This window comes from Pseudomonas sp. KH_050 (assembly GCF_057838875.1).
Map to the genome: position 1 here is coordinate 1,474,521 of NZ_CM174478.1, position 224,899 is coordinate 1,699,419.

The 224,899-nt window shown below is 59.1% G+C and carries 209 protein-coding genes, 8 tRNA genes, 3 rRNA genes, 4 pseudogenes and 1 riboswitch (2 of these 225 only partly in view); of the genes and pseudogenes, 138 read left to right on the forward strand and 86 right to left on the reverse strand.

Annotation, left to right across the window (positions count from 1 at the left end):
- The 3 genes and pseudogenes from gpgS to AC3IUA_RS06750 all read right to left on the reverse strand — a co-directional run.
- On the reverse strand, positions 1-744 hold the 5' portion of the coding sequence (gene gpgS / locus AC3IUA_RS06740) for an N-acetylglucosaminyl phosphatidylglycerol synthase (RefSeq protein ID WP_489359698.1). The gene continues 378 nt to the left of window position 1, outside the view; 744 of the gene's 1,122 nt are visible here — the first part of the coding sequence; it begins with the start codon at positions 742-744; the stop codon falls past the left edge of the window.
- 182 nt (positions 745-926) lie between these two features.
- Positions 927-1,691 (reverse strand): methyl-accepting chemotaxis protein, encoded by a 765-nt coding sequence (locus AC3IUA_RS06745; protein ID WP_489362253.1) that lies wholly within the window; start codon positions 1,689-1,691, stop codon positions 927-929.
- Positions 1,692-1,784: 93 nt separating this feature from the next.
- Positions 1,785-2,816: pseudogene (locus tag AC3IUA_RS06750) on the reverse strand (HAMP domain-containing protein); the annotation flags it as partial.
- A gap of 193 nt (positions 2,817-3,009) precedes the next feature.
- Here AC3IUA_RS06750 and AC3IUA_RS06755 point away from each other — a divergent pair.
- The gene (locus AC3IUA_RS06755) at positions 3,010-4,497 is read left to right on the forward strand and encodes a helicase HerA-like domain-containing protein (protein ID WP_489359699.1); all 1,488 of its coding nucleotides are present in this window, start codon (positions 3,010-3,012) and stop codon (positions 4,495-4,497) included.
- 106 nt (positions 4,498-4,603) lie between these two features.
- Here the strand turns inward: AC3IUA_RS06755 and AC3IUA_RS06760 are convergent, their stop codons facing one another.
- Positions 4,604-5,059: a DUF721 domain-containing protein gene (locus AC3IUA_RS06760; RefSeq protein ID WP_150642999.1), complete on the reverse strand. Its 456-nt coding sequence runs from the start codon at positions 5,057-5,059 to the stop codon at positions 4,604-4,606.
- A 306-nt stretch (positions 5,060-5,365) separates the two neighbouring features.
- Here AC3IUA_RS06760 and secA point away from each other — a divergent pair, with 306 nt between their 5' ends.
- From secA to AC3IUA_RS06780, 4 genes are all read left to right on the forward strand, one after another.
- Positions 5,366-8,101 (forward strand): preprotein translocase subunit SecA, encoded by a 2,736-nt coding sequence (secA, locus tag AC3IUA_RS06765; protein WP_489359700.1) that lies wholly within the window; start codon positions 5,366-5,368, stop codon positions 8,099-8,101.
- Between the two features lie 117 nt (positions 8,102-8,218).
- The gene (argJ, locus tag AC3IUA_RS06770) at positions 8,219-9,436 is read left to right on the forward strand and encodes a bifunctional glutamate N-acetyltransferase/amino-acid acetyltransferase ArgJ (RefSeq protein WP_489359701.1); all 1,218 of its coding nucleotides are present in this window, start codon (positions 8,219-8,221) and stop codon (positions 9,434-9,436) included.
- A gap of 191 nt (positions 9,437-9,627) precedes the next feature.
- A complete protein-coding gene (locus AC3IUA_RS06775; RefSeq protein ID WP_489359702.1) occupies positions 9,628-10,260 on the forward strand; it encodes a glutathione S-transferase family protein in 633 nt (210 codons plus the stop codon).
- Entirely contained in the window at positions 10,257-11,201 is a 945-nt protein-coding gene (locus AC3IUA_RS06780; protein ID WP_489359703.1) for a Nudix family hydrolase, read from the forward strand. The genes AC3IUA_RS06775 and AC3IUA_RS06780 overlap by 4 nt, the downstream gene beginning before the upstream one ends.
- 75 nt (positions 11,202-11,276) lie before the next feature.
- Here AC3IUA_RS06780 and AC3IUA_RS06785 read toward each other — a convergent pair whose 3' ends face one another.
- Genes AC3IUA_RS06785 through AC3IUA_RS06795 form a run of 3 tightly spaced genes read right to left on the reverse strand, consistent with a single transcriptional unit; the run spans position 11,277 to position 14,860 of the window.
- Entirely contained in the window at positions 11,277-11,858 is a 582-nt protein-coding gene (locus AC3IUA_RS06785) for a cob(I)yrinic acid a,c-diamide adenosyltransferase (RefSeq protein WP_489359704.1), read from the reverse strand.
- A 2-nt stretch (positions 11,859-11,860) separates the two neighbouring features.
- Positions 11,861-13,897: an ATP-binding protein gene (locus AC3IUA_RS06790; protein WP_489359705.1), complete on the reverse strand. Its 2,037-nt coding sequence runs from the start codon at positions 13,895-13,897 to the stop codon at positions 11,861-11,863.
- Between the two features lie 45 nt (positions 13,898-13,942).
- On the reverse strand, positions 13,943-14,860 hold the full coding sequence (locus AC3IUA_RS06795) for a putative 2-dehydropantoate 2-reductase (protein ID WP_489359706.1): 918 nt from the start codon (positions 14,858-14,860) through the stop codon (positions 13,943-13,945).
- Between the two features lie 145 nt (positions 14,861-15,005).
- On the opposite strand from AC3IUA_RS06795, the gene AC3IUA_RS06800 reads away from it, so the two are divergent.
- Together AC3IUA_RS06800 and AC3IUA_RS06805 are read left to right on the forward strand one after the other, a co-directional pair.
- Complete coding sequence (locus AC3IUA_RS06800; RefSeq protein WP_150805144.1) at positions 15,006-15,491, forward strand: YajQ family cyclic di-GMP-binding protein; 486 nt, start codon at positions 15,006-15,008, stop codon at positions 15,489-15,491.
- Between the two features lie 129 nt (positions 15,492-15,620).
- Positions 15,621-16,460 carry a mechanosensitive ion channel family protein gene (locus AC3IUA_RS06805; protein WP_489359707.1) on the forward strand — a complete coding sequence of 280 codons (840 nt, stop codon included), beginning with the start codon at positions 15,621-15,623 and terminating at the stop codon, positions 16,458-16,460.
- Between the two features lie 294 nt (positions 16,461-16,754).
- On the opposite strand, the gene AC3IUA_RS06810 is transcribed toward AC3IUA_RS06805, so the two are convergent.
- Complete coding sequence (locus tag AC3IUA_RS06810; RefSeq protein ID WP_489359708.1) at positions 16,755-18,053, reverse strand: OprD family porin; 1,299 nt, start codon at positions 18,051-18,053, stop codon at positions 16,755-16,757.
- Positions 18,054-18,988: 935 nt separating this feature from the next.
- Here AC3IUA_RS06810 and AC3IUA_RS06815 point away from each other — a divergent pair.
- The gene (locus AC3IUA_RS06815; RefSeq protein WP_489362255.1) at positions 18,989-19,414 is read left to right on the forward strand and encodes an HIT domain-containing protein; all 426 of its coding nucleotides are present in this window, start codon (positions 18,989-18,991) and stop codon (positions 19,412-19,414) included.
- Positions 19,415-19,417: 3 nt separating this feature from the next.
- Complete coding sequence (locus AC3IUA_RS06820; RefSeq protein WP_489359709.1) at positions 19,418-19,624, forward strand: SlyX family protein; 207 nt, start codon at positions 19,418-19,420, stop codon at positions 19,622-19,624.
- Positions 19,625-19,703: 79 nt separating this feature from the next.
- Here AC3IUA_RS06820 and AC3IUA_RS06825 read toward each other — a convergent pair whose 3' ends face one another.
- A complete protein-coding gene (locus tag AC3IUA_RS06825) occupies positions 19,704-20,306 on the reverse strand; it encodes a cold-shock protein (protein ID WP_489359710.1) in 603 nt (200 codons plus the stop codon).
- Between the two features lie 447 nt (positions 20,307-20,753).
- Here AC3IUA_RS06825 and AC3IUA_RS06830 point away from each other — a divergent pair, with 447 nt between their 5' ends.
- The 19 genes from AC3IUA_RS06830 (at position 20,754) to nadA (ending at position 36,121) form a co-directional block, all read left to right on the forward strand.
- Positions 20,754-21,227: a Dps family protein gene (locus AC3IUA_RS06830; RefSeq protein WP_489359711.1), complete on the forward strand. Its 474-nt coding sequence runs from the start codon at positions 20,754-20,756 to the stop codon at positions 21,225-21,227.
- Positions 21,228-21,596: 369 nt separating this feature from the next.
- Positions 21,597-21,950: a ribbon-helix-helix domain-containing protein gene (locus AC3IUA_RS06835; protein ID WP_489359712.1), complete on the forward strand. Its 354-nt coding sequence runs from the start codon at positions 21,597-21,599 to the stop codon at positions 21,948-21,950.
- Between the two features lie 152 nt (positions 21,951-22,102).
- Positions 22,103-22,324 carry an FmdB family zinc ribbon protein gene (locus tag AC3IUA_RS06840; protein WP_010208103.1) on the forward strand — a complete coding sequence of 74 codons (222 nt, stop codon included), beginning with the start codon at positions 22,103-22,105 and terminating at the stop codon, positions 22,322-22,324.
- Positions 22,325-22,430: 106 nt separating this feature from the next.
- Positions 22,431-24,206: an aspartate--tRNA ligase gene (gene aspS, locus AC3IUA_RS06845; RefSeq protein ID WP_489359713.1), complete on the forward strand. Its 1,776-nt coding sequence runs from the start codon at positions 22,431-22,433 to the stop codon at positions 24,204-24,206.
- A gap of 172 nt (positions 24,207-24,378) precedes the next feature.
- Positions 24,379-25,125, forward strand: coding sequence for a YebC/PmpR family DNA-binding transcriptional regulator (locus AC3IUA_RS06850; protein WP_489359714.1), 747 nt, complete (start codon positions 24,379-24,381; stop codon positions 25,123-25,125).
- Positions 25,126-25,282: 157 nt separating this feature from the next.
- The gene (ruvC, locus tag AC3IUA_RS06855) at positions 25,283-25,807 is read left to right on the forward strand and encodes a crossover junction endodeoxyribonuclease RuvC (RefSeq protein ID WP_489359715.1); all 525 of its coding nucleotides are present in this window, start codon (positions 25,283-25,285) and stop codon (positions 25,805-25,807) included.
- A 115-nt stretch (positions 25,808-25,922) separates the two neighbouring features.
- Positions 25,923-26,534, forward strand: a complete 612-nt coding sequence (gene ruvA / locus AC3IUA_RS06860; protein WP_489359716.1) for a Holliday junction branch migration protein RuvA — start codon at positions 25,923-25,925, stop codon at positions 26,532-26,534.
- Positions 26,535-27,593 carry a Holliday junction branch migration DNA helicase RuvB gene (ruvB, locus tag AC3IUA_RS06865; RefSeq protein WP_150805156.1) on the forward strand — a complete coding sequence of 353 codons (1,059 nt, stop codon included), beginning with the start codon at positions 26,535-26,537 and terminating at the stop codon, positions 27,591-27,593.
- A gap of 158 nt (positions 27,594-27,751) precedes the next feature.
- Complete coding sequence (ybgC, locus tag AC3IUA_RS06870; RefSeq protein ID WP_150643020.1) at positions 27,752-28,219, forward strand: tol-pal system-associated acyl-CoA thioesterase; 468 nt, start codon at positions 27,752-27,754, stop codon at positions 28,217-28,219.
- A complete protein-coding gene (tolQ, locus tag AC3IUA_RS06875; RefSeq protein WP_489359717.1) occupies positions 28,209-28,904 on the forward strand; it encodes a protein TolQ in 696 nt (231 codons plus the stop codon). Before ybgC ends, tolQ begins: the two co-directional genes overlap by 11 nt.
- Before the next feature lie 23 nt (positions 28,905-28,927).
- Complete coding sequence (gene tolR / locus AC3IUA_RS06880) at positions 28,928-29,380, forward strand: protein TolR (RefSeq protein WP_191624336.1); 453 nt, start codon at positions 28,928-28,930, stop codon at positions 29,378-29,380.
- On the forward strand, positions 29,380-30,459 hold the full coding sequence (gene tolA / locus AC3IUA_RS06885; protein WP_489359718.1) for a cell envelope integrity protein TolA: 1,080 nt from the start codon (positions 29,380-29,382) through the stop codon (positions 30,457-30,459). The genes tolR and tolA overlap by 1 nt, the downstream gene beginning before the upstream one ends.
- On the forward strand, positions 30,456-31,757 hold the full coding sequence (gene tolB / locus AC3IUA_RS06890; RefSeq protein WP_489359719.1) for a Tol-Pal system beta propeller repeat protein TolB: 1,302 nt from the start codon (positions 30,456-30,458) through the stop codon (positions 31,755-31,757). Before tolA ends, tolB begins: the two co-directional genes overlap by 4 nt.
- Before the next feature lie 52 nt (positions 31,758-31,809).
- Positions 31,810-32,307 carry a peptidoglycan-associated lipoprotein Pal gene (pal, locus tag AC3IUA_RS06895; RefSeq protein ID WP_095632173.1) on the forward strand — a complete coding sequence of 166 codons (498 nt, stop codon included), beginning with the start codon at positions 31,810-31,812 and terminating at the stop codon, positions 32,305-32,307.
- A gap of 6 nt (positions 32,308-32,313) precedes the next feature.
- Positions 32,314-33,132, forward strand: a complete 819-nt coding sequence (gene ybgF / locus AC3IUA_RS06900; protein ID WP_489359720.1) for a tol-pal system protein YbgF — start codon at positions 32,314-32,316, stop codon at positions 33,130-33,132.
- A 165-nt stretch (positions 33,133-33,297) separates the two neighbouring features.
- The gene (queE, locus tag AC3IUA_RS06905; RefSeq protein ID WP_489359721.1) at positions 33,298-33,945 is read left to right on the forward strand and encodes a 7-carboxy-7-deazaguanine synthase QueE; all 648 of its coding nucleotides are present in this window, start codon (positions 33,298-33,300) and stop codon (positions 33,943-33,945) included.
- Position 33,946: 1 nt separating this feature from the next.
- Positions 33,947-34,648, forward strand: coding sequence for a 7-cyano-7-deazaguanine synthase QueC (queC, locus tag AC3IUA_RS06910; RefSeq protein ID WP_489359722.1), 702 nt, complete (start codon positions 33,947-33,949; stop codon positions 34,646-34,648).
- A 63-nt stretch (positions 34,649-34,711) separates the two neighbouring features.
- Positions 34,712-34,787, forward strand: a tRNA-Lys gene (locus AC3IUA_RS06915).
- Between the two features lie 275 nt (positions 34,788-35,062).
- Positions 35,063-36,121, forward strand: coding sequence for a quinolinate synthase NadA (gene nadA / locus AC3IUA_RS06920; protein ID WP_489359723.1), 1,059 nt, complete (start codon positions 35,063-35,065; stop codon positions 36,119-36,121).
- A gap of 683 nt (positions 36,122-36,804) precedes the next feature.
- Here the strand turns inward: nadA and AC3IUA_RS06925 are convergent.
- The 9 genes and pseudogenes from AC3IUA_RS06925 to AC3IUA_RS06965 all read right to left on the reverse strand — a co-directional run.
- Positions 36,805-37,293, reverse strand: a complete 489-nt coding sequence (locus tag AC3IUA_RS06925) for an RDD family protein (protein ID WP_489359724.1) — start codon at positions 37,291-37,293, stop codon at positions 36,805-36,807.
- 96 nt (positions 37,294-37,389) lie between these two features.
- Positions 37,390-37,602 carry a cold-shock protein gene (locus AC3IUA_RS06930; RefSeq protein WP_003175786.1) on the reverse strand — a complete coding sequence of 71 codons (213 nt, stop codon included), beginning with the start codon at positions 37,600-37,602 and terminating at the stop codon, positions 37,390-37,392.
- A 399-nt stretch (positions 37,603-38,001) separates the two neighbouring features.
- Positions 38,002-39,126, reverse strand: coding sequence for a glycine cleavage system aminomethyltransferase GcvT (gcvT, locus tag AC3IUA_RS06935; RefSeq protein WP_489359725.1), 1,125 nt, complete (start codon positions 39,124-39,126; stop codon positions 38,002-38,004).
- Between the two features lie 42 nt (positions 39,127-39,168).
- Entirely contained in the window at positions 39,169-40,545 is a 1,377-nt protein-coding gene (locus AC3IUA_RS06940; RefSeq protein WP_489359726.1) for an L-serine ammonia-lyase, read from the reverse strand.
- A gap of 152 nt (positions 40,546-40,697) precedes the next feature.
- Positions 40,698-43,559, reverse strand: a complete 2,862-nt coding sequence (gene gcvP, locus AC3IUA_RS06945; RefSeq protein WP_489359727.1) for an aminomethyl-transferring glycine dehydrogenase — start codon at positions 43,557-43,559, stop codon at positions 40,698-40,700.
- Positions 43,560-43,569: 10 nt separating this feature from the next.
- The gene (gene gcvH / locus AC3IUA_RS06950) at positions 43,570-43,953 is read right to left on the reverse strand and encodes a glycine cleavage system protein GcvH (RefSeq protein ID WP_150645416.1); all 384 of its coding nucleotides are present in this window, start codon (positions 43,951-43,953) and stop codon (positions 43,570-43,572) included.
- Between the two features lie 740 nt (positions 43,954-44,693).
- Positions 44,694-46,202 (reverse strand): sigma-54-dependent transcriptional regulator, encoded by a 1,509-nt coding sequence (locus AC3IUA_RS06955; protein ID WP_489359728.1) that lies wholly within the window; start codon positions 46,200-46,202, stop codon positions 44,694-44,696.
- A 193-nt stretch (positions 46,203-46,395) separates the two neighbouring features.
- Entirely contained in the window at positions 46,396-46,755 is a 360-nt protein-coding gene (locus AC3IUA_RS06960) for a DUF5064 family protein (protein WP_489359729.1), read from the reverse strand.
- 60 nt (positions 46,756-46,815) lie between these two features.
- A pseudogene (locus AC3IUA_RS06965) lies at positions 46,816-47,031 on the reverse strand (carbamate kinase); the annotation flags it as partial.
- A 67-nt stretch (positions 47,032-47,098) separates the two neighbouring features.
- Between AC3IUA_RS06965 and AC3IUA_RS06970 the strand changes: the two are divergent.
- On the forward strand, positions 47,099-47,977 hold the full coding sequence (locus tag AC3IUA_RS06970) for a DNA-3-methyladenine glycosylase family protein (protein ID WP_489359730.1): 879 nt from the start codon (positions 47,099-47,101) through the stop codon (positions 47,975-47,977).
- A 69-nt stretch (positions 47,978-48,046) separates the two neighbouring features.
- On the opposite strand, the gene AC3IUA_RS06975 is transcribed toward AC3IUA_RS06970, so the two are convergent.
- The 9 genes and pseudogenes from AC3IUA_RS06975 to gap all read right to left on the reverse strand — a co-directional run bounded on the left by AC3IUA_RS06975 (position 48,047) and on the right by gap (position 57,577).
- Positions 48,047-49,399, reverse strand: coding sequence for a CoA transferase (locus AC3IUA_RS06975; protein WP_489359731.1), 1,353 nt, complete (start codon positions 49,397-49,399; stop codon positions 48,047-48,049).
- A 125-nt stretch (positions 49,400-49,524) separates the two neighbouring features.
- On the reverse strand, positions 49,525-50,280 hold the full coding sequence (locus tag AC3IUA_RS06980) for a methyl-accepting chemotaxis protein (RefSeq protein WP_489362257.1): 756 nt from the start codon (positions 50,278-50,280) through the stop codon (positions 49,525-49,527).
- Between the two features lie 102 nt (positions 50,281-50,382).
- Positions 50,383-51,663, reverse strand: a pseudogene (locus tag AC3IUA_RS06985) (methyl-accepting chemotaxis protein); the annotation flags it as partial.
- A gap of 331 nt (positions 51,664-51,994) precedes the next feature.
- Positions 51,995-52,390, reverse strand: a complete 396-nt coding sequence (locus tag AC3IUA_RS06990) for a YbaN family protein (RefSeq protein ID WP_489359732.1) — start codon at positions 52,388-52,390, stop codon at positions 51,995-51,997.
- 127 nt (positions 52,391-52,517) lie between these two features.
- Complete coding sequence (locus AC3IUA_RS06995; protein ID WP_489359733.1) at positions 52,518-54,224, reverse strand: TonB-dependent receptor plug domain-containing protein; 1,707 nt, start codon at positions 54,222-54,224, stop codon at positions 52,518-52,520.
- Between the two features lie 119 nt (positions 54,225-54,343).
- Positions 54,344-55,312 (reverse strand): FecR family protein, encoded by a 969-nt coding sequence (locus AC3IUA_RS07000; RefSeq protein WP_489359734.1) that lies wholly within the window; start codon positions 55,310-55,312, stop codon positions 54,344-54,346.
- A gap of 130 nt (positions 55,313-55,442) precedes the next feature.
- A complete protein-coding gene (locus AC3IUA_RS07005; RefSeq protein ID WP_489359735.1) occupies positions 55,443-55,958 on the reverse strand; it encodes an RNA polymerase sigma factor in 516 nt (171 codons plus the stop codon).
- A 79-nt stretch (positions 55,959-56,037) separates the two neighbouring features.
- Positions 56,038-56,502 carry a methylglyoxal synthase gene (locus AC3IUA_RS07010; protein WP_489362259.1) on the reverse strand — a complete coding sequence of 155 codons (465 nt, stop codon included), beginning with the start codon at positions 56,500-56,502 and terminating at the stop codon, positions 56,038-56,040.
- 76 nt (positions 56,503-56,578) lie between these two features.
- Complete coding sequence (gap, locus tag AC3IUA_RS07015; protein WP_489359736.1) at positions 56,579-57,577, reverse strand: type I glyceraldehyde-3-phosphate dehydrogenase; 999 nt, start codon at positions 57,575-57,577, stop codon at positions 56,579-56,581.
- Positions 57,578-57,798: 221 nt separating this feature from the next.
- On the opposite strand from gap, the gene edd reads away from it, so the two are divergent.
- From edd to AC3IUA_RS07070, 11 genes are all read left to right on the forward strand, one after another.
- Positions 57,799-59,625, forward strand: a complete 1,827-nt coding sequence (gene edd, locus AC3IUA_RS07020; protein ID WP_489359737.1) for a phosphogluconate dehydratase — start codon at positions 57,799-57,801, stop codon at positions 59,623-59,625.
- The gene (locus AC3IUA_RS07025) at positions 59,622-60,578 is read left to right on the forward strand and encodes a glucokinase (RefSeq protein WP_489359738.1); all 957 of its coding nucleotides are present in this window, start codon (positions 59,622-59,624) and stop codon (positions 60,576-60,578) included. Before edd ends, AC3IUA_RS07025 begins: the two co-directional genes overlap by 4 nt.
- Positions 60,579-60,674: 96 nt before the next feature.
- Complete coding sequence (locus AC3IUA_RS07030) at positions 60,675-61,406, forward strand: response regulator (RefSeq protein WP_489359739.1); 732 nt, start codon at positions 60,675-60,677, stop codon at positions 61,404-61,406.
- A complete protein-coding gene (locus AC3IUA_RS07035; protein ID WP_489359740.1) occupies positions 61,396-62,865 on the forward strand; it encodes an ATP-binding protein in 1,470 nt (489 codons plus the stop codon). Before AC3IUA_RS07030 ends, AC3IUA_RS07035 begins: the two co-directional genes overlap by 11 nt.
- Positions 62,866-63,024: 159 nt before the next feature.
- Positions 63,025-64,284 carry a D-mannose isomerase gene (locus tag AC3IUA_RS07040; RefSeq protein ID WP_489359741.1) on the forward strand — a complete coding sequence of 420 codons (1,260 nt, stop codon included), beginning with the start codon at positions 63,025-63,027 and terminating at the stop codon, positions 64,282-64,284.
- Positions 64,285-64,400: 116 nt separating this feature from the next.
- Positions 64,401-65,681: an ABC transporter substrate-binding protein gene (locus AC3IUA_RS07045; RefSeq protein WP_489359742.1), complete on the forward strand. Its 1,281-nt coding sequence runs from the start codon at positions 64,401-64,403 to the stop codon at positions 65,679-65,681.
- A 124-nt stretch (positions 65,682-65,805) separates the two neighbouring features.
- Positions 65,806-66,714 carry a carbohydrate ABC transporter permease gene (locus AC3IUA_RS07050; protein WP_489359743.1) on the forward strand — a complete coding sequence of 303 codons (909 nt, stop codon included), beginning with the start codon at positions 65,806-65,808 and terminating at the stop codon, positions 66,712-66,714.
- Entirely contained in the window at positions 66,707-67,552 is an 846-nt protein-coding gene (locus AC3IUA_RS07055; protein ID WP_489359744.1) for a carbohydrate ABC transporter permease, read from the forward strand. The genes AC3IUA_RS07050 and AC3IUA_RS07055 overlap by 8 nt, the downstream gene beginning before the upstream one ends.
- 3 nt (positions 67,553-67,555) lie before the next feature.
- Positions 67,556-68,716: an ABC transporter ATP-binding protein gene (locus AC3IUA_RS07060; RefSeq protein ID WP_489359745.1), complete on the forward strand. Its 1,161-nt coding sequence runs from the start codon at positions 67,556-67,558 to the stop codon at positions 68,714-68,716.
- Positions 68,717-68,827: 111 nt separating this feature from the next.
- The gene (locus AC3IUA_RS07065; protein ID WP_489359746.1) at positions 68,828-70,174 is read left to right on the forward strand and encodes a carbohydrate porin; all 1,347 of its coding nucleotides are present in this window, start codon (positions 68,828-68,830) and stop codon (positions 70,172-70,174) included.
- A 228-nt stretch (positions 70,175-70,402) separates the two neighbouring features.
- A complete protein-coding gene (locus AC3IUA_RS07070) occupies positions 70,403-71,257 on the forward strand; it encodes a D-hexose-6-phosphate mutarotase (protein ID WP_489359747.1) in 855 nt (284 codons plus the stop codon).
- Positions 71,258-71,358: 101 nt separating this feature from the next.
- Here the strand turns inward: AC3IUA_RS07070 and AC3IUA_RS07075 are convergent, their stop codons facing one another.
- Positions 71,359-72,219 (reverse strand): MurR/RpiR family transcriptional regulator, encoded by an 861-nt coding sequence (locus tag AC3IUA_RS07075; RefSeq protein ID WP_191624367.1) that lies wholly within the window; start codon positions 72,217-72,219, stop codon positions 71,359-71,361.
- Positions 72,220-72,425: 206 nt separating this feature from the next.
- Between AC3IUA_RS07075 and zwf the strand changes: the two genes are divergently transcribed.
- The 4 genes from zwf (at position 72,426) to AC3IUA_RS07095 (ending at position 76,231) form a co-directional block, all read left to right on the forward strand.
- Positions 72,426-73,895 carry a glucose-6-phosphate dehydrogenase gene (gene zwf / locus AC3IUA_RS07080; protein WP_489359748.1) on the forward strand — a complete coding sequence of 490 codons (1,470 nt, stop codon included), beginning with the start codon at positions 72,426-72,428 and terminating at the stop codon, positions 73,893-73,895.
- Positions 73,882-74,595 carry a 6-phosphogluconolactonase gene (pgl, locus tag AC3IUA_RS07085; RefSeq protein ID WP_489359749.1) on the forward strand — a complete coding sequence of 238 codons (714 nt, stop codon included), beginning with the start codon at positions 73,882-73,884 and terminating at the stop codon, positions 74,593-74,595. The genes zwf and pgl overlap by 14 nt, the downstream gene beginning before the upstream one ends.
- 17 nt (positions 74,596-74,612) lie before the next feature.
- A complete protein-coding gene (locus AC3IUA_RS07090; RefSeq protein WP_489359750.1) occupies positions 74,613-75,278 on the forward strand; it encodes a bifunctional 4-hydroxy-2-oxoglutarate aldolase/2-dehydro-3-deoxy-phosphogluconate aldolase in 666 nt (221 codons plus the stop codon).
- A 212-nt stretch (positions 75,279-75,490) separates the two neighbouring features.
- The gene (locus AC3IUA_RS07095; RefSeq protein WP_489359751.1) at positions 75,491-76,231 is read left to right on the forward strand and encodes an intradiol ring-cleavage dioxygenase; all 741 of its coding nucleotides are present in this window, start codon (positions 75,491-75,493) and stop codon (positions 76,229-76,231) included.
- 57 nt (positions 76,232-76,288) lie between these two features.
- On the opposite strand, the gene AC3IUA_RS07100 is transcribed toward AC3IUA_RS07095, so the two are convergent.
- Positions 76,289-77,470 (reverse strand): aminotransferase class V-fold PLP-dependent enzyme, encoded by a 1,182-nt coding sequence (locus tag AC3IUA_RS07100; RefSeq protein WP_489359752.1) that lies wholly within the window; start codon positions 77,468-77,470, stop codon positions 76,289-76,291.
- 12 nt (positions 77,471-77,482) lie between these two features.
- Positions 77,483-77,719 (reverse strand): DUF3820 family protein, encoded by a 237-nt coding sequence (locus AC3IUA_RS07105; RefSeq protein ID WP_150643894.1) that lies wholly within the window; start codon positions 77,717-77,719, stop codon positions 77,483-77,485.
- 200 nt (positions 77,720-77,919) lie between these two features.
- Here AC3IUA_RS07105 and AC3IUA_RS07110 point away from each other — a divergent pair, with 200 nt between their 5' ends.
- The 4 genes from AC3IUA_RS07110 (at position 77,920) to AC3IUA_RS07125 (ending at position 81,598) form a co-directional block, all read left to right on the forward strand.
- Positions 77,920-78,387: a ferritin-like domain-containing protein gene (locus tag AC3IUA_RS07110; RefSeq protein ID WP_489359753.1), complete on the forward strand. Its 468-nt coding sequence runs from the start codon at positions 77,920-77,922 to the stop codon at positions 78,385-78,387.
- Positions 78,388-78,545: 158 nt separating this feature from the next.
- A complete protein-coding gene (locus AC3IUA_RS07115) occupies positions 78,546-80,534 on the forward strand; it encodes an FUSC family protein (RefSeq protein ID WP_489359754.1) in 1,989 nt (662 codons plus the stop codon).
- The gene (locus tag AC3IUA_RS07120) at positions 80,521-80,727 is read left to right on the forward strand and encodes a DUF1656 domain-containing protein (protein ID WP_489359755.1); all 207 of its coding nucleotides are present in this window, start codon (positions 80,521-80,523) and stop codon (positions 80,725-80,727) included. Before AC3IUA_RS07115 ends, AC3IUA_RS07120 begins: the two co-directional genes overlap by 14 nt.
- Before the next feature lie 10 nt (positions 80,728-80,737).
- Positions 80,738-81,598, forward strand: coding sequence for an efflux RND transporter periplasmic adaptor subunit (locus tag AC3IUA_RS07125; RefSeq protein WP_489359756.1), 861 nt, complete (start codon positions 80,738-80,740; stop codon positions 81,596-81,598).
- Between the two features lie 147 nt (positions 81,599-81,745).
- On the opposite strand, the gene AC3IUA_RS07130 is transcribed toward AC3IUA_RS07125, so the two are convergent.
- The gene (locus tag AC3IUA_RS07130) at positions 81,746-82,216 is read right to left on the reverse strand and encodes a MaoC family dehydratase (protein ID WP_489359757.1); all 471 of its coding nucleotides are present in this window, start codon (positions 82,214-82,216) and stop codon (positions 81,746-81,748) included.
- Positions 82,217-82,267: 51 nt separating this feature from the next.
- Positions 82,268-83,212: an alpha/beta hydrolase gene (locus tag AC3IUA_RS07135; protein WP_489359758.1), complete on the reverse strand. Its 945-nt coding sequence runs from the start codon at positions 83,210-83,212 to the stop codon at positions 82,268-82,270.
- A 213-nt stretch (positions 83,213-83,425) separates the two neighbouring features.
- Between AC3IUA_RS07135 and fadD2 the strand changes: the two genes are divergently transcribed.
- Positions 83,426-85,114, forward strand: a complete 1,689-nt coding sequence (gene fadD2, locus AC3IUA_RS07140; protein WP_489359759.1) for a long-chain-fatty-acid--CoA ligase FadD2 — start codon at positions 83,426-83,428, stop codon at positions 85,112-85,114.
- A 392-nt stretch (positions 85,115-85,506) separates the two neighbouring features.
- Positions 85,507-87,198 (forward strand): long-chain-fatty-acid--CoA ligase FadD1, encoded by a 1,692-nt coding sequence (gene fadD1, locus AC3IUA_RS07145; RefSeq protein ID WP_489359760.1) that lies wholly within the window; start codon positions 85,507-85,509, stop codon positions 87,196-87,198.
- A gap of 46 nt (positions 87,199-87,244) precedes the next feature.
- On the opposite strand, the gene AC3IUA_RS07150 is transcribed toward fadD1, so the two are convergent.
- Entirely contained in the window at positions 87,245-87,736 is a 492-nt protein-coding gene (locus AC3IUA_RS07150) for a cell envelope protein SmpA (protein WP_489359761.1), read from the reverse strand.
- A 319-nt stretch (positions 87,737-88,055) separates the two neighbouring features.
- Between AC3IUA_RS07150 and mgtE the strand changes: the two genes are divergently transcribed.
- The gene (gene mgtE, locus AC3IUA_RS07155; protein ID WP_489359762.1) at positions 88,056-89,498 is read left to right on the forward strand and encodes a magnesium transporter; all 1,443 of its coding nucleotides are present in this window, start codon (positions 88,056-88,058) and stop codon (positions 89,496-89,498) included.
- A gap of 155 nt (positions 89,499-89,653) precedes the next feature.
- Here mgtE and AC3IUA_RS07160 read toward each other — a convergent pair whose 3' ends face one another.
- Positions 89,654-89,980, reverse strand: a complete 327-nt coding sequence (locus AC3IUA_RS07160) for an Arc family DNA-binding protein (RefSeq protein WP_150805207.1) — start codon at positions 89,978-89,980, stop codon at positions 89,654-89,656.
- 382 nt (positions 89,981-90,362) lie between these two features.
- Between AC3IUA_RS07160 and phnN the strand changes: the two genes are divergently transcribed.
- A complete protein-coding gene (phnN, locus tag AC3IUA_RS07165; RefSeq protein WP_489362261.1) occupies positions 90,363-90,947 on the forward strand; it encodes a phosphonate metabolism protein/1,5-bisphosphokinase (PRPP-forming) PhnN in 585 nt (194 codons plus the stop codon).
- Here the strand turns inward: phnN and AC3IUA_RS07170 are convergent.
- Complete coding sequence (locus AC3IUA_RS07170; RefSeq protein WP_489359763.1) at positions 90,922-91,101, reverse strand: PA3371 family protein; 180 nt, start codon at positions 91,099-91,101, stop codon at positions 90,922-90,924. The two genes, phnN and AC3IUA_RS07170, sit on opposite strands and share 26 nt — an antisense overlap.
- A gap of 22 nt (positions 91,102-91,123) precedes the next feature.
- Positions 91,124-91,357 (reverse strand): hypothetical protein, encoded by a 234-nt coding sequence (locus AC3IUA_RS07175; protein ID WP_489359764.1) that lies wholly within the window; start codon positions 91,355-91,357, stop codon positions 91,124-91,126.
- A 296-nt stretch (positions 91,358-91,653) separates the two neighbouring features.
- On the opposite strand from AC3IUA_RS07175, the gene AC3IUA_RS07180 reads away from it, so the two are divergent.
- The 12 genes and pseudogenes from AC3IUA_RS07180 to AC3IUA_RS07235 all read left to right on the forward strand — a co-directional run bounded on the left by AC3IUA_RS07180 (position 91,654) and on the right by AC3IUA_RS07235 (position 105,323).
- A tRNA-Arg gene (locus AC3IUA_RS07180) sits at positions 91,654-91,730 on the forward strand.
- 134 nt (positions 91,731-91,864) lie between these two features.
- Positions 91,865-92,089, forward strand: a pseudogene (locus tag AC3IUA_RS07185) (alpha/beta hydrolase); the annotation flags it as partial.
- 619 nt (positions 92,090-92,708) lie between these two features.
- Positions 92,709-94,247, forward strand: a 16S ribosomal RNA gene (locus AC3IUA_RS07190).
- Between the two features lie 83 nt (positions 94,248-94,330).
- Positions 94,331-94,407 (forward strand) — tRNA-Ile (locus tag AC3IUA_RS07195).
- A 30-nt stretch (positions 94,408-94,437) separates the two neighbouring features.
- Positions 94,438-94,513: transfer RNA gene (locus AC3IUA_RS07200), tRNA-Ala, on the forward strand.
- Positions 94,514-94,764: 251 nt separating this feature from the next.
- Positions 94,765-97,656, forward strand: a 23S ribosomal RNA gene (locus tag AC3IUA_RS07205).
- A 163-nt stretch (positions 97,657-97,819) separates the two neighbouring features.
- Positions 97,820-97,935 (forward strand): 5S ribosomal RNA (gene rrf / locus AC3IUA_RS07210).
- The 16S, 23S and 5S rRNA genes sit together here with 2 tRNA genes alongside, the layout of an rRNA operon.
- A gap of 467 nt (positions 97,936-98,402) precedes the next feature.
- A complete protein-coding gene (gene yiaY, locus AC3IUA_RS07215; RefSeq protein WP_489359765.1) occupies positions 98,403-99,551 on the forward strand; it encodes an L-threonine dehydrogenase in 1,149 nt (382 codons plus the stop codon).
- A 443-nt stretch (positions 99,552-99,994) separates the two neighbouring features.
- Positions 99,995-101,599, forward strand: a complete 1,605-nt coding sequence (locus AC3IUA_RS07220; protein WP_489359766.1) for a response regulator — start codon at positions 99,995-99,997, stop codon at positions 101,597-101,599.
- Positions 101,596-102,288 (forward strand): sensor histidine kinase, encoded by a 693-nt coding sequence (locus tag AC3IUA_RS07225; protein ID WP_489359767.1) that lies wholly within the window; start codon positions 101,596-101,598, stop codon positions 102,286-102,288. The genes AC3IUA_RS07220 and AC3IUA_RS07225 overlap by 4 nt, the downstream gene beginning before the upstream one ends.
- Positions 102,289-102,585: 297 nt before the next feature.
- Complete coding sequence (locus AC3IUA_RS07230; protein WP_489362263.1) at positions 102,586-103,827, forward strand: glutamine synthetase family protein; 1,242 nt, start codon at positions 102,586-102,588, stop codon at positions 103,825-103,827.
- Between the two features lie 71 nt (positions 103,828-103,898).
- Entirely contained in the window at positions 103,899-105,323 is a 1,425-nt protein-coding gene (locus AC3IUA_RS07235) for an MFS transporter (RefSeq protein ID WP_489359768.1), read from the forward strand.
- Between the two features lie 86 nt (positions 105,324-105,409).
- On the opposite strand, the gene AC3IUA_RS07240 is transcribed toward AC3IUA_RS07235, so the two are convergent.
- The 4 genes from AC3IUA_RS07240 to flgA all read right to left on the reverse strand — a co-directional run bounded on the left by AC3IUA_RS07240 (position 105,410) and on the right by flgA (position 108,005).
- A complete protein-coding gene (locus tag AC3IUA_RS07240) occupies positions 105,410-106,156 on the reverse strand; it encodes a flagellar brake protein (RefSeq protein ID WP_489359769.1) in 747 nt (248 codons plus the stop codon).
- A gap of 95 nt (positions 106,157-106,251) precedes the next feature.
- On the reverse strand, positions 106,252-106,719 hold the full coding sequence (locus AC3IUA_RS07245) for a flagella synthesis protein FlgN (RefSeq protein ID WP_489359770.1): 468 nt from the start codon (positions 106,717-106,719) through the stop codon (positions 106,252-106,254).
- 47 nt (positions 106,720-106,766) lie between these two features.
- Entirely contained in the window at positions 106,767-107,093 is a 327-nt protein-coding gene (gene flgM, locus AC3IUA_RS07250) for a flagellar biosynthesis anti-sigma factor FlgM (RefSeq protein ID WP_489359771.1), read from the reverse strand.
- Between the two features lie 150 nt (positions 107,094-107,243).
- Entirely contained in the window at positions 107,244-108,005 is a 762-nt protein-coding gene (flgA, locus tag AC3IUA_RS07255) for a flagellar basal body P-ring formation chaperone FlgA (protein ID WP_489362265.1), read from the reverse strand.
- An 81-nt stretch (positions 108,006-108,086) separates the two neighbouring features.
- Here flgA and AC3IUA_RS07260 point away from each other — a divergent pair, with 81 nt between their 5' ends.
- From AC3IUA_RS07260 to flgE, 6 genes are all read left to right on the forward strand, one after another.
- Complete coding sequence (locus AC3IUA_RS07260; protein WP_489359772.1) at positions 108,087-109,019, forward strand: chemotaxis protein CheV; 933 nt, start codon at positions 108,087-108,089, stop codon at positions 109,017-109,019.
- A gap of 45 nt (positions 109,020-109,064) precedes the next feature.
- Positions 109,065-109,892 carry a protein-glutamate O-methyltransferase CheR gene (gene cheR / locus AC3IUA_RS07265; protein ID WP_489359773.1) on the forward strand — a complete coding sequence of 276 codons (828 nt, stop codon included), beginning with the start codon at positions 109,065-109,067 and terminating at the stop codon, positions 109,890-109,892.
- A 313-nt stretch (positions 109,893-110,205) separates the two neighbouring features.
- Positions 110,206-110,613, forward strand: a complete 408-nt coding sequence (gene flgB / locus AC3IUA_RS07270; protein ID WP_489359774.1) for a flagellar basal body rod protein FlgB — start codon at positions 110,206-110,208, stop codon at positions 110,611-110,613.
- 3 nt (positions 110,614-110,616) lie between these two features.
- Positions 110,617-111,060, forward strand: coding sequence for a flagellar basal body rod protein FlgC (gene flgC / locus AC3IUA_RS07275; protein WP_489359775.1), 444 nt, complete (start codon positions 110,617-110,619; stop codon positions 111,058-111,060).
- Positions 111,061-111,075: 15 nt separating this feature from the next.
- Positions 111,076-111,798 carry a flagellar hook assembly protein FlgD gene (gene flgD / locus AC3IUA_RS07280; protein ID WP_489359776.1) on the forward strand — a complete coding sequence of 241 codons (723 nt, stop codon included), beginning with the start codon at positions 111,076-111,078 and terminating at the stop codon, positions 111,796-111,798.
- A 30-nt stretch (positions 111,799-111,828) separates the two neighbouring features.
- Positions 111,829-113,157, forward strand: a complete 1,329-nt coding sequence (gene flgE, locus AC3IUA_RS07285; RefSeq protein WP_489359777.1) for a flagellar hook protein FlgE — start codon at positions 111,829-111,831, stop codon at positions 113,155-113,157.
- On the opposite strand, the gene AC3IUA_RS07290 is transcribed toward flgE, so the two are convergent.
- The 6 genes from AC3IUA_RS07290 to AC3IUA_RS07315 all read right to left on the reverse strand — a co-directional run bounded on the left by AC3IUA_RS07290 (position 113,145) and on the right by AC3IUA_RS07315 (position 118,858).
- Positions 113,145-113,432 carry a hypothetical protein gene (locus tag AC3IUA_RS07290; RefSeq protein ID WP_489359778.1) on the reverse strand — a complete coding sequence of 96 codons (288 nt, stop codon included), beginning with the start codon at positions 113,430-113,432 and terminating at the stop codon, positions 113,145-113,147. The genes flgE and AC3IUA_RS07290 overlap by 13 nt on opposite strands.
- Before the next feature lie 110 nt (positions 113,433-113,542).
- A complete protein-coding gene (locus AC3IUA_RS07295; RefSeq protein ID WP_489359779.1) occupies positions 113,543-113,830 on the reverse strand; it encodes a hypothetical protein in 288 nt (95 codons plus the stop codon).
- Complete coding sequence (locus AC3IUA_RS07300; protein ID WP_489359780.1) at positions 113,827-114,552, reverse strand: peptidoglycan recognition protein family protein; 726 nt, start codon at positions 114,550-114,552, stop codon at positions 113,827-113,829. Before AC3IUA_RS07300 ends, AC3IUA_RS07295 begins: the two co-directional genes overlap by 4 nt.
- Positions 114,549-115,109 (reverse strand): PAAR domain-containing protein, encoded by a 561-nt coding sequence (locus AC3IUA_RS07305; protein ID WP_489359781.1) that lies wholly within the window; start codon positions 115,107-115,109, stop codon positions 114,549-114,551. Before AC3IUA_RS07305 ends, AC3IUA_RS07300 begins: the two co-directional genes overlap by 4 nt.
- 70 nt (positions 115,110-115,179) lie before the next feature.
- A complete protein-coding gene (locus AC3IUA_RS07310; protein WP_489359782.1) occupies positions 115,180-115,368 on the reverse strand; it encodes a hypothetical protein in 189 nt (62 codons plus the stop codon).
- 598 nt (positions 115,369-115,966) lie between these two features.
- Complete coding sequence (locus AC3IUA_RS07315) at positions 115,967-118,858, reverse strand: ribonucleoside-diphosphate reductase subunit alpha (RefSeq protein WP_489359783.1); 2,892 nt, start codon at positions 118,856-118,858, stop codon at positions 115,967-115,969.
- A gap of 736 nt (positions 118,859-119,594) precedes the next feature.
- Here AC3IUA_RS07315 and AC3IUA_RS07320 point away from each other — a divergent pair.
- On the forward strand, positions 119,595-120,320 hold the full coding sequence (locus tag AC3IUA_RS07320; protein WP_489359784.1) for a response regulator: 726 nt from the start codon (positions 119,595-119,597) through the stop codon (positions 120,318-120,320).
- Complete coding sequence (locus AC3IUA_RS07325; protein WP_489359785.1) at positions 120,317-121,927, forward strand: ATP-binding protein; 1,611 nt, start codon at positions 120,317-120,319, stop codon at positions 121,925-121,927. The genes AC3IUA_RS07320 and AC3IUA_RS07325 overlap by 4 nt, the downstream gene beginning before the upstream one ends.
- A gap of 178 nt (positions 121,928-122,105) precedes the next feature.
- Here the strand turns inward: AC3IUA_RS07325 and AC3IUA_RS07330 are convergent, their stop codons facing one another.
- Positions 122,106-122,831: a 4'-phosphopantetheinyl transferase family protein gene (locus tag AC3IUA_RS07330; protein WP_489359786.1), complete on the reverse strand. Its 726-nt coding sequence runs from the start codon at positions 122,829-122,831 to the stop codon at positions 122,106-122,108.
- 225 nt (positions 122,832-123,056) lie between these two features.
- Positions 123,057-123,848, reverse strand: a complete 792-nt coding sequence (locus AC3IUA_RS07335) for a dienelactone hydrolase family protein (RefSeq protein WP_489359787.1) — start codon at positions 123,846-123,848, stop codon at positions 123,057-123,059.
- Positions 123,849-123,992: 144 nt separating this feature from the next.
- Between AC3IUA_RS07335 and AC3IUA_RS07340 the strand changes: the two genes are divergently transcribed.
- The 3 genes from AC3IUA_RS07340 (at position 123,993) to AC3IUA_RS07350 (ending at position 126,734) form a co-directional block, all read left to right on the forward strand.
- Complete coding sequence (locus tag AC3IUA_RS07340; RefSeq protein WP_489359788.1) at positions 123,993-124,595, forward strand: hypothetical protein; 603 nt, start codon at positions 123,993-123,995, stop codon at positions 124,593-124,595.
- A gap of 118 nt (positions 124,596-124,713) precedes the next feature.
- The gene (locus tag AC3IUA_RS07345; protein ID WP_489359789.1) at positions 124,714-125,391 is read left to right on the forward strand and encodes a response regulator; all 678 of its coding nucleotides are present in this window, start codon (positions 124,714-124,716) and stop codon (positions 125,389-125,391) included.
- Complete coding sequence (locus tag AC3IUA_RS07350; RefSeq protein WP_489359790.1) at positions 125,388-126,734, forward strand: ATP-binding protein; 1,347 nt, start codon at positions 125,388-125,390, stop codon at positions 126,732-126,734. The genes AC3IUA_RS07345 and AC3IUA_RS07350 overlap by 4 nt, the downstream gene beginning before the upstream one ends.
- Positions 126,735-126,880: 146 nt before the next feature.
- On the opposite strand, the gene AC3IUA_RS07355 is transcribed toward AC3IUA_RS07350, so the two are convergent.
- Positions 126,881-127,879, reverse strand: coding sequence for an AraC family transcriptional regulator (locus AC3IUA_RS07355; RefSeq protein WP_489359791.1), 999 nt, complete (start codon positions 127,877-127,879; stop codon positions 126,881-126,883).
- A 336-nt stretch (positions 127,880-128,215) separates the two neighbouring features.
- On the opposite strand from AC3IUA_RS07355, the gene AC3IUA_RS07360 reads away from it, so the two are divergent.
- Both AC3IUA_RS07360 and AC3IUA_RS07365 read left to right on the forward strand, forming a co-directional pair.
- The gene (locus AC3IUA_RS07360; protein WP_489359792.1) at positions 128,216-129,550 is read left to right on the forward strand and encodes a dicarboxylate/amino acid:cation symporter; all 1,335 of its coding nucleotides are present in this window, start codon (positions 128,216-128,218) and stop codon (positions 129,548-129,550) included.
- Between the two features lie 148 nt (positions 129,551-129,698).
- Positions 129,699-130,880: a CaiB/BaiF CoA transferase family protein gene (locus AC3IUA_RS07365; RefSeq protein ID WP_489359793.1), complete on the forward strand. Its 1,182-nt coding sequence runs from the start codon at positions 129,699-129,701 to the stop codon at positions 130,878-130,880.
- Between the two features lie 33 nt (positions 130,881-130,913).
- Here AC3IUA_RS07365 and AC3IUA_RS07370 read toward each other — a convergent pair whose 3' ends face one another.
- Both AC3IUA_RS07370 and AC3IUA_RS07375 read right to left on the reverse strand, forming a co-directional pair.
- Positions 130,914-131,408, reverse strand: coding sequence for a SprT family zinc-dependent metalloprotease (locus AC3IUA_RS07370; RefSeq protein ID WP_489359794.1), 495 nt, complete (start codon positions 131,406-131,408; stop codon positions 130,914-130,916).
- 168 nt (positions 131,409-131,576) lie between these two features.
- Positions 131,577-132,179: a Yip1 family protein gene (locus tag AC3IUA_RS07375; protein ID WP_489359795.1), complete on the reverse strand. Its 603-nt coding sequence runs from the start codon at positions 132,177-132,179 to the stop codon at positions 131,577-131,579.
- Between the two features lie 307 nt (positions 132,180-132,486).
- On the opposite strand from AC3IUA_RS07375, the gene ttcA reads away from it, so the two are divergent.
- Together ttcA and AC3IUA_RS07385 are read left to right on the forward strand one after the other, a co-directional pair.
- Positions 132,487-133,311 (forward strand): tRNA 2-thiocytidine(32) synthetase TtcA, encoded by an 825-nt coding sequence (gene ttcA / locus AC3IUA_RS07380; protein WP_489359796.1) that lies wholly within the window; start codon positions 132,487-132,489, stop codon positions 133,309-133,311.
- Between the two features lie 78 nt (positions 133,312-133,389).
- Entirely contained in the window at positions 133,390-134,061 is a 672-nt protein-coding gene (locus AC3IUA_RS07385; RefSeq protein WP_489359797.1) for a DNA-3-methyladenine glycosylase I, read from the forward strand.
- A gap of 140 nt (positions 134,062-134,201) precedes the next feature.
- On the opposite strand, the gene AC3IUA_RS07390 is transcribed toward AC3IUA_RS07385, so the two are convergent.
- Genes AC3IUA_RS07390 through arsC form a run of 3 tightly spaced genes read right to left on the reverse strand, consistent with a single transcriptional unit; the run spans position 134,202 to position 135,572 of the window.
- Positions 134,202-134,624 carry a DUF2069 domain-containing protein gene (locus tag AC3IUA_RS07390; protein ID WP_489359798.1) on the reverse strand — a complete coding sequence of 141 codons (423 nt, stop codon included), beginning with the start codon at positions 134,622-134,624 and terminating at the stop codon, positions 134,202-134,204.
- On the reverse strand, positions 134,617-135,222 hold the full coding sequence (gene wrbA, locus AC3IUA_RS07395; RefSeq protein WP_489359799.1) for an NAD(P)H:quinone oxidoreductase: 606 nt from the start codon (positions 135,220-135,222) through the stop codon (positions 134,617-134,619). The genes AC3IUA_RS07390 and wrbA overlap by 8 nt, the downstream gene beginning before the upstream one ends.
- Positions 135,219-135,572, reverse strand: a complete 354-nt coding sequence (gene arsC, locus AC3IUA_RS07400) for an arsenate reductase (glutaredoxin) (RefSeq protein ID WP_489359800.1) — start codon at positions 135,570-135,572, stop codon at positions 135,219-135,221. Before arsC ends, wrbA begins: the two co-directional genes overlap by 4 nt.
- Before the next feature lie 125 nt (positions 135,573-135,697).
- Here arsC and AC3IUA_RS07405 point away from each other — a divergent pair, with 125 nt between their 5' ends.
- On the forward strand, positions 135,698-136,165 hold the full coding sequence (locus tag AC3IUA_RS07405) for a TlpA family protein disulfide reductase (RefSeq protein WP_489359801.1): 468 nt from the start codon (positions 135,698-135,700) through the stop codon (positions 136,163-136,165).
- A gap of 183 nt (positions 136,166-136,348) precedes the next feature.
- On the opposite strand, the gene AC3IUA_RS07410 is transcribed toward AC3IUA_RS07405, so the two are convergent.
- The 4 genes from AC3IUA_RS07410 to AC3IUA_RS07425 all read right to left on the reverse strand — a co-directional run bounded on the left by AC3IUA_RS07410 (position 136,349) and on the right by AC3IUA_RS07425 (position 141,087).
- Positions 136,349-136,753, reverse strand: a complete 405-nt coding sequence (locus AC3IUA_RS07410; protein ID WP_489359802.1) for an META domain-containing protein — start codon at positions 136,751-136,753, stop codon at positions 136,349-136,351.
- The gene (locus AC3IUA_RS07415; protein ID WP_489359803.1) at positions 136,753-137,187 is read right to left on the reverse strand and encodes a hypothetical protein; all 435 of its coding nucleotides are present in this window, start codon (positions 137,185-137,187) and stop codon (positions 136,753-136,755) included. The genes AC3IUA_RS07410 and AC3IUA_RS07415 overlap by 1 nt, the downstream gene beginning before the upstream one ends.
- A 91-nt stretch (positions 137,188-137,278) precedes the next feature.
- A complete protein-coding gene (locus tag AC3IUA_RS07420; RefSeq protein WP_489359804.1) occupies positions 137,279-138,268 on the reverse strand; it encodes a 2-hydroxyacid dehydrogenase in 990 nt (329 codons plus the stop codon).
- Positions 138,269-138,333: 65 nt separating this feature from the next.
- Positions 138,334-141,087, reverse strand: coding sequence for a response regulator (locus AC3IUA_RS07425; protein WP_489359805.1), 2,754 nt, complete (start codon positions 141,085-141,087; stop codon positions 138,334-138,336).
- Between the two features lie 221 nt (positions 141,088-141,308).
- Between AC3IUA_RS07425 and AC3IUA_RS07430 the strand changes: the two genes are divergently transcribed.
- The 7 genes from AC3IUA_RS07430 to AC3IUA_RS07460 all read left to right on the forward strand — a co-directional run bounded on the left by AC3IUA_RS07430 (position 141,309) and on the right by AC3IUA_RS07460 (position 149,642).
- The gene (locus AC3IUA_RS07430; protein WP_489359806.1) at positions 141,309-142,037 is read left to right on the forward strand and encodes a response regulator transcription factor; all 729 of its coding nucleotides are present in this window, start codon (positions 141,309-141,311) and stop codon (positions 142,035-142,037) included.
- On the forward strand, positions 142,024-143,379 hold the full coding sequence (locus AC3IUA_RS07435) for a HAMP domain-containing sensor histidine kinase (protein ID WP_489359807.1): 1,356 nt from the start codon (positions 142,024-142,026) through the stop codon (positions 143,377-143,379). Before AC3IUA_RS07430 ends, AC3IUA_RS07435 begins: the two co-directional genes overlap by 14 nt.
- Before the next feature lie 122 nt (positions 143,380-143,501).
- Positions 143,502-144,404, forward strand: a complete 903-nt coding sequence (cysM, locus tag AC3IUA_RS07440; RefSeq protein WP_489359808.1) for a cysteine synthase CysM — start codon at positions 143,502-143,504, stop codon at positions 144,402-144,404.
- Positions 144,404-145,756 (forward strand): 23S rRNA (uracil(1939)-C(5))-methyltransferase RlmD, encoded by a 1,353-nt coding sequence (rlmD, locus tag AC3IUA_RS07445; RefSeq protein ID WP_489359809.1) that lies wholly within the window; start codon positions 144,404-144,406, stop codon positions 145,754-145,756. The genes cysM and rlmD overlap by 1 nt, the downstream gene beginning before the upstream one ends.
- Before the next feature lie 121 nt (positions 145,757-145,877).
- A complete protein-coding gene (gene relA, locus AC3IUA_RS07450; RefSeq protein ID WP_489359810.1) occupies positions 145,878-148,121 on the forward strand; it encodes a GTP diphosphokinase in 2,244 nt (747 codons plus the stop codon).
- Between the two features lie 123 nt (positions 148,122-148,244).
- Positions 148,245-149,078, forward strand: coding sequence for a nucleoside triphosphate pyrophosphohydrolase (gene mazG / locus AC3IUA_RS07455; RefSeq protein WP_489359811.1), 834 nt, complete (start codon positions 148,245-148,247; stop codon positions 149,076-149,078).
- A 24-nt stretch (positions 149,079-149,102) separates the two neighbouring features.
- Positions 149,103-149,642, forward strand: a complete 540-nt coding sequence (locus tag AC3IUA_RS07460) for a DUF2058 domain-containing protein (protein ID WP_489359812.1) — start codon at positions 149,103-149,105, stop codon at positions 149,640-149,642.
- Positions 149,643-149,733: 91 nt separating this feature from the next.
- Here the strand turns inward: AC3IUA_RS07460 and AC3IUA_RS07465 are convergent, their stop codons facing one another.
- The 4 genes from AC3IUA_RS07465 to purM all read right to left on the reverse strand — a co-directional run bounded on the left by AC3IUA_RS07465 (position 149,734) and on the right by purM (position 152,820).
- Positions 149,734-150,039 (reverse strand): hypothetical protein, encoded by a 306-nt coding sequence (locus tag AC3IUA_RS07465; protein ID WP_489359813.1) that lies wholly within the window; start codon positions 150,037-150,039, stop codon positions 149,734-149,736.
- 338 nt (positions 150,040-150,377) lie between these two features.
- Entirely contained in the window at positions 150,378-151,091 is a 714-nt protein-coding gene (locus AC3IUA_RS07470) for a DUF3108 domain-containing protein (RefSeq protein WP_489359814.1), read from the reverse strand.
- A gap of 8 nt (positions 151,092-151,099) precedes the next feature.
- A complete protein-coding gene (gene purN, locus AC3IUA_RS07475) occupies positions 151,100-151,750 on the reverse strand; it encodes a phosphoribosylglycinamide formyltransferase (protein WP_489362267.1) in 651 nt (216 codons plus the stop codon).
- Between the two features lie 11 nt (positions 151,751-151,761).
- Positions 151,762-152,820: a phosphoribosylformylglycinamidine cyclo-ligase gene (gene purM, locus AC3IUA_RS07480; RefSeq protein WP_010456810.1), complete on the reverse strand. Its 1,059-nt coding sequence runs from the start codon at positions 152,818-152,820 to the stop codon at positions 151,762-151,764.
- A 386-nt stretch (positions 152,821-153,206) separates the two neighbouring features.
- Here purM and AC3IUA_RS07485 point away from each other — a divergent pair, with 386 nt between their 5' ends.
- The 6 genes from AC3IUA_RS07485 (at position 153,207) to AC3IUA_RS07510 (ending at position 158,551) form a co-directional block, all read left to right on the forward strand.
- Entirely contained in the window at positions 153,207-154,259 is a 1,053-nt protein-coding gene (locus AC3IUA_RS07485; protein WP_489359815.1) for a DUF2066 domain-containing protein, read from the forward strand.
- Positions 154,260-154,294: 35 nt separating this feature from the next.
- Positions 154,295-155,368, forward strand: a complete 1,074-nt coding sequence (locus AC3IUA_RS07490; RefSeq protein ID WP_489359816.1) for an AI-2E family transporter — start codon at positions 154,295-154,297, stop codon at positions 155,366-155,368.
- 230 nt (positions 155,369-155,598) lie between these two features.
- On the forward strand, positions 155,599-156,303 hold the full coding sequence (gene hda, locus AC3IUA_RS07495) for a DnaA regulatory inactivator Hda (protein ID WP_008033543.1): 705 nt from the start codon (positions 155,599-155,601) through the stop codon (positions 156,301-156,303).
- Between the two features lie 236 nt (positions 156,304-156,539).
- The gene (locus AC3IUA_RS07500) at positions 156,540-157,169 is read left to right on the forward strand and encodes a C40 family peptidase (protein WP_489359817.1); all 630 of its coding nucleotides are present in this window, start codon (positions 156,540-156,542) and stop codon (positions 157,167-157,169) included.
- Positions 157,170-157,334: 165 nt separating this feature from the next.
- Entirely contained in the window at positions 157,335-157,865 is a 531-nt protein-coding gene (locus tag AC3IUA_RS07505) for a C40 family peptidase (protein ID WP_489359818.1), read from the forward strand.
- 23 nt (positions 157,866-157,888) lie between these two features.
- Positions 157,889-158,551 (forward strand): class I SAM-dependent methyltransferase, encoded by a 663-nt coding sequence (locus tag AC3IUA_RS07510; RefSeq protein WP_489359819.1) that lies wholly within the window; start codon positions 157,889-157,891, stop codon positions 158,549-158,551.
- A gap of 302 nt (positions 158,552-158,853) precedes the next feature.
- Here AC3IUA_RS07510 and AC3IUA_RS07515 read toward each other — a convergent pair whose 3' ends face one another.
- Positions 158,854-159,438, reverse strand: a complete 585-nt coding sequence (locus tag AC3IUA_RS07515) for a hypothetical protein (RefSeq protein ID WP_489359820.1) — start codon at positions 159,436-159,438, stop codon at positions 158,854-158,856.
- 155 nt (positions 159,439-159,593) lie between these two features.
- Positions 159,594-159,829, forward strand: a riboswitch (cobalamin riboswitch).
- A gap of 81 nt (positions 159,830-159,910) precedes the next feature.
- On the opposite strand from AC3IUA_RS07515, the gene cobO reads away from it, so the two are divergent.
- The 10 genes from cobO to AC3IUA_RS07565 are packed head-to-tail and all read left to right on the forward strand — an operon-like array spanning position 159,911 to position 168,759.
- Positions 159,911-160,522 (forward strand): cob(I)yrinic acid a,c-diamide adenosyltransferase, encoded by a 612-nt coding sequence (gene cobO / locus AC3IUA_RS07520; protein WP_150640285.1) that lies wholly within the window; start codon positions 159,911-159,913, stop codon positions 160,520-160,522.
- A gap of 10 nt (positions 160,523-160,532) precedes the next feature.
- A complete protein-coding gene (locus AC3IUA_RS07525) occupies positions 160,533-161,849 on the forward strand; it encodes a cobyrinic acid a,c-diamide synthase CobB (RefSeq protein ID WP_489359821.1) in 1,317 nt (438 codons plus the stop codon).
- Positions 161,846-162,496 (forward strand): 5,6-dimethylbenzimidazole synthase, encoded by a 651-nt coding sequence (bluB, locus tag AC3IUA_RS07530; RefSeq protein ID WP_489359822.1) that lies wholly within the window; start codon positions 161,846-161,848, stop codon positions 162,494-162,496. Before AC3IUA_RS07525 ends, bluB begins: the two co-directional genes overlap by 4 nt.
- Positions 162,493-163,401 (forward strand): adenosylcobinamide-phosphate synthase CbiB, encoded by a 909-nt coding sequence (gene cbiB / locus AC3IUA_RS07535; RefSeq protein WP_489359823.1) that lies wholly within the window; start codon positions 162,493-162,495, stop codon positions 163,399-163,401. The genes bluB and cbiB overlap by 4 nt, the downstream gene beginning before the upstream one ends.
- Positions 163,394-164,389 carry a threonine-phosphate decarboxylase CobD gene (gene cobD, locus AC3IUA_RS07540; protein WP_489359824.1) on the forward strand — a complete coding sequence of 332 codons (996 nt, stop codon included), beginning with the start codon at positions 163,394-163,396 and terminating at the stop codon, positions 164,387-164,389. The genes cbiB and cobD overlap by 8 nt, the downstream gene beginning before the upstream one ends.
- Positions 164,386-165,837 (forward strand): cobyric acid synthase, encoded by a 1,452-nt coding sequence (locus AC3IUA_RS07545; RefSeq protein WP_489359825.1) that lies wholly within the window; start codon positions 164,386-164,388, stop codon positions 165,835-165,837. Before cobD ends, AC3IUA_RS07545 begins: the two co-directional genes overlap by 4 nt.
- A gap of 42 nt (positions 165,838-165,879) precedes the next feature.
- Positions 165,880-166,401, forward strand: a complete 522-nt coding sequence (gene cobU, locus AC3IUA_RS07550) for a bifunctional adenosylcobinamide kinase/adenosylcobinamide-phosphate guanylyltransferase (protein WP_489359826.1) — start codon at positions 165,880-165,882, stop codon at positions 166,399-166,401.
- Positions 166,398-167,453, forward strand: coding sequence for a nicotinate-nucleotide--dimethylbenzimidazole phosphoribosyltransferase (gene cobT / locus AC3IUA_RS07555; protein WP_489359827.1), 1,056 nt, complete (start codon positions 166,398-166,400; stop codon positions 167,451-167,453). Before cobU ends, cobT begins: the two co-directional genes overlap by 4 nt.
- Positions 167,450-168,025 carry an alpha-ribazole phosphatase family protein gene (gene cobC / locus AC3IUA_RS07560; RefSeq protein ID WP_489359828.1) on the forward strand — a complete coding sequence of 192 codons (576 nt, stop codon included), beginning with the start codon at positions 167,450-167,452 and terminating at the stop codon, positions 168,023-168,025. The genes cobT and cobC overlap by 4 nt, the downstream gene beginning before the upstream one ends.
- A 2-nt stretch (positions 168,026-168,027) precedes the next feature.
- On the forward strand, positions 168,028-168,759 hold the full coding sequence (locus AC3IUA_RS07565; RefSeq protein ID WP_489359829.1) for an adenosylcobinamide-GDP ribazoletransferase: 732 nt from the start codon (positions 168,028-168,030) through the stop codon (positions 168,757-168,759).
- Positions 168,760-169,532: 773 nt separating this feature from the next.
- Here the strand turns inward: AC3IUA_RS07565 and AC3IUA_RS07570 are convergent.
- The 6 genes from AC3IUA_RS07570 to AC3IUA_RS07595 form a co-directional block, all read right to left on the reverse strand.
- Positions 169,533-170,444: a MurR/RpiR family transcriptional regulator gene (locus tag AC3IUA_RS07570; protein WP_489359830.1), complete on the reverse strand. Its 912-nt coding sequence runs from the start codon at positions 170,442-170,444 to the stop codon at positions 169,533-169,535.
- Between the two features lie 103 nt (positions 170,445-170,547).
- A complete protein-coding gene (locus tag AC3IUA_RS07575) occupies positions 170,548-171,312 on the reverse strand; it encodes an ABC transporter ATP-binding protein (RefSeq protein WP_489359831.1) in 765 nt (254 codons plus the stop codon).
- An 18-nt stretch (positions 171,313-171,330) separates the two neighbouring features.
- Entirely contained in the window at positions 171,331-172,443 is a 1,113-nt protein-coding gene (locus AC3IUA_RS07580; protein ID WP_489359832.1) for a succinylglutamate desuccinylase/aspartoacylase family protein, read from the reverse strand.
- A gap of 8 nt (positions 172,444-172,451) precedes the next feature.
- Positions 172,452-173,150, reverse strand: a complete 699-nt coding sequence (locus AC3IUA_RS07585) for an ABC transporter permease (protein WP_489359833.1) — start codon at positions 173,148-173,150, stop codon at positions 172,452-172,454.
- Between the two features lie 13 nt (positions 173,151-173,163).
- A complete protein-coding gene (locus AC3IUA_RS07590; RefSeq protein WP_489359834.1) occupies positions 173,164-173,853 on the reverse strand; it encodes an ABC transporter permease in 690 nt (229 codons plus the stop codon).
- 92 nt (positions 173,854-173,945) lie between these two features.
- Complete coding sequence (locus AC3IUA_RS07595; protein ID WP_489359835.1) at positions 173,946-174,722, reverse strand: ABC transporter substrate-binding protein; 777 nt, start codon at positions 174,720-174,722, stop codon at positions 173,946-173,948.
- A 434-nt stretch (positions 174,723-175,156) separates the two neighbouring features.
- On the opposite strand from AC3IUA_RS07595, the gene AC3IUA_RS07600 reads away from it, so the two are divergent.
- Genes AC3IUA_RS07600 through AC3IUA_RS07615 form a run of 4 tightly spaced genes read left to right on the forward strand, consistent with a single transcriptional unit; the run spans position 175,157 to position 177,548 of the window.
- Positions 175,157-175,561 carry a MarR family winged helix-turn-helix transcriptional regulator gene (locus AC3IUA_RS07600; RefSeq protein WP_489359836.1) on the forward strand — a complete coding sequence of 135 codons (405 nt, stop codon included), beginning with the start codon at positions 175,157-175,159 and terminating at the stop codon, positions 175,559-175,561.
- 52 nt (positions 175,562-175,613) lie between these two features.
- The gene (locus tag AC3IUA_RS07605) at positions 175,614-176,822 is read left to right on the forward strand and encodes an MFS transporter (RefSeq protein WP_489359837.1); all 1,209 of its coding nucleotides are present in this window, start codon (positions 175,614-175,616) and stop codon (positions 176,820-176,822) included.
- Positions 176,819-176,941, forward strand: coding sequence for a hypothetical protein (locus AC3IUA_RS07610; protein ID WP_489359838.1), 123 nt, complete (start codon positions 176,819-176,821; stop codon positions 176,939-176,941). The genes AC3IUA_RS07605 and AC3IUA_RS07610 overlap by 4 nt, the downstream gene beginning before the upstream one ends.
- Positions 176,942-176,996: 55 nt before the next feature.
- Entirely contained in the window at positions 176,997-177,548 is a 552-nt protein-coding gene (locus AC3IUA_RS07615; protein WP_489359839.1) for a glutathione peroxidase, read from the forward strand.
- A gap of 87 nt (positions 177,549-177,635) precedes the next feature.
- Here the strand turns inward: AC3IUA_RS07615 and AC3IUA_RS07620 are convergent, their stop codons facing one another.
- From AC3IUA_RS07620 to AC3IUA_RS07630, 3 genes are all read right to left on the reverse strand, one after another.
- A complete protein-coding gene (locus tag AC3IUA_RS07620) occupies positions 177,636-178,907 on the reverse strand; it encodes an OmpP1/FadL family transporter (RefSeq protein WP_489359840.1) in 1,272 nt (423 codons plus the stop codon).
- 144 nt (positions 178,908-179,051) lie between these two features.
- On the reverse strand, positions 179,052-179,534 hold the full coding sequence (locus AC3IUA_RS07625; protein WP_489359841.1) for a hypothetical protein: 483 nt from the start codon (positions 179,532-179,534) through the stop codon (positions 179,052-179,054).
- Positions 179,535-179,804: 270 nt separating this feature from the next.
- Positions 179,805-180,029, reverse strand: coding sequence for a hypothetical protein (locus AC3IUA_RS07630; RefSeq protein ID WP_007898912.1), 225 nt, complete (start codon positions 180,027-180,029; stop codon positions 179,805-179,807).
- A 978-nt stretch (positions 180,030-181,007) separates the two neighbouring features.
- On the opposite strand from AC3IUA_RS07630, the gene AC3IUA_RS07635 reads away from it, so the two are divergent.
- Positions 181,008-181,331 carry a sel1 repeat family protein gene (locus AC3IUA_RS07635; protein WP_489359842.1) on the forward strand — a complete coding sequence of 108 codons (324 nt, stop codon included), beginning with the start codon at positions 181,008-181,010 and terminating at the stop codon, positions 181,329-181,331.
- 175 nt (positions 181,332-181,506) lie between these two features.
- Positions 181,507-182,871 (forward strand): DNA recombination protein RmuC, encoded by a 1,365-nt coding sequence (locus AC3IUA_RS07640; RefSeq protein ID WP_489362269.1) that lies wholly within the window; start codon positions 181,507-181,509, stop codon positions 182,869-182,871.
- A gap of 127 nt (positions 182,872-182,998) precedes the next feature.
- Here the strand turns inward: AC3IUA_RS07640 and AC3IUA_RS07645 are convergent, their stop codons facing one another.
- Positions 182,999-186,469, reverse strand: coding sequence for a hybrid sensor histidine kinase/response regulator (locus AC3IUA_RS07645; protein ID WP_489359843.1), 3,471 nt, complete (start codon positions 186,467-186,469; stop codon positions 182,999-183,001).
- Positions 186,470-186,774: 305 nt separating this feature from the next.
- Between AC3IUA_RS07645 and AC3IUA_RS07650 the strand changes: the two genes are divergently transcribed.
- The 3 genes from AC3IUA_RS07650 to AC3IUA_RS07660 all read left to right on the forward strand — a co-directional run bounded on the left by AC3IUA_RS07650 (position 186,775) and on the right by AC3IUA_RS07660 (position 190,326).
- Positions 186,775-187,086 carry a cupin domain-containing protein gene (locus tag AC3IUA_RS07650; protein ID WP_489359844.1) on the forward strand — a complete coding sequence of 104 codons (312 nt, stop codon included), beginning with the start codon at positions 186,775-186,777 and terminating at the stop codon, positions 187,084-187,086.
- Between the two features lie 130 nt (positions 187,087-187,216).
- Positions 187,217-188,368, forward strand: a complete 1,152-nt coding sequence (locus AC3IUA_RS07655) for a TDT family transporter (protein ID WP_489359845.1) — start codon at positions 187,217-187,219, stop codon at positions 188,366-188,368.
- 83 nt (positions 188,369-188,451) lie between these two features.
- Positions 188,452-190,326 carry an MFS transporter gene (locus AC3IUA_RS07660; RefSeq protein WP_489359846.1) on the forward strand — a complete coding sequence of 625 codons (1,875 nt, stop codon included), beginning with the start codon at positions 188,452-188,454 and terminating at the stop codon, positions 190,324-190,326.
- 69 nt (positions 190,327-190,395) lie between these two features.
- Here the strand turns inward: AC3IUA_RS07660 and sugE are convergent, their stop codons facing one another.
- Together sugE and rdgC are read right to left on the reverse strand one after the other, a co-directional pair.
- Positions 190,396-190,710 (reverse strand): quaternary ammonium compound efflux SMR transporter SugE, encoded by a 315-nt coding sequence (gene sugE, locus AC3IUA_RS07665; protein WP_489359847.1) that lies wholly within the window; start codon positions 190,708-190,710, stop codon positions 190,396-190,398.
- A gap of 155 nt (positions 190,711-190,865) precedes the next feature.
- Positions 190,866-191,786, reverse strand: coding sequence for a recombination-associated protein RdgC (gene rdgC / locus AC3IUA_RS07670; RefSeq protein WP_489359848.1), 921 nt, complete (start codon positions 191,784-191,786; stop codon positions 190,866-190,868).
- 162 nt (positions 191,787-191,948) lie between these two features.
- Between rdgC and AC3IUA_RS07675 the strand changes: the two genes are divergently transcribed.
- From AC3IUA_RS07675 to AC3IUA_RS07690, 4 genes are all read left to right on the forward strand, one after another.
- Positions 191,949-192,024, forward strand: a tRNA-Val gene (locus tag AC3IUA_RS07675).
- 19 nt (positions 192,025-192,043) lie between these two features.
- A tRNA-Asp gene (locus AC3IUA_RS07680) sits at positions 192,044-192,120 on the forward strand.
- Positions 192,121-192,287: 167 nt separating this feature from the next.
- Positions 192,288-192,363: transfer RNA gene (locus tag AC3IUA_RS07685), tRNA-Val, on the forward strand.
- Positions 192,364-192,382: 19 nt separating this feature from the next.
- Positions 192,383-192,459 (forward strand) — tRNA-Asp (locus AC3IUA_RS07690).
- A gap of 124 nt (positions 192,460-192,583) precedes the next feature.
- Here the strand turns inward: AC3IUA_RS07690 and AC3IUA_RS07695 are convergent.
- Entirely contained in the window at positions 192,584-193,468 is an 885-nt protein-coding gene (locus AC3IUA_RS07695; protein ID WP_489359849.1) for a helix-turn-helix domain-containing protein, read from the reverse strand.
- Between the two features lie 426 nt (positions 193,469-193,894).
- Here AC3IUA_RS07695 and AC3IUA_RS07700 point away from each other — a divergent pair, with 426 nt between their 5' ends.
- The 14 genes from AC3IUA_RS07700 to AC3IUA_RS07765 all read left to right on the forward strand — a co-directional run bounded on the left by AC3IUA_RS07700 (position 193,895) and on the right by AC3IUA_RS07765 (position 206,770).
- Positions 193,895-194,083: a Flp family type IVb pilin gene (locus tag AC3IUA_RS07700; RefSeq protein WP_489359850.1), complete on the forward strand. Its 189-nt coding sequence runs from the start codon at positions 193,895-193,897 to the stop codon at positions 194,081-194,083.
- 49 nt (positions 194,084-194,132) lie between these two features.
- Positions 194,133-194,642 carry an A24 family peptidase gene (locus AC3IUA_RS07705; RefSeq protein WP_489359851.1) on the forward strand — a complete coding sequence of 170 codons (510 nt, stop codon included), beginning with the start codon at positions 194,133-194,135 and terminating at the stop codon, positions 194,640-194,642.
- Positions 194,643-194,656: 14 nt separating this feature from the next.
- Positions 194,657-195,979, forward strand: a complete 1,323-nt coding sequence (locus AC3IUA_RS07710; RefSeq protein ID WP_489359852.1) for a DUF8689 domain-containing protein — start codon at positions 194,657-194,659, stop codon at positions 195,977-195,979.
- Positions 195,980-195,991: 12 nt separating this feature from the next.
- A complete protein-coding gene (cpaB, locus tag AC3IUA_RS07715; RefSeq protein ID WP_489359853.1) occupies positions 195,992-196,810 on the forward strand; it encodes a Flp pilus assembly protein CpaB in 819 nt (272 codons plus the stop codon).
- A 152-nt stretch (positions 196,811-196,962) separates the two neighbouring features.
- Positions 196,963-198,474, forward strand: coding sequence for a type II and III secretion system protein family protein (locus AC3IUA_RS07720; RefSeq protein WP_489359854.1), 1,512 nt, complete (start codon positions 196,963-196,965; stop codon positions 198,472-198,474).
- Positions 198,475-198,489: 15 nt separating this feature from the next.
- A complete protein-coding gene (locus AC3IUA_RS07725) occupies positions 198,490-198,762 on the forward strand; it encodes a hypothetical protein (protein WP_489359855.1) in 273 nt (90 codons plus the stop codon).
- Positions 198,763-198,772: 10 nt separating this feature from the next.
- Positions 198,773-200,104, forward strand: a complete 1,332-nt coding sequence (locus tag AC3IUA_RS07730) for a TadE/TadG family type IV pilus assembly protein (protein WP_489359856.1) — start codon at positions 198,773-198,775, stop codon at positions 200,102-200,104.
- Between the two features lie 8 nt (positions 200,105-200,112).
- Complete coding sequence (locus AC3IUA_RS07735; protein WP_489359857.1) at positions 200,113-200,586, forward strand: TadE/TadG family type IV pilus assembly protein; 474 nt, start codon at positions 200,113-200,115, stop codon at positions 200,584-200,586.
- Positions 200,586-201,089 (forward strand): TadE/TadG family type IV pilus assembly protein, encoded by a 504-nt coding sequence (locus tag AC3IUA_RS07740; protein ID WP_489359858.1) that lies wholly within the window; start codon positions 200,586-200,588, stop codon positions 201,087-201,089. Before AC3IUA_RS07735 ends, AC3IUA_RS07740 begins: the two co-directional genes overlap by 1 nt.
- Positions 201,083-202,300, forward strand: a complete 1,218-nt coding sequence (locus tag AC3IUA_RS07745) for an AAA family ATPase (protein WP_489359859.1) — start codon at positions 201,083-201,085, stop codon at positions 202,298-202,300. The genes AC3IUA_RS07740 and AC3IUA_RS07745 overlap by 7 nt, the downstream gene beginning before the upstream one ends.
- Before the next feature lie 3 nt (positions 202,301-202,303).
- Positions 202,304-203,743, forward strand: a complete 1,440-nt coding sequence (locus AC3IUA_RS07750; RefSeq protein WP_489359860.1) for a TadA family conjugal transfer-associated ATPase — start codon at positions 202,304-202,306, stop codon at positions 203,741-203,743.
- Positions 203,740-204,726, forward strand: coding sequence for a type II secretion system F family protein (locus tag AC3IUA_RS07755; RefSeq protein WP_489359861.1), 987 nt, complete (start codon positions 203,740-203,742; stop codon positions 204,724-204,726). The genes AC3IUA_RS07750 and AC3IUA_RS07755 overlap by 4 nt, the downstream gene beginning before the upstream one ends.
- Before the next feature lie 27 nt (positions 204,727-204,753).
- Positions 204,754-205,722, forward strand: a complete 969-nt coding sequence (locus AC3IUA_RS07760) for a type II secretion system F family protein (RefSeq protein ID WP_489359862.1) — start codon at positions 204,754-204,756, stop codon at positions 205,720-205,722.
- Between the two features lies 1 nt (position 205,723).
- Positions 205,724-206,770 (forward strand): tetratricopeptide repeat protein, encoded by a 1,047-nt coding sequence (locus tag AC3IUA_RS07765; protein WP_489359863.1) that lies wholly within the window; start codon positions 205,724-205,726, stop codon positions 206,768-206,770.
- Positions 206,771-206,843: 73 nt separating this feature from the next.
- Here the strand turns inward: AC3IUA_RS07765 and AC3IUA_RS07770 are convergent, their stop codons facing one another.
- A complete protein-coding gene (locus AC3IUA_RS07770; RefSeq protein ID WP_489359864.1) occupies positions 206,844-207,980 on the reverse strand; it encodes a catalase family protein in 1,137 nt (378 codons plus the stop codon).
- A gap of 28 nt (positions 207,981-208,008) precedes the next feature.
- The gene (locus tag AC3IUA_RS07775; protein WP_489359865.1) at positions 208,009-209,817 is read right to left on the reverse strand and encodes a di-heme-cytochrome C peroxidase; all 1,809 of its coding nucleotides are present in this window, start codon (positions 209,815-209,817) and stop codon (positions 208,009-208,011) included.
- A gap of 267 nt (positions 209,818-210,084) precedes the next feature.
- Here AC3IUA_RS07775 and bamJ point away from each other — a divergent pair, with 267 nt between their 5' ends.
- The 5 genes from bamJ (at position 210,085) to AC3IUA_RS07800 (ending at position 212,802) form a co-directional block, all read left to right on the forward strand.
- Positions 210,085-210,813, forward strand: a complete 729-nt coding sequence (gene bamJ / locus AC3IUA_RS07780; protein WP_489359866.1) for a BamJ family beta-barrel-assembly machinery protein — start codon at positions 210,085-210,087, stop codon at positions 210,811-210,813.
- Positions 210,814-211,107: 294 nt separating this feature from the next.
- Positions 211,108-211,563: a YkvA family protein gene (locus tag AC3IUA_RS07785; protein WP_489359867.1), complete on the forward strand. Its 456-nt coding sequence runs from the start codon at positions 211,108-211,110 to the stop codon at positions 211,561-211,563.
- Positions 211,564-211,678: 115 nt separating this feature from the next.
- Positions 211,679-212,020: a helix-turn-helix domain-containing protein gene (locus tag AC3IUA_RS07790; protein WP_489359868.1), complete on the forward strand. Its 342-nt coding sequence runs from the start codon at positions 211,679-211,681 to the stop codon at positions 212,018-212,020.
- Entirely contained in the window at positions 212,017-212,388 is a 372-nt protein-coding gene (locus AC3IUA_RS07795; protein WP_150805270.1) for a hypothetical protein, read from the forward strand. Before AC3IUA_RS07790 ends, AC3IUA_RS07795 begins: the two co-directional genes overlap by 4 nt.
- Positions 212,389-212,802 carry an SEL1-like repeat protein gene (locus AC3IUA_RS07800; protein WP_489359869.1) on the forward strand — a complete coding sequence of 138 codons (414 nt, stop codon included), beginning with the start codon at positions 212,389-212,391 and terminating at the stop codon, positions 212,800-212,802.
- 129 nt (positions 212,803-212,931) lie between these two features.
- Here AC3IUA_RS07800 and AC3IUA_RS07805 read toward each other — a convergent pair whose 3' ends face one another.
- A complete protein-coding gene (locus AC3IUA_RS07805) occupies positions 212,932-214,710 on the reverse strand; it encodes a bifunctional diguanylate cyclase/phosphodiesterase (RefSeq protein WP_489359870.1) in 1,779 nt (592 codons plus the stop codon).
- Between the two features lie 136 nt (positions 214,711-214,846).
- On the reverse strand, positions 214,847-216,928 hold the full coding sequence (locus AC3IUA_RS07810) for a carboxy terminal-processing peptidase (protein ID WP_489359871.1): 2,082 nt from the start codon (positions 216,926-216,928) through the stop codon (positions 214,847-214,849).
- A gap of 138 nt (positions 216,929-217,066) precedes the next feature.
- On the opposite strand from AC3IUA_RS07810, the gene AC3IUA_RS07815 reads away from it, so the two are divergent.
- Positions 217,067-218,029 (forward strand): zinc-binding dehydrogenase, encoded by a 963-nt coding sequence (locus tag AC3IUA_RS07815; protein WP_489359872.1) that lies wholly within the window; start codon positions 217,067-217,069, stop codon positions 218,027-218,029.
- Positions 218,030-218,153: 124 nt separating this feature from the next.
- Here the strand turns inward: AC3IUA_RS07815 and AC3IUA_RS07820 are convergent, their stop codons facing one another.
- From AC3IUA_RS07820 to AC3IUA_RS07845, 6 genes are all read right to left on the reverse strand, one after another.
- A complete protein-coding gene (locus AC3IUA_RS07820; RefSeq protein ID WP_489359873.1) occupies positions 218,154-218,807 on the reverse strand; it encodes an HAD family hydrolase in 654 nt (217 codons plus the stop codon).
- Between the two features lie 43 nt (positions 218,808-218,850).
- Entirely contained in the window at positions 218,851-219,840 is a 990-nt protein-coding gene (locus AC3IUA_RS07825) for an ABC transporter ATP-binding protein (RefSeq protein ID WP_489359874.1), read from the reverse strand.
- Positions 219,837-220,637 carry an ABC transporter permease gene (locus AC3IUA_RS07830; RefSeq protein WP_489359875.1) on the reverse strand — a complete coding sequence of 267 codons (801 nt, stop codon included), beginning with the start codon at positions 220,635-220,637 and terminating at the stop codon, positions 219,837-219,839. The genes AC3IUA_RS07825 and AC3IUA_RS07830 overlap by 4 nt, the downstream gene beginning before the upstream one ends.
- Positions 220,624-221,469 (reverse strand): ABC transporter permease, encoded by an 846-nt coding sequence (locus AC3IUA_RS07835; RefSeq protein ID WP_489359876.1) that lies wholly within the window; start codon positions 221,467-221,469, stop codon positions 220,624-220,626. The genes AC3IUA_RS07830 and AC3IUA_RS07835 overlap by 14 nt, the downstream gene beginning before the upstream one ends.
- Positions 221,466-222,272 (reverse strand): alkaline phosphatase family protein, encoded by an 807-nt coding sequence (locus AC3IUA_RS07840; RefSeq protein WP_489359877.1) that lies wholly within the window; start codon positions 222,270-222,272, stop codon positions 221,466-221,468. The genes AC3IUA_RS07835 and AC3IUA_RS07840 overlap by 4 nt, the downstream gene beginning before the upstream one ends.
- A 205-nt stretch (positions 222,273-222,477) precedes the next feature.
- Positions 222,478-223,545 carry an ABC transporter substrate-binding protein gene (locus tag AC3IUA_RS07845; RefSeq protein WP_489359878.1) on the reverse strand — a complete coding sequence of 356 codons (1,068 nt, stop codon included), beginning with the start codon at positions 223,543-223,545 and terminating at the stop codon, positions 222,478-222,480.
- 361 nt (positions 223,546-223,906) lie between these two features.
- Between AC3IUA_RS07845 and AC3IUA_RS07850 the strand changes: the two genes are divergently transcribed.
- Positions 223,907-224,620: a UTRA domain-containing protein gene (locus tag AC3IUA_RS07850; protein ID WP_489359879.1), complete on the forward strand. Its 714-nt coding sequence runs from the start codon at positions 223,907-223,909 to the stop codon at positions 224,618-224,620.
- A gap of 183 nt (positions 224,621-224,803) precedes the next feature.
- On the forward strand, positions 224,804-224,899 hold the 5' end (the start) of the coding sequence (locus AC3IUA_RS07855) for a type VI secretion system Vgr family protein (RefSeq protein WP_489359880.1). 2,280 nt of this gene lie beyond the right edge of the window; only the first 96 of its 2,376 coding nucleotides appear in the window; the start codon lies at positions 224,804-224,806; its stop codon lies off the right edge, out of view.

Consider the following 224,899-nt stretch of genomic DNA (forward strand, 5'->3'; position numbering starts at 1 on the left):
TACTGTGACGTTGTCCGGTACCACGGCGGGCATCGATGAGCCGACCAGCAGCAGGTGATAACCCTCCCCGAGGATTTTCATGCAATTGAGTAGCACCTGCAGGTTCTTTTCCTTGGAACCGCGGCCGGCAAAGATCAGCAGACGGGTGTCTTCGCAAATTCCCAGTTCAGTGCGCAAAGCCGGGTCGCGGGCGCTGGGGTTGAAGGTTTGCAGGTCCACACCCAGGGGCTGCACAAAGACGTTCTTCACCCCTAATCCGGTCAGCTTGTCAGCCATGATCTGGCTGGGTGCCAATACCCGATCGAAATTGCCATAGAGCTTGCGGATATAAGCTTCGACATTCGGCATGCACCAGTTGCCCATGCGGTTGCTCGCCAGCAGGGGTAGATCGGAGTGATAAAAGCCGATCACCGGCACGTCCAGTTGACGGCGAGCGTCAAGGGCGGCCCAGGCGGTGAGGTACGGATCGCCGACTTCAATCAGGTCGGGTTGCAAGGCGCGCAGGACATTGCGCCAGGGAGCCAGACGCCAGGGGAAGCGGTAGCCTTTGCCAAAGGGCACGGCGGGAGCGGGAACTGTGTAAATACCGTCCTGCTCGCTCAGACCCGCCCCGGGGATCAGCAAGCTGTGACGGATTCCTGGCTGACGTCCCAGGCGACGGTGTTTGGCATCCAGATAAGTGCGCACGCCACCGCTGGCAGGGGCGTAGAACATGGTTATGTCAGCGATATGCACGATGAGCATCCCTCCTATCCGTTGTACTCCATAGGGTTGACCTTAATGAAGAATAGATGTTCGGTGGAGGAATGGCGGGGGAGGTCTATGGAAGAGGGTGCGGGGGCTGTCAGTTAACGGAAATCCCTGGTCTGGCGGGTAACTTGTGGCGAGGGAGCTTGCTCCCTCGCCACAAGTTATTGTGATCGACGTCAGATCCGGAAACTGCCCACCAGTTGTTTCAGCCGCGCCGCCTGCTGTTCAAGGTCCGCGCAGGCGCGCAAGGTCGACTGCAGGTTCTCGACGCCTTCCTGGTTGAGGGTGTTGATCTCGGTGATGTCGACGTTGATCGATTCGACCACGGCAGTCTGTTCCTCGGTGGCGGTGGCCACCGACTGGTTCATCCCGTCGATCTCACCAATGCGCTGGGTCACGCTGTTCAGGCGCTCACCGGCGAGGTTGGCGATTTCCACGCTGTCCTGACTATGGCGCTGGCTTTCGCTCATGGTCCCGACCGACTCGCGAGCCCCGACCTGCAGCTCTTCGATCATGGTCTGCACCTGTTGCGCCGACTCTTGGGTGCGATGCGCCAGGTTGCGCACTTCATCGGCGACCACCGCAAAGCCGCGACCGGCTTCACCGGCTCGCGCGGCTTCGATCGCCGCGTTAAGCGCCAGCAGGTTGGTCTGTTGCGAGATGCTGGTGATCACTTCGAGAATCTGCCCGATGTTCACTGTCTTGCTGTTAAGCGATTCGATGTTGGTGCTCGAAGCACTGAGCATGGTGGACAACTGATTCATCGCTTTAATGCTTCTGTCGACCACTAGCTGGCCGTCTTCGGCCAGGCCGCGGGCGTCGCTGGAGTGCTGCGAGGCGAGGGCGGCGTTCTGGGCTATTTCCTGGGCGGCGGCGCCCAGTTGATTGATCGCCGCGGCGACGCTGCTGGTGCGCGTGGCCTGCTGGTCGGAGTTGAACATCGACGAATTGGAAGCGCTCACCACGCGCAAGGCCACTTCGTTGACTTGGCCGGTAGCCGACGCCACTTCGCGGATCGAGGTGTGAATCCGCTCGACGAAGCGGTTGAAGGCGGTGCCGAGAATGCCGAACTCGTCCTGGTTCTGGATCGTCAGGCGTCGGGTCAGATCACCTTCGCCGTCGGCAATGTCCTGCATTGCGCGGGTCATCACATGCAGGGGTTGCAGCAGGATCCGGATCAGCATGCCCAGCAGGGCGATGATGATCGCCACGGCAATCACGGTGGCGACGATCGCCGAGGCGCGGAACTCGCTGAGCATCGAGAACGCCTTGTCTTTGTCCGCGGACAGGCCGATGTACCAGTTGACCGAAGGCAGGCCCTTGATCGGGGTGAAGGTCACGATGCGGGTCTTGCCATCGACCTCGACTTCACTGAAGTCGCTGTTGATGCGTGGCGTGTTCCGCGGATACACGTCGCTCAGGGTTTTCATCACCAGGGTTTTGTCCGGGTGTACCAGGATTTTGCCGTCGCCGCTGACCAGAAAGGCATAACCCAGGCCATCGAAGTCCAGCGCGTCGAGGGTCTGGATCAGGGTTTGCAGGCTCAGGTCGCCGCCCACCACGCCGACGTTTTGCCCGGCTTTTTTCGAGGCGGTGGCGATGGAGATAATCAGTTGGCCGGTGGCTGCATCTATATAGGGTTCGGTCAGTGTCGAGCTGCCGCTGTTTTCGGCACCTTTGTACCAGGGACGAACACGCGGGTCGAAACCGTCGGGCATTTTCGCGTCCGGGCGGATGGTGAAGCTGCCACTGGCATCGCCCAGATAGGAGGCCATGAACGTTGACGTCAGGGCTTTTTGCTCGAGCAGGCTGGCGACGCCAGGCTGGTCCGGATTGATGGCAATGTTCTGGGCAAGGTTCTCGATCAGCAGAATGCGCCCGGCCAGCCAGGTTTGAATATTGCCGGCCGTTACATCGCCCATTTCATGCAGGTAATTGTCCAGGTCCTGGCGAATCGCATTACGCTGCAGATAGTCGTTGTACAGCGTGAAGGAGGCGAAGGCAGCAATAACAATCAGGGCGGCGGCAAGCAGGATTTTATGGCTGAAGCGCAGATTTTTGTTCATGGCTTGTAGTGTCCGCTAAGGTCTTAATGTCCAGGGCGCGCAGTTTAAAAACGCGCAAAATGGGCAAAGGTGAAAGTAAGCTGATATTTCCATCTCTCCTTAGGGAATTATCTGACTTCGTTTTCAGTCTTTTCTGGTCTCTCGCTTTGCTATATCGACCATGCAGGCCTAAAGATTAACCATGGGTGACAAAATGCCTGACACATCGCAACTCGTTATCGGTGCTGACCTCCAGAGCCAGCCGATTGCCCAGGCCATGCGCCTGGCGAACCGTCACGGCCTGGTGGCAGGTGCTACCGGGACGGGGAAAACCGTAACCCTGCAACGGCTGGCCGAAGCCTTCAGCGATGCCGGCGTGGCGGTGTTCGCCGCCGATATCAAAGGCGATTTGTGCGGTCTGGGGGTTGCCGGCAATCCTCAAGGCAAAGTCGCCGAACGGATCGCCGGGATGCCTTGGCTCGATCACCGACCACAGGCCTATCCGGTCACCCTGTGGGACATCCAGGGGCAGTCCGGTCATCCGCTGCGCACTACCTTGAGTGAAATGGGCCCCTTGCTGCTCGGCAGTTTGCTGGAGCTGACCGACAGTCAGCAGTCGGCCCTTTACGCTGCCTTCAAAGTGGCCGACCGCGAAGGGCTGTTGCTGCTGGACTTGAAAGACCTCAAGGCGCTGCTTAACCACCTCAAGGACAATCCCGAGTTGCTCGGCGACGATGCGGCGCTGATGACCACCGGCTCCAGCCAGGCACTGATGCGGCGCCTCGCGACGCTGGAGCAGCAGGGCGCCGAAGCCTTGTTCGGCGAGCCGGCGTTGCAACTCGAAGACATTCTGCAGCCTGCCAGTGACGGCCGCGGGCGCATCCATCTGCTCGACGCCAGCCGCCTGGTGCATGAGGCGCCGAAGGTTTATGCGACCTTCCTGCTGTGGTTGCTGGCTGAGTTGTTCGAGCAACTGCCGGAGCGCGGCGATGCGGAAAAACCGCTGCTGGCGCTGTTCTTCGATGAAGCGCATTTGTTGTTCGCCGGCACGCCCAAGGCCTTGCAGGAACGTTTGGAGCAGGTTGTGCGCTTGATCCGGTCCAAAGGGGTCGGCGTGTATTTCGTCACCCAATCCCCGGGCGACCTGCCGGACGACGTGCTGGCTCAGTTGGGCTTGCGCATTCAGCACGGGCTGCGGGCGTTCACTGCCAAGGAGCAGAAATCCCTGCGGGCGGTGGCCGAGGGCTTCCGTCCGAACCCGGCGTTCGATGCGTTGGCGGTGCTGACGGAACTGGGCATTGGCGAGGCCCTGGTCGGCACCTTGCAGGAAAAGGGCACGCCGGCCATGGTCCAGCGGGTGCTGGTGGCACCGCCACAATCGCGAATCGGACCATTGACCGCTGCCGAACGTGCGGCCCTGATCGCCAGCTCGCCGTTGGTCGGGCGTTATGACAAACCGATCGACCGTGACTCGGCCTATGAAGTGCTGATGGGTCGCAAAGGCTTGGCTCCGGAGCCTGAAGCCGTGCCAGGCAAACCGGTGGCTGAAGAGCCGAGCTTTACTGACAAGGCCGGTGAATTTCTCGGCACCGCGGCCGGGCAGGCGTTGAAGTCAGCCATGCGCCAGGCGGCCAATCAGCTGGGCCGGCAATTGGTTCGTGGGTTGATGGGCTCGTTGTTGGGTGGCAGCAAGCGCCGCTAGCTAAAAGGCAAAAGATCGCAGCCTTCGGCAGCTCCTACGGCATGCGCGGTCCTTGTAGGAGCTGGCGCAGCCTGCGATCTTTTGATCTTGATTGTTGTTCGAGACCTTAGCTGCGCGGCTTGGCGTGACTGGCCAGGCGCTCCAGCGCGGCGCGCAGGTTGGGGTCGGTAATGCCGTCGGCGGTGGCCTGAATGGTTTGCGCGGCAATGGTCGACAGGTCCATGGTGTGGCCGACTGCGCCTTGTTGCACAGTGGGAGGCTGAACCTTGAACAGAATCCGCGTCAGGCTGGAAAATTCGTCGAACATCTGCAGTTGGCGCTGCAAACGTTTTTGCTGATAGCGCAGCCGGGTCGCCCAGTGGCCGTCGGTGACGATCAGCAGTAAACTGCCTTCACGCCAGGACGCCACGTGACAATGTTCACGGGCGGCAGGCTGCAGTTGGCTTTCAAGCAAACGCTGTAAATGCGCCAAACGTTGAGCGTGGCTGAAGATGGCTTTTAAAGGCTTGGCTTCGCGAAGCAACACGGCGGGTGCTTTGGCCGTAAGTGGGCGAAATGCCATGATCAGACACCTGAAGTAACAGAGCCGCCATGGTAGCAGAAAGCACCGCAAGCGCCTGACCCATTGCTTTGCAGACGGTTTACCCATTAAATCAATGGGTAACTTCTAGTCCGAATGGGTTGAAGTTCAGCAAAATGCCCTTATTTTAAGAGAGCCCCGTCACAGCGCTGTGCCAGCATCGTGGAATAACGCCACTTTCCTCTCCATCGTTTCCGGGTAGAATGCTCGTTCGCATGCGGCCATGAGGGCTGCTCGGGCGACTCACGGGGCCGCCCTCCATCCCTATGTGTGGAAGAACCTGCCGATATGTTTGCGCCTTTGTTAAAGAAACTTTTTGGAAGCAAGAACGAGCGCGAAGTCAAACGCATGCTCAAGACGGTACAGATCGTCAATGCCTTCGAAGAGCAAATGGTGGCTCTTTCGGATGAGCAACTGCGCGCCAAGACCGACGAGTTCAAGGCCCGCATAGCCAAAGGTGAGACCCTCGACAAGCTGCTCCCTGAAGCCTTTGCGGTTGCCCGGGAAGCCGGTAAGCGTGTCATGGGCATGCGCCACTTCGACGTGCAATTGATCGGCGGCATGACCTTGCATGAAGGCATGATCGCTGAAATGCGCACCGGTGAAGGCAAGACCCTGGTGGCGACACTGGCGGTTTACCTGAACGCGCTGTCCGACAAGGGCGTTCACGTTGTAACCGTGAACGACTACCTGGCTCGTCGTGACGCCAACTGGATGCGTCCGCTCTACGAATTCCTCGGTATGTCGGTCGGCGTGGTCACGCCATTCCAGCCGCCGGAAGAGAAGCGTGCGGCCTATGCTGCCGACATCACCTACGGCACCAACAACGAATTCGGTTTCGACTACCTGCGCGACAACATGGCTTTCAGCATGGAAGAAAAATTCCAGCGTGAGCTCAATTTTGCCGTAATCGACGAAGTCGACTCGATCCTGATCGACGAAGCCCGTACCCCGCTGATCATTTCCGGTCAGGCCGAAGACAGCTCCAGGCTCTATATCGAGATCAACAAACTGATCCCGCAGCTTGAACTGCACGTTGAAGAAGTGGAAGGCGAAGTCACCAAGGCTGGCCACTACACCGTCGACGAGAAGACCCGTCAGGTCGAGCTGAACGAAGCCGGTCACCAGTTCATCGAAGATATGCTGACCCGCGTTGGCTTGCTGGCTGAAGGCGAGAGCCTGTATTCGGCGCACAACCTCGGTCTGCTGACCCACGTTTATGCCGGTCTGCGCGCTCACAAACTGTTCAATCGCAACGTCGAATATATCGTTCAGGACGGTCAGGTCGTTCTGGTCGACGAACACACCGGTCGTACCATGCCGGGTCGTCGTCTGTCCGAAGGCCTGCACCAGGCCATCGAAGCCAAGGAAGGTCTGAACATTCAGGCCGAAAGCCAGACCCTGGCCTCGACCACCTTCCAGAACTACTTCCGTCTCTATAACAAGCTGTCCGGCATGACCGGTACTGCCGACACCGAAGCGTTCGAGTTCCACCAGATCTACGGTCTGGCGGTGATGGTCATTCCACCGAACAAGCCGCTGGCGCGTAAAGACTACAACGACCTGGTGTTCCTGACGGCGGAAGAGAAGTACGCCGCCATCATCACGGACATCAAGGAATGCATGACTCAGGGCCGTCCGGTGCTGGTGGGTACCGCGACCATCGAAACCTCCGAGCATATGTCCGGTCTGCTGCAGAAGGAAGGCATCGAACACAAGGTTCTGAACGCCAAGTTCCACGAAAAAGAAGCCGAGATCATCGCCCAGGCCGGTCGCCCGGGTGCGCTGACCATCGCCACCAACATGGCCGGTCGTGGTACCGACATCCTGTTGGGCGGTAACTGGGAAGTCGAAGTGGCCTCCCTGGAAAGTCCGACTCCTGAGCTGATCGCCCAGATCAAGGCCGACTGGCAGAAACGTCATCAGCAAGTGCTCGAATCGGGCGGCTTGCAGGTGATCGCCTCTGAGCGTCACGAATCGCGTCGTATCGATAACCAGCTGCGCGGTCGTGCCGGTCGTCAGGGTGACGCCGGTTCCAGCCGTTTCTACCTGTCGCTGGAAGACAGCCTGATGCGCATCTTCGCCTCGGACCGGGTGAAGAACTTCATGAAAGCCCTGGGCATGCAGTCCGGCGAAGCGATCGAGCACCGCATGGTGACCAACGCCATCGAGAAGGCCCAGCGCAAGGTTGAAGGCCGCAACTTCGACATTCGTAAACAGCTGCTTGAGTTCGACGACGTCAACAACGAACAACGTAAAGTGATCTATCACATGCGTAACAGCTTGTTGGCCGCTGACAACATCGGTGAAACCATTGCCGACTTCCGTCAGGACGTACTCAACGCCACGGTCAGCGCGCACATTCCTCCTCAGTCGCTGCCCGAGCAGTGGGACGTGCCCGGCCTGGAAGCTGCTCTGCTGAGCGACTTCGGGGTGAAACTGCCGATCCAGCAATGGCTCGACGAAGACGATCATCTCTACGAAGAAACCCTTCGCGAGAAGCTGATGACCGAGCTGTTGGCCGCCTACAACGAGAAAGAAGAGCAAGCGAGTGCCGAAGCACTGCGCAGCTTCGAGAAACAAATCGTTCTGCGCGTGCTGGATGACCTGTGGAAAGATCACCTGTCGACCATGGATCACCTGCGTCACGGCATCCATTTGCGCGGCTATGCGCAAAAAAATCCGAAGCAGGAATACAAGCGAGAGTCCTTCACCCTGTTCTCCGAACTGCTGGATTCGATCAAGCGCGATTCGATCCGTGTGTTGTCTCACGTTCAGGTTCGCCGCGAAGATCCGATCGAAGAAGAAGCGCGCCTGCGTCAGGAAGCCGAAGCACTGGCTCAACGCATGCAGTTCCAGCACGATGAGGCACCAGGCCTGGAGCAACCGGAAGTTCTGGGTGAAGAGGTCGATGTGGCCCTCGCCACCGCTCCGGTGCGCAATGAACAGAAGCTGGGCCGCAACGAACTGTGCTACTGCGGTTCGGGCAAGAAGTTCAAGCACTGTCACGGGCAAATCAACTGATACCCGTTTCAGAAGCTGAAATACCCGCGCCGCGACCGGCCTAGCCGTCGCGGCGTTTTACCATTGAAAACACCGTCCACTGAGGGCGGCGCAGACATCTTACTTAGGAGCGCATTCATGGCTGTTGGTCTTGGTCCTTTGCCAACGTTGCACCCGGTTGCCGGTTTTGAACTCGGTATCGCCTCGGCTGGCATCAAGCGCCCGGGGCGCAAGGATGTTGTGGTCATGCGCTGTGCCGAAGGCTCCACGGTCGCGGGCGTGTTCACCCTGAACGCGTTCTGCGCAGCTCCGGTGATCCTCGCCAAACAACGCGTGCAAGGTCCGGTGCGTTACCTGTTGACCAATACCGGCAATGCCAACGCCGGTACCGGTGAACCGGGCCTGGCCGCCGCCGAGCGCACCTGCGCCAAACTGGCCGAGTTGACCGGTGTCGACGCCAGCCTGGTGCTGCCGTATTCCACGGGGGTGATTGGCGAACCGTTGCCGGTCGAGAAAATCGAAGGTGCCTTGCAGGCTGCCCTCGATGATTTGTCCGTGGACAATTGGGCCGCGGCCGCCACCGGGATCATGACCACCGACACCCTGCCCAAGGGCGCGAGCCGACAGTTCCAGCACGACGGCGTGACCGTCACTGTCACGGGCATCAGTAAAGGCGCAGGGATGATCCGCCCGAACATGGCGACCATGCTCGGCTACATTGCGACCGATGCCAAAGTCTCCCGCGAAGTGTTGCAGAACCTGCTGCTGGACGGCGCCAACAAGTCGTTCAACCGCATCACCATCGACGGCGATACTTCGACCAACGATTGCTGCATGCTGATCGCTACTGGCAAGGCCGCGCTGCCGGAAATCACCTCCGCCGATGGTCCGCTGTTCGCTGCGCTGAAACAGGCAGTGTTCGAAGTCTGCATGGAAGTGGCTCAGGCTATCGTCCGTGACGGCGAAGGCGCGACCAAGTTCGTCACGGTTGAGGTGAACGGCGGTGGCACTCATCAGGAGTGCCTGGACGTCGGTTACACCGTGGCTCACTCGCCACTGATCAAGACCGCGCTGTTCGCTTCCGATCCGAACTGGGGGCGTATCCTTGCCGCCGTCGGCCGTGCCGGCGTGCCGAACCTGGATGTGAGCAAGATCGACGTGTTCCTCGGCGAGGTGTGCATTGCCAGCCGTGGCGCGCGTGCGGCGACCTACACCGAAGCCCAGGGCGCGGCGGTGATGCAGCGGGAAGAGATCAGCATTCGTATCGAATTGGGCCGCGGTAATTGCAGTGAAACCATCTGGACCACCGACCTGTCCCACGAGTACGTGAAGATCAACGCCGAGTACCGTACGTAACCAGGATCCAGACCGAGTCGCCCCATTCGCGAGCGAACCCGCTCCCACAGTAGATCTTCACTGAACACAGTATTTGTGTACGACAAGGGTCAATGTGGGAGCGGCGGTGCGGCGATCCGACTTGCTCGCGAAGACGGACGACCAGACTCTAAAGATTCTGGCCTGTTCCCCTTACGAAAAGGCGCCAAAATATGAGCTTCCACCTGATCATCGGCGACAAACTCTATTCCTCCTGGTCCCTGCGCGGCGCACTGGCGCTGGAGTTGGCAGGAGCGAGCTACACCGAAGAGCTGATCAAATTGAATCAGCCGGACACCCACCCATTAATTCTCAAACATTCGTCGACCGGCAAGGTTCCATTGCTGAAAACCGAGCACGGCACCATTGCCGACTCGCTGGCGATCGCCGAGTACCTGGTCGAACGTTTTCCCGAGGCCGATATGTGGCCGCGCGACATCGCCGCGCGTGCCCAGGCACGTTCCGCTTGCGCACAGATGCACAGTGGTTTTTTCGCGATGCGCGGCAACATGCCGTTCGACCTGAGCCACGATGCCCCGTTGTCGCCGATGCCACCTGCAGTGCAGGCTGATATCGAACGCATGTTGGCGCTGTGGGCAGAGTGCCGTGCCGCGGCTACTGAGCAGGGACCTTTTCTGTTCGGCCGGGTCAGTCTGGCAGACGCCTTTTTCGCGCCGATTGCGGTGCGTCTGCGGACCTATCAGGTCGCGTTGCCAGAGGTCGACGCGGCGTATGTCGAAACAATTTACCAATGGCCAGCCTTCAAGGCCTGGCAGAAGGCCGGTTTAGAGGAAGTAGTGCGGTGAAACGAGTACATGTGGCAGCAGCCGTTATCCGCGGCGCAGACGGCAAAATCCTGATCGCCCGACGTGCCGATACTCAGCATCAGGGCGGTCTCTGGGAGTTTCCCGGCGGCAAGGTCGAGGCCGATGAGGCGGTGGAAACGGCGCTGGCCCGTGAGCTGCAGGAAGAGTTGGGCATTGTGCTTGGCGCCGCGCGACCATTGATAAAGATTCAGCATGACTATCCGGACAAGCAGGTATTGCTGGACGTCTGGGAGGTCTCGGCTTTTACCGGTGAACCTCACGGTGCCGAGGGCCAACCCCTGGCCTGGGTCACGGCGCGGGAACTGGGGGGCTATGAGTTTCCGGCCGCCAACCGGGCGATCGTCGCGGCGGCGCGTTTGCCCGCTGAATACTTGATCACCCCTGAGGGCCTGGAGACACCGGCCTTGTTACGGGGTATTCAGAAAGCCATCGCCAGTGGCATCAAGCTGATTCAACTGCGTGCACCGAATGGCTACGACCCGAAATACCGCGATCTGGCGGTGGATGCGGCGGGCTTGTGTGCCGGCAAGGCGCAATTGATGCTCAAGGGCCCGTTCGAGTGGCTGGGAGACTTCCCGTCCGCCGGTTGGCACGTGACTGCCGCGCAATTGCGCAAGTACGCCAGCGCCGGTCGGCCACTGCCCGCATCGCGCTGGCTTGGCGCTTCCTGCCACAATGCCGAGGAATTGGCCCTGGCCGAAGAGATGGGCGTGGATTTCGTCACCCTGTCGCCGGTTCAACCCACCCAGACTCACCCGGATGCGCAGCCGTTGGGTTGGGATCAGGCGAGTCAGTTGATCAGCGGGTTCAACAGGCCGGTGTTTCTGCTCGGCGGAGTCGGCCCGGCCGAACGCCAGCGTGCCTGGGAAAGCGGCGCGCAGGGTGTGGCGGGGATTCGGGCGTTCTGGCCTGAGGCTTGATACTGTGGCGTAGCTGCTGGCCCCATCGCGAGCCTGCTCGCGATGGCGGCCTCATTGGCGATAAAAGTCTTCCTGCTAAACCTCAGGCTTCACTGCCGCCACCCAAAGTATCTCCGCCACCCCCTGACGCTTGGCGATCAAGCGCGCTGCAACAAACAGCAAGTCCGACAGCCGATTGATATAGGCCAGACCCACCCCGAGCAACGGCTCGACGGCATTCAAATGCTGGCAACGCCGTTCAGCACTGCGGGCCAGGCTACGACACACATGGGCCTGGGCAATCAGCACAGAACCGCCGGGCAGGATGAAATTCTTCAAGGGCCCCAGTTCTTCATTCCACAGATCGATAGCCGCCTCCAGGCGTTCGACTTCAGCCGCGTCGAGGGCCTGATACACCGGCATCGCCAACTCACCACCCAGGTCGAACAAGCGATGCTGGCAGGGTGTCAGGACTTCGACCACTTCGGCCAATCCTGGGCACTCATGGCTGTGCTCGGCCAACCCGGCCAGCAACAAGCCCAATTGGCTGTTCAAGGTATCGACTTCACCGATGGCCTCGACCCGGGGGTGATCCTTGGGCACCCGACGTCCGTCGCCTAGCCCGGTTTCACCTTTGTCGCCGGTGCGTGTGTAAATTTTCGACAAGCGAAAACCCATGCTTATCTCTCCATTTGACTGAGTTCGTGAGAGGCGAGCTGGTTGCCCGCCAATGGCAGGCGCAAGGTAAAACAGGTGCCCTGGCCCGGGGTCGATTGCACTTCCATCTGACCCTTGTGGTTATTGGTGATGATGAAATAGGAAACCGACAGGCCCAGCCCGGTACCCTGGCCGATTTCCTTAGTGGTGAAGAAGGGTTCGAAGGTCCGTTTGCGCACGCTTTCGCTCATGCCGATACCATTGTCCTCGACCTGGATTTCCGCCCATGGCGGATTCAAGCGGGTGCGCAAAATGATTCGCCCCGGCTCACTATCGTCTTCACGCTGATGAATGGCCTGGGCAGCGTTTTTCAGCAAGTTGAGCAACACTTGTTCCAATTCGTTGGCGGTACCCGGAACCGGGCCCAGCTGCGGGTCGAACTGGCGCGTGATGGCCTGGCCCTTGAAATCGAAGCCGATGGCCAGATCAAAGTCGTTGCTGGCAATCTCCACCGCCTGATCGATCAACGCCGGTAGGTCGCAAGGCGCCATCTGGCGGTTGCTGCGGCGGCTGAAACTGAGCATGTGGGTAACGATTTTTGCTGCCCGCGCGCCAGCCTGCTGAATGCCATCGAGTAACTGTGGCACTTCACGGCTTTGCAGGTAGCTGTTGACGGTGTGCAGTTCGACGCCTATCTGCTCGGCGTGTTCGAGGTTTTTCGGCAGGTCGGGAGAAAGTCGACGGCGAATGTTCTGCACGTTGTGCAGGATCGCCCCCAGCGGATTGTTGATTTCGTGGGCCATGCCGGCGGCAAGGCCGCCGACCGAGAGCATTTTCTCCGACTGCACCATCATTTCTTCCAGGGACAGGCGCTGGGTGATGTCATCGATACGGATAACCACGCCACGCCCGGCACCCCCCATCAATGGGTAGAAGGTCAGTGCGTAATGTCTGGCTTCATCGTCCTTGACCCAGGTGACTCGCTCGATCTTGGCCACCGTGTGCTGCTCGACGGTCTCCTTGAGTTGCGGCAGGAACTGTTTGAGCGGTTCGAAGGCGAGGAAGATCGGCTGGTTCAGGGCCTCGTCCAGGCGGGTTCCGGACAGGGCGCTGGCTTCCTGATTCCACTGGGTGACATAGAGCTGTTCATCCAGCGCGATCAGCGCCGAGGGCATTGAGTCGATGATGCTGTTGAGGTAGTTCTGGAACCCGGTGAGTTTTTTCTCGATCTTGCTTCGTACCTGGACTTCCAGCTCCAGCTTGCGATTGGTGTGGCGGGTCTCTTCGGCAAGGCCCTGGGCCTGGTCATACGCCGCCTGGGAATCGTCCCGCGCACGCTTGAGCTGCTGCTCACGGGCTTCGATTCGCGAGAGCATGGTGTTGAACGCTTCCGCGAGGCTGCCGATTTCGTCATGGTTACCGCGAGAGGCGCGCAAAGCGTAGTTCTCCTCGCGGGTTACTTGTCGGGACAGCACTTCGAGTTGGTGAATCGGCTGAGTGATCAGGCGTTTGATCTGCTGGGCGATCACCAGCCACAGCAGCACACTGAAGATCAGAATCCCCAGGCTGGCGGTCAGGGTGCCGGTGTAGAAAGCCACCGGCAGTTCGCTGCTGGCCACCAGCAGCAAATGCCCCGGCGGCTGCCCGGGACGCGGCAGAGTGATCAGCTGATTGCTGCGAAATTCGGTTATCTGCCAGGCTTCGATATGTCGATAGCGCTTGGGCAACTCGAGCGGCTCGCCGCTCTGCAATTGCGCCAGGCGCGCGCCTTTGCTGTCATACACCGCTGCGGCGCGCAACGGCGAATAGCTGTTGAGCTCATTAAGCAGCTTTTCGGCGCTTTGTGGCGAATCCAGTGCCTGAGCCGCCAGGCCCGGATTGGAAATCAGTCGGCCGATGGTCTGCAGGGCCTGTGGTGCCATGCTCTCCTGGGAGATCCAGTAGGCGGCGCTGATAAACGTCAGGTTGGCGACCAATAACACTGTGATCAACAGAACCAGCAGGGCTGCGAGAAGTTTCTGGCCGACCGGCAGGTTTTCAAGGCGCTGGCGCAATGGCATCGGGGTCGTCGCTAAAGAGGAACAAGTGGCCAGCGTAGCCGCTGCTCAGTCGCTGGGCAATCCGCGTGTGCGCAGGTGCTCGATCAGTCGCTGCTGCAGTTGATTGAGGTGGGGCAGATTCAGTTGATGCCGGGACGCAACCGTGCAGACATGACCCAGCAGGTAGCTGATCTCGGTTCTGCGACCATTGGCGACGTCCTGGTGCATCGATGAATAATTGGTTGCGGTCGCTCGAATCACCCGCTCGACTTCATGCTGCAGATCCAGCGCCGCTGTCGGCTGCCCGCAGCGCTCCAGCAGTTCTGTCAGTTCGGCGCAGAGGGTCGCGACCTCGCAGTGATGCTGTTGCAGGCCCCCATTGCGGCAATCGTGGAGGACGGTGAGCGGATTGATCGCGCAATTGAGCGCGAGTTTTCGCCACAGCCGCGTCACAATATCCGCGCTCCACTCGTGAGCGATACCGCTCTGCTGCAGGTCATCCAGCCAGGTTGGCGGGGTGGGGTGGCTGGCGTCACCGAGCCAGGTGTACCCGTGACCGGCAAACACCACGCGCCAGTCGCCATCGCGAAACGCCCCTTCGGTGCTGGATGCGAAGATGCAGCGCGCCTGCGGAACCCGCGCCGCGACGGCGTCCTGACTGCCCAGGCCGTTTTGCAACAGAATCACTTCGGCGTCGGACGTCAGGCGTGACGCCAGTCGGGCGACTGCTTTTTCGGCATCGTAGGCCTTGCAGGCGACGAGCAAGCGGGCGATGGGCTCGGCATTGTCGACGGTTTCGCCGGGGATCTCATGCAGCCGGGCCTGGCCTTGCTCCACCAGCGTGAGCCCTCCGGCTGCCCGGTAGGCCTGCAAGCGTGCCTGATCGCGCAGTATCAGCCTGACGGGCAAGCCTGCCCGGGCCAGACGGGTGGCCCACAAGGTGCCGAGGCTGCCTGCGCCAAGAACGTGCCAGGTAGTCGACATCAGCTTTTTGCTTTGATTGGCAGGTGCATGTGAGGCTCGCAGTGAAGGAGTGGAAAGACCCGTTATAATGAGCCCGCATTTTAACCGCAAGCCTGGCGTGCTCCATCTCTATTGAGCGGCGCCCTTTTAACATTGGAGAAATAACATGCCGTCGTTCGACGTGGTATCCGAACTGGACAAACACGAAGTCACCAACGCGGTCGAGAACGCCGTCAAGGAACTCGACCGTCGTTATGACTTGAAAGGCAAGGGCAGCTTCGAGTTCAAGGAAAAAGACCTGGCCGTCAACCTGACCGCTGAAGCGGATTTTCAGCTCGAAGCCATGATCGAAATTCTCAAGCTCGCGCTGGTCAAACGCAAGATCGACGTGCAGTGCCTCGAGCTCAAGGACGCTTATGCTTCCGGCAAATTGATGAAGCAGGAAGCCACCCTCAAGGAAGGTATTGATAAAGAGATGGCGAAGAAAATCGTCGCTCATGTCAAGGACGCGAAGCTCAAGGTGCAGGCGGCCATTCAGGGGGAGCAGGTGCGGATCACTGGCAAGAAGCGTGATGACTTGCAGGACGCGATTGCCGCACTGCGCGCCAAAGACTTCGGCCTGCCGCTGCAGTTCAACAATTTCCGCGACTGATTCCAGGAACCTCTTGGCGTTATCGGCGTCCGAGGCCCTTTGAATGGCAGAATCGATTGAACTCGACTAGTTTCAATCGTTCTGCCGGTCGGTATCGCGAGCCGGGCACCCGGTAATCAGGAGAGATAGATGGATTTGAATGCTGAAGTGGACAACCTGGTCAAGGCGTCCCAAGCCTGGATCCCGATGATCATGGAATACGGCAGCCGCGTGCTGCTGGCGGTCATCACCCTGGCCATCGGTTGGTGGCTGATCAACAGCCTGACCCATAAAGTTGGCCGATTGCTGGCTATGCGCAACGCCGATCAGGCCTTGCAGGGCTTTATCAGCAGCCTGGCGAACATTGTTCTCAAGGTGCTGCTGATCGTCAGCGTGGCCTCGATGATCGGTGTCGAAACCACTTCGTTCGTCGCGGCGATCGGCGCGGCCGGCCTGGCCATTGGCCTGGCATTGCAAGGCAGCCTGGCGAACTTCGCCGGCGGCGTGCTGATTCTGCTGTTCCGCCCATTTCGCATTGGCGACTGGATCGAAGCACAGGGCGTCAGCGGTACGGTCGACAGCATTCAGATCTTTCATACCGTGCTGCGTACCGGCGACAACAAGACGGTCATTGTGCCCAACGGCAACCTGTCGAACGGCATCATCACCAACTACAACCGTCAGACGACCCGCAAGGTGGTGTTTGATGTAGGCGTCGACTACGAAGCTGATCTGCAAAAGGCTCGAGCAGTCCTGCTTGAGCTGGCCAAGGATGAGCGCGTGCTGGCCGATCCGGCACCGGAGGCGGTGATTTCGACCCTGGGTGACAGTTCGATCACGGTTTCCCTGCGAGTCTGGGTGAAAACCGCGGATTACTGGAATGTGATGTTCATGTTCAATGAAATGTCCCGTGACCGATTGAAAGCCGCGGGTATCGATATTCCGTTTCCACAGCGAGTGATTCGGGTGGTTCAGGAAGCGGCTGTGTAACGCTGTTGTTCTTATTGCTTGGCTGTTCAGTCAGGTATCGGCAGTGAACTCAAGGGGCGCCAAGCCCCCTTGAGTGTCTTATCCCTCCTCAAATGTTATTCGCTAAACCATTTGGCTGACGCCAGGCATGAAGTGCGCGCGATGAAGGGTAAAACAAGATGCTTTAGTTAGCTTGCTATGCAGTTTTGCCACCGGTTGCGGTAATCCACCGGCAATAAAAAACCGCTCACCTGAATCAGGTGAGCGGTTTTTAGTTAGAGCAAAGCTCTACGACGTTATCGAATGACCGCAGAGTTACAAGATGCTCAGCGGGTATTCAACGATGATACGTACGTCGTTGTTGTCTGCGGTGTAGTCGGCGTTGTAGGCATCGTTTGCACGATAGATTGCGCTACGCAGGCGGAACGACAGGTCCTTGGCTGGACCTTCTTGCAGAACGTACTTGGTTTCGAAGTTGAACTCGTGTTCCTTACCTTCGGTATCGGAAGACGTTTTGATGTTGTCGCCGTATACGTAACGAGCCATGAAGCTCAGGCCAGGAACGCCGTAGGTCTTCATGTTCAGGTCGTAGCGACCCTGCCAGGAGCGTTCGTCAATACCCACGAAGTCGGAGATCTGGATGGAGTTGGCTACGAAGATCGTACCGTTACCGTCCACGCCGTACAGGTAGCTGGTGTCACCGGTAGAACGCTGGTGAGCCAGGGTGAATTTGTGCGCGCCGATGCTGTAGGCAGCTGCCAGGCTCCACAGTTTGTTATCGAGTGGACCGTACAGCGCCTGACCCTGATCTTTGGATTTGTAGGCGTTGAGGTCGAAGTTCAGCGACTGCTCGTCGTTGATCGGGAAGGTGTAGTTGGCGTTGACGTATTGCTTCTTGAAGTAGTCATCAACGTCGGATGCAGCGATACCGGCAACGAAGTTATCGGTGAACTGGTAGGTTGCGCCAGCGATGTTGGCGCTGGTCAGGCCTGGGGCGTGCGGGCCATTGATGCTGTCTTTGCCCATGCCGGTTTGCGAGCTCAGAGCAGTGAAACGACCGGCGCTGAGTTCCAGGCCTTTGATTTCCTTGACGGTGAGCAAGGTGCCCTCAGCGACTTCTGGCAGCAGACGGCTGTCATCGGTAGCGAATACAGGGCTGGCAACGAATTGACGACCATATTTCAGCACGGAGTCGGAAAGACGGAATTTGACAGCTGCGCCACCCTTGGATTGGGTGTCCTCAGGATGGCCTTCGCTGTCGCGAGCGAACAGACCGTTACCGGCGCGACCCGCGCCGCCATCCAGTTTGGCGGTGCCGCCTACGAATGCGTCGAGACCAAAACCAACAGTACCTTGGGTGAAGCCGGACTCGTAAGTAACCAGTTCGCTGATGCCGGTGTCTTGACGATAGCCACTTTTGAAACCGCCACCTGGCTTGGCAATGTTGCCGGCGCCATTACGGAAGTCACGGTTCATGTACTCGATACGAGTCTTGGCTACCAGGCTGCTGTCTTCAACAAAGCCTTTGGATTCGTCCTGGGAGGACGCGATTGCGAACTGCGAGGTGCCTGCTGAAACAGCCAGTGCGATCATGCTCCACTTCATCACGCGCATCGTGATTTGCTCCTTTGGTTTTTAGAAGAGTACTGCCGTCCCGCCTGTTTTATTATCCGGGCGGCTCTTTCTTTTTGTGTCGGCGCAAACTTATATCACGCTGACAATGTTGGCGATACTTACGTATCTATCCTTTCAGCTTCTTTACGACCATGTCGCAAAATGCTCGGTCCATGTCGCAAATTCACAGCCCCGGTGCAACCGGACTGACAACTTCAGCGCTGTTTTCGAAGGCTGGAGCATAGGTAAATGTGTTCTATGTCCAGGCAGTGAAAATTTCCATGGGCGACCTTGCCACTATTCTTATTTGTCCAGCGGTTTCCACTTCCAGTGGAGACCTGCGAGACAGTGTGGGTGGGAATGCAACAAGCGTGCACAAACCCGTTTTTTTCTGCCTATTTTTTCTCTTGGCGCTTTCGTCGCTGCCAAAACCTCATAAAACCGGGGTTTTAAGGTCGTTTTGTTTGGGCTTGACGCTACCATTTTCCTCGTGTCGCCTCTGGAAAATCCCCGGTGACAACCCAAAACGTTACCGGTTCACACTCTTGGTGGGTAATCGGCGGATGGTTGCCGCACTCAGAGTAGACGTACTGTGCGGTTTTGGTGCAAAACTTTTGCGCTGATGTGCGAATTCAGACAGTGTGGGTGCTCGGGTAACGGCTTGACCCTGCATGAGCGGGGCGTTTGCGCAAGGCAATAGCCGCTCGCGAGGAGTTGAAGAGTGCGTCCGGCAAGAAATGCTCCATGTTGGTGCGTCCCGGTCCCGGTATCCTGTGCCCGGCGGATCGACCCTTGCCAACAAAAGACCGCCCATGGCCGTTGTTCATCGTGAAGCGACTGACATTCGCAGGTATGCTGGAGTTCTGTCGCCTGGCAGGCAGTTGATCGAACTGGTGCCAGGCTCAAATCCAATGAGCTGAGCGGGAGTGCGCACGGTGTTCGCTTTAGATCCACGACTTCAACAAGACACACTACCGATTGGGGATTTCTCCTTGTGCCGGTTGCTGTTGTCCAATGATTCGAATTACCCCTGGTTCATCCTGGTGCCGCGTCGCGAGGATATCAGTGAGTTGTTTCAGTTAGATGTGGCTGATCAACAACAACTGTGGAAGGAAACCACGGCTCTGGCAGAGATGCTCAAGGACTCGTTCGATGCGGACAAGTTGAATGTGGCCGCCTTGGGTAACGTGGTCAGCCAACTGCACATGCATGTCATCGTGCGCAAACGTGAAGATGCGGCATGGCCGGCGCCGGTCTGGGGCAAACTTCCGGCAAAGCCATATAATGCGGAGCAGGTGGCGGTTATTCGCGAGCGATTGCGGCTGGTGTTGACCGAAGGCTTTACCTTCCTGGAGGGCTGAATCATGAGTCTGGAAGAGCGAGTTACTGATCTTGAAAGCCGTCTGGCTTTTCAGGATGACACCATTCAAGCATTGAACGATGTGCTGATAGCGCAACAGCGGGTCGTCGACCGCCTGCAACTGCAGATGGCGGCGCTGCTCAAGCGTCAGGAAGAGATGGTCGGTCAGTTCGAGTCCTTCGAGGAAGAGGCTCCACCGCCGCATTATTGAGTGCTGTCGAATCACTCAATATTCAGGCAATAAAAAACCGCGAGCAGCCTGGCTGCATCGCGGTTTTTTTATGACGCAATCAGCGACGCGGTAAAGCCGCGATCACATCTTCGGCTTGCAGGCCTTTATCCCGGTTCATCACGGAGAACTCCACACGCTGGCCTTCGACCAGGACGCGGTGTCCTTCACCCCGGATAGCACGGAAGTGCACGAAAATATCATCACCGGAATCGCGGGAAATAAAACCGAAGCCTTTAGAGGTGTTGAACCACTTGACGGTACCGGTATCGCGATTGGTCATGTCGTAGCTGGGTGCAGCGGCAGCTGGCGAAGAGGTGTAGAAGCTGATGCCCAGATGCAGGAGGACGGCGATCAGGGCAGTCACAAGACTGACCAGAACGGCCGGTTGGCCGCCAATGGCTGGCAGGGGAGCGAGCAGCGTAAGGATTTGCAGGACGACGGCCAGCACCAGCAGAGCGCTGACCAGGTTTTGCAGCTGGTGACGCGGCCCTTTGTTCCAGTAGGGAATAACCGGAGCGAGGGTCAGGTTGAGCAGCCCGAAAAACGCCAGGTACAGCGCGTCGGGTTGTTGCAGGTAAGGTACCGCTTCGGATCGCAGGCTAGGGATAAAGGACAGCAGCAGGGCTGCTGCGCCCGTTAGCAGATGGACGATTTTCAACATTTTGATTAACTCACGTTAAGACAGATCACCAGGAAGAGCTGATTGCGCACGGTTCGCTTCTGGACAATATGAGGCGCTGGACACGTACGCGGTATCAGCCTATGCGCCGCGCCCGGAAAAATAGGCGACAACGACACACCCTCTATTTAACAGCAAAGCCCGGACCTTCTCAAATCAAGCGCTACCGCAAGCTGTGCCGGTTTATCGTCGGGCAGGATGATCTGGCCTTCGTTGCTCTTGTGAAGGCGCGTTTTAGAGCGTTTTCCGAGTTTCGGACGGAGCGCAGGTTCTTTAGTGCGCTCGAGCCCGGGAAAGCCCTGCCAGGCGCTGATTGTGGGGCGGATCTGTCGGAGGGCCCAATGGGGTGCAAGGCTGCAGGGTGTCGGTACTCTTGCTAGAGTGGTCCTGCACCTGCTGGGTGAATTTCACCTATTCAAGGAGATAGACATGGCAATCGATATCGGTATCAGCGAAGAAGATCGCAAGTCGATCGTGGACGGACTTTCACGTCTGCTATCGGATACTTATGTGCTTTATCTGAAAACCCATAACTTTCATTGGAATGTCACGGGGCCCATGTTTCGCACGCTGCACTTGATGTTCGAAGAACAGTACAATGAATTGGCACTGGCGGTTGATTTGATTGCCGAGCGAATTCGCGCCCTTGGTTTTCCGGCGCCGGGAGCTTATTCGGTTTATGCGCGACTTTCTTCTATCAAGGAAGAAGAAGGTGTGCCCAGCGCTGAAGATATGATCAGGCAACTTGTCCAGGGGCAAGAGGCGGTAACGCGAACAGCGCGCGGTATTTTTCCGTTACTTGATAAAGTCAGCGATGAACCGACGGCGGATCTGTTGACGCAACGGATGCAAGTCCATGAAAAAACCGCCTGGATGTTGCGGTCGCTGTTGGACGATAAATGATCCTGAGGCACGGATTGCGGTGTGAGTCGCTCATTCGTGCCTCCTTTCTCCCGCTGCTTGTCAGCTCAGTGGTCCGGGCTCATTGGTGGCTAGCTCCAGTGCTTGCGAACTGACGACTTCTGCGCATTCAACTCCGTGTATGACCCGATCAATAGCCTCTGTTTTCCAGTAGTGGGAATCTGCTTTGATCATTGACTGTGTTGGGTTGTTGAATGTAGGACGACGATATAAGTCGCTCTACTGTTGTTGGCTTGTCCTACATGCACGGTCATAAAATCATCTGGATATAAATATCTGGTTAAGCTTTTATAAGGAAACAGATTGTTTCTGAATTTCTGAAGGAACGCATGGCAAGGGAGTGTCGATGATATGGCTCGAGGTATAGGTCGGGGAGTGCGAGAGATTGCTCAGTTTCAAAATGTAAAAGTGGATCCGTTTGTGCGGGAGTTCAATATGGGGCTGGCGCAACCACTGTCCAGATCAATCCGTTTGAATGGTTTTTCCACCTGTTTGCGGCTTGAGCAGATCTATTGGGATATCCTTGCGGAAATAGCCCAGATCAATTGTTGCTCGGTCAGTGCGCTGCTTTCCTATGTCGATCGAGAGGTGCACCTGCGGCATGGCGGGGTCAAGAATTTCAGTGGGTTGGTCCGGGTCGTGTGTGTTGTACATAGCTTGAAAAAAGGCAGTTGTCTCGCGGGCGCGCCATCCAGTGTTGGCTAAAGTATGTCCGCGAGCGGGCCGGCATCATGAGGATCCCCGCCGGTTGGTGCAGTCTTACGGCTGCACAGGCTCGATTTACCAGATATAATCCCGCGCTTTGCTGCGCAGCCCCATGCCCGCGCGCGCGTAATCTGATTGCCGAGACAATCCCCATGCCGATGTACGATTATCAATGTGCTTCCTGTGGTCATCAGTTGGAAGCCATTCAAAAGATCAGCGCTGCGCCGCTGGTCGACTGCCCTGCCTGCCAGGCACCAGAGCTCAAGAAGATGTTGTCCATGCCGGGCTTCCGCCTCAGCGGTAGCGGCTGGTACGAGACCGACTTCAAAACCGGCTCGAAGAAGAATCTGGCTGGCGGCGACAAAGCTGACTAAGTTGAACGACACGCGCGAGCTCTTGCACCATCAGGTACCTGACTCAGGTGCCGGGGTGCGGCAAGACCTCCACCGAATTTCGAATTAAGAGAAGCGAACCACCATCATGATGCGCAGCCATTATTGCGGCCAATTGAACGAAAGCCTGGAAGGTCAGGAAATTACCCTTTGCGGATGGGTCCACCGTCGTCGTGACCACGGCGGGGTGATTTTCCTCGATATCCGTGATCGTGATGGCCTGGCTCAGGTGGTGTTCGACCCGGACCGCGCTGAAACCTTCGCCGCCGCCGATCGCGTGCGCAGCGAATACGTGGTCAAGGTAACCGGCAAGGTACGCCTGCGTCCGGCCGGTGCCGGCAACGCCAACATGGCTTCGGGCATGATCGAAGTGCTGGGCTACGAACTGGAAGTCTTGAACGAAGCAGAAACGCCTCCGTTCCCGCTCAACGAGTTCTCCGACGTCGGCGAAGAAACCCGTCTGCGTTATCGCTTCATCGACCTGCGTCGTCCGGAAATGCTCGAGAAGCTGCGTCTGCGTTCGCGGATGACCACCAGTATCCGTCGCTACCTGGACGAGAACGGCTTCCTCGACGTCGAGACGCCGATCCTGACCCGCGCCACCCCGGAAGGTGCTCGCGACTACCTGGTGCCGAGCCGTACTCACGCCGGTTCCTTCTTCGCGTTGCCGCAATCACCGCAGCTGTTCAAGCAACTGCTGATGGTGGCTGGCTTCGACCGTTACTACCAGATCGCCAAGTGCTTCCGCGACGAAGACCTGCGTGCCGACCGTCAGCCTGAATTCACCCAGATTGACATCGAAACCAGCTTCCTCAATGAAAAAGACATCATTGGCATCACCGAAGGCATGATCCGCAACCTGTTCAAGGAAGTGCTGGGTGTGGAGTTCAGTGAATTCCCGCACATGACCTGGGACGAGGCCATGCGTCGTTACGGTTCCGACAAGCCGGACCTGCGTATCCCGCTGGAACTGGTAGACGTTGCCGATCAGCTCAAGGACGTCGATTTCAAAGTCTTCAGCGGCCCGGCCAACGATCCGAAATGCCGTGTTGCTGCCCTGCGTGTACCGGGCGGCGCCAGCATGCCGCGCAGCAAGATCGACGACTACACCAAGTTCGTCGGCATCTATGGTGCCAAGGGCCTGGCGTACATCAAGGTCAACGAGCGCGCCAAGGGCGTCGAAGGTTTGCAGTCGCCAATCGTCAAGAACATTCCTGAAGCCAGCCTCAACGTGATCCTCGATCGCGTCGGTGCGGTCGATGGCGATATCGTGTTCTTCGGTGCCGACAAGGCCAAGATCGTCAGCGAAGCCCTGGGCGCGCTGCGGATCAAGGTCGGTAACGATTTCAACCTGCACACCTGCGAATGGGCGCCGATGTGGGTCGTCGACTTCCCGATGTTCGAAGAGAACGATGACGGCAGCTTCACCGCCTTGCACCACCCGTTCACCGCGCCGAAGTGCACACCGCAAGAACTGGAAGCCAACCCGGCGACCGCGCTGTCCCGCGCCTACGACATGGTCCTGAACGGCACCGAGCTGGGTGGCGGTTCGATCCGTATCCACCGCAAGGAAATGCAACAGTCGGTGTTCCGTCTGCTGGGCATCAGCGAAGCGGAACAGGAAGAGAAGTTCGGCTTCCTGCTCGACGCCCTGAAATACGGCGCGCCGCCCCACGGTGGTCTGGCCTTCGGTCTTGATCGTCTGGTGATGCTGATGACTGGCGCCCAGTCGATCCGTGAAGTGATCGCTTTCCCGAAAACCCAGAGTGCTGCGTGCGTCATGACTCAGGCTCCGGGTCACGTGGATGCCAAGGCATTGCGCGAACTGCACATCCGTCTGCGCGAACAGCCAAAGGCTGAGTAGGGTTGACCCAAGGCGCATCCCTGGATGCGCCTTCTCTATATAGATAGAGCGGACCTTCTTTATGGAGGGGGCGGATGCGCCTTCTCTACTATAGAGAGCGTCGAGATTTTTTCTTGCTGGCCAGCGCATACCGCGCGGCGGGCAATGTTTCAAAGAGAATCTGGAGCAAGTTATGGCAGGTCATTCCAAGTGGGCGAACATCAAGCACCGCAAAGAACGTCAGGACGCCAAGAAGGGCAAGATTTTTACCAAGTGGATCCGTGAGCTGACGGTTGCTGCCCGTCAGGGCGGTGCTGATCCGGGTTCCAATCCGCGTCTGCGCCTGGCGCTGGACAAGGCGCTTGGTGCGAACATGAGTCGCGATATCATCGATCGCGCGGTTGCCCGTGGTGCCGGCGCGGCCGACACCGACGACATGGTCGAGCTGACCTACGAAGGCTACGGCCCGGGCGGCGTGGCGGTCATGGTCGAATGCATGACCGACAACCGTAATCGCACCGCGGCTGCTGTGCGCCATGCGTTCAGTAAATGCGGCGGGAACCTCGGTACTGACGGTTCGGTGGCTTACCTGTTCGAGCGCAAGGGGCAGATCTCCTTCGCGCCAGGCATCGACGAAGACGCCCTCATGGAGGCGGCCATGGAAGCCGACGCCGATGACGTGGTCACCCACGAAGACGGCTCCATCGATGTCTTCACCTCGTTCGCCGGTTTCTATGCCGTGCGTAACGCGCTGGAGGCAGCGGGTTTCACGGCGGTGGACGCGGAAATCGTCATGTTGCCGACCACCAGTGCCGAACTGGACCTGGAAGGCGCTGAAAAGATACTCAAGCTGATCGACATGCTGGAAGACCTGGACGACGTGCAGAACGTCTACTCCAACGCGGATATTCCGGAGTCGGTGGCAGAGCAGCTCGGCTGATACACCCATAAAAGATCGCAGCCTTCGGTTTACGCTGTACGTGTAGGAGCTGCCGAAGGCTGCGATCTTTTGATCTTGAAGATCGTCCGATCGCAGCCAGAACCTTCGGCAGCGCCTACAGTTTCCCTCAAGCATCCGCACCCTTTCTGCAGGCGATATGACTCTTATTCTTGGTATCGATCCCGGTTCGCGCATCACCGGTTATGGCGTGGTTCGTGATACCGGTCGTGGCTGCGTGTACGTCGCCTCGGGTTGTATTCGCACGGGCAGCGGCGAGCTGCATGAGCGCCTGCAAATCGTTTATCGCGGAGTGCGCGAGGTAATCCAGACCTACGGACCGGTGACCATGGGCATCGAGAAGGTGTTTATGGCGCGCAACGCCGATTCAGCCCTCAAGCTCGGCCAGGCCCGCGGTGCAGCCATTGTTGCAGGCGCGGAGGAAAGCCTGGAAATCGCTGAATACACCGCGACCCAGGTCAAGCAGGCAGTGACCGGGACCGGGGCGGCGAATAAGGAGCAGGTGCAAATGATGGTCATGCATATGCTGAAACTGACCAGCAAGCCGCAAATCGATGCCTCGGACGCCCTGGCCATTGCCATTTGTCATGCTCACATCCGTTCCAGCCTGTTGCCCCATGGTCTGGGCACGGCACGCAGCCGTGGCGGACGCCTGCGTCTCTGATAGCATCAGCAGTCATTTTTATCGAATGAGGGTTCTGCGCCTGTGTTGTCGGCGTATCGCCCTTGCTCTGTCGGTCGTCAGCCATTGATCTGGCCAACGCTTAAGGATCTGAAACGTGATTGGACGCTTGCGCGGCACTTTGGCTGAAAAACAGCCGCCGCATCTGATTCTTGATGTAAATGGTCTGGGATATGAACTGGAAGTACCCATGACCACCCTGTATCGACTGCCGTCGGTCGGTGAGCCGATTACCTTGCACACTCATTTGGTCGTCCGCGAGGATGCGCAGTTACTCTATGGCTTCATTGGCAAGCGCGAACGGGATTTTTTCCGTGAGCTGATTCGCCTCAACGGTGTAGGGCCGAAACTGGCGCTGGCGTTGATGTCCAGTCTGGAGGTCGACGAGTTGGTGCGCTGCGTTTCGGCACAGGACACCTCGGCGTTGACCAAGGTGCCGGGGGTCGGCAAGAAGACTGCCGAGCGATTATTGGTAGAGCTCAAGGACCGCTTCAAAGCCTGGGAAGTCGTGCCGAGCATGTTCGCCCTGGTACCGAACCAGCCTGATGCGCCGGCTTCCCTGGTGGCCAGTGCCGAAAGCGATGCCGTCAGCGCGCTGATCTCCCTGGGCTACAAGCCGCAGGAAGCCAGTAAAGCGGTGTCCGCCATCAAGGAAAAAGGTTTGAGCAGTGAAGACATGATTCGCCGCGCCCTGAAGGGAATGATTTAAGTGATTGAAGCTGATCGTCTGATCGCCGCCACGGGTAGTCGTGACCGCGAGGAAGTCCAGGACCGCGCGATTCGCCCGCTGAGCCTGGCCGAATACATTGGTCAGCCGACCGTGCGCGAGCAAATGGAGTTGTTCATCCAGGCTGCCCGTGGGCGCAACGAGTCGCTCGACCATACGCTGATCTTCGGTCCGCCGGGGCTGGGTAAAACCACCTTGGCCAACATCATTGCCCAGGAAATGGGAGTATCAATCAAAAGCACTTCGGGGCCGGTGCTGGAGCGTCCGGGTGATCTGGCCGCGCTGTTGACCAACCTTGAACCCCACGATGTGCTGTTCATCGATGAAATCCACCGTCTTTCGCCCATCGTCGAAGAAGTGCTGTACCCGGCGATGGAGGATTTCCAGCTCGATATCATGATCGGCGAAGGTCCGGCTGCGCGCTCGATCAAGCTCGATCTGCCACCGTTTACCCTCGTCGGGGCGACCACTCGCGCCGGGATGCTGACCAACCCGTTGCGCGACCGCTTCGGTATCGTCCAGCGCCTGGAGTTCTATAGCACTGCCGATCTGGCGACCATCGTCAGTCGGTCGGCAGGCATTCTCGGTTTGCCGCTCGATCCCGATGGCGCTTTTGAAATTGCCCGTCGGGCCCGCGGCACCCCGCGGATTGCCAACCGATTGCTGCGCCGTGTGCGGGACTTTGCCGAAGTGCGGGCCAATGGCCATATCACCAAGCCAATTGCCGACCGGGCGTTGAACCTGCTGGACATCGACGAACGTGGTTTCGACCACCAGGATCGACGACTGCTGCTGACCATGATCGAGAAGTTCGATGGCGGGCCGGTGGGCGTGGACAGCCTCGCAGCGGCGATCAGCGAAGAGCGGCATACCATTGAGGATGTGCTCGAGCCCTATCTGATTCAGCAAGGCTATATCATGCGCACGCCGCGAGGACGGGTAGTGACCCGGCATGCGTATCTGCACTTCGGTCTTAACATCCCGTCACGATTGGGGGATATGCCCGTGGTAGACGAGTTTCTCGATACCGTGGACGATTAAATAGCCTCTGCGCACTGATTTATTCAGGGTTTGTGCTGTCATAGGGTCTGTTCACAGGCCCTGGGGATCGGCATTACCGTTCTTTCGCGAGAAATGTGTTCGAGAATGAAAAACAGTTGCCTGGGCGGATTGGCAACCTGAGGAGTAACCACTAGAGTATGCGCGCGCAAAACGGGCTTGAGTCGTTCGCACATCGTTGTCGCGTTTATTACGAGGACACCGATGCCGGCGGCATCGTGTATTACGTCAATTACCTTAAGTTTATGGAGCGGGCTCGAACCGAGCGGCTACGGGAGCTGGGCTTTGCCCAATCCACGCTTGCAGGTGAGGACCTGTTGTTCGTCGTGCATTCCAGCGAAGCGCGTTACCACGCGCCGGCGCGACTGGATGACGAGCTTCTGGTGAGCGCTGAAGTAATCGAATTGAACCGTGCCAGCCTGCGCTTCAAGCAGCAGGTCAGGCGGGCTACGGATAATGCACTGCTCTGTGAAGGGCAGTTTTTGGTGGCCTGTGTGCGCGCCGATAGTTTGAAACCCCGAGCCATTCCCGAAGCTCTACGTGCGGCCTTTGCCCGCGTGAGCGGCGCGGGTACACACTCAGAGCAGGAGATAAAGCGTGGAAGCTAACGTCGTCGACCATACCTCCATGTGGAGCTTGGTCAGCAATGCCAGCGTCGTTGTGCAGTTGGTAATGCTGATCCTGGTGGCTGCATCGGTCACTTCATGGGTCATGATTTTTCAGCGCAGCAACCTGCTGCGCGCCGGTCGAGCTGCCCTGGAGAGCTTTGAAGAGCGCTTCTGGTCGGGTATCGACCTGTCGAAACTCTATCGCCAGGCCGGTAGCAACCCGGACCCGGACTCGGGCGTAGAGCAGATTTTCCGCGCCGGCTTTAAGGAATTCTCCCGGCTGCGCCAGCAGTCAGGCGTCGACCCGGAAGCGGTCATGGAAGGCGTGGCGCGTGCCATGCGCGTGGCCATTTCCCGCGAAGAAGAAAAGCTCGAGCAGAGCCTGCCGTTCCTCGCTACCGTCGGTTCCGTCAGCCCGTACATCGGCCTGTTCGGTACCGTCTGGGGCATCATGAACTCCTTCCGTGGTCTGGCAATGGCCCAGCAAGCGACCCTGGCCACCGTGGCTCCGGGTATCGCCGAGGCGCTGATCGCCACCGCCATTGGTCTGTTCGCGGCAATCCCCGCAGTAATCGCCTACAACCGTTTTGCCGCTCGTGGCGAAACCTTGATCGGCCGTTACTACACCTTCGCCGACGAGTTCCAGGCGATCCTGCACCGCAAAGTGCACACCAGCGAAGAATAAGCAGGTAATTCTCAATGGCTTTAATCGCTCGAGCTCGACGCAAGCGCAAGCCGGTTGCCGAGATGAACGTGGTGCCCTACATCGACGTGATGTTGGTACTGCTGGTCATCTTCATGGTGACCGCTCCGATGCTCAATCAGGGCGTGAAGGTTGATCTGCCCAAGGTTTCCAGCGAAGCCTTGCCGCAAGACAACAACACTCAGGTCCTGACCATTTCGATCAAGGCTGACAAGACCTATTACTGGAACCTTGGCAGCGAAGTCGATACTGAAAAACAGCAGGACAAGGCAATGACCTTGCCGCAGATGACCAGCGCCGTGACCAAAATCATCAGCGCCGGCACCGGTAACGGCAAGCGGACCCAGGTGTTCATTCGCGGTGACAAGACCGTCGATTACGGCTCCGTGATGGGTGCCATGGGCGGATTGCAGAAAGCCGGGGTCGGTAATGTTGGCTTGATTACCGAGGCGCCCTGATGCAGCGAATGCGAGAGCCGTCCGCCTCGGAAAGCTACTTCTGGCCTAGTGTCTGGGCGCTTGCCCTGCATATTCTGGTGTTTGGCATGCTGTTCGTCAGTTTTGCCTTCACTCCGGAGTTGCCGCCGGCCAAACCGATTGTCCAGGCGACCTTGTACCAGCTGAAATCGAAAAGTCAGGCGACTACCCAGACCAATCAGAAGATTGCCGGTGAGGCGAAGAAATCCGCCGCGCGTCAGACCGAAGTCGAACAGCTGGAACAGAAGAAGGTCGAGCAGGAAGCGGTAAAGGCTGCGGAACAAAAGAAAGAAGAGTCGGCTCAAAAGGCCGAGGAAGCGAAAAAGGCTGACGAAGCCAAGAAGGCCGACGAGGCGAAGAAGGCTGATGAAGCCAAGAAAGCCGACGACGCCAAGAAGACTGCGGAAGCGAAAAAGGCTGAAGAGAAACAATTGGCTGATATAGCCAAGAAGAAATCTGAAGAAGAAGCCAAAAAAGCCGCTGAAGAAGAGGCCAAGAAAAAGGCCGCTGAAGAAGCCAAGAAAAAGATTGTCGAAGACGCGAAGAAGAAAGCCGCGGACGACGCCAAGAAAAAAGCTGAAGCCGACGAGGCGAAGAAGAAAGTCGCCGAGGATGCGAAGAAGAAAGCTACTGCCGATGCTGCCAAGAAAAAGGCGACTGAAGCGGCGCGTAAATCGACCGAAGATAAAAAGGCCCAGGCCTTGGCCGATCTGCTTTCCGACACGCCGCAGCGCCAGCAAGCCTTGGCGGATGAGCAGGGCGATGAAGTCGCCGGCAGTTTCGATGATCTGATTCGTGCTCGTGCAGCGGAAGGCTGGGCTCGTCCACCTTCGGCACGCAAAGGCATGACAGTCGTGCTGCAGATCGGCATGTTGCCGGACGGTACGTTGACTTCGGTCAATGTGGCCAGGTCCAGTGGCGATGGTCCGTTCGACGCTTCGGCTGTAGCGGCGGTCAAGAATATTGGACGTTTGACAGAAATGCAGGGAATGAAGCCGAGTGATTTCGCTCCCTATCGTTCATTCAAGATGACATTCACACCTGAGGATCTAGCCTTGTGAGAAACCTTCTTCGAGGAATGCTTGTCGTTATTTGCTGCCTGGCAGGAATAGCGGCGGCGGATGAAAAAAACATTCTGGTCACCAGCGGCAGTGACCGGGCAACCCCGATCGCAGTAGTGCCGTTCGGATTCCAGGGCGGCAGCGTGCTGCCGGACGACATGGCGGAAATCATCGGTAACGACCTGCGCAACTCGGGTTACTACTCGCCGATTCCAAAGCAGAACATGATCAGCCTGCCGACCCAGGCCAGCGAAGTCATTTATCGCGACTGGAAGGCCCTGGGCGCCCAGTACATCATGGTCGGCAGCATTGTTCCCGCGGGCGGTCGCCTGCAGGTGCAGTACGCATTGTTCAACGTCGCCACCGAGCAGCAAGTGCTGACCGGCAGCGTATCGGGCAGTGTCGATCAGCTGCGCGACATGTCTCACTACATTGCTGACCAGTCGTTCGAGAAGCTCACCGGTATCAAAGGTGCTTTCTCGACGCGCATGCTGTACGTGACCGCCGAGCGTTTTTCGGTAAACAACACGCGTTACACCCTGCAGCGTTCTGATTATGACGGTGCGCGGGCAGTGACCTTGTTGCAGTCGCGCGAGCCGATCCTGTCGCCGCGTTTCGCCCCCGATGGCAAGCGTATCGCCTATGTGTCGTTCGAGCAGAAGCGCCCGCGCATCTTCGTTCAGCACATCGATACCGGTCGCCGCGAGCAGATCACCAACTTCGAAGGCCTGAATGGCGCGCCAGCCTGGTCGCCGGATGGCACGCGACTGGCTTTTGTCCTGTCCAAAGATGGCAATCCGGATATCTATGTCATGAATCTGGGTTCGAAGCAGATCAGCCGCGTGACCAAAGGTCCTGGCATCAACACCGAGCCGTTCTGGGGTAAGGATGGTTCGACCATCTACTTCACCTCCGACCGTGGCGGCAAGCCACAGATCTACAAATCCAGCGCAGGTGGCGGTGGTGCGGAACGTGTGACCTTCGTCGGTAACTACAACGCCAACCCTAAACTGTCGGCAGACGAAAAGACCCTGGTGATGATCCATCGTCAGGACGGTTTCACTAATTTCAAGGTTGCGGCCCAGGATTTGCAGCGCGGAAGCGTAAAAATCCTCACTGATAGCACTCTGGACGAGTCGCCTACTGTCGCGCCCAACGGCACCATGGTAATCTACGCCACCCGCCAGCAGGGCCGGGGAGTCTTGATGCTCGTGTCCATTAATGGACGCGTAAGGCTCCCGCTTCCTACCGCTCAAGGCGAAGTCAGAGAACCTTCCTGGTCCCCTTACCTGAACTGACGCGGCGCTACACGTTGTACTTAACACATTGGGGTTCATTAGGAGTTTCACGATGGAAATGCTGAAGTTTGGTAAGTTTGCTGCGCTGGCCCTGGCCATGGCTGTAGCTGTAGGTTGCTCGTCCAAAGGCGGCGACAATGCCGGTGAAGGCGCTGTCGATCCAAACGCTGGTTACGGCGCTAACACTGGCGCTGTTGATGGCTCCCTGAGCGAAGAAGCTGCTCTGCGCGCAATCACCACCTTCTACTTCGAATACGATAGCTCGGACCTGAAGCCAGAAGCCATGCGCGCTCTGGACGTTCACGCCAAAGACCTGAAAGCAAACGGCGCTCGCGTTGTTCTGGAAGGCAACACCGACGAACGTGGTACTCGTGAGTACAACATGGCACTGGGCGAGCGTCGTGCGAAAGCCGTTCAGCGTTACCTGGTACTGCAAGGTGTTTCCCCAGCTCAAGCTGAACTGGTTTCCTACGGCGAAGAGCGTCCAGTTGCTACCGGCAACGACGAGCAGTCCTGGGCTCAAAACCGTCGCGTCGAACTGCGTAAGTAATTCGTCATGCGAACGTGCCGTCGTGCTGTAACTGTTTTGGCTCTCAGCCTCCTGCCGCTTGCGGCGGGGGCTGCGGTTCCTGTGGTCGAGGACAACTCCGGCAATAGCGGGAGCAATTATCCGCCTGCGGGTTACGGTACGAGCGGCGCCTATGCCGGGGGAGGGGTTTCGGCCCCTGTCTCGGCACAGGGCGAGCTGTTCAACCAATTGCAACAAATGCAGGAACAAATCGAACGCCAGCAAGGTGTGATCGAGGTTCTGCAAAATGATGTGGCGCGCATCAAGCAAGAAAGCCTGGAGCGATACCAGGAACTTGATCGGCGCATCGGAACTGGCGGTGCTCCTGCCGCGGCTCCTCAAAATTCTCCCGCCGGTGGTGATCTCAATGCCCCCGGTGCAGCTGCGGCGCCTGCTACCCAGGCCCCGGCAGCGGGTACTGAGCAGGCGGATCCGGCGAAGGAAAAGCTGTATTACGACGCAGCCTTCGACCTGATCAAGGCCAAGGATTTCGACAAGGCCAGCCAGGCCTTCGCCGCATTCCTGCGCAAATACCCGAACAGCCAATACGCGGGCAACGCTCAGTACTGGTTGGGTGAGGTGAATCTGGCCAAGGGCGACCTGCAAGGTGCGGGCCAGGCTTTTGCCCGTGTCAGCCAGCTGTATCCCAAGCATGCCAAGGTGCCGGACTCGCTGTACAAGCTCGCTGATGTGGAGCGCCGCCTGGGCCATACTGACAAGGTCAAGGGCATTCTGCAGCAGGTAGTCGCCCAGTATCCGGGGACTTCCGCCGCCCAACTGGCCCAGCGCGACTTGCAACGCATGTAAGGCGGGTGACCGGTTTTGAAGAAACCCGCGCTTGACGCGGGTTTTTTCGTTAGAATTCATACCCTTTTTATGAAATACGCTTTTCGGGATTCGCGCGGTCGCGGGGTTCCTTGAAGTGCCTGACGGAGGCGGACAGCCTGTTTAGCTGTTACGCCCGTGGCGACTATGCAAGACACATTGAGAATCACCGAAGTTTTTTACTCGTTGCAGGGTGAAACGCGGACTGCCGGGCTGCCCACTGTCTTTGTGCGCCTTACCGGTTGCCCGTTGCGTTGCCAATACTGCGACAGCGCCTACGCGTTCAGCGGTGGCAGCATCCGCTCTCTCGACGATATCCTCGAGCAGGTTGCCGGGTTTCGCCCGCGTTACGTCTGTGTAACCGGCGGTGAGCCATTGGCTCAACCCAACGCCATTCCTTTGCTCAAGCAGCTGTGCGACGCCGGTTACGAGGTGTCGCTGGAGACCAGCGGTGCCTTGGACATCAGCGCGGTAGACCCGCGGGTCAGCCGGGTTGTCGACTTGAAAACGCCCGGGTCGCAGGAAGTCCAGCGCAATCGCTATGAGAACATCGAGCTGTTGACCTCGAATGATCAGGTCAAATTCGTCATTTGCTCCCGTGAAGACTATGACTGGGCAGTGTCCAAGCTGATCCAGTACGGCCTGGACCGGCGTGCGGGCGAAGTCCTGTTTTCGCCGAGTCACCATGACTTGAATGCGCGCGACCTGGCTGACTGGGTTGTTGCGGACAACCTGCCGGTGCGCCTGCAATTGCAGCTGCATAAATATCTTTGGAATGACGAGCCGGGGCGCTGAAATGACTGAACAACTGAACCAACAGCCTGCTAACCAGAAGCGCGCGGTGATCCTGCTGTCCGGCGGCCTCGACTCTGCAACCGTAGTGGCCATGGCCCGTGCCGAGGGTTACAGCTGCTACACCATGAGTTTCGATTACGGTCAGCGTCACCGCGCCGAGCTGGATGCCGCAGCGCGAGTCGCGCGGGATTTGGGTGTTGTCGAGCACAAGGTGATTGGTCTGAATCTGAACGGTATGGGCGGCTCGGCCCTGACCGACAGCTCTATCGATGTGCCTGAGGCTCCCAGTGAAGGCATTCCGGTGACCTACGTGCCGGCGCGCAATACCGTGTTCCTCTCCTTGGCGCTGGGCTGGGCGGAAGTGCTCGGTGCCCGGGACATCTTCATCGGCGTGAACGCAGTGGATTACTCTGGTTATCCGGACTGCCGTCCCGAGTTCGTCGAGGCTTTCGAGCGCATGGCCAACCTGGCGACCAAGGCCGGGGTAGAGGGGCAGGGCTTCCGTATCCTGGCGCCACTGCAGAACCTCAGCAAAGCCGAGATCGTCAAGGCAGGCGTGCGCCTGGGCGTCGACTATGGGCTGACCGTTTCCTGCTATCAGGCCGATGAAAAAGGCCGCGCCTGCGGCAAATGCGATAGCTGCCGCCTGCGTGCAGAGGGTTTCTCGGCAGCCGGAATTAGCGACCCAACAGCCTATTTCTGATTTATTTCAAATAAGGTGTTGAATTATCCTTAGAAATCAGTATTATACGCGTCACCACACAGCGGGTCGTTAGCTCAGTTGGTAGAGCAGTTGGCTTTTAACCAATTGGTCGTAGGTTCGAATCCCACACGACCCACCATTTTAGATGTAGATGTTTGAAAATCTGGAAGGCCCATGAAAATGTGGATTTCCAGATTTTTTTTTGCCCTGGATTTTAGCTCCGTCCAGTCCGGGCGCTTCACTGCATTACGCAGGCCAGAATCATCTTTTGAATCCACTGGATATTCTGTAGCCTTGCGCAGCTTCAATGTTGTCCGTGCCTGATGAACTCACTCTCCCGGCGGGGCCCTGATAGGGTCCGGAGCCGGTGGTATACTCGACTTTCGCGCAACCGCGCCTGCAGGTCTTGCGAACATGACACAAATTTCCGAACGCCTTCTGGTTCAAGCTCACCTCGACGCCAAGCAGCCCAAACTGCTGAGTGCTGAAGAGGAGGCCTATTACCGTGTCGCCATCGCCGCCGAGCTCAAGGCTCAGGACGCGGTGCTGGTTGCCCACTTCTATTGCGATCCGATCATTCAGGCGCTAGCCGAAGAAACCGGCGGTTGTGTGTCTGACTCGCTGGAGATGGCCCGCTTCGGCAACGCCCATCCGGCCAAGACGGTGGTGGTCGCCGGTGTGAAGTTCATGGGCGAAACCGCAAAAATACTCAATCCGGAAAAGCGTGTGCTGATGCCGACCCTGGAAGCGACCTGCTCGCTGGACCTGGGTTGCCCGGTGGACGAGTTCTCGGCGTTCTGCGATCAGCACCCCGAGCGCACGGTGGTGGTTTATGCCAACACTTCTGCCGCGGTCAAAGCCCGCGCTGACTGGGTAGTGACCTCCAGCTGTGCGCTGGAGATCGTCGAAAGTCTGATGGATAACGGCGAGACCATCATTTGGGCTCCGGACAAGCATCTGGGTACTTATATCCAGCGTAAAACCGGTGCTGACATGTTGCTCTGGGACGGTGCCTGCATCGTTCATGAAGAGTTCAAGTCCAAGCAGCTCGAAGACATGAAGGCGTTGTATCCGGACGCGGCGATTCTGGTTCACCCCGAGTCGCCGACTGCGGTCATCGACCTGGCGGATGCGGTGGGTTCTACCAGTCAGCTGATTGCTGCTGCGCAAAGCCTTCCGAACAAGACGTTTATCGTGGCCACCGATCGCGGTATTTTCTACAAGATGCAGCAGCTGTGCCCGGACAAGGTCTTCATTGAGGCACCAACGGCCGGTAACGGCGCGACGTGCCGCAGTTGCGCGCATTGCCCGTGGATGGCGATGAATACCCTTGAGCGTACGCTGAAGAGCTTGCGCGAGGGTACCAATGAGATCTTTGTCGATCCGGCGTTGATTCCCCAGGCTATTCGGCCGCTCAAGCGTATGCTCGACTTTACCCAGGCGGCACGCATGAAGCTGGCGGGGAATGCCTGATCCGCTGGCAGGTCGCTATGCAGGTGACCTGCCTCTCGAGGATGTACACCGCCCTCCTGTAGGAGCTGCCGCAGGCTGCGATCTTTTCTGCGGGCAGCACCATTGCAAAGATCAAAAGATCGCAGCCTGCGGCAGCTCCTACGGGGGGATTGCAGATTTCTACCCCGTTTGCAGGTGCACGCGGTCGGCGTAGGAGCTGGCGCAGCCTGCGATCTTTTCTGCGGGCAGCGCCATTGCACGATCAAAAGATCGCAGCCTGCGGCAGCTCCTACGGGGGGATTGCAGATTTCTACCCCGTTTGCAGGTGCATGCGGTCGGCGTAGGAGCTGGCGCAGCCTGCGATCTTTTCTGCGGGCAGCGCCATCGCATGATCAAAAGATCGCAGCCTGCGGCAGCTCCTACGGGGGGATTGCAGACTCCTGCGCCATTGCAGGTGCACGCGGTCGGCGTAGGAGCTGGCGCAGCCTGCGATCTTTTCTGCGGGCAGCGCCATCGCATGATCAAAAGATCGCAGCCTGCGGCAGCTCCTACGGGGGGATTGCAGATTTCTACCCCATTTGCAGGTGCACGCGGTCGGCGTAGGAGCTGGCGCAGCCTGCGATCTTTTCTGCGGGCAGCGCCATTGCAAAGATCAAAAGATCGCAGCCTGCGGCAGCTCCTACGGGTTTTGCGTATGCTGCGGTTTACTTGGTCTTCTTCGGAATCCGCACCAGTTGGGTGTTTGAGTAGATGTCGTGCCAGCTGCGTTTCTGTTTGTCGAACAACGACCAGATGAATCCCAGGCCCGCACACAGCAGCGAGGCGATGGCCACGACGAAGCGCAGCAGTGCCTGCCACAGGCTGATCGCCGTACCGTCGGGGTTCTGTACGCGGATGCACCAGACTTGCATGCCAAGGGTCTGGCCCGAATAAGTCCAGAACTTGGCGAAGAACCCGAACAGAACGAACAGCAGGATCGTTGAAAGCAATGGATCGCCATCCAGTGCGCCGGCATCGGTCAGGGCGCGCATTTTTTCTTCGCCGATGATCGCCATTTGCACCATCTTGTAGATGCCCCCCGTGACGATCAGAAGGGCAGTGCACAGCAGGAAGTCGTAGAACATCGCTGCCAGGCGACGGCCCAGGCCGGCGGCGGGGAAGTCGCCCTGGGGGCTTAGCAGGTGTTTCGACATGATGGGACTCTCGGCAGAAAAGAAGCCATTTTACGGAATTGCGCGCACAAAAAAGCCCCTGATGTCAGCATCAGAGGCTTTTTGTTGCAGCCAGGATCAGGCTTCTGCTTGTACTTCGTCAGCCTGCATGCCTTTTTGGCCTTGCACGGCAACGAACGTCACCTTTTGGCCTTCTTTCAGGCTCTTGAAGCCGTTGCCCTGAATAGCGCGGAAATGGACGAACAGATCCGGACCGCTTTCTGGAGTGATAAAACCAAAACCTTTTTCGTCGTTAAACCACTTGACGGTACCGCTCTGACGTTGGGACATTTCTTATTTCCTTTGACGCAAAAAATTAATGACAGCCTCCTTCTAGTGAAAGAGTACTGGGGCTGGTTGCAGGAAGTAAGAGACGTAGAACGGGTTGTAGCGAACTTTTGGCTACTGCCCAGGTCACGGTTCTCAAGCGACCCATGCAAACACAGTGAAGAAACTCTACGCCAACTAAGGGAGGAAAAACAAGCCCTTCGCAGCCCCCGGTTTTGCTGGTGTAGTGCTGTTTGCGATACGGGCCTGTCGGCTTATTCGATAGAGCTGTTCAATTGTTTTCGATCGTTATAAGCCAAGTTCATTATCGAAGCTTATAGTCAAAACCTGCACTGTTTCATGGCGGTTGCGTTACAGAGTAGTGCACTGTGACGCAATCGCGTTACTTATAGAAACAGTCAATCAGCCGCGATAGTAGCGCTGCGGAACAAATGGCATTTTGCTTACACTCATAGGCACCTTTTTCCCGCGAACAATCGCCCATACGGGTGTGTCGAGCGCCAAGTATTGGCTATCGAGGTAACCCATGGCCAATGGGCCGCCCAAGGTTGGCCCGAAGCCGCCGCTGCAAACAGTGCCGATCACGGAGCCGTCTTCATTGACGATTTCCGCGCCTTCACGTACCGGTGTGCGTTCCTGAGGCAGCAGGCCGACCCGTTTGCGGCTCACTCCAGCTTGTTGCTGGGCGAATACGGTTTCTGCACCCGGGAAACCTCCTGCACGTGAACCCTCGGCGCGACGAGGTTTGGAGATGGCCCAGAGCAGGCCGGCCTCGATCGGTGTGGTCTCGGTGTTCATGTCGTGGCCGTAAAGGCATAGACCGGCTTCCAGGCGCAGGGAATCGCGTGCCCCCAGACCGATCGCCGCCACCTCTGGTTCGGCCAGCAAGGAGCGGGCCAGCGCTTCGGCGCTGGCGGCCGGTACGGAGATTTCGAAGCCGTCTTCACCGGTGTAGCCCGAACGGCTGACGTAGCAGTCCACGCCCAGCAATTTCACACTGGCGAACTGCATGAAGGTCATCTTCGTTACTTCAGGCGCCAAGCGTGCCAGTACTGTTACCGCTGCCGGGCCCTGCAGGGCGAGCAGGGCGCGTTCTTCAAACAGTGGCTGAATCTCGCACTGATCGCCGATGTGCTTGCGCAGGTGCGCCAGGTCCTGGTCCTTGCAGGCAGCGTTGACCACCAGGAACAGTTCGTCGTTGCCCAGGTTGGCGACCATCAGGTCATCGAGAATGCCGCCGGTTTCATTGGTGAACATTGCATAGCGCTGCATGCCCACTGGCAAATCGATGATGTCTACCGGCACCAGAGTCTCCAGGGCCTTGGCGGCATTGGCGCCGGTCAGGCGGATCTGGCCCATGTGCGAGACATCGAACAACCCGGCCTGATCACGGGTGTGCTGGTGTTCCTTCATCACGCCCAGGGGGTATTGAACCGGCATGTCATAGCCGGCGAAGGGCACCATGCGGGCGCCGAGTTCGATGTGCAGTGCGTGCAACGGGGTTTTCAACAGTTGTTCGGTGGACATGTTCAGCTCCTGAAAAAATGCACTGATGCAGCCAGGCTCGCATCAGCACTCAATAATGTTGACCGCCAAACCGCCGCGGGCGGTTTCCTTGTATTTACTTTTCATATCGGCGCCGGTCTGGCGCATGGTCCGGATGACCTTGTCGAGGGAGACGTAGTGTTGACCGTCGCCGCGCAGGGCCATGCGCACCGCATTGATGGCCTTCACCGAACCCATGGCGTTGCGTTCGATGCACGGTACCTGGACCAGGCCGCCAATCGGATCGCAAGTCAGCCCGAGGTTGTGTTCCATGCCGATTTCGGCGGCGTTCTCGACCTGTTGCACGCTGCCGCCAAGCACTTCGCAGAGCGCCCCCGCGGCCATTGAGCAGGCGACGCCGACCTCGCCCTGACAACCGACTTCAGCACCGGAGATCGAGGCGTTTTCCTTGTACAGAATGCCGATCGCTGCCGCGGTGAGCAGAAAGCGCACCACGCCGTCTTCATTGGCCCCGGGAATGAAGCGCATGTAGTAATGCAAAACCGCAGGAATAATCCCCGCCGCGCCATTGGTCGGCGCGGTGACCACGCGCCCGCCGTTGGCGTTTTCTTCGTTGACTGCCAGGGCGTACAGGTTGACCCAGTCGAGTACCGAGAGCGGATCGCGCAGGGCGGCTTCGGGGTGCTTGCACAATTGCCGATGCAGCGCCGCGGCCCGCCGTTTGACCTTCAGGCCACCGGGCAGAATCCCTTCGTTGCGGCAACCGGCGGCGACGCAGTCCTGCATCACTTGCCAGATTTTCAGCAGGCCGGCGCGGGTCTCGGCTTCCGGACGCCAGGCACTCTCATTGGTCAGCATCACCTGACTGATGGACAGGCCGTAGGTGCTGCAATGGCCGAGTAAGTCCTTGGCGCTCTTGAACGGGAAGGTCAGCGGTGTGGCGTCTTCGACAATGCGATCAGCACCCGCAGCATCTTCATCGACTACGAAGCCGCCGCCGACCGAGTAGTACTCGCGGCTGCGCACCTGCAAACCGGCGGCATCGAAGGCACGAAAGATCATGCCATTGGGGTGATAGGCCAGCGGCTTGCGGATCATCGCCAGGTGGAGTTTTTCATTGAATTCGATGGAGTGTTCACCGAGCAGGTTCAAGCGTCCGCTGCCGCGAATCTCTTGCAGGCGGGCGGCGATGGTCTCGGTGTCCACGGTGTCCGGATGTTCACCTTCCAGCCCTAAAAGCACGGCCTTGTCGCTGCCGTGGCCCTTGCCGGTGGCGCCGAGTGAGCCGTACAGCTCGACTTTGACGCAGGTGGTTGCAGGCAGTAGCCCTTCACGGCGCAGGCCTTCGACGAAGCGCGCAGCGGCGCGCATCGGGCCGACGGTGTGGGAGCTGGAGGGGCCGATGCCAATCTTGAACAGGTCGAACACGCTCAGGGACATGTTGGGTTCTCCGGTTTCTTATTATGGTCGACTCAAACCCCTGTGTAGGAGCTGCCGCAGGCTGCGATCTTTTGATCTTCTTGAGACTCAAATGAACTCGAGAAAAAGATCGCAGCCTATCGGTAGCTCCTACACAGGGTTAAGCGTAGTTCTTACGCGTCCTGATAGCTTTCGATCGACGGGCAGGCGCAGATCAGGTTGCGATCGCCGAACACGTTGTCGACCCGGCCGACCGGTGGCCAGTACTTGCCTTCGATCAAGGAGGCTACTGGGTACACGGCTTGCTCGCGGCTGTACGGATGAGTCCACTCGCCAACGATTTCCGTTGCTGTGTGCGGAGCGTTTTTCAGCGGGTTGTCATCCTTGTCCAGCGCGCCGCTTTCCACTGCGCGAATTTCTTCGCGGATGCGGATCATCGCCTCACAGAAGCGGTCCAGTTCTTCCTTGGATTCGCTTTCGGTCGGTTCGATCATCAGCGTGCCGGCCACCGGGAAGGACATGGTCGGGGCGTGGAAACCGAAATCGATCAGGCGCTTGGCCACGTCATCGACACTGATGCCGCTGCTGTCCTTGAGCGGACGCAGGTCGAGGATGCATTCGTGGGCCACCAGGCCGTTGCTGCCGGTGTACAGCACCGGGTAGTGCTCTTCGAGGCGACGGGAAATGTAATTGGCATTGAGGATCGCCAACTGCGATGCACGCTTGAGACCCGCGCCACCCATCATCCGAATGTACATCCAGGTGATCGGCAGAATGCTCGCGCTGCCGAACGGTGCTGCGCAGACTGCGCCTTCCTTGCGTTCCATGGCGGCATGACCCGGCAGGAACGGGGTCAGGTGCGATTTCACGCCAATCGGGCCGACGCCCGGGCCGCCACCGCCGTGAGGGATGCAGAAGGTCTTGTGCAGGTTCAGGTGGGACACGTCGCCGCCGAACTTGCCCGGCGCGCAGAGGCCGACCATGGCATTCATGTTGGCGCCATCAATGTACACCTGGCCGCCGTTGTCATGAATGATCCCGCAGATTTCGCGGATGCCTTCTTCGAACACGCCGTGGGTCGACGGGTAGGTGATCATCAGCGCGGCGAGGTGTTCGCGGTGCTCGATGGCTTTGGCGCGCAGGTCTTCGATGTCGACGTTGCCGCGTGCGTCGCAAGCGGTGACCACCACGCGCATACCGGCCATGTTGGCGGTCGCCGGGTTGGTGCCGTGGGCTGACGAAGGGATCAGGCAGATATCGCGACGGTCATCGCCACGGCTCTGGTGGTAAGCGCGGATCGCCAGCAGGCCAGCGTATTCGCCCTGGGAACCGGCATTCGGCTGCAGGGAAATCGCATCGTAACCGGTCGCGGCGCAGAGCATCGCTTCCAGTTCGTCAGTCAGTTGCTGGTAGCCGGCGCTCTGCTCGGCCGGGGCGAACGGGTGCAGGGCACCGAACTCGGCCCAGGTCACCGGGATCATCTCGCTGGCGGCATTGAGTTTCATGGTGCACGAACCTAGCGGGATCATGGTGCGATCCAGTGCCAGGTCCTTGTCGGCGAGCTTGCGCAGGTAGCGCATCAGCTCGGTTTCCGAGTGATAACGGTTGAATACCGGGTGGCCGAGGATCGGCGATTGGCGCACCAGGGTCGCCGGGATACGGCTCTCGACAGCAGCGGCCAGTGCAGCGAAGTCCGGCAGCGCTTTGCCGTCGGCGAGCACGCTCCACAAGGTTTCGATGTCGGCCTGGCTGGTGGTTTCGTCGAGGGACACGCCGAGACGCTCGCCATCGATCACCCGCAGGTTGATGCGCTGGGCGCGGGCCTTGTCATGCAGGGTGGCGGTCTGGCTGCCGGTGTTCAGGGTCAGGGTGTCGAAGAAGTTCTCTTGCTCCACCGCCAGACCCAGATCGCTCAAGCCTTTGGCGAGGATCGCGGTCAGATGATGGATGCGATTGGCGATCTGCTTCAGGCCTTTGGGGCCGTGGTAAACGGCGTACATGCTGGCGATGTTGGCCAGCAGAACCTGGGCGGTGCAGATGTTGCTGGTGGCCTTCTCACGGCGGATATGTTGCTCGCGGGTCTGCATGGCCAGGCGCAATGCCGGCTTGCCGTGACGGTCCACCGAGACGCCGACCAGACGGCCGGGCATGTCGCGCTTGAACGCATCGCGGGTGGAGAAGTAGGCCGCGTGCGGACCACCGAAGCCCAGCGGCACGCCGAAGCGTTGGGCGCTGCCAATGGCCACGTCGGCGCCGAACTCGCCCGGTGGGGTCAGCACGGTCAGGGCCAGCAGGTCAGCGGCAACCGCGACCAGTGCGTTGGAGGCGTGGAAGCGTCCGGTCAGTTCGCGGTAGTCGAACAGGTCACCGTTACTGGCCGGGTATTGCAGCAAAGCACCGAAGAACGCACTGACGTCGGTCAGTTCGCGTTCGTCGCCGACCACCACGTCGATGCCCAAAGGCTCGGCACGGGTGCGCAGGACGTCGAGGGTTTGCGGGTGGCAATGGCTGGAGGCGAAGAAGGCGTGGCTGCCTTTGTTCTTGCTCAGGCGTTTGCAGAAGGTCATGGCTTCGGCAGCGGCGGTGGCTTCGTCGAGCAGGGATGCGTTGGCGATCGGCAGACCGGTCAGGTCGCTGATCAGGGTCTGGAAGTTCAGCAACGCTTCCAGGCGACCTTGGGAAATCTCTGGCTGATACGGGGTGTAGGCGGTGTACCAGGCCGGGTTTTCCAGCAGGTTGCGCAGGATCGGCGATGGCGTGTGGCAGTTGTAGTAACCCTGGCCGATGTAGGTCTTGAACAGTTGGTTCTTGGCGGCGATGGCTTTGATCGAGGCCAGGGCATCGGCTTCGCTCAGGCCATCGTCCATGTCGAGGACGCTGGTGCCTTTGATGCTGTCCGGAATGACGCTGGCGCTCAGGGCTTCCAGGGAGTCGAAACCGAGGGTGGCGAGCATTGCTTGCTCATCACCCTGGCGCGGGCCGATGTGGCGCGCAATGAATTCGTTGGCGGTGCTCAGATTGATGGTGCTGGACATGACAGGTTCCTCAGGCTTCGGCGTTGGCTTTGATCAGACGGTCGTAGGCGTCTTGATCGAGCAGTTGGCCGACAGCGCTGGCGTCTGCGGGGATGAAACGGAAGAACCAGCCTTCGCCCAGAGGGTCTTCGTTGACCAGTTCAGGGCTGCTATCGAGCGCTGGATTGGTCTCTACCACTTCACCGTCCAACGGCATATACACGCCGCTGGCAGCTTTTACTGATTCAACGGTCGCGGCTTCGGCACCTTTGTCGTAGGTCTGCAGTTCTGGCAGTTGCACGAAAACCACATCTCCCAGCGCATTCTGCGCGAAAGCCGTGATGCCAACGGTGACGCTGCCATCGGCTTCGGTGCGCAGCCATTCGTGATCTTCAGTAAAACGCAACTCGCTCATGGAAACTCCTCGGGGCCAGATTCGTCTGGTGGACGCGATTGAAATGCTCGTGCAGGGCCGAGCTGAATGGGCATTACCAAGCAATATCGCGGCCAATGTTTTTTATTTGTTATAAATCAATGGCTTAGGTGTTTTGTCCGGCTGAATTAATCCGATGGCTGTAGCGAAATCGCTACAGCTTGAGGCGAAGAAAAAAGCCTATCAGGATCAAAGCCTTGCATAGCGGCTCTTACCGAGGTGTGTAGCGATATCATTCCGCTGTAGCGCTTTCGGTACAGGTGGAGGTCGCTTTCAGAAAACAAGTTCGATGTTCTCGAACTGAAAACCCGGCCCGTAGGAGCTGCCGCAGGCTGCGATCTTTTCGGGGGCGCCGCAAAGGCAAGATCAAAAGATCGCAGCCTGCGGCAGCTCCTACGGGGGGGTGTGTGATGCATAGCGGGTGTACCCGGTCGGCGCGTAGGAGCTGCCGCCAGGCTGCGATCTTTTCGGGGGCGCCGCAAAGGCAAGATCAAAAGATCGCAGCCTGCGGCAGCTCCTACGGGGGGGGGTGTGACGCATAGCGGGTGTACCCGGTCGGCGCGTAGGAGCTGCCGCCAGGCTGCGATCTTTTCGGGGGGGCGCTGCAAAGGCAAGATCAAAAGATCGCAGCCTGCGGCAGCTCCTACGGGGGTGAGCGTACGGCGGGGATTGTGAGTTCCCGGAGCACCGCAATAGCCGAGTCAAAAATTGCAGGTGGGTGATCAGGTCTTCCCCGGAATCCCGTACTTGCGCAATCGATGGGCGATGGCGGTGTGGGAGGTTTGCAGGCGGCTGGCCAGTTGTCGGGTCGAGGGGTAGTTGACGTAGAGTTTTTCCAGCAGGGTTTTCTCGAACTCTTCCACGGCCTGTTCCAGGCTGTCGACTTCGCTGTCGCTCTGACGCGCCACCGAGGTGCCGGCAATGTCGAGGTCGCCAATGTCCACCAGGCTGCTTTCGCAAATCGCCGCGGCGCGGAAGATCACGTTCTGCAATTGCCTCACGTTGCCCGGCCAACGGTTGCCCAACAACGCCGGATAGGTTCCCGGGGCCAGGCGACAGACCGGGCGCTGGATCTGTGCGCAGGCCTGCTGCATGAAGTACCGCGCCAGCAGCAGGATGTCCTGGCCGCGTTCGCGCAGCGGCGGGACTTCGACGTTGAGCACGTTCAAGCGGTAGAACAGGTCTTCACGGAAGCTGCCTTCGCTGACCATTTTTTCCAGGTCGCGATGGGTCGCGCTGAGGATCCGCACGTTGACCTTGATCTCGCGGTCACCGCCCACGCGCCTGAAGCTGCCGTCGTTGAGAAAGCGCAGGAGCTTGGCTTGCAGGTACGGCGACATCTCGCCGATTTCATCGAGGAATACCGTGCCCTGGTTGGCCAGCTCCATCAATCCCGGCTTGCCGCCACGCTGGGCACCGGTGAAGGCGCCGGGGGCGTAGCCGAACAGCTCACTTTCGGCGAGATTTTCCGGCAGCGCCGCGCAGTTCAGTGCGAGAAACGGTGAGCTGTGGCGAGCACTGGCGGCGTGACAGGCGCGGGCCACCAACTCCTTGCCGGTGCCGGTCTCACCCTGGATCAACAGCGGCGCGTCGAGGGTTGCAACCCGTTGCGCGCGAGCCTTGAGGGTGCGAATTGCCGGGGACTCGCCGAGCAGCGCATCGAAGCCTTCGGCGTGGTCATGGTGCAGCGCCGACAGGCGTTCACCAATGCGGTTGGGCTGGTACAGCGTCAGCAAGGCGCCGGCGTCGGTGATTGGCGTGGCATCGAGCAGCAGGGTCTGACCGTTGACGGTGATTTCGCGCAATGGCAAGCGGAATCCGTACTCGAGCAAGGTATCCAGCAGCGCCGGATCGGCAAACAGTTCGGCGACGCTCTCGCCAGCCGGCTCACGGCCATACAAGGCAATCAGCGCCGGATTGGCCAGCAGGACTTTACCGGCGCTGTCCAGGGCCAGCACCGGGTCGGTCATCGCCGCGAGCAATGCATCGAGTTGCAGATGACGGCGCTGACCGGGAAGGATGTCGACTACCCTGACTGCCTGTACACCGTGCACGCTGAACAGTGCATCGCGCAATTCGTCCAGCACCTGCGGGCTCAAGGTCGGGGCATCGATATAGACATTGGGCGGAGCCATCTCCACCGCATCCAGATTGAGATTACGTCCACCCAGCAGCGCCAGGACTTCCTGGGTAATGCCGACGCGGTCGATGAAACTGACGTGGATACGCATGGGGCGGTTTTTGATTCTGGAGTGCGGAGGGTGGCAAGTATGCCTTGGAGGAGGGGGTGAGGTGAAATCGGTAAACGGAGATAGCCCCAAAAGATCGTCCGAACGCGGCCCCTTTGCCAGCTCCTACGCCGAGCGCGTTCCCCTGTAGGCGCTGCCGAAGGCTGCGATCTTTTCAAGTTTCGAGGGTAAAACGCTATTCCAAATGCTCCGGCTTCACCGGATCCCCGGATTTGACATCGAGTTGCTTGCGCACGTCCTCGAACATCTCGTCGTAGTATTTGTGCATCGAGACGATGCTGGCGCTCTTGGGCATGCCGTATTTTTGTGCGATGCGGGTGGCATGGCGAGCAAAGTCGAACGCCTGATCCTTGGGCAGGAAGAACTCTTCCTTCATGTCCTTGCCCTCGATGCTGCCGTGCAACGTAAAGAGCATGCCTTTGCCTTCCTTCGGATCCTGAGTGACTTCATAGTCAATGCGCAGGTTGTAGCTGTAGTCATCCTTGTTGAGCGCGTGGCGCTCGAAATGCAGGTGACCGGGTTCGAACGTGGCCATAGGCGTCTCTCCTTCAAAGGGCATTGAAGTGGGGCAGGCGAGGATCCTGCCCCGAGGGTTTTATTGGTAAGTAGTGCCAGGTTTCGCCGTGCTGATACGGGTGCCGGCCTTGCCCTGGACGATCACTTCGATGTCCGAGAGTGAACCGATCACCACGAATTTTCCAGTGTTGCGGGCGAACTCGCAGGCGGGCTGGACCTTGGGTCCCATGGAGCCAAGACTGTCACCACCAGCGCAAAAGCTTCCACTCGGCGCGCTGATCGCTTTGGCCGTGGGTCCAATAATCGGGGGGGTATATGGTTTTTTCGTCGGTCCGCGGTTTGTCCAGTGGCAGGCTGTCGCTGTGAGGCTGCTGCTGGAATATCGACCACCCTATGACTGGCCGGCGATGCTGGGTTTCTTGTCGGCGCGGGCGATTGCCGGGCTGGAGACGGTGGTCGATGGCGTGTATTGGCGCAGTATCAGCTTCAAGGGTATGCACGGAGTGCTTGGCGTTGGCCCGGGAACCGCAGATGCGCTGGCGGTGACGGTGCGTTTTGCCGATCCGGCCTCATTACCGCAGATTCTGGCGCGCTTGCAGCGGATGTTCGATCTGGCGGCGGATCCGCATACGATCAATCAGCAACTGGCGGTGGACCCGTTGATGGCCCGGTTGACGGCTGCGCGTCCAGGACTGCGGGTGCCGGGTACCTGGGATGGTTTCGAGTTGGCGATCCGCGCGGTGTTGGGGCAGCAGATCACCGTGGGCGCGGCCATCGGACTGGCGGGCAAGTTAGTGGCGCAGTATGGAGAGCCGTTGCGCGCAGCGGATCCGCAACTGCCGGGATTGACCCATGTCTTTCCTGAGCCGGCGGTATTGGCCGGGGCCGGTCTGGCGACCCTGGGCATGCCCAAAAGCCGTGGCAGGACCTTGTCCGGGGTAGCGCAGGCGTTGCTGGATGACCCCTTGTTGTTCGAACCGAAAGCGAATCTGAAGGAAGGCATGACGCGGTTGCTGGAACTGCACGGCGTCGGTGACTGGACGGCGCAGTACATTGCCATCCGCCAGATGCGTGAGGTGGATGCGTTTCCTTCAGGGGATGTGGGATTGATCAATGCCCTGGCGGCGCTTGAGGGTGGGCCGGTTACCGCCCGCCAGTTGTTGCAGAGAGCGGAGGCCTGGCGACCGTGGCGGGCGTATGCGGCGCAGCAGCTTTGGACTTCGTTGAGCCGTTCGGACTGAGACAGTTCCGGGGGTGGTGCTGGCTGTCAGGCCGTCATCGCGAGCTTGCTCGCGATAGCTCTCTGCAGGTCACCACCACTGCGGCCGATGGGAACCCAATTCCCCGGCCGCAATTGTCCATTGCAATGGAGTGCCGGCAATCTTCAATGGCACTTGCAAGCGATGCGCCGGCCCCCATGAAGTCTGCTCGACCAACAACCCCTGATCCTCTGCATCCTCTGCCCGCAAAGGCTCCTGCATACCAACCTGAGCATGCTCGACCAACAACTTCGCGGTCCGTGCCAGTGACAGGCGTGCCGAACTCCCTTGGCCGCTTTTCAAGCGCTCTGTCAGCGCCCGAATCGCACTCGCGGCCATCAGGTAGCCCGTGCCATGGTCCAGCGCCTGGACCGGTAGCGGCGTGGGTTTGTCGGTTTTTTTCCAGTGCCTGCCTGCGTCGGCAATCCCGCTGCTCATCTGCACCAGGCTGTCAAACCCGCGGCGGTTCTGCCATGGGCCGCTCCAGCCATAGGCGTTGAGGCAGACATCGATCAATCCGGGAGCGATGCTCTGCCGTTCAATCTGTCCGTAACCGAGACGTTCCAGCGCGTCGGCCCGGTAGCCGTGAAGCAGGATATCGGCGTCTTTGAGCAGCGCTTCAAACACCCCGCGATCAGCAGGGTCATGCAGGTTCAGCCGGGTGCAACGTTTGCCCAGCGTGACTTCGGGGACCACGCCCGGCTCGTTCCAGTCTGGCGGATCGACGCGCAGCACATCGGCGCCGAGCCCGGCGAGGAAGCGGCTGGCAATCGGGCCGGCGAGGACCCGGGTCAAATCCAGTACCTTGATTCCAGCCAGCGGTTGCGCCACCGAGCCCTGCCATGGCTTCGCGTTCTGGCTGGCGTTGGCGGCGAAATGTATCAGCGGTTCGGCGTTGACCGCCATCCCCTGGGGATGGGCCTGCCACTGTTCCCACGAACGCATTTGGGCCGCGCAACCGCCAGCGTCGATGACCGCCTGTTCCAGATCACTCTTGGCCCATTGCCCCACCTTGGTCGCCATCGCTGCGCGGTCGGCACACTGGCCGAGTACGGCTTCGGCAGCGGCGCGGTGATGAGGGGCGTTGGTGTGCAGGCGGATCCAGCCGTCTTTCGTTGCGTAGTCGCCGGCAACCGGATCCCACAACGGCGGCACGCACCAGCCTTGGGGGCGGATCGAGGTGGCGAACCAGAAGGATGCCAGCCGCCGGTCGACTTCAAGGCCGGGCAAGCGGCCGGTTTGCTGATGCAAGAGCTCGCTGATGGCCTGGCCGGCGACGGCGATGCTGGCGCTGGCCAGATCGGTGACGGCAAAGGCCGAGGGCAGGTCGCCACTGGAGGCGAATTGAATGGGGGTGTGGGGCAAGCCGAGTGCGGTTTGAATGGACGTCAGGAAATCGGTCATCGAAGGCCCTCCGGGAAGAGAGGGCAGCATAGATCAGAAGATCAAAAGATCAGAAGATCAAAAGATCAGAAGATCAAAAGATCGCAGCCTTCGGCAGCTCCTACGAAGGCGGTGATCTTTTTGGGTCAAACCCGAAACTGATCCATCAATTTCATTTGCTGAGTTGCCAGGGCATTCAACTGGTTGCTGATTTGCGCCGATTCTGTGGCTTGTTCGGTCAGGGTTTCGGTTACGGTGCGGATCGCCGAAACGTTGCGGTTGACCTCTTCGGCCACGGCGCTTTGCTGTTCGGCGGCGCTGGCGATGTGCAGATTCATGTCGCTGATCACCGTCACCGCATCGCTGATCTTGCCCAGCGCCTGCACCGCTTGCTGGATTTGTCCGGCATTGCTGTGGGCCTGGATCTGGCTCGAATGCATGCTCGCGACCACGCCGCGGGTGCCGGTTTGAATGCGTTCGATCACCCGGCGGATTTCTTCCACCGAGTCCTGGGTACGTTTGGCCAGGTTGCGCACTTCGTCGGCGACCACGGCAAAACCGCGACCGCTTTCCCCGGCGCGCGCCGCTTCGATCGCTGCGTTCAGCGCCAGCAGGTTGGTTTGCTCGGCGATGCTGCGGATCACTTCCAGCACCGAACCGATCTGCTCACTATTGACGGCCAGGGCTTCGACTTCGGTCACCGCTTTACTGACTTCTTCGGCCAGTCGATTGATGTCGCGGGTACTGCGCTCGATGATCGACATCCCGTCCCTGACCGATTGATCGGCATCTTTGGCCGCGTTGGCGGCATTCGAGGCACTATTGGCGACGTCCTGGGCGGTGGTGCTCATTTCGTTGGAGGCGGTGGCGACCTGATCGATTTCGCGAAACTGCAACTGCATGCCATCGCTGGTCTGGCGAGCTATTTCCGAGGACTGATCGGCGGTGCCGCGGGCTTCGGTGATGCTTTGCTTGATGTGCGCGATGGTCGGTTGCAGCTTGTCGAGGAAGCGATTGAACCAGTTGACCAGTTCGCCCAGCTCATCTTGCTTGCTGTAGTGCAGGCGCTGGGTCAGGTCACCGTCGCCGCTGGCAATCGCCTTGAACATTTGCGCCACGCTGTTGATCGGCCGGGTGACACCCGATGCGGTAAGCCAGATCAGCAGCAGCCCGAGCAGGCCGGCACCGACGGTGACCAGCAAGGTATTGACCGTACCGCTCGCTCGCGCGTCGTCGAGCACTGCTTGCAGCTTCAGCGAATCGGCGAGCAACACCTGCTGCGGCAAGTCGATCACCACGCCCCAGGCTTTGGCGTCGGCAATCGGCCTGACCGGGTAAACGGCGCGAATCAAGTCGCCCTGTTTGAGGATTTTCGGGGTGTTGCTGCTCAGCAGTTGCAGGACGTCCTTGCCATCCGCGCCAAGGGTTTCGCCGATGCTTTTACCGACGTTGCCGGCGTCGGCGCTGTAACCGGCGAGTACGCCGCTACCGGAGACGATCAGCATATGTCCGGCGCCATCGAACAACTCGCGCCGGGAATCCTTGGCGGCGGCTTGCAGCGAGTCGAGGGCGATATCCACGCCGACTGCGCCGATGGCCTTGCCATTGACCAGCAAGGGCACGGAAATGGTGGTCATCAGCATTTCTTTGTTACCGACAGTGTCGGCGTAGGGATCCAGCAGACAAGTGCGCTTGCTGTCCCGTGGGCAGGTGTACCAGCTGTTGTACGGGGTGCCGCTGAGGCTGAGGGTGGTTTTGGTCATGTCGTCTTCGACCATGATCGTGTTCATCCCGGTGCCGCCGGCGCGACTCCAGTAACTGGCGAAACGCCCGACCTCGTTGGAGGCGCGAGCCGCATCGTTGGCGAATTCACTGTCCTTGCCGTCGAGGCCATTGGGTTCGAAGGCGAGCCAGATCCCCAGCAGTTTGCTGTTGCGCTCGAAGGCAGTTTTCAGGCTCTGGTTGAGTTCTTCGCGCAGCGCCGAGGATTCCAGCGAACGCTTGCCGGCCATGATCCGCAGGTCGTTGATCTGATCGGCGAGGGCAGTCACCACCAGCAGGCTTTCACCAAACGTCTTCTCCACCCGTACCGCTTGCTCGGCGGCCTTGGCCTGGAGCAAAGTTTCGACGCTTCCAGTGAGCATTTTGGTGCTGGAGGCGCTGATCAGCCAATCGTTCTGGTGGGTCTGGTAGAGGTTCATGCCGACAATCAGGCCCACCACGCCGAACAGGCACAGTCCGGACAACAGTACGATTTTCAGGCGAATGGACAGAGCGTCGAACATGGGGCGATCTCGCTAATGGACAAGGAATGAGCAATGAGTCGGATGACTCGAGTGGCCAAATCCATTTAGCGCCATCTCCGGAGCACCGGCTCGCAGGGTGCATGTATGAGAGCAGGCCGACGAGCGGCAGGCAGTCTGTCATAAATAATTGACGAAAATCGAGAGGGAGATGTCGCGTTTTTCTGGTTTTTACGCGGTTTCGTTCTGCGTTAAGGTCTTGCTAGGCTCTGGGACGGGCGTTTGTCTGAAAGGGTTTGTATATTATTTTTAACGATTGGGCTGCGATCTGGAATGCAGACGCCTGGGGGGCAGTAGCGCTGGCCTGGGGCTGTCAGGAAGTGTGCTGCAACGGTTCCGGCCGCGACCAGATCCACAGATTGCCCAGGCTCATGCCGGTAATGGCCAGGTAGACCGGCCAGCCATGGTCGAGCATGAACAGCATCAGGCCGGCGCATAGCAGCATGCTGACGGTGGCGCTGAGCTTGGCTCGACGAGCGATGATTTTTCCGTTGCGCCAGTTGCAGAGGATCGGTCCGAACAGCCGATGGTTTTCCAGCCAGGCACTCAGGCGTGGCGAACTCTTGGTTGCGGCCCAGGCGGCCAACAGGATGAATTCGGTGGTCGGCAGGCCCGGCACGACAATGGCAATCAGACCAATACCCAGGCTGGCGTAGGCCAGCAGGCCGAAGAGAAAGCGGGCGAGTCTGGAGGAGGGGAGGTGAGGCATGGGGCTCATGATGGGTCGTAAGGCTTGCGGTTATACACGTACCCTGTGGGAGCGGGCTTGATATTCAACAACGATGCCAAATGTCAGACCGCATCACGAGCAAGCTCGCCCCCACAGATCGGTATTTTCAGGCGAGTTCCGGAGTTATGGCATACGCCTGTTCCAGTAACACGGTGAAGCGGTTGAACGCGTCGATGGCAGCTTTTTCCACTTCGGCTTCTTCTTGTGCGCTGAATTCCAGCCCGTCGAGGGTTTTGACGAAGCTTTTCCAGCCTTCAGCGCGACCACCAGCCGGTTCGCCGAGGTGGCGAGCGCCGAAGGTTTCGCTCAGCCCCAGGCCGACAGCACGCTTGATCAGGAACGCAGCACCGAGTTTCGAACCTTCGGACACGAACAGCCAACCCAGGGCTTCGGCTTTGGTTGGAGACTTCACGGCGCCTAGCTGCGCGTCGAGCACCCACTGCCGTTCTTCATAGAGCGTGTCGCGCGAGCGCATCACATTGCGGATGACTGGGAAATAGTTTTCCAGGGTGCTCTGGTCGGTCTTGGCGATCTGGTAGTTCAGGCTCCATTTGAGGTGATCGGCCACCGCAGTATCCAGGGCGAAGCTGTTTTCCAGGCCGAAACGCTCACGGGTAATGGTGTCGTTGCCGGTCCGCGAACGGTACATGCCCAGTGGCTGGCCAGCATCGAACGGACCACCCACGGCACTTTTCTGGTTGGTATCGCGGTCATCCTTGTACTTCTCGTAGGTCAGGCCCAAGCGTGCGTCGTCGCCGTAGTTCCAGCCCAGTTTGGCCAGCACGTTGGTGGTGCGCACGTCTTCCGGGTTGGCGGCGGTGCGGTCCAGGCCGGTGCCGTTGTTGTTGCCGAAGGAGTCGGTTTCGTGACCGTCGCGCTGGCTGAAATGCAGCAGGCCGTCGAACTGCTCGACGCGGCCGGCGACGGTGCCGGACTTCAGCCAGCTTTCGTCGGCAGAGCTGTAGCCGGTCTTCAGGCGCGCGCCGACATCCTCACCGGGCTTGATGATGTCGTCCGGGTCGAGGGTGAAATAACTCACCGCGCCGCCGATGGCGTTGCTGCCGTAGAGCACCGAGGCCGGGCCACGGAGAATTTCCACGCGCTTGATGATTTCCGGGTCGACGTAGTTACGCTGGGTCTTGGCATACGGGCCGTTGAAAAAATCGTTGGGAATCTCGACGCCGTCGACCTGGGTTAGAATCCGGTTGCCATCGATGCCGCGAATGTTGTAGCCGCTGATGCCTCCCCGGGTGCCGGCCCCACCGACCGAGACACCCGGTTCGTAGCGCACCAGTTCCTTGATGCTGTTGACGTTCTGCCGGTCCAACTCCTGGCGGTCGTGAACGGTGACGGTGCTCGGCACGCTGGTCACGTCCTGCGCCTGACGAGTGGCGCTGATGGTCACCTGTTGCAGAGCCAGCGCGCCGCCGCTGCGCCGTTCCAGCACAATGTTGTTATCACCCAGTTTGCGATAGCTCAGGTGGGTCCCCAGCAACAGGCGCTCCAAGGCTTTTTCCGGCGACAGCGAACCGCGTACGCCTGGCGACTCGACGCCTTCGGCGAGTTCTGCCGGCAGCCCGACTTGCCAACCAGTGACCGTGGTAAAGGCATTCAATGCCGATACCAGTGGCTGTTGAACAATGGTGAAGTTGTAGTCGCTCATGTTGCGGGTCGGTTGGCCGGTGGCGGTGGCGGCCAGGACCGGTGTGGCTTGCGCGCCAGCCAGCAGGATGGCGGCGGTCAGCAACGACAGCGCACAGTTTTGCAGGCGCGCAGAAGGTGAGGGGGATCGGCTGTTGAGGCGAGAGGACATCGATAGCGCTCCGTGTCGCACGAATCTTATAGGTGCAGACTCGCATTAAAAATGCGAATCAATTGCATTGGCTATAACGAGACGTTCTACCGATGGCTATCGAGTAAAAATAATGTCGATTAGTTGAGAATCACCAGCGCCGGGAATTCCTGCAGCCTGGCGGAAGTGATATGGGCCAGGGAGCGAACCACATCCAGTGGCTGATCGAGGCGGTAGTTGCCGGTCACCGCGACATCGGCCAGCTGTTCGTTGGTGTTGACGATCCAGCCCGGGTAATAGCGGCGCAGTTCGGCCAGCACTTGGCTCAGCGGGCAATTTTCGAATACCAATCGGCCCTCGACCCAGGCCAGATCCTTGACGGGATCGAGCCTGGCCGGTCGATCAAAGCCGTTCGGGCCGATACGAATGCTTTCCCCTGCGGAGAGGCGGACTCGCGCATCGTCATGGGTTGTCTGTAGATCGACGTCACCGCGCTGGACCCTGACTTGAGCCACGCCATCCAGATAACGCACGGCGAATGCGGTGTCGCGCACGCTGGCCCGGACCGGGCCGGCAGCGATTTCCAGCGGCCGGTCACGATTGGCCGGCACTTCGAAAAACGCCTCGCCCTGATACAGCCGGGCGACGCGCTGCTGGTCGTTGATGGTGCTGGAGAACGCCGAGTTGGTGTTGAGCAACACCTGGGAACCATCCTCCAACTGCAGGCGCTGGCGCTCACCGACCACGGTCAGGTGGTCGGCTTGCAAACGCATGGGCAGGTTGCTGAAACTGAACAGCCCGAGCAGCAATGCCGCCGCGGTGGCCAGCGGTTTCCAGTGTGGGCGCAGGCGTGAAATCAGCGATATTTTTTGCTTCGCGCTCAGAGTTTGCGCGCACTGCGCCACTTGCGGACCGTCCCAGATAGCCTGGGCCCTGGTAAAGGCCTCGGCGTTCAGCGGCGAGGCCGCGAGCCAGTCGCGGAACTGCCGGGTCTGTGCCTCGTTCGGACTTTCCAGCACCACCAGCCAATCCAGCGCCTGGTCCATGGCGTTGTCGCTGGAGGTGTCCTGCGCCATGACTGGCGGGCGGTATTGGTTGGTGTCCGTCACGGGTGTTCCTCGGCAGTGTCTGTGCACCGCTGCTTTTTAGAGAGATAGCTGAAAAGAGGACTAAGGGTAACAAACTGTACTGTCTGACAGAGAGGTGGAAGCTGTATCAAGGAATAGTCCTACAGGTTGATCAGTGATTTAAGCGTTCGGCGACGCCGACGCAGATCGCCATGATCAGTTTCAGTTCTTTCTGCACGGTACTCAGGGACACGCCGAGCTGCTCGGCGATTTCCAGGTAGCTGTGTCCGTGCAGGCGGCTGAGGATGAAAATCTGCTGCTGACGGGGACTGAGTTGGCCGAGGCTGATGTTCAAGCGTTCGAGCAACTGTTCGGCGTGGGCGGCATCCTCGGCGCTGCTCAGGGGCGCGGCGACGCTCTGCAACACGTCCAGCGGAACGTCTTCGAGCAGGGTCCGGGCCTGGATCCGCCGCGAGCGCAGATGATCCAGGGCCAGGTTGCGGGCGGTTTGAAAAACGAAGGGCTCCAGATGATCGATGGCTCGCTCGCTGAGGGCTCGGGTCACGCGCAAATAGGTTTCCTGCAGGAGGTCCTCGGCGGTGCTGTGGTTGTTGACCATCCGCTCCAGCGTGCGCAGTAGAGAGACTCGTTGAGCGAGGAAGACATGGTTGAAGCGCGATTGACTCACAGTAGGACCTGATCCATTTTTCAGCGAATGATAATGCTTATCATCTGCGCAAGTGGTCAAGTACTACTTTGTGAAGGAATTATTTGCGACTCATCAGATAAGCCTCGTAATCGGGAATCCGGTACGCGTGCGCCTGGTCCATCAGCGGACTGCTGAGCAGGTAATCGGCGCTGCATTCATTGCAGGCCACCGGGATGTTCCAGACCGCCGCGACCCGCAGCAATGCCTTGATGTCCGGGTCGTGTGGCTGTGGCTCGAAGGGGTCCCAGAAAAACACCAGCATATCGACCCGCTGCTCGGCGATCCGTGCGCCGAGTTGCTGATCGCCACCCAACGGGCCGCTGATCATGCTCTCGACGGGCAGCCCCAGACGTTTGCTCAGCAGCAGGCCGGTGGTGCCGGTGGCAACCAGCTCGTGCTGGGCGAGTTTGTCCTTTTGCCGTTCGGCCCAGTCCAGTAGAAACACCTTGCAGTGGTCATGGGCGACCAGGGCGATGCGCTTGCGCGCCGCCATGGTTTTCCGGGTGAAGCTGATACCGATCATCGGTTGTTGTTCCACAGGGGATCCGCCTTATTCGGTGTTGCAGAGAAGCTCAAAAGATCGCAGCCTGCGGCAGCTCCTACGCGTTGCAGAGTGCCAGGCAATTGTCGAGCATGCGGTTGGAGAAGCCCCATTCGTTGTCGTACCAGGCCAGCACCTTGAGCAGCTTGCCGCTGGACTTGGTGTGGTTGGCATCGAAAATCGACGACAGCGGGTTGTGGTTGAAGTCACTGGAGACCAGCGGCAGGGTGTTGTAGCCGAGGATCTTCGAGTGCTGGCTGGCTTCCTTGAGCAGCGCGTTGACTTCATCGGCGCTCGCTTCTCTTTTGAGCTGCACGGTCAGGTCCACCAGCGACACGTTGATCACCGGTACGCGCACCGACATACCGGTCAGTTTGCCCGCCAGTTCCGGCAGTACCAGGCCCACCGCTTCGGCGGCGCCGGTCTTGCTCGGGATCATGTTCTGGGTGGCCGAACGCGCACGATACGGGTCGACATGATAAACGTCAGTCAGGTGCTGATCGTTGGTGTAGGCGTGGATAGTGGTCATCAAGCCGCTTTCGATGCCCAGCTCGCGGTGCAGCACCTGGGCGATGGGGGCCAGGCAGTTGGTGGTGCATGACGCGTTGGAGATGATCTGGTGCGACGGGCGCAGAATGTCGTGGTTGACCCCGTAAACCACGGTGGCGTCGGCACCTTTGGCCGGTGCCGAGATAATCACTTTGCGGGCCCCGGCAGTAATATGCGCGGCGGCTTTGTCACGGTCAGTGAACAGACCGGTGCATTCGAAGACAACGTCGATCTTCTCGGCAGCCCACGGCAACTCGGCCGGGTTGCGGATGGCGCTGACGGCAATCCGGTCACCGTTGACGGTCAGGCTTTCCCGATCGTGCTGCACATCGGCATCGAAGGTGCCGTGCACGGTGTCGTACTTGAGCAAGTGGGCATTCATCGCGCTGTCCCCCAGATCGTTGATGGCGACGATCTGCAGATCCTGGCGGTAACCTTGGGTATAGAGTGCTCGAAGGACGTTGCGGCCAATACGGCCAAAACCATTGATGGCAATTCGTAGAGTCATTTGAAAGGTGCCTGTCGTCGTTTTGTTGTTGGAATAACAAGATTATTCGTAAAAAAATAGAAAACAAGCCTTTTTAGTGGCAATATTTTGTCTTATCTACAACGAGTGACCTGAATCAACTGGTCCGAATGATTGAAACCACGTCTGCAATGCCAAGCGCAGACCTCTTCAGTCAGCATAGACAATCAGGTCGCCACATCCGTTAGCCTGGAGTTCTACACATGCATCCCCGCGTCCTTGAGGTCACCGAACGGCTTATTTCCCGCAGTCGCGCTACTCGTGAGGCTTACCTGGCCTTGATTCGCGGTGCCGCCAGCGATGGCCCGCAACGCGCCAGACTGCAATGTGCCAACTTCGCCCACGGCGTAGCCGCGTGTGGCACTGAAGACAAAAACAACCTGCGAATGATGAACGCCGCCAACGTGGCAATAGTTTCGTCATATAACGACATGCTCTCGGCGCATCAGCCGTACGAGCACTACCCGGAACAACTCAAACACGCACTGCGCGAGATCGGCTCGGTCGGTCAGTTCGCCGGTGGTGTGCCGGCCATGTGTGATGGCGTGACCCAGGGCGAGCCAGGAATGGAGCTGGGTATCGCCAGCCGCGAAGTGATCGCGATGTCGACCGCCGTGGCGCTGTCCCACAACATGTTCGACGCGGCGATCATGCTCGGTATCTGCGACAAGATCGTTCCCGGTCTGATGATGGGCGCATTGCGCTTCGGTCACCTGCCGACGATCTTTGTCCCCGGCGGGCCGATGGTCTCAGGGATTTCCAACAAGGAAAAAGCCGACGTCCGCCAGCGTTATGCCGAAGGCAAGGCGACCCGTGAGGAGCTGCTGGAAACGGAGATGAAGTCCTACCACAGCCCCGGCACTTGCACCTTCTACGGCACCGCCAACACCAACCAGTTGCTGATGGAAGTCATGGGCCTGCACTTGCCAGGCGCTTCTTTCGTCAACCCGAACACACCCTTGCGCGACGCCCTGAACCGCGAAGCCGCGCATCAGATCACCCGTCTGACCAAGCAAAGCGGCAACTTCATGCCGTTGGGCGAAATCGTCGACGAGCGTTCGCTGGTCAACTCGATCGTTGCCCTGCACGCCACCGGCGGCTCGACCAACCACACCCTGCACATGCCGGCGATCGCCATGGCCGCGGGTATCCAGCTGACCTGGCAGGACATGGCCGACCTTTCCGAAGTGGTGCCGACCCTGTCCCACGTCTATCCGAACGGCAAGGCCGACATCAACCACTTCCAGGCCGCAGGCGGTATGTCGTTCCTGATCCGTGAATTGCTGGCTGCGGGATTGCTCCACGAAAACGTCAACACCGTGGCCGGCCACGGCCTGAGCCGCTACACCAAGGAGCCGTTCCTCGATAACGGTGAGCTGGTCTGGCGTGAAGGCCCGAGCGATAGCCTCGACGAAAATATCCTGCGCCCGGTGGCCCGGGCGTTCTCGCCGGAAGGCGGTCTGCGGGTGATGGAAGGCAACCTCGGGCGTGGCGTGATGAAGGTCTCGGCGGTTGCGCCTGAGCATCAGATCGTCGAAGCGCCGGCAATGGTGTTCCAGGATCAGCAGGACCTGGCCGATGCCTTCAAGGCCGGTCTTCTGGAGAAGGACTTTGTCGCGGTGATGCGCTTCCAGGGGCCGCGTTCCAACGGCATGCCGGAGCTGCACAAGATGACGCCATTCCTCGGCGTGCTGCAGGATCGCGGCTTCAAGGTCGCACTGGTCACCGACGGGCGCATGTCCGGCGCTTCCGGGAAGATCCCGGCAGCGATCCATGTCTGTCCCGAGGCCTTTGTCGGTGGCGCGCTGGCGCGGGTGCGCGATGGCGATATCATCCGGGTCGATGGCGTCAAAGGCACCTTGCAGCTTATGGTGGACGCCGATGAATTCGCCGCGCGTGAACCGGCCAAGGGCTTGCTGGATAACGGTATTGGCTGCGGTCGTGAATTGTTCGGTTTCATGCGCATGGCCTTCAGCTCGGCAGAGCAGGGCGCCAGCGCCTTTACCTCTGCCCTGGAGACGCTTAAGTGAAGTTAGCGCTGGTCGGTGACATTGGTGGAACCAATGCACGTTTTGCGTTGTGGAAAGACCAGCGACTGGAGTCGATCCAGGTGCTGGCGACGGCCGATTACGCCAACCCGGAAGCGGCCATTGGCGTCTATCTGAACGGACTGGGCCTGGCGCCCGGTTCGATCGGCGCGGTGTGCCTGTCGGTGGCAGGTCCCGTGGGTGGCGATGAATTTCGCTTCACCAACAATCACTGGAGGCTGAGTCGCCAGGCCTTCTGCCAGACCCTGGCGGTCGATCAGCTGTTGCTGGTCAACGACTTCTCGGCCATGGCCCTGGGCATGACCCGATTGCAGCCGGGCGAATTCCGGGTGGTCTGCGAAGGGACTCCCGAGCCGTTGCGCCCGGCGGTGGTGATCGGCCCTGGTACCGGTCTGGGTGTGGGTACATTGCTCGATCTCGGCGAAGGTCGCTGGATGGCCTTGGCGGGTGAAGGCGGGCACGTCGATTTGCCACTGAGCAGTCCGCGGGAAACCCGGTTGTGGCAGCACATCTTCAACGAGATCGGGCATGTCAGCGCTGAAACGGCGTTGAGCGGCAGTGGTTTGCCGCGAGTCTATCGGGCGATTTGCGCGGTGGACGGGCATGAGCCAGTCCTCGATACCCCGGAAGCGATCACCGCTGCCGGGCTGGCGGGTGACCCGATTGCCCTGGAAGTGCTGGAGCAGTTCTGCTGCTGGCTCGGCCGCGTTGCCGGCAACAATGTGCTGACCAGTGGCGGGCGGGGCGGGGTGTATATCGTCGGAGGGGTCGTCCCGCGGTTTGCCGACTTCTTCCTGGCGAGTGGTTTTGCCCGATGCTTCGCCGACAAGGGCTGCATGAGCGATTACTTCAAGGGCATTCCGGTGTGGCTGGTGACGGCGCCGTACTCCGGATTGACCGGCGCGGGTGTGGCCCTGGAACAGGCGGTTGCCTGATTGAAATGAGCCCCTGTGGCGAGGGAGCTTGCTCCCTCGCCACAAGATGTTGTTAAGGCATAATCCGCTCTATCCATAACAATAAGGACGACCCTCGTGAGCTCAGTCAACAAGTCGATTTTGTTGGTCGATGACGATCAAGAGATACGCGAGTTGCTGGACACCTATCTCAGTCGCGCCGGTTTTCAGGTGCGGACCACGCCCGACGGTGCCGGGTTTCGCCAGGCCTTGAACGAGGCGCCGAGCGACCTGGTGATCCTCGACGTGATGCTGCCGGACGAAGACGGCTTCAGCCTGTGCCGGTGGATTCGCCAGCACCCGCGCCAGGCCCAGGTGCCGATCATCATGCTCACCGCCAGTTCCGACGAAGCCGACCGGGTCATCGGTCTGGAGCTGGGGGCCGACGACTACCTCGGCAAACCCTTCAGCCCCCGTGAACTGCAGGCGCGGATCAAAGCATTGCTGCGTCGGGCCCAGTTCGGCCAGGAGCGCTCCGGCGGCGAGGTGTTGTGCTTCGATGAGTGGCGCCTGGATATGGTCAGCCATCGGCTGTTTCATAATGATGGCGAAGAAGTGATTTTGTCCGGCGCCGATTTCGCCTTGCTGAAACTGTTCCTCGATCACCCCCAGGAAATTCTCGACCGCGACACCATCGGCAACGCTACTCGCGGCCGCGATCTGATGCCCCTGGACCGGATCGTCGACATGGCGGTCAGTCGCTTGCGCCAGCGTTTGCGCGACACCGACAAACCACCCCGCTTGATCCGCACGGTACGCGGCAGCGGATATCAATTGGCCGCCAATGTGGTTGCCAGCAATGGTCACTGAGTTCTTCGGCCGGATCGCCCGGCGCGTGCCGGTACCGCGCTCGTTGCTGGGGCGGATGTTGCTGCTGACCTTGCTCGCGGTGCTGGTCGCGCAGGCCCTGTCGAGTGTGATCTGGGTGTCGCAACTGCGCGCCACTCAGCTCGAAGGCCTGGTTACCAGCGCCCGCAGCCTGGCGCATTCGATGACCGCCAGCGTCAGTTATTTCCGCTCCTTGCCGGTGGCTTACCGGCCGTTGGTGCTCGACCAACTGCGCAGCATGGGCGGGACGCGTTTCGTCGTGACTCTCAACGACAAGCCACTGGGCATGGAAGTGCTGGCGCCGACGCCGCGCAAGCAAGCGGTGCTCAAGGCGGTGGAAGAGGTGCTGCGCCAGTCCCTGGGCAATGATGCCGTTATCTCGGTGCAATTCGTCAGTGCCGATGACTTGCGAATCTTCAACGGTGGTTTGAAACTCGATGAACTGCCGCGCTCCTGGGCTCATTACGCGTTGACCCTGGAACCGGTGAACCCGCCGGTGCTGGTGACGCAAATCCAGTTGGCCCCGGGCGAATGGCTGTACATCGCCTCACTGTTGCCCGAGCCCTACACCAGCCTCGAAGCGCAAGGGCTGCCGTCGCAGCAGGTGTGGTTCATTGTGCTGACCAGCAGTTTTCTGCTGCTGTTCATCGGCCTGCTGGTGCACTGGCAGAGCCGACCGCTCAAGCGCCTGGCGCGGGCTGCAAGGGATATGTCACTGGGCGCGGAAGTCGAACCGGTGGCGCAGGGCGGGGGCAGCGAAGTGGTCGAGGTCGGCCGCGCTTTCAATGCCATGCGCGAGCGCATCAGCCGCTACCTGACCGAGCGCAGCCAGTTGTTCAGCGCCATTTCCCATGACTTGCGCACGCCGATTACCCGCCTGCGGCTGCGGGTCGAGCTGCTGGAGGATGAGCCGTTGCAAGCCAAGTTCGGCCGCGACCTCGATGAACTGGAGTTGCTGGTCAAGGGCGCGCTGCAATGCGTCAAGGACACCGATATTCATGAAAACATCGAGCCGGTAGATCTCAACCATGTGCTCGATTGTCTGGTCGAACCCTATCTGGCGCCCAACGGCAATGGTCGCGTGACTCTGCAGGGGCGGGCGCTGGCCACCTATCCTGGCAAGCCACTGGCGCTCAAGCGCTGCATCGGCAACCTGATCGACAACGCACTGAAGTACGGGCAGAGGGCTCATCTGCACATCGACGACGATGACAGCGCGTTTATCCTGCATGTCGATGATGAAGGCCCCGGCGTCCCCGAGCAGCGTCTGGAACAGTGCTTTGAACCGCACTTCCGGCTGGCCGGTCAGCAGCAGGGTTATGGCCTGGGACTGGGCATCGCCCGCAACATTGCCCACAGCCATGGTGGGGAAGTGAGTTTGCAAAATATGCGCGAAGGCGGGTTGCGAGTGACATTGCATTTGCCGCGGTCAGTGGATTGAGTTGATATCGCGGCTCGCCGCCCGTAGGAGCTGCCGCAGGCTGCGATCTTTTGATCTTATGTCACCGATCGGTGACATTTCTCCGGTCCTTCGTGACCTGCATTTTCACAGGCCTTGTTTAGACTCCAGTCAGTCATAACAACAAAAAAGGCACCCGCAATGGACACTACTGCTCCTGCGTTCGGCAGTTGGCTGAACGCACCTGCCCACCACGCCTGGCTCGCCGCCGAAGGCCAGCGTCTGCTGGCATTTGCCAAGGCTTCGAAGGTCGCCGAAGGCTTCGGCAATCTCGACTATCTGGGCTGCCTGCCGATCAATGCCCAAGCCGACACCATAAACACCGCGCGTATGACTCACAGCTTTGCCATGGCGCACATCCAGGGCATTCCCGGCTTTGCCGGGTTGATTGACCATGGCATCACCGCCCTGAGCGGACCGCTGCGTGACACCGAACACGGTGGCTGGTTTGCTGCGCCGTTCCACCGCGATGGCAACACGGACAAAGCCGCCTACCTGCATGCCTTTATTGCACTGGCTGCCAGCTCTGCGGTAGTCGCCGGGCGCCCGGGTGCACAGGCCTTGCTGGCGGAGGCAATCAAGGTGATCGACGAGCATTTCTGGAGCGAGAAGGAGGGCGCCATGGGCGAATCCTTCAATCGCGACTGGCACTTTGAGGAGGCTTATCGCGGCGCCAACAGCAATATGCACGCAACCGAGGCCTTTCTGGCCCTGGCGGATGTCACTCGGGACAACCGCTGGCTGGACCGCGCCTTGCGCGTCGTCGAGCGAGTGATTCATACCCATGCTGCGGCCAATGAGTTCATGGTCATCGAGCATTTCGATCGTCACTGGCAGCCGCTACGCGAATACAACCAGGACAATCCTGCCGACGGCTTTCGCCCCTACGGCACCACTCCCGGTCACGGTTTCGAATGGGCGCGACTGGTGCTGCACCTTGAAGCGGCGCGCCATGGGTTGGGGCTGGCGACCCCTGAGTGGTTGTTGATCGACGCGCAAAAACTGTTCGAGAACAATTGTCTTCACGGCTGGGAGGTCGATGGCGCACCGGGCATCGTCTACACCCTGGGCTGGGACAAACGCCCGGTGGTTCGCCAGCGCTTGCACTGGACCCATGCCGAAGCCAGCGCCGCCGCCAGTGCCTTGCTCAAACGCACCGGGGAGCAGCGTTACGAAACCTGGTATCGGCGCTTCTGGGAATTCAACGAAAGCCGGTTGATCGACCGGGTCAACGGCAGCTGGCATCACGAACTGGACCCGCAGAACCGGCCGAGTGCCGATATCTGGGCTGGCAAACCCGATCTCTATCACGCCTGGCAAGCCGTCCTGCTGCCCCGCTTGCCGTTGGCGCCGAGCATGGCCACCGCGTTGGCGCGGTTATCCGGGAGCGCGGCTGTGTAACCATGTGGTGACATTTACGCATCCCTTCGTTACCTGCGAAGGCCAAGACCCTGGTTAAAATCCTATGCAGCGCAAGCACCAGACTTGCATGCATAACAACAAGAAAGGTACTTCAGATGAATGCGATCACTCGCCTCGCCACAGTCATTTCTCTCGCCTCGTTATTTCCTCTCAGCGCCCTTGCTGCCGATGCCAAAGGCACGGTGGAAGTTGTGCATTGGTGGACCTCGGGTGGTGAAGCCAAAGCTGTCAAAGTCCTGAAAGATCTCGTTGAAAAAGACGGCTATGAATGGAAGGACAGCGCTGTCGCCGGTGGTGGCGGTGCCGCGGCCATGACGGTGCTGAAAACCCGCGCTGTCTCTGGCAACCCGCCTTCTGCGGCGCAGATCAAAGGTCCGGACCTGCAAGAGTGGGGCGCACTGGGTCTGCTGACCAACCTCGATGAAGTCTCCAGCCAGAACAACTGGGACAAGCTGCTCTCCAAGACCGTTTCCGACACCATGAAATACGACGGGCATTACGTCGCCGTGCCGGTGAACATTCACCGGGTCAACTGGCTGTGGATCAACCCGGAAGTCTTCAAGAAAGCCGGCATCGACAAAGCCCCGACCACCCTCGAAGAATTCTATGTCGCTGGCGACAAGCTCAGGGCCGCCGGTTTCATCCCGCTGGCCCATGGCGGTCAGCCTTGGCAGGACAGCACGGTGTTCGAGGGCCTGGTGCTGAGCATCATGGGCGCCGATGGCTACAAGAAAGCCTTCATCGACCTCGACGAAAAAACCCTGACCGGCGAGAAGATGGTTGAAGTCTTCACCGCCCTGAAAAGAGTCGGCGGTTACATGGACGAAAACCGCGCCGGGCGTGACTGGAACATCGCTGCTGCCGAAGTCATCAACGGCAAGGCCGGCATGCAGATCATGGGCGACTGGGCCAAGAGTGAATGGACCGCGGCCGACAAGGTCGCCGGCAAGGATTATCAATGCGTGCCGTTCCCCGGCACCCAAGGCAGCTACACCTACAACATCGACTCCCTGGCGATGTTCAAGCTGTCGGCGAAGAACAACACCCCGGGCAATATCGCGGCGCAAAACGACGTGGCGAAGATCGCTCTGGAGCCTGAGTTCCAGTACGTGTTCAACCAGAACAAAGGCTCGATCCCGGTTCGCAATGACTTGGACATGAGCAAGTTCGACGCCTGTGGCCAGGCTTCGGCGAAGGACTTCGCCGAAGCGGACAAGAACGGCAAGCTGGAGCCGAGCATGGCTCACAACATGGCCACGAGTCTGGCGGTACAGGGCGCGATCTTCGACGTAGTGACCAACTTCATGAGCGACAAGAATGCCGACCCGGCCAAGGCCGGCAAGCAGATATCTTCGGCGATCAAGGCCGCGATGTAACAGCTGCACCCGCCGCAGGCATACCTGCGGCCAACCCCTCACCGTTGCCTGTACGGCATGAGCCCCGGCCCATGCTGCTGGAGGCGCTCGGTCTGGATTTCACTTCTACAACAGGAGTTTTCCGATGAGCTCTGTGGCGGTATTGCGCAAAACCTCACCGTTCGATGCGCTGCAGCGCTGGCTACCGAAGTTGGTGCTGGCGCCAAGCATGCTGATCGTGCTGGTCGGTTTCTACGGTTACATAATCTGGACGTTCGTTCTGTCCTTCACCAACTCCAGCTTCATGCCGAGCTACAAGTGGGTCGGCCTGCAGCAATACATGCGCTTGATGGACAACGACCGCTGGTGGGTCGCGAGCAAGAACCTCGCGGTCTTCGGTGGCATGTTCATCGGAATCAGCCTGGTGCTCGGGGTGTTTCTCGCGGTGCTGCTGGACCAGCGAATTCGCAAGGAAGGCTTCATCCGCACCATCTACCTGTACCCGATGGCGCTGTCGATGATCGTTACCGGCACCGCCTGGAAGTGGCTGCTCAACCCGGGCCTGGGTCTGGACAAAATGATGCGTGACTGGGGCTGGGAAGGCTTCCGCCTGGATTGGCTGGTGGATCAGGACCGGGTGGTCTATTGCCTGGTGATCGCCGCGGTCTGGCAGGCCTCGGGTTTTGTCATGGCGATGTTCCTGGCCGGTTTGCGCGGGGTCGATCAGTCGATCATCCGCGCCGCCCAGGTCGATGGTGCGAGCCTGCCGACCATCTATCTGCGCATCGTCCTGCCGAGCCTGCGTCCGGTGTTTTTCAGCGCCTTCATGATCCTCGCGCACATCGCGATCAAGAGCTTCGACCTGGTGGCGGCAATGACCGCGGGCGGCCCGGGTTACTCCTCCGATTTGCCGGCGATGTTCATGTATTCCTTCACCTTCAGCCGTGGCCAGATGGGTATCGGTTCAGCCAGCGCGATGATGATGCTTGGCGCGATCCTGGCGATTCTGGTGCCGTACCTGTACTCCGAATTGCGAGGTAAGCGCCATGAGTAATCAGCTTGGCAAACCGGCCCTGAGCCTGAGCCGCGTGGCCATCTACGCGACCTTGTTGCTGGCTGCCGCGGTGTACCTGATCCCGCTGGTGGTGATGCTGCTGACCAGCTTCAAGAGCCCCGATGACATCCGCACCGGCAATCTCCTGAGCTGGCCGCAAGTGATCGACGGCATTGGCTGGATCAAGGCCTGGGACACGGTCGGCGGTTACTTCTGGAACTCGGTGAAAATCACCGTTCCAGCGGTGTTGATCTCGACCTTTGTTGGCGCGATGAACGGCTACGTGCTGTCGATGTGGCGCTTCCGTGGCTCGCAACTGTTCTTCGGACTGTTGCTGTTCGGTTGCTTCCTGCCGTTCCAGACCGTGCTGCTGCCGGCCTCGTTCACCGTCGGCAAGCTCGGCCTGGCGAACACCACCACGGGCCTTGTGCTGGTGCACGTGGTCTACGGCCTGGCGTTCACCACGCTGTTCTTCCGCAACTACTACGTAAGCATCCCCGATGCGCTGGTCAAGGCCGCGCGGCTGGACGGTGCGGGGTTCTTCACCATCTTCGGGCGGATCCTGCTGCCGATGTCGGTGCCGATCATCATGGTCTGCCTGATCTGGCAGTTCACCCAGATCTGGAACGACTTTCTGTTCGGGGTGGTGTTCGCCAGCGGCGATGCGCAACCGATCACCGTGGCCCTGAACAACCTGGTCAACACCAGCACCGGGGCCAAGGAATACAACGTTGATATGGCAGCGGCGATGATCGCCGGGCTGCCGACACTGCTGGTCTACATATTCGCTGGCAAGTATTTCCTGCGTGGGCTGACGTCCGGCGCGGTCAAGGGGTAAACCATGGCAACTCTCGAATTACGCAACGTCAACAAAACCTACGGCAGCGGTTTGCCGGACACCCTGAAAAACATCGAACTGAAGATCGATGACGGTGAGTTCCTGATCCTCGTCGGCCCGTCCGGCTGTGGCAAGTCGACCTTGATGAACTGCATCGCCGGCCTGGAAAACATCAGCGGCGGTTCGATCCTGGTGGACGACTCCGACATCAGTGGCATGAGCCCCAAGGACCGGGACATCGCCATGGTCTTTCAGTCCTATGCGCTGTACCCGACCATGAGCGTGCGCGACAACATCGCCTTCGGTTTGAAGATCCGCAAAATGCCGGCGGCCGAGATCGAAGAAGAAGTCGCCCGGGTTGCCAAACTGCTGCAAATCGAACACCTGCTCGGGCGCAAACCCGGCCAGCTCTCCGGTGGTCAACAACAGCGAGTGGCCATGGGCCGCGCATTGGCCCGGCGACCGAAGATTTATCTGTTCGACGAACCGCTGTCCAACCTCGACGCCAAGCTGCGGGTCGAGATGCGCACCGAAATGAAACTGATGCACCAGCGCCTGAAAACCACCACGGTCTACGTCACCCACGACCAGATCGAAGCCATGACCCTGGGTGACAAGGTTGCGGTGATGAAGGACGGGATCATTCAGCAGTTCGGTACGCCGAAGCAGATTTACAACGACCCGGCCAACCTGTTCGTCGCCAGCTTCATTGGCTCACCGCCGATGAACTTTATCCCGCTGCGTCTGCAACGCAAGGAAGGCCGCCTGCTGGCGCTGCTCGACAGCGGCCAGGCGCGCTGCGAACTGCCGCTGGGCATGCAGGACGCCGGACTCGAAGATCGCGAAGTGATCCTTGGCATGCGTCCAGAGCAAATCGTGCTGGCGCCGAACGAGCCTAATGGCCTGCCGGTTATTCGAGCCGAAGTCCAGGTCACCGAGCCGACCGGGCCGGACACCCTGGTGTTCGTCAATCTCAACGAGACCAAGGTCTGCTGCCGTCTGGCGCCGGATGTCGCGCCGCAAGTGGGCGAGACCCTGACCCTGCAATTCGATCCATCCAAAGTGCTGCTGTTCGACGCCAGGACCGGAGAACGCCTGGGGGCTGCCGGTCTACCAAAAACCGAGACTCACAGTGCCAACGTCGCGCAATTCAAAGGGCGCTGAAGATTAAAAATGTCCCACTGGGGGTACCCGGCGGATCGCTTTTCGTCCGCCGCAACCGATGTAAACCGCGTTAGAAAAAAAGCTAATAACAATAATGACGAGGATGTAGGGATGATGAAGAAGAACAACGCTCAGCTTATCTGCCAGTTGTCAGCCATTGCGCTGATGAGTCTGGCAGGCAGCGTGCATGCTGCTGAAGCGTTCAGCTCCGAGTCGCAATGGATGACGGGTGATTGGGGCGGCGAGCGGACCAGGCTGATCGAGGCCGGTTACGACTTCACGCTGGAGTATGTGGGCGAAGTCGGTTCCAACCTCAAGGGCGGTTACAACGACGACACCACGGCGCGTTACAGCGATCAGTTCGCCATTGGCGCGAAACTGGATCTGGAAAAAATCTTCGGCTGGCACGACGCCGAATTCAAACTGGCGATTACCGAGCGTAGTGGCCGCAACATCTCCAACGACCGCATCGGCGATCCGCGTGCCGGCACTCTCAGTTCCTCGCAGGAAGTCTGGGGGCGTGGCCAGACCTGGCGCCTGACTCAGTTGTGGGTCAAGCAGAAGTACTTCGACGGCGCGCTGGACATCAAGGCCGGTTATTTCGGCGAAGGCGAAGACTTCAACAGCTTCCCGTGCGAATTCCAGAACCTGGCGTTCTGCGGCTCGCAAGTGGGTAACTGGGTCGGCGACATCTGGTACAACTGGCCCGTCAGCCAAGCGGCGATCCGTGTGAAGTACAACATCACGCCCGAGCTTTACGCGCAGATCGGTGCGTACAACCAGAACCCGTCGCAACTGGAAACCGGCAATGGTTTCAAACTCAGCGGCAGCGGTACCGCAGGCACCATCATTCCGGTCGAACTGGTCTGGTCACCTGACGTCAATAGCCTGCCGGGCGAGTACCGCGTCGGTTACTACAAAAGCACCGCCAAGGCTAACGATGTCTTGAAGGACTCCAATGGTCAGGATGCGGCAACGAGCGGCAACGCCTATCGTAGCCACAGCAGCAAGCACGGCTACTGGCTCGTGGCGCAGCAGCAACTCACCGACCACAACGGTGACAAGAGTCGCGGCCTGAACATTGCCGCCAACGCCACCTTCCATGACAAGGACACCAACGTCGTCGACAACTACCAGCAGCTGATGCTGGTCTACAAAGGACCGTTCAACGCACGTTCGAAAGACGACGTGGGCATCGGTATCGCTCGCATCCATGTCAATGAAGATGTGCAGAAAAACACCAAACTGATCAACGCCGTCAACGGTATCGACGACTATGACAACCCAGGCTTCATGCCAGTCCGGGACACCGAGTACAACGCCGAGATCAACTACGGCTTCCACGTTACCAACTGGCTGACCGTGCGTCCGAACCTGCAATACGTGAAGCACCCCGGTGGTGTGGACCAGGTCGACGACGCGATCGTCGCCGGCTTGAAAATTCAGTCGGTGTTCTAACTCAGCTGCGATAAGCTCCCTCTCTTTGTGCGCATTGTGGCGAGGGGGCTTGCCCCCGCTGGAGCGCGAAGCGGTCCTAAAACCAGCAACCACATTTTGTCAGGCAAACCGCATTCACAAGTTTTACGACTGCTGCGCAGCCGAACGAGGCGATGCGGCGTTCCGACAAGCCCCCTCGCCACAAATGATCTCCACTGGTAGGGCAAATGATTTTCAGGACCGCGGCACATGCATGAGCACCCGCTACAACGCTTTTTCACCTCCCGGCGCGAGCGTCCGACTTTTGCCTGGGAGCGTTATCAGGCACGTGATGTGCTGGTGATCGATCATCCGCTGTGTCAGGCGGTGTTCAGCCGTCAGGGCGCGCAACTGTTGCACTTCCAGCCTCGGGGGCAAAAACCCTGGCTCTGGTGTGCGGCGAAGTGGCCGCAGGTCGGGGCGATCCGTGGTGGCGTGCCGGTGTGTTGGCCCTGGTATGGCCGTCATCCAAGCGAAAACGCCTGGCCCTCCCATGGCTGGGCACGCTTGATCGACTGGAAACTACTCGACAGCAGCAGTGACGAAGACGGCGTGCACCTGCACTGGCAATTGCAGCTGTGCGACTGGCAAGTGGATTTGCATGGGCACCTGGGCGAAAGCCTGGACTTGCGCCTGAGCACCGAGCATCAGGACAGCCTGCCGTGCCAGTTGAGTCATGCGTTGCACGCCTACTGGCGTATTGGTGACGTTGGCGAGGTAGCGCTGTCTGGGCTCGATGGCGCGCAAGGTTATGACCAATTGAGCCGGCAGGCTTGCCAGCAGAAGGGCGAGTTGCGGGTCGAAGGCGGATGCCAGCGAGTGTTCCAGCAGGTGGGTGAATTGCAGCTGATCGATCACGCTTGGCAGCGCGAGTTGTGCATCGATACCGGGGACAGCGCCGATACCGTGGTCTGGCATCCCGGGCCACGGCCGTTGCTGGGAGTGAGCTGGAGCGAGGTCTGTGGATTCGTCTGCGTCGAAGCGGCCCGAGGCGGGACCGACAGCCTCAGCCTGGCGCCGGGGGAGAGGGCGCATTTGAGTTTGCAGGCGCGGGTTGGGGTGTAAAAAGCAAGATCAAAAGATCGCAGCCTGCGGCAGCTCCTACAAAGGATCGGCGAACACCTGTAGGAGCTGCCGCAGGCTGCGATCTTTTCCGCGAAGCGGCCTTAACTAAACTCATCCCCAATCGGATACCGGCTGGCGTTGAGGCTTTCCTTGATCTTGCGCAGGTGCGGCTGGAAGTCCACGCCACGGCGCAGGGTCATGCCAGTGGCGAGTACGTCGAGCACCGTGAGCTGGATGATCCGCGAGGTCATCGGCATGTAGATGTCGGTGTCTTCCGGCAGCGGAATGTTCAGGCTCAGGGTGCTGGCCTTGGCCAGCGGTGAGCCGGCGGCGGTCAGGCCGAGTACCGAAGCGCCGTTCTCCCGGGCGATGCGCGCCACTTCCACCAGTTCGCGGGTGCGGCCGGTGTAGGAAATGATCACGAACAACTCGCCGGTATGCGCCACAGAGGCAATCATCCGCTGCATCAGCACGTCGGCATGGGCGGTGACGGCCAGGTTGAAGCGGAAGAACTTGTGCTGCGCATCCAGCGCCACCGGGGCCGAAGCCCCGAGGCCGAAAAAGTGGATCTGCCGGGCCTGGATCAACAGGTCGACGGCGCGGCTGATCAGGTTCGGGTCCAGCGCCTGGCAGGCGCTGTCCAGGGACGCGATGGCGCTGCCAAAGATCTTTTGGGTATAGGCTTCAGGATTGTCGTCGGCCTCCACCGCACGGCTGACATACGCCGCACCGCTGGCCAGGCTCTGGGCCAGCTGCAGCTTGAGTTCCGGGTAGCCGCTGACGCCGAACGAGCGGCAGAAACGGTTGACCGTCGGCTCGCTGACCGAAGCGGCCTGGGCGAGGGCGGCGATGCTGAAGCGGGTCGCCTGCTGCGGATTGAGCAGGATGACTTCGGCAACCTTGCGCTCAGCCTTGTTCAGTTCTTCGAGGCGTTTCTGGATCGTTTCCAGAAGATTTCGCACGCGGTCCATTCGGATTTCCTTGGTCGGCTATGCAAATTGGGCCTTTGAAGCGGCCCTTGGCGGTGGCCTATCCTACTGATGGCCTCGACCTACCACCACTCGGAATCTATATTTTGAGTAAATGTTGTGGTTATTACTACATTTTCCCTTGAGTGATGCCTTAAAAAAAGGTATTTGTAGCTTAACTTGATAAAAGAACAAACATCATGCCTTCGATTACGGTTGAACCTTGCACCTTTGCCCTGTTCGGCGCCCTTGGCGATCTGGCGCTTCGCAAGTTGTTTCCTGCCTTGTATCAGCTCGATGGCGCTGGCCTGCTGCACGAGGACACACGGATTCTCGCGCTGGCCCGCGAGCCTGGCAGCGAGCAGCAGCATCTGGCCTTTATCGCGGCCGAACTGCGCCGTTACGTAGACGCCAAGGAGTTCGACGAAGCCCTGGCCGAACGCTTCCTGGCGCGCCTGAGTTACCTGCATGTCGACTTCCTCAAGGCTGACGATTATGTCGCCCTGGCCGAGCAGACCGGCACCGTGCAGCGGGTGATTGCCTACTTCGCCACACCGGCGGCGGTTTACGGTGCGATTTGCGAGAACCTGTCGAAGGTTGGCCTGACCGAGAACACCCGCGTGGTGCTGGAAAAACCCATCGGTTCCGACCTCGAGTCGTCGCGCAAGGTCAATGATGCGGTGGCGCAGTTCTTCCCGGAAAACCGCACGTACCGGATCGACCACTACCTGGGCAAGGAAACGGTACAAAACCTGATCGCCCTGCGCTTTGCCAATAGCCTGTTCGAAACCCAGTGGAACCAGAATTATATCTCCCACGTGGAAATCACCGTGGCCGAGAAGGTCGGGATCGAAGGCCGTTGGGGCTACTTCGACAAGGCCGGCCAGCTGCGGGACATGATCCAGAATCACCTGCTGCAACTGCTTTGCCTGATCGCCATGGACCCTCCGGCCGACCTGTCCGCCGATAGCATCCGTGACGAAAAAGTCAAGGTTCTCAAGGCGCTGGCGCCGATCAGCCCGGAAGGCCTGACTACCCAAGTGGTGCGTGGTCAATACATCGCCGGTTACAGCGAAGGCAAATCGGTACCGGGTTATCTGGAGGAAGAAAACTCCAACACCCAGAGCGACACCGAAACCTTCGTCGCGCTGCGTGCCGACATTCGCAACTGGCGCTGGGCCGGGGTGCCGTTTTACCTGCGCACCGGCAAGCGCATGCCGCAGAAGCTGTCGCAAATCGTCATCCACTTCAAGGAACCGTCGCACTACATCTTCGCCCCTGAGCAGCGCCTGCAGATCAGCAACAAACTGATCATCCGCCTGCAACCGGACGAAGGTATTTCCCTGCGGGTGATGACCAAGGAACAAGGCCTGGACAAAGGCATGCAGCTGCGCAGCGGTCCGTTGCAGCTGAATTTTTCCGACACCTGGCGCAGTGCACGGATTCCCGATGCCTACGAGCGGTTGTTGCTGGAAGTAATGCGGGGCAATCAGAACCTGTTTGTCCGTAAAGATGAAATCGAAGCCGCGTGGAAATGGTGTGACCAGTTGATCGCCGGGTGGAAGAAATCCGGTGATGCGCCCAAGCCGTACGCGGCGGGTTCCTGGGGGCCGATGAGCTCGATTGCACTGATTACGCGAGATGGGAGGTCGTGGTATGGCGATATCTGAATTGAAACTGCCTCAGGGCGTCAGCGCCCATGAGTTCCGCAGCCCGGTGCTGCTGGCCGAAGGGCTGGCACTGAAGGTGGCCAAGCACTTAAGCGACGCTATCAGCGAGCGCGGCACAGCGGTGCTGGTGGTGTCCGGTGGGCGCAGCCCGGTGGCGTTTTTCCAGCACCTGGCCAAGCAGACCCTGGATTGGTCGAATGTGGTGGTCAGCCTGGCTGACGAGCGCTGGGTCCCGGTGGAGCATCCCGACAGCAATGCCGGCCTGCTCAAGCGCTACCTGTTCCAGGGCCCGGCGGCCAAGGCACGGTTCCTGAGCCTTTACAGCGCCGCCGCCAATCTTGAACAAGCGACCGAGCACGCCGATCGGCTGCTGGCTGAGTTGCCTTCGATCGACGCATTGGTCTTGGGCATGGGCGACGATGGGCATACCGCCTCTCTGTTTCCCAACAGCCCGAACCTTGAAGAAGCGCTCAAGGCCGATGGCTCACGCCGCTGCTGGCCGATGCTGGCGCCAACCGTGCCCCATCAGCGCCTGAGCATGAGCCGTGCGCTGCTGGCGTCATCGAAGTTCAAGGTTCTATCGATTTCCGGTCAGTCGAAACTGACCACCCTGAGTGCCGCACTGGCCGGCGATTCTGTCGCCGAAATGCCGATTCGCGCGTTTTTGCAACCTACGTTAGAGATTTACTGGTGCCCATGAACCAAGGATCAGCCGCTATGAAAAACCCACTCCCGACCGTTTCCATGGCGGACAAAGTTGCCCTGATCGACAGCCTCTGCGCCAAGGCGCGGATTCTGCCGGTGATCACCATCGCCCGCGAGCAAGACATTCTGCCTCTGGCCGATGCGCTGGCCGCCGGTGGTTTGACTGCCCTGGAAGTGACCCTGCGTTCGCAGTTCGGCCTCAAGGCGATTCAGCTGCTGCGCGAGCAGCGTCCGGAGTTGGTCACCGGTGCCGGTACCGTGCTTGATCGCACGATGCTTGCCGCTGCTGAAGCGGCTGGCTCGCAATTCATCGTCACCCCTGGCATCACCCGCGATTTGCTTGAAGCCAGCGTCGACAGCCCGATTCCACTGTTGCCCGGGATCAGCAACGCCTCCGGCATCATGGAAGGCTACGCACTGGGTTATCGTCGCTTCAAGCTGTTCCCGGCGGAAGTCAGCGGCGGCGTCGCTGCGATCAAGGCCCTTGGCGGTCCGTTCGGCGAAGTGCGCTTCTGCCCGACTGGCGGTGTCAGCCCGGCCAATATCAAGAGCTATATGGCCTTGAAGAATGTGATGTGCGTCGGCGGAAGCTGGATGCTGGATCCCGAGTGGATCAAAAACGGCGACTGGGCGCGGATTCAGGAATGTACCGCCGAGGCGTTGGCCCTGCTGGACTGATCTGAATTTATTGAAATCGTTGTTGTTCTACGGCTTTACGGCGCACTTGGTCAGTGCGCCGTTTTTTTTTGCCGATTTTATGAGTTCTATCTTTTCTGAAGAAATAAATACAAACAAAACCCACAGCTGTGCTTTTACCAGGTTATCTATTCTGAGCAGGTAGCCTGTCTTGAACAGGTCTAACAACAATTAATGAAATGTGGGTGTTTTTCATGGAAGAGAAATCAAAAACCGTACTCGATCCAGAGACTGTTTTGCGTACAAGGGCCAGGATGTGTGTGTTTTCGCCCGAACAGATCGCCGGCCCGTATTTTCGAAATGACAAGCTTCACCGAGTGGATATTACCGAAGGCGTCGCGGGTATCCCTTTGCAGTTGAATCTGCGCATCGTCAATTCGACAACTTGCCAGCCTGTCGAAGGCGTTCTGGTTGATGTCTGGCATTGTGATGCCAAAGGGCGTTACTCGGGCTGGAGCGGGGTAGATCCGGACCAGGAGGCTCCATCTGGAGAGATTGGCTCTATACCGCGAACCGATGAAGACAGTTATCTGAGAGGCTGTGGCTTTACCGATAAAAACGGAGACAGCAGCTTCTGCACTATATTTCCAGGTTTTTACGCTGGCAGAGCAACCCATGTTCACGTTGCGGTGAGAAAACCTGGAGATAATGAAGATCGGCATGTTGCTTATGTCGGTCAGCTATATTTCCCCGAACTTATTTCGTATCGAGTCAATGAGACACAAGCGTACGTTGGCCGAAAAATCGCTCGATTAACCAACGCTCAAGACGACATTTACAGTGAAATGCAGGGGCTCGGAACCCTGCTGGATGTCGGCTGGATTCACCGAGGGACCGCAGAGGAACGTTTATTGGGCAGTGTGGTGATCGGTATTGATCCAGATGCTTTTTCAGAGCATATAAAACCCGAAGATTTCGATAAGGACACTGTTTGAATCATTCAGTGAAGCGCCGGAAATACCCGGCGCCTCTCATGTAATAAAGCCGGGTTGTCATCTCAGTTCATTCAAGGCCTTGGCCAACAACCGCATATCCGCCGCGCTGGTGGTAAATCCCGGGGTAATGCGAATGCACGGGCCGCACGCCGAGCCACTGCGCACCACGGTAAACAGGTTGTAGTCGTTGAGCAGACGCTCGGCCATTACCTGCTGATCGGCGTGCCGGGTGAAGCGCATCGAGGTGATGCCGCAATACAGTCGCGGGTCGTCTGGAGTCATCACTTCAATGTCCGGCAGCTTGCGAACTTCGTTCACCCACAGGTTGCGCAAATAATTCAGCCGCGCGCCTTTGGCGGCCGAACCGCCCATGACCCGATGTTCTTCAATCACCAGCGGCAAGGTCAGCAGCGCCGGAATGTTGGGCGTGCTGTGGGCGGTGCGCGAGCGGATGTCGGTGATCGGGAAGTGGCTTTCTCCCATGTCCGGATCAATGTCGGCCAGACGCTGCGGGGCGATATAGAGAAAGCCCAGGGTCAGCGGCGCGCCAATCCATTTCTGCAGATTGAAACCGGCAAAGGAAATACCCAGTTCATCGAGGTCGAACTCGATCTGGCCGAGGGCGTGGGCGCCGTCGAGGATCACATCGACCCCATGTTCGCGCGCCGCCGCGGCAATTGCCTGGACCGGCATGACCAGCCCGGTGCGATGGGTCACGTGGGTCAGTGCCATCAGCTTCAAGCGCGGGTAGCGCACGAAAGCTTCGCGGTAGCTCGCCAGCAAGCTGTCGAAGCTGGCGGGGTGGCTATGCTCGATCTCGATCACTTCTACTGCGCGATGGCGCGCCAGCCAGCGCATCGCGCCTTTGACCGTGTCGTACTCCAGATCGCTGAGCAGCACTTGATCGCCCGGTTGCAAGCGGTTGTAGTTGCGAATCAGCGATTGCAGGGCGTCCGAGGCGCAGCGGGTGAGGGCGACCGCTTCAGGATCGACCCCCAGCAACCCGGCCAGCTGCCGACGAATTTGCGGGCTTTCGACCTGTTCGAACTGCTGGCGCACATGCACCGAGTTGCTGCGGTTGATGAAGGCGATATTGCGCTGATACTCATCAACCACGGTGCGGCTCATGCGCCCGAAGTACCCGTTTTCCAGGTTGATGGGACCTGGGTCGACATCGTAGCGATCGGCGAATGTCCGCCAGAAAGCTTCATCGTAAGCGCGGTAGGTGTTCTCAGGCATGGTTCGACTCGCTCAGTGACGCGGTTTGGGTTTGCCGTGCTTGGCGCGCAAAGGGTCGAGCAGGTCAGACAAGCCGTTATGATCGATTTCCTGCATCAAGGCCAGCAGTCCGCCCAATTCGCCGTGAGGAAAACCTTGGCGAGCGAACCAGTTGAGGTATTGTCCGGGCAGGTCGGCAATGATGCGGCCCTTGTATTTTCCAAAGGGCATTTCGCGAGTGACCAGCAGTTCAAGCTTTTCGGGATTCATGGCACAACCGTCTTGATTCAACGTTCTGGAAAATACAGGCATTCTGCATGCAGGCCAATTGACAGATCATGCAAATAACTCGGATACAAATTTATCTGTATAAAATAACTATCTGAAAAATAACAATAAATACTCCAGTCCAGGGCTGGCATGCGAGGTGCAATAGCTATAACACCTCTCAACCTGGAAGGAGTTGAAAAATGACTGACATGAATAAAGAAGCTATTTCGGTCCTGAACGATTTGATCGAAACCTGCAAAGACGGGCAGGAAGGTTTCAAGACGTGCGCTGAAGACATCAAGAATCCAGAACTCAAAGCGCTGTTCATCAAACGTTCCACTGACTGCGCCACCGCTGCTGCTGAATTGCAGACCGCCGTGCGCTCGATGGGGGGTGACCCGCAAATGTCTACCAGTGTCAGCGGTGATCTGCACCGTCGCTGGGTCGACCTCAAGTCGCTGGTCACCGGTAAGGACGAAGAGGCCGTGCTTAACGAAGCCGAACGCGGTGAAGACCACGCGTTGAAGGCTTACAAAAGCGCACTGGAAACCATTAACAAACATAACCTGGTGGGCATTCGTGACCTGGTGGAACGCCAATACCATGGCGTTCAACGCAACCACGACCAGGTGAAAGCCCTGCGCAATCAGGCGCGCGCCCGTTCGTAAGCACTGATTGCCGGTCAAAAGCGCCAGCCAGTCTGGCGTTTTTTCATGAGTCGGATTTAGCGCTGGACTAACATTAGTTAGCTTGCTAATAATTGTCTCATCCCATCCCCCACGCCTATCCCGGCTATCGTTACGTTGTCGTTTCAAGGGTTCCTTCCGTGCGTATGACCTTGCGAGCTCTGCTTGCACCTGACCTCCCCGCGCTGCAGTTCGCGATCAAAACTGTGCTCGGCGCTGGCCTGGCGCTGTGGCTGGCGTTGCGCTGGGGACTGGAGCAACCGGCCTGGGCCTTGATGACAGCGATTATTGTCGCGCAACCGCTGTCCGGCATGGTGGTGCAGAAGGGCCTGGCCCGGCTGGTGGGAACCCTGGTGGGCACCTTCATGTCAGTCGTGTTCATGGGCTTGTTTGCCCAGACACCCTGGTTGTTTTTGCTGGCTCTGGCGTTGTGGCTGGGGCTGTGCACGGCCAGTTCGACCTTACTGCGCAGCGCCTGGTCCTATTCTTTTGTGCTGGCTGGGTACACCGTGGCGATCATTGCCTTGCCGGCACTGACTCATCCGCTGACGGTGTTCGATCAGGCCGTGGCGCGTTGCACGGAAATCAGTCTCGGAATCGTCTGCGCCACCGCCAGTAGTGCGTTGTTGTGGCCGATGCGAGTCGAGCGGCAACTGGCCGAGCAGGCGCGTACGGCGTGGCAGAGTGGATTGCAAGCCGCCCGTGCAACCCTGGTCGGGGATGCTCAGGCGCGTAAAGGATTGCTCGAAATTCTCGGGCGGATAGTCGCGGTGGATGCTCAGCGCGAGCATGCCTGGTTCGAGGGCGGCCTGGGTCGCCAGCGCGCCCGGGCCATCAGTGGCTTGAGTCAGAAGCTGTTGATGCTATTGCGGATTGCCCGTTCGGTGCGTCGCCAATGGCGGCAGCTGGACGAGCGCGAAGCCGCACAACTGGCGCCCTGGTTGAGCGAAGTGCAGCAGGCGCTGGATGCCTCGGATACCCACGCTTTGCAGGCCTTGCGCCCGCAGGTGCAGGGCGCCGCCCATGACCCGCAGATCAGTCCGGCCCAAAGTTATTGTCTGGCGCGTCTGGCCTTGCTGCTGGATACCGCGTTGGGGGCGGGACTGGCGTTGCGTTCAGTGGAGGAGGGCAGCAAACCGAGCGAGCAACCCAACAGCCTGGCTCCTCATCGCGACCTCGCGCTGGCGCTGGTGTTCGGTGCTCGCAGTGCCTTGGCTTTCTTGACCGTCGCCTGTTTCTGGCTGGCGACCGCCTGGCCCGCAGCATCGGCAGCGATGCTGTTGACCTGTGTAGTCTGCAGCCTGTTTGCCAGCCGCGAAAATGGCGCGCAGATCGGTATGAGTTTTTTGCGCGGGATCCTGCTGGCGATTCCCGTGGCCTTTGTCGTCGGAGAAATCCTGCTGCCGCAATGGAGCGGCTTTCCAATGCTCTGCATGGCCATGGGCGTACCGCTGTTCTTTGGCGCGCTGGGCATGGCCAAGCCGCAGATCGGCGCAACGGCTACCTCCTTTTGCCTGCATTTCGTGGTGCTGGTATCGCCATTGAACGCGATGAAATTTGACGTCGCGACCTTCCTGAACAGCGCCCAGGCGATAGTGCTCGGAGTCGGTGCCGCGGTGCTGGCTTTCCATCTACTGATCCTGCGTGACCCGGCGTGGCACGGTCGCCGATTGCTGGCCGCGACCCTCGATGATCTGGTGCGGCTGACCCGACGCAATCTGCGGGGCGCGGAAAGCTGGTTCGGTGGGCGCATGGCCGATCGGTTGCTGCAGCTGGCGCGGCATTATCCGGAATTGCCGCAGCGAGCCCGCAGCCACTGGGATGACGGTTTGCTCGGGTTGGACATCGGCGATGAGCTGTTGCATTTGCGCTTGAGCCTGGCTGTCGCGCAAGTGCCGGTCAGCCGGCAGCAACGCAACTACCTTCAGCAGCTTGAAAGCCTGCTGGAGCAAGGTCCGGACGCCAGCCGCGCCGATGCCCTCGCGCAACCCGGTGCGGCGTTACTGAAAACCCTGCAAGCCTTGCCGCCCAGCGATGCGCTGAAACTGGCCGAGGGCGCCGTGCTGCAATTGCACACCAGTTGGCGCAACTGGTGTCGCCAGCAGGAGGAAAACCATGGGGCTGCGTGAGTGGTCGCTGGGCGGGGTTCTGCTCAGTCCATTTCTGATTTATGTCGTGCTGGCCTTGCTGCTGACCGGGGCGTTGCGCATGTTGTTGCGCTTCACGCCGTTGGGACGCTGGATCTGGCACGAAGCACTGTTCGATTGTGCCTTGTATGTCTGTGTATTGACCCTGGTCACCGTCGTCCTCGGACCCTTATAAGGAGTTGCCCATGCGTACATCGGTACGTGTCGCTATAACCCTGTGCCTGGTGGCTGTGGCGCTATTCGCCGGCTTCCATCTGTGGCAGTACTACATGCTCACGCCCTGGACCCGGGATGCGAAGATTCGTGCCGACGTAGTGATAGTCGCGCCGGATGTTTCCGGTTGGGTGCGCCAGCTCAAGGTCTACGATAACCAGCAGGTAAAAGCTGGGGATTTGTTGTTGAGCATCGATCGCGACCGTTTCGAAGCCGCCCTGGAGAAGGCCCGGGCGGTGGTGCAGACCCGTCAACAGCAACTCAGTTTGCGCGAGCATGAAGCGAGTCGTCGCGCCAGTCTCGGGCCACAGGCAATCAGCGCCGAACTGCGCGAGAACGCCCAGATCAATGCCGCAATTGCCCGGGGAGAACTGCGCCAGGCTCAGGCTGAAGCCAAGGTCGCCGAACTCAATCTGGCCCGCAGCGAGGTGCATGCCCCTCGCAGCGGCCACATCACCAACCTGCGACTGGCTGAAGGCAACTACGTGAATGCCGGGCAGCCGGTGATGGCTTTGATCGATGATTCGACCTTCTACGTGCAAGCCTATTTCGAAGAAACAAAACTGCCGCGGATTCAAGTCGGTGATCCGGTCAAGGTCTGGCTGATGAGTGCCGGCGAAGCGTTGCAAGGGCATGTCGAAAGCGTCAGCCGCGGTATCACCGACCGCAACGCCACGCCGGATGCGCAACTGCTGGCAGAGGTGGAGCCGACCTTTAACTGGGTACGTCTGGCGCAGCGGATTCCGGTGCGGATCAAACTCGACAAACTGCCTGAGGGGATCAACCTGAGCGCGGGAATGACCGCGAGTGTGCAGGTGCAGGAGAAGAAGTAGTCGAGAGGGTCAATGGTCCGCAAAAAGATCGCAGCCTGCGGCAGCTCCTACGCCGGCCGAGTACCCCCGCGCAATTGCACGTGGACGCAAATCCTGGAGCTGCCGATAGGCTGCGATCTTTTAGGGAGATGTTGGGTCGCAAGGACCTCAGCCAATACTGATCGCCGGCAACTTCGCCAATGTCACAGTCTGCTGCTTGCGCGGGGCGAGGATCTCGGCTTCGCCATCGACTACCAATTCGTCACGCTGGTTGAATACCCGAGTGGCGATGCGCACGCGGAATTTCGGCAGCTTCTCGAGGATTTCCAGGCGTACGGTCAGGGTATCGCCGATCTTCACCGCCTTCTGGAAGCTCATTTGCTGACCGAGATAGATGGTGCCCGGTCCAGGCAGATTGCAGGCAACGGCAGCGCTGATCAGGGCGCCACTGAACATGCCGTGAGCAATGCGCTCCTTGAACATGGTCGCTGCGGCGAATTCGGCGTCCAGGTGCACCGGGTTGTGGTCGCCGGACATCTCGGCGAACAGCTGAATATCGCGCTCTTCGACGGTTTTGCTATAGCTGGCGGTCTGGCCGACTTCGAGGGCTTGGTAAGGGGTGTTGGTAACCTGGGTCATCTGTCTCGAGTCCTGTGACGAATTAAATTAACTTGCTTCGATTGTTGAACGTTATTCGGTTTTGGCTGGCCGGCGATTGTTCAGTGCCTGCGCCAGCCAGGCCAGCAGATCGGCGATCACTTCATCGCGATTGCTTTCATTGAACAGTTCATGGCGCGCCTGCGGGTAAATATTCAGTTGCAGGCACTGACTCCCGGCCGCGCGAAACGCGTCGGCCAGGTCCTTGAGACGTGTGCCATTGCTTACCGGATCACATTCGCCGCCCATCACCAACAGCGGCAGGCCCGGATCGATCTGAGCGAGATTGGACGCTTTGCTGATTTGCTGCAAGCCACCGAGCAGGTCGATCCATAGCTGGTTGGTGCAGCGGAAGCCGCAGAGCGGGTCTTTGGCGTACTTGTCGACTTCGTCGGGATCGCGGCTGAGCCAGTCATAAGGTGTTCGATTGGGTTTAAAGGCTTTGTTGAACGATCCGAATGACAACCATTCGATCAGCGCACTGCGGCCGGTGGCACCCTGGCGCAAGCGTTCGAAACGAGCGATCAGGCGAGCCGCGCGGTAAAGCGCAATGGGCTGAAAGTTCGAGCCACTGAGAACCGCCCCATGCAGGCTGGCACTGTGGTGCAGCAGGTAGGCCTGGGCGATGTAGCTGCCCATGCTGTGGCCGAGCATCACAATGGGTGTTCCGTGATGTTGCTGGCCGATGTGCTGATTGAGACAGGCCAGGTCGCCGACTACTTTACTCCAGCCATCCTTGTCCGCGTAATGCCCCAGCACGCCCTGCTCGGCGGTTTTGCCGTGGCCGCGCAGGTCCGGGGCGTACACACCATAGCCGTTGGCGCAGAGCACTTCGGCCAGACGGGCATAACGGCCGCTGTGTTCTGCCATGCCGTGAGCCAGCAGGATCAGTGCTTTGGGTGGGCCTTCGGGCAGCCACTGATTGACGAAAAGGCGGCTGCGGTCACTCGCGGTCAGCCAGAAAGTATCGTGGATCATGGCGATTCCTTTGCACGGGGTCGCTGCATTGTATAGCGCATCCTTTGCTTGCCGTCTGATCAGGCCACGCCGCGGGGGGAAGATTCACACCATCTATGACGCTGTTCGGCATATTTGCCTGAATCGCCATAGCTGCTAACGTCCGAAGAGCCCCGCCTTTCAAAGTGACAGAGATGCGGCTTGGACACGCTCAGGTAAAGAGGAACAAAAACAATGCAACCTGATTTCTGGAATGACAAACGCCCGGCCGGCGTCCCCCTGGACATCGATCTGGGGGCCTACAAGTCGGTGATCGAGGTTTTCGAGCGTTCCTGCAAGAAATTCGCTGACCGCCCGGCGTTCAGCAATATGGGGGTGACCCTGACGTACGCTGAGCTGGAGCGCCACAGCGCGGCGTTCGCCGGCTACCTGCAAACGCACACCGATCTGGTGGCTGGCGATCGTATCGCGGTGCAGATGCCCAACGTCCTGCATTACCCGATTGCCGTGTTTGGTGCCTTGCGCGCCGGGTTGATCGTGGTCAACACCAATCCGCTGTACACCCCGCGGGAGATGCGCCATCAGTTCAAGGATTCCGGTGCCCGGGCTCTGGTTTACCTGAATATGTTCGGCCAGAAAGTCCAGGAAGTGCTGGGCGATACCGATATCCAGTACCTGATCGAAGCGAAAATGGGCGACCTGATGCCTGCCGCCAAGGGCTGGCTGGTCAACACCATGGTCGACAAAGTGAAGAAGATGGTGCCGGCCTACAAATTGCCCCGGGCCATTTCCTTCAAGAGTGCACTGCGTCTGGGGCGGGGGCGGGGCATCAGGCCGCTGAAGGTCAGTCTCAACGATATCGCGGTGCTGCAATACACCGGCGGCACCACTGGCCTGGCCAAAGGCGCGATGCTGACCCACGGCAACCTGGTGGCGAACATGCAGCAAGCGCGGGCTTGCCTGTCCCAGCTTGGGGCCGATGGCCAGCCACTGCTCAAGGAAGGCCGCGAGGTGATGATCGCGCCGCTGCCGCTTTACCATATCTATGCCTTCACCGCGAATTGCATGTGCATGATGGTTACGGGTAACCACAACGTGCTGATCACCAATCCGCGGGACATCGCCGGCTTTATCAAGGAGCTGAAAAACTGGCGTTTCTCGGCGTTGCTGGGACTCAACACCCTGTTTGTCGCGCTGATGGATCACCCGGACTTCAAGACCCTGGACTTCTCCAGCCTGAAACTCACCAACTCCGGTGGTACGGCGCTGGTCAAGGCCACTGCCGAACGCTGGCTGGCCATGACCGGTTGCCGCATTACCGAAGGTTACGGGCTGACCGAAACTTCGCCGGTGGCCTGCACCAACCCTTACGGCGACAAATCGCGGCTGGGCACGGTTGGGCTGCCCGTTCCGGGGACGACCTTGAAGGTTATTGATGACGAGGGCATCGAGCAGCCGATGGGGGAGCGCGGCGAACTCTGCATCAAGGGGCCGCAGATCATGAAGGGCTACTGGCAACAAGCCGAAGCCACGGCGCAGGTCCTGGATGCTGAAGGCTGGTTCAAGTCAGGCGACATCGCGGTGATCGATCCAGACGGCTTTGTGCGTATCGTCGATCGCAAGAAAGACATGATCATCGTCTCGGGTTTCAACGTGTACCCGAACGAAATCGAAGATGTGGTCATGGCCCACCCGAAAGTTGCCAACTGCGCAGTGATCGGTGTGCCGGACGATCGTTCGGGAGAGGCGGTGAAATTGTTTGTGGTCGCGCGCGAGTCGGGTGTCAGCCTTGAAGAGCTGAAGGCTTACTGCAAGGAAAACTTCACCGGTTACAAAGTACCGAAACATATCGTGCTGCGTGAATCGCTGCCGATGACGCCAGTGGGCAAGATCCTGCGGCGGGAGTTGCGCGATATCGCCTGATGAGGCGTTGTTGAAACCGGATTTTCGCGGCGCCTTTAAAAGATCGTCTGAACGCAGCCCGAATCTGCGGCAGCTCCTACGGGATTTGTGCTCACCGAAATGTGTAGGAGTTGCCGCAGGCTGCGATCTTTTACTTTTAAAAGACCCATTTCAGAGGCTTTGAAAGCATTATAGAATCTTTGCTCTAAAAATGACTATTGAGTTGTCTTGAGTCATAAATGTGACTGTGCGGGCCTTCTTTGGCTCTAGTCGACCCTTGGCAAAGCTGCTACTCTCGGCCCGCTTGTGACTTCTCGGCCTTAAGTAAAAGCCAGATTCACCAATAAAACACACACCAATAATAATCGCATCAAATGCGGTGATGAACTCGCGTTGCTGAGGAGTGGGCTTCCATGAACGAAAACTTTTGGAAGGATAAATACCCGGCTGGAATTGCTGCTGATATCAATCCAGACGAGTATCCGAACATTCAGGCGGTGTTGAGGCAATCGTGCCAACGCTTTGCCAACAAACCGGCCTTTAGCAACCTCGGCAAGACGCTCACCTACGGTGAACTGTACGAATTGTCAGGCGCTTTTGCCGCTTATCTGCAACAGCATACCGACTTGCAACCCGGTGATCGAATCGCCGTGCAGTTGCCGAACCTGTTGCAATACCCGATCGCCGTGTTTGGTGCCATTCGCGCCGGTTTGATCGTGGTCAACACCAACCCGCTGTACACCGCGCGGGAAATGGAACACCAATTCAACGACTCCGGCGCCAAGGCCCTGGTGTGCCTGGCCAACATGGCGCACCTGGCGCAAGCCGTGGTTCCCAAGACCTCGGTCAAGCATGTGATCGTTACCGAAGTGGGCGACCTGCTGCCGCCACTCAAGCGCCTGCTGGTCAATAGCGTCATCAAGTATGTGAAAAAGATGGTCCCGGCCTATCACTTGCCCAAGGCCATCAAGTTCAATGACGTGTTGAGCAAAGGCCGTGGCCGTCCGGTCAAAGAGGCCAACCCTGCCAGTAGCGACGTCGCGGTGCTGCAATACACCGGTGGCACCACCGGCGTAGCCAAGGGCGCGATGCTTACCCACCGCAACCTGGTGGCGAACATGCTGCAATGCAAGGCGCTGATGGGCTCCAACCTCAATGAAGGTTGCGAGATCCTGATCACCCCGTTGCCGCTGTACCATATATATGCCTTCACCTTTCATTGCATGGCAATGATGCTGATCGGTAACCACAACATCCTGATCAGCAATCCACGCGACCTGACAGCGATGGTCAAGGAACTGTCCAACTGGAAGTTCAGTGGATTTGTCGGCTTGAACACGCTGTTTGTCGCGCTGTGCAACAACGAGGCATTCCGCAAGCTGGACTTCTCGGCCCTGAAAGTCACCCTGTCGGGCGGCATGGCCCTGCAGCTCGCCGCTGCCGAACGCTGGAAAGCAGTAACCGGTTGCTCGATTTGCGAAGGTTACGGCATGACTGAAACCAGCCCGGTGGCGACGGTCAATCCGATCCAGCACATCCAGATCGGCACCATCGGCATTCCGGTGCCTTCGACTGTCTGCAAAGTCATCGATGACGCCGGTACCGAGCTGGCGTTGGGCGAAGTGGGCGAGCTGTGCGTCAAGGGGCCGCAAGTCATGAAGGGCTACTGGCAGCGTCAGGACGCCACCGACGAAATCCTCGACAGCAAAGGCTGGTTGAAGACCGGTGATATCGCGATCATTCAGCCAGATGGCTACATGCGCATCGTCGATCGCAAGAAAGACATGATTCTGGTCTCTGGTTTCAACGTCTATCCGAACGAGCTGGAAGACGTGCTGGCGACTCTGCCAGGCGTGTTGCAGTGCGCAGCGATCGGCGTGCCGGACGAGAAGTCGGGCGAAGCGATCAAGATTTTCATCGTCGCCAAGCCAGGCGTGACCTTGACCAAGGAGCAGGTGATGGAGCACATGCGTGCCAACGTCACTGGCTACAAAGTGCCGAGAGCCGTCGAGTTCCGCAACGCGCTGCCGACCACCAACGTCGGCAAGATCCTGCGCCGTGAACTGCGCGATGAAGAGCTGAAGAAGCCCGTCTCGATGAAGTAAGTCGACTGCAACACACAAAGCCCGCCGAGTGCGGGCTTTTTGCTGTCTAGCGTTTGCCTTTTACGCAGCCTTTATCATCGAACACGATCTGAGCGCTACGACCTTTCCTGGCGTCGTAGCGATAGCTCGTGGTCGCATTTCGAATGCTGATTTTGTCGGGTTTGCCCAGCGCGCTTTCGACCTCCCGCTGACTCATGCCCGGGACTATTCGCTGGTTGATGATCGCCTGGCGGCGCTCTTTGGCCGTGAGCAGGTTTGCACAACCGTCATCGGATTGTCCGATGATGACCAACGGCTCATTCAAGGATTTCGTACTGAATGTTTCCTCGGGGCGCCTCTTCAGGGCAGTTGGTTTGCTGCCGCCCGGTGCCGGATTGATTACATTTTGAATCAGCAACGTCTCGTGGGGTGCACACCCCAGGGTGGTGAAGGTGACGTGGCCGAGGGCATTTTCACAGCGCTGCACTGCCGTGGCGTTTGCTTGCAACGCCAGCCAGGGCAGGGCGAAACACCAGAGTGAGGTCTTTCTCGATGGCATGCAGCGTCCTCCATGACGGTCCCGAACAAGTGTAGACGGTACTTTTTACGACTCCTGTGTGTTTTCTTTTCTGGATGAGTCGTCGCACATTCAGAAATTCGGGCAACACTCAGGTTTACGTCGCAAGCGCTTGTTCTTGCCAAGATTTTTTAGCGTTAAAAGATGGCAAGCGGTGTATCATTGCGCCCGTCAGCCCCGCCGGGGCTTGTGGAATACCTCCATGGACTTACCCAGTAGTTACTCAGTACCTCGTTTTTACAATCATGAATTGACTGATTGATCTTCCGGCGTGCCCCGCTGCTGGGAGTGGAGTTCGCCTATGTCTGAAGTTGAAGTAAAGAAAACGCAAGAAAGCCTGCAAGACCGCCTATCTCAAGTCGTTGAACTGCTGCATCGTCAGCGAGTGGTCGAAGACCTGACTCATCGCCAGGAAGGTCATCATCAAGACCGGGTCGAGAACCTGGTCCACCGGCAGAACCTGGTCGAGTTGCAGCGCAAACTCGACGACCTGCACTCCGCCGACGTTGCCTACATCCTTGAAGCCTTGCCGCTCGAAGAGCGTCTGACGGTCTGGCAACTGGTCAAGGCCGAGCGCGACGGCGACATCCTTCTTGAAGTCTCCGACTCCGTTCGGGAAACGCTGATCGCCGACATGGATGATCACGAAATCCTGGCGGCCGCCAAGGAAATGGATGCCGACGAACTCGCTGACCTGGCGCCTGAGCTGCCGCGAGATGTCGTCCACGAACTGATGGAAACCCTCGATAGCCAGCAGCGTGAGCGCGTTCGTTCGGCGTTGTCCTATGACGAGGATCAAGTCGGCGCATTGATGGACTTCGAGATGGTGACTATCCGTGAGGATGTCAGTCTCGAAGTAGTGTTGCGTTACTTGCGTCGGCTCAAGGAGTTGCCGAGCCATACCGACAAATTGTTTGTGGTCGATTACGACGGCGTGCTCAAGGGTGTGCTGCCGATCAAGCGCCTGCTGGTCAATGACCCGGACAAGCAAGTATCGGAAGTGATGGCCAGCGATACGGTGAGCTTCCACCCGGACGAAGATGTGTACGACGCCGCCCAGGCGTTCGAACGTTATGACTTGATTTCGGCACCGGTGGTCGACAAGAACGGCAAGCTGATTGGCCGTCTGACCATTGATGAAATGGTCGACCTGATTCGTGAAGAGAGTGAAAACGAAGTCCTCAACATGGCGGGTCTGCGTGAAGAGGAAGATATTTTTGCTTCAGTCTGGAAGTCCCTGCGCAACCGCTGGGCCTGGCTGGCGATCAACCTGATTACCGCCTTTGTTGCTTCCCGGGTAATCGGGCTGTTCGAAGGTTCCATCGAGAAACTGGTGGCCTTGGCTGCGTTGATGCCGATTGTTGCCGGTATCGGCGGCAACTCGGGTAACCAGACGATCACCATGATCGTGCGCGCCATGGCGCTGGATCAGGTCAGCACCGGCAATACTTCGCGGCTGATGCGCAAAGAATTGGCGGTCGGTTTGATCAATGGCCTGGTCTGGGGCGGGGTGATCGGCGTGGTTGCTTATCTTCTCTACGGCAGCTGGTCGCTGGGTGTGGTGATGACCGCGGCGATGACGCTCAATCTGTTGCTGGCGGCATTGATGGGTGTCCTGATCCCCATGACCCTGGCGCGGATCGGTCGCGACCCGGCAATGGGGGCGAGCGTGATGATCACTGCCGTGACTGACAGTGGCGGGTTCTTTATCTTTCTGGGGCTGGCGACGATTTTCCTGCTCTGAGTCTTCTTTGCGCAGCCTTGCCGGTTGGCGGGCTGCGCGCATTCCCTGCTATCCACGTTTGATCAGTCTTCGTTTATGTTCTCTGGTGTGGTCGGTTGCGTCAGATTTCGGGCAAAAAAAAGCCAGCGCGAGGCTGGCTGAGCTTGCGGGAGAAATCAGGAGGCGTCAGTTGCCATTTCGGTGTCATGAGCGATCAGTGACACCAGCGCGTTTTGCTGACGGTGGGAAAGCTGGCGGAAACGTTGAAGCAGTTCGCGTTCATGCAGCGATAGCTCGGGGCTGTCCAGGCGCATGCTCAATTCTTCGCCCAGCGCGCCTTCCTGAATAAGACTTTGCTCCATGCGCGCGATGATTTCAGAGTTCATGCTGCGATGATGATTGCGAGCCACCTCGGCGATGCGTTCACGCATTCCATCGGGCAGACGCACGACGAACTTGTCAGCCGTACGGCTGGAATAAATTGCCTGTTTCAATGGGCGCATATATTTAACCGGTTAGTTCAGGGGAGCGGTTTTCGGAATTGGCCGCAAGATGTCTGTTAGGACAAGCTTTCTTGCCAAATGTTCAACCTGAATTGTTAAGAGGCCCGCATCATGCCTCCAAATGCCAGATCGTTGGCGTCAATTCTGTGACAAATATTGAGCTGGGTAAAGGCGTTATGCCAGCACCAATTATCAGAAATGCGGACTGGTTTGAAAAGTGGGCCCCATCCGCACCTCTAACCGCTTCCTCTTGCCCGTCAGGAGGTGTTTCAAGCCTCCGCTGCGCGCAATTTATGCGGATACGATCGTTTATCCTTCTTGTATAGGATAGTGGCAAATGGCCGATTTACTAGGTAGTCAAGCGACAAGAGACGTTACCCGGATACCCGGCAGGCTCATCTATCTGATGGGGCCGTCAGGAGCAGGCAAGGACAGTCTGATAGGCGCATCCCGCGAGCCTTTGCACAGGCTTGGCTGTGAGGTGGTACGGCGGGTTATCACCCGCTCGGCTGAGTCAGTGGGGGAAGATGCGCTCGGGGTCTCTCAAGCGGAATTCGAGCGACTTTGCGAACAAGGTGGTTTTGCCTTGCACTGGCACGCCAATGGTCTGGACTACGGAATACCGGTGCAGATCGATCAGTGGCTGCACAGCGGACGCCATGTCTTGGTCAACGGCTCTCGAGAACATCTGCCCGAAGCGCGCAAGCGTTACCCGGGTTTACTACCTGTTTTGTTGACGGTACGGAGTGATGTGTTGCGCCAGCGCCTGACTCGGCGCGGGCGTGAAAGCACCGATGAAATTGAAGCGAGGCTGCGGCGCAACGAGCTGTTTCTCGCTAATGGATCTTCAGGTGATGCAACCGCAGTCCAGCGCCTGGATAATTCGAACGAGTTGTCCGCCACCGTCGACCATTTCCTCGGGCTGCTGGAGCAGGAGGGTATCAGCGTAGAACCGGATCGAACTTGATTCTGCGTCCGGCAATCAGCGCCATAATGAAACAACCAGCGAAGACTCCGAAAGCAATCATCGGCAGAGAGCTGGCGTCTTTTCCGGTGAGGAAGATATTCAAGACAGCGCTGAGTAATGCCAGAATCAAGAATAATGCGGCTGGTTTCGACATGCTCTGCTCCTGATGAGATGATTCAAAATACCCAGCTTTGCGAAGGTGGACGGTTGGTCTGCTCGACCTGGTTATCCCGCGCAATCCAGGCTGAACCAAGCGCGTGGTCGCTCGCCATTGCCGGCTTTGGTGCTTGATGATGTGTGTAATGGGCGGTGGTTGATGCCGGTTGACTAGCACTGCCATCCGCTTGAAAGTGAAAAACCACTACAACAGCCAATGCGAGCGCATTGAGGAGCAATAGGGCGCTGTTCATAGCGATGTCTCCGTTGTTTCTAGTAAGCGTAATCAAGCAGCCCTCATGCCAAGAGATTAATGTCTGTTAAATCCTTTTAAAACAATGGTTTAGGTTGTTTTTATGAAAGGTGTTCATTGCATTTTGCAATGATGGCATTTTGAAGTGATGCAATTTGCACGATCGCCGAAGGGGGGTAGCCCCTTGCTACCGCTGGCCTACACTTAAAAAGCCTAAGGACGACATGACAAAAGCTGCCTTGGCCGTTAACATGCTCGCCGTCCCTCGCGTCGCACAGTTCACTGCGGTCGCCATTTGTCTCAGTAGCTCAATTGGATAGAGCATCCCCCTCCTAAGGGGAAGGTTGGCAGTTCGAACCTGCCCTGGGACACCATATTTACTCAAGGCTCCAGCAATTCATTCAGTCTCGTGTCTAGCTGGTTGTCGTTCTAAATGACTACTTTGGTGGCTGCTTCGAAAAAGCCTGCCTTCGTTTGATTCCTGCTATGTCCCAACTGCCTGCGCACGATCACGCATCCCGCCTGGAAGAACAAACCGTCGTGGTATCAGATCTCCAGTGAAGACCGGATGATCGCACCCGAGAACCAGCAGCGGATGGCGGGGCGGCTTAACGCCAGAAAGGTCATTACCTTGAAGGCAAGCCACGCATCCCTGGCCTCGAAGCCGCTGGAAGTGGCAGCACTTATAGACGAGGCTGCCACGGAGCTGGAGTCGTTCATTGCTCCAAGCTGAGTGCTCTTCTATATAGAAGGGGCAAAAACCGGCGCTTTTCAGGCTTTTTCAGGCTTATCGATAGAAAGCCTTAATTAAGGGTTGACGGCAGATCCTGGAAGTCTATAATTCGCCCCACTTCCGGCGCAGTCGAAACGGAAAACTCCTTGGTAAACAAAGAGTTACGCGGTTTTCGGCAGCGAGTTGCTTCAGTTCATCGAAGCCCAGAAGGAGTTGCTAGAGTCGGTTTGTTTGGCCCTGGTAACGGTTCGATCCACTCGGTCGAAAGCGGTGTAAAACAGGTGTTGACAGCAGCGAGTAACGCTGTAGAATTCGCCTCCCGCCAACGAGTGATCGGAAGCGCCAAGTGGTTGAAGTTAAAAAGGAAACTTTGAAAACTTCTGAAAATAACCGCTTGACAGCAGCAGAGGAAAGCGTAGAATGCGCGCCTCGGTTGAGACGAAAGATCTTAACCAACCGCTCTTTAACAACTGAATCAAGCAATTCGTGTGGGTGCTTGTGGAGTCAGACTGATAGTCAACAAGATTATCAGCATCACAAGTTACTCCGCGAGAAATCAAAGATGTAACCAACGATTGCTGAGCCAAGTTTAGGGTTTCTTAAAAACCCAAAGATGTTTGAACTGAAGAGTTTGATCATGGCTCAGATTGAACGCTGGCGGCAGGCCTAACACATGCAAGTCGAGCGGCAGCACGGGTACTTGTACCTGGTGGCGAGCGGCGGACGGGTGAGTAATGCCTAGGAATCTGCCTGGTAGTGGGGGATAACGTTCGGAAACGGACGCTAATACCGCATACGTCCTACGGGAGAAAGCAGGGGACCTTCGGGCCTTGCGCTATCAGATGAGCCTAGGTCGGATTAGCTAGTTGGTGAGGTAATGGCTCACCAAGGCGACGATCCGTAACTGGTCTGAGAGGATGATCAGTCACACTGGAACTGAGACACGGTCCAGACTCCTACGGGAGGCAGCAGTGGGGAATATTGGACAATGGGCGAAAGCCTGATCCAGCCATGCCGCGTGTGTGAAGAAGGTCTTCGGATTGTAAAGCACTTTAAGTTGGGAGGAAGGGCAGTTACCTAATACGTGATTGTCTTGACGTTACCGACAGAATAAGCACCGGCTAACTCTGTGCCAGCAGCCGCGGTAATACAGAGGGTGCAAGCGTTAATCGGAATTACTGGGCGTAAAGCGCGCGTAGGTGGTTTGTTAAGTTGGATGTGAAATCCCCGGGCTCAACCTGGGAACTGCATTCAAAACTGACAAGCTAGAGTATGGTAGAGGGTGGTGGAATTTCCTGTGTAGCGGTGAAATGCGTAGATATAGGAAGGAACACCAGTGGCGAAGGCGACCACCTGGACTGATACTGACACTGAGGTGCGAAAGCGTGGGGAGCAAACAGGATTAGATACCCTGGTAGTCCACGCCGTAAACGATGTCAACTAGCCGTTGGGAGCCTTGAGCTCTTAGTGGCGCAGCTAACGCATTAAGTTGACCGCCTGGGGAGTACGGCCGCAAGGTTAAAACTCAAATGAATTGACGGGGGCCCGCACAAGCGGTGGAGCATGTGGTTTAATTCGAAGCAACGCGAAGAACCTTACCAGGCCTTGACATCCAATGAATCTGCTAGAGATAGCGGAGTGCCTTCGGGAGCATTGAGACAGGTGCTGCATGGCTGTCGTCAGCTCGTGTCGTGAGATGTTGGGTTAAGTCCCGTAACGAGCGCAACCCTTGTCCTTAGTTACCAGCACGTTATGGTGGGCACTCTAAGGAGACTGCCGGTGACAAACCGGAGGAAGGTGGGGATGACGTCAAGTCATCATGGCCCTTACGGCCTGGGCTACACACGTGCTACAATGGTCGGTACAGAGGGTTGCCAAGCCGCGAGGTGGAGCTAATCCCAGAAAACCGATCGTAGTCCGGATCGCAGTCTGCAACTCGACTGCGTGAAGTCGGAATCGCTAGTAATCGCGAATCAGAATGTCGCGGTGAATACGTTCCCGGGCCTTGTACACACCGCCCGTCACACCATGGGAGTGGGTTGCACCAGAAGTAGCTAGTCTAACCTTCGGGAGGACGGTTACCACGGTGTGATTCATGACTGGGGTGAAGTCGTAACAAGGTAGCCGTAGGGGAACCTGCGGCTGGATCACCTCCTTAATCGACGACATCAGCTGCTCCATAAGTTCCCACACGAATTGCTTGATTCATTGAAGAAGACGATAAAGAAGCAGCCCGAAATTGGGTCTGTAGCTCAGTTGGTTAGAGCGCACCCCTGATAAGGGTGAGGTCGGCAGTTCGAATCTGCCCAGACCCACCAATTTTGTGTGGGAAACGCCTGTAGAAATACGGGGCCATAGCTCAGCTGGGAGAGCGCCTGCCTTGCACGCAGGAGGTCAACGGTTCGATCCCGTTTGGCTCCACCACTAACTGCTTCTGAATTGTAAAGCTTAGAAATGAGCATTCCATCAAGCGATGGTGAATGTTGATTTCTGATCTTTTTGATTAGATCGTTCTTTAAAAATTTGGGTATGTGATAGAAAGATAGACTGAACGTTACTTTCACTGGTAACGGATCAGGCTAAGGTAAAATTTGTGAGTTGCTCTTTATGAGCAAGCATGCGAATTTTCGGCGAATGTCGTCTTCACAGTATAACCAGATTGCTTGGGGTTATATGGTCAAGTGAAGAAGCGCATACGGTGGATGCCTTGGCAGTCAGAGGCGATGAAAGACGTGGTAGCCTGCGAAAAGCTTCGGGGAGTCGGCAAACAGACTGTGATCCGGAGATGTCTGAATGGGGGAACCCACCTAACATAAGTTAGGTATCTTACGCTGAATACATAGGCGTAAGAAGCGAACCAGGGGAACTGAAACATCTAAGTACCCTGAGGAAAAGAAATCAACCGAGATTCCCTTAGTAGTGGCGAGCGAACGGGGACTAGCCCTTAAGTGGCTTTGAGATTAGCGGAACGCTCTGGAAAGTGCGGCCATAGTGGGTGATAGCCCTGTACGCGAAAATCTCTTGGTCATGAAATCGAGTAGGACGGGGCACGAGAAACCTTGTCTGAATATGGGGGGACCATCCTCCAAGGCTAAATACTACTGACTGACCGATAGTGAACTAGTACCGTGAGGGAAAGGCGAAAAGAACCCCGGAGAGGGGAGTGAAATAGATCCTGAAACCGTATGCGTACAAGCAGTGGGAGCCCACTTTGTTGGGTGACTGCGTACCTTTTGTATAATGGGTCAGCGACTTATTTTCAGTGGCGAGCTTAACCGAATAGGGGAGGCGTAGCGAAAGCGAGTCTTAATAGGGCGTCTAGTCGCTGGGAATAGACCCGAAACCGGGCGATCTATCCATGGGCAGGTTGAAGGTTGGGTAACACTAACTGGAGGACCGAACCGACTACCGTTGAAAAGTTAGCGGATGACCTGTGGATCGGAGTGAAAGGCTAATCAAGCTCGGAGATAGCTGGTTCTCCTCGAAAGCTATTTAGGTAGCGCCTCATGTATCACTGTAGGGGGTAGAGCACTGTTTCGGCTAGGGGGTCATCCCGACTTACCAAACCGATGCAAACTCCGAATACCTACAAGTGCCGAGCATGGGAGACACACGGCGGGTGCTAACGTCCGTCGTGAAAAGGGAAACAACCCAGACCGTCAGCTAAGGTCCCAAAGTTATGGTTAAGTGGGAAACGATGTGGGAAGGCTTAGACAGCTAGGAGGTTGGCTTAGAAGCAGCCACCCTTTAAAGAAAGCGTAATAGCTCACTAGTCGAGTCGGCCTGCGCGGAAGATGTAACGGGGCTCAAACCATACACCGAAGCTACGGGTATCACTTAGGTGATGCGGTAGAGGAGCGTTCTGTAAGCCTGTGAAGGTGAGTTGAGAAGCTTGCTGGAGGTATCAGAAGTGCGAATGCTGACATGAGTAACGATAATGGGTGTGAAAAACACCCACGCCGAAAGACCAAGGTTTCCTGCGCAACGTTAATCGACGCAGGGTTAGTCGGTCCCTAAGGCGAGGCTGAAAAGCGTAGTCGATGGAAAACAGGTTAATATTCCTGTACTTCTGGTTATTGCGATGGAGGGACGGAGAAGGCTAGGCCAGCTTGGCGTTGGTTGTCCAAGTTTAAGGTGGTAGGCTGAGATCTTAGGTAAATCCGGGATCTTAAGGCCGAGAGCTGATGACGAGCTAACTTTTAGTTAGCGAAGTGGTTGATGCCATGCTTCCAAGAAAAGCTTCTAAGCTTCAGGTAACCAGGAACCGTACCCCAAACCGACACAGGTGGTTGGGTAGAGAATACCAAGGCGCTTGAGAGAACTCGGGTGAAGGAACTAGGCAAAATGGCACCGTAACTTCGGGAGAAGGTGCGCCGGTGAGGGTGAAGGACTTGCTCCGTAAGCTCATGCCGGTCGAAGATACCAGGCCGCTGCGACTGTTTATTAAAAACACAGCACTCTGCAAACACGAAAGTGGACGTATAGGGTGTGACGCCTGCCCGGTGCCGGAAGGTTAATTGATGGGGTTAGCTAACGCGAAGCTCTTGATCGAAGCCCCGGTAAACGGCGGCCGTAACTATAACGGTCCTAAGGTAGCGAAATTCCTTGTCGGGTAAGTTCCGACCTGCACGAATGGCGTAACGATGGCGGCGCTGTCTCCACCCGAGACTCAGTGAAATTGAAATCGCTGTGAAGATGCAGTGTATCCGCGGCTAGACGGAAAGACCCCGTGAACCTTTACTATAGCTTTGCACTGGACTTTGAATTTGCTTGTGTAGGATAGGTGGGAGGCTTTGAAGCGTGGACGCCAGTCTGCGTGGAGCCAACCTTGAAATACCACCCTGGCAACTTTGAGGTTCTAACTCAGGTCCGTTATCCGGATCGAGGACAGTGTATGGTGGGTAGTTTGACTGGGGCGGTCTCCTCCTAAAGAGTAACGGAGGAGTACGAAGGTGCGCTCAGACCGGTCGGAAATCGGTCGTAGAGTATAAAGGCAAAAGCGCGCTTGACTGCGAGACAGACACGTCGAGCAGGTACGAAAGTAGGTCTTAGTGATCCGGTGGTTCTGTATGGAAGGGCCATCGCTCAACGGATAAAAGGTACTCCGGGGATAACAGGCTGATACCGCCCAAGAGTTCATATCGACGGCGGTGTTTGGCACCTCGATGTCGGCTCATCACATCCTGGGGCTGAAGCCGGTCCCAAGGGTATGGCTGTTCGCCATTTAAAGTGGTACGCGAGCTGGGTTTAGAACGTCGTGAGACAGTTCGGTCCCTATCTGCCGTGGACGTTTGAGATTTGAGAGGGGCTGCTCCTAGTACGAGAGGACCGGAGTGGACGAACCTCTGGTGTTCCGGTTGTCACGCCAGTGGCATTGCCGGGTAGCTATGTTCGGAATAGATAACCGCTGAAAGCATCTAAGCGGGAAACTAGCCTCAAGATGAGATCTCACTGGGACCTTGAGTCCCCTGAAGGGCCGTCGAAGACTACGACGTTGATAGGTTGGGTGTGTAAGCGCTGTGAGGCGTTGAGCTAACCAATACTAATTGCCCGTGAGGCTTGACCATATAACACCCAAGCAATTTGCTGACTCGAAAGGGCGCCAGATTGCGGTGTGTGAAGACGCAACAGTCGAAAGTTTGCAGCACTCACAAAAGCAGCACAAATCTATTACATACCCATTCGCTGGAGCGTGATCTCGCAAGAGAAGACGACCCGGCTACCGAATTTCTTGACGACCATAGAGCATTGGAACCACCTGATCCCATCCCGAACTCAGCAGTGAAACGATGCATCGCCGATGGTAGTGTGGGGTTTCCCCATGTGAGAGTAGGTCATCGTCAAGATTAAATTCCAAAACCCCTATCTGCATCTGCAGGTAGGGGTTTTGTTTTTTGCGCGCGATTCGTAGGCGCTGCCGCCAGGCTGCGATAAGGCCGGAACGGCCTTCAAAATAGGCTGCTCCTGCAAGTGTCGCATTACGGCAAGGCCGGTCAGGCGATTGGCCAGGATTTTCAATCACTGGCTGATCAACCGCTACCCCCCCCCAGTACTAAAGGAGGAGTCAATGAAAGCCAAAGGACCATTCCAGTCTGGCGTCGTTGCTTTAGGCTCAATCCCACGATCTAAAGATACCGGCTGCGATGGCCCATCAACCTCTGCATCTTAAAAAACCGTTCGCCTGAACACTTGATGCAGCACACGTCCCCGCTGAACTTCGTCAATGATGACAATCGGACGAGCCTCACAGCCTGCGATATGAGTAAAAAACCTCATCTGATTTCCGGGTTTCCAGAATAAAAGAGGATTTATCATGAGCAGCACCTTCTTCATCCCATCCGTGAACATGATGGGCATTGGCAGTCTTGACGAAGCCATGCTCGCCATCCGCAAATATGGTTTGCGTAAAGCCTTGATCGTCACTGACGCAGGCTTGGCCAAAGCCGGCGTGGCCGACAAGGTTGCCAGACTTCTGGCCCGGCAGGACATCAATTCCACCCTGTTTGATGGCGCCAAACCGAATCCGACGGTCAGCAATGTCGAGAAAGGCCTTGAGCTGCTTGGCCGCAGCGACTGTGATTTCATTATTTCCCTGGGCGGCGGTTCACCCCATGACTGCGCCAAGGGCATTGCCCTTTGCGCCGCCAACGGTGGGCACATCAGCGATTACGAAGGTGTCGATCAGTCCGCCAAGCCACAGATGCCGTTGATCGCGATCAATACCACCGCTGGCACCGCAAGTGAAATGACCCGCTTTTGCATCATCACCGACGAAGTCCGCCATGTGAAAATGGCCATCGTCGACCGCAACGTCACCCCACTCTTGTCGGTCAACGATCCTTCGCTGATGGCCGCCATGCCTAAAGGCCTGACCGCCGCCACCGGGATGGACGCACTGACCCACGCTATCGAAGCCTACGTGTCGACCGCGGCAACGCCGATCACCGATGCCTGTGCACTCAAGGCCGTGGAGTTGATCTCGGCCAACTTGCGCACCGCCGTTGCCACCGGTGACGACATGAACGCCCGGGAGAATATGGCCTACGCGCAATTTCTTGCCGGCATGGCCTTCAACAACGCTTCGCTGGGTTATGTCCACGCCATGGCGCACCAGCTGGGTGGGTTCTACGACCTGCCACACGGTGTCTGTAATGCGATCCTGCTGCCCCATGTCGCCAGATTCAACGCCAGCGTATGCCCGGCCCGGCTGAAAGACGTCGCCAATGCAATGGGTGTCGACACCCAGCATCTGGATGCGGAAAAAGGCGCCGCTGCGGCCATCGCCGCCATCCGCAAACTGTCTTCGGATGTCGGTATTCCGGGCGGCCTTGCCGAACTGGGCGCCAAGGCTGAGGACATCCCGACCCTGGCAGCCAACGCCATGAAGGATGCCTGCGGCTTTACCAATCCGCGTCCGGCCAATCAGGGCGAGATCGAGCAGATTTTTCATACGGCGATGTAAGTGACCTGAAGTTGCCGCCAGCCAAAAACAAAGCCCCGCCTTCGGTTGAAGCGTGGGGCTTCTTTTCGTCGCAGATTAAAAAGCAAAAGTCATCCGGACGCGGTCCGAACCTACGGCAGTCCAGGGCTTGGCGTTCACTCGGCGATTGCGTGGGCAAGCCACGCTGCAAATAAACCGGTAATTGTCTACCTGATACCTATAAGGGAACGCCACCCATGGCCGATAACCCGATGTGCAGTAGTCTCCCTACGCTGCCTGAATGCCTGGAAAACCCGTAGATCGAGCCTGATGCGTGCGGCAGGCAAGAGCAATTGCTGGTTTGTGTGAAAACGCTTGATAGCCTATGGCTACTGGCTATCATCTGCACGCCAAATGGGCAGCGAAGCTGAGCTGATCCCTGCATTTGTCATTGAGTTCATTTTCCTACTTGCCTGGAATCTTCGATGCTGGCGTACCACGAAAAAAGTTTTTTGATCGTCGATGATTTCTCTGATTTCCGCAGTTCAGTGCGCTCCATGTTGCGAGAGTTAGGGGTCAAGGATGTAGACACGTCCGACACCGGTGAGCAGGCGCTGCGCATGTGTGCGCAGAAGCGCTACGACTTCATCCTGCAGGATTACCATCTGGGCGACGGCAGAAAGAATGGTCAGCAGGTACTCGAAGACCTGATGGTCGAGAAGCTGATCAGCCATGAAAGTGTGTTCATCATGGTGACCGCCGAGACCAGCCAGGCGATGGTGCTCAGTGCCCTTGAGCATGAGCCGGATGCCTACCTGACCAAGCCGTTCAATCGATCGGGCCTGGCCCAGCGGTTGGAGAAACTGGTGCAGCGCAAGAATCTGCTCAAGCCGATCCTGCAGGCCCTCGACCGCGGCAAGCCCACCGAAGTCCTGGCGGCATGCGCGGCGCTCTGCAAGCAGGAGCCACGCTTTGCTCCGTTGTGCCTGCGTTTCCGGGCGGACGCCCTGCGCGACCTGAATCAGGACGAGGCCCTGGAGCGCTTTCTCAATGCAATCATTGCAGACCGCCCCTTGCCTTGGGCCTATGCGGGGTTGGGGCGGTTGCTGATCAAGCGCGGTCAGGTTGGCCCGGCCCGGACTCTGTACGAAACGGCGCTCAAGGCGTTCCCGATGATGCCGGCGCTCTACGACGGCATGGCGGATGTGCTGATTGCCCAAGGGGATTCCCGACGCGCACAGAGGGTGCTGGAGGAGGCTGTGCGTTTATCGCCGCTGGCTGTGCGCCGTCAATCGCTGCTTGGCAAGCTGGCGTTGGCTAACGAAGATTATGAAAGTGCCTCGAAAGCCTATCGCCAGGCGGTAGCCCAAGGGCAGCAGTCACGTTTTAAAGACCCGGAGAGCAACCTCGGTCTGGCCCAGGCGTTGATCAGCAAGGGCAGTGAGCGTGGGCTGGATACCCGGACCCGGCTGGAAATCAATCAGACCCTGAGCGAGGTGGCCAAGGAGAATGCCAGTGATCCGGGGCTGCAGGTGCGGGCGCGGCTGATGAAAGCCACCAGCTTGCTGATCAACGATGCCGAAACCGCCGAGAAACTGACTGAACAGGCGATGGCCCGGCTTGAAGGGATGGAGCAATTCATGAGCGCCGAGGCGGCGCTGGTGGTCGCCAGACAGCTCCAGCAATTGGGTCAGGCGCAGGCCAGCGCATCGATGCTGAAGAACTGCGCGGAAATCTACGGTGACGATCCGCTGGTGATGCAGGGGATTGCCAAGCTGACTGACGACCCGGCGATCCTCAATGCCGGTACCGCCGCAGCTGATCTGAATCGTCAGGGTGTGCGCAGTTACAAAGCGGGCACGCTGACTGAGGCGAGGGCACTGTTCCGCGGCGCGCTGTTGTTGCAGCCGAAAAACATCAGCATTGCCTTGAACATGGCGCAGTCGCTGCTGCACGGTGCCGATGCCAGTCTCGATAAGACACTGCTCGAAGAGTGCCGGGTCTGCCTGAAAATGGTCGGCCTGATGCCCGAAAGCGATGCACGTTATCCGCGTTACCAGAAGCTGCGAAGCAAGGCATTTGGCGAATGAACGACACCGACCAGGGGCTGGATTTTTCCACGGTGATGGCCTCCACCGTGCACGACATGAAGAACTCCCTGGCGATGCTTATGCTGACCCACGCTCAATGGCTCGCAGGCTTGCCTGATACCCAGCGACAAACCGCCGAGCAGGGGGTGATCGAGTATGAGTTCGCGCACCTCAATGGCCTGCTGGTGCAGTTGCTGGGGCTGTACAAGCTGGGCGTCAATCAGCTGCCGTTGCAGCCGGCCTACCACGAGCTGGATGACTTCATCGAAGCGCAGCTGGCTTGTCACCAGGACGTATTCAGCAGCCGAGGGATTGTCGCGCGCTATGAGGTCGATGACTTCAGCCCTCTGGGATTTTTCGATCGAGAGCTGATCGGTTCGGTGTTGGCCAACATCATCAACAACGTCATCCGCTATGCCCGCCGTGCCCTGTTGATCAGCGTCCGCGAGGAAGCCGGGCAGCTGGTATTGACCGTCAATGACGACGGGGACGGTTACCCGGAGCAGATGATCAACCGGCAGGCAGATTACGTACAGGGCATCAACCACAGCAGTGGCAGCACCGGCCTGGGCCTGTACTTCGCTGCCCGCATTGCGCAACTGCATCAGCGCAACGGCGTGTGCGGGCGGATCGAGATCGGCAACGGCGGTCCTTTGGGCGGCGCACTGTTCAGTCTCTATCTGCCCTGAGTGCCGTAACGGTCAGCAGCACTGCCGCATCACCTTCGGCGCATCCTGAATTATCGTTTCAGCCCTCACTGGATTGCATGGTTGTGCTTTATATCGCGGCTTTTCGGTCGTGCCTGCTTGAAATCCTGAACGGGTGGTGCGTATTTTGTACGGGTCGCCGTTCGCGGCTTGCACAACAACAACAAGGATTGAGTCATGACGACCGATGGCCACAGTTCACTCGCGCAGCGATTGACGGGCATTGATGAGATTGAATGTGTCACTCCGGATCTTAATGGTGTGCCACGGGGCAAGGTGATGACCGCCGAGGGTTTCCTCGAAGGGCGGCGACTGCAGATGGCGCGGGGTGTGCTGCTGCAATGCATCATGGGCGGTTATCCGCCGGCGCGTTTTTACGGCAGCGATGATGGCGATCTGGCGCTCAATGCCGATCCGAAACATATCTATCGCCTGCCCTGGAGCAAGCAGCCGCGGGCTTTGGCGATTTGCGATGCGGATGAGTTGAGTGGGGAAAGCTCGCGTCTATCGACTCGCGGTCAGCTCAAGGCGGTCATTGCGCGTTACGCGGCGCGAGGGCTGGCGCCGGTGGTGGCGACCGAGCTGGAATTCTTCGTGTTTGCGCCGAACACCGACCCGACTCAACCCTTCCTGCCGCCCGTGGGCCTGGACGGTCGCCGGGAGCAAGGTCATTCGGCCTTCAGTGTCAGTTCCAACAACGGCTTGCGGCCGTTCTTCAGTGAGGTCTATGAATGCATGGCCGCGTTGGGTTTGCCACGCGATACGTTCATGCACGAGATGGGCGTGAGCCAGTTCGAGATCAATCTGCTGCACGGCGATCCGTTGCTGCTGGCTGACCAGACGTTTCTGTTCAAGCACCTGCTCAAGGAAGTCGCGCTCAAGCATGGTTTGACGGTGGTCTGCATGGCCAAGCCGCTGGCGCATACGCCGGGCAGCTCGATGCATATTCACCAAAGCATTGTCGAGCTGGGGACCGGGCGTAATGTGTTCAGTGACGATGCCGGGCAGCCGACCGCGACCTTCCGGCATTTCATCGGCGGCCAGCAGGCTGGCATGGCGGATTTCACCGCGCTTTTTGCGCCGAACGTGAACTCCTACCAGCGCTTGTGCCATCCTTACGCATCGCCGAACAATGCCTGTTGGTCCCACGACAATCGGGCTGCGGGATTGCGCATTCCGGCCAGTTCACCAGTGGCGCGACGTGTCGAGAACCGCTTGCCGGGCGCCGATGCCAACCCTTATCTGGCCCTTGCCGCGAGTCTGGCTGCCGGGCTCCACGGTATAGAAAACCAGCTGGAACCGACGCCAGCGATCCAGGGCGAATTCGAGGTGCCGGAAAGTCTGTCGTTACCTTGTACCTTGCATGCGGCGCTCGAGCGTCTGAAACGTAGCCAATTGGCAAAGGAACTGTTTGGCAAGGAATTCATCGAAGGCTACATCGCTTCGAAGACCATGGAATTGACCAGCTTCTTTGACGAAATAACTCCCTGGGAGCGGCGTGTTTTAGCCGCCCAGGCATAACTGATCCGTCGCCCTCGGGCTATCGTTGTTGATAGCCCGATACTCACTGCAAGGAGCCGCTCGGAACGCCGATGCGCCAAATCTGGAAATCCTTTCGCGCGCTTTATTTCGCCTCGCTGATGATGCTTATCGGCTCGGGCTTGCTCAGTACGTACCTGGCGTTGCGCCTGGCTGCCGATCATGTCGACGGCCTGTGGGTCGGTGCGTTGATGGCTGCCAACTATTTCGGCCTGGTGCTGGGCGGGAAAATCGGCCACCGGTTGATTGCCCGGGTCGGGCATATCCGGGCTTATGCGACCTGTGCCGGGATCGTCGGCGCAGCGGTGCTGGGTCATGGGCTGGTGGATTGGTTGCCGGCGTGGCTGGTGCTGCGGATGATCGTCGGCCTGGGCATGATGTGCCAGTACATGGTTATCGAAAGCTGGCTGAACGAGCAGGCCGAAGCCAAGCAGCGTGGGCTGGTGTTCAGTGGCTATATGATTGCTTCCTACCTCGGGCTGGTGCTGGGTCAGTTGATACTGGTCATGCACCCGCAATTGGGCCTGGAGCTGCTGATGTTGGTCGCCTTGTGTTTTGCCTTGTGTCTGGTGCCCGTGGCCATGACCCGGAGGATTCACCCGGCACCCTTGCATCCGGCACCGATGGAGCCGCGGTTCTTTATCAAGCGAGTCCCGCAATCCTTGAGTACCGTGCTCGGGTCGGGGTTGATCGTCGGTTCGTTCTACGGCCTGGCGCCGCTGTATGCCTCCCAGCAGGGGCTTTCCACCGAACAGGTCGGTCTGTTCATGGGTAGCTGCATCTTTGCAGGTTTAGTGGTGCAGTGGCCACTGGGGTGGTTGTCGGATCGCTATGATCGGGCACTTCTGATCCGCTGTTTTGCGACTTTTCTAGCGCTGGCCGCATTGCCGCTGGCGATCATGCCGCAGGTGACGCTTGAGGTGCTGTTTATCGCCGGTTTCCTCTGCTCATTGGTGCAGTTCTGTCTTTATCCGTTGGCGGTGGCGTTTTCCAATGACCATGTCGAAGGCGATCGACGGGTGTCGCTGACGGCGATGCTGCTGGTGACTTACGGTGTCGGCGCAAGCATCGGGCCGTTGGCGGCGGGGGTGCTGATGAAGCTGTTCGGCAGTCAGATGTTGTATGCCTTCTTCAGCTTTTTTGCATTAGTGCTGGTGTGGCGCATTCGGCCTAAGGCTGTGACCAACCTGCACCAGGTCGAGGATGCTCCGCTGCATCACGTGGCCATGCCGGACAGTATGTCGAGCTCGCCTTTGGTGGCAGCGCTTGACCCCCGGGTCGATGAGCAGGTGGTGCAGGATCAGATGCAAAACTCGCCAAGTCCTGAGCCCGAACCTGAACCTGAACTTGAACCTGAGCTTGAGCTTGAGCTTGAGCCCGAACCCGAACCCGAACCCGAACCCGAACCCGATCCGGACTCGCCGCCTGAGGAACCTGGGGCGGATCACCCCCATGGTCTCAGTGCCGCAAGGCCCTAGTGGCCGGTGTGGCTAGTAGCGGCCACTAGAACGAAAAACGGGCAGTCACCGCGAGGGACTGCCCGTTTTCTATTGCGGCATCAGCTTCACATATCGTCTTTATCGAAGCGGCGTGCTTCACGCTGCAGCTGATAGACGAAACGCTCGACCTGTCGTTGCACCAGGCCGCTCATGTTGTGGAAGCGTACGCCGGCGAAGGTGGTGTCGATCCGCTCTTCGTAATGCAGGTAACGCAATTCGACCGGCGCGGTCATGTTGCCGAAGGGCAGGGCGGCGATGAAGCGGTCGTAGACTTCGCCGAGCTGCAGATGGCCGCAGATCTCGCCTTCAAAGCGCAACTTGCAGCCAGTCGCCGAAATATCCAGCAGCTTGCCATTGACCGGGACCTTGAGTTTTGCGCCGCCGAGCTCGATGTTGACCAGCTGCGCCAGCTTCAGTGCCGCGCGAAAGGCATTGCGCCGTTGGTGATAGACCACCTCGACAGGCATCGCGCCACGATAGCAGCGACTGCCATTGGCTTCGTCGATCGTCAGAGTGCCGTTACTGTCCCAGGCAATCCGCACGCCATCGTGGAAGCCTTCGACGCGAAATGCTTCGCCATTGAGCAGGAAACGTTCGCCATCGCGAGGAATCATTTCGTCCAGGGCAATCGTATTGCGGTCTCGATCGATTTCGACCAGATAGCTCTGAAAGCGCTGAGTGCGCTCGTGGAAGGTGATGATCAGTGGATCATGGCTCTCTTGCAGTAGCCGCAGGTTGGCGGCGATTTCCAAAGGAGTGGTGAGCACCTTCGGTGGCTGCGGAGCGTCTTCCGCGCTTAAGGCATTGAACACGGTTCATCAATCTCCAGACAAAATACCACTACACGCAATGAGCTGGCATTTTGCCAGCTAGTTTCGCGCCTTGATAGGGCGCGCTCGTTAGGAATTCAAGCTTGACTGAGCGGGCGCGGCTTCGCCAGCAGGGAGGTTGATCCGCGAGCATCATAGAGGGCAGGAGGCTCGCCACCGGTGAGGATTTTCAACTGATTGGCAGTGGTGGCTTGCTGAACCTGGATCGAGCGACCGTTGAGTTCATTGGCTGCCTGGCATTGGGCCAGAAGCTGGTTGAGGGCATCGCTTTGCGCCAGCAGTTGATCGCCAATCGCCGATTGCCCGGCAAGTTGTTCCAGGCCGCTGCGATTGGCAGGCAGGTTCAGGCTGACAAGGATCTGGCTGCGTAAACGGCCATGCTGTTCAAGCAAAATGATCAGAGCCTGTTTTTGCGCGAGAATATTTTCGAGCAGGGGCATATCGCGACCGTGCAACGCCAGGGATTCGGTTTGCAGTAACTCCAGCAACTGTCCCGTTGGAGCAAAATCGTCAGTGATCAGTTGCAGTAAATTAGTGTCGTGCATGGCTGGCCTTGGTTTTAAGCGTCCAAAAGCCTGGCGCAGGCCGTTGGCTAGCGCTGGGCTTCGAAGTTGAGCAGTTTGCTGGCTACACGGTTGCTGTCGACTTTATAGCTGCCATCGGCAATCGCTTGCTTCAATCCGGCCACGCGGGCCTTGTCGACAGCAGGTTGATCGCGCAGCTTGTCAGTGACCTTCTGCAACTGTTGAGCCTCATTACTGAGATGTACCGATTCCCCACTTTTGCTGGTACTGGCTTGTTCGACCGGGGTATTCACCGGCGCGGATTTACCGGCGTCGCCGGTTTCCCGGGTGCCGCTGGTACGCGTACTGCCTGTGAGTGTGGGGGCGTTATTTAATCGGCTGAAATCGATGACCATGATGGAAAACCTCTGGGTATTTGGACGCTTGCCATGTTTTCGGCCATACCCTGAAAAACTTTAGGCCCGATTATCGGTGAGCGCGCGCGCAGCGACTCTTGCCCTGCTTGAGGCACAGTTTAGGGAAGGCTGGGGCGTAGCGCCAGTTCCCTACATGGCGACCTCGACCTGACCCGGGGCGGTCACACGCGCCCTGATCACCCGTTGAGAGTTCAGATTCTTGACCCTGATCTGTTCGCTCAGGCCCCCGTTGGACAACGCTTCGCCAGGCATTCGTACACTGAGCGTCCCGCTGCGGGCGGAAATCACGACCTGATCGCCTTTGCGAACGACCTCCGCTTGCTCCATGTGAGCCAAGGTGATGACCTGGTCGCTGACCATTGGTCGGACAAGTTTCTGCCCGATCGCCTGATCGATAGAGGTCAGATAGCCCTGATTGATCTGGCTGATGTCGCGCTCGCGCAAGATGACGTCTTCCGGGCTGATGATTCCCGTACGTTTCAGCGGGCGGGTGGCGGTGACAATTTCTCGAAACAGGCGCACTTGAGCGGGGACGAACACCGTCCAGGGCGAGGCGCCATCGCATCGCACCCGCACGGTAACGCGACCCAACGGCTGGGCCGGACTCTCCAGAGTCGCTGTCAATTCCTTGTCGCACATCGGCATGCGCAGGCGTGGGTCGAGTTGGTTGACCTGGATTTCATAGCGTCCTGCGGTTTGGCTGGTTGCCAGATAATCTTCGACGGTGAATTCAAGAAAGCCCTGAGTGACGCCGATAAGCAGATCAGGCAAGGTAACCGAATCAGCAAGGGCAGGGCTGCCAAGGTTGAAAAAACACAACGCGGACAGCGCGCAAAGCAATTTGCGGTACTGTGCTGTGAGACGTCGGAAAAATGTCGTATGTGCATTCATAAGAGTTAAAAAGCAAGCGCCGTGCCGTTTAGTGATGAATGTGCGTCGCAACACACTTAGCGTTGGTGTAGGAGTCTGGGCATGGCTGGTGTAATGGATTCGGTAAACCAGCGCACGCAACTGGTGGGGCAGAATCGCCTTGAGCTGTTGTTGTTCCGTCTCGACGGCCAACAGCTGTATGGGATCAACGTGTTCAAGGTTCGCGAGGTGCTGCAATGCCCGAAGCTGACCCTGCTGCCCAAGTCCAGTCCTGTCGTGTGTGGTGTGGCGAATATTCGCGGGGCGACCATTCCGATCCTGGATCTGGCAATGGCCACCGGTTCCGGTCGATTGCTCGATCAGAGCAATCCCTTCGTGATCATCACGGAGTACAACACCAAGACCCAGGGGTTTCTGGTCAGGTCGGTGGAGCGCATCGTCAACATGAACTGGGAGGAGATCCATCCGCCACCCAAGGGCACCGGGCGCGATCATTACTTGACGGCGGTGACCCGGGTCGACAATCAGTTGGTCGAAATCATCGATGTCGAGAAGGTCCTGGCTGAAGTGGCGCCGACCTCGGAAGCCATTTCGGTCGGCGTGGTAGACGTTGACACCCGGCACAAGGCGGTTTCACTGCGGGTGCTGACGGTCGACGACTCGTCGGTGGCGCGCAAGCAGGTCTCGCGTTGTCTGCAAACGGTTGGAGTTGAAGTCGTGGCGTTGAACGACGGCCGGCAGGCGCTGGACTACCTGCGCAAGCTGGTCGACGAGGGCAAGAAGCCGGAAGAAGAGTTTCTGATGATGATTTCCGACATCGAAATGCCAGAAATGGACGGTTACACCCTTACGGCCGAGATCCGCAACGACCCTCGCATGCAAAAGCTACATATCATCCTGCATACTTCGTTGTCAGGAGTGTTCAATCAGGCGATGGTGAAGAAGGTCGGTGCCGATGACTTCCTTGCCAAATTTCGTCCTGATGACCTGGCATCCCGGGTAGTCGACCGGATCAAAACAGCAGACATCAGCTAGGGGCGTCTGCCCCTGGTGGTCAACACGATTTAAGAGGCGGCATCTTTGTCTACGGGTAATTTGGATTTCGAACAGTTCCGGGTCTTCCTGGAAAAAGCCTGTGGCATTTTGCTCGGTGAAAACAAGCAGTATCTGGTGTCGAGCCGTCTCAATAAACTGATGGAGCAGCAAGGCATCAAATCCTTGGGTGAGCTGATTCAACGTATTCAGACCCAACCGCGCAGTGGATTGCGCGAGATGGTGGTGGACGCCATGACCACCAACGAAACCCTGTGGTTTCGCGACACCTACCCGTTCGAGGTGCTGAAAAACAAGGTGCTGCCGGAGGCGATCAAGGCCAGTCCGGGTCAGCGCCTTCGCATCTGGTCGGCGGCCTGCTCGTCGGGGCAGGAGCCTTATTCGCTGTCCATGTCGATCGATGAATTTGAGCGGACCAGCCTGGGCCAGCTGAAAATGGGGGCGCAAATCGTTGCCACGGATTTGTCCGGCACCATGCTCAACAACTGCAAGACTGGCGAGTACGATAGCCTGGCCATTGGCCGCGGTCTCTCTGCGGAGCGCCTGCAACGTTACTTCGATCCGAAAGGACCGGGGCGTTGGGCGATCAAGGCACCGATCAAGAGCCGGGTTGAGTTTCGTTCGTTCAACCTGCTGGACAGCTACGCCGGCCTGGGCAAGTTCGACATCGTGTTCTGCCGCAACGTGCTGATCTACTTCTCCGCCGAGGTGAAGAAGGACATTCTGCTGCGGATTCACAGCACACTGAAGCCGGGCGGTTATCTGTTCCTTGGCGCTTCTGAGGCGCTCAATGGCTTGCCGGATCATTACCAGATGGTTCAGTGCAGCCCGGGGATCATTTACCAGGCGAAGTGATGGGTTGGCTAGACCAAAACGGGAGTCCTAAGAGGCTCCCGTTTTTTGGCCGGCAGAAAAGCAAAGATCGCAGCCAGCTCCTACGACGACCGCATATCCCTGTAGGAGCTGCCGAAGGCTGCGATCTTTTTGGCGGCCATCCACCTTCTCCAAACGGCAGAAAAGCGGCGGCGACGGAGATCAGTTGCCGCTTTTCTGGCATTGCCACCTTGCCGATGCCTCCAAAGCCCCGGTTTACGGGGTTTTTTGAACTGGCACGACGCTTGCTATGTTCATCGTACGAAAAAACCGGTTACCCAAAGGTCACCCCGATATGAGCATCAGCTTCGATAAAGCGCTCGGTATCCATGAAAAGGCTCTGGGCTTCCGAGCTCAGCGTGCCGAAGTTCTGGCCAACAACATCGCCAACGCCGATACCCCGAACTACAAGGCTCGGGATCTGGATTTCGCTGCCGTGCTTGCCGCGCAGAATGAAAAGACCAAGAGCGGCTCCTTCGCGTTGAACATGACCAATAACCGTCATATCGAAGCCGAAGGCCTGGGCAATGGCGACGAGTCGCTGCTGTATCGCACGCCGATGCAACCGTCGATCGACCAAAACACCGTGGACGCTCAGCTTGAGCAATCGAACTACGCGGAAAACTCGGTGAACTTCCAGGCCAGTTTCACCCTGCTCAACAGCAAATTCAAAGGGCTGATCTCAGCCCTGCGCGGAGAGTAATCCATGTCCCTAGCCAGTGTTTTTAATATTGCCGGTAGTGGCATGAGCGCTCAAACCACGCGTTTGAACACCGTCGCCAGTAACATCGCCAACGCCGAGACCGTGTCGTCGAGCATCGACCAGACCTACCGCGCTCGTCATCCGGTGTTCGCCACCATGTTCCAGAACAGCCAGAGTGGCGGCAGCGATTCGCTGTTCCAGAACCAGGATACGGCGGGCCAGGGCGTGCAGGTGTTGGGCGTGGTCGAAGACCAAAGCAACCTCGATGCGCGCTACGAGCCCAATCACCCGTCTGCTGATGCCAAGGGTTATGTCTACTACCCGAACGTCAACGTGGTCGAGGAAATGGCTGACATGATTTCTGCCAGTCGTTCGTTTCAGACCAACGCCGAAATGATGAACACCGCCAAAACCATGATGCAGAAGGTCCTGACTCTCGGTCAGTGATAAGGGGCGACTCAGATGAGTGTTACCGATTCCACCAGTGGCGCGAGCCTTGGCGATATTCTCAACAACACCACGAAAAAGACTAAGTCAACTTCCGACGAGCTGGCGGCGGCGGCCAGCAGCACGGCTGGCAGTAAAGCGTTGGGCAAGGACGCTTTCCTGCAATTGCTGGTGACCCAGCTGAAAAACCAGAACCCGCTGGAGCCGCAGGACAACGGGGCGTTCGTCGCGCAACTGGCGCAGTTCAGCAGTCTGGAAGGCATTACCACGCTGAACGACTCGGTAACTTCCCTGGCCGGCAGTTACAAGTCGTCCCAGGCTTTGCAGGCTTCATCGCTGGTCGGCCGCTCGGTGATCGTGCAGACCGACTCCGCAGTGATCGACCCGGCCAAAGGTCTCACCGGCTCGGTCGCCCTGGGGGCTTCGGTGACCAATGCCACAGTGACCATCACTGACAAAGATGGCAAAACAGTCAAAACCATTGAACTGGGTGCCCAGTCGGCCGGCAATGCCGACTTCGTCTGGGATGGTGTTGACGATAAGGGCGTCAAGGTCGAGCAGGGGACCTACACCTTCAAGGCGACCACCAAGACCGACGAGGGCACGACGGCATTGCTCACTTATCTGCCGGCGACCGTCAACAGCGTGTCCCTGAGCCAGACGGGTGGCGAGATGATGCTCAACCTCGCTGGCCTGGGCAGTATTGCCCTGTCCAAAGTTCAAACTATTGGTCTATAGAGCCGGTTAACGCGGCACAAGGAGTGAAATATGTCTTTCAATATTGGCCTCAGCGGGCTCTATGCAGCCAACAAGCAACTGGACGTTACCGGCAATAACATCGCCAACGTCGCCACCACCGGCTTCAAATCTTCCCGCGCGGAGTTCGAGGACGTGTACTCCTCAACTAAGCTGGGTACCGGTAGCAAAACCGTCGGCGGCGGCGTCAATCTGGCCAACGTTTCCCAGCAGTTTGGCCAGGGTGAGGTCAATGGTTCCGGCGGTATGCTGGACATGGGGATCCAGGGCGGCGGCTTTTTTGTCCTGAATGACAATGGCTCGCGCAGCTACACCCGTGCCGGTACTTTCCAGCGCGACAAGGAAGGCTACGTCACCACCTCCGACGGCTCTGCTCGCCTGCAGGGTTATGGTGTAGATGCCAATGGCAAGGTCATCAAAGGCGTGCTGACCGATTTGCGGATCAACCTGTCGAACCTGCCGCCCAAGGCTTCAAGCACGGTTGACTCCAGCAGCAACCTCAAGTCGACCAGCGACGTTATCGATCAGGTGGCCAAGCCGTTCGATCCCAAAGACCTGTCGAGCTTCACTTCTCAGTTCACCACCCTCATCTACGATACCCAGGGCAATTCGCACCCGATGGATCAGTATGTGGTCAAGACCGGTGCCAACACCTGGCAGACCTATACCCTGATCGATGGTCGTAATCCGGACGGCACGCCTGTGACCGGCACCGGCGCTGTCGCGCCAGTGCCTTCGACCATGTCTTTCGATTCTTCTGGAACGCTGACGGGCATCGTTACTCCACCCAGCACCGTATCCAATACCAAGCTGACAATTCCAGGGACCGGGACTGGAGCCTGGATGCCCGGCGCGATGATCAACGGTGTATGGGCATCGAACGGGGCTGCGGCCAACCCGGACGGTATTGGCATCAACATGGCGAATATCACCCAGTACAACTCGGTGACCTACCGTAATCCTCCTATTACGGACGGTTACGCCACGGGCGAAATCACCGGGCTGAAGATTGATGGCAGCGGTGTCTTGTTCGCCAACTTCAGCAACGATCAGAGCCAGGCGATCGGGCAGATCTCCCTGGCCAGCTTCAACAATGAGCAAGGTCTGCAACCGGCTGGCGGCACCAGCTGGAAAGAAACCTTCGCCTCAGGCCAGCCGGGCTTTGATGCACCTGAGGTCGGTACCCTGGGATCGATCGTTGCCAATGCTCTGGAAGGTTCCAACGTCAACCTGACCAACGAACTGGTGGACTTGATCAAGGCGCAAAGTAATTACCAGGCCAACGCCAAGACCATCTCCACCCAAAGCACCATCATGCAGACCATCATTCAGATGACCTGATGCTGGATGGCTGACTCGCTGCAAAAAGAGCCCCTCGCAAGAGGGGTTTTTTTATGGGTGTCCGCAATCCCCTCGTAGGAGCTGCCGCAGGCTGCGATCTTTTGATCTTGGCGATTGTGCTGTCCGCCGAAAAGATCGCAGGCTGCGCCTGCGCCTGCGCCTGCGCCAGCGCCGACCGCATGCACCCGGGCGCAATGCCAGACAGTGGTGAAGATCCAGTGAGGGAGCGGAATTTCTTCAGGCAAAAGAAAACCCCCGACAAGCCAGAGGCCCATCGGGGGTTTCGAGTAAGCGCCTCGCGGCGCCTACCGGTTCAGCTTATTGGTACTGCGACTGACCGTGCCCTCTGGCTCACATTATGTGAAAGTCCGCTTCCGTGATGACTCTATTTCTTTCTGCACATCTCAATGTCGCTCTGTGTTTTCAATTCAGTGTCGACTCCAAGCCGATACCTGCAGTAGTCGATGATCCACCTTCGTTCCTCATCCGTGAGACGTTCGACTTGCCTGATCTCACCATCATTGGCGTGGATGTTGTAAAACTTCATCTGAAACGTCGGGTGTTTTTTGATGAACAAAATGGTCTCAATATCGCCATCTTCAAGGGCTTCGTAGTAGCCGACGTAGAGCACAGCCAGCACCGCCAACACTGCAGCAATCAATAGCTTTTTCATTCCTGCGGCGCCGGTGGAGGCAAAAGCTGGGTCTTGGTTCTAAGATTTCTCACCAACTCCATCCCAATATTACCGGGACAGATTTTTCCTTCGGAAGCCTGCCCTGGGTACTCCCTATGACCACCAAAATGCTTGATAACGAACACGCTTTTCAGCGAATCGATCAAGTGCATCAGTGCGACAATTTGAGCAGCCGGAATCACGTTTGTGGTGCTGTAGCCAATGCTATCGAGGGCGACGCGCCCCTTGGCGACCCAGTCGCCCCCCTCGTCCGGTGTTGTCAGGTTTTCCAGTAGTACTATACCGATCAGCCCAGTGTTGAACTTCAAAACGCTCGAACCCTGAAGCCGGATGTCGCGACCTTCGAATATCTGTCCGGTGCAATCGATCCCATAGTGATAGCCGATATCGTCGTACTTCTGACTTAGGTGGACTTTTTGAATCTCCTGCATCTGTTCTGCACCAGGTGTGCAGCTATGGCTTCGCCCGGCATGGTGCAGGGCAATCATGGTGTAGTCCCAATCCATAATCATTTCCGGCTTGCCTTTCACCGCTCTCCAAGATGATCGCTCGACGAACGTTGCGTTCAATGATCGAACCTTTTTGATGATCGCCTCGCGCGTAGCGGCGCGGTCGTTAACGGTAATGGAGACAGGGGGTAACGGCTGGCCGGGCTTCACTTCTTGCGCCTTTGCTGTCGTCGTGAAGGTCGCTTCGCTCATACGGTCGCCTCCGAAAACTCAGTCAGCTCGCGGGCAGGAGCCTGGAACATTACGTGAAGCTCGATCACGGAGTCTGCAGTAGGTGCCTCGACAATGGCTATGCCTTTGGTGTCCGTTAGCCCTACTTTTCGGCGTCCATCAATCAGCGCAATGTAAGTCCGGTGGGCCAGCGGCTGGCTGGTGTGGCTATCGGTGATGGCAAAGGACTGGGCGAAGGATTTCGCGAAGTGGAGTGGTGCAGGGGCAGGAATTCCGAAGCTCGACGCTTGGACAGAGGCATGCATAGAGTTGGATACAACAGAGGTGTACTGAGTAGCTGAACCGTACACCACATGATCAGGGCACCCACAGGCTACCTTATCACCTGTTGCAACATAGGGCTGTTGTTCTGACCAGTCGAAAGCCGTCCCTATGATGGGGAACGCCCCCTTACACTTACTGCATCGAGCAAGGTCGCCCGTTTGAGCAATTGCTTTGTTACCTTCGAACCATGTTGCCGAGGCCGATATGACATCACCGTATGTGGTTTTGTCTCCAAGACAGGCTAATGCTCTCAATCTAAATTCCTCTGCAATGACGTATGAATCATCCACTTCCGACTAAACTATCGGGCGACTTCGAGAGTACCTACGGTTGCACATCGGTAATGCCAATAGGGGGATGAGCTTTAGCGTAAGCCTGCTGTTGATTAACAATCGCCAAGGCTTGTTCGTTGAAACCGGTAAGCTGCTGCTCTGTGATGGGAGAGTCGTCCAGAGTGCGGAGAGATTCAGGGGAGACTTCGTTGATATACGGCTGTTGCGACGACGTGTTCATTTGATGTTCCTGATCCTTGGGCTTTTGGGTTGGTGTCCCTTCCTCATCTCGGTGAACGCGCTAGCCGTTCGAACGGTAGAGCCTCGATCACAGAAAGTAAGTAGGACATTTCTGAATCAGCCCCTTGGAATGCAGCATCCATCAAATGAAGGTTTGTTTGACGACAGGTTGTGATTAGGTTGCCCGCTCCGGAACCTGCACGGAAGGAAGGTCGAGGCTGAATCTATTTTGATCGAGGAGGTGTTGACCGGCCATCAAGATACGCACACCGTTGCAAATCCAACTGTGCTTGAGCCTGTCCCAGGAGACCGGATACCTGGCCGGCGCGAGTCCGTGCTATCGCGGCAATTGGATGATTTAGAACCGACCTTGACGCGCCATGGCTACCGCATCAAGGATCTTGTCGAGCAGTTCGACGCCAGGCCGAATGAGATCAAGGCGCTGTTCAGCCCCGCCTGATCGATTGCCTTGTCGGTCATTTTAGGAGCACCCATCAGAAGAACTCCATGAGGTTCCTCCAGGCAAAAGAAAACCCCCGACAAGCCAGAGGCCCATCGGGGGTTTCGAGTAAGCGCCTCGCGGCGCCTACCGGTTCAGCTTATTGGCAAGCTTCGCAATCCGGCTCGTCGATGGCGCAGGCCTTTGGCACTGGTGCCGGACCGGCAGGCGCTGCCAGGACCGAATCGTCACCGTGGCTGCCGCTGGAAACAGCGTTCAGCTTGTTGGTGCTGATGGTCGACTTCTCGGTGCTGGTCGCGGCCAGGGCACGGAGGTAGTAAGTGGTTTTCAGACCACGGTACCAGGCCATGCGGTAGGTCACGTCGAGCTTCTTGCCCGAAGCGCCGGCGATGTACAGGTTCAGCGACTGAGCCTGGTCGATCCACTTCTGACGGCGGCTGGCGGCGTCGACGATCCACTTGGTGTCCACTTCGAAGGCAGTCGCGTAGAGCTCTTTGAGTTCTTGCGGGATGCGTTCGATCTGCTGCACGGAACCGTCGTAGTACTTCAGGTCGTTGATCATGACCGAGTCCCACAGGCCGCGAGCTTTCAGGTCGCGAACCAGGTACGGGTTGATCACGGTGAATTCGCCCGAAAGGTTCGATTTCACATAGAGGTTCTGATAGGTCGGTTCGATCGACTGCGACACGCCAGTGATATTGGCGATGGTCGCGGTCGGTGCGATGGCCATGATGTTGGAGTTACGAATACCTTTCTGCACGCGGGCGCGCACGGGTGCCCAGTCGAGGGATTCGTTCAGGTCGACATCGATGTACTGCTGGCCACGTTGTTCGATCAGGATCTGTTGCGAATCCAGCGGCAGGATGCCTTTGGACCACAGCGAACCCTGGAACGTCTCGTAGGCGCCACGCTCATCGGCCAGGTCGCAGGACGCCTGGATCGCGTAGTAGCTGACCGCTTCCATCGACTTGTCGGCGAACTCGACCGCAGCGTCGGATCCGTACGGGATGTGCTGCAGGTACAAAGCGTCCTGGAAGCCCATGATGCCCAGGCCGACCGGACGGTGCTTGAAGTTGGAGTTCTTCGCTTGCGGCACCGAGTAGTAGTTGATGTCGATCACGTTATCGAGCATCCGCACGGCGGTGTTCACGGTGCGTTCCAGCTTGGCGGTATCGAGCTTGCCATTGGTGATGTGGTTCGGCAGGTTGATCGAGCCCAGGTTGCAGACCGCGATCTCGTCCTTGTTGGTGTTCAAGGTGATTTCGGTGCACAGGTTCGAGCTGTGGACCACGCCAACGTGCTGCTGTGGGCTGCGCAGGTTGCATGGGTCTTTGAAGGTCAGCCATGGGTGGCCGGTTTCGAAGAGCATGGAGAGCATTTTGCGCCACAGGTCTTTGGCCTGGATGGTCTTGAACAGCTTGATCTTGCCCGGGTACTGGGACAGGGCTTCATAGTACTCGTAACGCTCTTCGAAGGCCTTGCCGGTCAGGTCGTGCAGATCCGGTACTTCGGATGGCGAGAACAGGGTCCACTGGCCGTCATCGAAGACGCGCTTCATGAACAGGTCAGGGATCCAGTTGGCGGTGTTCATGTCGTGGGTACGACGACGATCATCACCGGTGTTCTTACGAAGTTCGATGAACTCCTCGATGTCCATGTGCCAGGTTTCCAGGTAGGCACAGACAGCGCCTTTGCGCTTGCCACCCTGGTTGACTGCTACGGCGGTGTCGTTCACCACTTTCAGGAAGGGTACGACGCCCTGGGATTTGCCGTTGGTGCCCTTGATGTAAGAGCCCAGCGCGCGAACCGGCGTCCAGTCGTTGCCCAGACCGCCAGCGAATTTCGACAGCATGGCGTTGTCGTGGATCGCGTGGTAGATGCCCGACAGGTCATCCGGCACGGTGGTCAGGTAGCAGCTCGACAGCTGTGGACGCAGGGTACCGGCGTTGAACAGGGTCGGGGTCGAAGACATGTAGTCGAAGGACGACAACAGGTTGTAGAACTCGATGGCACGGTCTTCTTTGTTCTTCTCTTCGATCGCCAGGCCCATGGCCACGCGCATGAAGAAGATCTGCGGCAGTTCGAAACGGACACCATCCTTGTGGATGAAGTAACGGTCGTACAGGGTTTGCAGGCCCAGGTAGGTGAACTGCTGATCACGCTCGTGGTTGATTGCCTTGCCGAGTTTTTCCAGGTCGAAGGTGGCCAGAACCGGGTTCAGCAAATCGAACTCGATACCCTTGGCGATGTACGAAGGCAGGGCCTTGGCGTACAGGTCGACCATTTCGTGGTGAGTGGCGCTGTCGGCGACTTCGAGGAAGCTCAGGCCTTCGGCACGCAGGGTGTCCATCAGCAGGCGAGCGGTCACGAAGGAGTAGTTCGGCTCACGCTCGACCAGGGTCCGGGCGGTCATCACCAAAGCGGTGTTGACGTCTTTGAGGGCTACGCCGTCGTAGAGGTTCTTCAGGGTTTCGCGCTGGATCAGGTCACCGTCGACTTCTTCCAGGCCTTCGCAGGCCTCGGTCACGATGGTGTTCAGACGACCCATGTCCAGAGGCGCCAGGCTGCCATCGGCGAGGGCGATGCGGATCGACGGGTGAGCTTGCACCGGCTCGTCGGTGGTGGAGCGGGTGGCGCGCTCTTTGGAGCGGGCGTCACGGTAGATCACGTAGTCGCGCGCGACTTTCTGCTCGCCGGCACGCATCAGGGCCAGTTCGACCTGGTCCTGGATTTCTTCGATATGGATAGTGCCGCCCGACGGCATGCGACGCTTGAAGGTCGCGGTTACTTGTTCGGTCAGGCGGGCAACGGTGTCGTGGATTCGCGACGAGGCAGCGGCGGTGCCGCCTTCAACTGCGAGGAACGCTTTGGTGATAGCGACGGTGATTTTGTCGTCGGTGTAAGCAACAACAGTGCCGTTACGCTTGATCACGCGCAGTTGACCAGGCGCGGTGGCGGACAGATCCAGATTCGAATCGGCGGCCTGCGGCATGGTGCCCTGCGGGTTCTCGCGAGTTGTGTCGGTTTGCATGGGTGTCTCCACGTTCTCTATGTTTGTGCGGGCACCCTCATTGGTGCCCACCGTTCCGTCCTGAAGCACTACAACCGGCAAGCGCCGGGCATAACTACTTCGGGACAGTTGGAAGGAGCTCTTTCGGGCGTCGCTTCCATGCCGAAGTCTGTGGTTTCCAGCCGCTGGGCTGAAAACCGAATCTTGAAGGGTGACAGTCATTCGTACTGCAACACCCGTACTTTTTTCGCCGTCTGAGGCGGGAAAACAGTAGCCATCCGCAGGCGCGGTTTGGTCTTCTGAAAAAGTGTTTGAATCAACCAAACAGAAGCAAGAAAAGCGCTTGAGTTTCCTGTCTGATTTGTGTTTGGTTTTTTTATAAAACCCTACATGTAGGGTTTTTTTGTCGCAGCGCTACAAGATAATGCGTTTTGACCCCGGATTGCAACGTACTGCCTGTGGATAAAGTGTGGGTAAATTGTGCATGAAATCCGCAAACATCGCGCAGGCCTTGACCGCACTGGAGTAGACCGTTTGTCATTGATTTTTACCGCCAAAAACTGCCTTCGGCGGATTTTTGCGGGCGCGAACCCTATCACAAAAAAACACAGTCACCGAGTGCATTTGCCCGCTTGTGTACTCAAGGGTGGCCGTTGCTACAATCGGTTGTTCTATATGCTGTGTTATCCACTCCAACCATTACAAAAAGACGGAGTGGATCCTTCCTGAATGTGGTTTTGGCAAGCAGAGGTCACCGGTGGAGCAAGAAGCCTGGCAGGTATTGATAGTCGAGGATGACCAGCGTCTGGCTGAGTTGACCCGCGAGTACCTGGAGAGTAACGGCCTGCGGGTGGCTATCGAGGGCAACGGAGCTCTGGCGGCGGCGCGGATCATTGCCGAACAGCCGGACCTGGTCATTCTCGACCTGATGCTCCCCGGCGAAGACGGCCTGAGTATCTGTCGCAAGGTACGTGATCGTTATGACGGGCCGATCCTGATGCTCACCGCGCGTACCGACGACATGGATCAGGTCCTGGGCCTGGATATGGGGGCCGATGATTACGTCTGCAAGCCGGTGCACCCGCGCTTGCTGCTGGCACGCATCCAGGCCCTGCTGCGACGCAGCGAAGCGCCGGAACCGGCGGCGCCGGAAAAACTCCGGCGTCTGCAATTCGGCCCGCTGGTGGTGGACAACGCGTTGCGCGAAGCCTGGTTGCATGACAACGGCATAGAGCTGACCAGTGCCGAGTTCGATCTGTTGTGGCTGCTGGTGGCCAATGCCGGGCGGATTCTGTCCCGCGAGGAGATATTCACGGCACTGCGTGGCATCGGTTACGACGGTCAGGACCGCTCCATCGATGTGCGGATCTCACGCATCCGTCCGAAGATCGGCGATGACCCGATTCATCCGCGGCTGATCAAAACCATTCGCAGCAAGGGTTACCTGTTCGTCCCTGAAGCCTGCACAGAAATGCCGCTGTGAACTCGATTTTCCTGCGCATCTATGGCGGTATGTGCGCGGCCCTGATTCTGGTGGCGGTGCTCGGCGTGCTGGCCTTGAACCTGCTCAATCAGGTACGTAGCGAGCAATATCGCGAGCGCCTGGCTCACGGCACGTTTTCATTAATGGCCGACAACCTGCAACCGATGACCGAGATGGAGCGGCGCCGGGCGCTGCTGGTGTGGGAACGATTGCTGGGAATTCCCCTGGCCTTGCAGACCTTCTCCCAGACCAACCTCGATCTGGGGCAGCGCAATCGCGTGCTGCGCGGTCAGGCGCTGGTAGAACAGACCGGTCCGCACGCGGCGAAGGTCTATCGCTTGGTCAGCAGTAAAGAGCAGCTGGTACTCACCGGTGAAGTGCAGCAAATCAGCGAGCAATTGGCGCGGGCCACCCTTTACCTGTTGGCCGATGAGCTGGTGCGCTACCCGGTAGCCGAGCAACCGCAACGCCTGGCAGCGCTGAAGGAGGACAAGGGTTTTGGCTTCGAGCTGCAGTTGGTGACCCTGGACCAGGCGGACATGGACGAGGACCAGCGTCGTCGGGTCTCCGAAGGCGATACGGTGATGGCGCTGGGCAAGGGCGGCGATTCGATCCGGGTATTTGCCGGGATGGTCGGCACACCCTGGGTCCTGGAAATCGGACCGCTGTATCAGATGAACCCTTATCCGCCCGAGTGGCTGGTGTTGATTGCTGCGCTTGGCCTGAGTCTGATCGGCTTGATCGTGTATCTGCTGGTACGGCAATTGGAGCGACGCTTGAGCGGTCTGGAATCGGCCGCGACGCGGATCGCCAAGGGCAGCCTGGAAACCCGTGTACCGGCCCGGGGTGCTGATTCGATCGGCCGTCTGGCAGCGGCATTCAATGGTATGGCTGAGCACTTGCAGCGCTTGCTGGCAATTCAGCGCGAACTGGTGCGGGCGGTGTCCCACGAGTTGCGCACGCCGGTGGCGCGCTTGCGTTTCGGTCTGGAGATGATCGGATCCGCCACCACCGAGCAGGCGCGGGAAAAATACCGGGTGGGCATGGACAACGATATCCAGGACCTCGACCGGCTAGTGGATGAAATGCTCACCTATGCCCGCCTGGAGCAGGGGTCGCCGGCACTGAACTTCCAGCGGGTCGATCTGGATGCACTGGTCAATCAGGTGATCAGCGAATTGGCGCCGTTGCGCGCCGACGTCAAGGTGCAGCGTGGTCTGTGTCTGTCCGCCGCCGACTGCGACGACGCCTGGGTCGAGGCCGAGCCGCGCTACTTGCATCGTGCATTGCAGAACCTGGTGAGCAACGCCATGCGCCACGCCGAGTCGCAGGTGTCCATCAGCTATCAGGTCGGCCAGCAGCGCTGTCGGGTGGACGTCGAGGACGACGGTCCGGGAGTGCCGGAAAGTGCCTGGGAGCGGATCTTCACTCCATTTCTGCGTCTGGACGACAGCCGCACTCGCGCGTCCGGCGGGCATGGACTGGGATTATCGATTGTGCGGCGGATCATCCACTGGCATGACGGCCGGGCGTTGATCAGCAAGAGCAAGAACCTCGGAGGCGCCTGTTTCAGCCTGAGCTGGCCACGGCATCAGGAGAAGCCATAACGGCTGGCATAGGCTTCGTAGCCGCTGGCGAAGCCTGCGTTCGACTCGGTCCGCGTTCGGGCATAGCAGTCGTAAAACCTGACACCTCGATGTGCAAGTTGATCGAGAAGCAGATCTACGACCGCTGCGCGGTCGAACGCAGCCTGGCGGCAGCTGCTACGGAACCGGTTGTGAACCCTTACCCGGGAATGCTGACCAGGCTCAACAACTGCCCATCCTTCACACTAAATTGTGCATCCAGCTCACTGCCATTGCGCCATTCGCTGGAAAGATCGGTCAGCAGGCGCAAACGGGCGTGCCCGCTTTCGCTCCATTCAAGCAGTTGGGCATGCTCGAAATAGAAGCGTTGCCGGACGATCGGGTAGAGCGCCTTGAACAGGCTTTCTTTTACCGAGAATGTCAGGGTCACCAGCAGCGCGATCTGCTCCGCGGGGCCTGCGGCCATGCGTTGCAGTTCTGCCGGGATGAGGATTTCACCGGCCAATCGCCGGGCGCGCTCGGCGTTGAGCAGGTTTTCCAGATCCATCCCCAACCCGCGCCAATGCTCCTTGCGCGCCACAATGGCGGCGGCCCGCCCGGTGCTGTGGGTGATCGAACCGCAGATGTGCGCCGGCCATACCGGTGCGCGATCCTCGCCAATGGCCGGGCAGCAATCGAGTTCCTCAAGCTGCTGCAAGGCCGCCCGGGCACACAGGCGCCCGGCGAGAAACTCCGCCTGACGCTTGGCCACCGAACGCTGAATGCTCGCGGGCGGCTCTATAGCGCTACGGCGAAAATCGTCTGCTGTCAGCTGTAATGGATCGAAGTGAGTACCCAGCAGCACCGTGTCCGGCAGGGCGACAGGCAATGGCCAGTGGGCATCGAGTGGAGTGCAGCAGGCGGGGAGGGTAGGGTGCAAATTCATGTCGGGCATTTTGCCGGGTTGCGGCGAAGCTGGGTAGTAGCCTGAGGTAATCCTCTGTGGCGAGGGAGCTTGCTCCCGCTCGGCTGCGCAGCAGTCGAAAACCCAGCGAGCTCGGTGTGCCTGAGGAAACGCGGTTGCAGGTTTTGGGGCTGCTTCGCAACCCAGCGGGGCGGTGCGGCGTTCCGACAAGCCCCCTCGCCACAGTCGTAACACAGTCTTGCCGACTCACCCAAAGATCTTCTTGAAAAACGCCTGCATATCCGCCCATGAGCGCTCGTCGGCCGCCTTGTTGTAGCCCATGTCCGGCGCGCCATGTTCACCGTGGCTCAGGCGATCGGCATCCGGGTTGCTGAAGCCATGCTTGGCGCCGTCGAGGCTGACAAATTCATAGTCGGCTCCGGCCTTGTCCATTTCGGATTTGAAGGCACTGACGGTATCCGCCGTGACCAGGCTGTCCAGGGCGCCGTGCTCCACCAGTATTTTAGCCTTGACGCTACCTGCGGTAGCCGGGGTGGTGGTGGCCAGCGGACCGTGGAAGCTCACCACGCCGGCCAGCGGCACGCCCTGACGCGCGGCATCCAGCACCACTTTGCCGCCAAAGCAGTAGCCGATGGCGGCGAGTTTGTTCGGGTTGGTCTGTGGTTGTTTTTTCAATAGCTCAAGCCCGGCCTTGAAGCGGGCGCTGGCTACCGCGCTGTCTTTGGTCGCCGCCTGCATAAAGGCCATGGCGTCTTTCGGGTGTTCGGTGTTCTTGCCGTCGCCGTACATGTCGATGGCCAGTGCGCTGTATCCCAGAGCCGCCAGGTCGCGGGCGCGGCGCTTGACGTATTCGTTCAACCCCCACCACTCATGGACGACCACTATGCCGGGGCGCGCGCCCTTGAGGCTGTCGTCGTAGGCGTAGTAACCGATCAGCTTGCTGCCATCGGGACTCTGGTAGGGGATTTCCTGGGTCTTGATCGCCGCTTGGCCCAGCCCGCTCAGTGCCAGTAATACGAAAGCCAGTAACACGCGCATGGTCAGTCCTCCTCTAGAAGATCTGTAGAAAGCCTAGTCGATTCGGTTCAGCTCTGGTTCAGAGAGTGTTCAGCAGGAGTTCAGGAGGTGCTGGTTAGTCTGGCTTCGTACCCAAACAGCGCAAAGCGCATAAGGAAATCAACCATGACAACTTTCAAGAAACTTATTCTGGCTATCACTGTTCTTGGCGCCAGTGCCGTGGTCCAGGCTTCTGACAGCAACTTCGCCAGCCTGACCCTGGGCCAGACCAGCGACAAGCTGCATAAATCTGATTCGCTCAGCCGCAACCTGGACCATCCCAATGCCAACGGAGTGATCGGCAAGGACACCACTTGGGGCTTGCGCCTCGGCCAGCAGAATGATCAGAGCCGTTACTACGGCACCTACGACAATGTTTCCGGTTCCCACAACGGCATCAAGCTGCGCCAGGAAAACCTCCTGGGTAGTTACGACAGGTTCCTGCCCGTGACCAGCAGCACCAAACTGTTCGGCGGTGGTACGGTCGGTCTGACCAAGCTGACTCAGGAATCCCCGGGCTACAGCCGTGACAACGACATAGGATATACCCTGGGTGCGCAGGCCGGTATTTTGCAACAAGTTTCGCAAAACGCCTCGGTCGAGCTGGGTTACCGTTATCTGCGCGGCAATGCGAGCACTGAAATGAGTGAACGCGATGCTGGCAAACAGGGTTCGCTGAAGATGATCAGCAGTGCACAAACCTACCTGGCCGCCAATTACGCTTTCTGAAGCCTGGTCCGGACTGGATCGACGCCGGATCGGCCGATGTGGATCTGGCGTTGCCTTATAAGTGATCAGGGTGCGATGAAGCACCCCTGGAGAGGTGGATTTTGCCTGGGAGAGCGTTATGAAACTGCTGGTCGTCGAAGATGAGGCGCTGTTGCGCCATCACCTGCAAACCCGACTCACGGACAGTGGTCATGTGGTCGAGGCCGTGGCCAATGCCGAGGAAGCGTTGTACCAGAGCGAGCAGTTCAATCATGACCTGGCGGTGATCGACCTCGGCCTGCCGGGCATGGGCGGCCTCGATCTGATTCGCCAATTGCGTTCCAGAGACAAGACCTTCCCGATCCTGATTCTCACTGCTCGCGGCAACTGGCAGGACAAGGTCGAAGGCCTGGCCGCCGGTGCCGACGACTATGTGGTCAAACCGTTTCAGTTCGAAGAACTCGATGCCCGGTTGAATGCCTTGTTGCGCCGCTCCAGTGGATTTACCCAATCGACCATCACGGCCGGGCCCTTGCTGCTGGATCTGAATCGCAAGCAGGCAACCCTCGACGAACAGCCACTGGCCTTGACCGCCTATGAGTACCGGATTCTCGAATACCTGATGCGCCATCACCAGCAAGTGGTAGCCAAGGACCGCTTGATGGAGCAACTGTACCCGGACGATGACGAGCGTGATCCGAATGTGATCGAGGTGCTGGTCGGGCGCTTGCGACGTAAACTGGAAGGGCCGGCCGGGTTCAAGCCGATCGATACCGTGCGTGGCCTCGGTTATCTGTTCAACGAGCGCTGCCGGTGATTCGTTCGTTACGCTTGCGCCTGATGCTGGCGGCGACCACCTTGGCCGTGCTGTTCATGCTGGCGCTATTGCCGGCCATGCAGGGGGCGTTCAGCCTGGCGTTGCAGGAGTCCATCGAGCAGCGCCTGGCTTCGGATGTGACTACGCTGATTTCCGCCGCGCGGGTCGAGAACAACCGGTTGCAGATGCCGGAGCAGTTGCCGGATGAGCGCTTCAACCTCACCGATAGCCGTTTGCTGGGCTACATCTATGACCGCGAAGGGCGGCTGGTCTGGCGTTCGAAGGCGACCCGGGAAGAAAACATCAACTACATGCCGCGTTACGATGGGCGTGGCAATGAATTCGCACGTTTTCGCGAGGCCACAGGCCAGGAGTTTTTCGTTTATGACGTCGAGGTCAAATTGCTCGGCGGCAAAAGCGCGGCGTTCAGTATTGTTACCCTGCAACCGGTGCGTGAGTATCAACTGACCCTGAAAGGGCTGCGGGAAAATCTCTATCTGGGGTTCGGTGCCGCGCTATTGGTGTTGCTGGCGTTGCTCTGGATCGGTTTGACCTGGGGCTTGCAGGCATTGCGGCGCTTGAGTCAGGAGCTGGACCAGATCGAGAACGGCACCCGTGAAAGCCTCAGTGAAGAGCACCCCCGTGAGCTGCTGCGATTGACCGGCTCGCTGAACCGCTTGTTGCGCAGCGAGCGCGAGCAGCGCAGTCGTTATCGCGATTCCCTGGATGATCTGGCCCATAGCTTGAAAACCCCGTTGACGGTATTGCAGGGGGTCAGTGAGGACATGGCCAGGCGCCCGCAGGACCGGGATCAGGCCTGGGTGCTGCAAACCCAGATCGAGCGTATGAGCCAGCAGATCGGCTACCAGTTGCAGCGCGCCAGCCTGCGAAAAAGCGGTCTGGTACGCCATCAGGTGCGGTTGCAACCAGTGCTGCAAAGTCTGTGCGACACGCTGGACAAGGTCTATCGCGACAAGCGGGTGCGGGTAACGTTCGACTTGCCGGAGCACTATTACGTGCCGATCGAGCAGGGCGCCTTGCTCGAGTTGCTCGGTAACCTTCTGGAGAACGCCTACCGCTTGTGCCTGGGCGAGATTCGCATCAGCGTGCGCGAAGCGTTGAAGGGTGCCGAGTTGTGCGTGGAAGATGATGGCCCCGGTGTGCCACCGGATCAGCGCGCGCGGATACTTCAGCGAGGAGAGCGGCTGGACCGCCAGCATCCGGGGCAGGGGATTGGCCTGGCAGTGGTCAAGGACATCATCGAAAGCTATGGCGCGCAGCTGACGCTGGACGATTCGCCCTTGGGTGGTGCGGCGTTCCGGATTCATTTTTTGGTGGTTTGAGAGCATTTCACCCGACGAATGAGGTGAACCCGAAAAGATGGCAGCCTGCGGCAGCTCCACACCGACCGAGTGCGCCTGTGATTCATGGATGTTCGCCGACCCCTGCGGGAGCTGCCGCAGGCTGCGATCCTTTGATCTTCCGGTGCTCAAATCTCCTGCGCCCGATAAGCCCCCGGCGTTAGCCCGGTCCATTTCTTGAACGCCCGGTGAAAGGCCGAGGGCTCGGAGAAGCCGAGCTGCTCGGCGATCTGTTGCAACGACAGATCGGCGCGTCGCAGGTGATAAATCGCGATGTCGCGGCGCAGTTGGTCCTTCAATTCCTGGAAGCTCGAACCTTCTTCGCGCAAATGCCGGCGCAGGGTCTGCGGGCTGATGTGCAGGTGTTGAGCGACCGATTCAAGATCCGGCCAGCGCGAGCTGTCACGGCTGAGCAAACGGCGTAGCTGGCTGCTCAAGCTGTCGCCGTCATCGGGCCGCGACAGCAGATCGGCCGGCGAGCGCTCCAGGAAGTGTTTGAGTGTACGTTCGTCCTGCAGCAGCGGCATGCTCAAGTAGCGACTATGAAACAGCAGGCTGCTGTTAGGTGTCGAGAATTCCAGCGGGCAGGGAAACAGAAGGTCGTACTCGGCACTGTGGTCGGGCTTGGGATAGCTGAAGGTGGCTTGCTCCAGGCGAATGCGCTGGCCAATCAGCCAACTGCCGAGGCGATGCCAGATCACCAGCAAGCATTCGCTGAGAAAATGGTCCGGGTCCCAGAGTTGCGAATCCTCCAGGCTCAGCCGGACCATCTCACCTTCGCGGACCAGGCTCAAACGGGGAGCATGGGGGAACAGGCTATAAAACAACAAGCCGCGGCTGAGTGCTTTGTCCAGCGTACGGCAATGGATCAAGGTGTGGCACATCATGGCGAAGGTGCCGCGCTTGCTCGGGCCGTCGCCAAAACCCAGGTACTCATCATCCAGCGCCTGCCAGAGCGATTGCAGCAGCGCGGTGAATTGTTCGGGGGCGATACGTGCCTTGGGTTCGTCCAGCAACTCGGCATGAATACCCAGCTGTTGCAGCAGGCCCGAATAGTCATAGCCCTGCCTGCGCGCGCCACCGAGGGCGGCGCGGGCAAAATGACTGGCGATGGTACGTTCGCGCATGAGGGTAGATCCGTCCATTGAGGGACGGATGTTAGCCACGCTCCCGTTGATGGACAAGGCGGATATCCGCCAAATTGTAGGGCGATGGTCCGTCGATGGGCGGATATCCGCCACGTTGAGCCAAAGGCATATTCCGACAAACGACTGGCAACCCCCTGTGGTTGAAGGCTTTCAGAGCTTTCCTGCAAGGTGGCACGGGCTTTGCGATAGGAGTGACAGGTCTGCCAGCGTGCAGCTCGCCAAAAACAAATCCCTCCAGCGCAGGAGGGTTCGCACTGTAGGTGTCGTGGGCGTCAGATGGATGATTGCCGGGCGACATACTTGAGGATCTCTGCAATGACGACTCGTCAGCCACTGTACAAATCCCTGTATTTCCAGGTGATCGTTGCCATCGTTTTCGGCATTCTGCTCGGCCACTTCTACCCGGAGACCGGCGTGGCGCTCAAGCCGTTCGGTGACGGGTTCATCAAACTGATCAAAATGGTTATCGCGCCGATCATCTTCTGCACCGTCGTCAGCGGCATCGCTGGTATGCAGAACATGAAGTCGGTGGGCAAAACCGGTGGCTACGCGCTGCTGTACTTCGAAATCGTCTCCACCCTTGCTTTGCTGATCGGTCTGGTGGTAGTCAATGTCGTTCAGCCGGGTGCGGGCATGCACATCGACGTAACGACCCTGGATGCCTCCAAGGTCGCCGCCTATGTCACTGCCGGTAAAGACCAGAGCATTGTCGGCTTCATCCTCAATGTGATCCCGAACACCATCGTCGGCGCATTCGCCAATGGCGATATTCTGCAAGTGCTGATGTTCTCGGTGATCTTCGGTTTTGCCCTGCATCGCCTCGGTGCCTACGGCAAGCCGGTGCTGGACTTCATCGATCGCTTCGCCCACGTGATGTTCAACATCATCAACATGATCATGAAGCTCGCGCCAATCGGTGCCTTCGGCGCCATGGCCTTCACCATCGGCGCCTACGGTGTCGGTTCGTTGGTCCAACTCGGCCAGTTGATGATCTGCTTCTACATCACCTGTTTGTTGTTCGTGCTGCTGGTGCTGGGCGGTATCGCTCGTGCCCACGGCTTCAGCATCATCAAGCTGATCCGCTACATCCGTGAAGAGCTGCTGATCGTTCTGGGTACTTCCTCGTCGGAATCGGCACTGCCACGCATGCTGATCAAAATGGAACGCCTGGGTGCACAGAAATCTGTAGTAGGGCTGGTGATCCCGACCGGTTACTCCTTCAACCTCGACGGCACTTCGATCTACCTGACCATGGCCGCGGTGTTTATCGCTCAGGCGACTGACTCCCACATGGACCTCACTCACCAGATCACCTTGCTGCTGGTGCTGTTGTTGTCCTCCAAAGGCGCCGCCGGTGTGACCGGTAGCGGCTTCATCGTGTTGGCTGCCACCCTGTCCGCCGTTGGCAGTCTGCCGGTGGCCGGCCTGGCGCTGATCCTCGGTATCGACCGCTTCATGTCCGAAGCCCGTGCCCTGACCAACCTGGTGGGTAACGCGGTGGCGACCCTGGTCGTGGCCAAATGGGTCAAGGAACTGGATGAAGACACGCTGCAGGTCGAACTGGCGTCCGGTGGTCGTGGTATCTCCGACACCCGTGAAGAAGACGATCTGGGCGTAGCTGAAGGTCCGGTTCCAACGTCCGTCAAGTAACACGCAGTTGTAATGAAAAACCCGCTTCGGCGGGTTTTTCATGCCTGGGATTTGAGCGTAACGGTCAGTCCGGCTGATGCTTGTGGTGATTGCTCAAGGCTTCCAGGCTGCCTACTCTGGGAGCAACCGATTGAATAATGGAGCGCTCATGCAAGGTCCTCTGGCATCACTCAAAGTACTGGATTTCTCCACCTTGCTGCCGGGGCCGTTCGCTTCGTTGTTGCTGGCCGACATGGGCGCCGAGGTCTTGCGCATCGAGTCGCTGACCCGCATGGACTTGCTGCGGGTATTGCCGCCGCATGATCAGGGGATATCCGCCAGCCACGCCTACCTCAACCGCAACAAGCGCAGCCTGGCGCTGGACTTGAAGCAACCCGCGGCGCTGGAGGTGGTCAAGCAACTGGTGCAGGACTACGACATCGTCCTGGAGCAGTTCCGACCGGGGGTGATGGAGCGCCTGGGGTTGGGTTACGAAGTCTTGAAGGCGATCAATCCGAAACTGATTTATGTTTCCATCACCGGTTATGGCCAGACCGGCCCCTACCAGGATCGCGCCGGCCATGACATCAACTATCTGGCGCTGGCCGGGCTGGCCAGCTACACCGGGCGCCGGGACAGCGGCCCGTTGCCCTTGGGGATCCAGGTGGCGGACATTGCCGGTGGGTCGCTGCACGGGGTGATCGGTTTGCTGGCGGCGGTGATTGCCCGTCAGCACAGCGGCCTGGGTCAGTACCTGGACGTGAGCATGACTGACTGCGCGTTCAGCCTTAACGCCATGGCCGGTGCCGGTTACCTGGCCTGCGGGGTCGAGCCCGAGCGCGAGAACCAGATGCTCAACGGTGGCAGCTTCTACGACTACTACCGCAGTCGTGATGGTCGCTGGTTATCGGTGGGCAGTCTCGAGCCGGCGTTCATGCAGCAACTCTGCACGGCGCTGGGGCGTCCGGAATTGGCGGCACAAGGTTTATCGCCCGATCCCGCTCAGCAACAGGCGCTCAAGCTGGCATTGCAAATCGAGTTCGAGAAGCATGACTTTGCCCGGCTATGCGAATTGTTCGCCAGTGTCGATGCTTGCGTCGAACCGGTGCTCAGCCTCGCCGAAGCTGTCGAACATCCGCAGCTAAAAGCCCGGCAACTGGTCAGCCTGGTGCCTCGGGGAGATGGCAGTACTCAGCCGCAGATGGCCTGCCCGTTGAAATTTTCCGGCGGATTGCCCGAACCTCGGCATATCGGTGCGACGCTGGGCGCGCATACCGATGAGGTATTGAGAGAGTTGGGATACAGCGAGCCGCGGATTGAAGAACTGCGCAGTGCCAAGGTGATTGGTTAGGGTGCGAATGATCACCAAAGATGTCGGCCAGAATCATTCCACCCGCATCTCCCCACTGAACACCAATGTACTGCGACAGCGCCGGCACAGATACCGCCGTCCCTGCCGCACCAGGCTGTGGCGCTGGGCCGAGAACGGGAAATCGCTGTTGGCACATGGGCATCGATAGATGTAGCGGGTGGCGGTGCGGCGCTTGATCGCATAGGTGTGACAACGATTGGGCGGCAACTCGTAGACCCCACGCATAATCAATTGCCACTCTTCGCCATGGGGCTGGATACCCTCGCCGAACAGTTGATGGGCAATCAGGTGCGCGACTTCATGGGCCACGGTTTGCTTGAGGAAGTCTTCGCTGTTTTCCCGGTACAACTGTGGGTTGAAGCGCAGCAGGTTTTCATGCAAATGCGCAACGCCGGCTTTTTGGCCGCGCAGCTTGAGGCTGACCACCGGGCGTTTGAAGGGTCGTTTGAAAAAGGATTCGGCTAGTTGGTAACAGTCTTCAACGCGGGTATTGAGTTGCTCGGGCATGCTGTACGGATCTCCAGAGATACCGAGTATGCCGCAAACCCGGCGTATTCCGAATCGTTCAGGCGCTCAATGGTCATCCAACATTAGAAGGCCGCCTTGCGGCGGCCTGTGTTGGCAGATTTCTATTTGTTTTACAGACAGCGTCAGTGGTCCGGGTCAGTTGCCCGGTCAGTTGGTATAGACAGGGCCGACGCCCAGGCCCCAGACAATCACGGTAAAGGCCATGATCGCGACCAGCACGACCAACCCTACGGCCAGCACCGAACTTGAAAACAGAAAACCCTCATCCGATGGAATGTTCATGAAGGTCGGCAAGCCGACATACAGCAGGTACACCGTGTAGCAGATCGCGGCAGTACCGACGATCATTCCCAGCCACATGTGTGGATATAGCGCCGCAAGACCTCCGACGAATAGCGGCGTAGCGGTGTAGGTGGCAAACGCGACGCAGCGCGCCAGGCTGGGACTCGCGTCGTAGGTTCGGGCCATCCAGTGAATGAAGGCGCCCATCACGGCGACGCCGCCGAGCATGGCCAGGTAGGACATGATCGTCATCCACAGCGCACTTTCCTGGGTGAGCATGACCGGGGCGCGGCTGCCGATGACCCAGCCGACCTGAGTGGTACCGATAAAGGCTGAAACTGCTGGAATCGCTGCAAGAATCAGCGTGTGGGTAAGGTACATGTGGCTGATGCTTTCCTCTGCGTCGCCACGGATTTCCCGCCATTCTTGATCAGGGTGGGTGAAGAGCCCCACGACGTGATGGATCATGCCAGTCACTCCTATTGTTGTTGCCATCGCCCCCCAGCGGAGCGCCTACGGGCCAAACGGCCTGAGCAAGTAAAGGTCTATATGTGTGCGACCTTATGACGCAGTATAGAAAGTAGTTGATCGCAACGGTGCGGCGCTTTAGAGCAAATTGCGCTGTAAAAGCGGCTGGTAATCGCGTCGTCATCTGTATGCATAACCCACAGGGGGATGCGGCGGCCTGCAGGGATAGTCAGGGCTCTTCGCCAGCGCGAGCTTTTTGCGTAAAATGTTCGGCTTTTCGTCACCCACTTTCGCGGATTTCAGCGCCATGGGCACTCTTACGGTCAATCAGAACAAGCTGCAGAAACGCCTTCGCCGGCAGGCCGGTGAGGCCGTCGCCGATTTCAACATGATCGAAGAGGGCGACAAGGTCATGGTCTGCCTGTCCGGCGGCAAGGACAGTTACACCTTGCTTGACGTGCTGATGCACTTTCAGAAGGTCGCACCGATCAAGTTCGACATCGTCGCGGTGAACATGGACCAGAAACAGCCGGGTTTTCCCGAGCATGTGCTGCCGGCGTATCTGAAAACCCTGGGCGTGGAATACCACATCGTCGAAAAAGACACCTATTCGGTGGTCAAGGAGCTGATTCCCGAAGGCAAGACCACCTGCTCGCTATGCTCGCGCCTGCGCCGTGGCACGCTGTACACCTTCGCCGACGAGATCGGCGCGACCAAGATGGCCCTCGGTCACCACCGTGATGACATCGTCGAAACCTTTTTCCTCAACATGTTCTACAACGGCTCGCTCAAGGCCATGCCGCCCAAGCTGCGTGCCGATGACGGACGCAATGTGGTGATCCGGCCGCTGGCGTACTGCAACGAGAAAGACATCCAGGCCTACTCTGACTTCAAGCAATTCCCGATCATCCCGTGCAACCTCTGTGGTTCTCAGGAAAACCTGCAGCGTCAGGTGGTCAAGGAAATGCTTCAGGAATGGGAACGCAAGACCCCGGGCCGGACCGAAAGCATTTTCCGCAGCTTGCAGAACGTCATTCCGTCACAATTGGCCGACCGCAACCTGTTCGACTTCACCAGCCTGCGGATCGACGAAACGGCCGCCTCGCGTTTCGTCAATGTGGTGAATCTCTAATCCATACCGCGGTTCTGCGATTCTGATTGACGGCGCTCCCTTGAGCGCCGTTTGTGTTTTTTGTCATTAGGAGAGGGCATGCGCGATTACAAGTGGCTGCACGAATACTGTTTGAACCGTTTCGGTTCGGCGGCCGAACTGGAAGCCCATCTGCCTGTCCCCAAGACCCCGGCGCAATTGCGCAAGATCAGCGATGACCGCTACCTGTCGACCCTGGCGTTAAGGGTGTTCCGCGCCGGCCTCAAGCACAGCCTGGTGGACGCCAAATGGCCTGCGTTCGAAGAGGTGTTTTTCGGCTTCGATCCAGAGAAAGTGGTGCTGATGGGCGCCGAGCACCTTGAGCGATTGATGCAGGACACACGGATCATTCGCCACCTGGGCAAGCTCAAGAGCGTGCCGCGCAATGCGCAGCTGGTACTGGATGTAGCGCAAGAGAAAGGTAGTTTCGGTGCGCTGATCGCCGACTGGCCGGTGACTGATATCGTCGGGCTATGGAAATACCTGAGTAAACATGGCCACCAGCTGGGCGGATTGTCGGCCCCGCGTTTTCTGCGGATGGTCGGCAAGGATACCTTTGTGCCGAGCTACGACGTGGTGGCGGCGCTGAATGCGCAGCAGATCATCGACAAAGTGCCGACCAGTCTGCGGGATCTGGCCATCGTGCAGAACGCCTTCAACCAATGGCATGCCGAGAGTGGCCGGCCGATGTGCCAGATCTCGATGATGCTGGCGTATACCGTCAACCATTGAGACCGCGTCGCCTCATTCGCGTGCCCCCACAAATTATCAGGTGTATGCAAAACCTGTAGGAGCTGCCGCAGGCTGCGATCTTTTTGGGGCACACGCTGCTTAACTGGCTGGCATGGGGGCTTGCCCCCGAAGGCTGTCTGTCAGGCTGGCACCTCGCCTTCCCCCGCCAACTTGCGATTGAGCTGAAAGCGCCAGCGTACGTACAGCAATGCGCTGCAGAACAGCGCCAGGCTGGCGGCCATTTCCAGCAGACCGAACAGCTGTCGGTTCGGATCGTAGGCAGCCAATGCGCCCTTGATGAAGTACAGATTCACCACAAAACACATCCATGAATGTCCGCGGGCACTGCCGCTGAGCATGCCCGGCGCCAGCAGCAGAAGCGGTACCAGTTCGATCAGCAGGATTACCCACGGCCGCGCGCCATGCAGGTCGGCGACGACCAGGTAATACGCGCACAGCAGGCCGATCAGGCCGAGAAAGCAGATCAGGCTCAGTACGCGGGCGACCCGCACACGCGGTTCCAGCCACTCGATCGACGGCAGGATCTTGGGCTTTTTAGCCACGGTTGCTCTCCAGTTGCAGGGCAGTTTTCGCCAGACGCAGGCCCAATGCCCGGCACAGAGCGACTTCGTGTTCGTTCAATGGACTTTTGCCATCGGCACCCGCGTGGTGGCTGGCGCCGTAAGGGGTGCCGCCACCGCGGGTTTCCAGCAGAGCTGATTCGCTGTAGGGCAGGCCAGTGATCAGCATGCCGTGGTGCAGCAACGGCAGCATCATCGACAACAAGGTAGTTTCCTGGCCGCCGTGCAGGCTGGCGGTGGAAGTGAAGACCCCGGCCGGTTTGCCGACCAGGGCGCCGGTCAGCCACAGGTTGCTGGTGCCATCGAGAAAGTACTTCAACGGCGCGGCCATGTTGCCGAAGCGGGTCGGGCTACCGAGGGCCAAGCCCGAGCAGTTCTTCAGGTCGTCGAGGCTGGCGTACAGCGCGCCTTCTTCCGGGATGCTCGGCGCCACGGCTTCACACTCGGCGGAAATCGCCGGCACCGTACGCAGCCGTGCTTCAAGCCCGCCTTGTTCGATTCCGCGAGCTATTTGTCGGGCCATTTCGTTGGTCGAGCCATTGCGGCTGTAATACAGCACCAAAATGTACGGCGCACTCACGGCAGGAGCTCCAGGACTTTCTCCGGCGGACGACCGATCACGGCTTTGTCGCCGATTTGCAGGATTGGCCGCTCGATGAGTTTCGGGTGTGCGGCCATGGCGGCGATCAGTTGTGCCTCGCTCAGGTTGCTGTCCATCAGGTTGAGGGTCTTGTACTCGTCTTCGCCGGTGCGCAGCAGTTCTCGAGCGCTGATGCCCAATTTGCCCAGCAGGCTTTGCAGTTGCGCGGCATCCAGCGGGGTTTCCAGGTAGCGCACTACGGTTGGGGTCAGGCCACGGGCTTGCAGCAGTTCCAGCGCACCGCGGGATTTCGAGCAGCGCGGGTTGTGATAAAGCGTCAGATCGGTCATGTGCGGGTCGCATCTTGTGTAAGGTGGCAGCTATTCTACCTGTGTGACGAGCAGTCCTGAACCTTCGCGGGTGACGGGTCGCAGTCAGGGTGAATTCAGAACCGGTTTTCGACAAGGACCAAGACATGACTAGGCGATTGGCTGCGGCATTGGCAATTATCACGACCGTGCTGCTCGGAGGCTGTGGCAATGACTATGGCGTTGATCAGCAGGGGCAGAAGATCGCATCCGAGCGCCTGGATAAACAATGGCTGGTGCTCAATTACTGGGCCGAATGGTGTGGTCCGTGCCGAACGGAGATTCCCGAGCTCAACGCATTGTCCGAGCAGCTGAAGGGCAAGTCGATCGGCGTGTTCGGGGTCAATTTCGACAATGTGCAAGGCGAGGAACTGAAGAAAGCCAGTGACGCGCTGGGGATCAGGTTCACCGTGCTGGCCCAGGATCCGGCCGACTATTTCGAGTTACCGCGCAGCGAGGCGTTGCCAGTGACCTACATTATCGATGACAAGGGCAAGGTGCGTGAGCAACTGATGGGCGAGCAGACGGCGGCGCAAGTGATGGCGAAGCTTGAGGCGTTGCAGGCGAAGAATTGAAGGGGCCGTGGCGAGGGGGCTTCCTGTGGCGAGGGGGCTTGCCCCCGCAGCGGCCCTAAAACCTGTGACCCCGATCTGTCAGATACACCGCACATGCCAGTTTTACGACTGCTTCGCCCGAGCGCGGACCGGCCGAACGGGAGCAAGCTCCCTCGCCACAAGAAAGCCCAGAAGGGCCCGGGTTTAACCCTCTTCCAGCCACCAACGCAACGGCTTGCCTTCGGCCGGCCAGAAGCGCACTTGCTCGATCGGCGAAATGTCCCAGCGTTGCACGGTTTCCAGTGAATTCAGGAAGCGTTTTTCCTGCTCCATCAACGCCGGTGCGCACAGTTTTCGAGTGCTGCCGACCTTGCCGAAGCTGAGCTTGTCGCCTTCCAGGGTGTAGGGCGCGAACCAGTGGTTGCAACCGCCAGTGCCATACGCCCGACCATCTTCACCCAGGGTGATGGTCAGGTGGCTTCGGTCGATCAGCGGACGTTCGCCGATCCACTCCAGAATGTAGCTGCGTTCCTGTTGCAACTTCACCGGTTCAGCGGCGCAGCCCAACAGGCTGGCGCCGGCCATCCCCATGAGGGCAAGGCGTTTCATCAGCTTGCCTCCTGACATTTGCGGCACAGGTGCTTCTCGTCTTTGCTTACCCAGCCCAATTCGGCAATGCGTGCCGTGGCGGCAGGCTTTTGGGCCTGGGCGCCGAGTTTGGCGTCAACCGCGAACTCGAAGCTCAGCTCGGCCGAACAGCTGTCGCAATTGACCTTCCAGGTGTGAATCGCCAGTTCACCGAACACCGGGCCACTGGCCACGGCGACCCATTGGCCAATCGGGTTGATCAGGTGACGGACTTTTTCCACGGTCAGGCGCATGGACAAGTCCTTGCTGCCTTTCAAGGTGACCACCAGCACGTCGTCGTTGCGTATCGAGCCACCGTTGCCGGTGACCTGATAACGACCCGGCACCAGGGCGCGGCATTCGATCAGGGTGTGTTGCGGGCTCATCAGGGTGTAGCGGAAATCGTGTTCGACCATGGGTCCTCCAAATATGGGCGCTATGCTAGCACGCGGACGAACCCGGCATGACCCGCCTGAGTGACCTTCGATCCGGCAGGCGACCCGTGACTCAGCCTTCCACCAGATTCTGCGGAGTGCCGGCGGCCCAGGCGGCAATGTTGTGCACCGTTGTCGCGGCAATCGCGGCCAGCGCTTCGCGGGTCAGGAAGGCCTGGTGGGCGGTGACGATAACGTTCGGGAAGGTCAGCAGACGCGCCAGCACGTCGTCTTGCAACGGCAGGTCGGAGCGGTCCTCGAAGAACAGCTGCGCTTCTTCCTCATACACATCCAGGCCCAGATAGCCCAATTGACCGTTCTTCAGCGCGTCGATCAGCGCCGGGGTGTCCACCAGGCCGCCGCGTCCGGTGTTGATCAGCATCGCGCCCGGCTGCATATGGGCCAGTGACTGTTGGTTGATCAGGTGTTTGCTGTCACTGGTCAGCGGGCAATGCAGGCTGATGATCTGCGCTTGCGCCAGCAGGTCGGGCAGGCTCAGGTAGCGAGCACCGAGGGCTTCTACTTGCGGGTTGGGATAGGGGTCACAGGCCAGCAGCTGGCAGCCAAACCCGGCCATGATTTTGGCAAAGGTGGCGCCGATCTGCCCGGTGCCGACCACGCCGACGGTTTTGCCCACCAGATCGAATCCAGTCAGCCCGTGCAGGCTGAAATCGCCTTCGCGGGTACGGTTGTAGGCCCGATGCAGGCGTCGGTTCAGCGCCAGTATCAACGCCACCGCATGTTCTGCCACCGCGTGGGGCGAGTAGGCGGGAACGCGCACGATACTCAGCCCCAGGCGTTTCGCTGCCGGCAGGTCGACATGGTTGTAGCCGGCCGAGCGCAGGGCGATCAGCCGGGTGCCGCCGGCCGCCAATTGTTCGAGCACTGCTGCGCTGAGGTCATCATTGATGAAGGCACAGACTACTTCGTGGTGCTTGGCCAGGGCCACCGTGTCCAGGCTCAGTCGCGCCGATTGAAACTGCAATTCGATACCGGCCGGCAGCTCAGTGCCGAGGAAGCTGTCGCGATCATAGGTCTGGCTACTGAAGAGAATCGTACGCATGGCTTCATCCTTGTTCTGGGTTCGTTGAGCTTAACCCTTGGCGGCATCGTTGTTATTGCCGTGGGTCAGGCACTGATCCGGGCTTCGCTGGCCAGGCGGTTGATGGCACGGTCCAGTTCATCGAGGGCGGCCCAAGCCTTTTGATCGTCCTGCTTGAGCAGGGTTTCACTGCGCTGGCAGGCGGCACGCAGTTGCGGTACGCCGCAGTAACGGGTGGCCCCATGCAGCCGATGGACCCGCTCGATCAGCGCGTTCTGGTCACTGGTTTCTCGGGCGATACGGATGGCTTCACGGTCGGCCTCCAGCGAGGCGAGCAACATGGCCAGCATGTCTGCGGCCAGATCGGCTTTGCCCGCCGCCAGACGCAGCCCTTCTGCATGATCGAGCACCTGCAGTTCGGTGCCATTGAGGTAGGACTCGCCGGCGCGTTCCGGTCCCTGATTGCGCAGTGCAAGCCCGGTCCACTTCAACACCACCTGGGCCAACTGGCGCTCACTGATGGGTTTGGTCAGGTAGTCGTCCATCCCGCTTTGCAGCAAGGCGCGTTTTTCATTGGCCATGGCATGGGCGGTCAAGGCCACGATCGGCAGCGGAGTGCCATGGCGCTCGCTTTCCCACTGACGAATCTCTTCAGTGCTCTGGCGCCCATCCATGCCAGGCATTTGCACGTCCATCAGCACCAGGTCAAAGGCTTCCTTTTGTACTGCCTTGACCGCGGCATAGCCGCTCTCGACCGCAAGCACCTTGGCCCCCATGTCTTCAAGCAGGGTTTGCACCAGTAACAGGTTGGCCGGGTTGTCATCGACGCAGAGCACCCGCGGCGCACGGCTGGAGAGCGGTTCGCCGGGCTCGTTGCGCAATGGCCGGGGATTGACCAGGTCGGCCAGGGCCCGGCGCAGTTTGCGGGTGCAGGCCGGTTTGGCCTGCAATTGACTGTGGGGGTTAGGCACCGAGAGATGAAACAGGGTCTGCTCGGTAGTCGGGCAGAGCACCAGCACCTTGCAGCCCAAATGCTCAAGGTCCCAGATATGCTGATTGAGGCGCTCGGGCGGCATGTCCTGAGTGGTGACGCCGAGCACCGCCAGATCGATCGCCTGATCGGTCTGGTGGGCGCCGGTGATGCCGTTGGTCAAGGCCTCCAGGGTGTTGAACGGCGTGACCTCCAGGCCGCAGTCTTCCAGCTGATGCTGCAAGGCCTGGCGGGCCAGTTCATGGTTTTCCAGCACCGCCACCCGCCGGCCGAGCAGCGGCGCTGACGGCAGGTCTTCAGCATCGTCGCGGGCTTTGGGCAGGCTCAGGCTGATCCAGAACTCGGAGCCTTCGCCGGGCGTGCTCTCGACGCCGATCTCGCCACCCATCTGTTCGATCAGTCGCTTGGAAATCACCAGCCCCAGACCGGTGCCACCGGGTTGCCGGGACAGTGAATTGTCGGCCTGGCTGAAGGCTTGAAACAGTGCGCGGACATCCTGGTTCGACAAGCCGATACCGGTGTCCTGAATGCTGATGCGCAGTTGCACGCTGTCTTCATGCTCTTCTTCGAGCATGGCGCGGGCCACGATGGTGCCTTCGCGGGTGAACTTGATCGCGTTGCTCACCAGGTTAGTGAGGATCTGTTTGAGGCGCAGCGGGTCGCCGATCAGTGACAGCGGCGTATCGCGATAGACCAGGCTCACCAGTTCCAGCTGCTTGGCATGAGCCGCCGGGGCGAGGATGGTCAAGGTGTCCTGCAGCAGGTCACGCAGGTTGAAGGGAATGCTGTCGAGCACCAGTTTGCCAGCCTCGATTTTCGAGAAGTCGAGAATTTCGTTGATGATCCCCAGGAGGTTGTCGGCAGATTTCTCGATGGTGCCCAGGTAATCCAGCTGGCGGGGCGTCAATTCGCTTTTCTGCAACAAATGGGTGAAGCCGAGGATGCCGTTGAGTGGTGTGCGGATCTCATGGCTCATGTTGGCCAGGAATTCGGACTTGATCCGGCTTGCTTCCAACGCTTCCTTGCGCGCCAGGTCCAGCTCGATGTTCTGGATTTCAATGGTCTCCAGGTTCTGTCGAACGTCCTCGGTGGCTTGGTCGATGCTGTGCTGCAGCTCTTCCTGGGCGTTTTGCAGGGTGCTGGCCATGCGGTTGATCCCCGACGCCAGCTCATCCAGCTCCTGGCTGCCGAGTGCCGGCAGGCGGGTTTCGAGGTTGCCGTCCTTGAGCTGCGCGACGGCATGTTTGATCCGGCTCAGCGGCCTGTTGATGCTTCGGCTGATATGCAGCGCCAGCAGCGCCGTGCCGGCGAGGCCCGTGGCAATCAATAGCAGGCTGGCAAACAGGCTGCGATAGCCGCGCAGCAGCATACCGCTGTGGGACAGCTCGAGTTCGACCCAGCCCAACATTCGGTCGGCTTCATCAGGGATCAGGTCGCCGGCCAGGTTGCGGTGCCGGCCGAACACCGGCAGCAGGTAACGAGTCGCGTCGCTGCCACTGAGTTGCAGCATGTGGCTGCTGTTACCGGTCGGCGTCGGGTTGAGCATGCTCGGGCCGGCATGCGCCAGTAACGTGCGGTCGGGCGCGAGAAAAGACACAGCACGAACATCCGGCTGTTCCAGGGACTGGGTCGCGATGCGCTCGAGTAAATCGGTGTCGTCACGGCCCATCGCGGGGGCCACCAGCGGCGCCAGTTGTTCGGCGATCATTTCGCCACGTTGCAGAAGCTGGGTTTGCAGGTCGGACAGCTGCATCCAGGTGAAATAGCCACCCAGCACCAAGGCCATCAGGCTGGTCGGCAGCAAGGTCAGCAATAGCACGCGGCCTTTTATTCCGAGTTTCTCAAGCACGCAACTCTCCTGCTTCCACGCTGTTTTTTCAACGACAGACAAATGACTGACGCACACGTAACACCTGCGCAGTGTAGCCATTTGCCGACAGGCATTCTTCGTAGATTAACGCCATTGTCCCTGAGCTACAGCAAGTGCCGCGCCCTTAATCCGCAGGCTCGGGTTGCTCGACGGGGAGCAATCTTGAATAATCGCCAATTGAGAATTACTTGCAGAAGCTAATGAATCCCGTACCTGTTGGCCATCCGCGTATTCTGGCAATTGAAGACGACCTCGTGTTGGGTGCTTATGTCCATGAGCACCTGGGGCGCTGTGGTTTTCAGGTGACCTGGTGCCAGAACGGCAGGGAGGGGCTGGAGATTGCCCGGCAGCAGGCCTTCGATCTGGTGCTGATGGATATTCTCCTGCCGGGCATGGATGGCCTGGCGGTGCTGACCCGATTGCGTGAAAGCCATTCGATCCCGGTGATCATGATGTCCGCATTGGGTGCCGAGGCGGACCGTATCAGTGGCTTTCGGCTGGGGGCCGACGACTACCTGCCCAAACCCTTCAGCATGGCCGAGTTGCGGGTGCGCATCGAAGCCATCCTGCGCAGGGTCGCGCTGGATCGCCGACAGACTCCGGCGCCGCTCGACAGCCAAAGCCAAAGCCAAAGCCTGCGTTTCGACGATGATGGGGGCGATGTGCATTACACCGGGCAATGGGCCGGTTTGACCCGCAGCGAGTACCGGTTGCTGGAGACCCTGAACCGCAATGACGATGAAGTGCTGAGCAAAGCCTTCCTTTATCAGCATGTCCTGCAGCGTGGTTACGCCCCCCATGACCGCAGCCTGGATATGCATATCAGCCAGATCCGCCGCAAGCTCAAGGCGATCGGCTACAGCGAACGTGAAGTGCGCACGGTCTGGGGCAAAGGTTATGTGCTGAGTGCGATCGATGAAGTGGTCTGATCTGCCAGGCAGGCACTCGTTGTTCTGGAAGCTGGCCTTGTTGCTGGTGGCGTTCTGTCTGCTGATTATCTGGCTGAGCTGGTCCTGGGGTCGGTACATGGAGAAGAAGAATCTGTTCTTGTCCGATGAAGCGCGGATCACTCTCAGTGGTTACGCCGCCGAAGCCGAGCAGGCCTGGGTTCAAGGGCAGGATGCCGGTGTCGATGCCTGGTTGCAGGGAATGGGCGAGCGTGAACGCAACTGGGTCGGGGTAATCGGCCACGATCTGCAGTCGCTCAGCAGCTATCCGCTGAATGAAGCGCAAAACCAGCGCCTGACCTTTTTGCGGGGCCTGGATTGGCCGGTGAGCCGGCGTGCCCGTGGTTTGCCCTGGTTGAAAATTCCATTCCCCAACGATCCCGCCGCCGGCAGCCTGGTGATCGAACTGCCGCAGCGTTTCATGCCCGGGCGTTACCGGGTGTTCTGGCGGGTGGTGACCAACGGGGTGATCCCCGGGCTGTTCACGCTGCTGCTGTGCGTCGGCTTGTATCGCTTGCTGGTCGTGCCCTTGAATAACTTGCGCGAACAGGCCAACGCCTGGCGCGCTGGTCAACTGAGTGCACGCCTGTCGACGCAGACTACCAGTCGCGCGGATGAGCTGGGTGAGTTGGGGCGGGCTTTCGATCAGATGTCCGAACGGCTGCAAAGTACCGTGGTGTTACAGCAGCAATTGCTCCGGGACCTGTCTCACGAACTGCGCACGCCCTTGAGCCGCTTGCGCGTGGCCAGTGAAAGCGAGCAAAGCCTGGAGCAACTGCGCGAACGCCTGGGGCGGGAAGTCGATGGCATGCAGCGGCTGGTGGAAGACACTCTGCAACTGGCCTGGCTCGACACTGAACGCGCGCCGCTGGCCGAAGAGGAGATCCAGGTCCAGGCACTGTGGGAAATGCTCAGCGAAAATGCCTGTTTCGAAAGCGGCTGGCCAGCGACTCAGTTGCAATGTTCACTGGGGGCCTCCTGCTGGGTGCGCGGTCACCTGAACACCCTCGCCCAGGCGCTGGAAAACATCCTGCGCAATGCCATTCGTCATTCTCCGGCGGGAGGTATCGTGCGTCTGGACGGTCATCGACAGGGCGCGTATTGGCACCTGTGGCTGGAAGATCAGGGTGGTGGCGTGGCCGAGGAAGAGCTGGAGCGGATTTTCGCACCGTTCACCCGTCTCGATGGCTCGCGTCCGGGCGATGGAGGGTTCGGCCTGGGCTTGAGCATCGCGCGCAATGCGGTGCAGCGTCAGGGTGGCAGCTTGTGGGCGGAAAACACCGGACAGGGGTTGCGGTTGAATATGCGCTTGTTGGCTCATTGATCGGGCGCACACCACGTCGCTGCTTATACCCATAAGCCATAAGCACCGTACTTTGCGTGATATGGACTCCCGGCGTTTGTCGGTATGATAGTCGCCCCCGCAGTCTGGATTGCGAATACGCCATGATCTTGCAGTACCCAACCATCGCCGATTGCGTCGGCAACACTCCGCTGGTCCGTTTGCAGCGCCTGCCCGGCGACACCAGCAATACCCTGCTGCTCAAGCTCGAGGGTAATAACCCGGCGGGTTCGGTCAAGGACCGCCCGGCGCTGTCGATGATCACCCGTGCCGAATTGCGCGGGCAGATCCATCCCGGCGATACGCTGATTGAAGCGACCTCGGGCAACACCGGGATCGCCCTGGCGATGGCCGCGGCGATCAAGGGCTACAAGATGATCCTGATCATGCCCGGCAACTCCAGCGCCGAGCGCAAGGCGGCGATGACCGCCTATGGCGCCGAGCTGATCCAGGTGACCCAGGAAGAGGGCATGGAAGGCGCTCGCGACCTCGCCGAAACAATGCAGGCACAAGGCCGCGGCAAGGTACTGGACCAGTTCGCCAACATTGACAACCCCGAGGCGCACTACACCGGCACCGGCCCGGAAATCTGGCGCCAGACCGGCGGCAGCATCACCCATTTCATCAGCTCCATGGGTACCACCGGCACCATCATGGGCGTTTCGCGCTACCTGAAGGAGCAGAACCCGCAGGTGCAGATCGTTGGCCTGCAACCGATGGAAGGCTCGGCCATTCCCGGCATCCGCCGCTGGCCGCAGGAATACCTGCCGAAGATCTATCAGGCCGATCGGGTCGACCGGATCGTCGACATGGCCCAAAGCGAAGCCGAGGACGTGACCCGTCGTCTGGCCCGCGAAGAGGGCATTTTCTGTGGAGTGTCCTCGGGCGGTGCGGTGGCAGCGATGCTGCGTCTGTCCCGGGAAGTCGAAAACGCGGTGATGGTCGCGATCATCTGTGACCGTGGCGACCGTTACCTGTCGACCGGCATTTTTGACGCGCCCAACTGATGGCCAAGCAAGAGAGAGGCCTGCGCTTCCAACCGACTGGCGGCAGCCGGGCCCCGCAAGTGCCCACCGGCAAAAAACAGCGCTTGACCATCGAACGACTGGCCAACGACGGCCGCGGCATCGCCTTCCTTGAAGGACGTACCTGGTTCGTCACCGGCGCTCTGGCCGGTGAAGAGGTCGAGGCGCGAGTCCTGGGTGCCCACGGGAAAGTCGTCGAAGCACGAACTGAACGAGTAGTGCTGGCCAGTGACCTGCGTCGCCCGGCACCGTGCGCCCATGCCGGGCGTTGCGGCGGTTGCAGCGTGCAGCATCTGCCCCATGCCGAACAGCTGGCACTGAAACAGCGCATGCTCGCCGAGCAGTTGTCGCGGGTTGCCGGGGTCGAGCCCGAAGAGTGGGCCGCACCTTTGAGCGGGCCTGAGTTTGGCTACCGGCGTCGCGCCCGGGTGGCGGTACGTTGGGATGCCAAGGCGAAAAAACTCGAGGTGGGTTTTCGTGCTGCAGGCAGCCAGGACATTGTCGGCATCAACGATTGCCTGGTGCTGGTACAGCCCTTGCAGCCGATCATGAAGCGCTTGCCGGAAATGCTCCGACGCTTGAGCAAACCTCAGGCGTTGGGGCATGTCGAATTGTTCCGGGGTTCATCCAGCGCATTTTTGCTACGGCACATGGCGCCGCTGTCTGAAGCTGACCTGACCATACTCAAGGAATTCTGCGCCTTTCATGAGGCCCAATTGTGGCTTCACGGCGAAGGCGAGCCGCAACCGGTCGAATCGGATCAGCAACTGGGCTATCGCCTGGAGACCTGGGATTTGCAGCTGGCCTATCGGCCGGGAGATTTCGTCCAGGTCAACGCCTTGGTCAATGAAGCGATGGTGGCCCAGGCGCTGGAGTGGTTGGCGCCGAAGGCTGACGATCGGGTTCTTGATTTGTTCTGCGGGTTGGGTAACTTTGCGCTGCCGCTGGCTCGGCAGGTAAAGGATGTGGTGGCGGTGGAAGGCGTGGCGACCATGGTCGAACGCGCCACCGAAAATGCGGCTAGCAATAATCTTCATAACGTGAAGTTTTTTCAAGCCGATTTATCCCAGCCTTTGGCCGATGCCGAATGGGCCGGCGAGGGCTTTTCTGCGGTACTCTTGGACCCACCCCGTGACGGTGCTTTCGAGGTGGTGCGCAAGCTCGCAACCCTGGGTGCCAAACGGTTGGTTTATGTGTCGTGCAACCCGGCAACCCTGGCGCGCGACACAGCTGAATTGATCAAGCAGGGCTACCGGTTAAAACGTGCCGGGATCCTCGATATGTTTCCTCAAACGGCACATGTCGAGGCCATGGCGTTATTTGAAGCGAACTAGGATGGTTCTGGTCCGACTGGCCCGCTGATGCATGACCCTCGCCAGCCCAGCGAGGGAACATTGGCAATGAAGGCCAGCGATTTTGATGCATTGAATGTGCGTCGTAGGGAAGGTAAGCAAGATGGTACAGGTGAGAGCACACCAGCCGATCAACACCGACGGCAGTATCAATCTCGAGGCATGGCTCGATCATGCGGTCAGTGTCGACATGGCGCTGGACCGTGAAGCCTTGAAAGAAGCCTGCGAGTTCGCTCGCGAGGCCGAGCAGCAAGATAATGCGGCAAAGAACCTCTGGGCTGAGGGGATGTCGAGTTTTCGTACGGGTCTTGAGATCGCGGAAATTCTCGCCGACCTCAAGCTCGATCAGGATTCGCTGGTGGCCGCGGTGCTGTACCGCGGCGTCCGTGAAGGACAGATCCCGCTCACGACGGTCAGCCAGCGTTTCGGCCCGGTGGTGGCGAAGCTGATCGACGGCGTGCTGCGCATGGCGGCGATCAGCGCCAGTCTGAGCCCGCGCCAGTCGTTGGTACTGGGCAGCCAGGGCCAGGTGGAAAACCTGCGCAAGATGTTGGTGGCGATGGTCGATGACGTGCGTGTCGCGTTGATCAAACTGGCCGAACGTACCTGCGCGATTCGTGCGGTGAAAACCGCCGATGACGAAAAGCGCAACCGGGTCGCCCGGGAAGTATTCGACATCTATGCGCCCTTGGCTCACCGTCTCGGAATCGGGCATATCAAGTGGGAACTGGAGGACTTGTCCTTCCGTTATCTGGAGCCCGATCAGTACAAGCAGATTGCCAAGTTGCTGCATGAACGTCGCCTCGATCGCGAGCGGTTCATCACCGATGTGATGAACCAATTGCAGAGCGAGTTGCAGGCCACCGGCGTCGATGCCGACATCAGCGGCCGGGCCAAGCACATCTATTCGATCTGGCGCAAAATGCAGCGCAAGGGTCTGGAGTTCAGCCAGATCTACGACGTGCGCGCGGTGCGGGTGCTGGTGCCGGAAATGCGCGACTGCTACACCGCGCTGGGAATCGTCCATACCTTGTGGCGGCACATCCCGAAAGAATTCGACGACTATATCGCCAACCCGAAAGAGAACGGCTACCGCTCGTTGCATACGGCGGTCATCGGTCCTGAAGGCAAGGTGCTGGAAGTGCAGATTCGCACCCATGCGATGCACGAAGAGGCCGAGCTGGGTGTTTGCGCCCATTGGCGTTACAAGGGCACCGACGTCAAGGCCGGCTCCAATCACTATGAAGAGAAAATCTCCTGGCTGCGTCAGGTGCTCGAATGGCATGAAGAGCTGGGGGATATCGGTGGTCTGGCCGAACAACTGCGGGTCGATATCGAACCGGATCGGGTGTACATCTTCACCCCGGACGGTCATGCCATCGACTTGCCGAAGGGCGCGACACCGCTGGACTTTGCTTACCGCGTGCACACCGAAATCGGTCACAACTGCCGCGGCGCCAAGATCAACGGGCGCATCGTTCCGCTCAACTACAGCCTGCAAACCGGTGAGCAGGTCGAGATCATCACCAGCAAGCACGGCACGCCAAGTCGCGACTGGCTGAACCCGAACCTGGGTTACATCACCACCTCGCGGGCCCGGGCAAAGATTGTTCACTGGTTCAAATTGCAGGCGCGCGATCAGAACGTCGCGGCCGGTAAAACCTTGCTCGAACGCGAACTCAGTCGCCTCGGTCTGCCAGCGGTGGACTTCGACAAGCTGGCCGATAAGGCCAACATGAAGACCGCCGAGGATATGTACGCCGCCCTCGGTGCCGGTGATTTGCGCCTGGCGCAACTGGTCAATCTGGCCCAGCAACTGGTCGAGCCGGAACGCGGCAACGAACAGCTGGAACTGATTCCGCGCAAGGCCACCGGTTACAAGCCCGGCAAGCGCGGGGATATCCAGATCCAGGGCGTCGGCAACCTGATGACCCAGATGGCCGGCTGCTGCCAACCGTTGCCGGGGGATGCGATCGTCGGCTACATCACTCAGGGCCGGGGCGTCAGCATCCACCGTCAGGACTGTGCGTCAGTGCTGCAGTTGAGCAGTCGTGAGCCGGAGCGGATCATCCAGGTCAGTTGGGGCCCGGTGCCGGTGTTGACCTATCCGGTCGACATCATCATCCGCGCCTACGATCGTTCCGGATTGCTGCGTGACGTCTCGCAAGTGCTGCTCAACGAGCGGATCAACGTGCTGGCGGTCAACACCCGGTCGAACAAGGAAGACAACACCGCGTTGATGTCCTTGACCATCGAGATTCCGGGGCTGGATGCGTTGGGGCGGTTGTTGGGGCGTATTTCCCAGTTGCCGAACATCATCGAAACCCGCCGTAACCGAACGCCTTGAAATGCGGTCCCTGTAGGAGCTGCCGCAGGCTGCGATCTTTTGATCTTGATCTGCGGTGCTCCTGGAAAAAAGATCGCAGCCTGCGGCAGCTCCTACGGGGGTGCGTTTCAACGAGAGTGATTGATGTATAGCCTTGAAGACTTGTTGCACCTGATGGCCTGTCTGCGGGATCCGCAGTACGGCTGTCCGTGGGATCTCAAGCAGACCTACCACACCATCGTGCCCCATACCCTGGAGGAGGCCTACGAGGTCGCTGATGCCATCGAGCGCGGAGATTTCGATCACCTGCAGGGCGAGCTGGGTGATTTGCTGTTCCAGGTGGTTTATTACAGTCAGCTGGCACGGGAAGAAGGGCGCTTCGAATTCGACGGGGTGGTCGATAGCATCACCCGCAAGCTGATTCGGCGTCATCCCCATGTGTTCCCGACCGGCGATCTGTATGCGCCGCTGGATATTCCGCGGCTCGACGAGGAGCAGGTCAAGCAGCGCTGGGAACAGATCAAGGCCGAGGAGCGGGCCGAGAAGTCCCATGCGCCGAAACAGCTGTCCTTGCTCGATGATGTCCCCGCTGCGCTGCCGGCGTTGTCCCGATCGGCGAAATTGCAGAAACGTGCGTCCCAGGTCGGTTTCGATTGGCCCGACGCCTTGCCGGTGGTCGACAAGGTTCGTGAAGAGCTCGATGAAGTGCTCGAAGCCATGGCCGACAATGACTCTGCGGCTATCGCCGATGAAGTTGGAGATTTGCTGTTTGTAGTGGTAAATCTGGCCCGGCACCTCAAGGTCGATCCGGAAACCGCCTTGCGCGGTGCCAACAGCAAATTCGAGCGACGCTTCCGATTTATCGAACAGGCATTGCGCGACACCCACCGTCCCATAGAAGATTGCACCCTCGAAGAGTTGGACGCCTTGTGGGGCGAAGCCAAACGTCAGGAAAAGAATTTGCCCAGCTGCGGCTGAGCCGTTGCCTAAGTGAGTAAGTACATGAGCCTTTCCCTTCGCGACCAGTTGCTCAAAGCAGGGCTGGTCAACCAAAAGCAGGCCAAACAGGTCGGCAAAGAAAAACAGAAACAGCAGCGTCTGGTCCACAAAGGCCAGATTGAACAGGACGATACCCAGCAGCGACTGGCCCAGGAAGCCCTGGCCGAGAAGGTCAAGCGCGACCAGGAACTCAATCGTCAGCAACAGGAAAAGGCCGAGCACAAAGCCCGTGCCGCGCAGATCAAGCAATTGATCGAAGTGACACGCCTGCCGAAGCTGACCACTGAGGATTACTACAACTTCGTCGACGACAAAAAGGTCAAGCGCCTGTCGGTGAATACGCTGATGCGCAACAAGCTCAGCAATGGGTCGCTGGCGATCGTTCATCATGGCGGCGGCTATGAAGTGATCCCCCGTGAGGCCGCGCTGAAGATCCAGGAGCGCGATCCGCAACGCATCGTGCAACTCAACGTGGAGACCGAAGCGCCGGATGAAAATGATCCGTACGCGGCCTATCAGATCCCCGATGATCTGATGTGGTGATGAGTTAGAAGTGACAAACCCCACTCAAAAGGCGGGGTTTGTCGTGTTGTAGCTCTCGTGGGAAGACCATCCCAGCGTGCAGATAATTTTCTTACAGAGTCTGGTCAGAAACTGTGCTCCAGATCAGCAAGCCGAAGACGCTGATATTGATCAACCACAAGAACAAAAATATCGAATGCGCCCTGATCCACGCTCTGCGATACAGCGCAATGGCGACGGCTGTCTGGACCAGCAAAAAAGACGCGCAGCCTGGAGGGATAGCCATGAGGTAGGTATAGGGCTCAAAGACGCCTAATTTGAAATAGATATAGAGTTCAGCCACATTGAAGGGGAAAACGAGCACGCAGGCTGTACATAAAATGACCGAAATCTGCCAGTTTCTACTTGAGTCCTTCATCCTTTAACCTCTCGGCTAATTGATGTCGCCGAACCTCCCCCTGTTCGCCTGCTGTGTGTCTCTTTTCAAACCTCCGGTGATAAGCTAAGTGCTTCTCCTCATGTGCTCGCTCTTTGCCGTGCTTGAGGCAGTTGGGATGGGGGTATTTTGCTGTGATCGACCCCGTTGGGCTGTAGTACGTTGCCGTGTTTTTTGAAGGGATTATCTTGTTTCGGATTGTTGACAATTAGGTAAGCGATGATGAGGGGAGGCTGATCGATTGTTCACTCTGCGTGGGAGCGATCAGTCAGCAGACGAAAAAAAAGCCCCGCAATCGCGAGGCTTTTTGATTGGGTCGATCAGCTGCCTTTGACAGACTTGCCGTTGACGTTGCCATTCAGGAGCATGATGTTGTACTCCTTGCCATCCGTTTCGACCTGTTGCAGGCGTACCAGCAAGTAATCCCAGTCCTTGGCGAACCACATCACGGTGATGCGTTTGCTTTGCGTCGGGTCGCGTACGCGCTCGACCTTGATCGCATCGATCTGGCCGGCCTTGGTGTCGACTTTTTCCGAGCCCAGCACGCGGAAGTCGTAGGTGTCGACATCGCCGCCATCAACCACCTGGTAGCTCATGCTCTTCTTGCCCGCCGCTACGTCATGCTGGAGCGCCAGCTGATAGGTAGACTTGTCGACCATGCCGCGATTCAGCGGCAATTTGACGGGATCGCCGCGATCAGTGCCGGTGACCATCTTGGTCGTCCAGTCGAAATCCAGATCGGCTTTTTTCGCTTTGCCCAGACCGCCGCGTTCGAAGTGGTAAGACTCAGGCAGCAGGGTGTCCTTGTCGAGGCGCAGGGTGCTTTCTTCGTTCAGGCTGGCGATCATCATGGAAGCCTTGAAATTCAGGGTCCATGAACCATCGGCGTTCTGTTTCAGGCTGCGTTCAGCCGTGCCGCTCATGGGAAGTTGCTTCCAGTCGGCGGTATAGCTGGCGGAGAAGGGTTGAAGTTCTGCTGCCTGCACGAGGGGGAGGGCAAACAGAGCACAAGCGAAGAGCAGGGCACGACGCATAAAATCTCCTAGTTTCGAATCAAGTGGCCGCTGGCCGCCAGTAACTCACCATCCAGTAAAGCACCCTGTTCGCCAAGCGCTAACCGGCCTTCGGCAAACCAGCGCACGGCCATCGGGTAAATCCGGTGTTCCTGGACGTGAACCCGCTGCGCCAGACTTTGCGGCGAGTCGCCTGACTCTACCGGGATCACTGCCTGTACGACCAGTGGTCCGCCATCGAGTTCCTCGGTCACGAAGTGCACACTGCAGCCGTGCTCGGTGTCTGCGGCCTCCAGCACGCGCTGATGAGTGTGTAACCCTTTGTATTTGGGCAGCAGCGAGGGATGGATGTTGAGCAGGCGACCCTGATAGTGACGCACGAAATCAGCGCTGAGAATGCGCATGAATCCGGCCAGGACTACCAGCTTGGGTTCGAAGGCGTCGATCAGTTCGATCAAAGCGGTATCGAAGGCCTCGCGACCTTCGAAAGCCTTGTGATCGAGCGTGCGGGTTTCAATGCCCGCATCGCTGGCACGTTGCAGGCCATAGGCATCGGCGCGGTTGGAGATCACCGCGCGGATACGGGCCGGGTTGTCCCCGGCCTGACTGTCGTCGATCAGAGCCTGCAAGTTGCTGCCGGTGCCCGACAGTAACACCACTACATCACAGGTTGCTGACATCGGCTCTTGCATCAGTGCGCCTTGAGGTTTTTCAGCTCGACCTGGGCGGCGCCTTCGGCGGCAGTCGCGATCTGGCCGATGACCCATGGTTGCTCGCCGGCTTCACGAAGGACGTTCAGGGCGGTTTCAACGTGCTCTTGAGCCACGCAGATGACCATGCCCACGCCGCAGTTCAGCACGCGGTGCATTTCGTTTTCGTCGACGTTGCCTTTCTCTTGCAGCCAGTCGAACACGGCCGGACGGGTCCAGCTCGCCACGTCAACTACCGCTTGTGCGCCTTTTGGCAGAACGCGCGGGATATTGTCGAGCAGGCCACCGCCGGTGATGTGGGCCATGGCCTTGACTGCGCCGGTGTCCTTGATCAGCTTGAGCAGCGGCTTCACATAGATACGGGTCGGGGCCATCAGCAGGTCGGTCAGCGGCTTGCCGTCGAGCTGGATGTTTTCGATGTCGGCACCGGACACTTCGATGATCTTGCGGATCAGCGAGTAACCATTGGAGTGCGGACCGGAAGAAGGCAGGGCGAGCAGAGCATCGCCGGCTGCAACTTTCGAACCGTCGATGATTTCGGATTTTTCCACGACGCCGACACAGAAACCGGCCAGGTCGTAGTCTTCGCCTTCGTACATGCCCGGCATTTCAGCGGTTTCGCCGCCGACCAGCGAGCAGCCGGACAACTCACAGCCAGCGCCGATGCCGGTCACGACCTGGGTCGCGGTCTCGACATTGAGTTTGCCGGTGGCGTAGTAGTCGAGGAAGAACAGCGGCTCTGCGCCACACACCACCAGATCGTTGACGCACATGGCGACCAGGTCGATGCCGATGCTGTCATGCTTGTTCAGGTTAAGTGCCAGACGCAGCTTGGTGCCAACGCCGTCGGTACCGGAGACCAGAACCGGTTGCTTGTAACCGGCCGGGATTTCGCAGAGGGCGCCGAAACCGCCCAGGCCGCCCATGACTTCCGGGCGCGCAGTGCGCTTGGCGACGCTCTTGATGCGTTCGACCAATGCTTCACCGGCGTCGATGTCTACACCGGCGTCCTTGTAGCTCAGGGAGGGTTGCTTGCTCATGATCCAGGCCTTTAGGGGGGATTCAGGGGTAACGACCGAGTCCAGTGGGACCCACTGAAACAGGCGAAGGGCAATTGCCGACGCGAATTTCCGGGTGCCCGACTATTGCCGGTCTGCGAAGGCGCGCGATTTTATCAGGCTTGAGGGGCAGCGGCCATCCTCGGGCCGACGGGCAGGGACATATCGCGTTAAAAAAAGCCATTATTAGCGCCGATGGTCGTCTTCTTCGTGGCTGTATAAGGTATAGCCGTTAACCGGCTATGGTTATGACTGTTCGAAAACTTACCAAGGTCGTGTGACTGATTTGCCAGGCGTTGTGGTCACAGCCTTGCTCAATCCTGTTCATGCGGTCTGTTCCAGCCGCTTTTTGCCGTCGGGAATACTCCATGCGCCTGTGTAAATTTATAGTTGTTGGCTGTTTGTCTTTTTTCAGCCTGGCGAGTCATGCCGAAACCCTCAAGGGTTTGTATCGAGTCCGCGAACCGGTCAGCAGCCAGACCCCGCAAGAGCGTGATCAAGCCACGCAACGCGCGCTGGACACCCTGGTGCTGCGCCTGACGGGTGATGCCAAGGCTGCGCAGAACCCGGGGCTGGCGGCTATTCGCCAGGATCCGCAGCAGATCATCAGCCGATACGGCTATGACGCCGGGCCACCGGAAAGCCTGCAGGTGGATTTCGATCCGGTCAGCACCGATCGCGCCTTGCGTCAGGCAGGATTGGCCTTGTGGGGCAGCAATCGCCCGTCGATTCTTGGTTGGTGGCTCAGTGATTCGGCTGAAGGCTCGAGTCTGGTCGGCGATGGCCAGGCCAGCGCCGCGCCGTTGCGTCGTGCCGCCCAGCACCGCGGCTTGCCGTTGCGTTTGCCATTGGCTGACCTCAATGAACAGATTGTTGCCACTGCGCCGAACCTTGAAGGAGCTGACCCGGCCCCGCTGCGCGCGGCTTCGCAACGCTACGCCGCTGACGCCTTGCTGGCGGTGCATGCCCAGGAGGAAGAGGGTGGGCAGTGGCAAGCCAAATGGCGGCTGTGGCTGGGTGATCAGCGTGAACAGGGCACTGTGCAGGGCGCCGACAGCGCGGCTCTCGCCGATGCGGTCTTGCTGGCTGTCAGTCAGAAACTGGCGCCACGTTTCGTCGCCAAGGCTGGAGCCTCCACCGCGCAGCTGCTGGAAGTGCAGGGCATGACCCTGGAGCGTTACGCGGCACTCGGACAACTGCTTGAGCCGTTTCGCGCGAAACTGCTGCGTGTCGAGGGTGACCGGATCGTTTACCAGGTCAACGGCAGTGCCGAACAACTGCGGGCGCAGTTGGGGCTGGCGAAGCTGCAAGAGCTTCCTGCCGCGCCGGTGGCGCCGTCAGTGCCCACTCAACCCGCGATCGAAGGCACGGTGCCGGTTGTTGCGCCGGCACCGACCGCGCAATTGCGATTCCGTTGGTAAGTTGTTCTTTCCTTATATAGAAGCTGGAGTGGTTCATGGCTGGTACGCGTCGTTGGGTGTGGTTGGGTGGAGTGATACTGCTGTTCGCCTTTGTGTACCTGTTGCATCCGATCCTCACTCCGTTCTTGGTGGCGTTGCTATTGGCCTATCTGTTCGATCCACTGGTGGATCGTCTTGAGGCGCTCGGTCTTTCACGAACCTGGGGCGTGGTGGCGGTGTTCGCGCTGTTCAGCGTGATCGTCATGACGCTGTTGCTGGTACTGGTGCCGATGCTGGTCAAGCAGCTGCTGCGCTTGTATGAACTGCTGCCGCAAATGCTCGACTGGCTGCAGCACACCGCCATGCCGTGGGCGCAATCGAAGCTGGGGCTTGCCGATGGCTTCTGGAAGTTCGACAAGATCAAGGCGGCGATCAGCGAGCATATGGGTCAGACCACTGACATTGTTGGCATAGTGCTGAGTCAGGCAACTGCTTCCGGCCTGGCATTGATCGCTTTGCTGGCCAATCTGGTGTTGATCCCGGTGGTCAGTTTCTACCTGCTGCGCGACTGGGACCTGATGATGGCGAAGGTCCGCGGCCTGCTGCCGCGCGATCGTGAAGAGCGCGCGGTGGCATTGGCCGGTGAGTGCCATGAGGTGCTCGGGGCTTTTGTCCGCGGCCAGTTGCTGGTGATGGTCGCGCTGGGCGTGATCTATTCGGCTGGTTTGATGCTGGTCGGGCTCGAGCTGGGGCTGTTGATCGGGATGATTGCCGGGCTGGCGGCGATCGTGCCGTACATGGGCTTCGTCATCGGTATCGGCGCGGCCCTGGTGGCTGGCCTGTTCCAGTTTGGTGGCGATCTGTACCCGCTGATCGGCATCGTTGCGGTATTCATGGTCGGTCAGGCGCTGGAAGGCATGGTCCTGACCCCGTTGCTGGTGGGGGACCGGATCGGTTTGCACCCGGTGGCGGTGATCTTCGCCATTCTGGCGGGTGGTGAGCTATTTGGCTTTACCGGGATCCTGCTGGCCTTGCCGGTGGCCGCGGTGATCATGGTGTTGGTGCGCCATGTCCACGATTTGTACAAGGATTCGGGTATGTACAGCGGAACGGAAGACTCTGAGGTATAGGAGCCTTCGCAGGGGTCGCCAAGGCCGCCCGGGGCAATGCCGGGTTGGCCTTGGGCGTCCCCGGGACTGTCACAAGTACGGTCAGGCAAACCTCGCTGAAACCCTTGGGTTAACGCAAACCTTTGATTTTGCTTATGGTCTGCTGCATTGTGCGTCCGGCGTCACGGGTATAAACTTTGCAAACTTTACACAGAGGCCACTAACGGTTCCCTTGGAACTGTTCAGTCAGCATGAAACCGATTCAGCTGCCCCTAGGTGTGCGTCTGCGTGATGACGCCACCTTTATCAACTACTACCCAGGCGCCAATGCCGCTGCACTCGGCTATGTCGAGCGGCTTTGCGAAGCCGACGCTGGCTGGACCGAAAGCCTGATCTACCTTTGGGGCAAGGATGGCGTCGGGCGTACGCACTTGCTGCAAGCCGCGTGCTTGCGGTTTGAGCAACTGGGCGAACCGGCGGTGTACTTGCCATTGGCGGAGCTGCTGGATCGCGGTATTGAAATCCTCGACAACCTTGAGCAATACGAGCTGGTTTGTCTGGATGATCTGCAGGCGGTAGCGGGGCGGGCGGACTGGGAAGAGGCGCTGTTCCATCTGTTCAACCGTTTGCGCGACAGCGGTCGGCGTTTGCTGATTGCCGCTTCGACCTCGCCACGGGAGCTGCCGGTGAAGCTGGCGGACTTGAAATCACGCCTGACCCTGGCGTTGATTTTCCAGATGCGCCCGCTCTCCGATGAAGACAAGCTGCGCGCCCTGCAACTGCGTGCTTCGCGTCGCGGTCTGCACCTGACCGACGAGGTCGGGCACTTCATCCTGACGCGCGGTACCCGCAGCATGAGTGCATTGTTCGAACTGCTGGAGCGTCTCGATCAGGCTTCGCTGCAGGCGCAACGCAAGCTGACCATTCCCTTCCTGAAAGAAACCCTTGGCTGGTAAAACGGTCTGATAAACCGGCTGGAAAACCGCGCTCCGCAGCATTTTTGACAAGTTTCAGGCGCCAGAAAACCCGCTCCCAGGCTGGGTCCAGGGTGCGCAAGCGTCTATATGGGGCATTAGGCCTTAGATGGAAACGAGAAACTGAAAAGTCACATTCAAATCGATTGAATTTGCAAATGAGGATGATAGAAGGCATAGTCTCGCCTCTTCAAAAACTATCAGCCACGGTTGTGCCCATGCTAAAGCGCTTCGCACCCCTCGTGCCTCTCGCACTCGTCACCCTGTTGTTGGGTTGCGCTGCGCACTCTCCAGTGTCCCAGCAAGAGCCACAACAACAGGTTAAAAACGCAGTTACTGCCCAGTCGTCCACTGTTTACCTGGATGATCTTGCGTCGGAAAAAGAACTGACCGAACTGGCCGATTTTGCCGATAACAAGCCTTATCAGCTGCCAGTCCTGGCCGATAGCATCCTCGAACGTGGCATGTCCCTGATCGGTACCCGTTACCGTTTCGGCGGCACCTCCGAAGCAGGCTTCGATTGCAGCGGCTTCATCGGTTACCTGTTTCGTGAAGAGGCGGGCATGAACTTGCCGCGCTCTACTCGCGAAATGATCAACGTGGACGCTCCTCTGGTCGCACGCAATAACCTCAAGCCCGGTGATCTGCTGTTCTTCAGCACCAATGGCCGTGGACGCGTCAGCCACGCCGGGATCTACCTGGGAGATGATCAGTTCATCCACTCCAGCAGCCGCCGTAGCGGTGGTGTTCGAGTCGACAAACTGGGCGACAGCTACTGGAGCAAAACCTTCATCGAAGCCAAGCGAGCCCTCGCCATGGCGCCGACAGTGATGACTGCTCGCAAGTAAACGTACACTTAGTAAGGTGAACTTAAAGTCTTACTTGAAGTTTGCCGCGTAGCCGCTAGAATCCTGATCTATTGTTGATGGCAAACCGCCTGCGTTCTGCGTAGGCGGTTTTCTTTTCAGCCTCACGGCAGAGAAAGCCGCATCCAGATCAGGACTGTTCTGCATATGTTGACGTCGGCCCGCCTTGCGCTTCTCGTTTTCGCGGCACTGCTCAGTGCTTGCGCCAGCCGTACTCCGCCACCCGCGCCGGTGGTTCGGTCACCTGTGTTCGCACCCTCCCAGGCATTCTCGCCAGTGGCTGAAGATGTGCTGTTCCAAGCCTTGGGCCTGGTCGGCACACCTTATCGCTGGGGCGGCAATACGCCGGATTCGGGTTTCGATTGCAGTGGTCTGATCGGTTACGTTTATCGTGATGCTGGAATCACTCTGCCGCGTACGACTCGCGAAATGATCGGCATGCGTGCGCAGAATGTCGAGCAGAATGCACTGCAGACTGGCGACCTGATATTTTTCGCCACCAATGGCGGCTCGCAAGTCAGTCATGCCGGGATCTATGTCGGCGAAGGCCGATTTGTTCATGCGCCTGCCACCGGCGGAACAGTGAAACTCGATACCCTGTCCAAAGCCTATTGGCAGAAAGCCTATCTCAGCGCCAAGCGGGTGTTGCAGCCGGAGCGTCTGGCGCGTAACCCTTAGGTTGCACCTTTGCAGAGGTTGTCATGACCGCTCGCACCCTCAATCTCGACGACTCCCTCTACAGCTACCTGCTGGATGTTTCCCTGCGTGAAACGCCGCTGTTGCGCCGTTTGCGTGAGGAAACCCAGGCGCTGCCCATGGCCCGCTGGCAAGTGGCGCCCGAGCAGGGTCAGTTCCTCGCGTTGTTGGTCAAGCTGACCGGCGCCAGACGCTTGCTGGAAGTCGGTACCTTCACCGGTTACAGCGCCTTGTGCATGGCCGCCGCTTTGCCGGATGACGGCAGTCTGATCTGTTGCGATATCCCTGGCGATTACAACGCCACCGCTTGCCGTTACTGGCAGGAGGCGGGCATGGCGCAGCGGATTGACTTGCGCCTGGCACCGGCGCTGGAAACCCTGGCGCAGATCGAGCAGCAAGGGCAGGGCGGTAGTTTCGACCTGATCTTTATCGATGCTGACAAGGCCAACTATCCGGCCTATCTGGAAAGCGCCTTGCGTCTGCTGCGAAGTGGCGGGCTGGCGATTTTTGATAACACGCTGTGGAGCGGGCGGGTGCTTGAGGTCAATCCCGAGAGCGAAGACACCCTCGCCATCCAGGCACTGAACCGCGCATTGAAGGAAGACCCGCGGGTCGATCTGTCGCTGCTGCCGCTGGGCGATGGTTTGACGCTGTGTCGCAAGCGGTAATTTTTGAAGCGACATCGTACCTGTGGCGAGGGAGCGTGCTCCCGCCGGCCGGTCCGCGTTTGGGCGCAACAGTCGTAACATCTGCGGATGCGTTCTACCTGAAAAACTGCGATTGTAGATTTTAGGGCCGCTTCGCGACCCAGCGGGAGCAAGCTCCCTCGCCACAATTTGTCCTCCTGCCAACTTCGGCTATTTAGCCGGCGCCCGCCAAACCTTGGTCCCCACATCATCCGCCACAAGCAAGCCGCCCCAATGCACTGATGTATTCATAGAGACGCGTGGCTATTGGTTGGTTCAACCTGTCAGCTGCGAGCTTCTTTGAACAACACGGCGATGCCGGGATGATAGTGGCCTGCTTCATTGCGCAACTTGCGGTAGGCGTAGGGGAAATACCAGGCGACTGCGCAGGCGGGTTGTTTTTGCAGGTCGTCGAGCATGTCCTGGAGTTCTTCCGGGGTCGCACTCTGTTGGGCCTTTTGTGGCGCGACGAACAGGCAGCCGAGCTTCAGGTCGCTGGCATAGCTGATCTTGCGCGCATCGCCCACGACCTCGGCCAGCGCTTGAGCGAGATTGAGGTTATTGACCCGTGGCCAGCGCTGAGTCGCCTGGAGATAGGCCCGTTCGTCCTTGCTGGCGATGTAGAGGTCGGCGCGCCCGTTGCGGTCGCCGTCTTCCTGCTGTTTTTTTGTCGTGGTCTGTTCCAGTGTGACCATTTGCGCCATCCAGGCGGCCGCCGAGAGCAATCCAATGTTGGCTCGCTCGTCGAACCAGTAGGGGGCTTCGTTATCGCCGCGCACCTGGTTGTAGCGATCGATACAGTCAAACCAGCGCTCAAGCATCGGCCGCAAAAATTCCAGCTTCGGATTGCTGATGGTCATGCCTTGCATGTTACTTACCCTTGTTCTTGTAATATTAATGTTGTGGCTGTTTGATATCACTGCTTTCAGTGTGGCACAAGATTGACGTCAATTTAATGATCGACGGCAGCTAATCGTGGTTTCGCGTCCCGGGTTTAATTGACGCTCCACCCCCAACCCTCTAACCTTCGCGACTTGTTTCAGGTGCTCTGTGACCCCGGTCGACAGAGTGAAACAGGGAAGCCGGTGGGCGCGCGTTCTTTTACAGAGCGGGCAACGATCCCGGCGCTGCCCCCGCAACGGTAAATGAGTCAAGACTGTGCTTGGTGCCACTGTGTCGCGAGTCGACCCGGGAAGGCGCGCAGTCCGGGATATACACCCACTCATGAGCCCGGAGACCGGCCTGATCCATCCAACGGCATCACGGTGGGCGATGCCAGGCTTAATGCCGTCTATTTCTATTCCTGCCCCCCGTTATCCAGCCCCAACGGAGAGCTGCCCCATGACTGATTCCCCCGATCGTGACGAACGCCATCTGGCGCGCATGCTGCGTAAAAAAGCGGTAATCGACGAACGCATCGCCAACTCACCCAACGAGTGCGGATTGCTGCTGGTCCTGACCGGCAACGGCAAAGGCAAGAGCAGTTCTGCCTTCGGCATGCTCGCCAGGGCCATGGGCCACGGCATGCAATGCGGCGTGGTGCAGTTCATCAAGGGTCGCAACAGCACAGGTGAAGAGCTGTTCTTTCGACGTTTCCCCGAGCAGGTACGCTTTCACGTCATGGGCGAAGGCTTCACCTGGGAAACCCAGGACCGCCAGCGTGACATCGCGGCGGCCGAAGCGGCCTGGGCCGTCTCCCGTGAATTGTTGCGTGACCCGGCCATTGGCCTGGTGGTGCTCGATGAGCTGAACATTGCCCTCAAGCATGGTTATCTGGACCTGGACCAGGTACTCAGCGACTTGCAGGCTCGCCCGCCGATGCAGCATGTGCTGGTCACCGGTCGCGGCGCCAAGCCCGAAATGATTGACCTGGCCGACACCGTCACCGAAATGGGCGTGCTCAAACACGCGTTCCAGGCCGGCATCAAAGCGCAAAAAGGCATCGAGCTGTGAGTATCCAGGTATGAGAGATGTACGTCGTTGCCCGGCGGTATTGATCGCCGCACCGGCTTCCGGTCAGGGCAAGACCACCGTCACCGCCGCGCTGGCTCGCTTGCATCGCAATCAGGGACGCAAGGTTCGGGTGTTCAAGTGCGGTCCGGATTTTCTCGACCCGATGATTCTCGAACGCGCCAGTGGTGCGCCGGTGTATCAACTGGACATGTGGATGGTCGGCGAACAGGAAAGCCGCCGACTGCTGTGGGAAGCGGCGGGCGAAGCAGACCTGATCCTGATCGAGGGGGTCATGGGCCTGTTCGACGGCACGCCGTCAAGCGCCGACCTGGCGCGGCACTTCGGCGTGCCAGTGCTGGCGGTGATCGACGGCACAGCCATGGCCCAGACGTTCGGTGCCCTGGCCCTGGGCCTGGCGCGTTATCAGCCGGATCTGCCGTTTGCCGGAGTGCTGGCCAACCGTGTCGGCACCTTGCGCCACGCGCAGTTACTCGAAGGCAGCCTGACCGAAGGCCTGCGCTGGTATGGCGCATTGTCCCGGGAGACCGGGATCGAACTGCCGAGCCGGCACCTGGGCCTGGTGCAGGCCAGCGAATTGAATGACCTGGACCTGCGCCTCGACGCGGCGGCCGAAGCCTTGGCCAGCAGTTGCGAAGTGGCGCTGCCGCCAGCGGTCGGGTTCGCCGCGCCTGAGGTGGTTGTCGCCGAGCCGTTGCTGGCCGGTGTACGGATTGCCGTGGCCCGCGATGAAGCCTTTGCCTTTACCTATGGCGCAAGCCTCGACCTGCTGCGGGCGATGGGCGCCGAGTTGTTGTTCTTCTCGCCGATCCATGACCGCGAACTGCCCGAGGCTGACAGCGTGTACCTGCCGGGCGGCTATCCGGAGCTGCATCATGTCGCGCTGGCGGGAAACGCCACGATGCTGGCCGCGATCCGTGCCCACCATGCGGCCGGCAAGCCGTTGCTGGCCGAGTGTGGCGGCATGTTGTATCTGCTCGATTCGCTGACCGATGTCGAGGGCCAGCGTGCCCAACTGGCGGGATTGCTGGCGGGCGACGCGGTGATGCAAAAGCGTCTGGCGGCGCTGGCCTTGCAGGCGGTTGATCTGCCGGAAGGTTCGTTGCGCGGCCACACCTATCACCACTCGCTGACCAGCACGGCGCTTGAGCCGATTGCCCGTGGCCTGAGTCCCAACGGTGGGCGGGGGGCGGAAGCGGTGTATCGCGAGGGGCGGATGACCGCCTCTTATGTGCACTTCTATTTTCCTTCCAATCCCTCGGCGGTGGCCGCGCTTTTTGCGCCAGATGTCGAGACCGTCAGGCCATGACTGACAACGCATTTTCTGCGGACGAACGCGCGGCGGTCTACCGAGTCATCGGCGAACGCCGCGACATGCGTCATTTCAGCGGCGGCACGGTAGAACCTGAACTGCTCAGACGCCTGCTCGAAGCCGCCCATCAAGCCCCCAGCGTTGGCCTGATGCAGCCGTGGCGGTTTATCCGCATATCTGATCGCCCGCTACGCGACAAGATCCGGCAACTGGTTGAAGAAGAACGGGTGCGCACCGCCGAGGCGCTGGGCGAGCGTTCCGACGAGTTCATGACGTTGAAAGTCGAAGGCATCAACGACTGCGCCGAAGTGCTGGTCGCCGCGCTGATGGATGATCGCGAGCGGCATATTTTCGGTCGCCGGACCTTGCCGGAAATGGACATGGCGTCCTTGTCCTGCGCCATTCAAAACCTCTGGCTGGCGTCCCGCGCCGAAGGCCTGGGCATGGGCTGGGTATCGTTGTTCGAACCCCGGGCACTGGCCGATCTGCTCGGTCTGCCGGCGGGGGCCAAACCACTGGCGGTGTTGTGCCTGGGGCCAGTAAAAGAATTTTATCCGGCACCGATGCTGGTGCTCGAAGGCTGGGCGCAACCGCGTCCGCTGAGTGAATTGTTGTATGAAAATTATTGGGGAGTGAGTCAATGAGTGTGGCGTTGTTGAGTGTCGCCGCGGTTGCGCTGGATGCGCTGCTGGGCGAACCCAAACGCTGGCATCCGCTGGTGGCGTTCGGCCGGTTTGCCGATCGCATCGAGCAACGTTTCAACTCCGGCGGGCGTGGCTGGCGCAGTCATGGGGTCACCGCCTGGGTGCTGGCGGTGTTGCCGCTGACGCTGTTGGTGACCGCCTTTTCCTGGCTGCCCTATATCGGTTGGCTGGTGGAAATCCTCGCGCTGTATTGTGCCCTTGGCCTGCGCAGCCTTGGCGAGCATGTCGAACCGGTCGCACAAGCCCTGCGCAGCGATGACCTGGATGAAGCGCGGCGGCGAGTAGGCTATCTGGTCAGCCGCCAGACCAGTGAGCTGGATTCCACCGAAGTCGCCCGGGCCGCCACCGAATCGGTGCTGGAAAACGGCAGCGACGCAGTGTTTGCCGCCTTGTTCTGGTTTGCCGTCGCCGGTGCTCCGGGTGTGGTGTTGTATCGCCTGAGCAATACCCTGGACGCCATGTGGGGCTATCGTAATGAACGCTTCGAACGTTTTGGCTGGGCGGCGGCGAAGATCGACGATGTGCTCAATTATATTCCTGCGCGTCTGGTGGCCCTGACCTACGCGCTACTGGGCAAGACCCGCCTGGCGCTGAAATGCTGGCGGACCCAGGGACCCACCTGGGACAGCCCGAACGCCGGCCCGGTGATGGCGGCGGGGGCGGGTGCCCTGGGCGTCGAGTTGGGTGGGGCGGCGATTTATCACGGTGAACTGCACGAGCGTCCGCCATTGGGCGAGGGTGTGCCGGCCGATGCCGACTCCATTGATCGTGGCTGGCAACTGGTGCAGCGCGGCGTGTGGTTATGGCTGCTGATTCTCTGCGTGGGAGCTGAATTCTATGCTTGAGCACGGTGGACGGTTGCGTAAGGCGGCGTTGCAGCACGGCATTGCCGAAGCCGATTGGCTGGACCTGTCCAGCGGCCTCGCGCCCTGGCCGTTTGCGGTACCGGAAATTCCCTTGCGCGCCTGGGCGCGCTTGCCGGAAACCGATGATGGTCTTGAGCAAGCCGCCTGCGATTATTACGGCGCCACTCAAGTGTTGCCGGTGCCGGGTTCACAAGCGGCGATCCAGTTGCTGCCGCGTTTGCGTCGCACCGGCAAGGTCGGTGTGCTCTCGCCCTGTTACGCCGAGCATGCCGAGGCTTGGCGGCGCGGCGGCTACATTGTGCGTGAAGTACTGGAACAGGAAGTCGAGTTTTTTATCGACGCCCTCGACGTGCTGGTGGTGGTCAACCCGAATAACCCGACCGGCCTGAGCCTGTCCCCGGAGCGCCTGCTCGACTGGCATGCGCGATTGGCGCAACGCGGTGGCTGGCTGGTGGTCGATGAAGCGTTCATGGACAACACTCCTCACCTGAGCCTGGCCGCGCATGCGCATCAGGTCGGGCTGATCGTTCTGCGTTCGTTCGGCAAGTTTTTCGGCCTGGCGGGGGTGCGCCTTGGGTTCGTGCTGGCTGAGCACAAACTGCTGAAATTGCTCGCCGAACAGCTCGGGCCATGGGCGGTCAGCGGCCCGACCCGGGTGTTGGGGCAGGTTTGCCTGCGCGACACCCTGGGCCAGGTCCGCCAACGTCTGCGCAGCGAAGAGGCCAGCCAGCGTTTGGCCCAAGTGCTTGAGCGCCATGGCTTCAAGCCACAGGGTGGTTGCGCGCTGTTTCAATGGCTGATCACTGAGCACGCCGAGCAGTTGCATGAATTCATGGCCCGGCGCGGCATTCTGCTGCGGCTATTCACTCACAACAGCAGTCTGCGTTTCGGCTTGCCGGCCGATGAAGCCGATTGGCTGCGCCTCGAACAAGCCTTCCAGGCCTATACCCAGGAACTAGCGCCATGACCACGCTGATGGTGCAAGGCACCACCTCGGATGCCGGTAAAAGTACCCTGGTCACCGCGCTGTGCCGCTGGCTGATTCGCCAGGGCGTCAGCGTCGTGCCGTTCAAGCCACAGAACATGGCACTCAACAGTGCGGTCACGGCCGACGGCGGTGAAATCGGTCGTGCCCAGGCGGTACAGGCCCAGGCCGCCCATCTCCAGCCGCACACCGACATGAACCCGGTGCTGCTCAAACCCAACAGCGACACCGGTGCCCAGGTGATCATTCATGGGCGCGCGGTGACCAGCATGAACGCCGTGGCCTATCACGACTACAAGGCCATCGCCATGCAGGCAGTGCTGGCCTCCCACCAACGGTTGAGTGCTGCTTATCCGGTGGTGATGGTCGAGGGCGCCGGCTCGCCGGCCGAGATCAATCTGCGCGCCGGGGATATCGCCAACATGGGCTTTGCCGAAGCGGTGGACTGCCCGGTGTTGCTGATCGCCGATATCAATCGCGGCGGGGTGTTCGCCCATCTGGTGGGGACGCTGGAGTTACTCTCGGCCAGCGAACAGGCGCGGGTCAAAGGCATTATCATCAACCGTTTTCGTGGCGACATCGCCCTTCTGCAGCCGGGCCTCGACTGGCTCGAAGCGCGCACCGGCAAACCGGTGATTGGCGTGTTGCCCTATGTCATGGACCTGCACCTGGAAGCCGAAGACGGTATCGATCAGCGTCAGACCGACAAGGTCGAGCAGGCGCTGAAGGTGGTCGTGCCGGTCTTGCCGCGCATCAGCAACCACACCGATTTCGATCCACTACGCCTGCACCCGCAGGTCGATCTGCAATTCGTCGGCCCCGGCCAACCGATTCCAGCGGCTGACCTGATCATTCTGCCCGGCTCGAAAAGCGTACGCAGCGACCTCGCGTTCTTGCGCGCCAATGGCTGGGACACGGCCATCGCCCGGCACCTGCGTTACGGCGGCAAGCTGTTGGGAATCTGCGGTGGTTTGCAGATGCTCGGCGAGCAGCTGCATGACCCGTTGGGCCTCGAAGGCGCGCCGGGTTCCAGTGCCGGTCTGGGTCTGCTGGCCTTTGCCACGGTCCTTGAAGAAGAGAAACAACTGCGCAATGTACAGGGCCGTCTGGCCCTGGAAGACGCGCCCGTCAGCGGTTATGAAATTCATGCCGGGGTCACCAGTGGCACCGCGCTGGAACGGGCTGCGGTGCATCTGGACGACGGTCGCTGCGACGGTGCGCAAAGTGCTGACGGGCAGATTTTCGGCACCTATCTGCATGGCCTGTTCGAATCGCCGCCGGCGTGCAGTGCGCTGTTGCGCTGGGCCGGATTGCAGGACGTGGAGGAGGTGGATTACCACGGTCTGCGTGAGCGTGACATCGAGCGCCTGGCCGATATGGTGGAGAAGCATCTGGATACCGGGCTGTTGCGGGAACTCTGTGGGATTTAGGGTGAATGTTATGCCCTCATCGCCAATTAAAGGATTTCAAACATGTTGCAACTGATCCTCGGTGGCGCCCGTTCCGGCAAAAGCCGTCTGGCTGAAAAACTCGCCTGCGACAGCGGCCTGGCAGTGACATACATCGCCACCAGCCAACCGCTGGACGGCGAAATGAGTGAGCGGGTCGCCCATCACCGTGCCCGTCGTCCCGCCGAATGGGCGCTGATCGAAGAGCCGCTGGAGCTGGCCCGAGTGCTGCGCCAAACCGCCAGTGCCGAGCGTTGCCTGCTGGTGGACTGCCTGACCCTGTGGTTGACCAATCTGCTGATGCTGGACAACCCCGAACGCCTGAGCCTTGAGCGCGAAACCCTGCTGGAGTGCCTGGCATCATTGCCGGGCGAGATTATCTTTGTCAGCAACGAAACCGGTATGGGTGTCGTGCCGCTGGGCGAATTGACTCGTCGCTATGTGGATGAAGCCGGTTGGTTGCATCAAGCCATGGCCGAGCGCTGTCAGCGTGTTGTATTGACCGTCGCCGGCCTGCCTCTGACTTTGAAAGGAACTGCGTTATGAGTAACTGCTGGTGGCTGGACCCGTGTAAAGCGATCGACGCGCAGGCTTTCGAACAGGCCGCGGCCCGTCAGCAGCAACTGACCAAACCGGTCGGCTCCCTGGGTCGGCTCGAGTCGATCGCGGTGCAGCTGGCCGGGCTGCAAGGGCGGGTCAAGCCGAGCCTGAGCCAGCTGTGGATTGCGATATTTGCCGGCGACCATGGCGTGGTCGCCGAGGGCGTTTCGGCGTTTCCCCAGGAAGTCACCGGGCAGATGCTGCACAACTTCGTCAGCGGCGGCGCGGCGATCAGCGTGCTGGCGCGGCAACTGGGCGCGCAACTGGAAGTGGTCGATCTGGGGACTGTCAGCCCTTCACTGAACCTGCCGGGCGTGCGGCACCTGAACATTGGTGCTGGCACGCAGAACTTCGTCAACGGCCCGGCCATGACTCAAGCCCAGGGTGAACTTGCGCTGCAGGCCGGACGTGACAGCGTGCACCGCGCCCTTGCGACAGGTGCCGAGCTGTATATCGGTGGCGAGATGGGCATCGGCAATACCACCGCTGCCAGCGCCGTGGCGTGTGCGTTGCTCGACTGCCCGGTGGCGCATCTGGTCGGGCCAGGCACCGGTCTGGATACCGCGGGTGTCAGCCATAAAGCCTGGGTCATCGAGCGCGCTCTGACATTGCATGGCGCTCAGCGCGGCGATGCCTTGCAGACCTTGTTCAATCTCGGTGGCTTTGAAATCGCGGCGCTGGTCGGGGCTTACCTGGCCTGTGCCCAGGAAGGCGTGGCAGTGTTGGTGGACGGGTTTATCTGCAGCGTCGCGGCATTGGTCGCGGTGCGTTTGAATCCGGCGAGCCGCGAGTGGTTGCTGTTCGGTCATCGCGGTGCCGAACCGGGTCATAGGCATGTGCTAGAGACACTCAACGCCGAGCCGCTGCTGGATCTCGGCATGCGCCTGGGCGAGGGCAGCGGGGCCGCATTGGCCGTGCCATTGTTGCGACTGGCCTGCGAGCTGCACGGGCAGATGGCGACGTTTGCCGAAGCCGCCGTGGCGGATCGTCCGGCATGACCTTATACCTGGACCTGCTGCGCCACGGCGAAACCGAACTCGGTGGCGGTTTGCGCGGCAGCCTGGATGACGCGCTGACGGCCAGGGGCTGGGAACAGATGCGCACCGCGGTGCTGGCCAAGGGACCCTGGGATCGATTGGTCAGTTCGCCGCTGCAACGTTGCGCACGTTTCGCCGATGAACTGGGCATCCGCCTCGGTCTGCCGGTAACGCTGGACAAGGACTTGCAGGAGTTGCACTTCGGCGCCTGGGAAGGGCAGAGCGCAGCGGCCCTGATGGAAACCGATGCACAAGCCTTGGGGTTGTTCTGGGCTGACCCTTACGGGTTCACCCCGCCTGAGGGCGAGCCGGTGACGCAGTTTTCGGCACGGGTGCTGTCAGCGGTCGAGCGACTGCATCAGAACTATGCCGGGGAGCGGGTGTTGTTGATCAGCCATGGCGGGGTGATGCGCCTGCTGCTGGCCCGGGCCCGCGGCTTGCCTCGCGAGCAACTGCTCAATGTCGAGGTCGGTCATGGCGCGCTGTTCTCGCTGCAGGTCGAGGCCAATGCCGTGCTCAGGGAAGAAGCCTGAGCATGTTGCCTTTCTGGATCGCCCTGCAATTTCTCAGCAGCTTGCCGATTCGTCTGCCGGGGATGCCGCAGCCGCAGGAGCTGGGGCGTTCGTTGCTGTGTTATCCACTGGTGGGATTGCTGTTCGGCGGGCTGTTGTGGGCGCTGAATTGGCTGCTCGCGGGAACTCCGTTGTTATTGCATGCGGCGTTGCTGCTGAGCGCCTGGGTAGTGCTCAGCGGCGGGTTGCATCTCGATGGTCTGGCTGACAGTGCCGATGCCTGGCTCGGTGGTTTTGGCGACCGTGAACGAACCCTGACCATCATGAAAGACCCGCGCAGCGGACCGATTGCCGTGGTCACGCTGGTGCTGGTGCTGTTGCTCAAATTCACCGCGCTGCTGGCGCTGGTCGAACAGCAGCACAGCGCGGCCTTGCTGTTGGCGCCATTGCTTGGCCGCAGCGCAATGCTCGGCTTGTTCCTCACCACGCCATACGTGCGACCCGGCGGGCTGGGCCAGGCGCTGGCTGATCACCTGCCGCGTCTGGCCGGGAAACAGGTGTTGCTGCTGAGTGCGCTGGTCTGTGTGCTGATTGCCGGGTGGAGCGGTGTGTTTGCCGTGGTGCTGGCGGTGGTGGGGTTCTTCTGGTTGCGGCAAGTGATGCTCAAGCGCCTGGGCGGGACCACGGGAGATACCGCCGGAGCGCTGCTGGAGTTGCTGGAAGTGTTGGTGCTGGTGGGGTTGGCGCTGGTCTGAAAGCTTCTCGGGTAGGCGCTGGCGCAGCCTGCGATCTTTGGGCGGTTCTGGAGATGGCTCGGAAGCAAGATCAAAAGATCGCAGCCTTCGGCAGCTCCTACGCAGAATTGGTTTACCTGCGCAACATCACGGGTGTGCAGGACCGGCGTAGGAGCTGGCGCAGCCTGCGATCTTTGGGCGGTTCTGGAGATGGCCCGGAAGCAAGATCAAAAGATCGCAGCCTTCGGCAGCGCCTACACAGGATAGGTTTACCTGCACAACATCACGGGTGTGCAGGATCGGCGTAGGCGCTGGCGCAGCCTGCGATCTTTGGGCGGTTCTGGAGATGGCCCGGAAGCAAGATCAAAAGATTGCAGCCTTCGGCAGCGCCTACACGGGATTGGTTTACCTGCACAACATCACGGGTGTGCAGGATCGGCGTAGGCGCTGGCGCAGCCTGCGATCTTTGGGCGGTTCTGGAGATGGCCCGGAAGCAAGATCAAAAGATCGCAGCCTTCGGCAGCTCCTACACAGGATTGGTTTACCTGCACAACATCACGGGTGTGCAGGACCGGCGTAGGAGCTGGCGCAGCCTGCGATCTTTGGGCGGTTCTGAAGATGGCCCGGAAGCAAGATCAAAAGATCGCGTACGCCTAGCGCTTTTTCGACGACTTGCTGCTGTCTGGCATATGCAGGTAAGACATCACGCTTTCGGTCAATTCGGTCGCCAGCTTCACTGCTTCTTGGGCGGTTCTGAAGATGGCCCGGAAGCAAGATCAAAAGATCGCGTACGCCTAGCGCTTTTTCGACGACTTGCTGCTGTCTGGCATATGCAGGTAAGACATCACGCTTTCGGTCAATTCGGTCGCCAGCTTCACTGCTTCTTTATTGCGCGCCATCACTCCCGCGACCAAGCCTTCGATCAACGCGAGTACGGCGATATTGGAGCTGGTCAATACCGGGTGGTCGGCCTGGGCAAATAGCACGTGCCGGGCAATCGGGGTCAGGGGGGACGCGGGTGAGTCGGTGATCGCCAGTACCGAGGCGCCACGTTCATGGGCAAAACGTGCGAGCTGCAAGGTGTCGAGCGAGTAGCGCGGCAGCGAGATCGCCAGCAGTACGTCCTGATCAGTGATCGCCGCCAGGCGGTAGGCGGCGTTCTCGTTGCCGCCCTCCATGCTGATGGCGGTGGCATCGGCACAGAAGGGCATCAGGGTCGAAGCCGCGAGGCCGGCAAAATAGACGCTGTTACCAAAGCCCAGGATATAGATCTTGCGGGCCTGGATCAGGCTGCTGACGAAGGCTTCAAAGGTGTCTGGATGGTTGTTGGTGTCGGTGGTGGTAAGGTTGCTGCTGGCGATCTGGATTTGCTCATGCAGGCCGAATGCACCACCGGGGCGGTGCGCCAGTTCGTTGCGCAGTTTATCGACCGGCGACACCATCTGTTGCAGGGTCGCCACCAGTTCGGCTTTCATGCCGGTGTAGCCCCCCAGGTTCAGCGCCTTGGCCAGGCGATTGACCGCCGCCGGCGAGGTGGCGGTTTCCTGGGCCATCTCTTCGATGGTCAGGGTCGCCGCCCGCAGCGGATGACGCAGGATGAAGTCCGCTACCTTGCGCAGCGAAGGCTGCAGATCGGCAACGATTTCCGCCAGTTTGCGCATCACCGGTGCGGCATAAACCGTGGTGTTTTTCGAGGGGCTCGGCATATCCGGATCAACATTTCCTGATGACATAAGGAGGGCTGGAGTGTATCCGAAGCCGACCCTTGGTGTAGAGCGCTGAACCAAGGGTCGGCGCAAGGCCGGCGGGTTACTTCAAGCTGCCGGCCAGGAACTGCTGCAGACGCTCGGACTGAGGCTTTACCAGCACTTCGCGGGGGTTTCCGCGCTCTTCGACCTGGCCCTTATGGAGGAACACCAGCTGATTCGAGACCTCGCGAGCAAAGCCCATTTCATGGGTCACGACTACCATGGTGCGGCCTTCCAGGGCGAGATCCTGCATAACCTTGAGCACTTCGCCGACCAACTCGGGGTCGAGGGCCGACGTCGGTTCATCGAACAGCATCACTTCCGGTTCCATGGCCAGCGCCCGGGCAATCGCCACACGCTGCTGCTCGCCGCCCGACATATGCGCCGGAAAGGCGTCCATGCGGTGTGCCACGCCGACCTTGTTCAGGTAGTGCTCGGCCTTTTCCCTGGCTTCCTTCTTGTCCATACCCAGTACATGCACCGGAGCCTCCATGACGTTTTCCAGGGCGTTCATGTGGGACCAGAGATTGAAGTGCTGGAACACCATTGCCAGGCGCGAACGCATGCGTTGCAACTGTTTGGGCTCGGCGGCCTTGAGCCCGCCGAGTTTGTTGGTCACCAGCTTGAGTTGTTCGCCGTTGAGCAGGATGTTGCCCGCGTTGGGTTGCTCCAGCAGGTTGATGCAACGCAGGAAAGTGCTCTTGCCCGAGCCGCTGGAGCCGATGATGCTGATCACGTCGCCGGCTTTCGCCTCCAGAGACACGCCCTTGAGCACTTCGTGGGTGCCGTAGCTTTTGTGCAGATCCTGAACTTCAAGTTTGTACATGGTTTCCACTCTCTGGAATCAGTCGCTGAGCAAGCGACCCTGGCGAATAGGGGTACTGCCGGCCACTTTGGCCAGCCACAGGCCGGGCTGGGCAAAACGCAGGCGTTCGCGGGCATACAGGACGCCGTCGGTACTGGCGCACACAACGCTGTGGCGATCGGTCAGTGGATCAAGCACTTCGAACAGCGGATCGCCGACCTTGACCCTGGCACCCACCGGTTGCAGAAAACTCACCACGCCCGGATGCGGGGCATAGGCGTACTGCGCACCGGCGAACGGCGTCGCTTCACAACAGGTCGCTGGAGCGGCCGGCCAGTCACCGCTGATCAGGCCCTGCTCGGCGAGATAGCCGAGAATGGCCTGCGCGCTATCCACGCACTGCTCGCGATCGGTGTCAGCCATGCCGCGCAATTCGATGGTGGTGGCCACACACGCCAGCGGAATAGTGGCCTGGGCAAAACGCTCGGCCAGTTGTAACCAGGGGATTGCGCAGGCTTCATCGAAGGCATTGCCACCCGCGCCCTCGGCCAGCAGCGCGGCACCCGCTTCCAGGCGCGCGGCTAATGAACGCAGGCGTGGCCAGTTTTGCGGCATGGCGTAGAGCAGCATGATCGACTCGAAGTCGCAGTGCAGGTCCAGCACCAGATCGGCGTCGCAGGCATGTTGTAACAGCAGGCGACGCAGGCCATCGAGTTCCGAGGTAGGCGCAGGCAGGTCGCGGATGACCTCGGCCATGGCACTGCGGATCAGTGCGACGTTGGCGTTGGCATCCTCGCCCAGGCGGCCTTCCAGCAGCGGCGCCACGGCGTCGGCCAGTTCCGGGAAGTCGCGATTGAAGTTCTTGCCGCTGGAGAACTCGAAACGACCCTGGTGGGTGGCCTGGAACATCTGTCCGATCCCGATCGGATTGGCCATCGGCACCAATTCGATCACTCCGGTCAGCCGGCCTTGCTCTTCCAGCTCGCGCAGGCGGCGCTTGAGTTCGACGGCGACGCGCATGCCCGGCAGCTCGTCGGCATGCAAGGAGGCCTGGATATAGGCCTTGCGCGGGCCGCTGCCAAAACGAAACAGCGATAGATGCCGCTCAGTGCCCGAGGCACTCCACGGCAACAGGTATTGAATGTGCTGCATAAAATTCCTTAGTGCTTGCGTGGTGCCAGGTACGCCAGCCAGCGGCGCTCGGCCAGCTTGAACAGACGAACCAGGATGAAGGTCAGGACCAGGTAGATCAGGCCCGCGGTGATGAATGCCTCGAACGGCAGATAGAACCGCGCGCTGACCGTGCGTGCCGCCCCGGTGATGTCCACCAGAGTGACGATGGACGCCAGGCTGGTGGTCTGCAGCATCATCAGCACTTCGTTGCTGTATTGCGGCAGTGCCCGGCGCAAGGCCGACGGCAGGAGAATCCGCCGATACAGGGTAAAGCGTGACATGCCCATGGCTCTTGCGGCTTCGATCTCGCCGTGGGCCGTGGATTTCAGGCTGCCGGCCAGTAGTTCCGCGCTGTAGGCACTGGTGTTGATCGCGAAGGCCAGGCAGGCACAAAAGGTCGCGCTGGACAGATACGGCCACAGCACGCTCTGACGTACCGCTTCGAACTGCGCCAGGCCGTAGTAGATGAGGAACAACTGCACCAGCATCGGCGTGCCGCGAATCACGTAGGTGTAAAGCCAGGCGGGGAAGTTGATCAGCGGTGAGCGGGAGACCCGCATCAACGCCAAGGGAATCGCCAGCACCAGGCCAATAGCCAGGGAAATCAGCAGCACCTTGAGGGTCAGCAAGGCGCCGTTGAAATACAGCGGCAGATTTTCCCAAATCACGTTGTAGTCGAGAATCATGGGTTCGCTCCAATCACAGCTCGGCGGCTTTGATGCCGACCGAGTAGTGTTTTTCCAGATAACGCAGCACCAGCAACGACAGGCTGGTCAGCATCAGATAAAGCGCCGCCACCGCGAGGAAAAAGGTAAACGGCTCGTGGGTCGCATCCGCTGCGTTCTTGGCCTTGAACATCATGTCCTGCAAGCCGATCACCGAGATCAGCGCGGTGGATTTGGTCAGCACCAGCCAGTTGTTGGTGAAACCGGGAATGGCGAAACGAATCATCTGTGGCACCAGAATCCGCCAGAACACCTGCGCGCTGCTCATGCCATAGGCGGCGCCAGCCTCGCCCTGGCCTTTGGGAATCGCCATAAAGGCGCCGCGAAAGGTTTCCGAGAGATAAGCGCCGAAAATGAAGCCCATGGTGCAGACACCGGCGATAAACGGATTGATGTCGATATAGCGGGTGTAGCCCAGCGCCAGGGCAATGCGGTTCACCAGGTCCTGGCCACCGTAGAAGATCAGCAGGATCAACACCAGATCAGGGATGCCGCGAATAAGGGTGGTATAGCCTTCGCCCAGCATCGCCAGCCATTTGAGCGGCGATAGCCGAAACGCAGCACCGATCAGGCCTAAAGCAATGGCCATGGCCATGGAGGTCAGGGCCAGGTTAATAGTCAGCCAGGCGCCATCGAGAATGCTCGATCCGTAGCCGTGAAGCATGATGAAGTTCCTCAAACGAGCGCCGCAAGGCGCGCGGGACAAGCCAAAGACGGCGCCTGCAACGGGCTGGCGCCGGGGTTACGGTTAAACGCTTATTGGCCGTAGATATCGAAGGCGAAGTACTTGGCCATCACTTGCTGGTACTTGCCATTGGCGCGGATGGCGTCAATCGCGCTGCTCAGGCGCGCAGCGTTGGCGCTATCGCCTTTACGCACGGCGATCCCGGCGCCACGACCGAAGTATTTCGGGTCGTTGATGTCTGGCCCTACCAGCGCGAACCCCTTGCCGGCCGGGGTTTTGATAAAGCTTTCATCGGTGTTGACGATGTCGGCGAGGGTGGCGTCGAGGCGACCCGAGACCAGGTCGAGGAAGGCTTCATTCTGGGCCGAGTAGCGCACCACCTCGACCCCGGCTTTCACCAGTTGCTCGGTGGCGAAACGGTCGTAGGTCGAGGAGCGTTGCACCCCGACTTTCTTGCCTTTGAGATCAACCAGAGGGTCGTTGATCACGTTGCCGGCCTTCATCGTGAACTTGCCCGGGGTGTGGTAGTACTTTTTGCTGAAGTCGACGGACTTCAGCCGATCCTCAGTGATCGACATCGACGACAGCACCGCATCGATCTTGCGCACTTTGAGCGAGGGGATCATGCCGTCGAATTCCTGGATCACCCATTCGCATTTGACCTTCATCTCTTCGCACAAGGCGTTGCCGATGTCGTAGTCGAAACCGCTGACGTTGCCTTCCGGAGTCTTGAAGGAGAACGGCGGGTAAGCGGCCTCGATCCCGATCCGCAGGCTGTCTTCGTCGGCGTGGGCGAAGAGGCTGAAGGCGCAAAGTGCCAGAGCACCTAGAAGTTCTGTCTTGTTCATATTGTTGACTCCTGTGTTGGGGCGTTTGGGTGGTCGACACCCGAAATGACTCGGCATGAGCGCTTTCGGGAGAGCAGCGGTGACGAGGGTGTGTGCCTGCCATCTGCCTCGCTGGATCGCTCCTGATGTTCTGTCAGGGCTATAAATGACACGTTTTATTTCATAAATCAATTTAATGAAAATGTTTGTGTCGTCGCGAAAGCTCGTCAACGAGCCAATCGGCCGTGGAAGGGATGCGCAGAACCTGATCGAACAAGGTTTTCAAGGCCCGAATGGCGACGCCCGACCGTTTGTCAGTGCAGCCGTTCGACAGGCGCGGGAGAGAGGGTGTCATTAGCCGACACCAGGCTTGATTATGGGAATTGGTCGTCGCGAGGGTTACTCTGGAGCAATTGAAACTTGCTTTCCGGCAACCGCAGGTATATACACGCACCATGCTTCCTTCCCAATGTTTGTGTACCAACCTGCGTCGCGCCGCTCGAGGCGTCAGCAGGCATTACGACGGCGCTCTCGACGGCTTCGGGATCAACGTTGCGCAGTATTCTTTGCTGTGCAATTTGCAACGCCTGGATCAGCCGAGTATTTCGACCCTGGCGCACGCCATGGGCCTGGACCGCAGCACTCTGGGTCGCAACTTGCGGGTGCTGGAGGGCGAAGGATTGGTGACCCTGGTCGAAGGTGAGGATCATCGCAATCGCGTGGTGTTGCTCACCGAGGCCGGGCGAGAGCGACTGGCGGCGGCGTTGCCGGCATGGGAAGCGGCGCAACAACGTTTGATCGAACGATTGGGTGCAGAGAAGCGCGAAACCTTACTGGCCTTGCTGGACGAACTTGCCTGAAGGCATTAAGTACGAACATAAGCGGGTATATACCCGTTATCGGAGAGCAACAATGACATCGATGTGGCGTACCAGCGGTTGGGTTCTTCTCGGGAGTGCGCTGATCCTGGCATTGTCCTTGGGCGTGCGGCATGGCTTCGGGCTGTTTCTGGCGCCAATGAGTGCCGATTTCGGCTGGGGGCGAGAGGTGTTTGCATTTGCCATCGCCTTGCAGAACCTGATCTGGGGCCTGGCGCAACCCTTCACCGGTGCGCTGGCCGACCGTTTCGGTGCGGCGAAAGTCGTGCTGATCGGTGGGGTGTTGTACGCCCTTGGGTTGGTCTTCATGGGGCTGTCTGACTCGGCCTGGTCGCTATCGCTGAGCGCTGGCTTGCTGATCGGCATCGGCCTGTCGGGGACCTCGTTTTCGGTGATTCTGGGCGTAGTCGGGCGCGCCGTTGCTCCCGAAAAACGCAGCATGGCCATGGGTATCGCCAGTGCCGCCGGTTCTTTTGGGCAGTTCGCCATGTTGCCGGGGACCCTCGGGTTGATCGGCTGGCTTGGCTGGTCGGCGGCTCTGCTGGTGCTGGGTCTGCTGGTGGCGTTGATCGTGCCGCTGGTGGGCATGCTCAAGGACAATCCACTGCCGCTGGCCGGCCATGAGCAGACCTTGTCCGAAGCCTTGCGCGAGGCCTGCTCGCACTCCGGCTTCTGGTTGCTGGCGTTCGGTTTTTTTGTCTGTGGCTTTCAGGTGGTGTTTATCGGCGTGCATTTGCCGGCCTACCTGGTGGACCAGCATCTACCGGCAGCGACCGGCACCACGGTATTGGCGCTGATCGGCCTGTTCAATATCTTCGGTACCTATACCGCTGGCTGGCTCGGTGGGCGGATGTCCAAGCCACGCCTGCTGACCGGTCTGTACCTGCTGCGCGCGGTGGTGATCGGGCTATTCCTGTGGGCGCCGGTAACCCAGGTCAGCGCTTATCTGTTTGGTATGGCCATGGGCTTCTTGTGGCTGTCGACCGTGCCCTTGACCAATGGCACGGTGGCGACGCTATTCGGCGTGCGAAATCTGTCCATGCTCGGCGGCATCGTGTTCCTCTTTCACCAGCTGGGTTCGTTCCTCGGCGGTTGGCTGGGCGGGGTTGTCTATGACCAAACCGGCAGCTATGACCTGATCTGGCAGGCGGCGATTCTCTTGAGCCTGCTGGCTGCTGCGTTGAACTGGCCGGTACGTGAACGTCCGGTTGCGCGTCTGCAGGCGCAGGCCAGTGCAGCATGAACAGGATCTGGCCGTGGTGTGTCGGCCTGGGGCTCGGCGCCATGCTCCTGGCGTTGGCCTGGTGGGGCTGGCAGCAGGGCGGCCTGGCGCTGATGCAATTGGGCATGGGTGCTTGCTAGGCGCGCCTTTTGGCGAGTAACTTCGTAGCCTGACGACCTTTCAAGGACACTGAACATGCTGATGCGCTGGCTTGCGGTTCCAGCTCTACTTGTGGCATTCGGCGGTACGGCACTCGCGGCCGAGTGCCCGCCGCTGTTGCAAGGCTCATTGCCCAAGTTGCATGCCAAGGAATCCATCGATCTGTGCGAGCGCTTTGCCGGCAAGCCGCTGGTGGTGGTCAATACCGCCAGCTTCTGTGGCTTCGCCCCACAGTTCAAGGGGCTCGAGGCGCTGTATCAAGTCTACAAGGAGCAAGGCCTGGAGTTGGTCGGCGTGCCCTCCAATGACTTCAAACAGGAGGCCAGGGACGGTGCCGAGACAGCGAAGGTCTGTTATGTGAATTACGGCGTGACCTTCACCATGACCGAACCACAAAAAGTCCGTGGTCCGGACGCGACTCATTTGTTCAAGATACTGGCGCAACAGAGCAGTGCGCCGAAATGGAATTTCTACAAGTACGTGGTCGACCGTCGTGGCAAGGTGATTGCCAACTTTTCCAGCCTGACCAAGCCCGATAATCCAGAGTTTATCGAAGCGGTGGAACAGGCCCTGGCTTCAAAACCCTGATCGACGCCCATTGAAAAGCCCCGCCTCTGAAACAGAGAGCGGGGCTTTTTTTGCTGCGGTTGGCGAGTCGTTCAGGATCAAAGGGAATCAGAACCTGTAGGTTGCGCCTACACCGAAGCCATTGGCCGTATTTTCATACTTGGCGTGGTACGACTGGCCACGATTGTTGCTGTTGTTGATCTTGGCATCGTCTTCCTTGAGGTAGGAGTAGGCGAGGTCAATGGTCAGATCATCAGTCGGGCTCCAGCCGGCGCCGAGGCTGAAGGCCTTGCGGTCACCCGTCGGGATTCGCGGAGAGCGGTCGACGTTGTTGGTTGGCGCCTGGTCAACCGACAGACCGCCGCGCAGTACCCATTGCTTGTTCAGCTGATAGGACGCGCCAATGGCATGAGCCCAGGTGTTGTGCCAGTTCTGCTCTTCGGTAATGGTCCCGAATTGGCCCGCCAGAATCGTTGGCACGCCCGTGTTCTCGACGGTGATGTCTTTCAGGCGGCTCCAGCGGGTCCAGGTGCTGCCTGCGTAGAGGGTCCACTGGTCGTTCAGCGCGTGGGTGACCGAGAAGTCCACCGACTCGGGGGTGGTGATATCCAGCGAGGCGTCATACTTCTGGCTGCTGTTCTGACCGATCAGGCCCAGCAGGCCATAGTTCACCTTGGTGTTGCCTTCGAGTTTGTAATTCACTTTCGAGTGATAGGTCAGGCCGACGCGAGTGCTGTCGGTGGCTTGCACCAGGACGCCGGCGTTGAAGCCCAGCGCGGTGTCATCACCCTCGATCTTGACCTTGCCATCCGGCCTGTCCTGGGTAATTGACAGATTGGATTCCAGGGAGCCGTCAATACGGTTGATGGTCGGACCGAAGCCGATGGAAACCTTGTCATTGAACGCATAGCTGATGGTCGGTTGCAGGGTTATGACTGTGACTTCGCTTTTGCTGCCGAAATATCGACCGGCGAAATTATTTTCGTAGTCGGTCACCAGTCCGAACGGCGCGTACATGCCGAAACCTACAGCCCAGTGATCGTCGATTGGCTTGACGTAGTAACCCATCGGCACGGCAATCAGCGGCACCATGTCGCCTTTGTTGCTGCCGCTGTTAGGGCTGGAGCTGGCGTCGTTGATGTCGGTATGGGCATCGATCGCGGCGACACCACCGGTGACTTGTTCACGCTTGAGGCGCGACATGCCGGCAGGGTTGCCAAAAACTGTACTTGCATCATCGGCAGAAGAAGATCGCCCGGCGAATCCAGTGCCCATCCCGCTGATGCTTTGTTCGTTGACGGCAAAGCCACTTGCGAAGATCTGGGTGGATGCCAACGTAACGGCAAGGCTTAGCGTGGTTTTGAGCATTACTTTTTTCATTATTAGAACTCCTGGTGATCACCGGCGCGAAAATTACCAACATTTTCGCTCCAGCGCTATAGGCTGTATCGCTTGAGATAGAGCGGTTTTGTAGGACAATCGGACCAGGTTTCCGGTTTTTTAGCGATGTTGCGAATTCACCGATCAGCAGGCGATTTGATTAGGCGGGGATATGCAGGTTTGCCAGGCGCAAGTGAAGTCTCTCAGGCGCCCTTGAGGGTGAAATGTCTGCCGCCAGATTCTGGCCATTGCAAGCAGATCATCCGCTTCAGGGAGGGGGGTGTTTTGTTCTTCCACCAGCAGCCAGGCGATGGCAGTGGCGTAACGCAGGTTGACCGTGAGCTCCAGGTGCGGTCCGCTGAGAAAGGCATGTTGACTGGCAAGGCCGCGAACCAGGCTGGCACGCTCGGGATCGAGGGCCAGATAGTGGTCCCAGAGGGCCTGATGACGGGGTTCGGCAATCCGGTACAGGCCGTGTCCACGGCGGTCATGCAGGGCGGAACCGAGTGCCGATTGGCTGGCGGCAATACCCAGTAGCAGTGATTCGGCGGTCGGGCTGTGGCACCCGAGATAGATCAGAGTCGGGCGGATCACATAACGGCACAGCTCGCTGGCGGCGATACCCATACAGCCCTCCAGACGGTGAATTAGTGGCGAGATCTGAGCGGCTTGGCAGCAGTGGGGAAGTTCAGTCTCGCCGTAAGCGGTTCATGCCGCTTGAGTTGAAGTGTAGTGTCATATTCGTGCTGTAAAGGACTGTTTTTAAAATATTTCCGGCTTCGAGTTATAATCGTTATATCTGTTGGTGCTTAAGCCGGTCCGGCAGGAGCAGAAACTTCAGGCAATAAAAAACCCTGCTGTTGAGGCAGGGTTTTGTATTTTCAGCGTTCTGGCGTATCAGGCAACCAGTGCCTGACGGGTACGCTCGATCACGGCCTGCAGCGGCTCGGCGCTGGAGTATTGATCGGGGTACAGGCGTTCGCTGTGACGAGCGATGCCGTGTTCGTTGACCAGGGTGAAGCTGAAGCAGCCTTTGCGAGCGGCCATGATCAGGCAGTTCATTGGAGCAAAAGCGTTGGTGAGGGTGCGGATGGCATCCTGAGTGTGAATTTGAGTAGACATGGTTATGGTGTTCCTACAAATGACACGGATAAGAACCGTGCAACGTTAAAACGTTCCAGTAACGTCGACCACCGTTGGTCGAACGAAGAACCTGACTGGAACAAAGCAGCCAGTTAGAAGCGCTATGATTTTTGCGCGCTTGGGCTGGCAGGTAGGTACTTAGGAGGGCAGGCAGCACATCAAGGGCAAAGGTTCTGGGCCCAGGGTGTAGATCCTGATCAATCTGCAGGTTGGTTCGGTCAGAGTATGAGCACTTCGCAACACCCTTTGCTTTCGATCAAAGGCAGTGTCGCCGCAAGTTTTACCTGGAAACCATCGAGGTGGTCGATCCCGTGTTGTCGGTAGAAGCTTCTCTTCAGGGAAGGTATACCGGGGGACTTGTTCGACCGTAATTGACTTTCAGCTTGGTACTAACGCCGCGGATAGTAACGGATTGAATTTCAGAATGGAAGCGTGCCAAGCAAAAAAACCGTGTTCGGCAAAAAATCGGTACGGATTCAGGCCCGCGCAGGGCGATCCAGATAGCACAGAATCTGGCCGATACAAGGCTCCGAGTGGATGTAATGGCGGCAGTTGGAAGGTACTACGGTCACGGTCTGCCGTCGGTTTTCTCCTGTAAAACGTGCCAAAAAACTGTGCTCATATAACTGCTTCCCGGGCACTTGTGCACAATAGATGCGCGGCGTGTTACACCCCTGTCACTTCAGCCTTACAGCAGGTCTCTGCCTTCTGAAAAATTTTAAGTCAATGAAAAACATCGTTTTTTTTTACTGGTGAAAAAATCGTCAGTTTGACTGCGGGCCCCGTTCCATGGGGGTTTGAGCGAGTTGCAGGACGGTTGTCCACTGAGTTATCCACAGCTTCTGTGGATTGTCCCAAGCGCTTGCTCTAGCACGGGCGTGCAGGATTTTTTTCGGCTTTACCCGTACGAAAAAAGGAGTAGAGTGGCGCGCCTTCCGATCTACCCCACAGTGCTTTATGAAGTTTCGCTCAGTACCATCCGATGCTACCTCCATACCTCCAGGTGTTAGCCCACCCAAACGGCTGTCACTGCGTGTCGCCATGTGGCTGCTCGACAGCCCGTGCCTGGGCGATAACCGGAATATCAAACACTTCGCCGGACGTTTGCTCAAGCAGCCGGCCCGCGAGGGCGTGATCGCTGCGCAAAGTCGCCTGGGGCAATTGATGTATCGCGAATGCGGCAGTGCCCGGGATCGGCGGATTGGTCATGATCTGCTGCGCCAGGCCGCTCGCGCAGGTGATCGGTGTGCCCAGCGCGAACTGGGTCATATCGAAGACTGAGCTGTTCCTGGCCCCACGCCTTGTTTAACCTTCAGGCTTTATCCCAACGGCAGGAGTGGTTATGGCTATGGACTTGACCAGCGTATTGCTGGGGCTGGCGGGTGCTGCACTGCCGCTATTGGTGTGGGTCTGGCACTCTCAGCAACGTCTGAGTGCCCGGCAATCCGAGCTGTCGTTGCTCGAAGAACGTCTGAGCACCGCCCAACTGGCGCAAGAGGGGCTCAATGCCCAACTCGATGCCAGCCGCGATGAAATCAGCGACCTGAGCCAGGCCAATGCCACTAAACAAGCCGATCTGGCCGCGGTTCGTCGCGAGGTCGAACTGTTACAGATCGAGCGTGACAACGCGCGCGACGCGGCCCACGCCTGGAGTCTGGAGCGCAGCAGCAAAGAGGCCGAGTTACGCCGCCTGGACGCTCAGGCAGCGTCGCTGAGTGCCGAGCTGCGTGAGCAACATGAAAGCCATCAACAACGCCTGAGCGACCTGCAAGGCTCGCGGGATGAACTGCGCGCACAGTTTGCGGAGCTGGCGGGGAAGATCTTCGATGAGCGCGAGCAGCGCTTTGCCGAAACCAGTCAGCAGCGCCTGGGGCAGTTGCTCGATCCGTTGAAAGAACGCATCCAGTCGTTTGAAAAACGCGTTGAAGAAAGCTATCAGGCCGAAGCTCGCGAGCGCTTTTCCCTGGCCAGGGAACTGGAGCGTCTGCAGCAGTTGAATCTGCGCCTGAGTGACGAGGCAACCAACCTGACTCGGGCCCTCAAAGGCCAGAAAACCCAAGGCAACTGGGGTGAGTTGATTCTCGAGCGAGTGCTTGAGCATGCGGGCCTGGAGAAGGGCCGCGAATACCAGACCCAAGTCAGCCTCAAGGGCCCGGATGGCGAGCGTTTTCAGCCAGACGTGCTGATCATGCTGCCGGGCGACAAGCAGGTAGTGGTCGATTCCAAGGTCAGCCTCACCGCTTATCAGCAGTACGTGGCTGCCGATGATGAGGTGATCGGCCAGGTAGCGTTGAAGCAGCACGTGCTGTCGCTGCGCAACCATGTCAAAGGCCTGGCCGGTAAAGACTACAAACGTTTGGAAGGCCTGCACAGCCTGGATTTCGTGCTGCTTTTCGTGCCGATCGAAGCGGCTTTCTCGGCGGCATTGCAAGCGGAGCCGAACCTGTTTCAGGAAGCCTTCGACCGCAACATTGTCATCGTCAGCCCGACCACCTTGCTGGCAACGTTACGGGTCATCGACAGCTTGTGGAAGCAGGAGCGCCAGAGCCAGAACGCACGGGAAATCGCCGAGCGTGCTGGCTGGCTGTACGACAAGTTCGTGTTGTTCATCCAGGACCTGGACGAAGTCGGCAATCGCTTGCAGCAACTGGACAAAGCCTACAGTGCGGCACGCAACAAACTGACAGAGGGCCGCGGCAATCTGATCAGCCGCAGCGAGCAGCTCAAGTTACTCGGCGCTCGGGCCAGCAAGAGCTTACCGGCGGACCTGCTGGAGCGGGCGATGACCGATGTGGACGGGATGGTGGAATTGCCGGACTGATTGAAAATCAAAAGATCGCAGCCTGCGGCAGCTCCTACAAAGGCTCCGCGGTCACCCTGAATGAACGCAAATCCCGTAGGAGCTGCCGTAGGCTGCGATCTTTAGCGGTCTCATCCACGCTGAAGATTTACAACGGCAAATGCCGATTCAACAACGCCCTCAACGCCGCCGGTTTCACCGGTTTGGCCAGATAATCCAGGCCCGCCGCATGGACCTCGGCGACCATGTCCGGTCGGCCATCGGCGCTGATCACCACCCCCGGCACCGGCTCGCCGAGTTCGGTGCGCAGCCAGGCCATCAAGCCGGTCCCGGTCTCACCGTCATCCAGGTGGTAGTCCACCAGTGCCAGCTGCGGGCGAATGCCTTCACCGAGCAGCGCTGCGCATTCATTCCGGTTGCGCGCGGTCCAGACCCGGCAACCCCAGCGCGTCAGCAGGCTATTCATGCCGATCAGGATGCTATCCTCGTTGTCGATACACAGTACTTGCGCGCCGCTCAACGGTTGACCGTTGTGCTCGGCGACCTTGGCCGGGACGCTGACTTGTGCGTGAGCCAGCGGCAAGCTGACGCTGAACACGCTGCCCTTGCCCGGCCATGAGCGTACCTGCAATTGATGCCCCAGTACCCGGCAAAGCCCGTCGGCAATGGCCAGGCCCAGGCCCAGGCCTTTCTCTGCGCGAGTCTGGTGGCTGTCCAGGCGTTTGAACTCTTCAAAGATCACCCGGCGTTTGTCTTCCGCAATGCCCGGTCCGCGATCCCAGACTTCCAGGCACAGTTGCCCGTTGCGGCGTCGCACGCCCAGCAGCACCGGGCCTTTGGCATAACGAAAGGCGTTGGTCAGGAAGTTCTGCAGAATCCGCCGCAGCAGCTTGATATCGCTGTTGACCCGCAAATGGCTGCCGCGCAGGCGAAACCTAGTGCCTTGCTCCTGGGCCAGGGCCTTGAACTCGGCACCGAGGGCATCGAACAATTCATTGAGGACAAACGGCTTGGGATCCGGGTTGATCATGCCGTTTTCCAGGCGCGACATGTCCAGCAGATCGCTGATCAGGTCTTCGGCCGACCGCAGCGAACTGTCCAGGTGATGCACCAACTGCTGCGCTTCGGCGCAAAGCCCGTCTTCTTGATGGGAGAGGGCGGCGGAGAACAGCCGGGCGGCATTCAACGGCTGCATCAAGTCGTGGCTGACCGCGGCGAGGAAACGGGTTTTCGACTGGTTGGCCAACTCTGCGTTGCCCTTGGCCTCGGTCAGGGCGACGTTCAGTTGCGACAACTCATGGGTGCGCGCGGTGACCCGTTGCTCCAGCCCTTCGTTGGCATCGGTCAGCGCCTTTTCGGCTTCGCGGAACGCGGTAATGTCGGTAAAACTCATGACGAAGCCGCCGCCCGGCATCGGATTGCCGATCAGCTCGATCACTCGGCCGTTGGGGAACAAACGTTCAGAGGTGTGCGCCCGGCCTTGACGCATCCAGTGCAGGCGTCGGGCCACGTGCACCTCGGCTTCACCGGGGCCGCAGAGGCCACGCTCGGCGTTGTAGCGAATGATGTCGGCAATCGGTCGACCAACGCTGATCAGCCCGTCCGGATAGTTGAACAGCTCCAGATAACGTCGATTCCAGGCCACCAGCTTGAGCGATTGGTCGACCACGCTGATGCCCTGGGTAATGTTCTCGATCGCGCCTTGCAACAGGGCGCGGTTGAACTGCAACACCTCCGAGGCTTCGTCGGCGATCTTTACCACGTCTTCAAGCTGCATCTCCCGGCCTTCGATGGCGGCTTTCACCACCGCGCGGGTCGAGGATGCACCCAGGACACCGGCCAGTAGACGCTCGGTGTGGGCGATCCACTCGCCATCGGCATTCTGGTTCGGGTTGAAGCCTTTGCCCTGGCGATAGGCGAAGCGGATAAAGCTCTGGCGCGCCCGTTCTTCACCGACAAAGCGCGCCGCCAGGGCGAGCAGGTCATTGATCTGTACCGCCAGCATCGAGCGCGAACCGGGGCGCGCGCTGATTTCCTGACCGATAAAACGTCCGGCCTGCCAGTGCTCGGAGACCCGGGTGCGCGACAGCACCGAAACCCAGGCGAATAGCGTGAAGTTACCCGCCAGTGACAGCACCACGCCCTGGGTCAGCGGGGTGATGGGCAGGTTCAGTGGATTGCCGTGCAGCCAGGTCAAGCCGGGAAAACTGCTCAGCGACCAGCCGAGGCTGTTGGCGGCAATCGGCAGGATCAGGGTGTAGAACCAGAGGAAGGTCCCGGTGGCGAGGCCGGCAAACACCCCACGGCGGTTCGCCTGTTTCCAGTACAGCGCACCCAGCATTGCCGGCGCCAGCTGGGTGACCGCGGCAAAGGCGATCTGGCCGATGGTCGCAAGGCTCGCGGTAGAGCCGAGCAGACGATAGCTGACGTAGGCCAGCAACAGGATCACCACGATGCTCACCCGGCGTACCGAGAGCATCCAGTAACGGAACACTTCGAACGGACGCTCGGCGTTTTTGCGCCGCAGCAGCCATGGCAGCAGCATGTCGTTGGAGACCATGGTCGAGAGTGCCACGCTGGCGACAATCACCATTCCGGTGGCCGCCGACGCGCCGCCGATAAACGCCAGCAGCGCCAGCGCCGGGTGGGACTGCGCCAGCGGCAGGCTGATCACGAAGGAGTCGGGCAACACCGAACTGGGCAACATCATCTGTCCGGCCAGGGCGATCGGCACCACAAACAGTGCGGCCAGTGCCAGGTAGGCAGGGAACACCCACTTGGCCAGGCGCAGGTCCTGCGGATCGATGTTTTCTACCACCGTGACGTGAAATTGCCGTGGCAGGCAGATGATCGCCATCATCGCGACGCCGGTCTGCACCACCATGGACGGCCAGTTGATGGTTTCTTTCCAATACTGCTCCAGGCGCGGCGCGAGCATGGCCTGATCGAACAGGTCGTCGAAGCCGTCGTACAAGCCATAGGTGACAAAGGCGCCGACCGCCAGAAAGGCGAACAACTTGACCAGCGATTCGAAGGCGATTGCCAGCACCATGCCGCGGTGGTGTTCGGTGGCATCGAGGTTGCGGGTACCGAAAACGATGGTGAACAGCGCCAGGACCAGCGAAACGATCAGCGCCGTGTCCTGGGCGCGGGTACCCATGGCATCGGCACCGGCACCGATCAGCAGGTTCACGCCCAGCACGATGCCTTTGAGTTGCAGGGCAATGTAAGGCAGGACCCCGACCAGGCAGATCAGCGCGACGACCACCGCCAGCGACTGCGATTTGCCATAACGGGCGGCGATGAAGTCGGCGATGGAGGTGATGTTCTCCTGCTTGCTGATCATCACCATCTTTTGCAGCACCCACGGCGCCAGCACCAGCAACAGAATCGGCCCCAGGTAGATCGGCAGAAATGACCAGAGTTGTTCGGCGGCCTGGCCCACCGCGCCGAAGAAGGTCCAGCTGGTGCAATAGACGGCCAGCGACAGGCTATAGACCCAGGCACGCACCCGCGGTGGCAACGGCGCACTGCGACGGTCGCCATAGAAGGCGATGGCGAACAGGATGGCCATATAGGCCAGGGCGACGGCGGCAATCAGCCCGCTGGACAGCGACATGGAAACTCCAGACAAAAGACGCCCGGGCAATTCAGCCCGGTCAGACAGTCTCGCATGATGGCCGGGATTCGTCAGTGTCGACCAAGGTCTCAGCGCGGCCGGGTGTCGCAGGGGGCATCAGTTGGATGGCCCTCGGGGTGTTGTTGGGCTTGATGTTGCAGCGGCCGGCGGAGGTGTGTGCGGCTGCCGGTCATCCGTGACCCATTGAGCCGGGGGAAAATGTGCGGGCTGTGGCATTGTTGGCACTGCAGCCTTGGTCTCAAGCGCGCGAGGGCCCAGACTCCAGGTAAAGGACAGGATTCCCCATGAAGATCATTCGCAGTAAATCCTTCACCGGCACCCACGCCTGGGCAGCGCTGGCTATCGCCAACATGAACGGCATTACTACGCGGCTGCACTGGACCGACCAACCCTATCAATGGCACACCAACGATGGCCAGGAAGTCTTCGTGGTGCTGGATGGGCAAGTACGGATGCACTATCGCAAGGATGGGGTGGAGCAGGTTGCCTTGCTCGAGGTGGGCGATATTTTTTATGCCGGTGTCGGCACCGAGCATGTCGCCCATCCGCTGGGCGCGGCGCGGATTCTGGTGGTCGAATCGCAGGGCAGTGTTTAGTGAGCTGGCTGTAACGCCACCAGGTCATATATCTGTTAAACAGATAACAGTTAGAGATATTACCCGTTATATAGATATTTGACCTGGTTCTACCATGAACTCCACCTCACGCAGAGGACAGGAGTTCAGCATGACATGCACCAACAGCGTCAGACCCGGCTTGCGGCCATTGAGCCATTTGCAGCACCCGCGAGAAGCTATCCGACATTTCACCCCCAACTGGTTCGCCGCGACCATGGGCACCGGTGTGTTGGCGTTGGCCCTGGCCCAACTGCCGGTCCAGAGTCCCGGCCTGCAGGCCGTTGCCGAGGGCTTGTGGCTATTCAATATTCTGCTGTTCGTGTTGTTCTGTGGCCTCTATGCCGCCCGTTGGCTGCTGTTCTTCGACGAGGCGCGACGAATTTTCGGGCATTCCACGGTGTCGATGTTTTTCGGCACCATCCCCATGGGCCTGGCGACTATCATCAACGGCTTTCTGCTATTCGGCGTGCCACGCTGGGGGGAGGGCGTGGTGCAACTGGCCGAGGTGCTGTGGTGGCTGGATGTAGTCATGTCGCTGGCTTGCGGGGTATTGATTCCCTACTTGATGTTCACCCGTCAGGAACACAGCATCGACCAGATGACGGCGGTCTGGCTGCTGCCGGTGGTGGCCGCGGAAGTCGCCGCCGTCAGTGGCGGTTTGCTGGCGCCGCATCTGCCGGATGCCCATGCGCAGCTGGTGGTTGTGGTCACCAGCTATGTGCTGTGGGCGTTTTCGCTGCCGGTGGCCTTCAGCATTCTGACTATCTTATTGCTGCGCATGGCCCTGCATAAACTGCCCCACGAGAGCATGGCCGCTTCGAGCTGGCTGGCCCTGGGGCCGATTGGCACCGGAGCGCTGGGTATGTTGCTGCTGGGCGCGGATGCGCCGGCCATCTTCGCCGTCAATGGGTTGCCAGGCATCGGCGAAATAGCCGCTGGCCTGGGCTTGGTGGCCGGGATCACGCTGTGGGGGTTCGGGCTCTGGTGGCTGCTGAGCGCGCTGCTGATAACCCTGCGTTACCTGCGGGAGGGGATCCCCTTCAACCTTGGCTGGTGGGGCTTTACCTTCCCGCTGGGCGTTTATTCGCTGGCCACGCTAAAGCTGGCCAGCACCCTGAACCTGACGTTTTTCAGTGTTTTTGGCAGCGTTCTGGTGGCGGCATTGACGCTCCTCTGGCTGATTGTCTCAATACGAACCGTGCAGGGTGCTTATCGAGGGGAGCTGTTTGTTTCACCTTGTATTGCAGGATTAACAAAATAACGGCGAAGTTTAGGTAAGGTTGTGGCCTGGATCGAAGATCGATATTCCAATAACAGCATCCAAGCCACTCAGGGACATGGAAGATGAGTCACCCCTCGCAATTCACCTTGCTTCGCAAACGGCGTTTCCTGCCGTTTTTTGTGACCCAGTCCCTTGGGGCGTTCAATGACAATATTTTCAAGCAGTCGCTGATCCTTGCCATTCTGTACAAGCTGACGATCGAGGGGGACCGCTCGATCTGGGTCAACCTCTGCGCGTTGCTGTTCATCCTGCCGTTCTTTCTGTTCTCGGCCCTGGCCGGGCAATTTGGCGAGAAGTTCGCCAAGGACAGGTTGATCCGCCTGATCAAGCTCGGTGAAATCGTGATCATGGCGGTCGGTGCGTTGGGCTTTATGTTCGATCACCTGTGGTTGATGCTGGTGGCGCTGTTCGCCATGGGGACTCACTCGGCGCTGTTCGGCCCGGTGAAGTACTCGATCCTGCCCCAGGCATTGCGCGAAGAGGAGCTGGTAGGCGGCAACGGTCTGGTGGAAATGGGCACCTTCCTGGCGATCCTGGCTGGGACCATCGGTGCCGGGATCATGATGTCCTCCAGTCATTACGCACCCATCGTCTCCACCGCAATCGTCGCTGTCGCGGTGCTGGGTTATCTGGCCAGTTGCGGCATACCCCGGGCAGCAGCGGCTACTCCGCAGATGCGCCTGAACTGGAACATCTTCAGCCAGTCCTGGGCCACCTTGCGCCTGGGCCTGGGGCAGACACCCGCGGTGTCCCGTTCGATAATCGGCAACTCGTGGTTCTGGTTTGTCGGGGCGATTTATCTGACGCAGATTCCGGCCTACGCCAAAGAATGGCTGTATGGCGATGAAACCGTGGTGACGCTGATTCTTACGGTGTTCTCGGTGGGCATCGCGACCGGCTCGATGCTCTGCGAAAAACTCTCTGGACGCAAAGTGGAGATTGGTCTGGTCCCCTTCGGCTCGTTCGGCCTGACGGTGTTTGGCCTGCTGTTGTGGTGGCACTCCGGCGGCATCGCGCAGAACGTCCAGGCCAACGACTGGATCGCCGTGCTCAGCAGCGGCCCGGCCTGGTGGGTGTTGATCGATATCCTCGGCCTGGGCATTTTCGGTGGTTTCTATATCGTGCCGCTGTACGCGCTGATTCAGTCGCGGACCGTGGAAAATGAAAGGGCGCGGGTCATCGCCGCGAACAACATCCTCAATGCCTTGTTCATGGTGATCTCAGCGATTGTCTCGATCGTTTTGTTGAGCCTGGCCAAGCTGTCGATCCCGCAGTTGTTCCTCGCGGTGTCGCTGCTGAACATCGCGGTGAACGCCTACATCTTCAAGATCGTTCCCGAGTTCAGCATGCGCTTCATGATCTGGCTGCTCAGCCATTCCATGTACCGCGTCGAGCATCGCAATCTGGATCTGATCCCTGACGAAGGCGCGGCGCTGCTGGTTTGCAACCATGTGTCGTTTGTCGACGCCTTGCTGATTGGCGGCGCGGTACGTCGGCCGATTCGCTTCGTGATGTATTACAAGATCTACAACCTGCCCGTGCTGAACTTCATCTTTCGCACCGCCGGGACCATCCCGATTGCCGGGCGCCAGGAAGATATCCAGATCTACGAACGCGCCTTCAAGAGAATCGCCCAGTACCTGAAAGACGGCGAACTGGTGTGTATTTTCCCGGAAGGCAAGTTGACCGCCGATGGCGAGCTCAATGAGTTCAAGGGCGGACTGACGCGGATTCTCGAAGAAACACCGGTGCCGGTGATTCCATTGGCCTTGCAGGGGCTGTGGGGGAGTTTCTTCAGTCGCGATCCAGGCAAGGGGCCGTTTCGTCGACTGTGGTCGCGGGTGACGCTGGTGGCGGGGCCGGCGGTGGCGACCGAGGTGGCGGAGCCTGCGAAGTTGCAGGCTTTGGTTGGGGAGTTGCGGGGGGCGGTTAGATAGGTGGTGCTTGTGCGGGCCCTATCGCGAGCAAGTCGGATCGCCCGACTTGCTCGCGATAGTGGCAGTGGCCTAAGCGCTGACCTTGAGCCCAACCAGGCCGGCAATAATAAACGCCACGCTGGCCAGCCGAAACAGCGCCATCGACTCACCAAACAGAATGATCCCGGCGATCACCGTGCCGACCGCACCGACCCCGGTCCAGATTGCATAAGCGGTGCCCAGCGGCAGCTCTTTCATGGCCAGGCCGAGCAGGCCAAGGCTGATCACCATGGCGCTAACGGTCAGGATGGTGGGCAGAGGGCGGCTGAACCCGTCGGTGTATTTCAGGCCGACGGCCCAGCCGACTTCGAACAGGCCGGCAAAAAACAGAATGATCCAGGACATGGAAGACCTCCATCGAATGACGGGGTCGTCCCCAGATTAATGACTCGATCGAGCCGCGAGGTCGTCCTCGCGATGGGCAATATAGTGCCCAATATTAACCTGGGGATCAAGTTCTCCTGGATTGCTCAATACCTGCACTTGAGCAGTGTCCGACCTTAGATCCCCTGCGGAGTCTCTTCGCCGCCCAGGGCTTCGAACAGTTGCGGGAGGAACTCGCCGAAGGTCAGCATCATCAGGGTGAAGCTGGCGTCCTGCTGGCCGAGGGCCTCGTCGCCGCCGTCCTGTTCCGCCTGATCCTGCAGCAGGTCTTCGAACTTCAGGCGCTTGACCACCATCTTGTCGTCGAGCACGAAAGACAGTTTGTCCTGCCAGGCCAGGGATAGCTGGGTCACCACTTTACCGGTGCTCAGGTGCAGCTGGATTTCGTCGCTGGTCAGGTCCTGACGTTTGCAACGGACGATGCCGCCATCTTCGTGGGTGTCGCGCAGTTCGCATTCGTCGAGGACAAAGAAACTGTCGGCAGCCTTTTGGGTTTTTACCCAGTCGGTCATGGTTGCGCTTGGGGCGACTTTCACGGTCAACGGACGAACCGGCAACGAGCCGATCACTTCACGCAGGGTCGACAGCAGGTCTTCGGCACGCTTCGGGCTGGAGGCGTTGACCAGAATCAGGCCCTGTTTTGGCGCGATGGCGGCGAAAGTCGCCGAACGACGAATAAAGGCGCGGGGCAGGAAAGCCTGGATGATTTCATCCTTGAGCTGATCGCGCTCCTTCTTGTAGACCTTGCGCATTTGCTCGGCTTCGATCTCTTCGACCTTTTCCTTCAGGGCGTCACGCACGACGCTGCCCGGCAGAATACGTTCTTCCTTGCGCGCGGCGATCAGCAGGAAATCCTGGCTGACATGCACCAGAGGTGCATCTTCGCCTTTGCCGAACGGCGCGACGAAACCGTAGGTGGTCAACTCCTGGCTTGCACATGGACGCGCCTGTTTGGTGGCCAGTGCGGTTTCCAGCGCCTCAGCATCAAAAGGCAGATCTTGGGTCAGGCGATAGATAAGCAGGTTTTTGAACCACATGGGGTGAATCTCTCCTTATAGGCAAAAGGAGGGCATTATTCTCTTCGAAGCGTAATAGGCCAACCCTTAGCTAAGCCTTTGGAAGGCATGAAAAAATTATTTTAAAAAGTGCTTGCCAGAGTACCTGGCGCTCCGTAGAATGCGCGCCACACCGAAAGTGAAGGGTGATTAGCTCAGCTGGGAGAGCATCTGCCTTACAAGCAGAGGGTCGGCGGTTCGATCCCGTCATCACCCACCATTCGCTTCAAGTGTTACGCGCAGCGGTAGTTCAGTCGGTTAGAATACCGGCCTGTCACGCCGGGGGTCGCGGGTTCGAGTCCCGTCCGCTGCGCCATATTCGGTAACCTGGAACGCTGAACGCCAGGTCACCACAGAAAGCCCGCCTAGTGCGGGCTTTTTGCTGTCCGGCTTTTGCAAGATTTTAGCTAATTTGAATATTTTTTTATTTAAATCAGCACGTTATGAATTTTTGTGAGAGAATGCGCCTACACCGAAAGTGAAGGGTGATTAGCTCAGCTGGGAGAGCATCTGCCTTACAAGCAGAGGGTCGGCGGTTCGATCCCGTCATCACCCACCATTCGCTTCAAGTGTTACGCGCAGCGGTAGTTCAGTCGGTTAGAATACCGGCCTGTCACGCCGGGGGTCGCGGGTTCGAGTCCCGTCCGCTGCGCCATATTCGGTAACCTGGAACGCTGAACGCCAGGTCACCACAGAAAGCCCGCCTTGTGCGGGCTTTTTGCTGTCTGGAATTTGGCTTCTTGTCCGCGGATGATCCTGAGGTTTCCAGATCGGGCGCGTCAGGCCTCGAGGCAACGTTGCAGGCTGTCGATTACCTCTGGCGGAATCACATTCAATACGGTTTCTATTGCTGTTACAGGCGCCCCGCAACGGCGCGTCTGGCGGTATTCGCTGGGCGTGCAACCGGCGAACTGCTTGAAGGCCCGAGCGAAGTAGGAAGGGTCCTTGAAACCGACCTCATAGCCGATGCTGGTGATGGGCATCTGGCTGTTGTCGAGCAGCTCCCTGGCGTAGTCCATGCGTTTGCTCAGAATGTAGTCCATATACCCAAGACCATTCACTTCCTTGAACAGGCGACTGAAGCGGAATGTTGTCATACCGCAGCGCTTCGCCAGTTCCTTCTGGTCGATGCTCTCCTGAAAATGTTGGTCGATGTACAGCAGCACCTTATTGAGTGCATGGTGCTTCTGGTGTTCCGCGGTCAGCCGAATACTCTCGGGCAGGGAAGGGCCGTGTTCGATGTGCGGCTTCCTGGGGTGGAAACCAGAGTTGCGGCGCAGCTCGCAGAGCTGCGCCAGGGCATGCAGGAAGCGGCTCTTCTCGGTGCCCGAAAGGGGCAGCACCATGTATTCCCACACACGGGAACGCATGGCCCACACAGCGAGCTCTTCCGAGTGCTGCACGGTGAACATGGTAATAGGCACCGAAGGCAAGATGCGTTTGATCTCCAGCAACAGGCTAAGGCCCTGCACGTCGGGACGATCAAAATGTATGCAGATCATGTCCGGTTGTTGTTGGCCATAATCCTGCTTGAGCAAGGCGGATTCTTTGGTCAGCCGGCAATCGCAGGCTGAGCGGAATTGTGCGATCAATTCTTCGGCCGATCGATCACGAGTGAGATCGAGCCATAAAAGATATGGTTTTCTGGCTGAGGCAGACTGCATTTTCTTGACCTCGCGTTCCGTGCTTCGTTGTTCTCTACCTCGTTCACCAGTATTGTCATTTCGCCATCACTTGAAAGATCAAATTCATATAACAAAATAATAAATAGTTTTATTTCGATCTATGTGGCGGGGAGAGCCGATGTTACGGGGGCTTTACAGTTTTTTTCGATCTGCCTCGGATCGACCGCTCGTCGCTTGCGAATAAGTTGCAAAATCATTCGTAAGTTATTCCCTTTATTACGCTTTCCGTTACTGCCTCAGGCGGTGCCCTTAGTGTTTTTGTTGTGCTGGCAATGACAGCAAAAAAGTCCTAGCGATAGGCAAAAACCTCCTAACCCATTTGTTGCCCCCCTGACTAAGGTTTGAACCAGGCAGTGCATTCAGCACCCGCCCTTGAAAAAACAACATTCCAGTGAGGTGAGCAAAATGAATATCCAATCGATCAAGACTTCGGTGCTGAAATTCGTTAAAGACGAAGATGGTTTGACCGTCGTGGAGTATGCCGTGGCCGGTGGGCTTATTTCTTTGGCGGTGGTTGTGGCCTTTACGTCGCTTGGCACGCAAGTGGGAGCAACGATTACTAAATTGGCGACCACAGTTACGCCTAAGCCTTAAGGTTGACAGTTTTAGTATTGTCTTTCGCGGCAAAACGGAGGTGGCTTGTATGGACATTTTGTTAAGCACCTCCGTTCTGATTTTTCTCGGGGTCGCGGTGATCACTGATCTAAGAACTCACCGGATCTCCAATATTCTGGTTTTAGCTGGTTTGATCAGCTCGGCAGTTATTCAGGGTTGGCTTTACGGTTTCTCCGGAGTGACAGTTTGGCTGATTGGGCTGGCAGTCGGTTTAGTGATTTTCCTACCGCTTTACGCTTTTGCTGGAATGGCTGCAGGAGATGTCAAGTTAATGGCTATGGCGGGAAGTTTTCTCGGACCTGTAGCCGCCTTTTGGGCGGCAGCTTTAACGTTGATTGTCGGTGGCGTTCTAGGGGTTTTGGTTCTGCTCTACAAAAAACAGTTGGGCCGTTTTATTCAAAGGTATTGGGCGATGGCAAGTCTACGTACCTATATCCAGCCGGAAGCCGATGATGCCGCCCGGCAACGCTTCCCTTACGCCATCGCAATTTTGCTAGGCACTTTGACCAGTGCCTTCTGGCTGCCCTTCGGCCAGTAGTTCGGGAGATCACTATGTACGCCATCAGCGACAGCAGCGGCTACCCCGGCGAACGGGAAGCGGTGCAGCGACTCGCTCCGCAGCCGCGCACTGTCCTTGAGACCGGCCTGGCAGACAACCTTCTCGGTGATCTGGTCTGCAAGCATCTGCACGATGCCGGCGTGCTGGACATGCCGCGACTGGTGGAGCGCCTGGCGCTGACCGGTGCGGTACTGGAAGAGGTTCTGACGTTCCTGCGCAAGGACGGCCGGGTCGAGGTTCTCGGCCAGGTCGGTGGCCAGACCCTACGCTACGGCCTGACGGAGCGTGGCCGCAGCGCCGCCCGGGATGCCCTGTCGCGCAGCGGCTATATCGGCGCGGCCCCCTACCCGGTAAGCGCCTATCGCGCCCTGCTCAGGGCGCAAACCATCCACCATGGGCGCATCAGCGAGCGTGACATGCATGCTGCCTTCGGCTCGGTGGTACTCGCCGAAAACATGCTCGACCAACTGGGCGTGGCGATGAATTCCGGCCGCGCGGTGATGATTTACGGGCCGGCGGGTACCGGCAAGACTTATATCAGCAGCCGCTTGATCCGGCTGTTTGCCGAAGCGATCTGGGTGCCCTATGCCATCGCGATCAACGAAGCGGTGATCGAGATCTTCGATCCCCAGGTCCACCAGCGTCTGGATGCTGACGAACAACTCAATAGTTTGCTGCTCAATGAAGGGATCGATCGTCGACTACTCAGCTGTAAACGACCGGTCATCATCACTGGGGGTGAATTGGGCATGGAGCAGCTTGACGTTCGCTACGACCCCTCCACCCGCCAGTATCAGGCCCCCTTGCAACTCAAGGCCAGTAATGGCCTGTTCATCATCGACGACCTGGGTCGCCAGCGCATGGCCCCGGCCGAGCTGTTGAATCGCTGGATCGTGCCGATGGAGGAGAAGCGCGACTTCCTCAACCTCGGCGGTGGGCGCCACTGCGAGCTGCCGTTCGACCTGATCCTGGTGTTCTCCACCAACCTCAACCCGTTGGAGCTGGCCGATGAGGCGTTCCTGCGGCGAATTGGCTACAAGCTGCAATTCGGCTACCTGAAACCCGACGAATACGAACGCATCTGGCGCCAGGAGTCCGAGCGGCTGGGCATCCCACATGACCCGCTGCTGCTGCGTCATGTGCTGCAGGAGTTGTACGAATCGCAAAGCATGCCCCTGGTTCCTTGCCACCCCCGCGACCTGTTGAGCATGGCGCTGGACCGCCAGCGTTACCTGGGCGGCTCCGGGCCGTTGTCGCCGCAGGAGCTGGAATGGGCCTGGCACAACTACTTCGTCCAGCTCGACTTTCTTGGATAAGGAGATACAGACATGAGTTCTCGTACGCTCACCCTGATTGCCCTGTCCCTGATCCTGGGCCTGGGCGCCGCATTCATGGCCAACAACTGGTTGAGCGCACGGCTCAATGCCAGCTCCGACGACGACCTGCAAAACGTGGTGGTGGCCACGGTGGAGATTTCTTTCGGGCAGATGGTCGAGGCCCAGCAGGTCACGCTGGTGCGCATGCCCAAGGATACGGTACCGGAGGATGCCTTCGATGCCACCGAGAAGGTGGTGGGCAAGATCGCCACGTTCTCCATGCTGCAGGGCGACATCCTGCGCGGCGCGCGCCTGGCCGAGCACCTCGGTGGCAGCACCCTGGCCTCGCTGATCGAACCCAACAAACGTGCCATATCGGTGCGAGTCGACGATGTGGTCGGCGTGGGGGGGTTCCTGTTACCGGGTAATCGGGTCGACGTGCTGGCCACGAAACAGGCGAATGGCAACAACAGCAATGCCGAGGCCAAAACCATTCTCGAGGATTTGCGGGTACTGGCGGTGGACCAGACTGCCAGCACTGACAAGACCCAGCCGGTGGTCGTGCGCGCGGTGACCCTGGAGATGAGTCCGAAACAGGCGGAAACCCTGGTCAAGGCAATGACCGATGGAAAGCTGCAACTGGCCCTGCGAAATCCGCTGGATAACCAGAAAAAACCGCTGATCGCCGAGCCGGTTGCGGCGGTTGCCCCGGTTGCTTTGGTCAAGGCTGCGCCACCCGCTGCCAAACCGGTGGTACGTCGTAGCGGTGGCAGCAGCAGCGTCACCCTGATTCGTGGCACCAAGATCGATGTGGTGAACACCCGGTTTTAAGTTATCCGGCGCAATTGTAGCGGCATTGCGCTGCGCACGGCCTCGCGGGGCTTCGAAGAGTTTGGGGGCAGGACGATGCATCGTACTGACGGGCGAATAACTCCCTACAGACGATAAGCAGGCAAGCGACATAACAATCAAAGGAGTACGACATGGCTATCTTCCAGAGGCTTGGGGCATACGCGCTGTACACGTTGGGCGCATCGTTGTTGTTGCTGGCCGCGGCGCAGGCAGCCGAGCGGTTTTCGGATGTGAGGTCCATGCATGGGACGAATGCCAGCAACGTTCAGGTGCCGATCTACAAGTCGCGGGTGATCAGTACACGCTCACCGGTGAAGAAAGTCTCGGTCGGCAACCCGGAAATCGCCGACATCCTTATCTCCAGCCCGACTCAGCTCTACCTGCTCGGTCGTTCTCTGGGCAGCACCAATGTGCTGCTATGGGATAGCAGCAACCGTCTGATTGAAACCCTTGATCTTGAAGTGGTGCATGACATTGATGGCCTCAAGACCCGGCTGCATCAGTTGCTGCCCAACGAGCATATCGAGGTGTTCAGCGCCCAGGGTGCTCTGGTGCTGCGGGGCCAGGTCTCCAGCGCAGCGGCCATGGACAGCGCGGTAAAGCTGGCCAAGACCTATACCGCACAAACCTCGAGCGTGGTGCAAGGTGAGGGGGCGGCCGCGGTGGCGGCGCCGACCCAGACGCTGGAGGTGATCAACCTGCTGAGCATCGGCGGCAGCCAGCAAGTCATGCTCGAGGTCAAGGTGGCCGAGATGCAGCGCAGCCTGGTCAAGACCCTCGATGTGCGCTTCAACGCCCTGGGGTTCGGCTCGCCCTGGTCCGGCGGCGGTTTCAACGGTGGCGAGGGCCTGGGCCTGAGCCCCGGCGGTGGCGTGGTGCTGCCACCCGGCTCGCTCATCGGTGGTGGCAAAGGCATCTTCGCCCAGTTTCTCTCAAGCGACTTCCTCTTCAACGTGGTGCTGGAGGCGTCCAAGGATAATGGTTCGGCCAAGGTCTTGGCGGAGCCGACCCTGACCACCCTTAGCGGGCAGCAGGCAGAGTTCATTTCCGGTGGTGAGTTCCCGGTGCCGATTACCGAGGATGACGGCATCACCATCGAGTACAAGGAGTTCGGGGTCGGGGTGAAGTTTCTTCCGGTGGTGCTCGATTCCGGACGCATCAACCTTAACCTGAATGTCTCGGTGAGCGAGCTCTCGAATGTCAACTCACTGGTGCTGGATACCGGCCTGAACAGCGTTCTGGGAAATGGGGTCACCCAGGTCATTCCTTCGCTGACCAAGCGCAGCGCCCAGTCCACTGTCGAACTGGGCAATGGCCAGACCATCGCCATCGCGGGTTTGATCAGTGAAAACACCCGCGATTTCGTCAGCCGCTTCCCGGGCCTGGGTGATGTCCCGGTGCTGGGGACGCTGTTCCGCAGTCAGCAGTTCATCAATGGTGAAACCGAACTGGTGATCCTGGTGACGCCTCACCTGGCCAAGCCGGTGGACGCCAGGACCGTGCGCCTGCCCACCGAGAAATTCGTCGAACCGAGTGATCTGGACTTCTACCTGCTTGGTAAATCCAAGGGCAGTGAGCCCGGCCGTCGGGTCCCCGTCAGTCTCGGGGTCAGCGAAGGCAGTTTTGGCCATGACCTCAACTAAGCGGAGACCGCGACCATGAAAACCATCTTGCCCCTTTGCTTGCTACTGGCAGCGCTGTCCGGCTGCATGACTTACGAGGAAGGACGGGTCGGCCCGCTGGGTTACAGCGTCTACCAGACCCACTATCAGCAGATCGCCGACAAGGAGCGGGCGGCCAACCCGGGTACGGACGTGTCGCTCACCGGCGGCGATGGCTACTTGAGCGAGAAGGTGATGGACGGCTATCACGGCAAGATCGGCAATGCGGCCCAGGTCGCCCAGCCGATTCAGATCAATTTCGGTAAATAATGAGGGCTTGATGATGAAACCCCGAATCCAACGGCCGTTCACCGCGTTGCCGAAACGTCAGCGGGGTGCGGTGATAGTGCTGGTCGTGATTGCCTTGGCGGCTATCTTGCTGATGGGCGCTTTGGCGCTGGACGGCGGCCATATGCTGGTGAACAAGACACGGCTGCAAAATGCGGTGGATGCGGCGGCGCTGAGTGGTGCCAAGACGCTGAGCAAGGTGTCCGGCGCGGCGGGCGCGGCCAGCCTGGCGCGGGATGCGGCGAGGGATACCCTGACGCGTAATGCCAGTGCTACAGGCAACAAAGAGCTGGCTAGTGCAATCGGCACCAATCTCGCCGGTTTCGCCACGGTGGAAATGGCCAACAGCGTCTACGGGCCGTTCTCCTTCCCGGGGCCGGCGGATGCGAGTTATGTACGAGTATCGGTACCGAACTACCCCCTGACCGGGTTTTTCTGGGGCATTTTGCAAGCGGTAGGTAATGGCGACTCCCCGAACAAGGCCGTGGCAGCCATCGCCACCGCCGGCCCCAGCCCGACCAGCCCTTGTGATCTCGCGCCGCTGATGGTCTGCGGCGATCCCGCTCAGTACAGCCCGAGCACCGGGAATATCTGGGGTTATCACTTCGGTGATCTGCAGTTGTTGAAAACCGCGGCAAAAAATAACGACCCGATTGGCCCTGGCAATTTCCAACTGCTCGATTTTGGTTCCGGTGGCAAAGCTATTGAAGAAGGGCTGGCGGGCGGGATCCATCAGTGCAACAACGTCGGCTCGACTGTCCAGACCAAGCCGGGCAATACCGTGGGGCCTGCCGTTCACGGCCTGAATACGCGCTTCGGCGAATATTCAGGCGGCCTCAAAGCCCCGGACTATCCGCCGGACCTGGTGATCACTTCCAACCCGAAGCCGCTTGAATACAACAATGCGCGGATCGAGTATGACAATCAGCCGGTCACCTCCACTAACGGCAACCTCTCCACCGCCAGCGAACCCTTGTTCGATTACAACAACTGGGTGCAGGATTCTGCCGCCTGTGTCGGCGGTGGTGGCGGTTGTCAGGCCAATGGTGTGTTCGAACGGCGCATGCTGAAGATCGTGGTCGGTCAGTGCAGTGGCACGGATGGCGGGACGTCCTCGATACCGGTGCTCGGCTTCGGCTGCTTCTTCGTGCTGCAGCCGATGACTCAAAAGGGCGGTGAGTCGGAGATCTACGGCCAGTTCGTCAAAGAGTGCGAGGGCGACAGCGTGCCCGGCCCCAATCCTGTGAATGACACAGGCCCGCAGATTATTCAGCTGTACAAGACCTATATCGATAACAACCGGACACCGAGCACCGACTCATAGGAGGTCGCATGGTACGTCGTGGATTCAAGCGGCCGCAGGCCCAACGTGGCCTGGCGATGGTGGAGTTTGCCATTGCTCTGCCGCTGTTGCTGTTGCTGCTGTTCGCGCTCGGCGAGTTTGGCCGGCTGCTATTTCAGTACAACAGCCTGACACAGGCCTGCCGCGATGCCGGACGTTTCGTCGCCGGCGAGGCATGGAACGCTACCCTTGGCAAGGTCGAGCTGAGCGACGATCTGCAATCCAGGACCAGGAACCTGGCCGTCTATGGCACGCCTGCCACTGTCAGTGGTGCCTCCCCAGTGGTGCCGGGGTTGACCACCGGCGATGTCTCGGTCACGGATATAACCGGTACCGGCCATGTGCAGGTGAGCATCACTTACACCTTCCGGCCGGTGATTGGCAGCGTGTTGCCTGGGTTTTATGGCAGTAGCGTGCCGCTCGGCATTGCCTTGACCTCGACAGTCGTGATGAGGGCCTTGTGATGAACATCAAGCGTATGCGTGGGGTGTATGTGGTGGAGTTCGCCATTGTCGGCCTGCTGTTTTTCGTTCTGCTGTTCGGCGTGCTGGAATTTGGCCGGTTGTATTTCACCGTCAATGCGCTGAATGAAACCGTGCGCCGCGGTGCTCGTCTGGCGGCGGTGTGTGATATCAGCGAGCCGCGAATTTTGCAGCGGGCAATCTTCAATGCAGCCGATGAAAGTGGCGCGAGCAGCTTGATCAATAACCTGAAAACGGCCGATCTGAGCCTGACTTATCTGGACGAGAACGGTGCGGTGGTGGCCAGCCCTAATGATCCCGTTGGGGCTAATGGGTTTCGCGCCGTCCGTTATGTCCGGTTGAGGGTGGCCAACTTCAACTTCAATCTGCTTATCCCGGGGTTCGGTGGGGTGTTCACCCTGCCTGCGTTCAGTTCGACCTTGCCCCGCGAAAGCCTCGGCCGTCACGCCGAAGCGGGAGTAGTACCGGAGATTACGCCATGTTGAGCACCAGAGAAGCACCCATTGTCGCCTCTACCCATAAGCAGGGCTTGAGCCTGTTGATCAGCAGTCGCGATGCCGAGGCTTTGAGCCATCTGAAAGCATTGAGTCAGGGGCTGCCCAACTTGCAGGTGAGCACACGCCTGGTGAGCAACGGCCATACCGATCCATTGTATGGGCTGGAAAAGATGCCTGACCTGCTGTTGCTGCGCGTCAGCCACCTGTGGCGCGAAGAGCTGGCGGCTTTGTTGCAGCATCCGGTGCAGGAGCGCCCACCTCTGCTGGTGTGTGGGCCACTGGACGAGCGCGAGGGCATACGCCTGGCCATGCAGGCCGGAGCCCGTGACTTCCTGCCCGAGCCGGTGGCGGCAGAGGAGTTGCAAGCGGCACTCGGCCGTATGCTGATGGAGGCTCAAGCGGGGCAGGCCACGGGTGGCAAGCTGATTGCGGTGATGAACGCCAAGGGTGGCTCGGGCGCTACCATGCTCGCCTGTAATCTGGCCCATCAGCTCAGCGTCCGTGGCGGCAGAACCCTGTTGCTGGATCTGGACCTGCAGTTCGGCAGCGTGGCCCACTGCCTGGATGTGCTGCCGGCGCACTGCCACGTGGAGGTTCTGCGCCAGGTCGAGGAGTTGGACAGCGTCGCCTTGCGCGGCTTTTGCAGCCATTTCAGTCCGACCCTGCATGTGCTCGGAGGGCGTGCGGCAGAGTTGTTCCTGGCGCAGGATGTGCGCCTGGAACAGTTGGAAACCCTGCTGCGCCTGGCACGCAGCACCTATGACTGGGTGGTGGTGGATTTGCCGCGGCAGATCGACCATCTCACCGGCGTCACCCTGGAGCAGGCCGACCGGGTCTACATCGTGGTGCAGCAAAGTCTCAGCCATTTGAAGGACGGCACCCGCCTGACGCGCATCCTGCGTGACGACCTCGGGCTGCAGGGTAATCGCCTGCAGGTGGTGGTCAACCGTTACAACAAGGCCTCGCCGGTCAGCCTCAAGGACATTGCCGAAGCCCTGCGCTGTACGGATCTGCAGAAACTACCCAACGACTATGCGGTGGTCAGTGAAAGCCAGAACACCGGCGTACCGCTGGGGCTCCATGCGCCGCGTGCCGCGGTCACCTCCGCCCTGCGCGAGCTGAGTCAGGATCTGATCGGGATCGAGACCAGCGAGCAGGGTTTGCTGAAACGTACCTTTAGCCGCCTCTTCGGGGGGTAAGCCATGCTCAGCGAATTCCGTAATCGCCTGCGTCAACAGTCCGGCAAGAATGTTCCGGCAGACCAGGAGCAAGCACAGATCAACGGCGAGGACAGTGCCAACGTCCCCATGGCTTGGGAGGCCGGTGTGCCGGACCTGGTCTACGAGACCCGAACCAGGCTCAACCCGATGGAGATCGAGTGGCGGGAGAAGATTTATCAGCAGCTGCTCAAGGTCATGGACCTGTCGATGCTCGATTCTCTGGAACCGGCCGAGGCGGGGCGGCAGATCCGTGAGCTCAGCCAGCGCTTGCTGGACGAGCATTCGGCGCCGGTGAGTGCCATCAGCCGCCAGCTGATCATCAAGCAGATCACCGATGAAGTGCTCGGCCTCGGGCCGCTGGAGCCGCTGCTGGCCGACCACAGTGTGTCGGACATTCTGGTCAACGGGTTTGCCTCGGTGTATGTCGAGCGCTTTGGCAAGCTGCAGCGAACCGATGTGCGTTTTCGTGACGATCAGCATTTGCTGAATATCATTGATCGTATCGTTTCCAGCCTGGGGCGGCGCATCGATGAATCCTCGCCACTGGTGGACGCGCGGCTGAAGGACGGTTCGCGGGTCAATGCGATCATCCCGCCCCTGGCCATCGACGGGCCGAGCATGTCGATCCGCCGCTTCGCGGTGGATTTGCTCAACACCGACAGCCTGGTGCAGGCAGGCTCCCTGACACCGGCCATTGCCCTGGTGCTCAAGGCGATCGTCCGCGGGCGGTTGAACGTGTTGATCTCCGGCGGTACCGGCAGTGGCAAGACCACCATGCTCAATGTGCTGTCCAGTTTTATCCCGCATAACGAGCGGATCGTCACCATCGAAGACTCGGCCGAATTGCAGCTGCAGCAACCCCATGTGGTGCGCCTGGAAACCCGTCCGGCGAACATCGAAGGCCGGGGCGAGGTGAGCCAGCGCGAACTGGTGCGCAACAGCCTGCGGATGCGCCCGGACCGCATCGTGATCGGTGAAGTGCGCGGCGCCGAGGCCCTGGATATGCTGACGGCGATGAACACTGGCCACGACGGCTCGTTGACCACTATCCACGCCAATACCGCGCGCGATGCGCTGGGGCGGATCGAGAACATGGTGTCGATGACCGGGGCGACCTTTCCGATCAAGGCCCTGCGCCAGCAGATTGCTTCGGCCATCGGTGTGGTGATCCAGCTGGAGCGTCAGGAGGACGGCACGCGACGGCTGACCAGCGTGCAGGAGATCAATGGCATGGAAGGTGAAATCATCACCATGACCGAGATCTTCGCTTTCGTCCGCCGCGGCATGGGCGAGAAGGGTGAAGTACTGGGCGAGTTCCGGCCCACCGGGATGGTGCCCGCTTTCCGCGATGTACTGAGCAAACGCGGGATCGAACTGCCACTCAACCTGTTTCGGCCGGAATGGATGGAGGCGCAATCATGAGTCAGATCCCCAGTGAAATGATCCTGGCGTTCCTCGGCATGGTGTTCACCGCCATCTTCCTCCTCAGCCAGGGGCTGGTGGTGCCGGTGTTCGGCGAGGCAGGCAAGGTGCGCAAGCGTATCCGCAGCCGCCTGCAAGTGCTGGAGCGGGCCAGTAACCTGCCGAACATGCAGACGGTGCTGCGGCAGAAATACCTGCGCCGGTTGTCACCGCTGGAGGCCCGCCTGGAGCAGTTCCCGGCCATGGAGGCGCTGGCGCAGATGATTGAGCAAGCCGGGCATGAGTACCGCGCCTATCGGGTGCTTTTGCTCGGGCTGAGCCTGGCGACGGCGGCGGGTATTGCGCTGTGGATGTTCACGCAACTCTGGTGGGTGTCTGTCCCGGTGGCCCTGGCCGTGTTCTGGCTGCCGGTGCTGAAGATTTCTCACGACCGCGGCAAGCGCTTCGCGCTGTTCGAGGAGGGGCTGCCGGATGCCCTGGATGCGATGTGCCGAGCCTTGCGGGCCGGGCACCCGTTCAACGAGACCCTGCAACTGGTGGCCGAGGAGCATAAGGGGCCGGTGGCTGAGGAGTTCGGCCTGACCTTCGCGGATATCAACTACGGCAATGATGTGCGCCGGGCCATGCTCGGCCTGTTGGAGCGCATGCCGAGCATGACCGTGATGATGCTGGTGACCTCGGTGCTGATCCACCGCGAGAGCGGTGGCAACCTGACCGAGGTGCTGGAGCGTTTGAGCAGCCTGATCCGTGGACGCTTCCGCTTTCAGCGCAAGGTCAAGACCCTCTCGGCCGAGGGGCGCATGTCGGGTTGGATACTGGTGTCCATACCCTTTGTGCTGGCAGTTGCGATTGTAGTCTCGAGTCCGAACTATCTGCCCATGCTCATCAAGGAACCCTTGGGTCAGAAGCTGATTATGGGGGCTTTTGTTGCGATGCTGATCGGGATTTTCTGGATACGTAAAATCATCCGGATTCAGGTTTGAAGGCCATTGTCGAGGGGGGTATTGGTCATGGGCTATTTGCTGAGTCTGCTCAATCATGCGGTGGGCAACGAAGACCTGGCGCGCCTTTTGTTCGTGGGCGCCATCGGTCTTAGCGCGGTGCTCGCTGTGGTTACCCTGGCATTGCTGGTGATGGGGTTGCAAGATCCGGTGCAGCGCCGTCTGGCGCTGATCAAACGCGGTCATGGCACGCAGAACTCCGGGCAGGGGGCGCCCAGTAACCTGCAATTGATGCTGGAACAGGTGGGCAAGCGCTTTACTTCCAGTGAGCAGGGGCAGGCCTCTACCGTTCGGACGCTGCTGACACATGCGGGCTATCGCTCGCCCGCGGCGGTGCAGATGTATTGGGCGGTGCGCCTGCTGTCACCGTTAATATTACTGGGCCTTACGTTACTGGTGTTGCCGCTTATCCCTGAGCTGTCTCTGTACATGGGTATCGGCTTGGCGATTGCGGCACTCAGTGTGGGCTGGCTGGCGCCAGCCATTTATGTCGACAAGCGCAAGCAGGCGCGGATGACCCGGCTGCTCGTGGCCTTCCCGGATTCCCTGGACTTGATGGTGGTGTGCGTAGAATCGGGCCTGGCCTTGCCTCAGGCCATCGAGCGGGTGGCCGAAGAGATGGCGGTCAGCCAACCGGAGCTGGCCCTGGAGTTGGCACTGGTCAATTCGGAAGTCCGCGCGGGGATTCCCAGTACCGAAGCGCTCAAACACCTGGCCGAGCGCTCCGGCCTCGAGGAAATTCGCGGGCTGGTCAGTTTGCTGGCACAGAGTATTCGTTTCGGCACCAGCGTCGGCGCCACGCTGCGTATCTACGCTGAAGAGTTTCGCGACCGGCGTACCCAGCTGGCAGAGGAAAAGGCAGCGAAAATCGGCACCAAGCTGATATTCCCACTAATCTTCTGCCTGTGGCCGAGCTTCTTCCTGGTCGCCATCGGTCCTGCAATCATTGGGGTGTTTAAAGTCTTCGGGAAGCTATGACATGAACAGGAACAGTTTAGTGTTGGCCATGATGGCCGTGCTCACAGGATGTCAGACCATGGGGCCGGAGCAGGCGAGTGGGAGCCGCTCGATCTACACCGGTGACAATTCGATACTCTATCAGGTGCAGAAACAGACCACTTCTCCCGATCAGGCCATGCAAATGGCCGCGATGTCTTACCAGGCAGGTAGTCTGGATCAGGCCCTGTTCCAGTATCTGCGGGCTATCGAGCTGGACCCCAAGCGTTATTCAGCGTTGGTCTGGGTGGGCCGCATCCACCGCGAAAGGGGCAATACCCAGCTTGCCGAGATGGCCTTCACTGATGTGCTGACGAGTGAACCGAACAACATTGAAGCCCTGACCGAGATGGGCTTGCTGAACCTGGCCCGGCGCAATCACGAGGGTGCGCAGGATTTGCTGCTCAAGGCGGTCGCCGTGGACCAGAAACGCCTTGGCAAAGGCAAGGGCGACAGCCCGCAGGGGGGCGCCGGGTTCAAGGTGGACAGCCATTCGCCACTCAAAGTCTACAACGGCCTGGGGGTGCTCGCGGATCTGCGCGACGACTTCTCGCAGGCCGAGAGCTATTACCAGTTGGCCATGCTGATCGAGCCGCGTTCCGCGCTGGTGCAGAACAGCCAGGGATATTCCTATTACCTGGCCGGGAAGTGGCCTGAAGCCGAACGCATGTATCAGCGGGGCATGGACTACGACGCCTCCTACAAGCCACTCTGGCGCAACTATGGGCTATTGCTGGCCCGCATGGAACGTTATGAGGAAGCCGTCTCGGCCTTCGAGCAGATCGAGAAACGTGCCGAAGCGAGCAATGATGTCGGTTACGTCTGCCTGTTGGACGGCAAGCTGGATGTGGCCGAGCAGTTCTTTCGCAGCGCGATCGAGCAGTCGCCTGGCCATTACGCCATCGCCACGGAGAACCTGAACAGGATTCAACAGCTCAGACAGATCCGCAAGTTAGGGGGGCGTGACGCAATGATTGAACCGGTTGCGTCCATTCCGACGGTTAAAGTGACTACGGCAGCGGTACCTTGACAGACAACCTCGTTCCCCTTGTTCAGGGGAACGAGGTCGCTGCGATGCTCGGGTCGCGTATTTCGTTTCTGGCTTACTGCTCGGCGTTGCGGGCATGCCGGTAATCGCTGACGGCTTCGTACACCGCCTTGCGCAAACGGTTGATGCCGCCAATCGGTCGGTGCGCTTCAAGACCGAACCATGGATTGAAGGTCTGGTTGTCGCATTTCAGGTTCAGCGCCGGTGTGTCGAAGTCCTGAGCCGGGATCCTGATTCGTGCCACGGTCTCGAAGGGTGCATCGCCTTCACGCCATTCAATGCTGGTGTCTTCGATGGGCATGTATTTGGCCGGATCCTGGCGCTGGATCTGCAGGACGAAACAGGCCGGAACCCGATCAGTCGATAGCTGCTGGTTCAACGCACTGCGCAAGAAGTTCGGCAGCGCCTGATTCTGCTTCGCCAGGTTGTAGATCGGACAGCTTTCGGGATCCGGAGCGACGCGGAACTTGGCATTGGCGCTGCCAAACTTGTATGGCGATACCGAGAAGTAAGTGGTCTGGGTCGGGCTTGCAGGCGCTGGCGCCAGCGTTGCCAGGGCGATAAACAGATGACGAACCTGCCAGCTACGCGGATCCCCGCTCGGGAAGAACGCCATGACCTTCTTGCCATCAGCTTGTGCAGCCACGTTCTGACGGTACTCGGCGACATCGCTGACGAAGAAGTTTGGATGGCTGAACATCACGAAGTCCTGCTCGCCACGGTTCTGTTGTGCGTTCAATAGCTGCGTCCCCGGCACATCGAGCAATTTGATCGCCATGCCGCGGGCGTCGCGAATGCTGTCGAACTGCGGGTAAGCGTTGCCGTTGGACAGGCGCAGTGTCGCTTGCCAGGTCTTGCCGGGTTCGGCGAAGACCCCCTGACGCAGTTCTGGCGACAGATCGGCCAGCACCTGAACCTCGGCTTTGACGCAGCCATGCGCCTTGGCATGGGCATCGCGCAGGTAGCGCGTGCCTTCGCGGTGCTGGTCAACGATGCGCACGGCGGTCTGGATGATGTCCTGGGTCATGGCGGCTTCACCCGGTGGAATCTGTTCCTCGGCCGAGACCGGGCCTCGGTGGTGCCAGGCGAACCAGGCCGTGGCCAGCGCCCAGGCGAGCAAGCCGAGACCCAGCAGCAACAGCAGGGCTTTACCCAGCAGGGCGCCGATACGCAGCCAGAGGGTGATCAGCATGGGAAAGTCCTTTTGACGGGGGAAATGATCATGGCAGTTGCGCTTCCAGCGGGCCGCCGAGCACCTTCAGATACTCCAGCAAGGCCCAGCGCTCTTCGGGTTGCAGCAAGCGGCCGATGACCCCATTACCGCGCTTACCGCCTCGGAATTCGTGACCGCTGTTGTGGTTGCCGGTGATCCGCGTATCGAACAAAAAGCCATTGGCAAAGGCTTCGGTGCGATAACCCAGGTGGCCTGGGTCGTACTCGAAAGTGCCCTTATAGAAGGTGGTCGCGCGTTCATCCTGAGGTGAGAGCAATTGGTAAATGCTCGGCACTGAACCGTTATGCAGAAACGGCGCCGTGGCCCAGACCCCCGCAAGCGGTCGGGCCTTGTACGCACGTAGCTCCCTGACCCCGATCGGCAGGCCGAAGCCATTCAGCACCGGGCGTTCGGCTGGCGTGACATTGGCGTCGCTGTACGCCCGTTTCTCGACAAAAGCGGTGACATAGGCCAAGCCTTTGGCCACTGAGAGTTTGCTCAGGTCCAGAGGCTCGCTGGGGGTGGGATGCAGTTTGACATCCAGCGTCGCCAACTCCGCCGGTTCCCATTGCAGGGCCGTCAGGTCAAAGCGATGGTCGGCAATGTTGTTGGCGGCGCCCGGATCAGTGCCAATCACTTCCACTGGCAGCATTTTCAGGGTTTGCAGGGGGCGGCCATTGCTGTGCGTCACTTTTGGTACGTGGCAGCCAGCGCAGTTCTCGTTGAACAGCCCCCGGCCCTTGGCAGCCAGGGATTTGTCGACGTTGCCGAGCAGCTCTTCGGGCCAGGCCGGTGGTTTGAGCCGTTGCAGGGTTTCTTCGATCAGGTGCAGGTCGCGCACGCGCACGCTGGACGGATAGCGCGCATCGCCTTTGAGTGGCTGGCCGGCGGCATCGAAGAAATTCAGCGTGGCGCCGACCCCAAGGGCTTCGCCGATGTTGCGGGCCATGGGCTGTTGCGCCGAGCCGTTCCATTGCACCCAGTCGAAAGTCCACATGTCCCACAACTGTGGATAGTCCACCGGGGCGTTGGCCACGCGGTAGTTATCCACAGAAATGGCATCGCCGAAGCTGGCGTTGGCGATGCGCCCGAATGCATCGGTGCGTCCGGGGCCTTCTTCAGTAGGGTAGAGGCCGCGATGGGTATCGTTCCAGGCCACCCGCAGGAAGGTATCCAGAGTCGTTTTGAACGCTTTGCGCAGTTGCTGGTGTTGCCCGTCGTAGTCCTGGCCAAGGACCTTGCGCGCGAACCGTTCGAATTTCCACGGGTTGTAATAGGTTGAGGCGAGACTGGCCACCAGGGCCTGGCCAAAACTTCCACCGCGTAGCGTCGGCACGCTGGACGGTAGAACGTGCTGCGCCGCACCACCATCGATCCGCACGGCCTGGCCGTTGTAGCGCAGCTCGCCGGTGTGGCAGGCAGCGCAGGTAATATCCAGAAACTCTTCTTTGCTGCCAGGATTTTGATGGCGAGCGAAGCCGACCGGCAAGTTGCCAGGGTTGTTCGGGTTGGCTTTCTGCGCCGGGTCGATGAGAAAACCGAAACGCGCGAGGTATTGCGGCGCGGCGAAAGGTTGTTTGGAGAACGGTAACTCCAGCGCGCCGAACCAGTCGTAACGCAGACCCTTGACCTGAGTGCCTTGCGGCGTGAAGTACCAGGTCTGGCGGTCGACAGCGCTCCACTGCTCGAGATAATGCACCTGTCTGGCCGGCTCATAGCCGGGCAGCTTCGGGTTGACGACGTAATAGAGGACGATGGCCAGACCCACGCAGAGCAGGGCGGAGATCAGCAATAGCACACGGGATATGAGGCGCAAGAGGAGCATCCTTGTCGGTTTATCGCCTCTTATGCCTTGGCATAGCTTGTGTGGCAAGATGCTATTGCGTCAGATGTGGTGAGAAATGGCCTGTCCGGTTGTGAGTTCGGGCTGACAGTCAAAGTTGGCGAATGTGGCAAAATGCGTTTAAAGACGTGAACTTATAGGAAATATCCGGCTCTCATGCCGGTAGCCATTGGTCGTGGCCGCCTGATAAGCTCGCGACTTTACTCGATTGCCCTTTAGGCGCATGAACAAGGAAATAGCATGAAACAGCATCGGTTGGCGGCGGCGGTGGCCCTGGTAAGCCTGGTACTTGCGGGTTGTGATTCGCAGACCAGCGTAGAGCTGAAAACCCCGGCGCAAAAAGCTTCCTATGGCATCGGCCTGAACATGGGCAAAAGTCTGGCCCAGGAAGGCATGGATGATCTGGACTCCAAAGCGGTAGCCCAGGGCATCGAAGATGCCGTCGGCAAGAAAGAACAGAAGCTCAAGGACGACGAGCTGGTCGAAGCCTTCGCTGCACTGCAGAAGCGTGCGGAAGAGCGTCTGGCCAAGATGAGTGAAGAGTCGGCAGCCGCCGGCAAGAAATTCCTTGAAGACAACGCCAAGAAAGCCGGTGTCACTACCACCGCTTCCGGCCTGCAATACGAAGTGGTCAAGAAAGCTGATGGCGCTCAGCCCAAGCCGACTGACGTAGTGACTGTTCACTACACCGGCAAGCTGACCAACGGCACCGTTTTTGACAGCTCCGTGGAACGCGGCAGCCCGATCGACTTGCCAGTCAGCGGCGTGATCCCGGGTTGGGTCGAAGGCCTGCAACTGATGCACGTTGGCGAAACCTACAAACTGTACATTCCTAGCGAGCTGGCCTACGGCGCGCAAAGCCCAAGCCCGGCCATCCCGGCCAACTCGGTGCTGGTATTCGACCTGGAACTGCTGGCGATCAAGGATCCGGCAAAACAGGACGCACTCAAAGAAGACGAAACCAAGTAATCCGCGTCTGATCGACAATAACGCCCCGTCTATTCGGGGCGTTGTTGCATCTGGGTGATTGACGCCGGGCAAAGAAAGCGAACCCACGCCTGCGCAAACAGTCATATCATTGAGATAGCCGGTGCTAGTCGCAGTCGCACCGCCAAGTCAATGAAATAATGGGTTTTTTCATGTGAGTAAAAAACGCCCGATCTGAGTCCGGCCCTTATGGATCGGGGCTTTCAGGCATTAAAAGCGGCTCTGTTCACAAGGTTATCCACAATTTGTGTGGATAACATTTCAGTGGGAGGGATGATGAAAGCACCCTGGAATTTCGCACGTTTCCTGCCCCTGGCGGGAAGACTGCTCAGTCGAGGGCGTTTGCCGACCTTGCTCTTTGCGGTGGCGAGCAAAGGCGCCAGTCAAGGCAACCGCCTGGGCAAACTCAAAGATGACCTGCGATTGTTACAGGCATTGTGTCTGGCCTATTGGCGTGGCGAATACCGGGCCATCAGCCCGAAGTCGATACTGTCAGTGGTCGCGGGTCTGATGTATTTCCTCAGCCCGCTGGATGCCATTCCGGATTTTTTTCCGATGTTCGGTATGCTCGATGATATCGCCGTACTGGCCTGGCTGATGAAAACCCTGGACGACGAACTCAATGCCTTCCGTGCCTGGCGTGCACGGCAGGTGCCGGAAAAACTGGCGATGGTCGAGCGATTGCCGGACACACCGCAGCAACTTCAGCTGCAAGGACCGAAAAAAACCTGATTCGATTCAGGGTCATCCATATATTCAAAGCCCCTCGCGACCTTGCCGGCTGTTAGGATTACACTTCTAAGGAAAAGTGCCGACTCGCTAAGTGTTGTTGTCCTACGGGGTAGTAATGGATATTCAGATAATTGCACGCGATGGCGAGCCCGAATATGCGGTTCTGCCATGGGCTCAGTATCAGGCTCTATTGAAGGCTGCAGGCGTCACCGGGCAAGCGCCGCGAGAAGCAACAGTTCGTCAGGCGCCAGCAGCCGATCAGGTTCTTCCTGGTCTGGATCAGTTACGCAGTTTGCGCGAAGGGAAGGGCATCGCCATCGAGGCGCTGGCCCGCACAGTAGGCATCAGCCCGTCTTATCTGGCCTTGATCGAAAGCGGTGAGCGTCAACCAGACGCTGCTATTCGCCGCAGCCTGGCCTGGGAGTTGACGGTGCCGGGGTGGAGGGACGAGCCGTGAGCGTACGCATCAGTCGACAACACTGGGACGGGTTGCTGAGTGAGCTCGATCAAGCCCGCCGCCAACGCCATTTATTGACTTACCGGGCCTTGCTGGAGCGTTTGCAACTACCCAGCCCGGCCATGCAAACCCTGACTGCCGCCCTGGAGCACCTGGCGGCGCTGGATGCCAGAGCGGAGCAGCCGTTGCGCAGTTCACTGGTGATCAGTCAGGGCGCGAGCCGTTTGCCGCGCACCGGGTTCTTCGAGTGTGTCGAGCGTCTTGGGCGTTTCTCCGGACCTTCCGATGGCGTTGCAGCCGCTTCCTGGCATGCGTCCGAGGTAGTGCGGGTTTTCGAATACGAATATCCCGAGTCGGCGGAGGCCTGAATGCTCTGGCGACTGAGAGCGCGAGCCAGTTATTGGCTGGCGCGCAGACTGTTTCACTGGTCGTGGTTCGTACGTCAGCCCCGGGGCTGGCAATGGCTCGAAGGTCAGTTTTCGCGCATGGCGAACCTCGGGGATGTGGGGGCGCAGAGTTTCTACGGGCATATCCTGGCGTTCCGTGGCCAAGGCCTGGGGGCCCGCGAAGAAGGCGTGCGCTTGTTGCGCCTGGCGGCGCTGGCAGGGGACGGCAAGGCGGCCTATCAGGTAGGCGTGATCTGCCTCGCCGGAACACCCGGCAAGGCTCCTGATGCGGCTGAGGCGGCTCGTTGGTGGACGATCGCGGCGAAGGCCGGACATCCGTTGGCCGAGATCAAGCTTAAGCAGCTGGAATCGAGCGGTGGTTCCGAGAAACTGTAGGAGCTGCCGCAGGCTGCGATTTTTTCAGCGGGCAATCAGGTGTCCGGACAGGCGCAAAGATCAAAAGATCGCAGCCTGCGGCAGCTCCTACAGAGATAGGGCAAGCCCGCGATGAAGACGCCAGATAACCTAAACCCCCTCTGCCACCCGCAATCCGGCCTCGCGGCTGTCGATCACATGAATGCTGTAACCCCGCACATTCTTGGCATGGTGCTTGGCTTGCGACGCAAGTTCCGCCAGTTGGCTGGCGTCGAGTTGTCCACAGGACTGCGAATGTAAATGCACGACGCCGATGGACAGCGACAGCAGTGCAAACTCCTGGCGGATACCCTGGCGGTTGGGGGCCATCAAGCAACCGGCTTCCAGATGCTCGCTGCGATAGAAACGTCGGCATTGGCTGTGGAAATCATCCAGTAGCTGGTTCAATCGCTTGCGCCAGTCTTCAGGCCCAAGCACCAGCAAAAAATCATCGCCGCCGATGTGCCCGACAAAGTCGCGACTCGGGTCGACCCGATCATTCAGGCACTGGGCCAGACACAGCAGCACTTCGTCGCCACGGCCGTAGCCGTAGATATCGTTGAAGGGCTTGAAGCTGTCGATGTCGACATAACAAATCACCGATTCGCGAGCCTGTTGCAGCAGTCGTGTCAGGCATTGCTGGATCGGCACGTTACCTGGCAACAGGGTCAGGGGGTTGGCGTAGCGGGCTTGTTGGATCTTCAGCTCGGTGATCAGTTTCAGCACGTCGATCACTCGCCCCAGTCCCAAATAGCCACCATTGAGGGTGATGATGAAGTCCTCCTCGATCCGTTGCCGCGCGCGGCTGGTGATCAGACGGCTGACCTGCTGCAGGGACTGGCTGAGCTCGACCGCGAGGAAGTCATCGCTCATCAGGCGGCTGATGGGCTTGCGGGCGTACAGGTCGGTGGCGAAAGGCTTGAGCAATATGTCTGACAACGAATGGCGGTGGACAATGCCGCAGGGCTGTCCCTGATCATCCAGCACCGCCAGCGAGTTAAGGTTGGCCTGGCGCCGGAACGCCTCAAGGACATTCGCGGTTGGTGTATCACGGGCCACGGCCGGTTGTTCGTTGAGCAAGGCGCTGAGGTCGCTGCCTTCTTCATTCAGCGATACCGCGCTGCTGTCGTGTTTGGGCATCAAGTCCCGGGCGTCGCGCGGTGGCTGTTCTTGTGGACGGCAAAGCAGGTAGCCCTGGATCAGGTCGACGCCCATTTCGGTCAGTACCGCGAGCTCCTCGGGCAGCTCGATGCCTTCGGCGATCACCTGTGCCCGCGAAGCCTTGGCGATTTGCAGGATCGAGCCGACAAACTCGCGCTTGAGCGCATCCTGATGGATACCGTCGATGAAGTGCCGGTCGATCTTTACATAGTCCGGGCGCAGTTCCGACCACAATCGCAAACTGGAATAACCGGCACCGAGATCGTCCAGGGCAATCGAAAAGCCCATGGCCCGGTAGTGATGCAGCGCATTTTGCAGCAGTTGAAAGTCGTCGGTAGGGGTCTGCTCGGTGAGTTCGATCACCACCTGGCTCGGCTCGATGCCAAAGTTCTGCAGCAACTGCAGGGTGCGGCCTGGCTGATGAGTCGCTTCGAGCAGGGATTCCGGGGAGACGTTGAGAAACAGCTTGCCCGGCAGTTTCTGTTGGTTGAACCGTCGACAGGCGCTGTGACGGCTGGCCATTTCCAGCTCACTGAGGCGGCCGGCCTGACGAGCCACGGCAAACAGCGGGATGGGGGAGTGCAATGGGCTGTTGGACGGCCCGCGAGTGAGCGCTTCGTAGCCGAGGATGCGTCTTTGGGAGAGCGAAATAATGGGCTGGAACAGGCTGTGTAAAGCGCTTTGAGCCAAAATTGAACTCAAGGCGCTCAGCTGCTCGGTGGTGGTCATGGCATTCTCGGTCGATAAAAAAAGGACTGGGAGCGCGCTACTTTTCAGCAGCGTCTCCCAGTCCTGTATTTCACGACAGAATAATGACTATTTGATGACGTTCCGGGGGAGCGTTCATATTAAGTTGCCATTATCGTCAGTGCTTGGCTACCGCGGTGTTCAGCTTCAGGTAATCAAGCAGGATCCGCCCGGTTTCGCTCAGATAGGCATCGTCTTCCGGCTTGGTTTTATCCGGCTCGGCCGCGATCAAGTCTTCGTCTTCTTTCTTCAGCTCCTTGAGCGGCTCCTCGCCTTTGGCCTTGCGGCGGATGTTTTCCATCACCAGCTGCTTGGCTTCGATATCGGTGTGCTGCGCCCGACGTTCGACTTCGTTGAGGCTGACGGTTTTTTCGGTCATCAGCTTCTGGGCCAAGGCCAGTTTGTCGCGGATGAACACGAACTCCGCGTCCTTGGCCGTGCGTACGTCATGCTCCGATTGCAGCTGCGACAGGTACGGTTTGAACGGATCCAGAGCCGGCTTGATCGCAGGACGGATGGTGTCCCACGGCATGGCCTCGGGCAGGGCGCTCTCGCCGATTTCCTTGGTGTCGATGATCGATGGGTAATCGATATCCGGCAGTACGCCCTGATGCTGGGTACTCTGCCCGGAAACCCGGTAGAACTTGGCCAGCGTCAGTTTCAGCTCGCCGTGATTCAGCGGCTGGATAGTCTGCACGGTGCCTTTGCCGAAGGTCTGGCCACCGACGATCAACGCGCGGTGGTAGTCCTGCATGGCGCCGGCAAAAATTTCCGAAGCTGAAGCCGACAGGCGGTTGACCAGCAAGGCCATCGGACCTTTATAGAAGGCACCCGGGTTTTCGTCTTCCAGCACATCGACCCGGCCGTCGGCATTACGCACCAGCACGGTCGGACCTTTATCGATGAACAGACTGGTCAGCTCGGTGGCCTCCTGCAGAGAGCCGCCGCCGTTGTTGCGCAGGTCGATGACCACGCCGTCGACTTTGTCTTTTTGCAGTTCAGTCAGCAGCTTCTTCACATCGCGGGTGGTGCTCTTGTAATCCGGATCACCGGCGCGGAAGGCTTTGAAGTCAAGGTAGAAGGCCGGAATTTCAATAATCCCGAGCTTGTAGTCCTTGCCATCCTGTTTCAGCTTGAGGACCGACTTTTTCGCTGCCTGCTCCTCCAGTTTCACCGCTTCGCGAGTGATGGCAACGACCTTGCTGGTCTGGTCATTCGGCGCATTGCTGGCCGGGATCACTTCCAGGCGCACCACCGAACCTTTTGGACCGCGGATCAGTTTGACCACTTCGTCCAGACGCCAGCCGACCACATCGACCATTTCCTTGTCGCCCTGGGCGACACCGATGATCTTGTCCGCCGGTGCAACCTGTTTGGTCTTGTCCGCCGGGCCTGCCGGCACCAGGCGCACGACTTTTACCTGGTCATTGTCGCTTTGCAACACGGCGCCGATGCCTTCCAGCGACAGGCTCATGTTGATGTCAAAGTTTTCCGCGTTATCTGGCGACAGATAGTTGGTGTGCGGGTCGTAGGACATGGCGAAGGTGTTGATGTAAGCCTGGAAGATGTCTTCGGCACGGGTCTGGTCGAGGCGCGCCAGCTGATTCTTGTAGCGCTTGGTCAGCAGCTCTTGAATAGCCTTGGGTTCTTTGCCGGAGATCTTCATGCGCAGTACTTCGTCCTTGACGCGTTTGCGCCACAGGTCGTCCAGTTCCGCGGTGGTCTTGAGCCATGGAGCGTCCTTGCGATCGATCAGCAGGTTCTCCTTGACGCTGAAGTCAAGTTTGTCGACGCCTTTGTTCAGCTCGGCCAGGGCGAAGTCCAGACGCGCTTTGACGCGGTCCAGATAACGCTTGTAGATAGTGAACCCGGGATTCAGGTCGCCGCTCTTGAGGAAATCGTCAAATTGGGTTTTCCATTTGTCGAACTCGGCAATATCGCTGGCGAGAAAGTAGCTGCGCGACGGATCCAGCAGCTTCAGGTAGCTGTCATAGATAATCACAGAGCGCGCGTCATCAAGCGGCGGCTTGCTGTAATGGTGGCGCTTGAGCAACTCGACGACGTTAAGGCTGGCAATCACCTCGTCACGATCAGGCTGAAGCTTGTCCCAGCTATTGGCTGCGAACGAATGGGTCGACAACGGCAAAAGACCGAGACCAATGAAAAGAGCGAGGGCGGTGCTGGGGAACAAATGCTTCATGCTGATTCGACGCGGGGGCAATTGATAACGCATATTAGGCCGTCTTTGAAGTCGCCGGTTCCATTGGGGCCGGTCGCATAATGCAAAAAACCCGACGCTACAGCAACGGGCTCAGTCCAGACTCACTATGGAGGCACTGTGAAGGCATTGCAAGGCGTGGAAGGTCAAGCGGTATGGGTGGAAGAGCCGAGTCCTGCATGTGATGTAGGGCAAGTTCGCATTCGAGTGGCGGCTGCGGGCTTGAACCGCGCGGATCTGTTACAGCGAGCGGGGCTCTATCCCGCGCCACCGGGTGCCAGCCAGGCATTGGGGCTGGAGTGTTCCGGGGTGATCAGCGAAGTCGGGCCGGGGTCGTCCTGGCAAGTTGGCGATCGGGTCTGCGCGCTGCTGGCTGGTGGCGGCATGGCCGAAGAGGTGGTAGTCGATGGTCGCCATGTGTTGCCGGTGCCTGAGGGGTTATCGCTGGCTGAAGCTGCGGCGTTGCCCGAGGTCTATAGCACCGCGTGGTTGAACCTGTTCCAGCTGGCGGCGCTCAAGCCCGGTGAGAAAGTGCTGTTGCACGCTGGCGCCAGCGGTGTCGGCTCGGCGGCTATCCAGCTGTGCAAGGCATTTGGTAACCCATGCTGGGTGAGTGTCGGTTCGGCGGATCGGCTGGCGTACTGTGAAGCGTTGGGTGCCCAGGGCGGCGTGGTCCGTACCGATGGTCTGGAAAGTTTGAATGAGGCAGGCCCGTTCGACGTCATCCTCGATCCGGTGGGCGCCAACTATGCCGAGTTGAACCTTAAACTTCTGGCGCGCGATGGTCGCTGGGTGTTGATCGGCCTGATGGGCGGTCGCCAGGCTCAGGTTGACCTGGCTCAGGTGCTGGCCAAGCGGGTGCAATTGCTGGGTTCGACCTTGCGCAACCGGGATGAACAATTCAAGGCCGACCTGTTCAGCGACCTGAGTCAGCACGTCTGGCCGCTGTTCGGCGAAGGGCGGCTCAGCCCGCAATTGGCCAAAACCTTTCCGATCAAGGACGCAGAAGCGGCGTTTGCCGAACTTGCGACCAACAAGGTGTCGGGCAAACTGGTGTTGGTGATTGACGAGAGTCTGGTCTGAGAAGCGGGCATTGAGTGTGCCTCGAAAAGATCGCAGCCTACGGCAGCTCCAAGGTCAGGGTACACCCGCAATATTGGGGGTACCCTGTAGGAGCTGCCGAAGGCTGCGATCTTTAGCGGTTTGTTTACTTCCACACATGTATCGGCCACCCGGCTTTTTCGGCATGTTCCTGCAACACCGGATCCGGGTTGACCACGTGGGGGAAGTCGACTTTCAGCAGCAATGGCAAGTCATTGCGTGAGTCCGAGTAGAAACTCGCGCCTTCGAGGTTTTCCTCTTCGGTATCCAGCCACTCCAGCAGACGGGTGATCTTGCCTTCGCGGTAGGTCAGGGTGCCAAGGGTATTGCCGCTGTAGACTCCGTGGGTCACTTCCAGCTCGATCGCCAGGATCTCGTCGATGCCCAGACGCTCGGCGATCGGTTTGACCAGATGAGTGCCAGAGGCCGAGATCACCAGGATCCGGTCGCCGGCCTTGCGGTGTGCGGCGATGGCTTTGCAGGCGTCGCTGAAGATGATCGGCTCGATCACGTCCTCGACCCAGGGGGCCACCAGGTGCTCGAGTTCTTCCGGCGTGCGCCCCGCTATCGGCTCCAGGCTGAAGGCCATGTAGTCTTCCATGTTCAGCTTGCCATGGCTGTAGGCGTCCATCAGCTCGTTGTTGCGACGCATGAAGGACTCGCCATCGACCCAGCCAAGGCGGCCCATCTGTTCGCTCCACAGGGTGGCGCAGTCACCATGGATCAAGGTTTCGTCCAGATCAAAAATTGCCAAAGCCATTAGTGCAGCTCTCTCTTCAGAATAATCAGGCGCATCAAAGGCATCAGGCTACCTCACACAGGGCCGAAGGATCGATGGAAAGCGCCAGCCGTTGACCGTTGGCATGCATATCAGCCGCTGAACGGTTCAGCACATCGACCACCAGTTCCACGCCGCGAGCTTCGATACGATAACGAATCACGTTCCCCAGCAGACTGTGGCTGCGGACCTGCGCATCGAGTTCTCCGTCCAGGCTCAACTCGATGGCTTCCGGACGAATGGCGATGCGCCCGCTGATCGGCCGTTGCAGCAGTTTGCTGGCGCTGTCGGCATCCAGCAGGTTGTAGTTGCCGATAAAGCCTGCGGCGAACACGTCTATTGGCGCGGTATAGAGGGTTTCAGCGTCACCACTCTGGACAATCTTGCCCTGGTTCATCAGGAAGATCCGGTCAGACATGGTCAGGGCTTCTTCCTGATCGTGGGTGACGAAGATGGTGGTCAAGCCCAGCTCGCGCTGGATCTGCCGAATCTGTTCGCGCAGGTGTTTGCGAATCCGTGCATCCAGCGCCGATAGCGGCTCATCCAGCAGCAGCAGGCGTGGCCGGGTCACCAGCGAGCGGGCCAGGGCCACCCGTTGGCTTTGGCCACCGGACAGCTGATGCGGATAACGCGCGGTAAAGTCGGTCAACTCCACCAGTTGCAGCACCTCAAGCACGCGCTTGCGACTGTCTTCTGCATTGACCTTTTGCATGCGCAAGCCAAAGGCGACGTTCTGTTCCACGGTCATATTGGGGAACAGCGCATAACTCTGGAACACCATGCCGATCCCGCGTTTTTGCGGACTCAGCGGGACCAGGTCGTGGCCATCGAGGAAGATGTTGCCACCGTCCACGGCGGTCAGCCCGGCGATGCAGCGTAGCAGGGTGGACTTGCCGCAGCCGGACGGGCCGAGCAGGGTGACGAACTCACCTTTCTGGATTTCGCAGTTGATGTCGCTGAACACTGTGGTGCCCGCGTAACTTTTTTGCAGGTGTTGGACGCTCACGAAGCTCATTGGCTTTTGTCCTTGTTCAAGATATTGGCAGCCCAGGTCAGAACCAGCACAAAGAAGAAGTAGGAAATCACCACTGCACTGGTGAAGTGGCCGCTGCTGTTGCGCATGTTATTCAGGTAGACCTGCAGGGTTTCGTAACGGGTGCCGACCAGGATGTTGGCGAACACGAATTCACCAAAGAGGAACGAGAAGGACAGCAGCAATGCCACCATCAGGCCCTTGCGCAGGTTTGGCAGCACCACCAGGAACGCCGCTTGCCAGGTGCTGGCGCCGAGCAGTTGGGCGGAGTCCATCAGGTCGCGCAGGTTGATCGCCTGCAGGTTGTTGGTGATTGCCCGGTACATGAACGGCAGCGCCACGGTGAAGTAGCAGCCGATCAGGATCCATGGCGTGCCGACCATCGCGAATGGCCCGGAACCATAGAGCTGCAACAGCCCTACCGAAGACACCACGGGGGGTATCGCGAAGGGCAACAGGATCAGGATGTTCATCAGTGCGTCAAGCTTGGGGAAGTGGTAATGCACCACAAACAGCAGCGGCAGAATCAGCACTACCGACAGTACCAGAGCGCCGACACAGACCAGCAACGACTGACCGAAAGCCCCGAGAAAGCGCGGGTCGCTCCACAGCTGGACATACCATTTTAGGGTAAAACCGCTGGGTAGAATGGTTGCCGACCAACTGCTGGCGATCGAGTAGATCAGCGTTCCGGCCAGCGGCAGCAAGAGAATGGCAAACAGCAGATACACCACTATCCGGTGGTAGAGGACTGCAGGACCGATTTCAGCGCGAGACATGGTAGCTCCTCTTCAACAGCAACTGATGCACGATGGTCACCAGGGTCATCAGTGCCACCAGCACCACGGCCAGAGCACTGGCCAGGTTCGGGTCCAGCGAGATGTCGCCGGAGACCATCGCGGCGACGCGGATCGTCAGCACGTTGAAGTTGCCCGTCGTCAGGGCGTACACCGTGGCGTAGGCGCCAAGAGCATTGGCCAGCAGGATCACGAAGGTCCCGAGCAGCGCCGGGGTCAGCACCGGCAGGCCGATGTGCCGCCAGTACTGCCAGCCATTGGCCCCGAGCAGGGCAGCGGATTCACGCCAGTCTTCACGCAGTGCGTCGAAGGCCGGGTAGAGCAGCAGCACGCCCAGCGGGATCTGGAAATAGGTATAGAGAATGATCAGCCCGGTCTTGGAGTACAGGTTGAAGTCCTGAATGATCCCGGCCTGCTTGAGCATGATGGTGAAGGTGCCGTTGAAGCCGAGCAGGATGATGAAGGCAAAGGCCAGGGGGACGCCGGAAAAGTTGCTGGTCATGTTGGCAAAGGCGTTGACGAAGTTGCGCAGGCGCGAGTCGACCCGGCGCAGCGAGTAGCTGCCCAGCACGGCGATGATGATCCCGAACGTGCTGGACCAGAAACTGATCTCCAGGCTGTATCGAATCGCCTGCAGATAGAACCTGGAGTTGAAGATCTTGCTGAAGTTGGCCAGGCCCCAGCCGAACTCTTCCGATTGCACGCTGTGGAGCATTACCCAGAACAGCGGAGCGATCTGGAACACGATAAAGAACAGCGCAAAGGGCACCAGGCACAGCACCGCCAGCCATTTGCCACGAGTGATCGAGTTCACTTCAACAGCTCCCGGCAGACAGGTTTGTCATGGGCGACGCCCAGCAACTCGCAAACAGTCCCGCAGAGCTCGGTCTGTTTTGGCGCGGCGTGGCGATTGAGACTGAAGGCCTCGCCAAGGACGAACAGCGGCACTTCACGCTCTTCAGCGAGCAGGCCGTTGTGCGAGCGGTCGTTGTTCATGCCGTGGTCGGCGGTCACCAGGACCTGATAACCGGCGTCGAGCCAGCCTTGCAGATAATCCGCGAGGATGATGTCGGCCGAGCGAGCGCTGTTGCGGTATTGGGCGGTATCGAGGCCGTGCTTGTGCCCGGCGTCGTCAATGTTCATGGGGTGGACCAAAAGAAAATTCGGCAAGTGCCGCAGGCGCAGGTTCTCCGCGTCGGCGAACAGGTGTGAATCCGGGTAGTGATCGCTCCAGTAGAAATGCCCGTGCTGGATCGGCAGATCCGCAGCGCTGGTGTGGCGATCGCGCGCCGCGTTGAAGGGCGAACGGTTATACAACTCGCTGACCCAGTGATAGGCCGCGGCGGCGGTGCCGAGCCCGGCATCGGTGGCGTAATGAAACACGCTGCGTTGATTGGAAAGACGCGAAACGTTGTTATGGACGATGCCGCTGTCGATCGGCGGGACGCCAGTCAGAATGCATTCGTAAAGTGGCCGGGACAGCGCCGGCAGTTCGCACTCGATTTTGTAGAGCGCGGCGCGACCTGCGCCGACGTAGGCCTGCAGGTGCCCCATGGCATGTCGGGCGACCTCGTAATTCAGACCATCGAGCACCACAAGGATGACGTTGTGCGGCATGGGGCGGCAGCTCCTACGGGATTGGCGTTCGGCAAGAATTTGCCTGTGTACTCGCTCGGCGTAGGAGCTGGCGAAGCCTGCGATCTTTTGATCTTTTTGATCTTTTGATCTTTTGATCTTTTGATCTTTTTGATCTTTGAGTTGGGACTCGGGTGAGCCAGGATCAGAAGATCGCAGCCTATCGGCAGCTCCTACGGATGCAGGATTACTGCATATTAATAATGACTTCTTCCTGCCACTTCTGCGGCAAGCCTTTGGACGTCTTTTCCCAGGCATCGGCGTCCTTGATAGGCGTGACCTTTTTGTACTGTTCGTTCGGCAGCAGTTGCGCCTGTACGTCAGCTGGCAACTTCAGGTGTTCGGCACGGATCGGCCGGGCATTGCCGCGCGCCAGATTGGTCTGGCCAGCATCGCTGAAGATGTATTCGCGAGTCAGTTTGGCGGCGTTCGGGTGTTTCGCGTATTTGTTGATGATGGTGGTGTAGCCGGAAATGACCGAGCCGTCAGACGGGATCAGCACGATGTAATCGTCCTTGTTGACCATCTTGTTGCGATAGCTCAAACCGTTGAAGTCCCAGACCACACCGACTTCGATTTCGCCCTTCTCCATGGTGGCAATGGTCGGGTTGGCCATCGACAGACGACCTTGCTTGGCGATCTCGGCGAACATCGACAGCGCCGGTTGAATGTTCTTTTCATCGCCGCCTTTGGAGATGGCCGCTGCCAGCACGCCGTTGGCAGCCTGGGCGGCGGTGCTCACGTCACCGATGGAAACCTTGTATTTGCCTTTCTCCAGGTCTGCCCAGCGTGTCGGGGCTTCGGAGCCGTGCAGCAGCTTTTTATTGATGATGAACGCGATGGTGCCGGTGTAGGCCAGCGCCCAGTTACCGTCCTTGTCTTTCGCCCAATCCGGGATCTGATCCCAGGTGCTTGGCTTGTAAGGCTGGACCACGCCCTGTTTGACCGCGATGGGCCCGAACGCTGCGCCGACATCGCCGATATCAGCGCTGGCGTTGTCTTTTTCCGCGGCGAACTTGGCGATTTCCTGGGCCGAGCTCATGTCGGTGTCGATGTGCTTGAGGCCATAGATCTTCGCCAGGTCTTCCCAAGTGCCTCTCCAGTTGGCCCAGTCATCGGGCATGCCGACGCTATTGACCGCACCTTCCGCTTTTGCAGCGGCCTCCAGGGTTTTCAAGTCGGTATCAGCTGCCATGGCAGCGGTGCACATGGCAATGGTCGAGCCTAACAGTGATGCCAGGAAAAGCTGTTTCATCCGAAGCTCCTTTGGGCGTTTTCAACGCTGCGTTTTAGCTACAGTCTTGGGGTTGGTTGGTCTAGGTCAGCAATACCTGAGCCAATTTAGGCAGGCTGGATGACATTTTGATGTCGCTGTCCTGCCAGCCAGTATTTATCGAACTCTTGTACGGCCACTGCGAGATAAGCGTAGACCATGACTAAAAGGCTGATATGAAAGGACTTGGCCATTAAATTGCAGGTGTCTGGATCAACCGTTGGGCGGCTGTGTCATCCGACAGTCATATGCATTGCCTAGGCTGCACAGAGTTTAAGGAGCCCGATTTTAAGCGCGGTTCTGCCCTGAAACAGTGCTGGTCTAGTCCAGATAGGTAACGTTGATGCGTGAAGAGTCAACCAAAGCGGTGACAACCATTGGGCAGGTTTTACTGGAACAGATCGAACACGGTCTGTTACCGCCCGGTGGCAAACTGCCGGCTGAACGCAAACTCAGTGAATTGTTCGGTACGACGCGTATCACAGTGCGTGAGGCATTGTTGCAGCTGGAAGCGCAAGGGCAGATTTATCGCGAAGAACGCCGCGGCTGGTTTGTCTCGCCACCGCGCCTGGCCTACAACCTGATGCAGCGCAGTCACTTCCACGCGATGGTCAGTGCCCAGGGCCGGGTGCCGTCCACCGAAGTGATTTCGGCGCGCTTGCAGCCGGCGTCGGCGGCGGTCTGTGCCTGGTTGCAGTTACCGGCATTATCCAGCGTGATCCAGATCTGCCGTGCGCGACGTATTGATGAGCGGCTGGTGCTGTATGTCGAGCACTACCTCAATCCGCAGTACTTTCCGAAAATTCTCGAGTTCGATCTGAATCAGTCGATCACCGAGCTCTACGCGCGGCATTACGATTTGCATTACGGCCGGGTGCGGTTCGAGATTGTCCCGACTTCGTTGCAGGTGGAGGCTGCGGCGGCTTTGAAGGTGTCGGTAGGGAGTCCGGGGTTGAGGATTGCCCGGGTCAATTATGATCAGCATGGAAGGTTGATCGATTGTGATCTGGAGTTTTGGCGGCATGATGCGATTCATGTCGGGGTGGATGTGGTTTGAAACTGATTCCTGATCTTTGATCTTGATGTTGTCGGGCCGTTTCGAAATGAAGAAACGCCCTACGCAGCCATCAGGAATACCCTATTTTCACCGCAGCCCTCATCGTGAAAGCTTGCGAACGCTTGAACGAGGGTGGAAATAAAGCCCCCCTGTACAGCCCATACAGACCAGGGAGGCCTGAACATGCTCAACCAACTGCGCACCTTCTTCGACCACAGCCGGCACACCCTCCGGGTCCGCAATGTCGAGGCACGGCTCGAGGTCCTGGCCTTCCACGGT

Excerpts from the sequence above, each read along its gene's own strand:
- AC3IUA_RS06745 (WP_489362253.1), bottom strand. The coding sequence starts at position 1,691 with ATGTTCAACTCCGACCAGCAGGCCACGCGCACCAGCAGCGTCGCCGCG.
- AC3IUA_RS06755 (WP_489359699.1), top strand. The coding sequence starts at position 3,010 with ATGCCTGACACATCGCAACTCGTTATCGGTGCTGACCTCCAGAGCCAG.
- AC3IUA_RS06760 (WP_150642999.1), bottom strand. The coding sequence starts at position 5,059 with ATGGCATTTCGCCCACTTACGGCCAAAGCACCCGCCGTGTTGCTTCGC.
- secA (WP_489359700.1), top strand. The coding sequence starts at position 5,366 with ATGTTTGCGCCTTTGTTAAAGAAACTTTTTGGAAGCAAGAACGAGCGC.
- argJ (WP_489359701.1), top strand. The coding sequence starts at position 8,219 with ATGGCTGTTGGTCTTGGTCCTTTGCCAACGTTGCACCCGGTTGCCGGT.
- AC3IUA_RS06775 (WP_489359702.1), top strand. The coding sequence starts at position 9,628 with ATGAGCTTCCACCTGATCATCGGCGACAAACTCTATTCCTCCTGGTCC.
- AC3IUA_RS06785 (WP_489359704.1), bottom strand. The coding sequence starts at position 11,858 with ATGGGTTTTCGCTTGTCGAAAATTTACACACGCACCGGCGACAAAGGT.
- AC3IUA_RS06790 (WP_489359705.1), bottom strand. The coding sequence starts at position 13,897 with ATGCCATTGCGCCAGCGCCTTGAAAACCTGCCGGTCGGCCAGAAACTT.
- AC3IUA_RS06795 (WP_489359706.1), bottom strand. The coding sequence starts at position 14,860 with ATGTCGACTACCTGGCACGTTCTTGGCGCAGGCAGCCTCGGCACCTTG.
- AC3IUA_RS06800 (WP_150805144.1), top strand. The coding sequence starts at position 15,006 with ATGCCGTCGTTCGACGTGGTATCCGAACTGGACAAACACGAAGTCACC.
- AC3IUA_RS06805 (WP_489359707.1), top strand. The coding sequence starts at position 15,621 with ATGGATTTGAATGCTGAAGTGGACAACCTGGTCAAGGCGTCCCAAGCC.
- AC3IUA_RS06810 (WP_489359708.1), bottom strand. The coding sequence starts at position 18,053 with ATGCGCGTGATGAAGTGGAGCATGATCGCACTGGCTGTTTCAGCAGGC.
- AC3IUA_RS06820 (WP_489359709.1), top strand. The coding sequence starts at position 19,418 with ATGAGTCTGGAAGAGCGAGTTACTGATCTTGAAAGCCGTCTGGCTTTT.
- AC3IUA_RS06825 (WP_489359710.1), bottom strand. The coding sequence starts at position 20,306 with ATGTTGAAAATCGTCCATCTGCTAACGGGCGCAGCAGCCCTGCTGCTG.
- AC3IUA_RS06830 (WP_489359711.1), top strand. The coding sequence starts at position 20,754 with ATGGCAATCGATATCGGTATCAGCGAAGAAGATCGCAAGTCGATCGTG.
- AC3IUA_RS06835 (WP_489359712.1), top strand. The coding sequence starts at position 21,597 with ATGGCTCGAGGTATAGGTCGGGGAGTGCGAGAGATTGCTCAGTTTCAA.
- AC3IUA_RS06840 (WP_010208103.1), top strand. The coding sequence starts at position 22,103 with ATGCCGATGTACGATTATCAATGTGCTTCCTGTGGTCATCAGTTGGAA.
- aspS (WP_489359713.1), top strand. The coding sequence starts at position 22,431 with ATGATGCGCAGCCATTATTGCGGCCAATTGAACGAAAGCCTGGAAGGT.
- AC3IUA_RS06850 (WP_489359714.1), top strand. The coding sequence starts at position 24,379 with ATGGCAGGTCATTCCAAGTGGGCGAACATCAAGCACCGCAAAGAACGT.
- ruvC (WP_489359715.1), top strand. The coding sequence starts at position 25,283 with ATGACTCTTATTCTTGGTATCGATCCCGGTTCGCGCATCACCGGTTAT.
- ybgC (WP_150643020.1), top strand. The coding sequence starts at position 27,752 with ATGCGCGCGCAAAACGGGCTTGAGTCGTTCGCACATCGTTGTCGCGTT.
- tolA (WP_489359718.1), top strand. The coding sequence starts at position 29,380 with ATGCAGCGAATGCGAGAGCCGTCCGCCTCGGAAAGCTACTTCTGGCCT.
- pal (WP_095632173.1), top strand. The coding sequence starts at position 31,810 with ATGGAAATGCTGAAGTTTGGTAAGTTTGCTGCGCTGGCCCTGGCCATG.
- ybgF (WP_489359720.1), top strand. The coding sequence starts at position 32,314 with ATGCGAACGTGCCGTCGTGCTGTAACTGTTTTGGCTCTCAGCCTCCTG.
- queE (WP_489359721.1), top strand. The coding sequence starts at position 33,298 with ATGCAAGACACATTGAGAATCACCGAAGTTTTTTACTCGTTGCAGGGT.
- queC (WP_489359722.1), top strand. The coding sequence starts at position 33,947 with ATGACTGAACAACTGAACCAACAGCCTGCTAACCAGAAGCGCGCGGTG.
- nadA (WP_489359723.1), top strand. The coding sequence starts at position 35,063 with ATGACACAAATTTCCGAACGCCTTCTGGTTCAAGCTCACCTCGACGCC.
- AC3IUA_RS06925 (WP_489359724.1), bottom strand. The coding sequence starts at position 37,293 with ATGTCGAAACACCTGCTAAGCCCCCAGGGCGACTTCCCCGCCGCCGGC.
- AC3IUA_RS06930 (WP_003175786.1), bottom strand. The coding sequence starts at position 37,602 with ATGTCCCAACGTCAGAGCGGTACCGTCAAGTGGTTTAACGACGAAAAA.
- gcvT (WP_489359725.1), bottom strand. The coding sequence starts at position 39,126 with ATGTCCACCGAACAACTGTTGAAAACCCCGTTGCACGCACTGCACATC.
- AC3IUA_RS06940 (WP_489359726.1), bottom strand. The coding sequence starts at position 40,545 with ATGTCCCTGAGCGTGTTCGACCTGTTCAAGATTGGCATCGGCCCCTCC.
- gcvP (WP_489359727.1), bottom strand. The coding sequence starts at position 43,559 with ATGTCCAGCACCATCAATCTGAGCACCGCCAACGAATTCATTGCGCGC.
- gcvH (WP_150645416.1), bottom strand. The coding sequence starts at position 43,953 with ATGAGCGAGTTGCGTTTTACTGAAGATCACGAATGGCTGCGCACCGAA.
- AC3IUA_RS06955 (WP_489359728.1), bottom strand. The coding sequence starts at position 46,202 with ATGCGTATCCACGTCAGTTTCATCGACCGCGTCGGCATTACCCAGGAA.
- AC3IUA_RS06960 (WP_489359729.1), bottom strand. The coding sequence starts at position 46,755 with ATGGCCACGTTCGAACCCGGTCACCTGCATTTCGAGCGCCACGCGCTC.
- AC3IUA_RS06975 (WP_489359731.1), bottom strand. The coding sequence starts at position 49,399 with ATGACCGATTTCCTGACGTCCATTCAAACCGCACTCGGCTTGCCCCAC.
- AC3IUA_RS06980 (WP_489362257.1), bottom strand. The coding sequence starts at position 50,280 with ATGCAGTTGCAGTTTCGCGAAATCGATCAGGTCGCCACCGCCTCCAAC.
- AC3IUA_RS06990 (WP_489359732.1), bottom strand. The coding sequence starts at position 52,390 with ATGCCTCACCTCCCCTCCTCCAGACTCGCCCGCTTTCTCTTCGGCCTG.
- AC3IUA_RS06995 (WP_489359733.1), bottom strand. The coding sequence starts at position 54,224 with ATGTCCTCTCGCCTCAACAGCCGATCCCCCTCACCTTCTGCGCGCCTG.
- AC3IUA_RS07010 (WP_489362259.1), bottom strand. The coding sequence starts at position 56,502 with ATGATCGGTATCAGCTTCACCCGGAAAACCATGGCGGCGCGCAAGCGC.
- gap (WP_489359736.1), bottom strand. The coding sequence starts at position 57,577 with ATGACTCTACGAATTGCCATCAATGGTTTTGGCCGTATTGGCCGCAAC.
- edd (WP_489359737.1), top strand. The coding sequence starts at position 57,799 with ATGCATCCCCGCGTCCTTGAGGTCACCGAACGGCTTATTTCCCGCAGT.
- AC3IUA_RS07035 (WP_489359740.1), top strand. The coding sequence starts at position 61,396 with ATGGTCACTGAGTTCTTCGGCCGGATCGCCCGGCGCGTGCCGGTACCG.
- AC3IUA_RS07040 (WP_489359741.1), top strand. The coding sequence starts at position 63,025 with ATGGACACTACTGCTCCTGCGTTCGGCAGTTGGCTGAACGCACCTGCC.
- AC3IUA_RS07045 (WP_489359742.1), top strand. The coding sequence starts at position 64,401 with ATGAATGCGATCACTCGCCTCGCCACAGTCATTTCTCTCGCCTCGTTA.
- AC3IUA_RS07050 (WP_489359743.1), top strand. The coding sequence starts at position 65,806 with ATGAGCTCTGTGGCGGTATTGCGCAAAACCTCACCGTTCGATGCGCTG.
- AC3IUA_RS07055 (WP_489359744.1), top strand. The coding sequence starts at position 66,707 with ATGAGTAATCAGCTTGGCAAACCGGCCCTGAGCCTGAGCCGCGTGGCC.
- AC3IUA_RS07060 (WP_489359745.1), top strand. The coding sequence starts at position 67,556 with ATGGCAACTCTCGAATTACGCAACGTCAACAAAACCTACGGCAGCGGT.
- AC3IUA_RS07065 (WP_489359746.1), top strand. The coding sequence starts at position 68,828 with ATGATGAAGAAGAACAACGCTCAGCTTATCTGCCAGTTGTCAGCCATT.
- AC3IUA_RS07070 (WP_489359747.1), top strand. The coding sequence starts at position 70,403 with ATGCATGAGCACCCGCTACAACGCTTTTTCACCTCCCGGCGCGAGCGT.
- zwf (WP_489359748.1), top strand. The coding sequence starts at position 72,426 with ATGCCTTCGATTACGGTTGAACCTTGCACCTTTGCCCTGTTCGGCGCC.
- pgl (WP_489359749.1), top strand. The coding sequence starts at position 73,882 with ATGGCGATATCTGAATTGAAACTGCCTCAGGGCGTCAGCGCCCATGAG.
- AC3IUA_RS07090 (WP_489359750.1), top strand. The coding sequence starts at position 74,613 with ATGAAAAACCCACTCCCGACCGTTTCCATGGCGGACAAAGTTGCCCTG.
- AC3IUA_RS07095 (WP_489359751.1), top strand. The coding sequence starts at position 75,491 with ATGGAAGAGAAATCAAAAACCGTACTCGATCCAGAGACTGTTTTGCGT.
- AC3IUA_RS07100 (WP_489359752.1), bottom strand. The coding sequence starts at position 77,470 with ATGCCTGAGAACACCTACCGCGCTTACGATGAAGCTTTCTGGCGGACA.
- AC3IUA_RS07105 (WP_150643894.1), bottom strand. The coding sequence starts at position 77,719 with ATGAATCCCGAAAAGCTTGAACTGCTGGTCACTCGCGAAATGCCCTTT.
- AC3IUA_RS07110 (WP_489359753.1), top strand. The coding sequence starts at position 77,920 with ATGACTGACATGAATAAAGAAGCTATTTCGGTCCTGAACGATTTGATC.
- AC3IUA_RS07120 (WP_489359755.1), top strand. The coding sequence starts at position 80,521 with ATGGGGCTGCGTGAGTGGTCGCTGGGCGGGGTTCTGCTCAGTCCATTT.
- AC3IUA_RS07125 (WP_489359756.1), top strand. The coding sequence starts at position 80,738 with ATGCGTACATCGGTACGTGTCGCTATAACCCTGTGCCTGGTGGCTGTG.
- AC3IUA_RS07130 (WP_489359757.1), bottom strand. The coding sequence starts at position 82,216 with ATGACCCAGGTTACCAACACCCCTTACCAAGCCCTCGAAGTCGGCCAG.
- AC3IUA_RS07135 (WP_489359758.1), bottom strand. The coding sequence starts at position 83,212 with ATGATCCACGATACTTTCTGGCTGACCGCGAGTGACCGCAGCCGCCTT.
- fadD2 (WP_489359759.1), top strand. The coding sequence starts at position 83,426 with ATGCAACCTGATTTCTGGAATGACAAACGCCCGGCCGGCGTCCCCCTG.
- fadD1 (WP_489359760.1), top strand. The coding sequence starts at position 85,507 with ATGAACGAAAACTTTTGGAAGGATAAATACCCGGCTGGAATTGCTGCT.
- AC3IUA_RS07150 (WP_489359761.1), bottom strand. The coding sequence starts at position 87,736 with ATGCCATCGAGAAAGACCTCACTCTGGTGTTTCGCCCTGCCCTGGCTG.
- mgtE (WP_489359762.1), top strand. The coding sequence starts at position 88,056 with ATGTCTGAAGTTGAAGTAAAGAAAACGCAAGAAAGCCTGCAAGACCGC.
- AC3IUA_RS07160 (WP_150805207.1), bottom strand. The coding sequence starts at position 89,980 with ATGCGCCCATTGAAACAGGCAATTTATTCCAGCCGTACGGCTGACAAG.
- AC3IUA_RS07170 (WP_489359763.1), bottom strand. The coding sequence starts at position 91,101 with ATGTCGAAACCAGCCGCATTATTCTTGATTCTGGCATTACTCAGCGCT.
- AC3IUA_RS07175 (WP_489359764.1), bottom strand. The coding sequence starts at position 91,357 with ATGAACAGCGCCCTATTGCTCCTCAATGCGCTCGCATTGGCTGTTGTA.
- yiaY (WP_489359765.1), top strand. The coding sequence starts at position 98,403 with ATGAGCAGCACCTTCTTCATCCCATCCGTGAACATGATGGGCATTGGC.
- AC3IUA_RS07220 (WP_489359766.1), top strand. The coding sequence starts at position 99,995 with ATGCTGGCGTACCACGAAAAAAGTTTTTTGATCGTCGATGATTTCTCT.
- AC3IUA_RS07225 (WP_489359767.1), top strand. The coding sequence starts at position 101,596 with ATGAACGACACCGACCAGGGGCTGGATTTTTCCACGGTGATGGCCTCC.
- AC3IUA_RS07230 (WP_489362263.1), top strand. The coding sequence starts at position 102,586 with ATGACCGCCGAGGGTTTCCTCGAAGGGCGGCGACTGCAGATGGCGCGG.
- AC3IUA_RS07235 (WP_489359768.1), top strand. The coding sequence starts at position 103,899 with ATGCGCCAAATCTGGAAATCCTTTCGCGCGCTTTATTTCGCCTCGCTG.
- AC3IUA_RS07245 (WP_489359770.1), bottom strand. The coding sequence starts at position 106,719 with ATGCACGACACTAATTTACTGCAACTGATCACTGACGATTTTGCTCCA.
- flgM (WP_489359771.1), bottom strand. The coding sequence starts at position 107,093 with ATGGTCATCGATTTCAGCCGATTAAATAACGCCCCCACACTCACAGGC.
- flgA (WP_489362265.1), bottom strand. The coding sequence starts at position 108,005 with ATGAATGCACATACGACATTTTTCCGACGTCTCACAGCACAGTACCGC.
- AC3IUA_RS07260 (WP_489359772.1), top strand. The coding sequence starts at position 108,087 with ATGGCTGGTGTAATGGATTCGGTAAACCAGCGCACGCAACTGGTGGGG.
- flgB (WP_489359774.1), top strand. The coding sequence starts at position 110,206 with ATGAGCATCAGCTTCGATAAAGCGCTCGGTATCCATGAAAAGGCTCTG.
- flgC (WP_489359775.1), top strand. The coding sequence starts at position 110,617 with ATGTCCCTAGCCAGTGTTTTTAATATTGCCGGTAGTGGCATGAGCGCT.
- flgD (WP_489359776.1), top strand. The coding sequence starts at position 111,076 with ATGAGTGTTACCGATTCCACCAGTGGCGCGAGCCTTGGCGATATTCTC.
- flgE (WP_489359777.1), top strand. The coding sequence starts at position 111,829 with ATGTCTTTCAATATTGGCCTCAGCGGGCTCTATGCAGCCAACAAGCAA.
- AC3IUA_RS07290 (WP_489359778.1), bottom strand. The coding sequence starts at position 113,432 with ATGGGCCTCTGGCTTGTCGGGGGTTTTCTTTTGCCTGAAGAAATTCCG.
- AC3IUA_RS07295 (WP_489359779.1), bottom strand. The coding sequence starts at position 113,830 with ATGAAAAAGCTATTGATTGCTGCAGTGTTGGCGGTGCTGGCTGTGCTC.
- AC3IUA_RS07300 (WP_489359780.1), bottom strand. The coding sequence starts at position 114,552 with ATGAGCGAAGCGACCTTCACGACGACAGCAAAGGCGCAAGAAGTGAAG.
- AC3IUA_RS07310 (WP_489359782.1), bottom strand. The coding sequence starts at position 115,368 with ATGAACACGTCGTCGCAACAGCCGTATATCAACGAAGTCTCCCCTGAA.
- AC3IUA_RS07315 (WP_489359783.1), bottom strand. The coding sequence starts at position 118,858 with ATGCAAACCGACACAACTCGCGAGAACCCGCAGGGCACCATGCCGCAG.
- AC3IUA_RS07330 (WP_489359786.1), bottom strand. The coding sequence starts at position 122,831 with ATGAATTTGCACCCTACCCTCCCCGCCTGCTGCACTCCACTCGATGCC.
- AC3IUA_RS07335 (WP_489359787.1), bottom strand. The coding sequence starts at position 123,848 with ATGCGCGTGTTACTGGCTTTCGTATTACTGGCACTGAGCGGGCTGGGC.
- AC3IUA_RS07340 (WP_489359788.1), top strand. The coding sequence starts at position 123,993 with ATGACAACTTTCAAGAAACTTATTCTGGCTATCACTGTTCTTGGCGCC.
- AC3IUA_RS07345 (WP_489359789.1), top strand. The coding sequence starts at position 124,714 with ATGAAACTGCTGGTCGTCGAAGATGAGGCGCTGTTGCGCCATCACCTG.
- AC3IUA_RS07355 (WP_489359791.1), bottom strand. The coding sequence starts at position 127,879 with ATGCGCGAACGTACCATCGCCAGTCATTTTGCCCGCGCCGCCCTCGGT.
- AC3IUA_RS07360 (WP_489359792.1), top strand. The coding sequence starts at position 128,216 with ATGACGACTCGTCAGCCACTGTACAAATCCCTGTATTTCCAGGTGATC.
- AC3IUA_RS07365 (WP_489359793.1), top strand. The coding sequence starts at position 129,699 with ATGCAAGGTCCTCTGGCATCACTCAAAGTACTGGATTTCTCCACCTTG.
- AC3IUA_RS07370 (WP_489359794.1), bottom strand. The coding sequence starts at position 131,408 with ATGCCCGAGCAACTCAATACCCGCGTTGAAGACTGTTACCAACTAGCC.
- AC3IUA_RS07375 (WP_489359795.1), bottom strand. The coding sequence starts at position 132,179 with ATGATCCATCACGTCGTGGGGCTCTTCACCCACCCTGATCAAGAATGG.
- ttcA (WP_489359796.1), top strand. The coding sequence starts at position 132,487 with ATGGGCACTCTTACGGTCAATCAGAACAAGCTGCAGAAACGCCTTCGC.
- AC3IUA_RS07385 (WP_489359797.1), top strand. The coding sequence starts at position 133,390 with ATGCGCGATTACAAGTGGCTGCACGAATACTGTTTGAACCGTTTCGGT.
- arsC (WP_489359800.1), bottom strand. The coding sequence starts at position 135,572 with ATGACCGATCTGACGCTTTATCACAACCCGCGCTGCTCGAAATCCCGC.
- AC3IUA_RS07405 (WP_489359801.1), top strand. The coding sequence starts at position 135,698 with ATGACTAGGCGATTGGCTGCGGCATTGGCAATTATCACGACCGTGCTG.
- AC3IUA_RS07410 (WP_489359802.1), bottom strand. The coding sequence starts at position 136,753 with ATGAAACGCCTTGCCCTCATGGGGATGGCCGGCGCCAGCCTGTTGGGC.
- AC3IUA_RS07415 (WP_489359803.1), bottom strand. The coding sequence starts at position 137,187 with ATGGTCGAACACGATTTCCGCTACACCCTGATGAGCCCGCAACACACC.
- AC3IUA_RS07420 (WP_489359804.1), bottom strand. The coding sequence starts at position 138,268 with ATGCGTACGATTCTCTTCAGTAGCCAGACCTATGATCGCGACAGCTTC.
- AC3IUA_RS07430 (WP_489359806.1), top strand. The coding sequence starts at position 141,309 with ATGAATCCCGTACCTGTTGGCCATCCGCGTATTCTGGCAATTGAAGAC.
- AC3IUA_RS07435 (WP_489359807.1), top strand. The coding sequence starts at position 142,024 with ATGAAGTGGTCTGATCTGCCAGGCAGGCACTCGTTGTTCTGGAAGCTG.
- cysM (WP_489359808.1), top strand. The coding sequence starts at position 143,502 with ATGATCTTGCAGTACCCAACCATCGCCGATTGCGTCGGCAACACTCCG.
- rlmD (WP_489359809.1), top strand. The coding sequence starts at position 144,404 with ATGGCCAAGCAAGAGAGAGGCCTGCGCTTCCAACCGACTGGCGGCAGC.
- relA (WP_489359810.1), top strand. The coding sequence starts at position 145,878 with ATGGTACAGGTGAGAGCACACCAGCCGATCAACACCGACGGCAGTATC.
- mazG (WP_489359811.1), top strand. The coding sequence starts at position 148,245 with ATGTATAGCCTTGAAGACTTGTTGCACCTGATGGCCTGTCTGCGGGAT.
- AC3IUA_RS07460 (WP_489359812.1), top strand. The coding sequence starts at position 149,103 with ATGAGCCTTTCCCTTCGCGACCAGTTGCTCAAAGCAGGGCTGGTCAAC.
- AC3IUA_RS07465 (WP_489359813.1), bottom strand. The coding sequence starts at position 150,039 with ATGAAGGACTCAAGTAGAAACTGGCAGATTTCGGTCATTTTATGTACA.
- AC3IUA_RS07470 (WP_489359814.1), bottom strand. The coding sequence starts at position 151,091 with ATGCGTCGTGCCCTGCTCTTCGCTTGTGCTCTGTTTGCCCTCCCCCTC.
- purN (WP_489362267.1), bottom strand. The coding sequence starts at position 151,750 with ATGTCAGCAACCTGTGATGTAGTGGTGTTACTGTCGGGCACCGGCAGC.
- purM (WP_010456810.1), bottom strand. The coding sequence starts at position 152,820 with ATGAGCAAGCAACCCTCCCTGAGCTACAAGGACGCCGGTGTAGACATC.
- AC3IUA_RS07485 (WP_489359815.1), top strand. The coding sequence starts at position 153,207 with ATGCGCCTGTGTAAATTTATAGTTGTTGGCTGTTTGTCTTTTTTCAGC.
- AC3IUA_RS07490 (WP_489359816.1), top strand. The coding sequence starts at position 154,295 with ATGGCTGGTACGCGTCGTTGGGTGTGGTTGGGTGGAGTGATACTGCTG.
- hda (WP_008033543.1), top strand. The coding sequence starts at position 155,599 with ATGAAACCGATTCAGCTGCCCCTAGGTGTGCGTCTGCGTGATGACGCC.
- AC3IUA_RS07500 (WP_489359817.1), top strand. The coding sequence starts at position 156,540 with ATGCTAAAGCGCTTCGCACCCCTCGTGCCTCTCGCACTCGTCACCCTG.
- AC3IUA_RS07505 (WP_489359818.1), top strand. The coding sequence starts at position 157,335 with ATGTTGACGTCGGCCCGCCTTGCGCTTCTCGTTTTCGCGGCACTGCTC.
- AC3IUA_RS07510 (WP_489359819.1), top strand. The coding sequence starts at position 157,889 with ATGACCGCTCGCACCCTCAATCTCGACGACTCCCTCTACAGCTACCTG.
- AC3IUA_RS07515 (WP_489359820.1), bottom strand. The coding sequence starts at position 159,438 with ATGCAAGGCATGACCATCAGCAATCCGAAGCTGGAATTTTTGCGGCCG.
- cobO (WP_150640285.1), top strand. The coding sequence starts at position 159,911 with ATGACTGATTCCCCCGATCGTGACGAACGCCATCTGGCGCGCATGCTG.
- AC3IUA_RS07525 (WP_489359821.1), top strand. The coding sequence starts at position 160,533 with ATGAGAGATGTACGTCGTTGCCCGGCGGTATTGATCGCCGCACCGGCT.
- bluB (WP_489359822.1), top strand. The coding sequence starts at position 161,846 with ATGACTGACAACGCATTTTCTGCGGACGAACGCGCGGCGGTCTACCGA.
- cbiB (WP_489359823.1), top strand. The coding sequence starts at position 162,493 with ATGAGTGTGGCGTTGTTGAGTGTCGCCGCGGTTGCGCTGGATGCGCTG.
- cobD (WP_489359824.1), top strand. The coding sequence starts at position 163,394 with ATGCTTGAGCACGGTGGACGGTTGCGTAAGGCGGCGTTGCAGCACGGC.
- AC3IUA_RS07545 (WP_489359825.1), top strand. The coding sequence starts at position 164,386 with ATGACCACGCTGATGGTGCAAGGCACCACCTCGGATGCCGGTAAAAGT.
- cobU (WP_489359826.1), top strand. The coding sequence starts at position 165,880 with ATGTTGCAACTGATCCTCGGTGGCGCCCGTTCCGGCAAAAGCCGTCTG.
- cobT (WP_489359827.1), top strand. The coding sequence starts at position 166,398 with ATGAGTAACTGCTGGTGGCTGGACCCGTGTAAAGCGATCGACGCGCAG.
- cobC (WP_489359828.1), top strand. The coding sequence starts at position 167,450 with ATGACCTTATACCTGGACCTGCTGCGCCACGGCGAAACCGAACTCGGT.
- AC3IUA_RS07565 (WP_489359829.1), top strand. The coding sequence starts at position 168,028 with ATGTTGCCTTTCTGGATCGCCCTGCAATTTCTCAGCAGCTTGCCGATT.
- AC3IUA_RS07570 (WP_489359830.1), bottom strand. The coding sequence starts at position 170,444 with ATGCCGAGCCCCTCGAAAAACACCACGGTTTATGCCGCACCGGTGATG.
- AC3IUA_RS07575 (WP_489359831.1), bottom strand. The coding sequence starts at position 171,312 with ATGTACAAACTTGAAGTTCAGGATCTGCACAAAAGCTACGGCACCCAC.
- AC3IUA_RS07580 (WP_489359832.1), bottom strand. The coding sequence starts at position 172,443 with ATGCAGCACATTCAATACCTGTTGCCGTGGAGTGCCTCGGGCACTGAG.
- AC3IUA_RS07585 (WP_489359833.1), bottom strand. The coding sequence starts at position 173,150 with ATGATTCTCGACTACAACGTGATTTGGGAAAATCTGCCGCTGTATTTC.
- AC3IUA_RS07590 (WP_489359834.1), bottom strand. The coding sequence starts at position 173,853 with ATGCTTCACGGCTACGGATCGAGCATTCTCGATGGCGCCTGGCTGACT.
- AC3IUA_RS07595 (WP_489359835.1), bottom strand. The coding sequence starts at position 174,722 with ATGAACAAGACAGAACTTCTAGGTGCTCTGGCACTTTGCGCCTTCAGC.
- AC3IUA_RS07600 (WP_489359836.1), top strand. The coding sequence starts at position 175,157 with ATGCTTCCTTCCCAATGTTTGTGTACCAACCTGCGTCGCGCCGCTCGA.
- AC3IUA_RS07605 (WP_489359837.1), top strand. The coding sequence starts at position 175,614 with ATGACATCGATGTGGCGTACCAGCGGTTGGGTTCTTCTCGGGAGTGCG.
- AC3IUA_RS07610 (WP_489359838.1), top strand. The coding sequence starts at position 176,819 with ATGAACAGGATCTGGCCGTGGTGTGTCGGCCTGGGGCTCGGCGCCATG.
- AC3IUA_RS07615 (WP_489359839.1), top strand. The coding sequence starts at position 176,997 with ATGCTGATGCGCTGGCTTGCGGTTCCAGCTCTACTTGTGGCATTCGGC.
- AC3IUA_RS07620 (WP_489359840.1), bottom strand. The coding sequence starts at position 178,907 with ATGAAAAAAGTAATGCTCAAAACCACGCTAAGCCTTGCCGTTACGTTG.
- AC3IUA_RS07625 (WP_489359841.1), bottom strand. The coding sequence starts at position 179,534 with ATGGGTATCGCCGCCAGCGAGCTGTGCCGTTATGTGATCCGCCCGACT.
- AC3IUA_RS07630 (WP_007898912.1), bottom strand. The coding sequence starts at position 180,029 with ATGTCTACTCAAATTCACACTCAGGATGCCATCCGCACCCTCACCAAC.
- AC3IUA_RS07635 (WP_489359842.1), top strand. The coding sequence starts at position 181,008 with ATGAAGTTTCGCTCAGTACCATCCGATGCTACCTCCATACCTCCAGGT.
- AC3IUA_RS07645 (WP_489359843.1), bottom strand. The coding sequence starts at position 186,469 with ATGTCGCTGTCCAGCGGGCTGATTGCCGCCGTCGCCCTGGCCTATATG.
- AC3IUA_RS07650 (WP_489359844.1), top strand. The coding sequence starts at position 186,775 with ATGAAGATCATTCGCAGTAAATCCTTCACCGGCACCCACGCCTGGGCA.
- AC3IUA_RS07655 (WP_489359845.1), top strand. The coding sequence starts at position 187,217 with ATGACATGCACCAACAGCGTCAGACCCGGCTTGCGGCCATTGAGCCAT.
- AC3IUA_RS07660 (WP_489359846.1), top strand. The coding sequence starts at position 188,452 with ATGAGTCACCCCTCGCAATTCACCTTGCTTCGCAAACGGCGTTTCCTG.
- sugE (WP_489359847.1), bottom strand. The coding sequence starts at position 190,710 with ATGTCCTGGATCATTCTGTTTTTTGCCGGCCTGTTCGAAGTCGGCTGG.
- rdgC (WP_489359848.1), bottom strand. The coding sequence starts at position 191,786 with ATGTGGTTCAAAAACCTGCTTATCTATCGCCTGACCCAAGATCTGCCT.
- AC3IUA_RS07695 (WP_489359849.1), bottom strand. The coding sequence starts at position 193,468 with ATGCAGTCTGCCTCAGCCAGAAAACCATATCTTTTATGGCTCGATCTC.
- AC3IUA_RS07700 (WP_489359850.1), top strand. The coding sequence starts at position 193,895 with ATGAATATCCAATCGATCAAGACTTCGGTGCTGAAATTCGTTAAAGAC.
- AC3IUA_RS07705 (WP_489359851.1), top strand. The coding sequence starts at position 194,133 with ATGGACATTTTGTTAAGCACCTCCGTTCTGATTTTTCTCGGGGTCGCG.
- AC3IUA_RS07710 (WP_489359852.1), top strand. The coding sequence starts at position 194,657 with ATGTACGCCATCAGCGACAGCAGCGGCTACCCCGGCGAACGGGAAGCG.
- cpaB (WP_489359853.1), top strand. The coding sequence starts at position 195,992 with ATGAGTTCTCGTACGCTCACCCTGATTGCCCTGTCCCTGATCCTGGGC.
- AC3IUA_RS07720 (WP_489359854.1), top strand. The coding sequence starts at position 196,963 with ATGGCTATCTTCCAGAGGCTTGGGGCATACGCGCTGTACACGTTGGGC.
- AC3IUA_RS07725 (WP_489359855.1), top strand. The coding sequence starts at position 198,490 with ATGAAAACCATCTTGCCCCTTTGCTTGCTACTGGCAGCGCTGTCCGGC.
- AC3IUA_RS07730 (WP_489359856.1), top strand. The coding sequence starts at position 198,773 with ATGATGAAACCCCGAATCCAACGGCCGTTCACCGCGTTGCCGAAACGT.
- AC3IUA_RS07735 (WP_489359857.1), top strand. The coding sequence starts at position 200,113 with ATGGTACGTCGTGGATTCAAGCGGCCGCAGGCCCAACGTGGCCTGGCG.
- AC3IUA_RS07740 (WP_489359858.1), top strand. The coding sequence starts at position 200,586 with ATGAACATCAAGCGTATGCGTGGGGTGTATGTGGTGGAGTTCGCCATT.
- AC3IUA_RS07745 (WP_489359859.1), top strand. The coding sequence starts at position 201,083 with ATGTTGAGCACCAGAGAAGCACCCATTGTCGCCTCTACCCATAAGCAG.
- AC3IUA_RS07750 (WP_489359860.1), top strand. The coding sequence starts at position 202,304 with ATGCTCAGCGAATTCCGTAATCGCCTGCGTCAACAGTCCGGCAAGAAT.
- AC3IUA_RS07755 (WP_489359861.1), top strand. The coding sequence starts at position 203,740 with ATGAGTCAGATCCCCAGTGAAATGATCCTGGCGTTCCTCGGCATGGTG.
- AC3IUA_RS07760 (WP_489359862.1), top strand. The coding sequence starts at position 204,754 with ATGGGCTATTTGCTGAGTCTGCTCAATCATGCGGTGGGCAACGAAGAC.
- AC3IUA_RS07765 (WP_489359863.1), top strand. The coding sequence starts at position 205,724 with ATGAACAGGAACAGTTTAGTGTTGGCCATGATGGCCGTGCTCACAGGA.
- AC3IUA_RS07770 (WP_489359864.1), bottom strand. The coding sequence starts at position 207,980 with ATGCTGATCACCCTCTGGCTGCGTATCGGCGCCCTGCTGGGTAAAGCC.
- bamJ (WP_489359866.1), top strand. The coding sequence starts at position 210,085 with ATGAAACAGCATCGGTTGGCGGCGGCGGTGGCCCTGGTAAGCCTGGTA.
- AC3IUA_RS07785 (WP_489359867.1), top strand. The coding sequence starts at position 211,108 with ATGAAAGCACCCTGGAATTTCGCACGTTTCCTGCCCCTGGCGGGAAGA.
- AC3IUA_RS07790 (WP_489359868.1), top strand. The coding sequence starts at position 211,679 with ATGGATATTCAGATAATTGCACGCGATGGCGAGCCCGAATATGCGGTT.
- AC3IUA_RS07800 (WP_489359869.1), top strand. The coding sequence starts at position 212,389 with ATGCTCTGGCGACTGAGAGCGCGAGCCAGTTATTGGCTGGCGCGCAGA.
- AC3IUA_RS07805 (WP_489359870.1), bottom strand. The coding sequence starts at position 214,710 with ATGACCACCACCGAGCAGCTGAGCGCCTTGAGTTCAATTTTGGCTCAA.
- AC3IUA_RS07810 (WP_489359871.1), bottom strand. The coding sequence starts at position 216,928 with ATGAAGCATTTGTTCCCCAGCACCGCCCTCGCTCTTTTCATTGGTCTC.
- AC3IUA_RS07820 (WP_489359873.1), bottom strand. The coding sequence starts at position 218,807 with ATGGCTTTGGCAATTTTTGATCTGGACGAAACCTTGATCCATGGTGAC.
- AC3IUA_RS07825 (WP_489359874.1), bottom strand. The coding sequence starts at position 219,840 with ATGAGCTTCGTGAGCGTCCAACACCTGCAAAAAAGTTACGCGGGCACC.
- AC3IUA_RS07830 (WP_489359875.1), bottom strand. The coding sequence starts at position 220,637 with ATGTCTCGCGCTGAAATCGGTCCTGCAGTCCTCTACCACCGGATAGTG.
- AC3IUA_RS07840 (WP_489359877.1), bottom strand. The coding sequence starts at position 222,272 with ATGCCGCACAACGTCATCCTTGTGGTGCTCGATGGTCTGAATTACGAG.
- AC3IUA_RS07845 (WP_489359878.1), bottom strand. The coding sequence starts at position 223,545 with ATGAAACAGCTTTTCCTGGCATCACTGTTAGGCTCGACCATTGCCATG.
- AC3IUA_RS07850 (WP_489359879.1), top strand. The coding sequence starts at position 223,907 with ATGCGTGAAGAGTCAACCAAAGCGGTGACAACCATTGGGCAGGTTTTA.